At 68.3% G+C, this 227474-nt stretch carries 225 protein-coding genes, 6 tRNA genes, 1 other RNA gene and 3 pseudogenes (2 of these 235 only partly in view); 173 read left to right on the top strand and 62 right to left on the bottom strand.

Features of this window, described 5'->3' with window-relative positions; genetic code table 11:
• Positions 1–638, bottom strand: partial view of a glycosyltransferase family 4 protein gene (locus ACZZZN_RS01560; RefSeq protein WP_463503506.1) — the 5' portion only. It extends 382 nt beyond the left edge of the window; only the first 638 of its 1020 coding nucleotides appear in the window; it begins with the start codon at positions 636–638; the stop codon falls past the left edge of the window.
• A 149-nt stretch (positions 639–787) separates the two neighbouring features.
• On the opposite strand from ACZZZN_RS01560, the gene ACZZZN_RS01565 reads away from it, so the two are divergent.
• The 29 genes from ACZZZN_RS01565 to map all read left to right on the top strand — a co-directional run bounded on the left by ACZZZN_RS01565 (position 788) and on the right by map (position 25554).
• A complete protein-coding gene (locus tag ACZZZN_RS01565; protein ID WP_463503507.1) occupies positions 788–2602 on the top strand; it encodes a DUF4012 domain-containing protein in 1815 nt (604 codons plus the stop codon).
• Between the two features lie 238 nt (positions 2603–2840).
• Positions 2841–4205: a sugar transferase gene (locus tag ACZZZN_RS01570; protein WP_463503508.1), complete on the top strand. Its 1365-nt coding sequence runs from the start codon at positions 2841–2843 to the stop codon at positions 4203–4205.
• 77 nt (positions 4206–4282) lie between these two features.
• A complete protein-coding gene (locus ACZZZN_RS01575) occupies positions 4283–4801 on the top strand; it encodes a hypothetical protein (RefSeq protein ID WP_463503509.1) in 519 nt (172 codons plus the stop codon).
• A gap of 68 nt (positions 4802–4869) precedes the next feature.
• Positions 4870–5799, top strand: coding sequence for a M23 family metallopeptidase (locus ACZZZN_RS01580; RefSeq protein ID WP_463503510.1), 930 nt, complete (start codon positions 4870–4872; stop codon positions 5797–5799).
• 99 nt (positions 5800–5898) lie between these two features.
• On the top strand, positions 5899–6111 hold the full coding sequence (locus ACZZZN_RS01585; protein ID WP_463503511.1) for a hypothetical protein: 213 nt from the start codon (positions 5899–5901) through the stop codon (positions 6109–6111).
• Between the two features lie 432 nt (positions 6112–6543).
• Positions 6544–12183 carry a cutinase family protein gene (locus ACZZZN_RS01590; RefSeq protein WP_463503512.1) on the top strand — a complete coding sequence of 1880 codons (5640 nt, stop codon included), beginning with the start codon at positions 6544–6546 and terminating at the stop codon, positions 12181–12183.
• A gap of 866 nt (positions 12184–13049) precedes the next feature.
• Positions 13050–13358, top strand: coding sequence for a 30S ribosomal protein S10 (gene rpsJ / locus ACZZZN_RS01595; RefSeq protein WP_017201594.1), 309 nt, complete (start codon positions 13050–13052; stop codon positions 13356–13358).
• Positions 13359–13366: 8 nt separating this feature from the next.
• Entirely contained in the window at positions 13367–14026 is a 660-nt protein-coding gene (rplC, locus tag ACZZZN_RS01600) for a 50S ribosomal protein L3 (protein ID WP_463503513.1), read from the top strand.
• A 2-nt stretch (positions 14027–14028) separates the two neighbouring features.
• Complete coding sequence (gene rplD, locus ACZZZN_RS01605) at positions 14029–14691, top strand: 50S ribosomal protein L4 (RefSeq protein WP_021201122.1); 663 nt, start codon at positions 14029–14031, stop codon at positions 14689–14691.
• On the top strand, positions 14688–15011 hold the full coding sequence (gene rplW / locus ACZZZN_RS01610) for a 50S ribosomal protein L23 (protein ID WP_017829206.1): 324 nt from the start codon (positions 14688–14690) through the stop codon (positions 15009–15011). Before rplD ends, rplW begins: the two co-directional genes overlap by 4 nt.
• Positions 15012–15031: 20 nt before the next feature.
• Positions 15032–15871 (top strand): 50S ribosomal protein L2, encoded by an 840-nt coding sequence (gene rplB / locus ACZZZN_RS01615; RefSeq protein WP_067121105.1) that lies wholly within the window; start codon positions 15032–15034, stop codon positions 15869–15871.
• Positions 15872–15883: 12 nt separating this feature from the next.
• Positions 15884–16165: a 30S ribosomal protein S19 gene (gene rpsS, locus ACZZZN_RS01620; protein ID WP_017829205.1), complete on the top strand. Its 282-nt coding sequence runs from the start codon at positions 15884–15886 to the stop codon at positions 16163–16165.
• Between the two features lie 25 nt (positions 16166–16190).
• Entirely contained in the window at positions 16191–16589 is a 399-nt protein-coding gene (gene rplV, locus ACZZZN_RS01625; RefSeq protein ID WP_194765133.1) for a 50S ribosomal protein L22, read from the top strand.
• Positions 16589–17344, top strand: coding sequence for a 30S ribosomal protein S3 (gene rpsC / locus ACZZZN_RS01630; RefSeq protein WP_017201587.1), 756 nt, complete (start codon positions 16589–16591; stop codon positions 17342–17344). The genes rplV and rpsC overlap by 1 nt, the downstream gene beginning before the upstream one ends.
• On the top strand, positions 17344–17763 hold the full coding sequence (gene rplP / locus ACZZZN_RS01635; protein ID WP_056312870.1) for a 50S ribosomal protein L16: 420 nt from the start codon (positions 17344–17346) through the stop codon (positions 17761–17763). Before rpsC ends, rplP begins: the two co-directional genes overlap by 1 nt.
• Complete coding sequence (gene rpmC, locus ACZZZN_RS01640; protein WP_017829202.1) at positions 17763–18080, top strand: 50S ribosomal protein L29; 318 nt, start codon at positions 17763–17765, stop codon at positions 18078–18080. The genes rplP and rpmC overlap by 1 nt, the downstream gene beginning before the upstream one ends.
• Complete coding sequence (rpsQ, locus tag ACZZZN_RS01645; RefSeq protein WP_463503514.1) at positions 18080–18397, top strand: 30S ribosomal protein S17; 318 nt, start codon at positions 18080–18082, stop codon at positions 18395–18397. The genes rpmC and rpsQ overlap by 1 nt, the downstream gene beginning before the upstream one ends.
• Complete coding sequence (gene rplN / locus ACZZZN_RS01650) at positions 18394–18762, top strand: 50S ribosomal protein L14 (protein ID WP_053097479.1); 369 nt, start codon at positions 18394–18396, stop codon at positions 18760–18762. The genes rpsQ and rplN overlap by 4 nt, the downstream gene beginning before the upstream one ends.
• A 3-nt stretch (positions 18763–18765) precedes the next feature.
• Positions 18766–19125, top strand: coding sequence for a 50S ribosomal protein L24 (gene rplX / locus ACZZZN_RS01655; protein ID WP_056514171.1), 360 nt, complete (start codon positions 18766–18768; stop codon positions 19123–19125).
• The gene (gene rplE / locus ACZZZN_RS01660) at positions 19125–19715 is read left to right on the top strand and encodes a 50S ribosomal protein L5 (protein ID WP_463503515.1); all 591 of its coding nucleotides are present in this window, start codon (positions 19125–19127) and stop codon (positions 19713–19715) included. Before rplX ends, rplE begins: the two co-directional genes overlap by 1 nt.
• 133 nt (positions 19716–19848) lie before the next feature.
• Positions 19849–20247 (top strand): 30S ribosomal protein S8, encoded by a 399-nt coding sequence (gene rpsH / locus ACZZZN_RS01665; protein ID WP_201471265.1) that lies wholly within the window; start codon positions 19849–19851, stop codon positions 20245–20247.
• Positions 20248–20253: 6 nt separating this feature from the next.
• Positions 20254–20790, top strand: a complete 537-nt coding sequence (gene rplF / locus ACZZZN_RS01670; protein WP_463503516.1) for a 50S ribosomal protein L6 — start codon at positions 20254–20256, stop codon at positions 20788–20790.
• Between the two features lie 2 nt (positions 20791–20792).
• A complete protein-coding gene (rplR, locus tag ACZZZN_RS01675; protein ID WP_029260926.1) occupies positions 20793–21152 on the top strand; it encodes a 50S ribosomal protein L18 in 360 nt (119 codons plus the stop codon).
• Positions 21149–21847, top strand: coding sequence for a 30S ribosomal protein S5 (gene rpsE / locus ACZZZN_RS01680; RefSeq protein WP_463503517.1), 699 nt, complete (start codon positions 21149–21151; stop codon positions 21845–21847). Before rplR ends, rpsE begins: the two co-directional genes overlap by 4 nt.
• A complete protein-coding gene (gene rpmD, locus ACZZZN_RS01685) occupies positions 21847–22032 on the top strand; it encodes a 50S ribosomal protein L30 (protein ID WP_067121122.1) in 186 nt (61 codons plus the stop codon). Before rpsE ends, rpmD begins: the two co-directional genes overlap by 1 nt.
• Entirely contained in the window at positions 22032–22661 is a 630-nt protein-coding gene (gene rplO, locus ACZZZN_RS01690) for a 50S ribosomal protein L15 (RefSeq protein ID WP_463503518.1), read from the top strand. Before rpmD ends, rplO begins: the two co-directional genes overlap by 1 nt.
• Before the next feature lie 101 nt (positions 22662–22762).
• Positions 22763–24085, top strand: a complete 1323-nt coding sequence (gene secY, locus ACZZZN_RS01695; protein WP_463503519.1) for a preprotein translocase subunit SecY — start codon at positions 22763–22765, stop codon at positions 24083–24085.
• On the top strand, positions 24085–24696 hold the full coding sequence (locus tag ACZZZN_RS01700) for an adenylate kinase (protein WP_463506526.1): 612 nt from the start codon (positions 24085–24087) through the stop codon (positions 24694–24696). Before secY ends, ACZZZN_RS01700 begins: the two co-directional genes overlap by 1 nt.
• Before the next feature lie 9 nt (positions 24697–24705).
• Entirely contained in the window at positions 24706–25554 is an 849-nt protein-coding gene (gene map, locus ACZZZN_RS01705; protein ID WP_463503520.1) for a type I methionyl aminopeptidase, read from the top strand.
• A gap of 384 nt (positions 25555–25938) precedes the next feature.
• Here map and ACZZZN_RS01710 read toward each other — a convergent pair whose 3' ends face one another.
• A complete protein-coding gene (locus ACZZZN_RS01710; RefSeq protein ID WP_463503521.1) occupies positions 25939–26934 on the bottom strand; it encodes a hypothetical protein in 996 nt (331 codons plus the stop codon).
• A 614-nt stretch (positions 26935–27548) separates the two neighbouring features.
• Here ACZZZN_RS01710 and ACZZZN_RS01715 point away from each other — a divergent pair.
• The 7 genes from ACZZZN_RS01715 (at position 27549) to rplQ (ending at position 31523) form a co-directional block, all read left to right on the top strand.
• Positions 27549–28208 (top strand): DsbA family protein, encoded by a 660-nt coding sequence (locus ACZZZN_RS01715; RefSeq protein WP_463503522.1) that lies wholly within the window; start codon positions 27549–27551, stop codon positions 28206–28208.
• Positions 28209–28383: 175 nt separating this feature from the next.
• On the top strand, positions 28384–28605 hold the full coding sequence (infA, locus tag ACZZZN_RS01720) for a translation initiation factor IF-1 (RefSeq protein WP_017201569.1): 222 nt from the start codon (positions 28384–28386) through the stop codon (positions 28603–28605).
• Between the two features lie 64 nt (positions 28606–28669).
• Entirely contained in the window at positions 28670–28786 is a 117-nt protein-coding gene (gene rpmJ / locus ACZZZN_RS01725; RefSeq protein WP_005050492.1) for a 50S ribosomal protein L36, read from the top strand.
• Positions 28787–28946: 160 nt separating this feature from the next.
• Positions 28947–29321, top strand: a complete 375-nt coding sequence (gene rpsM, locus ACZZZN_RS01730; RefSeq protein ID WP_017829190.1) for a 30S ribosomal protein S13 — start codon at positions 28947–28949, stop codon at positions 29319–29321.
• Between the two features lie 32 nt (positions 29322–29353).
• The gene (gene rpsK, locus ACZZZN_RS01735) at positions 29354–29752 is read left to right on the top strand and encodes a 30S ribosomal protein S11 (RefSeq protein WP_017829189.1); all 399 of its coding nucleotides are present in this window, start codon (positions 29354–29356) and stop codon (positions 29750–29752) included.
• 151 nt (positions 29753–29903) lie between these two features.
• On the top strand, positions 29904–30893 hold the full coding sequence (locus ACZZZN_RS01740; protein WP_290159197.1) for a DNA-directed RNA polymerase subunit alpha: 990 nt from the start codon (positions 29904–29906) through the stop codon (positions 30891–30893).
• 66 nt (positions 30894–30959) lie between these two features.
• Positions 30960–31523: a 50S ribosomal protein L17 gene (gene rplQ / locus ACZZZN_RS01745; RefSeq protein ID WP_463503523.1), complete on the top strand. Its 564-nt coding sequence runs from the start codon at positions 30960–30962 to the stop codon at positions 31521–31523.
• A 72-nt stretch (positions 31524–31595) separates the two neighbouring features.
• On the opposite strand, the gene ACZZZN_RS01750 is transcribed toward rplQ, so the two are convergent.
• Complete coding sequence (locus tag ACZZZN_RS01750; RefSeq protein ID WP_463503524.1) at positions 31596–33170, bottom strand: AMP-binding protein; 1575 nt, start codon at positions 33168–33170, stop codon at positions 31596–31598.
• 131 nt (positions 33171–33301) lie between these two features.
• Here ACZZZN_RS01750 and ACZZZN_RS01755 point away from each other — a divergent pair, with 131 nt between their 5' ends.
• The 17 genes from ACZZZN_RS01755 to ACZZZN_RS01835 all read left to right on the top strand — a co-directional run bounded on the left by ACZZZN_RS01755 (position 33302) and on the right by ACZZZN_RS01835 (position 50046).
• On the top strand, positions 33302–34102 hold the full coding sequence (locus tag ACZZZN_RS01755) for a sulfite exporter TauE/SafE family protein (protein WP_463503525.1): 801 nt from the start codon (positions 33302–33304) through the stop codon (positions 34100–34102).
• Between the two features lie 128 nt (positions 34103–34230).
• On the top strand, positions 34231–34563 hold the full coding sequence (locus ACZZZN_RS01760; protein ID WP_463503526.1) for a hypothetical protein: 333 nt from the start codon (positions 34231–34233) through the stop codon (positions 34561–34563).
• A complete protein-coding gene (locus tag ACZZZN_RS01765; protein WP_463503527.1) occupies positions 34532–36145 on the top strand; it encodes a sensor histidine kinase in 1614 nt (537 codons plus the stop codon). The genes ACZZZN_RS01760 and ACZZZN_RS01765 overlap by 32 nt, the downstream gene beginning before the upstream one ends.
• 1 nt (position 36146) lies before the next feature.
• Positions 36147–36806, top strand: coding sequence for a response regulator transcription factor (locus tag ACZZZN_RS01770; RefSeq protein WP_463503528.1), 660 nt, complete (start codon positions 36147–36149; stop codon positions 36804–36806).
• Entirely contained in the window at positions 36803–38404 is a 1602-nt protein-coding gene (locus tag ACZZZN_RS01775; RefSeq protein WP_463503529.1) for an SLC13 family permease, read from the top strand. Before ACZZZN_RS01770 ends, ACZZZN_RS01775 begins: the two co-directional genes overlap by 4 nt.
• A gap of 116 nt (positions 38405–38520) precedes the next feature.
• Positions 38521–39723 carry a glycerate kinase family protein gene (locus ACZZZN_RS01780; RefSeq protein WP_463503530.1) on the top strand — a complete coding sequence of 401 codons (1203 nt, stop codon included), beginning with the start codon at positions 38521–38523 and terminating at the stop codon, positions 39721–39723.
• A gap of 38 nt (positions 39724–39761) precedes the next feature.
• Positions 39762–40229, top strand: coding sequence for an FAS1-like dehydratase domain-containing protein (locus ACZZZN_RS01785; RefSeq protein WP_463503531.1), 468 nt, complete (start codon positions 39762–39764; stop codon positions 40227–40229).
• Positions 40229–40627, top strand: a complete 399-nt coding sequence (locus ACZZZN_RS01790; protein WP_463503532.1) for a MaoC/PaaZ C-terminal domain-containing protein — start codon at positions 40229–40231, stop codon at positions 40625–40627. Before ACZZZN_RS01785 ends, ACZZZN_RS01790 begins: the two co-directional genes overlap by 1 nt.
• A gap of 14 nt (positions 40628–40641) precedes the next feature.
• Positions 40642–41775 (top strand): UDP-N-acetylmuramate dehydrogenase, encoded by a 1134-nt coding sequence (locus ACZZZN_RS01795; protein WP_463506527.1) that lies wholly within the window; start codon positions 40642–40644, stop codon positions 41773–41775.
• 8 nt (positions 41776–41783) lie between these two features.
• Positions 41784–42395: a nicotinamide riboside transporter PnuC gene (gene pnuC / locus ACZZZN_RS01800; protein WP_463503533.1), complete on the top strand. Its 612-nt coding sequence runs from the start codon at positions 41784–41786 to the stop codon at positions 42393–42395.
• On the top strand, positions 42392–43471 hold the full coding sequence (locus ACZZZN_RS01805) for an AAA family ATPase (protein WP_463503534.1): 1080 nt from the start codon (positions 42392–42394) through the stop codon (positions 43469–43471). Before pnuC ends, ACZZZN_RS01805 begins: the two co-directional genes overlap by 4 nt.
• Positions 43472–43475: 4 nt before the next feature.
• Positions 43476–45062 carry an AAA family ATPase gene (locus ACZZZN_RS01810; protein ID WP_463503535.1) on the top strand — a complete coding sequence of 529 codons (1587 nt, stop codon included), beginning with the start codon at positions 43476–43478 and terminating at the stop codon, positions 45060–45062.
• On the top strand, positions 45059–45733 hold the full coding sequence (locus ACZZZN_RS01815; RefSeq protein WP_463503536.1) for a potassium transporter Kef: 675 nt from the start codon (positions 45059–45061) through the stop codon (positions 45731–45733). The genes ACZZZN_RS01810 and ACZZZN_RS01815 overlap by 4 nt, the downstream gene beginning before the upstream one ends.
• Positions 45730–47622, top strand: a complete 1893-nt coding sequence (locus ACZZZN_RS01820; protein ID WP_463503537.1) for a VWA domain-containing protein — start codon at positions 45730–45732, stop codon at positions 47620–47622. The genes ACZZZN_RS01815 and ACZZZN_RS01820 overlap by 4 nt, the downstream gene beginning before the upstream one ends.
• Positions 47615–48223, top strand: a complete 609-nt coding sequence (locus ACZZZN_RS01825) for a phosphohydrolase (RefSeq protein WP_463503538.1) — start codon at positions 47615–47617, stop codon at positions 48221–48223. The genes ACZZZN_RS01820 and ACZZZN_RS01825 overlap by 8 nt, the downstream gene beginning before the upstream one ends.
• Before the next feature lie 10 nt (positions 48224–48233).
• Positions 48234–49613, top strand: a complete 1380-nt coding sequence (locus tag ACZZZN_RS01830; RefSeq protein WP_463503539.1) for an AMP-binding protein — start codon at positions 48234–48236, stop codon at positions 49611–49613.
• Positions 49614–49644: 31 nt separating this feature from the next.
• A complete protein-coding gene (locus ACZZZN_RS01835) occupies positions 49645–50046 on the top strand; it encodes a VOC family protein (RefSeq protein WP_463503540.1) in 402 nt (133 codons plus the stop codon).
• 55 nt (positions 50047–50101) lie between these two features.
• Here the strand turns inward: ACZZZN_RS01835 and ACZZZN_RS01840 are convergent, their stop codons facing one another.
• Both ACZZZN_RS01840 and ACZZZN_RS01845 read right to left on the bottom strand, forming a co-directional pair.
• Complete coding sequence (locus ACZZZN_RS01840; protein WP_463503541.1) at positions 50102–51301, bottom strand: pyridoxal phosphate-dependent aminotransferase; 1200 nt, start codon at positions 51299–51301, stop codon at positions 50102–50104.
• Positions 51302–51350: 49 nt separating this feature from the next.
• On the bottom strand, positions 51351–52784 hold the full coding sequence (locus ACZZZN_RS01845) for an amino acid permease (RefSeq protein ID WP_463503542.1): 1434 nt from the start codon (positions 52782–52784) through the stop codon (positions 51351–51353).
• Between the two features lie 205 nt (positions 52785–52989).
• Between ACZZZN_RS01845 and ACZZZN_RS01850 the strand changes: the two genes are divergently transcribed.
• The 8 genes from ACZZZN_RS01850 to ACZZZN_RS01885 all read left to right on the top strand — a co-directional run bounded on the left by ACZZZN_RS01850 (position 52990) and on the right by ACZZZN_RS01885 (position 61105).
• Complete coding sequence (locus ACZZZN_RS01850) at positions 52990–53442, top strand: Lrp/AsnC family transcriptional regulator (RefSeq protein WP_463506528.1); 453 nt, start codon at positions 52990–52992, stop codon at positions 53440–53442.
• A gap of 35 nt (positions 53443–53477) precedes the next feature.
• Entirely contained in the window at positions 53478–54302 is an 825-nt protein-coding gene (locus tag ACZZZN_RS01855) for a PaaX family transcriptional regulator (RefSeq protein WP_463503543.1), read from the top strand.
• Positions 54303–54381: 79 nt separating this feature from the next.
• The gene (locus ACZZZN_RS01860; protein ID WP_463503544.1) at positions 54382–54840 is read left to right on the top strand and encodes a cupin domain-containing protein; all 459 of its coding nucleotides are present in this window, start codon (positions 54382–54384) and stop codon (positions 54838–54840) included.
• Positions 54837–55703 carry an acyl-CoA thioesterase gene (locus tag ACZZZN_RS01865; protein WP_463503545.1) on the top strand — a complete coding sequence of 289 codons (867 nt, stop codon included), beginning with the start codon at positions 54837–54839 and terminating at the stop codon, positions 55701–55703. Before ACZZZN_RS01860 ends, ACZZZN_RS01865 begins: the two co-directional genes overlap by 4 nt.
• 32 nt (positions 55704–55735) lie before the next feature.
• Positions 55736–57409 (top strand): AMP-binding protein, encoded by a 1674-nt coding sequence (locus ACZZZN_RS01870; RefSeq protein WP_463503546.1) that lies wholly within the window; start codon positions 55736–55738, stop codon positions 57407–57409.
• Position 57410: 1 nt separating this feature from the next.
• On the top strand, positions 57411–59795 hold the full coding sequence (locus tag ACZZZN_RS01875; protein WP_463503547.1) for a bifunctional salicylyl-CoA 5-hydroxylase/oxidoreductase: 2385 nt from the start codon (positions 57411–57413) through the stop codon (positions 59793–59795).
• Positions 59796–59861: 66 nt separating this feature from the next.
• A complete protein-coding gene (locus ACZZZN_RS01880; RefSeq protein ID WP_463503548.1) occupies positions 59862–60269 on the top strand; it encodes a RidA family protein in 408 nt (135 codons plus the stop codon).
• Positions 60269–61105, top strand: a complete 837-nt coding sequence (locus ACZZZN_RS01885) for a fumarylacetoacetate hydrolase family protein (protein ID WP_463503549.1) — start codon at positions 60269–60271, stop codon at positions 61103–61105. The genes ACZZZN_RS01880 and ACZZZN_RS01885 overlap by 1 nt, the downstream gene beginning before the upstream one ends.
• A gap of 64 nt (positions 61106–61169) precedes the next feature.
• Here ACZZZN_RS01885 and ald read toward each other — a convergent pair whose 3' ends face one another.
• Entirely contained in the window at positions 61170–62261 is a 1092-nt protein-coding gene (ald, locus tag ACZZZN_RS01890; protein ID WP_463503550.1) for an alanine dehydrogenase, read from the bottom strand.
• A 139-nt stretch (positions 62262–62400) separates the two neighbouring features.
• Here ald and ACZZZN_RS01895 point away from each other — a divergent pair, with 139 nt between their 5' ends.
• Together ACZZZN_RS01895 and ACZZZN_RS01900 are read left to right on the top strand one after the other, a co-directional pair.
• Positions 62401–62910: an Lrp/AsnC family transcriptional regulator gene (locus tag ACZZZN_RS01895; protein ID WP_463503551.1), complete on the top strand. Its 510-nt coding sequence runs from the start codon at positions 62401–62403 to the stop codon at positions 62908–62910.
• Between the two features lie 116 nt (positions 62911–63026).
• The gene (locus tag ACZZZN_RS01900; protein ID WP_463503552.1) at positions 63027–64094 is read left to right on the top strand and encodes a helix-turn-helix domain-containing protein; all 1068 of its coding nucleotides are present in this window, start codon (positions 63027–63029) and stop codon (positions 64092–64094) included.
• 399 nt (positions 64095–64493) lie between these two features.
• On the opposite strand, the gene ACZZZN_RS01905 is transcribed toward ACZZZN_RS01900, so the two are convergent.
• The 4 genes from ACZZZN_RS01905 to aceA all read right to left on the bottom strand — a co-directional run bounded on the left by ACZZZN_RS01905 (position 64494) and on the right by aceA (position 68659).
• Positions 64494–64928: a hypothetical protein gene (locus tag ACZZZN_RS01905; protein ID WP_463503553.1), complete on the bottom strand. Its 435-nt coding sequence runs from the start codon at positions 64926–64928 to the stop codon at positions 64494–64496.
• Between the two features lie 42 nt (positions 64929–64970).
• The gene (locus ACZZZN_RS01910) at positions 64971–65342 is read right to left on the bottom strand and encodes a hypothetical protein (RefSeq protein ID WP_463503554.1); all 372 of its coding nucleotides are present in this window, start codon (positions 65340–65342) and stop codon (positions 64971–64973) included.
• A gap of 114 nt (positions 65343–65456) precedes the next feature.
• On the bottom strand, positions 65457–67127 hold the full coding sequence (gene aceB, locus ACZZZN_RS01915) for a malate synthase A (protein WP_463503555.1): 1671 nt from the start codon (positions 67125–67127) through the stop codon (positions 65457–65459).
• A gap of 206 nt (positions 67128–67333) precedes the next feature.
• On the bottom strand, positions 67334–68659 hold the full coding sequence (gene aceA, locus ACZZZN_RS01920; protein WP_463503556.1) for an isocitrate lyase: 1326 nt from the start codon (positions 68657–68659) through the stop codon (positions 67334–67336).
• Between the two features lie 136 nt (positions 68660–68795).
• On the opposite strand from aceA, the gene ACZZZN_RS01925 reads away from it, so the two are divergent.
• A complete protein-coding gene (locus tag ACZZZN_RS01925; protein ID WP_463503557.1) occupies positions 68796–70268 on the top strand; it encodes a helix-turn-helix domain-containing protein in 1473 nt (490 codons plus the stop codon).
• Between the two features lie 12 nt (positions 70269–70280).
• Here ACZZZN_RS01925 and ACZZZN_RS01930 read toward each other — a convergent pair whose 3' ends face one another.
• On the bottom strand, positions 70281–70838 hold the full coding sequence (locus tag ACZZZN_RS01930; RefSeq protein WP_463503558.1) for a TetR/AcrR family transcriptional regulator: 558 nt from the start codon (positions 70836–70838) through the stop codon (positions 70281–70283).
• A gap of 55 nt (positions 70839–70893) precedes the next feature.
• Here ACZZZN_RS01930 and ACZZZN_RS01935 point away from each other — a divergent pair, with 55 nt between their 5' ends.
• On the top strand, positions 70894–71601 hold the full coding sequence (locus ACZZZN_RS01935) for an MBL fold metallo-hydrolase (protein ID WP_463503559.1): 708 nt from the start codon (positions 70894–70896) through the stop codon (positions 71599–71601).
• 56 nt (positions 71602–71657) lie between these two features.
• Here the strand turns inward: ACZZZN_RS01935 and ACZZZN_RS01940 are convergent, their stop codons facing one another.
• Both ACZZZN_RS01940 and ACZZZN_RS01945 read right to left on the bottom strand, forming a co-directional pair.
• Positions 71658–72980: an MFS transporter gene (locus ACZZZN_RS01940; RefSeq protein ID WP_463503560.1), complete on the bottom strand. Its 1323-nt coding sequence runs from the start codon at positions 72978–72980 to the stop codon at positions 71658–71660.
• Positions 72981–73088: 108 nt separating this feature from the next.
• Positions 73089–73745, bottom strand: coding sequence for an amino acid deaminase (locus ACZZZN_RS01945; RefSeq protein ID WP_463503561.1), 657 nt, complete (start codon positions 73743–73745; stop codon positions 73089–73091).
• A gap of 126 nt (positions 73746–73871) precedes the next feature.
• Between ACZZZN_RS01945 and ACZZZN_RS01950 the strand changes: the two genes are divergently transcribed.
• Genes ACZZZN_RS01950 through ACZZZN_RS01975 form a run of 6 tightly spaced genes read left to right on the top strand, consistent with a single transcriptional unit; the run spans position 73872 to position 78883 of the window.
• Positions 73872–74516 carry an HAD family hydrolase gene (locus tag ACZZZN_RS01950; RefSeq protein ID WP_463503562.1) on the top strand — a complete coding sequence of 215 codons (645 nt, stop codon included), beginning with the start codon at positions 73872–73874 and terminating at the stop codon, positions 74514–74516.
• A gap of 50 nt (positions 74517–74566) precedes the next feature.
• Positions 74567–75556, top strand: a complete 990-nt coding sequence (locus ACZZZN_RS01955; RefSeq protein WP_463503563.1) for a phosphate/phosphite/phosphonate ABC transporter substrate-binding protein — start codon at positions 74567–74569, stop codon at positions 75554–75556.
• Position 75557: 1 nt separating this feature from the next.
• Positions 75558–76382, top strand: coding sequence for a phosphonate ABC transporter ATP-binding protein (gene phnC / locus ACZZZN_RS01960; protein ID WP_463503564.1), 825 nt, complete (start codon positions 75558–75560; stop codon positions 76380–76382).
• Positions 76379–77206 (top strand): phosphonate ABC transporter, permease protein PhnE, encoded by an 828-nt coding sequence (gene phnE, locus ACZZZN_RS01965; RefSeq protein WP_463503565.1) that lies wholly within the window; start codon positions 76379–76381, stop codon positions 77204–77206. The genes phnC and phnE (ACZZZN_RS01965) overlap by 4 nt, the downstream gene beginning before the upstream one ends.
• Positions 77203–78036, top strand: a complete 834-nt coding sequence (gene phnE / locus ACZZZN_RS01970; RefSeq protein ID WP_463503566.1) for a phosphonate ABC transporter, permease protein PhnE — start codon at positions 77203–77205, stop codon at positions 78034–78036. The genes phnE (ACZZZN_RS01965) and phnE (ACZZZN_RS01970) overlap by 4 nt, the downstream gene beginning before the upstream one ends.
• Positions 78023–78883 carry a MurR/RpiR family transcriptional regulator gene (locus ACZZZN_RS01975; RefSeq protein WP_463503567.1) on the top strand — a complete coding sequence of 287 codons (861 nt, stop codon included), beginning with the start codon at positions 78023–78025 and terminating at the stop codon, positions 78881–78883. Before phnE (ACZZZN_RS01970) ends, ACZZZN_RS01975 begins: the two co-directional genes overlap by 14 nt.
• Before the next feature lie 606 nt (positions 78884–79489).
• On the opposite strand, the gene ACZZZN_RS01980 is transcribed toward ACZZZN_RS01975, so the two are convergent.
• Positions 79490–80998, bottom strand: a complete 1509-nt coding sequence (locus ACZZZN_RS01980) for a PucR family transcriptional regulator (protein WP_463503568.1) — start codon at positions 80996–80998, stop codon at positions 79490–79492.
• 112 nt (positions 80999–81110) lie between these two features.
• On the opposite strand from ACZZZN_RS01980, the gene gabT reads away from it, so the two are divergent.
• The 6 genes from gabT to ACZZZN_RS02010 all read left to right on the top strand — a co-directional run bounded on the left by gabT (position 81111) and on the right by ACZZZN_RS02010 (position 89302).
• A complete protein-coding gene (gabT, locus tag ACZZZN_RS01985; protein WP_463503569.1) occupies positions 81111–82472 on the top strand; it encodes a 4-aminobutyrate--2-oxoglutarate transaminase in 1362 nt (453 codons plus the stop codon).
• Between the two features lie 102 nt (positions 82473–82574).
• Positions 82575–83975 carry a flavin monoamine oxidase family protein gene (locus tag ACZZZN_RS01990; protein WP_463503570.1) on the top strand — a complete coding sequence of 467 codons (1401 nt, stop codon included), beginning with the start codon at positions 82575–82577 and terminating at the stop codon, positions 83973–83975.
• Entirely contained in the window at positions 83975–84859 is an 885-nt protein-coding gene (locus ACZZZN_RS01995) for a universal stress protein (RefSeq protein ID WP_463503571.1), read from the top strand. The genes ACZZZN_RS01990 and ACZZZN_RS01995 overlap by 1 nt, the downstream gene beginning before the upstream one ends.
• On the top strand, positions 84859–86403 hold the full coding sequence (locus ACZZZN_RS02000) for an APC family permease (RefSeq protein WP_463503572.1): 1545 nt from the start codon (positions 84859–84861) through the stop codon (positions 86401–86403). The genes ACZZZN_RS01995 and ACZZZN_RS02000 overlap by 1 nt, the downstream gene beginning before the upstream one ends.
• 42 nt (positions 86404–86445) lie before the next feature.
• Positions 86446–87912, top strand: a complete 1467-nt coding sequence (locus tag ACZZZN_RS02005; protein ID WP_463503573.1) for an NAD-dependent succinate-semialdehyde dehydrogenase — start codon at positions 86446–86448, stop codon at positions 87910–87912.
• Positions 87913–87937: 25 nt separating this feature from the next.
• A complete protein-coding gene (locus ACZZZN_RS02010; protein ID WP_463503574.1) occupies positions 87938–89302 on the top strand; it encodes an NAD-dependent succinate-semialdehyde dehydrogenase in 1365 nt (454 codons plus the stop codon).
• A gap of 175 nt (positions 89303–89477) precedes the next feature.
• Here the strand turns inward: ACZZZN_RS02010 and ACZZZN_RS02015 are convergent, their stop codons facing one another.
• From ACZZZN_RS02015 to ACZZZN_RS02025, 3 genes are read right to left on the bottom strand one after another with little or no spacing between them, the layout of a single operon-like run.
• Positions 89478–90131 carry a response regulator gene (locus ACZZZN_RS02015; RefSeq protein ID WP_463503575.1) on the bottom strand — a complete coding sequence of 218 codons (654 nt, stop codon included), beginning with the start codon at positions 90129–90131 and terminating at the stop codon, positions 89478–89480.
• Positions 90122–91255, bottom strand: coding sequence for a sensor histidine kinase (locus tag ACZZZN_RS02020; RefSeq protein WP_463503576.1), 1134 nt, complete (start codon positions 91253–91255; stop codon positions 90122–90124). Before ACZZZN_RS02020 ends, ACZZZN_RS02015 begins: the two co-directional genes overlap by 10 nt.
• Positions 91252–92004: a DedA family protein gene (locus tag ACZZZN_RS02025; RefSeq protein WP_463503577.1), complete on the bottom strand. Its 753-nt coding sequence runs from the start codon at positions 92002–92004 to the stop codon at positions 91252–91254. The genes ACZZZN_RS02020 and ACZZZN_RS02025 overlap by 4 nt, the downstream gene beginning before the upstream one ends.
• Before the next feature lie 251 nt (positions 92005–92255).
• Here ACZZZN_RS02025 and poxB point away from each other — a divergent pair, with 251 nt between their 5' ends.
• Positions 92256–93980: a ubiquinone-dependent pyruvate dehydrogenase gene (gene poxB / locus ACZZZN_RS02030; protein ID WP_463503578.1), complete on the top strand. Its 1725-nt coding sequence runs from the start codon at positions 92256–92258 to the stop codon at positions 93978–93980.
• A gap of 353 nt (positions 93981–94333) precedes the next feature.
• Here the strand turns inward: poxB and ACZZZN_RS02035 are convergent, their stop codons facing one another.
• Positions 94334–97066: a hypothetical protein gene (locus tag ACZZZN_RS02035; RefSeq protein ID WP_463503579.1), complete on the bottom strand. Its 2733-nt coding sequence runs from the start codon at positions 97064–97066 to the stop codon at positions 94334–94336.
• 102 nt (positions 97067–97168) lie between these two features.
• Positions 97169–98998, bottom strand: a complete 1830-nt coding sequence (locus tag ACZZZN_RS02040) for an HSP90 family protein (protein WP_463503580.1) — start codon at positions 98996–98998, stop codon at positions 97169–97171.
• A 182-nt stretch (positions 98999–99180) separates the two neighbouring features.
• Here ACZZZN_RS02040 and ACZZZN_RS02045 point away from each other — a divergent pair.
• The 8 genes from ACZZZN_RS02045 (at position 99181) to ACZZZN_RS02080 (ending at position 104597) form a co-directional block, all read left to right on the top strand.
• Positions 99181–99253 (top strand) — tRNA-Trp (locus tag ACZZZN_RS02045).
• A 39-nt stretch (positions 99254–99292) separates the two neighbouring features.
• A complete protein-coding gene (gene secE, locus ACZZZN_RS02050) occupies positions 99293–99565 on the top strand; it encodes a preprotein translocase subunit SecE (protein WP_463503581.1) in 273 nt (90 codons plus the stop codon).
• A 41-nt stretch (positions 99566–99606) separates the two neighbouring features.
• Entirely contained in the window at positions 99607–100659 is a 1053-nt protein-coding gene (nusG, locus tag ACZZZN_RS02055; RefSeq protein ID WP_463503582.1) for a transcription termination/antitermination protein NusG, read from the top strand.
• Between the two features lie 363 nt (positions 100660–101022).
• Complete coding sequence (gene rplK, locus ACZZZN_RS02060; protein ID WP_091027467.1) at positions 101023–101454, top strand: 50S ribosomal protein L11; 432 nt, start codon at positions 101023–101025, stop codon at positions 101452–101454.
• A gap of 11 nt (positions 101455–101465) precedes the next feature.
• Positions 101466–102155 (top strand): 50S ribosomal protein L1, encoded by a 690-nt coding sequence (rplA, locus tag ACZZZN_RS02065; protein WP_463503583.1) that lies wholly within the window; start codon positions 101466–101468, stop codon positions 102153–102155.
• Between the two features lie 158 nt (positions 102156–102313).
• The gene (locus ACZZZN_RS02070; protein ID WP_463503584.1) at positions 102314–103132 is read left to right on the top strand and encodes an amino acid ABC transporter substrate-binding protein; all 819 of its coding nucleotides are present in this window, start codon (positions 102314–102316) and stop codon (positions 103130–103132) included.
• 3 nt (positions 103133–103135) lie between these two features.
• The gene (locus tag ACZZZN_RS02075) at positions 103136–103801 is read left to right on the top strand and encodes an amino acid ABC transporter permease (protein WP_463503585.1); all 666 of its coding nucleotides are present in this window, start codon (positions 103136–103138) and stop codon (positions 103799–103801) included.
• Positions 103788–104597, top strand: coding sequence for an amino acid ABC transporter ATP-binding protein (locus tag ACZZZN_RS02080; RefSeq protein ID WP_463503586.1), 810 nt, complete (start codon positions 103788–103790; stop codon positions 104595–104597). Before ACZZZN_RS02075 ends, ACZZZN_RS02080 begins: the two co-directional genes overlap by 14 nt.
• Before the next feature lie 21 nt (positions 104598–104618).
• Here the strand turns inward: ACZZZN_RS02080 and ACZZZN_RS02085 are convergent, their stop codons facing one another.
• Positions 104619–105290, bottom strand: coding sequence for a LysE/ArgO family amino acid transporter (locus tag ACZZZN_RS02085; protein ID WP_463503587.1), 672 nt, complete (start codon positions 105288–105290; stop codon positions 104619–104621).
• 70 nt (positions 105291–105360) lie between these two features.
• On the opposite strand from ACZZZN_RS02085, the gene ACZZZN_RS02090 reads away from it, so the two are divergent.
• From ACZZZN_RS02090 to ACZZZN_RS02115, 6 genes are all read left to right on the top strand, one after another.
• Complete coding sequence (locus tag ACZZZN_RS02090) at positions 105361–106233, top strand: LysR family transcriptional regulator ArgP (RefSeq protein ID WP_463503588.1); 873 nt, start codon at positions 105361–105363, stop codon at positions 106231–106233.
• Between the two features lie 200 nt (positions 106234–106433).
• A complete protein-coding gene (locus ACZZZN_RS02095) occupies positions 106434–107057 on the top strand; it encodes a SipW-dependent-type signal peptide-containing protein (RefSeq protein WP_463503589.1) in 624 nt (207 codons plus the stop codon).
• Between the two features lie 2 nt (positions 107058–107059).
• Positions 107060–107677 carry a SipW-dependent-type signal peptide-containing protein gene (locus ACZZZN_RS02100; protein ID WP_463503590.1) on the top strand — a complete coding sequence of 206 codons (618 nt, stop codon included), beginning with the start codon at positions 107060–107062 and terminating at the stop codon, positions 107675–107677.
• A 23-nt stretch (positions 107678–107700) separates the two neighbouring features.
• The gene (locus ACZZZN_RS02105) at positions 107701–108342 is read left to right on the top strand and encodes a signal peptidase I (protein ID WP_463503591.1); all 642 of its coding nucleotides are present in this window, start codon (positions 107701–107703) and stop codon (positions 108340–108342) included.
• Positions 108342–109001 (top strand): hypothetical protein, encoded by a 660-nt coding sequence (locus tag ACZZZN_RS02110; RefSeq protein WP_463503592.1) that lies wholly within the window; start codon positions 108342–108344, stop codon positions 108999–109001. The genes ACZZZN_RS02105 and ACZZZN_RS02110 overlap by 1 nt, the downstream gene beginning before the upstream one ends.
• The gene (locus ACZZZN_RS02115; RefSeq protein ID WP_463503593.1) at positions 108998–109507 is read left to right on the top strand and encodes a hypothetical protein; all 510 of its coding nucleotides are present in this window, start codon (positions 108998–109000) and stop codon (positions 109505–109507) included. Before ACZZZN_RS02110 ends, ACZZZN_RS02115 begins: the two co-directional genes overlap by 4 nt.
• A gap of 20 nt (positions 109508–109527) precedes the next feature.
• Here the strand turns inward: ACZZZN_RS02115 and ACZZZN_RS02120 are convergent, their stop codons facing one another.
• Together ACZZZN_RS02120 and ACZZZN_RS02125 are read right to left on the bottom strand one after the other, a co-directional pair.
• A complete protein-coding gene (locus ACZZZN_RS02120) occupies positions 109528–110220 on the bottom strand; it encodes a YqaJ viral recombinase family protein (protein WP_463503594.1) in 693 nt (230 codons plus the stop codon).
• Between the two features lie 82 nt (positions 110221–110302).
• Positions 110303–111667 carry a glucose-6-phosphate dehydrogenase gene (locus ACZZZN_RS02125; protein ID WP_463503595.1) on the bottom strand — a complete coding sequence of 455 codons (1365 nt, stop codon included), beginning with the start codon at positions 111665–111667 and terminating at the stop codon, positions 110303–110305.
• Positions 111668–111718: 51 nt separating this feature from the next.
• Here ACZZZN_RS02125 and ACZZZN_RS02130 point away from each other — a divergent pair.
• The 3 genes and pseudogenes from ACZZZN_RS02130 to rplL all read left to right on the top strand — a co-directional run bounded on the left by ACZZZN_RS02130 (position 111719) and on the right by rplL (position 114665).
• Positions 111719–113511 (top strand): annotated as a pseudogene (locus ACZZZN_RS02130) (glycoside hydrolase family 15 protein).
• 234 nt (positions 113512–113745) lie between these two features.
• On the top strand, positions 113746–114234 hold the full coding sequence (gene rplJ / locus ACZZZN_RS02135; protein ID WP_053097428.1) for a 50S ribosomal protein L10: 489 nt from the start codon (positions 113746–113748) through the stop codon (positions 114232–114234).
• A 50-nt stretch (positions 114235–114284) separates the two neighbouring features.
• Positions 114285–114665 carry a 50S ribosomal protein L7/L12 gene (rplL, locus tag ACZZZN_RS02140; protein WP_056312738.1) on the top strand — a complete coding sequence of 127 codons (381 nt, stop codon included), beginning with the start codon at positions 114285–114287 and terminating at the stop codon, positions 114663–114665.
• A 341-nt stretch (positions 114666–115006) separates the two neighbouring features.
• Here the strand turns inward: rplL and ACZZZN_RS02145 are convergent, their stop codons facing one another.
• Positions 115007–116011: a LacI family DNA-binding transcriptional regulator gene (locus tag ACZZZN_RS02145; RefSeq protein WP_463503596.1), complete on the bottom strand. Its 1005-nt coding sequence runs from the start codon at positions 116009–116011 to the stop codon at positions 115007–115009.
• Positions 116012–116289: 278 nt separating this feature from the next.
• On the opposite strand from ACZZZN_RS02145, the gene ACZZZN_RS02150 reads away from it, so the two are divergent.
• The 8 genes from ACZZZN_RS02150 to ACZZZN_RS02185 all read left to right on the top strand — a co-directional run bounded on the left by ACZZZN_RS02150 (position 116290) and on the right by ACZZZN_RS02185 (position 125423).
• A complete protein-coding gene (locus ACZZZN_RS02150) occupies positions 116290–117609 on the top strand; it encodes an ABC transporter substrate-binding protein (protein WP_463503597.1) in 1320 nt (439 codons plus the stop codon).
• A gap of 103 nt (positions 117610–117712) precedes the next feature.
• Positions 117713–118852, top strand: a complete 1140-nt coding sequence (locus tag ACZZZN_RS02155; protein ID WP_463503598.1) for a carbohydrate ABC transporter permease — start codon at positions 117713–117715, stop codon at positions 118850–118852.
• Positions 118849–119808 carry a carbohydrate ABC transporter permease gene (locus ACZZZN_RS02160; protein WP_463503599.1) on the top strand — a complete coding sequence of 320 codons (960 nt, stop codon included), beginning with the start codon at positions 118849–118851 and terminating at the stop codon, positions 119806–119808. The genes ACZZZN_RS02155 and ACZZZN_RS02160 overlap by 4 nt, the downstream gene beginning before the upstream one ends.
• A 113-nt stretch (positions 119809–119921) precedes the next feature.
• A complete protein-coding gene (locus ACZZZN_RS02165; RefSeq protein ID WP_463503600.1) occupies positions 119922–121316 on the top strand; it encodes a cystathionine beta-synthase in 1395 nt (464 codons plus the stop codon).
• Between the two features lie 60 nt (positions 121317–121376).
• The gene (locus ACZZZN_RS02170; protein WP_463503601.1) at positions 121377–122528 is read left to right on the top strand and encodes a cystathionine gamma-synthase; all 1152 of its coding nucleotides are present in this window, start codon (positions 121377–121379) and stop codon (positions 122526–122528) included.
• A gap of 235 nt (positions 122529–122763) precedes the next feature.
• Positions 122764–124128 carry a multidrug effflux MFS transporter gene (locus ACZZZN_RS02175; protein WP_463503602.1) on the top strand — a complete coding sequence of 455 codons (1365 nt, stop codon included), beginning with the start codon at positions 122764–122766 and terminating at the stop codon, positions 124126–124128.
• 30 nt (positions 124129–124158) lie between these two features.
• A complete protein-coding gene (locus tag ACZZZN_RS02180) occupies positions 124159–124794 on the top strand; it encodes a phosphatase PAP2 family protein (RefSeq protein WP_463503603.1) in 636 nt (211 codons plus the stop codon).
• A 29-nt stretch (positions 124795–124823) separates the two neighbouring features.
• Positions 124824–125423 (top strand): N-acetyltransferase family protein, encoded by a 600-nt coding sequence (locus tag ACZZZN_RS02185; protein ID WP_463503604.1) that lies wholly within the window; start codon positions 124824–124826, stop codon positions 125421–125423.
• Between the two features lie 196 nt (positions 125424–125619).
• Here the strand turns inward: ACZZZN_RS02185 and ACZZZN_RS02190 are convergent.
• Positions 125620–125707: transfer RNA gene (locus ACZZZN_RS02190), tRNA-Ser, on the bottom strand.
• 261 nt (positions 125708–125968) lie between these two features.
• On the opposite strand from ACZZZN_RS02190, the gene mpaB reads away from it, so the two are divergent.
• The 12 genes from mpaB (at position 125969) to trhO (ending at position 135665) form a co-directional block, all read left to right on the top strand.
• Positions 125969–127015: a daptide biosynthesis RiPP recognition protein gene (gene mpaB / locus ACZZZN_RS02195; protein ID WP_463503605.1), complete on the top strand. Its 1047-nt coding sequence runs from the start codon at positions 125969–125971 to the stop codon at positions 127013–127015.
• A complete protein-coding gene (mpaD, locus tag ACZZZN_RS02200) occupies positions 127012–128271 on the top strand; it encodes a daptide-type RiPP biosynthesis aminotransferase (RefSeq protein WP_463503606.1) in 1260 nt (419 codons plus the stop codon). The genes mpaB and mpaD overlap by 4 nt, the downstream gene beginning before the upstream one ends.
• Positions 128268–129455: a daptide-type RiPP biosynthesis dehydogenase gene (mpaC, locus tag ACZZZN_RS02205; protein ID WP_463503607.1), complete on the top strand. Its 1188-nt coding sequence runs from the start codon at positions 128268–128270 to the stop codon at positions 129453–129455. Before mpaD ends, mpaC begins: the two co-directional genes overlap by 4 nt.
• Positions 129456–129460: 5 nt before the next feature.
• Complete coding sequence (gene mpaA1 / locus ACZZZN_RS02210) at positions 129461–129598, top strand: MpaA1 family daptide-type RiPP (RefSeq protein ID WP_463503608.1); 138 nt, start codon at positions 129461–129463, stop codon at positions 129596–129598.
• Positions 129599–129638: 40 nt separating this feature from the next.
• On the top strand, positions 129639–129764 hold the full coding sequence (mpaA2, locus tag ACZZZN_RS02215; RefSeq protein WP_463503609.1) for an MpaA2 family daptide-type RiPP: 126 nt from the start codon (positions 129639–129641) through the stop codon (positions 129762–129764).
• A 35-nt stretch (positions 129765–129799) separates the two neighbouring features.
• A complete protein-coding gene (mpaA3, locus tag ACZZZN_RS02220; RefSeq protein WP_314428368.1) occupies positions 129800–129919 on the top strand; it encodes an MpaA3 family daptide-type RiPP in 120 nt (39 codons plus the stop codon).
• Between the two features lie 120 nt (positions 129920–130039).
• On the top strand, positions 130040–130843 hold the full coding sequence (gene mpaM, locus ACZZZN_RS02225) for a daptide-type RiPP biosynthesis methyltransferase (RefSeq protein ID WP_463503610.1): 804 nt from the start codon (positions 130040–130042) through the stop codon (positions 130841–130843).
• Positions 130844–130845: 2 nt separating this feature from the next.
• On the top strand, positions 130846–132519 hold the full coding sequence (gene mpaP / locus ACZZZN_RS02230) for a daptide biosynthesis intramembrane metalloprotease (protein WP_463503611.1): 1674 nt from the start codon (positions 130846–130848) through the stop codon (positions 132517–132519).
• Positions 132520–132533: 14 nt separating this feature from the next.
• Positions 132534–133250: an ABC transporter ATP-binding protein gene (locus ACZZZN_RS02235; protein WP_463503612.1), complete on the top strand. Its 717-nt coding sequence runs from the start codon at positions 132534–132536 to the stop codon at positions 133248–133250.
• Complete coding sequence (locus ACZZZN_RS02240; protein ID WP_463503613.1) at positions 133247–133975, top strand: ABC transporter permease; 729 nt, start codon at positions 133247–133249, stop codon at positions 133973–133975. Before ACZZZN_RS02235 ends, ACZZZN_RS02240 begins: the two co-directional genes overlap by 4 nt.
• Positions 133972–134706 (top strand): hypothetical protein, encoded by a 735-nt coding sequence (locus tag ACZZZN_RS02245; RefSeq protein ID WP_463503614.1) that lies wholly within the window; start codon positions 133972–133974, stop codon positions 134704–134706. Before ACZZZN_RS02240 ends, ACZZZN_RS02245 begins: the two co-directional genes overlap by 4 nt.
• Before the next feature lie 65 nt (positions 134707–134771).
• Entirely contained in the window at positions 134772–135665 is an 894-nt protein-coding gene (gene trhO, locus ACZZZN_RS02250) for an oxygen-dependent tRNA uridine(34) hydroxylase TrhO (protein ID WP_463503615.1), read from the top strand.
• 27 nt (positions 135666–135692) lie between these two features.
• Here trhO and ACZZZN_RS02255 read toward each other — a convergent pair whose 3' ends face one another.
• From ACZZZN_RS02255 to ACZZZN_RS02270, 4 genes are all read right to left on the bottom strand, one after another.
• The gene (locus tag ACZZZN_RS02255; RefSeq protein ID WP_463503616.1) at positions 135693–137966 is read right to left on the bottom strand and encodes a transglutaminase TgpA family protein; all 2274 of its coding nucleotides are present in this window, start codon (positions 137964–137966) and stop codon (positions 135693–135695) included.
• The gene (locus tag ACZZZN_RS02260) at positions 137947–139155 is read right to left on the bottom strand and encodes a DUF58 domain-containing protein (RefSeq protein WP_463503617.1); all 1209 of its coding nucleotides are present in this window, start codon (positions 139153–139155) and stop codon (positions 137947–137949) included. The genes ACZZZN_RS02255 and ACZZZN_RS02260 overlap by 20 nt, the downstream gene beginning before the upstream one ends.
• 12 nt (positions 139156–139167) lie before the next feature.
• The gene (locus tag ACZZZN_RS02265) at positions 139168–140157 is read right to left on the bottom strand and encodes an AAA family ATPase (protein ID WP_463503618.1); all 990 of its coding nucleotides are present in this window, start codon (positions 140155–140157) and stop codon (positions 139168–139170) included.
• Between the two features lie 94 nt (positions 140158–140251).
• On the bottom strand, positions 140252–143188 hold the full coding sequence (locus ACZZZN_RS02270) for a DEAD/DEAH box helicase family protein (protein ID WP_463503619.1): 2937 nt from the start codon (positions 143186–143188) through the stop codon (positions 140252–140254).
• A gap of 49 nt (positions 143189–143237) precedes the next feature.
• Here ACZZZN_RS02270 and ffs point away from each other — a divergent pair.
• From ffs to ACZZZN_RS02350, 16 genes are all read left to right on the top strand, one after another.
• Positions 143238–143334: signal recognition particle sRNA small type (ffs, locus tag ACZZZN_RS02275), an RNA gene on the top strand.
• Positions 143335–143430: 96 nt separating this feature from the next.
• The gene (locus ACZZZN_RS02280) at positions 143431–144042 is read left to right on the top strand and encodes a rhomboid family intramembrane serine protease (protein ID WP_463503620.1); all 612 of its coding nucleotides are present in this window, start codon (positions 143431–143433) and stop codon (positions 144040–144042) included.
• 13 nt (positions 144043–144055) lie between these two features.
• Positions 144056–144775 (top strand): hypothetical protein, encoded by a 720-nt coding sequence (locus tag ACZZZN_RS02285; RefSeq protein WP_463503621.1) that lies wholly within the window; start codon positions 144056–144058, stop codon positions 144773–144775.
• Positions 144776–144846: 71 nt separating this feature from the next.
• Positions 144847–146970, top strand: coding sequence for a phosphate acetyltransferase (pta, locus tag ACZZZN_RS02290; RefSeq protein WP_463503622.1), 2124 nt, complete (start codon positions 144847–144849; stop codon positions 146968–146970).
• Complete coding sequence (locus ACZZZN_RS02295) at positions 146967–148187, top strand: acetate/propionate family kinase (RefSeq protein WP_463503623.1); 1221 nt, start codon at positions 146967–146969, stop codon at positions 148185–148187. Before pta ends, ACZZZN_RS02295 begins: the two co-directional genes overlap by 4 nt.
• A 117-nt stretch (positions 148188–148304) precedes the next feature.
• Positions 148305–149105, top strand: a complete 801-nt coding sequence (locus ACZZZN_RS02300; protein WP_463506529.1) for an HAD family hydrolase — start codon at positions 148305–148307, stop codon at positions 149103–149105.
• Positions 149102–151606, top strand: coding sequence for a glycoside hydrolase family 65 protein (locus ACZZZN_RS02305; protein ID WP_463503624.1), 2505 nt, complete (start codon positions 149102–149104; stop codon positions 151604–151606). Before ACZZZN_RS02300 ends, ACZZZN_RS02305 begins: the two co-directional genes overlap by 4 nt.
• 178 nt (positions 151607–151784) lie before the next feature.
• On the top strand, positions 151785–154295 hold the full coding sequence (locus ACZZZN_RS02310; protein WP_463503625.1) for a DNA polymerase III subunit gamma and tau: 2511 nt from the start codon (positions 151785–151787) through the stop codon (positions 154293–154295).
• Positions 154295–154888, top strand: a complete 594-nt coding sequence (recR, locus tag ACZZZN_RS02315; protein ID WP_463503626.1) for a recombination mediator RecR — start codon at positions 154295–154297, stop codon at positions 154886–154888. The genes ACZZZN_RS02310 and recR overlap by 1 nt, the downstream gene beginning before the upstream one ends.
• On the top strand, positions 154885–155823 hold the full coding sequence (locus tag ACZZZN_RS02320) for a DMT family transporter (protein ID WP_463503627.1): 939 nt from the start codon (positions 154885–154887) through the stop codon (positions 155821–155823). The genes recR and ACZZZN_RS02320 overlap by 4 nt, the downstream gene beginning before the upstream one ends.
• Before the next feature lie 302 nt (positions 155824–156125).
• The gene (locus tag ACZZZN_RS02325) at positions 156126–157415 is read left to right on the top strand and encodes an aspartate kinase (protein ID WP_463503628.1); all 1290 of its coding nucleotides are present in this window, start codon (positions 156126–156128) and stop codon (positions 157413–157415) included.
• 263 nt (positions 157416–157678) lie between these two features.
• A complete protein-coding gene (locus ACZZZN_RS02330; RefSeq protein ID WP_463503629.1) occupies positions 157679–158743 on the top strand; it encodes an aspartate-semialdehyde dehydrogenase in 1065 nt (354 codons plus the stop codon).
• Between the two features lie 88 nt (positions 158744–158831).
• Complete coding sequence (locus ACZZZN_RS02335) at positions 158832–160301, top strand: malate:quinone oxidoreductase (protein WP_463503630.1); 1470 nt, start codon at positions 158832–158834, stop codon at positions 160299–160301.
• A gap of 7 nt (positions 160302–160308) precedes the next feature.
• Positions 160309–160962 (top strand): thymidine kinase, encoded by a 654-nt coding sequence (locus ACZZZN_RS02340; RefSeq protein ID WP_463503631.1) that lies wholly within the window; start codon positions 160309–160311, stop codon positions 160960–160962.
• Between the two features lie 135 nt (positions 160963–161097).
• Positions 161098–161838, top strand: coding sequence for a FadR/GntR family transcriptional regulator (locus tag ACZZZN_RS02345; protein WP_463503632.1), 741 nt, complete (start codon positions 161098–161100; stop codon positions 161836–161838).
• Positions 161839–161848: 10 nt separating this feature from the next.
• The gene (locus ACZZZN_RS02350; protein ID WP_463503633.1) at positions 161849–163129 is read left to right on the top strand and encodes an alpha-hydroxy acid oxidase; all 1281 of its coding nucleotides are present in this window, start codon (positions 161849–161851) and stop codon (positions 163127–163129) included.
• A 3-nt stretch (positions 163130–163132) separates the two neighbouring features.
• Here ACZZZN_RS02350 and ACZZZN_RS02355 read toward each other — a convergent pair whose 3' ends face one another.
• The 6 genes and pseudogenes from ACZZZN_RS02355 to ACZZZN_RS02380 all read right to left on the bottom strand — a co-directional run bounded on the left by ACZZZN_RS02355 (position 163133) and on the right by ACZZZN_RS02380 (position 168493).
• Positions 163133–163492 (bottom strand): DUF1295 domain-containing protein, encoded by a 360-nt coding sequence (locus ACZZZN_RS02355; protein ID WP_463503634.1) that lies wholly within the window; start codon positions 163490–163492, stop codon positions 163133–163135.
• Positions 163493–163512: 20 nt separating this feature from the next.
• Positions 163513–163977: pseudogene (locus ACZZZN_RS02360) on the bottom strand (DUF1295 domain-containing protein); the annotation flags it as partial.
• Positions 163978–164031: 54 nt separating this feature from the next.
• Complete coding sequence (locus ACZZZN_RS02365; RefSeq protein WP_463503635.1) at positions 164032–164787, bottom strand: HAD-IIB family hydrolase; 756 nt, start codon at positions 164785–164787, stop codon at positions 164032–164034.
• 83 nt (positions 164788–164870) lie between these two features.
• Positions 164871–164947 (bottom strand) — tRNA-Pro (locus tag ACZZZN_RS02370).
• Between the two features lie 52 nt (positions 164948–164999).
• Complete coding sequence (locus ACZZZN_RS02375; RefSeq protein WP_463503636.1) at positions 165000–165935, bottom strand: metallophosphoesterase; 936 nt, start codon at positions 165933–165935, stop codon at positions 165000–165002.
• The gene (locus ACZZZN_RS02380; RefSeq protein ID WP_463503637.1) at positions 165932–168493 is read right to left on the bottom strand and encodes a transglycosylase domain-containing protein; all 2562 of its coding nucleotides are present in this window, start codon (positions 168491–168493) and stop codon (positions 165932–165934) included. Before ACZZZN_RS02380 ends, ACZZZN_RS02375 begins: the two co-directional genes overlap by 4 nt.
• 79 nt (positions 168494–168572) lie before the next feature.
• Between ACZZZN_RS02380 and ACZZZN_RS02385 the strand changes: the two genes are divergently transcribed.
• Entirely contained in the window at positions 168573–168797 is a 225-nt protein-coding gene (locus ACZZZN_RS02385) for a DUF4177 domain-containing protein (RefSeq protein WP_463503638.1), read from the top strand.
• Entirely contained in the window at positions 168794–169252 is a 459-nt protein-coding gene (locus ACZZZN_RS02390; RefSeq protein ID WP_463503639.1) for a RidA family protein, read from the top strand. The genes ACZZZN_RS02385 and ACZZZN_RS02390 overlap by 4 nt, the downstream gene beginning before the upstream one ends.
• 66 nt (positions 169253–169318) lie before the next feature.
• On the opposite strand, the gene acs is transcribed toward ACZZZN_RS02390, so the two are convergent.
• Entirely contained in the window at positions 169319–171286 is a 1968-nt protein-coding gene (gene acs / locus ACZZZN_RS02395) for an acetate--CoA ligase (RefSeq protein ID WP_463503640.1), read from the bottom strand.
• 413 nt (positions 171287–171699) lie between these two features.
• Here acs and ACZZZN_RS02400 point away from each other — a divergent pair, with 413 nt between their 5' ends.
• The 13 genes from ACZZZN_RS02400 (at position 171700) to ACZZZN_RS02460 (ending at position 182677) form a co-directional block, all read left to right on the top strand.
• The gene (locus tag ACZZZN_RS02400) at positions 171700–172716 is read left to right on the top strand and encodes a TadA family conjugal transfer-associated ATPase (protein WP_463503641.1); all 1017 of its coding nucleotides are present in this window, start codon (positions 171700–171702) and stop codon (positions 172714–172716) included.
• Positions 172710–173609 carry a type II secretion system F family protein gene (locus ACZZZN_RS02405; RefSeq protein ID WP_463503642.1) on the top strand — a complete coding sequence of 300 codons (900 nt, stop codon included), beginning with the start codon at positions 172710–172712 and terminating at the stop codon, positions 173607–173609. Before ACZZZN_RS02400 ends, ACZZZN_RS02405 begins: the two co-directional genes overlap by 7 nt.
• A gap of 105 nt (positions 173610–173714) precedes the next feature.
• On the top strand, positions 173715–173939 hold the full coding sequence (locus ACZZZN_RS02410; protein WP_463503643.1) for a DUF4244 domain-containing protein: 225 nt from the start codon (positions 173715–173717) through the stop codon (positions 173937–173939).
• On the top strand, positions 173939–174283 hold the full coding sequence (locus ACZZZN_RS02415; RefSeq protein ID WP_463503644.1) for a TadE family type IV pilus minor pilin: 345 nt from the start codon (positions 173939–173941) through the stop codon (positions 174281–174283). The genes ACZZZN_RS02410 and ACZZZN_RS02415 overlap by 1 nt, the downstream gene beginning before the upstream one ends.
• A 28-nt stretch (positions 174284–174311) precedes the next feature.
• Entirely contained in the window at positions 174312–174641 is a 330-nt protein-coding gene (locus ACZZZN_RS02420) for a helicase (protein WP_463503645.1), read from the top strand.
• Between the two features lie 98 nt (positions 174642–174739).
• On the top strand, positions 174740–177601 hold the full coding sequence (topA, locus tag ACZZZN_RS02425; RefSeq protein ID WP_463503646.1) for a type I DNA topoisomerase: 2862 nt from the start codon (positions 174740–174742) through the stop codon (positions 177599–177601).
• Positions 177598–178230, top strand: a complete 633-nt coding sequence (gene tmk, locus ACZZZN_RS02430; RefSeq protein ID WP_463503647.1) for a dTMP kinase — start codon at positions 177598–177600, stop codon at positions 178228–178230. The genes topA and tmk overlap by 4 nt, the downstream gene beginning before the upstream one ends.
• A gap of 71 nt (positions 178231–178301) precedes the next feature.
• Complete coding sequence (locus tag ACZZZN_RS02435) at positions 178302–179459, top strand: DNA polymerase III subunit delta' (RefSeq protein ID WP_463503648.1); 1158 nt, start codon at positions 178302–178304, stop codon at positions 179457–179459.
• Positions 179456–181015 carry an alpha/beta hydrolase gene (locus ACZZZN_RS02440; RefSeq protein WP_463503649.1) on the top strand — a complete coding sequence of 520 codons (1560 nt, stop codon included), beginning with the start codon at positions 179456–179458 and terminating at the stop codon, positions 181013–181015. Before ACZZZN_RS02435 ends, ACZZZN_RS02440 begins: the two co-directional genes overlap by 4 nt.
• Positions 181016–181088: 73 nt before the next feature.
• Positions 181089–181164 (top strand) — tRNA-Thr (locus ACZZZN_RS02445).
• A 79-nt stretch (positions 181165–181243) separates the two neighbouring features.
• A complete protein-coding gene (locus tag ACZZZN_RS02450; protein WP_463503650.1) occupies positions 181244–181825 on the top strand; it encodes an isochorismatase family protein in 582 nt (193 codons plus the stop codon).
• The gene (locus tag ACZZZN_RS02455; RefSeq protein WP_463503651.1) at positions 181822–182349 is read left to right on the top strand and encodes a DUF1697 domain-containing protein; all 528 of its coding nucleotides are present in this window, start codon (positions 181822–181824) and stop codon (positions 182347–182349) included. The genes ACZZZN_RS02450 and ACZZZN_RS02455 overlap by 4 nt, the downstream gene beginning before the upstream one ends.
• 34 nt (positions 182350–182383) lie before the next feature.
• The gene (locus ACZZZN_RS02460; protein WP_463503652.1) at positions 182384–182677 is read left to right on the top strand and encodes a peptidoglycan DD-metalloendopeptidase family protein; all 294 of its coding nucleotides are present in this window, start codon (positions 182384–182386) and stop codon (positions 182675–182677) included.
• Positions 182678–182686: 9 nt separating this feature from the next.
• Here ACZZZN_RS02460 and ACZZZN_RS02465 read toward each other — a convergent pair whose 3' ends face one another.
• Complete coding sequence (locus ACZZZN_RS02465; protein ID WP_463503653.1) at positions 182687–182893, bottom strand: hypothetical protein; 207 nt, start codon at positions 182891–182893, stop codon at positions 182687–182689.
• A 25-nt stretch (positions 182894–182918) separates the two neighbouring features.
• Between ACZZZN_RS02465 and ACZZZN_RS02470 the strand changes: the two are divergent.
• Positions 182919–183431 (top strand): annotated as a pseudogene (locus ACZZZN_RS02470) (CGNR zinc finger domain-containing protein); the annotation flags it as partial.
• A gap of 50 nt (positions 183432–183481) precedes the next feature.
• On the opposite strand, the gene ACZZZN_RS02475 reads toward ACZZZN_RS02470, so the two are convergent.
• From ACZZZN_RS02475 to ACZZZN_RS02485, 3 genes are all read right to left on the bottom strand, one after another.
• Positions 183482–184030, bottom strand: a complete 549-nt coding sequence (locus tag ACZZZN_RS02475; RefSeq protein WP_463503654.1) for a type 1 glutamine amidotransferase domain-containing protein — start codon at positions 184028–184030, stop codon at positions 183482–183484.
• Between the two features lie 109 nt (positions 184031–184139).
• Positions 184140–184212, bottom strand: a tRNA-Lys gene (locus tag ACZZZN_RS02480).
• Between the two features lie 132 nt (positions 184213–184344).
• Complete coding sequence (locus tag ACZZZN_RS02485) at positions 184345–185010, bottom strand: fasciclin domain-containing protein (RefSeq protein WP_463506530.1); 666 nt, start codon at positions 185008–185010, stop codon at positions 184345–184347.
• A 272-nt stretch (positions 185011–185282) separates the two neighbouring features.
• Between ACZZZN_RS02485 and sigK the strand changes: the two genes are divergently transcribed.
• The 4 genes from sigK (at position 185283) to ACZZZN_RS02505 (ending at position 188394) form a co-directional block, all read left to right on the top strand.
• On the top strand, positions 185283–185882 hold the full coding sequence (sigK, locus tag ACZZZN_RS02490) for an ECF RNA polymerase sigma factor SigK (RefSeq protein WP_463506531.1): 600 nt from the start codon (positions 185283–185285) through the stop codon (positions 185880–185882).
• Complete coding sequence (locus ACZZZN_RS02495; protein ID WP_463503655.1) at positions 185879–186685, top strand: anti-sigma factor; 807 nt, start codon at positions 185879–185881, stop codon at positions 186683–186685. The genes sigK and ACZZZN_RS02495 overlap by 4 nt, the downstream gene beginning before the upstream one ends.
• Positions 186686–186713: 28 nt before the next feature.
• Positions 186714–187343: a DNA-directed RNA polymerase subunit beta gene (locus ACZZZN_RS02500; RefSeq protein WP_463503656.1), complete on the top strand. Its 630-nt coding sequence runs from the start codon at positions 186714–186716 to the stop codon at positions 187341–187343.
• A gap of 166 nt (positions 187344–187509) precedes the next feature.
• On the top strand, positions 187510–188394 hold the full coding sequence (locus ACZZZN_RS02505; protein ID WP_463503657.1) for an aminodeoxychorismate lyase: 885 nt from the start codon (positions 187510–187512) through the stop codon (positions 188392–188394).
• A 172-nt stretch (positions 188395–188566) separates the two neighbouring features.
• On the opposite strand, the gene ACZZZN_RS02510 is transcribed toward ACZZZN_RS02505, so the two are convergent.
• The 8 genes from ACZZZN_RS02510 to ACZZZN_RS02545 all read right to left on the bottom strand — a co-directional run bounded on the left by ACZZZN_RS02510 (position 188567) and on the right by ACZZZN_RS02545 (position 197797).
• On the bottom strand, positions 188567–189271 hold the full coding sequence (locus tag ACZZZN_RS02510; protein WP_463503658.1) for a DUF559 domain-containing protein: 705 nt from the start codon (positions 189269–189271) through the stop codon (positions 188567–188569).
• A gap of 345 nt (positions 189272–189616) precedes the next feature.
• Positions 189617–190396 carry a phosphate ABC transporter ATP-binding protein PstB gene (pstB, locus tag ACZZZN_RS02515; protein WP_194763736.1) on the bottom strand — a complete coding sequence of 260 codons (780 nt, stop codon included), beginning with the start codon at positions 190394–190396 and terminating at the stop codon, positions 189617–189619.
• Between the two features lie 35 nt (positions 190397–190431).
• Positions 190432–191529: a phosphate ABC transporter permease PstA gene (gene pstA, locus ACZZZN_RS02520; protein WP_463503659.1), complete on the bottom strand. Its 1098-nt coding sequence runs from the start codon at positions 191527–191529 to the stop codon at positions 190432–190434.
• A 1-nt stretch (position 191530) separates the two neighbouring features.
• Complete coding sequence (gene pstC, locus ACZZZN_RS02525) at positions 191531–192499, bottom strand: phosphate ABC transporter permease subunit PstC (RefSeq protein ID WP_463503660.1); 969 nt, start codon at positions 192497–192499, stop codon at positions 191531–191533.
• Positions 192500–192635: 136 nt separating this feature from the next.
• A complete protein-coding gene (gene pstS, locus ACZZZN_RS02530) occupies positions 192636–193742 on the bottom strand; it encodes a phosphate ABC transporter substrate-binding protein PstS (RefSeq protein ID WP_463503661.1) in 1107 nt (368 codons plus the stop codon).
• 169 nt (positions 193743–193911) lie between these two features.
• Entirely contained in the window at positions 193912–194898 is a 987-nt protein-coding gene (locus tag ACZZZN_RS02535; protein WP_463503662.1) for an NUDIX hydrolase, read from the bottom strand.
• Positions 194895–197060, bottom strand: coding sequence for an RNA degradosome polyphosphate kinase (locus tag ACZZZN_RS02540; RefSeq protein ID WP_463503663.1), 2166 nt, complete (start codon positions 197058–197060; stop codon positions 194895–194897). The genes ACZZZN_RS02535 and ACZZZN_RS02540 overlap by 4 nt, the downstream gene beginning before the upstream one ends.
• Positions 197061–197113: 53 nt before the next feature.
• Positions 197114–197797, bottom strand: a complete 684-nt coding sequence (locus ACZZZN_RS02545; protein WP_463503664.1) for a winged helix-turn-helix transcriptional regulator — start codon at positions 197795–197797, stop codon at positions 197114–197116.
• A gap of 74 nt (positions 197798–197871) precedes the next feature.
• Between ACZZZN_RS02545 and ACZZZN_RS02550 the strand changes: the two genes are divergently transcribed.
• The 3 genes from ACZZZN_RS02550 (at position 197872) to ygfZ (ending at position 200091) form a co-directional block, all read left to right on the top strand.
• Positions 197872–198168: a hypothetical protein gene (locus tag ACZZZN_RS02550; protein ID WP_463503665.1), complete on the top strand. Its 297-nt coding sequence runs from the start codon at positions 197872–197874 to the stop codon at positions 198166–198168.
• Between the two features lie 197 nt (positions 198169–198365).
• Complete coding sequence (locus tag ACZZZN_RS02555; RefSeq protein ID WP_463503666.1) at positions 198366–198968, top strand: heme-binding beta-barrel domain-containing protein; 603 nt, start codon at positions 198366–198368, stop codon at positions 198966–198968.
• A 1-nt stretch (position 198969) separates the two neighbouring features.
• Positions 198970–200091 (top strand): CAF17-like 4Fe-4S cluster assembly/insertion protein YgfZ, encoded by a 1122-nt coding sequence (gene ygfZ / locus ACZZZN_RS02560; protein ID WP_463503667.1) that lies wholly within the window; start codon positions 198970–198972, stop codon positions 200089–200091.
• 29 nt (positions 200092–200120) lie between these two features.
• On the opposite strand, the gene ACZZZN_RS02565 is transcribed toward ygfZ, so the two are convergent.
• Positions 200121–200945, bottom strand: coding sequence for a methyltransferase domain-containing protein (locus tag ACZZZN_RS02565; RefSeq protein ID WP_463503668.1), 825 nt, complete (start codon positions 200943–200945; stop codon positions 200121–200123).
• 60 nt (positions 200946–201005) lie between these two features.
• Here ACZZZN_RS02565 and ACZZZN_RS02570 point away from each other — a divergent pair, with 60 nt between their 5' ends.
• Entirely contained in the window at positions 201006–201755 is a 750-nt protein-coding gene (locus tag ACZZZN_RS02570) for a phosphoglyceromutase (RefSeq protein WP_463503669.1), read from the top strand.
• Positions 201756–201821: 66 nt separating this feature from the next.
• Here the strand turns inward: ACZZZN_RS02570 and phoU are convergent, their stop codons facing one another.
• Positions 201822–202520, bottom strand: a complete 699-nt coding sequence (gene phoU / locus ACZZZN_RS02575) for a phosphate signaling complex protein PhoU (RefSeq protein ID WP_463503670.1) — start codon at positions 202518–202520, stop codon at positions 201822–201824.
• 217 nt (positions 202521–202737) lie between these two features.
• Between phoU and ACZZZN_RS02580 the strand changes: the two genes are divergently transcribed.
• Together ACZZZN_RS02580 and ACZZZN_RS02585 are read left to right on the top strand one after the other, a co-directional pair.
• Complete coding sequence (locus ACZZZN_RS02580; protein WP_463503671.1) at positions 202738–203955, top strand: sensor histidine kinase; 1218 nt, start codon at positions 202738–202740, stop codon at positions 203953–203955.
• Positions 203952–204635, top strand: coding sequence for a response regulator (locus ACZZZN_RS02585; RefSeq protein WP_463503672.1), 684 nt, complete (start codon positions 203952–203954; stop codon positions 204633–204635). The genes ACZZZN_RS02580 and ACZZZN_RS02585 overlap by 4 nt, the downstream gene beginning before the upstream one ends.
• Before the next feature lie 89 nt (positions 204636–204724).
• Here ACZZZN_RS02585 and ACZZZN_RS02590 read toward each other — a convergent pair whose 3' ends face one another.
• Positions 204725–205255 carry a DNA modification methylase gene (locus tag ACZZZN_RS02590; RefSeq protein ID WP_463503673.1) on the bottom strand — a complete coding sequence of 177 codons (531 nt, stop codon included), beginning with the start codon at positions 205253–205255 and terminating at the stop codon, positions 204725–204727.
• A gap of 136 nt (positions 205256–205391) precedes the next feature.
• On the opposite strand from ACZZZN_RS02590, the gene ACZZZN_RS02595 reads away from it, so the two are divergent.
• The 8 genes from ACZZZN_RS02595 to ACZZZN_RS02630 all read left to right on the top strand — a co-directional run bounded on the left by ACZZZN_RS02595 (position 205392) and on the right by ACZZZN_RS02630 (position 212684).
• Complete coding sequence (locus tag ACZZZN_RS02595) at positions 205392–205874, top strand: CarD family transcriptional regulator (RefSeq protein ID WP_194763720.1); 483 nt, start codon at positions 205392–205394, stop codon at positions 205872–205874.
• A gap of 72 nt (positions 205875–205946) precedes the next feature.
• Entirely contained in the window at positions 205947–207224 is a 1278-nt protein-coding gene (gene ispD / locus ACZZZN_RS02600; RefSeq protein ID WP_463506532.1) for a 2-C-methyl-D-erythritol 4-phosphate cytidylyltransferase, read from the top strand.
• Positions 207221–207811, top strand: coding sequence for a short chain dehydrogenase (locus ACZZZN_RS02605; RefSeq protein ID WP_463503674.1), 591 nt, complete (start codon positions 207221–207223; stop codon positions 207809–207811). Before ispD ends, ACZZZN_RS02605 begins: the two co-directional genes overlap by 4 nt.
• 114 nt (positions 207812–207925) lie before the next feature.
• The gene (locus tag ACZZZN_RS02610) at positions 207926–209302 is read left to right on the top strand and encodes an NAD-dependent succinate-semialdehyde dehydrogenase (protein WP_463503675.1); all 1377 of its coding nucleotides are present in this window, start codon (positions 207926–207928) and stop codon (positions 209300–209302) included.
• A 44-nt stretch (positions 209303–209346) separates the two neighbouring features.
• On the top strand, positions 209347–210759 hold the full coding sequence (gene cysS / locus ACZZZN_RS02615) for a cysteine--tRNA ligase (protein WP_463503676.1): 1413 nt from the start codon (positions 209347–209349) through the stop codon (positions 210757–210759).
• Positions 210752–211753 (top strand): 23S rRNA (guanosine(2251)-2'-O)-methyltransferase RlmB, encoded by a 1002-nt coding sequence (rlmB, locus tag ACZZZN_RS02620; RefSeq protein ID WP_463503677.1) that lies wholly within the window; start codon positions 210752–210754, stop codon positions 211751–211753. The genes cysS and rlmB overlap by 8 nt, the downstream gene beginning before the upstream one ends.
• Positions 211754–211763: 10 nt before the next feature.
• Positions 211764–212405 carry an NAD(P)-dependent oxidoreductase gene (locus ACZZZN_RS02625; RefSeq protein ID WP_463503678.1) on the top strand — a complete coding sequence of 214 codons (642 nt, stop codon included), beginning with the start codon at positions 211764–211766 and terminating at the stop codon, positions 212403–212405.
• A 153-nt stretch (positions 212406–212558) separates the two neighbouring features.
• Positions 212559–212684: a hypothetical protein gene (locus tag ACZZZN_RS02630; protein ID WP_463503679.1), complete on the top strand. Its 126-nt coding sequence runs from the start codon at positions 212559–212561 to the stop codon at positions 212682–212684.
• Between the two features lie 184 nt (positions 212685–212868).
• On the opposite strand, the gene ACZZZN_RS02635 is transcribed toward ACZZZN_RS02630, so the two are convergent.
• Both ACZZZN_RS02635 and ACZZZN_RS02640 read right to left on the bottom strand, forming a co-directional pair.
• A complete protein-coding gene (locus tag ACZZZN_RS02635) occupies positions 212869–214173 on the bottom strand; it encodes a DUF4032 domain-containing protein (RefSeq protein WP_463503680.1) in 1305 nt (434 codons plus the stop codon).
• A gap of 79 nt (positions 214174–214252) precedes the next feature.
• Positions 214253–215356, bottom strand: a complete 1104-nt coding sequence (locus tag ACZZZN_RS02640; RefSeq protein WP_463503681.1) for an ABC transporter ATP-binding protein — start codon at positions 215354–215356, stop codon at positions 214253–214255.
• Between the two features lie 231 nt (positions 215357–215587).
• Here ACZZZN_RS02640 and ACZZZN_RS02645 point away from each other — a divergent pair, with 231 nt between their 5' ends.
• Positions 215588–216595, top strand: a complete 1008-nt coding sequence (locus ACZZZN_RS02645; RefSeq protein ID WP_463503682.1) for a DsbA family protein — start codon at positions 215588–215590, stop codon at positions 216593–216595.
• 10 nt (positions 216596–216605) lie between these two features.
• Here ACZZZN_RS02645 and ACZZZN_RS02650 read toward each other — a convergent pair whose 3' ends face one another.
• Complete coding sequence (locus tag ACZZZN_RS02650; protein ID WP_463503683.1) at positions 216606–216818, bottom strand: hypothetical protein; 213 nt, start codon at positions 216816–216818, stop codon at positions 216606–216608.
• A 141-nt stretch (positions 216819–216959) separates the two neighbouring features.
• On the opposite strand from ACZZZN_RS02650, the gene ACZZZN_RS02655 reads away from it, so the two are divergent.
• The 3 genes from ACZZZN_RS02655 (at position 216960) to ACZZZN_RS02665 (ending at position 217840) form a co-directional block, all read left to right on the top strand.
• Positions 216960–217032, top strand: a tRNA-Thr gene (locus tag ACZZZN_RS02655).
• A gap of 173 nt (positions 217033–217205) precedes the next feature.
• Positions 217206–217583 carry a hypothetical protein gene (locus ACZZZN_RS02660; RefSeq protein WP_463503684.1) on the top strand — a complete coding sequence of 126 codons (378 nt, stop codon included), beginning with the start codon at positions 217206–217208 and terminating at the stop codon, positions 217581–217583.
• 104 nt (positions 217584–217687) lie between these two features.
• The gene (locus tag ACZZZN_RS02665; protein WP_463503685.1) at positions 217688–217840 is read left to right on the top strand and encodes a hypothetical protein; all 153 of its coding nucleotides are present in this window, start codon (positions 217688–217690) and stop codon (positions 217838–217840) included.
• 12 nt (positions 217841–217852) lie between these two features.
• Here the strand turns inward: ACZZZN_RS02665 and ACZZZN_RS02670 are convergent, their stop codons facing one another.
• Entirely contained in the window at positions 217853–218197 is a 345-nt protein-coding gene (locus ACZZZN_RS02670) for a hypothetical protein (RefSeq protein WP_463503686.1), read from the bottom strand.
• Positions 218198–218325: 128 nt separating this feature from the next.
• Between ACZZZN_RS02670 and ACZZZN_RS02675 the strand changes: the two genes are divergently transcribed.
• The gene (locus tag ACZZZN_RS02675; protein ID WP_463503687.1) at positions 218326–219279 is read left to right on the top strand and encodes an aldo/keto reductase; all 954 of its coding nucleotides are present in this window, start codon (positions 218326–218328) and stop codon (positions 219277–219279) included.
• Positions 219280–219313: 34 nt separating this feature from the next.
• Here the strand turns inward: ACZZZN_RS02675 and ACZZZN_RS02680 are convergent, their stop codons facing one another.
• From ACZZZN_RS02680 to ACZZZN_RS02705, 6 genes are read right to left on the bottom strand one after another with little or no spacing between them, the layout of a single operon-like run.
• Positions 219314–220024, bottom strand: a complete 711-nt coding sequence (locus tag ACZZZN_RS02680) for a response regulator transcription factor (RefSeq protein WP_463503688.1) — start codon at positions 220022–220024, stop codon at positions 219314–219316.
• Complete coding sequence (locus ACZZZN_RS02685; RefSeq protein ID WP_463503689.1) at positions 219990–221294, bottom strand: sensor histidine kinase; 1305 nt, start codon at positions 221292–221294, stop codon at positions 219990–219992. Before ACZZZN_RS02685 ends, ACZZZN_RS02680 begins: the two co-directional genes overlap by 35 nt.
• A gap of 38 nt (positions 221295–221332) precedes the next feature.
• The gene (locus ACZZZN_RS02690; RefSeq protein ID WP_463503690.1) at positions 221333–222142 is read right to left on the bottom strand and encodes an ABC transporter permease; all 810 of its coding nucleotides are present in this window, start codon (positions 222140–222142) and stop codon (positions 221333–221335) included.
• Complete coding sequence (locus ACZZZN_RS02695; protein ID WP_463503691.1) at positions 222139–223050, bottom strand: ABC transporter ATP-binding protein; 912 nt, start codon at positions 223048–223050, stop codon at positions 222139–222141. Before ACZZZN_RS02695 ends, ACZZZN_RS02690 begins: the two co-directional genes overlap by 4 nt.
• A 60-nt stretch (positions 223051–223110) precedes the next feature.
• Positions 223111–223506 (bottom strand): MmcQ/YjbR family DNA-binding protein, encoded by a 396-nt coding sequence (locus ACZZZN_RS02700; protein ID WP_463503692.1) that lies wholly within the window; start codon positions 223504–223506, stop codon positions 223111–223113.
• 4 nt (positions 223507–223510) lie between these two features.
• Positions 223511–224179, bottom strand: coding sequence for an SOS response-associated peptidase family protein (locus tag ACZZZN_RS02705; RefSeq protein ID WP_463503693.1), 669 nt, complete (start codon positions 224177–224179; stop codon positions 223511–223513).
• A 106-nt stretch (positions 224180–224285) separates the two neighbouring features.
• Between ACZZZN_RS02705 and ACZZZN_RS02710 the strand changes: the two genes are divergently transcribed.
• Positions 224286–225197 (top strand): DMT family transporter, encoded by a 912-nt coding sequence (locus ACZZZN_RS02710; protein WP_463506533.1) that lies wholly within the window; start codon positions 224286–224288, stop codon positions 225195–225197.
• Here the strand turns inward: ACZZZN_RS02710 and ACZZZN_RS02715 are convergent, their stop codons facing one another.
• Together ACZZZN_RS02715 and msrB are read right to left on the bottom strand one after the other, a co-directional pair.
• On the bottom strand, positions 225198–225755 hold the full coding sequence (locus ACZZZN_RS02715) for a nitroreductase family protein (protein ID WP_463503694.1): 558 nt from the start codon (positions 225753–225755) through the stop codon (positions 225198–225200).
• Positions 225752–226156: a peptide-methionine (R)-S-oxide reductase MsrB gene (msrB, locus tag ACZZZN_RS02720; RefSeq protein ID WP_463503695.1), complete on the bottom strand. Its 405-nt coding sequence runs from the start codon at positions 226154–226156 to the stop codon at positions 225752–225754. The genes ACZZZN_RS02715 and msrB overlap by 4 nt, the downstream gene beginning before the upstream one ends.
• A 70-nt stretch (positions 226157–226226) precedes the next feature.
• Between msrB and ACZZZN_RS02725 the strand changes: the two genes are divergently transcribed.
• Together ACZZZN_RS02725 and ACZZZN_RS02730 are read left to right on the top strand one after the other, a co-directional pair.
• Positions 226227–227243: a DUF2332 family protein gene (locus ACZZZN_RS02725; protein WP_463503696.1), complete on the top strand. Its 1017-nt coding sequence runs from the start codon at positions 226227–226229 to the stop codon at positions 227241–227243.
• Positions 227228–227474: the 5' portion of a DUF3263 domain-containing protein gene (locus tag ACZZZN_RS02730; RefSeq protein WP_463503697.1), read on the top strand. 11 nt of this gene lie beyond the right edge of the window; 247 of the gene's 258 nt are visible here — the first part of the coding sequence; it begins with the start codon at positions 227228–227230; its stop codon lies beyond the right edge, outside the window. Before ACZZZN_RS02725 ends, ACZZZN_RS02730 begins: the two co-directional genes overlap by 16 nt.

Genomic DNA, 227474 nt, shown 5'->3' on the forward strand with positions numbered 1-227474 from the left:
TCGCCGTCACCGATCCACTTGAAGCGCACCGACGGACGTTGACGGGTGACCGCCCGTGCCACGGCGGCGAAGAACTCGGGGTCCTTCTGCGGTGCGATGCGCCCATTCATCACGACTGTCTGGTCGATCTCGAATCGCGCCCCGTGATCGGGGTCCGTGGGCAGGAGCGTTGCCGAGTTCGGAACGAACTCCGTGCGAATCGAGCGCCCGAGAGACTTCGCGAGTGCTTCTTCGTGAGGTGACAACACAACGGTGACGTCTGATCGGCGCGCCAGCGCCCTCTCTGCGAAGAAATAGGCGCGTCGCACCAGAGGGTTCTGCTCGCTGTCATCGAACTTGTAGCAGTGCGGCTGATAGACGACGGGAACGCCGAGGGGTATGACCCGGGAGAAGACGCCGGCCCAGCTCGAGTGGGCGAACACGACGTCGGGCTTTACAGCTCGGACGGCCTGGCGGACGGCCATGATCGCCGCAGGGATGAACTGGGGGAGGGCGGTCAGACTGCTGAATCCACGATCGAGATCGGCGACGTCGTCGCCGCGCCACAGTAGATGATGCTCAGCATCCGGGAGCAGACGAGCCACATTGTCGACCGCACGTCCCACGCCGCCGCCGTAGCACTCCGTGACATGGAGCACCCGGGGGCTCCGCTCACGTTCCTCGCTTCGCACAGAAGACTCCTCGTCGTGTGGCAACGAACAACGACGATATCAGCCGCAGGAGTGGCTGGATCGGAATGGGGTTGTCGTTCGGCGCCTGTTCAGGAGGCGATCTATACACTGAGCACATGTCATCCGAGTCCTCGCGCCCGATGCCTCACCAATCCCGCCGCGCGGCTCGTGAAGCCGCGTCGCGGCCTGCGGCGTCTGCTGAGAGCCCGGCATCGCCTGCCGCGGGGCGCACGGGGCGCAGCCCCGAGCAGAAGCGCAAGCGTGCGCGCATCGTCGGGCTCATCGTCGCCATCGTCGTGATCGTGCTGCTCGGCATCGCGTGCTGGGTCGCGCTGAAGGCGCTCACGGTCAAGAACGGACTCGAAGAGAGCCAGCAGCTCATCGGTGAGCTTCAGAACGGCGCGGACCCGAAGGAAACGGTCCAGAAGATGTCGGAGCCGGCGCAGAGCGCCGCCGACGCTGCATCTGACCCCGTCTGGGGCGCGCTGGAATGGATCCCGGTCGCTGGCGAGAACCTTCGTGGTGTGCGCCTCGCGGCGCAGTCGCTCGACGTGCTCGTGAACGATGTGGGGATGCCGGTGCTCACAGCGGATCCCGCGACCGGATCGCTCATCACGCAGATTCTCGACGTAGCGAAGGCGCAGGCGCCGCGCATCGGTCAGCTCGCCGATGAGATCGCTGAAGTGGAGAAGTCCACCGCTCTCATCGGTCCTGTGCGAGGCGGTGTTGACCAGGTCGCCGAGGTCATGGGAGCCGCGGCCCCCGCGGTCGATCTTCTCCCCACCCTTCTCGGCGCAGACGGACCCCGAAATTATCTGCTCGTCTTCCAAAACAACGCCGAGTCGCTAGCCCTCGGCGGCAGCGCGGCCTCGCAGACGCTGATTCACGTCGACAACGGCGCGATCGCGATGGGGAGTCAAGGAAACAGCGGCAGCTATCAGAACAATCTCGCCGTAGACGTGCCTGTCGACCAGAGCGCGATCGATCTCTATTCCAGCTTCCTCATCGACCACGTGAACACGAGCATGAGTCGCCCTGACTTCCCTACAGCCGCTCAGATCATGCGTGCGTGGTGGCAGCGGGACATCGCTCCCGACCAGATCGACGGAGTCATCTCCATCGATCCGCTCGCACTCTCTCGGATCCTGGTCGCCACGGGGCCGATCACGCTGGTGACTGGTGATGTACTGAGTTCCGAGAACGCGGTCTCACTGCTTCTGAGCGAGGTCTACGAGCGCTGGGACAGCTACAAGAACCCCGAGCTCGTCGATGGCTTCTTCGCTGCGGCAGCCGGAGCGGTGTTCGAGAAAGTCGCCTCCGGCCAGTTCGATCTCAAGGACATGGCCTGGGCGCTGACGGAGAGCGCATCGAAGGGCAGCGTCCTCGTCTGGAGCGAGGATGAGAAGGTCACGGAGGCGATTGCCGGTCAACGGGTGAGTGGGATCCTTCCGACCGACAACGAAGAAGCTACGACCGTGGGCGTCTACTTCAACAACAGCAACGGTTCGAAGATCGACTACTACACGCAAGCCTCTGTTGCGGCCGACGCAGTGTGTGAAGCAGGGGCGAGCACGTTCACCGTGAAGGCGGGGCTGTCGTTGCCGATCGATCAGAAGAAGGCAGATGCACTTCCGCGATACGTCCAGAGCATGACTTTCGGCACGACATTCCGGGACTGGATCTACGTTTATGGTCCTCCAGGAACCACAGTCTCAAACGTCGAAGTCAATGGCGAGCGCGTAGACATCCTGTCCCACGGAATCGACGACCTGGGCCGCCCGACCGCCCGTTTCGAGGCATGGTACGACCCCGGCTCCACGCTCGATGTCACGGCATCGTTCACAGGTGAAGGCGAGTTCGGTCCCCTTGAAGTGCAGACCAATCCGATGATCAACGCGGTCGTTCCGACCGTCACAGACAGCTGCCACTGAAATACCGATGAACAAGAAGGCACAGCGTCTGGAGTAAACTGACTGCCGATTCATTGAATTCGCTGAAAGATCGGCGGATTCATACGGAGGGACAGGGGTGGTCGGGATAGCTGTGGATGCTGTACCTGAGCGGTCGACAGGCCAGAAATCGCCGAAGGCGCGCCCACAAGCGCACCGACGACGCAGAGGCGAGTGGCCGAGGCGGTACGCGAGCAGGCTCTTCTACAGCGACCTCTTCGTGCTCGCTGTCACCCTCGTATCCGCCTGGTTGCTGTCGAGTCCGAGCATGACGAACGACGTCTCCTGGCGAGAAGGGCCCAGCGTCAGCTACGTCGTGATCCTCGCCATCATCGGCGTCGCATGGTTGATCGGACTCGATGCCATAGACACTCGTGACCACCACATCGTCGGCCACGGCGTGCTCGAGTATCGGCGTCTGGTAGACGCCACCATCGCGGTCTTCGCGTTCACCGTCGCCGTCGCGTTCTTCCTCGGCATGGAGATCTCCCGGCTTCTGCTGGCTGTGATCTTCCCCGTCGGTCTGGTCCTTCTACTAGTGTCACGGTGGCTCTGGCGGCAGTGGTTGCGCCGTCGTCAGCGCAAGGATGACTACACGCACCGCGCCGTCATCATCGGCGAACGCAGCAAGGTCAAGCACGTCGCTCAGCAGATCCGTCGCAGCAAAGACAGCGGATACACCATCGTCGGTGTGATCACCGATGGCGTGCCTTCAGAGGGCATGCCCCAGCTCGAGGTGCTCGGCGACATCCGCAGCGCCGACAAAGCTCTGGATGCCGCGAACATCGATGCGCTGATCATCGTCGGATCCGACGACATGGATCCCGAGACCATGCGACGCCTCGGCTACGCAGTGGCCGACCGCGACATCCAGATGATCATGGCACCGGCGCTCACCGACGTCGCCGGCCCCCGTCTGCACTCGCGTCCCGTCGCCGGTCTGCCGCTCGTGCACGTCGACTTCCCGCGCATGGAGGGATCGAGCCGATTCCTCAAGCGCGTCTTCGACCTGATCGGCTCCGCAGGCCTGCTTCTGCTCTTCTCGCCGGTCTTCCTGGTCACGGCGATCGCGATCAAGGTCGACGGCCCCGGTCGGATCTTCTATCACCAGGAGCGCATCGGTCGCGGTGGCCGTACGTTCGGCATGCGCAAGTTCCGGTCGATGGTGCAGAACGCCGACGACCAGCTGGCCAGCCTCCTCGACCTGCAGGGGTCGAGCGAGACCCCGCTCTTCAAGGTCTCGGACGACCCCCGCATCACCAAGATCGGCCGGTTCCTCCGCAAGCATTCGATCGACGAACTGCCCCAGCTGATCAACGTGCTGCGTGGCGAGATGAGCCTCGTCGGCCCTCGCCCCCAGCGCGCCGCCGAGGTCGCGCTCTATGACGACATCGCTCTGCGCCGCCTGGCGGTCAAGCCGGGCATGAGCGGTCTGTGGCAGGTCAGCGGACGTTCCACTCTGTCGTGGGAAGAGACGATCCGTCTCGACCTCTACTACGTCGAGAACTGGTCGCTCACGCAAGACGTCGTCATCCTCTTCCGCACCATCCGCGCCGTGGTCGCACCGGGCGCCAGCGCCCACTGAGTCATCTCGATAACGATCCTCGCGACTGTCCGAGGGGCAAGCGGGCGCGAGGCGTAGCGCTGGGTACATTCAAGATCATGAGATCCCCCCTTGCGACGAGAATCGCTGCGAGTGCTCTGGCCATCGTCGTACTCGGCGGAGCAGCCGGTTGCGCTGCGGACCCGGATGCGTCCAATCCCGTTCCCACATCGACCGCGACCTCGACTCCTGATCCCACGCCGACTCCCACTCCCAGCGAGGTGCCGACGGTTGAACCGTCGCCGACCGCTGAGCCGACCGAGCCGCCTGCTCCAGAGTTCGGAGCCTTCAGCTTCGAGCAGCTGGCTCAGATCTGCATTGACGTCACGGTGTCGGCCTATGCCCCCGATGTCGTCTTCGACGCGGAGAACACGCGGATCGAGCAGCGCACGGTCGTTCCTGAGTGGCTTGTCCTCGTCCCCGTGACCACTTCGGGATATCAGGGACAGTCGGTGTGTACCATCGACGGCACCCCCGACGATCCGCAGATCGAGTTGTCCTCTGGATCGATCGAGCAGCTGCCTGAAGAGCAGATCCAGCGTCTGATCCGTGGCGAGAACGAGGGAGGCGATCGCTAGTGTGCGATCCGGGGGACTCAGCGCCCTCGACTCCGGACGCCGCGTCCCCCTTCTTCTCACGCCGCGCGATGCTGATCGGAGCCGGAGCAGCCCTCGGCGCTGCAGCGATCGGATGGGACTTCGTCTCACCGCCCGTATCCGCCACGGCCGCCGGGACGTACCTGCGACCGTGCGGTGATGTTCGTATCTCGAGCTCGTGGCAAGGGCACAAGAATCGAAACCCGCCATCAGGCGAGCCGGGCACGGATTACGCGGTCCCGATCGGAACGCCGGTCCGCGCTGCCTCAAACGGGGTCATCGTCGACCGGAAGGACTCCACGACCACGGCGACGGGTCGTTATTTGGCGCTCCGCGCCGACGACGGCAACTACATCCGCTACCTCCACCTTCGCTCCAGTGCTGTTCTGCCGGGAACGCGAGTCTCCCGCGGCCAGGTCATCGCTCAATCCGGAGCATCCGGTTTCGGCAGCGAGACCGGGTACGGGTCCCACCTCCATGTCTCCCTATGGATCGGCGGAACACCGCTCCAGGTGGGGTTCACCAACTCAGTTGACTTCGAGAATTACGTCCAGCCGGAGGATCCAGTGCCCATCCATCAGTCCTCGACCTTCTCCTGGAACACCCTTGTGCCGCATGCCACATGGACTCGGCTGCCAGTCGGACCCGGCTCGTTCCTGCTCGCGCAGAACAGCCCGGGTTTCACCGAAACGGGAGATCTCACGATCTATCTCAAGGCGCTGGGTGTTGTGAAGGGATTCCAGCTCCGCGTAGTGGCCGAGACGCTTGACTCGTACGGGAGAGTGGCCGGCACCTCACTGCAGCCGGTACTGGAGGTTCCCGCGACCGGTGCGATCGCGGCGAACTCCCCGACATTTGGTCAGTACGCGTTGCCGTACTACCTATCCGGGTCGATACGCCTGCTGGCCGAGATTCGTGCGCTCAACCCGGGCATCAGAGTGCAACAGGTGATTGTCAAGAAGAACTACTGGCAGTCGTAAGACGCCCGATAACTCACACCTTCCCCCGCACCCCGGTTCCATGCAGAATGTACGTGCGTCGTACTTCCGACGCGTTCGTTCGTAGAACAAGGGGGCCCCATGGGTATCGAGGAAACTGTCAACAAGGGCAAGGATCTGTACGAGCAGAACAAGGACAAGATCGCCGAGGCCGTCAAGAGCGAGCAGGCTGAGGACGTCAGCGACAAGGTCCTCGACGGGGTCGCCGAGTTCGCCAAGAAGATCGCTCCTGGTGCTGCGGACAAGATCGACGAGATCCGCGACCAGGCCGACAAGGCCGTCGGCAACGAGTAACACGCGTCGCGCAGTCTGAGGGCGGCGGCTCCCCGGAGGGGAGTCGCCGCCCTTCGCGTGGGATCGGCCTTCATGAATATCCGGATGAATGCTTGTCTGCCGGGGCGGATTGGCCCTATCGTTTCGACTAGCGCAGAGCAGGTCGACATTTGGGCATCTGAAAGCCGCTCGATCAGGGGACAGCTACGCGCATCGCACTACCGCCTCGAACCCGATGGGAAGGGTTCGAGACATAGCGATCGTCGAGCGTGCCCGTACGCCGGTGACCGCTGATCGTCGACCCGACATCGCGACAGGAGCCTCGTGCGCACTCAGAACTCGTCTTCGCCTCGAACCGAGCGGGTGCGCCCGACACGACCGCGCGTGCGCGATCGGATTCGGCGGCTCTCCCTCGCTCTGGTGACGTGTCTGTCGTTGATCACGGGTTCTCTGGTGGCGTCTCCTGCCTACGCCGCCGACCTTCCGTTCGCCGCAGCTCCCGCGCCGATGATCACCGGTTCCGCCGTCGTCGGGTCGACGCTGACGGCCGCCGTCGGCGACTGGCAGCCGGCTCCGGCGTCTCTCACCTATCAGTGGAAGCGCGGAGCCGCGGTCATCCCGGGCGCGACCACGAGCAAGTACGCACTGGTCGCGGCAGATGCCGGTGCTGCCATCACGGTCGTCGTCACCGCTTCCAAGCCGGGCTACGTCAGCGCGACGAAGTCCAGCGCCGCTGCCGCAGCGGGCGCGGCGTTCAGCTCTGCCCCGTCGCCCACCGTGTCGGGCACCCTTGCCGTCGGGTCGAAGCTCACCGCTGCCCCGGGGGCGTGGGCACCGGGGCCCACGACTCTCACCTACCAGTGGTCTCGTGCCGGCATCCCGATCAGCGGGGCAACCGCGCAGACCTACGTGCTCACCGCGGCGGACGCAGGCAAGCAGATCACCGTGACGACTCGCGCCTCGCGCAGTGGCAACGGCACGTCGACGCGAACCAGCACCCCGGCCGCCGTGCCGTCGATCTTCACGAGTGCGCCCGTGCCCACGATCTCGGGAACAGCGAAGGTCGGTGCCACGCTGACAGCCGCGGCCGGGGCATGGGCGCCGGCTCCTGCATCAATCGCCTATCAATGGCTGCGAGCAGGCTCGCCGATCGCGGGAGCCACAGCGAGCACGTACAAGCTGGTCGCCGCCGACGCGGGCACCGCCGTCGCAGTGCGCACGACCGCAGCGCGCCCCGGGTACACGAGCGTCACGAAGACCAGCGCCGCGAAGGCCGTCGCCACGCTCGAGTTCACGCTGGCGCCGGCGCCGACGATCAGCGGCACCGCAGCAGTGGGGTCGACGGTGTCGGCCACTCTCGGCACCTGGACTCCCGCTCCCACGACCGTGACCTACCAGTGGAAGCGCGGCGGATCGCCGATCTCGGGGGCCACTGCTGCCACCTACAAGCTCGCCTCGGCGGACGCCGGGAAGAGCCTCACCGTGTCGGTGACGGCGACCGCAGCCGGCTACACGCCGACGACACGCACGAGTGCGGCGAAGAGCATCCCCCTGATCTTCACGACCGCGCCGATACCGACGATCTCGGGCACGGGCGCCGTCGGGTCGACCTTGACGGTCAAGCCGGGCACGTGGGCTCCGGCGCCGACCACGCTGAAGTATCAGTGGAAGCGAAACGGAGCGGCGATCGCCGGAGCTACAGCGACGACCTACAAGCTGATCGCGGCAGATGCCGGGGCGAACATCACGGTCACGGTCACAGCTGCCAGGAGCGGTTACTCCAACGGCGCGACCACGAGCGCGGCGAAGGGCATCGCGACCATCGCCTTCACGGCTGCGCCGGTCCCCACGGTCTCCGGCACGCCCGCCGTCGGGTCGACCCTGAAGGCTGCTGCCGGCACCTGGGCGCCGGCTCCCTCGTCACTCACCTACCAGTGGAAGCGCAACGGCACAGCCGTCGCGGGTGCGACGGCGAGCACCTACAAGCTGGTCGCGGCGGATGCCGGCACCAAGATCACCGTGTCGACGACCGCCACCCGAGCCACGTACACGACGACCACGAAGACGAGCGCCGTCGTGACCGTCGAGTCGATCTTCACGACCGCGCCGGCGCCGACCGTCTCGGGCACGCCCAAGGTCGGATCGACCTTGACCGCCGGGGCCGGTGCGTGGGCGCCCGCGCCGACGACGCTCTCGTATCAGTGGATGCGCGGCGGAACCGCGATCTCTGGGGCGACCGCGTCGACCTACCGGATCGTCGCCGCGGATGCCGGGGCGACGATCACCGTGACTGTCACGGCGAAGCGAACCGGCTTCACGACCGCGACGACCAAGAGCGTCGGCGTGGTGGTCACCGTCGACATAGCGACGATCCACGTGACGAGCGACATCGCGGTCGACACGACCTGGTCACCCACGCAGCCGACCGTCTATGTCATCGACGACTTCATCACCGTCGCGCAGGGAGCGACCCTGACGGTCGGCGGCAAAGCGACGATCAAGTCGCGCCTCGGGATCACTGTCGCGGGCAGGCTGATCGTCCAGGGCACGGCAGCGGCACCCGTAGCCCTGACATCGCTGACCGACGACTCGTTCGGAGGCGACACGAACGGCGACGGCGATGACACCGTTCCGCACGCATTCGAGTGGTACGGGATCAGCGTGGTCGACAGCGGAACCGCTAGCCTGACGCAGGCTCGCGTCCTCTTCGGCGGAGGAGTGTCGGGGCAGGGAGCATCACTCACTGTTGCCGCGTCGGTCGTCGACGGCAGCGTCACAGGCACAGTCGGCGCCGGTGCGGTTGCTATCACGGGCAACACGGTGCGGGGCGGCTCGATCGATGTCTACCGACCGGCGGGCTCGGCGCGCGCATTCGCGGTCACGGTGGCCGACAACACCGTGCAGGGCGGCGCGGTGCGTGTCACCTCCGACAACACCAGCACCTCGGCGCCGGCGATCAAAGTCTCGGGCAACGCAATCTCGGGCTTCAGTGGCGACTTCGCCCTCTGGATCGGCGATTGGAAGCTGCGGCCCTCTAACCTCACTGGGAATACGGCGACCGGAAATCGGGTCAACGCGATCGCACTGGCCGGGACACTGGTCGAGAATTGGACGGTTCCGGCGTCAGGTCCTCCGCTCGTCATCCCTCAGAGTGGTGCATGGCTCGGTGGCCTCGTGATTCCCGTAGGGGTGACTATGACGGTGCCCGCCGGGGTGATCGTCAAGGTGATGAATGCGTCGATCACCGTCGAAGGCTCTCTCCTGGTGAACGGCACGGCCGCGAAGCCTGCCGTCTTCACGTCGTTCACCGACGACTCGTTCGGCGGCGACACCAACGGCGACGGCGACGACTCGACGCCCCGCGCTGCGGAGTGGTACGGGATCAGCACGGGCAGCGCCGGGTCCATCGCCCTCACCCAGGCGCGGGTGCTGTTCGCATCCGGCATCTCGGGCCAGGGGTCGGCAACGAGCGTCATCGCGTCGATCGTAGACGGGGGCATCGACGCGGTCGTCGGATCGAGCGCGGTGACCGTCTCTGGCAACACGGTGCGGGACGGATCGATCACCGTGTCCCGGGCATTCGGCTCAGCGGTCGCGTACGGGGTGACAGTCACGAACAACACGGTGCAGGGCGGATCGGTATCCGTGTCGTCCCAGAACACGAGCGGAGCTGCGCCGGCGATCGTGGTCACCGGTAACTCGATCTCAGGACTCGACACCGCGGTGTTCCCGCTGCGTGTCTGGGACGCGAAGCTGCGACCGTCGAATCTGACCGGCAATACGATCTCGGGCAACAGGCTCGATGTCGTCGCCCTGGCCGGAACTTTGGTCGAGAACTGGGTGGTGCCCACCACCGGCATCCCGATCGTGCTCGATGACTGGAGCGCGTGGGGCGGGAGCTTGACTGTCGCCGCAGGGGTCACCATGACGGTGCCTGCCGGCGTGACACTGAAGGTCGGTGACGCCACGCCCTCCTGGGCGAGCGAGCGCGGCGGGATCACGGTGGCGGGCACATTGAAGGTGAACGGCACCGCCGCATCACCCGTCGTGTTCACCTCTCTCACCGACGACATGGCCGGTGGTGACACCAACGGCGACAGTGATGACACGGCTCCTCGCCCCTCGGACTGGTACGGCATCAGCGTGATCGACGGCGGCTCTGCCACGCTCGCCCAGGCGCGGGTGCTCTACTCGTCCGGCATCTCAGGGCTCGGGGCCGGACTGAGCGTATCCTCGTCGATCATCGACGGAAGGGTCGATGCGGCTGTCGGCACGAGCGCGGTCACCGTGACGGGAAACACCGTGCGAGGCGGATCGATCAGCGTGAGCAGAGATGCCGGTTCCGACCATGCATTCGGGATGACGGTCTCGAACAACACGGTTCAGGCCGGCGCGGTGAACATCTGGTCTGACAACGTCAACGGGTCTGCGCCGCCGATCACAGCGAGGGGGAACTCGGTCTCGGGCTACCAGGGTGAGGGGTTCCCGGTACGCATCTGGGATCAGGCGCTGCGCCCGTCGAACCTGACCGGGAACACCATCTCCGGTAACAAGGTCGATGCGTTCGCTGTGGCGGGGACCCTCATCGAGAACTGGACGGTTCCGACCACGGGGGCACCGATCGTGATCGATGATCGGAACCACTGGGTCAGCGGGATCGTCATCGAAGAAGGCGTCACCATGACCGTCCCTGCGGGGGTGGTGATCAAAGCCGCCGACTTCTACCTCAACTGGTGGGACTACAACGCCGGCTTCACGGTGAAAGGCGCATTGCGCGTGAACGGCACCGTCGCTGCACCCGTGATCTTCACCGCGCTGACCGATGACTCGGTGGGCGGCGACACGAACGCCGACGGAGACGACTCTTCACCGAGCGATGGGGGATGGATGGGTATCACGGTCGCAGCAGGCGGGTCGATCACGGCCTCGCACTTCACGCTCCGTTATGCGCGCTACGGGATCTCGGGTGAAGACACAGCGACCGTCGCGCTCGACTCCACGACCATCGAGAAGACCGTCGGAACCTGCCTGACGGTCGGGGGAGGCGGCTTCTTCCGCGGCGAGCTGCGCGACTGCGCGACCGGCGTCTCGGCGCGCAGCTACTTCGACGCGCGCGACGTGCAGTGGGGCGGTGACTTCGGGCCGGGTGTCGATGGAAACCCCGCGATCGAGGGTCCAGTCGAGGTGTTCCCCTGGGTCGGCACCGTGGTGCCCGCGGCGGTCGAGAACATCGCCGTACCGCCTCCGCTGCCCGCCTGCAAAAAGTACCTTCTGATCGGGTTGCGAGGATCCGGGGAATCGCCGGCTCCGTTCGGAGGCACCGTCTCGTCGCTGTTCGGCACGCTCGAGACCGGGCTGAAGGCGGATGAGCGGGAACGCCTTCAGGAGGCTGCTGAAGAAGGGGAGGTGGTGCAGGCAGAGGTGAACATCGTCGAGAAGAAGGCGGTCGATTACCCGGCCACAGCGGTGCCTGGTGCCGCCGGTCAGGGCTTCGCTCAGAGCTTGAAGGACTTCGCCAACTATCCGGGAAGCGTCTGGCAGGGTGCCGCGATGCTCGTGAGGCAGCTCGAGGCGGCGGTCGACCAGTGCGGCGGAAGCGGACAGAAGATCGTGCTGGCCGGGTACTCTCAGGGCGCGTGGGCTCTCCACGCCGCACTGCAGTTCCTCGGCGCCATCGACTCTCCGCTGCTCGAATCCGTCGAGGCTGTCGGACTCGTGGCCGACCCTCTGCGCACACCCAAGCTCCAGTTCACCAACCTCGGCTCCGCGAGTTCGTCCGGGCAGGGGATCGCGACGTTCGCGCTCGGAGCGCTCGGCGCCGCGTTCTTCGGCTTCATGACGAAGAGCCTCAAAGGTGCGTACGCGGGCTACGAGGCAGGGCAGCACGCCGCCGCTGTGGGATATCCCGAAGACCTCCGGTCTGCGACGATCCAATTGTGCGACGAGCGCGATCTCGTCTGCGACGTCGATCACTACATCAACCCGTTCCATTGGGGTGAGACCGGCAATGGCACGGCCATCCACGGTTCCTACGACGACGGCGAAACGGAGAAGCTCGACCAGCTCTCGGATGCTCTGCGAGAGCTGTTCTGACAGCACCGTCTCCAAACGGGGCGGCGGCTCCCCACCAGGGGAGTCGCCGCCCTTCTGCATCCGGGATCCGAAACCCGGTATTCGGGTCTGCGGTATCGCGTTCCAGCGTGCCCATCCCCTAAGATGAGATCGACCGCCTGGGGAATGTGCGGTCAGGGATGTCGAAGGGGTTCGACCTCCTGTATCACGCGGTTCGCCGCGACAAACTGGGGAATTGATTTTGGGGATCATCATGCGACGCGCGCAGTCTGTGCGCCTCAGCGTCTTCCCGCATGCGCGGCGGTCACTCCGCCGCGCCCTCGAACGAGGAAGACGGCGTCCCTTCACGCCGGACTCCTCGCGTTCGGTGTGCCCCCTCGCACCGAACGCCCTCCCCAAGCGGGGCGAGGCATGGGGATGCCTCGCCCCGCTCTCTCCGGTTCTCTGACGGATCGGAGGCGCGGTTCCGAGGCACTCAGCCCGGGGCCGCGCGGGCGCGCTCAGCGGATGCTCAGCAAACGCGACACGCCCGGGTTTGCACAACGGAAATCCGCCGTGGCAGAATAGACAGGTTCGACATTCCGGCGCTCTCAGCGTGGGCTGGATCACCATCACGGCAGTGCATAGGCGGCGCAGACGCGCAGGGACCTAGGCCGCGGGTGGCAGAACGATCCCGACATCTTCATCACGAGGGCTTCGCCGTGCGCGGCGAAGGTCGGATATCCGCTCGCTGAGAGGCGAGCGGGATGACAGCAGAACAGTGGTGCAGCAGATCAGCTCGCAAGAGTCGTTCGAAGTGCCGAGGCGCGAACAGCGCCGACGTGCGTCCAATGCCCCAGGGTCACCCGGCCCCGGACGGTAAGACGCCTAAAGAGAGAGAGCAGACAATGGCGGGACAGAAGATCCGCATTCGCCTGAAGTCGTATGACCACGAGGTCATCGACACGTCCGCACGCAAGATCGTCGACACGGTGACCCGCGCGGGCGCCACGGTCGTCGGCCCCGTGCCCCTTCCGACCGAGAAGAACGTCGTGTGCGTCATCCGGTCGCCGCACAAGTACAAGGACAGCCGCGAGCACTTCGAGATGCGCACCCACAAGCGTCTGATCGACATCGTCGACCCGACGCCCAAGGCTGTCGACTCGCTGATGCGCCTCGACCTGCCTGCCGATGTCAACATCGAGATCAAGCTCTGAGGTTCGACATGGCTGACATCAACGCAAAGATTTCCAAGGGCATGCTGGGCACGAAGCTCGGCATGACCCAGGTGTGGAACGAGAGCGGCAAGCTCGTTCCCGTCACCGTCATCGAGCTCGCGCCGAACGTGGTCACTCAGATCCGTACCCCCGAGAAGGACGGCTACAAGGCCGTTCAGATCGCCTACGGTCAGATCGACCCGCGCAAGGTGAACAAGCCCCTCACCGCTCACTTCGAGGCTGCCGGCGTCACGCCGCGTCGTCACGTCACCGAGATCCGCACCGCGGATGCCGGCGACTACACCCTGGGCCAGGAGCTCACGGTCGACGCAACCTTCGAAGCCGGACAGCTCGTCGACGTCGTCGGCACGAGCAAGGGTAAGGGCTTCGCCGGTGTCATGAAGCGTCACAACTTCAAGGGCGTCTCGGCATCGCACGGTTCGCACCGCAACCACCGCAAGCCCGGCTCCATCGGCGCATCGTCGACCCCGAGCCGCGTCTTCAAGGGCATGCGCATGGCCGGCCGTATGGGTGGCGAGCGCGTGACCGTCCTCAACCTCACGGTGCACGCCGTCGACATCGAGAAGGGTCTGCTGCTCGTCAAGGGCGCCGTCCCCGGTGCTCGTGGCCGCATCGTCTACGTCCGCAACGCAGTGAAGGGTGCCTGATCATGGCTGACTCCACTCTCGCGCTTGACGTCCTCAAGGCAGACGGCAAGAAGGCAGGCTCGATCGAGCTTCCCGCCGCGCTGTTCGACGCCAAGACGAACATCCCGCTCATCCACCAGGTCGTCGTCGCGCAGCTCGCGGCCGCTCGCCAGGGAACGCACTCGACCAAGCGTCGCGGTGAGGTCTCGGGTGCAGGCCGCAAGCCCTTCAAGCAGAAGGGCACGGGTAACGCCCGTCAGGGCTCGATCCGCGCGCCGCACATGACCGGCGGTGGAATCGTGCACGGCCCCAAGCCGCGCGACTACTCGCAGCGCACCCCCAAGAAGATGATCGCCGCCGCCCTCCTGGGCGCGCTCAGCGACCGCTTCCGCGGTGACCGCATCCACGCCATCGAGTCCTTCGGCATCGACGGAACGCCTTCGACCAAGACCGCGGTGAACTTCCTCACCAACGTCGTCTCGTCGAAGAACGTTCTCGTCGTCATCGAGCGCAACGACGACGTGACGCTGAAGAGCATCCGCAACCTGTCGAACCTGCACGTGCTGACGTTCGACCAGCTCAACGCATACGACGTGCTCGTCTCCGACGACATCGTCTTCACCCAGGCCGCCCTCGAGGGCTTCATCGCCTCGAAGTCCGGCGCCAACCAGGAGGTCTCCGCATGAGCGAGCAGGCATCTGTTCTCCAGACGGCCCTGAACAAGGACCCGCGCGACATCATCCTGAAGCCGGTCGTGTCCGAGAAGAGCTACGGTCTCATCGATGAGGGTAAGTACACCTTCCTCGTGGACCCGCGCGCTTCGAAGACCGAGATCAAGCTCGCCATCGAGAAGATCTTCGGCGTCAAGGTCGCAGGGGTCAACACCCTCAACCGCGTCGGCAAGGCTCGTCGCACCCGCTTCGGCACCGGCAAGCGCAAGGACACCAAGCGCGCCATCGTGACCCTGAAGTCGGGCACCATCGACATCTTCACGGCAATCGGCTGATCCGGGGGATAAGGACAATAATGGCTATTCGCAAGTACAAGCCCACGACCCCGGGCCGTCGCGGCTCGTCGGTGGCTGACTTCGCCGAGATCACCCGATCGACGCCGGAGAAGTCGCTGCTGCGCCCGCTCTCGAAGACCGGTGGTCGTAACAACCAGGGCCGCATCACGACCCGTCACATCGGTGGTGGCCACAAGCGCCAGTACCGTGTCATCGACTTCCGTCGCAATGACAAGGACGGCGTCGACGCCAAGGTCGCTCACATCGAGTACGACCCCAACCGCACCGCGCGCATCGCGCTGCTGCACTACTTCGACGGCGAGAAGCGCTACATCCTCGCGCCGGCGAAGCTGAAGCAGGGCGACGTCGTCGAGTCCGGCGCTGGCGCCGACATCAAGCCGGGTAACAACCTCCCGCTGAAGAACATCCCGACGGGTACCGTCATCCACGCGATCGAGCTCCGTCCCGGTGGCGGCGCGAAGATGGCACGTTCGGCCGGTGCATCCGTCCGTCTCGTCGCCAAGGATGGCAACTTCGCTCAGCTGCGTCTGCCCTCGGGCGAGATCCGCAACGTCGATGCGCGCTGCCGCGCGACCATCGGCGAGGTCGGCAACGCCGAGCAGTCGAACATCAACTGGGGTAAGGCCGGCCGCATGCGCTGGAAGGGCGTCCGCCCGACCGTGCGTGGTGTCGCCATGAACCCGGTCGACCACCCGCACGGTGGTGGCGAGGGCAAGACGTCCGGTGGACGTCACCCCGTCTCTCCTTGGGGTCAGGCTGAGGGTCGTACCCGTCACGCCAACAAGGAAAGCGACAAGTACATCGTGCGTCGTCGTAACGCCGGCAAGAAGCGTAAGTAGGAGTAAGAGAAGATGCCTCGCAGTCTTAAGAAGGGCCCCTTCGTCGACGATCACCTGCTTCGCAAGGTGGTCGTGCAGAACGAAGCCGGCACCAAGAACGTCATCAAGACCTGGTCTCGCCGGTCCATGATCATCCCGGCCATGCTGGGTCACACGATCGCGGTCCACGACGGTCGCAAGCACATCCCCGTGTTTGTGTCCGAGACCATGGTCGGCCACAAACTGGGCGAGTTCGCGCCCACCCGCACCTTCCGCGGCCACGAGAAGGACGACAAGAAGGGCCGCCGCCGCTGACGCGGTGGCGATAGAGGAGAGAGAAATGGTGGAGTCCATCGCACGCGTGCGACACATCCGCGTGACCCCTCAGAAGGCTCGTCGTGTCGTCGCGCTCATCAAGGGCAAGCAGGCCCAGGAGGCTCTGGCGATCCTGAAGTTCGCACAGCAGAGCGCCAGTGAGCCGATCTACAAGCTTGTCGCGTCGGCCATGGCCAACGCACAGGTCAAGGCGGATCGTGACGGCGAGTACCTCGACGAGCAGGACCTGTACGTGGCTAACGCCTACGTCGACGAGGGCACGACGCTCAAGCGTTTCCAGCCCCGTGCACAGGGTCGCGCTTTCCAGATCAAGAAGCGCACGAGCCACATCACGGTCGTGCTCTCGACGCCTGCTGCAGCCCCGGCTGCCGCGAGCGACAGCAACAAGAAGGCGAGCAAGTAATGGGACAGAAGGTAAACCCGTACGGCTTCCGTCTCGGTATCACGACTGACCACGTGTCGCGCTGGTTCTCGGACTCGACGAAGCCGGGTCAGCGTTACGCCGACTACGTCGCCGAGGACATCAAGATCCGCAACCTGCTGAAGACGCAGCTCGACCGCGCCGGTGTCTCGAACATCGAGATCGAGCGCACCCGTGACCGCGTCCGCGTCGACATCCACACCGCCCGTCCGGGCATCGTGATCGGTCGTCGTGGAGCCGAGGCCGAGCGCATCCGCGGCGACCTCGAGAAGCTCTCGGGCAAGCAGATCCAGCTGAACATCCTCGAGGTCAAGAACCCCGAGGCCGACGCTCAGCTCGTCGCACAGGGCATCGCCGAGCAGCTCTCTGCTCGCGTGGCGTTCCGTCGTGCGATGCGCAAGGGTCTCCAGGGCGCGCAGCGCGCTGGCGCCAAGGGCATCCGCATCCAGGTCTCCGGCCGCCTCGGCGGCGCCGAGATGAGCCGCTCGGAGTTCTACCGCGAGGGTCGTGTGCCGCTGCACACGCTGCGCGCGAACATCGACTACGGCTTCTACGAGGCGAAGACCACCTTCGGCCGCATCGGCGTGAAGGTCTGGATCTACAAGGGCGACCTGACGGCGAAGGAGCTCGCTCGCGAGCAGGCCAACGCCCCCAAGGCTCGTCGTGATGACCGTGGTGGCGACCGTCGTCGTGCACCGCGCAACGAGGCACCCGTCGCAGAAGGAGCGTCTGCCTGATGCTTATTCCCCGTAAGGTCAAGTTCCGCAAGCAGCACCACCCCGGCCGTAGCGGCCAGGCGACCGGTGGCACGAAGGTCTCCTTCGGCGAGTACGGCATCCAGGCGCTCACGCCTGCGTATGTCACCAACCGCCAGATCGAGTCCGCTCGTATTGCGGTCACACGTCACATCAAGCGTGGCGGCAAGGTGTGGATCAACATCTACCCCGACCGTCCCCTCACGAAGAAGCCTGCCGAAACCCGCATGGGTTCCGGTAAGGGTTCCCCCGAGTGGTGGGTCGCCAACGTCAAGCCGGGTCGCGTCCTCTTCGAGGTCTCAGGCGTGAGCGAGGAACTCGCTCGCGAGGCACTGACCCGTGCCATTCACAAGCTGCCTCTCAAGGCACGCATCATCAAGCGCGAGGAGGGCGACGCGTAATGGCGATCGGCACCAAGGAGCTCGCTCCGGCAGAGCTCGACACGTTCGAAGACCAGCGCCTCGTTGAGGAGCTGCGTAAGGCCAAGGAGGAGCTGTTCAACCTCCGTTTCCAGTCGGCCACCGGCCAGCTGGAGAGCCACGGCCGCATCCGCGCCGTCAAGCGCGACATCGCGCGCCTCTACACCGTGATCCGCGAACGCGAGCTGGGCATCCGTGCGACGCCCGCTCCGGTCGAGGCTCCGGCCAAGAAGGCGACCAAGTCGAAGGCGAAGAAGGCGGACTCCGCTGACGACGCCGTGAAGGAAGAGGCTGAGTGATGGCCACCAAGAAGGAAGCCGCAGTCGAGGCTGAGCACGCCGCTCACGACGTCCGCGACGAAGACGCCCGCGGTTACCGCAAGTCGCGCCGTGGCTACGTCGTCAGCGACAAGATGGACAAGACCATCGTGGTCGAGGTCGAGGACCGCGTGAAGCACCCGCTTTACGGCAAGGTCATCCGCCGCACCTCGAAGGTCAAGGCGCACGATGAGGCGAACGCCGCCGGCATCGGCGACCTCGTCCTGATCAACGAGACCCGCCCGCTGAGCGCCACCAAGCGCTGGCGTCTGGTGGAGATTCTGGAGAAGGCCAAGTGATTCAGCAGGAGTCTCGCCTCAAGGTCGCCGACAACACCGGCGCGAAGGAGCTGCTCACCATCCGTGTGCTCGGCGGCTCGCGTCGTCGTTACGCCGGTCTGGGTGACACCATCGTCGCGACCGTCAAGGACGCGATCCCCGGCGGAAACGTCAAGAAGGGCGATGTGGTCAAGGCCGTCATCGTCCGCACGGTCAAGTCCACGCGCCGTCCCGACGGCTCGTACATCAAGTTCGACGAGAACGCCGCCGTGATCCTGAAGAACGACGGGGAGCCCCGCGGCACCCGTATCTTCGGACCGGTCGGTCGCGAGCTTCGTGACAAGAAGTTCATGAAGATCGTCTCGCTGGCGCCGGAGGTTATTTAAGTCATGGCGAAGATCAAGAAGGGTGACCTGGTTCAGGTCATCACCGGAGCCACGCAGGAGCGTGGCGGCGATCGCGGCAAGCAGGGCAAGGTCCTCGAGATCCTGGCCGACAAGAACCGCATCATCGTCGAAGGCGTGAACTACGTCACCAAGCACACGCGCGTCGGACAGACGCAGCGTGGCACCAAGACGGGAGGCCTCGAGACTGTCGAGGCGTCCATCCACATCTCGAACGTCGCAGTCGTCGACCCCTCGACCAAGAAGCCGACCAAGGTCGGCCACCGGGTCGAGGAGCAGACCAAGGACGGCGTCAAGCGCACCGTCCGCGTGCGTTACGCGAAGAAGTCAGGTAAGGACCTCTGATGGCAACCACCGACGCTGCGGTGGCTGGCAAGATCCAGCCCCGCCTGAAGGCGAAGTACAACTCCGAGATCAAGAAGGCCCTGCAGGAAGAGTTCGGCTACGCGAACGTCATGCAGATCCCCGGACTGGTCAAGGTCGTCGTGAACACCGGTGTCGGCGAGGCAGCTCGCGACAGCAAGGTGATCGATGGTGCGGTCGAGGACCTCACCAAGATCACCGGCCAGAAGCCGATCGTCACGAAGGCCCGCAAGTCCATCGCGCAGTTCAAGCTGCGTGAGGGCCAGGCCATCGGCGCGCACGTCACCCTCCGTGGTGACCGCGCGTGGGAGTTCGTGGACCGCCTCGTGTCGCTCGCACTGCCCCGCATCCGCGACTTCCGCGGACTGTCGGCCAAGCAGTTCGACGGCAACGGCAACTACACCTTCGGTCTCCAGGAGCAGAGCGTGTTCCACGAGATCGACCAGGACAAGATCGACCGGGTTCGCGGTTTCGACATCACTGTCGTCACCACCGCGAAGACGGATGACGAGGGTCGCGCTCTGCTGCGTCACCTCGGCTTCCCGTTCCGGTCGGAAGACGCCAAGGCGTAGCACCTTCGACGGGCTCAGAGGCCAGTGGTCACTGAGCCCGTCGAATTGCACGTAGACTCGAAGATTGCGTGCTCATCGCAGGCCGTCTGTCGTGTAACGGCAGCCGGAACCGTATGAACAAAGGAAAACACCAATGACAATGACAGACCCGGTCGCAGATCTGCTGACCCGTCTGCGCAACGCGAACTCGGCGCACCACGATTCCGTGACGCTGCCGTCGAGCAAGCTGAAGACGCACATCGCCGACATCCTCCAGCAGGAGGGCTACATCGCCGGCTGGGAGACCTCAGACGCTCGCGTGGGCAAGAACCTCACGCTGCAGTTGAAGTACGGCCCCAACCGCGAGCGTTCGATCGCGGGCATCAAGCGCGTGTCGAAGCCCGGCCTCCGCGTCTACGCGAAGTCCACCGAGCTCCCCAAGGTCCTCGGCGGCCTCGGCGTGGCCATCCTGTCCACCTCCTCCGGTCTTCTCACCGACCGTCAGGCAGAGCAGAAGGGCGTGGGCGGAGAAGTTCTCGCCTACGTGTGGTAATCGAAAATGTCGCGTATCGGACGACTTCCCATCGACGTTCCCGCGGGCGTGACCGTTTCGGTCGCAGGCCGTGAGGTCGCGGTGAAGGGCCCCAAGGGTGAGCTCACCCTGACGGTCGCCAACCCCATCGAGGTCGCGGTCGAGGAGAACCAGGTTCTCGTCACTCGTCCCGACGACGAGCGCGAGTCGCGGTCGCTTCACGGCCTGACCCGCACGCTCATCAACAACAACATCATCGGCGTGACCCAGGGCTACACCAAGGGTCTCGAGGTCGTCGGCACCGGTTACCGCGTCGCTCAGAAGGGCAGCTCGGTCGAGTTCGCCCTGGGCTTCTCGCACCCGGTCCTGATCGACCCGCCCGCCGGCATCACGCTCACGGTCGAGGGCACCAACAAGCTCACCGTCAGCGGGATCGACAAGCAGGCTGTCGGCGAGGCAGCTGCCAACATCCGCAAGATCCGCAAGCCCGAGCCGTACAAGGGCAAGGGCGTGCGCTACGCCGGCGAGAACGTGCGTCGCAAGGCCGGAAAGAGTGGTAAGTAACCATGGCTCTCAAGTCAAAGTCTGACGCCCGCGCGCGTCGTCACGCCCGCCTTCGCAAGAAGGTCGTCGGCACCGAGGTGCGTCCGCGCCTCGTCGTCAACCGTTCGGCTCGCCACGTCTTCGTGCAGCTTGTCGACGACAGCAAGGGTCACACCGTGGCGTCGGCTTCGACGCTCGAGACCGACCTGCGCTCGCTCGAGGGTGACAAGACCGCCAAGGCCCGCAAGGTCGGCGAGCTTCTCGCCGAGCGTGCGAAGGCTGCAGGCGTTTCCGAGGCAGTGTTCGACCGTGGCGGCAACCGCTACGCAGGTCGTGTCGCCGCCATCGCCGACGGCGCCCGCGAGGGGGGTCTGGCACTGTGAGTGACAACAAGGAGAACGAAGTGACCGAAGCGGCTGCTGCCACTTCCGAGACCGCGGCCGGCACCACGCAGGCAGAGCCGTCTCAGCGCGACAACCGCCGCGGCGGCGGTCGTGGTGACCGCAACCAGGGTGGTCGTGACCGCAACTCGCGTGACCGTGGGGACAACCAGTTCCTCGAGCGCGTCGTCACCATCAACCGCGTCTCGAAGGTCGTGAAGGGTGGTCGTCGCTTCAGCTTCACCGCTCTCGTGGTCGTCGGCGACGGCAACGGTCTGGTGGGCGTCGGCTACGGCAAGGCCCGTGAGGTGCCCCTGGCCATCTCGAAGGGTGTCGAAGAGGCCAAGCGCAACTTCTTCCGCGTTCCGCGCGTCGGAAGCACCATCCCGCACCCCGTGCAGGGTGAGGCCGCGGCAGGCGTCGTCCTGCTTCGTCCGGCTGCTGCCGGTACCGGTGTTATCGCCGGTGGTCCGGTCCGCGCCGTGCTCGAGTGCGCCGGTATCCACGACGTGCTGTCGAAGTCGCTCGGTTCGTCGAACACGATCAACATCGTGCACGCGACGGTGGAGGCCCTGAAGATGCTCGAGGAGCCCCGTGCGGTCGCCGCGCGTCGTGGCCTCGAGTTCGACCAGGTCGCCCCCGCGCGTCTTGTCCGCGCCGAGGCTGACGCCATCGCCGCACAGAAGGTAGGTGCCTGATGGCCGCCCGGCTCAAGGTGACGCAGATCAAGTCCAAGGTGAGTGAGAAGCAGAACCAGCGCGACACGCTGCGTTCGCTCGGTCTCAAGCGCATCGGTGATAGCACCGTTCGCCCCGACGACGCGCAGACGCGCGGCTACGTCAAGACCGTCGCGCACCTCGTCAAGGTTGAGGAGATCGACTAATGGCTGAGAAGAACGAAGCCGTCGAGGCTGAGAAGGCCCCGAAGAAGGCCGCTGCCCCCAAGGCAGCTGCCGCCAAGAAGCCCGCCGCGAAGAAGGCGCCCGCAGCTGCTGCAGGCACCAAGACCGAGGCTGCTGCCAAGAAGCCCGCTGCCAAGAAGGCTGCGCCGAAGAAGGATGCTCCGGCATCCCGCCCCGGCGTGCTGAAGGTGCACCACCTGCGTCCGGTCCCCGGATCCAACACCGCGAAGACCCGTGTCGGTCGCGGTGAGGGCTCCAAGGGTAAGACCGCGGGTCGTGGTACCAAGGGCACCAAGGCTCGTAACACCGTTCGCGTCGGCTTCGAGGGCGGGCAGATGCCGCTGCACATGCGCACCCCGAAGCTGCGCGGGTTCAAGAACCCGTTCCGCGTGGAGTACCAGGTCGTGAACCTGGAGAAGCTCGCGGAGCTGTACCCCAAGGGTGGCGACGTCACCATCAGCGACCTGGTCGCCAAGGGTGCCGTTCGCAAGAACGAGAAGGTCAAGGTTCTCGGAGACGGCGACATCGCCGTGAAGCTCACCGTTGCGGTCGACAAGGTCTCGGGTTCTGCCGAGCAGAAGATCGTGGCGGCCGGCGGATCCGTCAAGTAACCACTTCATGAGAGGGGTCGGAGATTCTCCGGCCCCTCTTATGGGTTAGCCTGTTCTTTCAGCCGTCCTCAGGATCGGCAACCTTTTCAGGAGGCACGTCCTTGTTTAGCGCCATCGCGCGGATCTTCCGCACGCCAGACCTGCGTCGAAAGATCGGTTTCACTCTCGCGATCATCGCGATCTACCGGCTCGGCTCCAACGTCCCCGCTCCGTTCGTGAATTTCCCGAACGTCGAGGAGTGCCTCGCTCTCAATGCGGGCACCGAGGGACTGCTCGGGCTCGTCAACCTGTTCTCGGGTGGCGCGCTTCTCCAGCTTTCGATCTTCGCGCTCGGCGTCATGCCGTACATCACCGCGACGATCATCACCCAGCTCCTCCGCGTGGTCATCCCGCACTTCGAGGCGCTGCACAAAGAGGGTCAGGCCGGTCAGGCCAAGCTCACCCAGTACACGCGCTACCTCACGATCGCGCTCGCGCTGCTGCAGTCGACCACGCTGGTCACGGTGGCCCGCAGCGGTCAGCTGTTCGGCACCACCGAGATCGCCGCGTGCCAGAACCTCCTCACCAACGACGTGTGGTGGGCGCAGCTGCTCATCATCATGGCGATGACCGCAGGCACCGGCCTCATCATGTGGTTCGCCGAGCTCGTCACCGAGCGCGGCATCGGCAACGGCATGTCGCTGCTCATCTTCACCTCCATCGCCGCGACCTTCCCCGGCGCCATGTGGCTCATCTGGGAGAGCCGTGGTTTCGAGGTGTTCCTCATGGTCCTCGCGGTGGGAATCATCGTGATGGGGCTCGTCGTCTTCGTCGAGCAGTCCCAGCGACGCATCCCCGTGCAGTACGCCAAGCGCATGGTCGGTCGCCGCACCTACGGCGGCACCAACACGTACATCCCGATCAAGGTCAACATGGCGGGTGTGATCCCCGTGATCTTCGCGTCGTCGCTGCTCTACATCCCGGCGCTGATCGCCCAGTTCAACACCCCGCAGGACGGCTCCGAGCCCGCCGCGTGGGTCACCTGGATCTCGACGTACTTCACCACCGGTGACCAGCCGATCTACATGCTGGCGTACTTCCTGCTGATCATCGGCTTCACCTACTTCTACGTCGCGATCACCTTCAACCCGGTCGAGGTCGCCGACAACATGAAGAAGTACGGCGGGTTCATCCCCGGCATCCGTGCCGGTCGTCCGACCGCCGAGTACCTCGACTACGTGCTCACCCGCATCACGCTGCCCGGATCCATCTACCTGGGTCTCATCGCGCTGATCCCGCTGATCGCTCTCGCCACCGTCGGCGCCAACCAGAACTTCCCGTTCGGTGGCGCATCGATCCTCATCATCGTGGGTGTCGGTCTCGAGACGGTCAAGCAGATCGACGCGCAGCTGCAGCAGCGTCACTACGAAGGGCTCCTCCGATGATGGTTCGACAGGCTCACCAACCCACGGCCAGGTTGCTGATCGTCGGTCCGCAGGGTTCCGGCAAGGGAACGCAGGGCGTTCGCATCGCCGAGTCGTACGGCATCCCCGTCGTCTCGACGGGCGACATCTTCCGCGCGAACATCAAAGAGGGCACGCCCCTCGGCCAGCAGGTCACCGCGATCCTCGACAAGGGCGATCTCGTTCCCGATGAGCTGACGAGCGAGATCGTTCGCGATCGTCTTGCACAGGATGACGCCGCCAACGGCTTCCTGCTCGACGGATACCCGCGCAACACCGCACAGGTCGCGCACCTCGAGGAGTTCCTCACGGGCCGCGGGGAGTCGCTGGATGCTGTCATCCTGCTCGACGTTCCCCGTGAGGAGAGCATCGAGCGCCTCAAGCTGCGTGCGGCCGAGCAGGGACGCTCCGACGACACCGACGAGGGCATCGCGCACCGCCTGGACATCTACGAGAAGGAGACCGCTCCGATTCTCGAGGAGTACGGCGCCCGGGGCATCGTCGACCGCATCGACGGCGTCGGCTCGCTCGACGAGATCACCGAGCGGGTGTTCGCGGCGCTGAACGCGCGCGGCCTGCGTCTCGCTGCCTGAGCGCTCTCGATGTTCCGCAAGTCGATCTACAAGACCCCGGCTCAGTTGCGAGCCATGGTCGAGCCTGGTCTCATCACCGCTGCGGCTCTGGATGCCGTGCGGCCGCTGATCCGCCCGGGCGTGACGACCCTCGAGCTCGATGCCGAGGCCAACCGCGTCATTCTCGCGCGCGGTGCGGAGTCGAACTTCCAGCTCGTCCGCGGCTACCGACACACCACCTGCATCTCGGTGAACGAGGAGGTCGTGCACGGCATCCCCGGTGAGCGTGTGCTGCAGGCGGGCGACATCGTCTCGATCGACTGCGGTGCGCAGTACCAGGGCTGGAACGGTGACAGCGCGATCACGGTCGTCGTTCCCGACGAAAGCCGGCGGGAGCTCGTCGCCCAGCGACTCGAGCTGTCGCGCGTGACCGAGGGGTCGATGTGGGCCGGCATCGCGGCCATGGCATCCGCCTCTCACCTCGGCGACATCGGGGCTGCCATCCAGGGCTACATCGAGTCGCAGGGTCCGTCCGCCGTCTCGGGGCAGACTTACGGCATCCTTCGCGAATACGTCGGTCACGGCATCGGACGCAAGATGCACGAGGCGCCGAGCGTCTTCAACTACCGCACGCCCGACCCCGGTGCCGAGGTCAAGCCCGGACTCGTGCTCGCCATCGAGCCGATGGTGACCGCGGGCGGCGACGAGACGTTCGTCGAGGACGATGACTGGACCGTCTCGACCGTCGACGGCACCGACGGCTCGCACTGGGAGCACAGCGTCGCCTTGCACTCCGGCGGCATCTGGGTGCTCACGGCGCCCGACGGGGGAGCAGCGGGCCTCGCGCCCTTCGGCGTGGTGCCTGCACCCATCGCCTGACGCGGGGCGTCCGCGGGCCGCCTGACGGCCGGACTGTTGGCGGTCGGTTCTGTTGGCGGTCGGTTCGTTGGCGTTCGGTTCTGCGAGACCGTGGTTTATGGGTGAGACCCGTGTGCAGGACGTGGGTTTCGTCGGCGGATGGTGGTTTCGTTGCGGCCCTGGATCGTGCTGGGGTCCTACAGGGGCGGCGGCTTGCCGAGACCGCGGTTTGCGGGTGAGACCCGTGTGCAGGCCGTGGGTTTCGTCGACGGATGCTGGTTTCGTCGCGGCCCGGGGTCGTGCGGGGCGGGGGCTTGCCGAGACCGTGGTTCGTGGGTGAGACCCGTGTGCGGGACATGGGTTTCGTCCGCGGATGTCGGTCTCGCGACCGGTCGGGGCTGGGCGTCACGGGCGTTGTGCGGCGCGCGACCGCGGCACCTCGCGCGGACTGAGGCTCAGCGACGCGAGCATGCCTTCCTGCGGAGGTCGCACGAGGGGTACGCCGGCGGCAAGCAGTGCGACCCGAAGCGGGTCGACCTTCCACGCGTCGGCGAGATCCCAGCGCGCGATCGGATGCCCGTTGCGGCGCAGCCTGTCTTCGCGGCGCTTCTCATCGGCGAGGCGCTGAGCGCCAGCATCCGGATCAACGAGGTCGTACTTGGCCCATCCGTCCGCCTCGCCTATGGCCCGACACGACGGGAAGAAGAAGTCGGCCCTGTCGTGTGAGCCTTCATACGAGAACTCTGTCTGCAGCTGTGGTGTCTCGAATCCGCACCATCCGATCACTGCCCGGCTGACGCTCTCGCCGGGCGACTCCGAACCTTCATCTGCATTGGTCCAGGCCCATCGGGCGCGGGCACGGCCCCTGCTGCTCACCTGCCCGTCGAGGATCTCCTCCGCGGTTGAGAGCTGCACGTCTCCGCCTTGGAACGGTGACATCGCGGTATCGGCGACGGCCAATCCCTTCGCCGGCGACAGGAATCTCGTCAGATCGACGGCCGTATCGAGCAGGCCTGTGCAATGGATGCCGGCGATGGAGGTGACTCCTCGGGGATCCGCGGAAGAGTGGACCGCGACATCACCGAACCGTCGCGACTTCTCACCGGCATCCGCCAACACATGGATCAGGGCGGTCTCGCCGAAGTGCGGCAGGCCATGCAGCACGGCGGCGGATTCGAGACACAGCACCGCATCCGGATGCGTCCGCGCGAAGGCGTGCACCCGCGCGGCGTACCGTTGCCACGGCCGAAGCGCGTCGTACAGATCGCGACGTGCGTGGACGCCGGGCCGCACACGACGGAGGCGCTGATTCGCTGCGCGCAGCCCCAGCATCCGCATCTCGGCACTCACGATCAGCGGCACGGGGGAGGTGACGAAGGCGCGATCGGCGAGTGTCTGCACAACTGCATCCTCCCCACGGGGAGGGACATCGCCGGCCGGAGGGCGCTGATCGATCCGGATGCTGTGGGGGAGTGGCCCTGGATGCTGCGCAGTGGAGGAGCGGTTCGTTGTCGTCGACGGTTTGTTCGGAGATCGACCCACCTGAGCCCCCACCGGAGGTCCCACCTGAGACCGCCCTCGCCGGGTGAGACCCGCCCTGTGGTCGTGGGTCTCGTGCACGGATGCCGGTCTCGTTCCGCGTGGGGCGTGGGGCGTGGGGCACGGGTGAGACCTCCCACGCGGGGTGAGACCCATGCTGTGGTCGTGGGTCTCGTGCACGGATGCCGGTCTCGTGCCGTGGGGGGCGTGGGCCCAACCGGAGACCTGCTTTGCCGGGTGAGACCCACGCTGTGGTCGTGGGTCTCGTGCACGGATGCCGGTCTCGCGGAACAGCGGATGCCGGTCTCGCAGAACCGCCGGGGCCGCGCAACAGCGGGCAGAACCGAAGCGGGGCAGGAGATAGTCACAACGCGCACATAGGAATCTCCGGGCACAATGGGTGTATGGGTGCGCATGCACCCGCAGACTTCACGCCGGGTTCGCCGTCTCGCGGGCCCCGACAGAAACGGAAACCCATGGCAGCCGCGAAGAGCAACACCAACTGGTTCGTGATCGGAGTGTCCGCGGCAGTCGTGGTCGTGCTGGCCGTGCTCGCCACCGTGGTGGTGCTGCTGAACAACCAGGCGACCGACCCGGGAACCGCTCCGAGCAGCGAGATCGTCAACCAGGAGACCGGCGCCATCTCGTTCGGTTCCGGCGAGGACGAGATCGACACGTTCGTCGACTTCATGTGCCCCGTATGCGGACAGTTCGAGGACGCCTATGGCGAGCAGCTGCAGACCGCCGCGGCGAACGACGAGATCACGCTCAACATCCACCCGGTGTCGATCCTCAACCGTCTCTCCACGACCGGGGAGTTCTCCTCGCTCTCGGCCAGCTCGATGTACTGCGTGGCTGAAGAGGCGCCTGACGCAGCGCTCGACTACTTCAACCTCCTGTTCCAGAACCAGCCTGCCGAGAACTCGGCCGGCCTCAGTGCGGAGGAGATGAGTGCCCTGGCCGAGCAGGCCGGCGCCGGCGCTGCGGCTGAGTGCATCGCGGACGGTACCTACATGAAGTTCGTGGATTCCCAGACCAAGACTCAGGAGATCAGCGGCACTCCGACCGTCGAGGTCAACGGCACCCGCATCGAGAACGCGGAGATCGCGACCGAGTTCGCCAAGATCCTCGGCTGATCCAGCCACACGACGGGAGTTCCGGCATCCTGCTCAGGTTGCCGGAACTCCTTTCGTCGTCTAACATAGATCTTTGGTGCCTTGCGCCCTGATTCGGCGTGTCTGAATCGGCGCGGCACCGCAATCCCAATCACCCACCGCAGATCGACCGGTCTGCAGAAGCGTCAGCGAGGCTATGGCTAAGAAAGACGGTGTCATCGAGATCGAAGGTGTGATCTCTGAGGCTCTGCCCAACGCGATGTTCCGCGTTGAGCTCTCCAACGGACACAAGGTCCTGGCGACCATCTCCGGAAAGATGCGACAGAACTACATCCGCATCATCCCCGAGGACCGCGTGGTCGTGGAGCTCAGCCCCTACGACCTGACTCGCGGCCGCATCGTCTACCGCTACCGCTGATCGGTCGAGAAGTAACGGCCTGCCCCAGCTCGGGGCGGTACGAAGACAGCGAACAGGAAACATCATGAAGGTCAACCCCAGCGTCAAGCCCATCTGCGATCACTGCAAGGTGATCCGCCGTCACGGCCGCGTCATGGTGATCTGCAAGAGCAACCCGCGCCACAAGCAGCGCCAGGGCTGAGCCCCGGCGTCGGGTCTCTTACGGACCGACTCACAACTCAACACACACCGGCAGGATCAGACGTTTCGACGGGCTCAACGGCCCACCGGAGCTGACACCTCGGGGCGGAGGCCCGAGCACCGATCCTGCTCCACACCTCCACAACACTCAGGAGAACCGCATGGCACGTCTTGCCGGCGTTGACATCCCGCGCGACAAGCGCGTGGTGATCGCCCTTACCTACATCTACGGCGTCGGCCGTACCCGCTCGGTCGAGATCCTCAAGGCGACGGAGATCGACGAGAGCATCCGCGTGAAGGACCTCAGCGACGACCAGCTGATCGCCCTCCGCGACCACATCGAAGGCAACTACAAGGTGGAGGGTGACCTCCGCCGCGAGGTCGCCGCAGACATCCGCCGCAAGGTCGAGATCGGCTCCTACGAGGGCATCCGCCACCGTCGTGGTCTCCCGGTCCGTGGTCAGCGCACCAAGACCAACGCCCGTACCCGCAAGGGCCCGAAGCGCACCGTCGCAGGCAAGAAGAAGGCCCGCTAAGCAGCGGCCCCAGGGACTAGGAGAACACTTTCATGGCTGCACCCAAGGCCGCCGCGCGCAAGCCGCGCCGCAAGGAAAAGAAGAACATCGCGCTGGGCCAGGCCCACATCAAGTCGACGTTCAACAACACGATCGTCTCGATCACCGACCCGTCCGGCGCTGTCATCGCCTGGGCATCGTCGGGTGGCGTGGGCTTCAAGGGCTCCCGCAAGTCGACCCCGTACGCCGCCGGCATGGCTGCCGAGTCCGCAGCCCGCCAGGCAGCGGAGCACGGCGTCAAGAAGGTCGACGTCCTCGTGAAGGGTCCGGGCTCCGGCCGCGAGACCGCGATCCGTTCGCTCCAGGCCGCTGGCCTCGAGGTCGGCTCGATCCAGGACGTCACCCCGCAGGCGCACAACGGTTGCCGCCCGCCGAAGCGCCGCCGCGTCTGACACGGCTTGTCGAGCCGCTCGTGCCCCCGGGTGCGAGCGGCTCGACGCCCGCCCCTTCGACATGTTCGAGGACCGGGCGTCGACTTCCACAACTCAAGACCTCACCCCACCACATGTCATATAGCGGGCATGTGATCGAAAGGAACACAGAGTGCTTATTGCACAGCGTCCCACACTGACCGAGGAAAAGATCGTCGAGAACCGGAGCCGGTTCATCATCGAGCCTCTGGAGCCCGGTTTCGGATACACGATCGGCAACGCGCTTCGCCGCAGCCTGCTGTCGTCGATCCCCGGCGCCGCGGTCACCAGCGTTCGCATCGACGGCGTGCTGCACGAGTTCAGCACCATCCCCGGCGTGAAGGAGGATGTCACCGAGATCATCCTCAACATCAAGCAGCTCGTGGTCTCGTCGGAGCGCGACGAGCCGATCACGGCGTACCTGCGCAAGACCGGTTCGGGCGAAGTGACCGCCGCTGACATCTCGGCTCCGGCCGGTGTCGAGGTCCAGAACCCCGAGCTCGTCATCGCGACCCTCAACGAGACCGCGAAGTTCGAGCTCGAGCTGACGATCGAGCGTGGCCGCGGCTACGTCTCGGCGACCCAGAACCGCAACGAGTACGCCGAGGCCGGTCAGATCCCGATCGACTCGATCTACTCGCCGGTGCTCAAGGTCAGCTACCGCGTCGACGCCACCCGTGCTGGTGAGCGCACCGACTTCGACAAGCTCGTCCTCGACGTCGAGACCAAGTCGGCCATCAGCCCCCGCGACGCAGTCGCATCGGCTGCCAAGACGCTCACCGAGCTGTTCGGTCTCGCACGCGAGCTGAACGTCGAGGCTGAGGGCATCGAGATCGGCCCGGCGCCGGTGGAGGCAGTGAACTCCAGCGAGCTGTCGATGCCGATCGAGGACCTCGACCTGTCGGTCCGCTCTTACAACTGCCTGAAGCGTGAGGGCATCAACACCGTTTCTGAGCTCGTCGCCCTGTCGGAGACGCAGCTCATGAACATCCGCAATTTCGGCCAGAAGTCGGTCGACGAGGTGCGCGACAAGCTCATCTCGCTCGGTCTGTCGCTCAAGGATTCGGTGCCCGGTTTCGACGGCGCCCACTTCTACAGCGGCAGCGAAGACGAGTCCTTCTGACCCACCCGGATTGTCATCTGGCAGTGGCCAGCTGACCCGACCTTTCTGACCAGGAGTTAGACGATTATGCCCAAGCCCACTAAGGGTCCCCGCCTCGGAGGCGGCCCCGCCCACGAGCGCCTGCTGCTTGCCAACCTCGCGGCTGCGCTGTACACCCACAAGTCGATCAAGACGACCGAGACCAAGGCCAAGCGCCTGCGTCCGCTCGCCGAGCGCCTGATCACCTTCGCCAAGCGCGGAGACCTGCACGCTCGTCGTCGCGTTCTCTCGGTCATCGGTGACAAGGATGTCGTGCACACCCTGTTCGCCGAGATCGCACCGCTGGTCGCTGACCGCGACGGTGGCTACACCCGCATCACCAAGGTCGGCAACCGCAAGGGCGACAACGCGCCCATGGCCGTGATCGAGCTCGTTCTCGAGCCCGTCACCCCCAAGGCGAAGTCGGCCAAGAAGGCTGCCAAGGCTGAGAAGCCGGCCGAGGTCGTCGAAGAGGCTCCGGCCGAGGAGGCTCCCGCTGAGGAGACCACCGCTGACGAGGCACCCGCAGCTGACGCCGGCGCCGAGTCGCAGGCCGAGGGCGAGGCCGCTGAGGCCGCGGCCGAGGACGCTGTCGAGAAGAAGTCCGAGTAAGGATCTCACTCACGACGAAGCCCGCCGCCCCTTTCGGGGTGGCGGGCTTCGTCGTTTTCCGCAGGATGCCGATCAGACCCGAGCGCGCAGGTCTTTGCGGAGGATCTTGCCCGACGCCGACTTCGGGATCGCGTCGATGAACTCGACCTGACGCACCTTCTCGTGCGGGGCGACATGCGCGGCGACATGCGCCATCACCGCATCCGCGTCGAGCTGCCCACCCGGCTGTACCACCACGAACGCCTTCGGAACCTCTTGCCCGTCGTCGTCGAACGCACCGATCACTGCGGCGTCGGCGATCGACGGATGCTCGAGCAGCACCGCCTCGAGCACGGCGGGAGCGACCTGGTAGCCCTTGTACTTGATGAGCTCCTTGAGGCGATCGACGATGCGGAAGACACCGTCATGGGTCACCGTCGCGACGTCGCCGGTGTGCAGCCACCCTTCGGAGTCGAGCATCTCGGCTGTGGCATCCGGCCTGTTCAGGTAGCCCTTCATCACCTGGGGGCCGCGGATCAGCAGCTCACCGGGTTCGCTCGCGCCGTCGGCGGGCGTCTCGATCGCGCTGCCGTCCTCTGCGACCAGCCTGGCCTCGGTGTTGGCGAGCAGCATGCCGACCGATGATCGGTCGATGTCCGCTCGGTCGTAGGGGATCGCGTGCGTCACCGGGCTCGTCTCGGTCATGCCGTAGCCCTGGCAGACGATGCATCCGAGGCGGTTCGCAACGGCCGACGCCAGCGCGCCGTCGAGCGGAGCGGCTCCCGAGAAGATCACCTTGATCGCCGAGGTGTCGTACTGGTCGACGAGCGGATGCTTCGCCAGAGCGACGGCGATCGGCGGGGCGATGAACACCCAGGTCGTGCGGTGCTCCTGCACGACGCGGAGGAAATCGGTGAGATCGAACTTCGGCATCGTGACCAGCGCAGCGCGCTGTCGAAGCGCGAAGTTCAACAGCACGGTCATGCCGTAGATGTGGAAGAACGGCAGCACGGCGAGCACGCGGTCGTCATCGCCCAGCGAGATCGTGGAACGGCACTGGCTCACGTTCGCGATCAGGTTGCGGTGCGTCAGCATCACCCCCTTCGGACGCCCGGTCGTGCCGGACGAGTAGGGGAGCACAGCCAGGTGCGTCGCCGGGTCGAATGAGACCTCGGGTGCGGAGTGGCCTTCGCCGAGCAGCGCGGGCAGAGACGGGTGCCCCTCGGCGCCGTCGAGGACGATCACGTGGTCGTCGTCGAAGCCGAGGGCCGCTGCCGCGACCTTCGCGCCGGGAAGGAGAGGGGAGACGGTGACGAGCCAGGTGGCCTCGGCATCTGTGAGCTGGTTGGCGATCTCTTCGGCGGTGTAGAGGGAGTTGATGGTCGTCGCGGTCGCTCCCGCGCGCAGGATGCCGTGGAAGACCGTGGCGAATGCAGGGACGTTCGGGCAGAGCACTCCGACCTTGGTGCCGACTCCGACGCCACGAGCAGCGAGCGCCCCGGCGAACAGATCGATCTGCCCGATCAGCTGACGATAGGTCGTCGTCGCGCCACTGACCCCGTCGACGATCGCGACGGCGTCGAGCCGGTGCTCTTCGACATCCCCGAACAGGAACTCGTGGATCGAGACCGCAGGGATCTCGACATCGGGATAAGAACTGCGCACCATGAGATCTCCTTCGATCCGGTGAGGCGACGACGCCGTCTGATGCGATCCAGTGTCGCACACTCAGGCACCGGGTCCCAGGGTGCACGTGCGACCCGTCGGCGGGGCCGGATGCCCGGGAGTAGGCTGATCCGGTGACTGATGCAGAGACCCTGAGCCGAGGGCCTCGCGCCTACACCGCCTTCATCGGGATCGGCCTTCTCGCAGGCCTCCTCTCCGGACTCTTCGGCGTGGGCGGCGGCACGGTCATCGTCCCGCTGCTCGTGCTGTTCCTGCACTTCAACCAGCGTCTCGGCGCCGGCACGTCACTCGCGGCCATCGTCCCGACGGCGACCGTCGGTGTGGTCTCGTACGCGGTCAACGGTGCGGTGGCGTGGATCCCCGCGCTGATCCTCGCCGCGGGTGCGGTCGTGGGAGCGCAGATCGGCACCCGACTGCTTCCCAAGATCTCGCAGACCGTGCTGCGGTGGTTCTTCGTCGGCTTCCTCGTGGTCGTGATCGTGAGCCTGTTCCTCGTGGTGCCCTCGCGCGACGCGGAGTTCGAGCTGCAGCTGCTCAACGGGCTCGCGCTGCTGGTGGTGGGTGTCGCCACCGGCATCCTCGCCGGGCTCATCGGCGTCGGCGGTGGCGTGATCATCGTGCCGGTGCTCATGCTGGCGTTCGGCACCAGCGACTTGGTGGCCAAGGGCACATCGCTGCTCATGATGATCCCGACCGCGATCTCGGGCACGATCGGCAATCTGCGCAACCGCAACGTCGATCTCGTCGCTGCGGCGTTCGTGGGCATCTCTGCCTGCACCACCACGGCTCTCGGAGCATGGCTCGCGACGCTGATCGACCCGCTCGTGGGCAACATGCTCTTCGCGGCATACCTCGTGGTGATCGCGGTGCAGATGGCGATCAAGGCGATCAAGGGGCGCGCGAAGAAGGACTGACGGGCAGCTCACCGCCCCGGACGACTGCAAGGGCGAGCGGCCCGCTTCGAGCCTGCGCCTCGGGGCAGATGAAACGATCTTCATCTCAGACTCATGATGGCGTCATCATCGACCGGCATCATGAAGTCATGACCGACATACGACGCCTCCTGATCCCGAGCGCGCTGATCGCCATTCCGGTGATCTTCGCCGCCGGAAGCATCGCGCTGGCGCAGATGCCGCCGTCGCCGCAGATGCCGTCGCAGCCGGTGGTGGTGGAGCTGGCCCCCACGCCGGCTCCGACCCCCACGCCGACCGCTCCCGCTCCGGCGCCCGCTCCGGCGCCGGCGCCCGCTCCGGCCCCGGTTCCCGCTCCGGCTCCGGCGCCCGCTCCGGCTCCGGTTCCCGCTCCCGCGCCCGCGCCGCAGCCCCAGGACGACGACGGAGACGATGACGGAGACGACGGCGGCGATGATGACTGACGCGCCGACGCTGCCGATCGACGTGATCGAGTCGCCGGCCCCTCGGCAGATCGATCGTCCGGCATCGCCCCGCGGAGGCGAGCCGCTGCGCACCCTGCGACCGCGCACCCTGCCCGCACGCTGGCGCATCACACTGTGGATCATCCTCAGCACCCTCATCACCCTGGTCGCGGTCGGACTGATGGGGCGCAGCATCTTCCTCGCGAGCGTCGAGCAGACTGCCAACACCGAGATCGAGCAGGAGGCGGCGGAGTTCACGCGGTTCGCCGAAGATGCGGCGGCCGGCGGGTACTCGTCGGCCACGGCGCTGCTCAGCGAGTACCTGGCTCGGCAGTCGGTCCACGAGGACGAGGTGGTGGTCACCGCCGTCGACGGGGCACCGATCGCGATCGCGAGCGGGCGCACCGGCGCCCCGGACACCGCGGCGTCGGACGCCGGCGGTCGTGCGACGGGTGACGGCGACGTCGACTTCTCCGGGGTCCCCGGCGGCGAAGACCTCGTCACGGCACTGCTCGCGGACGATGCGCACTCGGGTGCGACGGAGTCCTCCGACTCGGGGCCGCTGCGCTGGGGACGACTCGACTTCACCGCCGGAGAGCAGCAGGGGGCGGTCCTGATCGTGCAGTACACGCAGGATGCCCGCGACCAGGTGGACGGCACCTTCGCCACGATCGCCTGGGTCGCGCTGATCGGCCTGCTTCTCAGCTCGGGCGTCGCGTGGCTGGTCGCGGGTCAGATTCTCGCTCCGGTCCGTGAGGTCTACCGGGTCGCCCGTGACATCAGCGAGCACGATCTCACCGCTCGGGTGCCCGTCGAGGGCACCGACGACATCGCCGCCGTCGCCGCGACCTTCAACGGGATGCTCGACAGACTCGAGACCGTGCATGCGACCCAGCAGCGGTTCGTCGACGACGCCGGCCATGAGCTGCGCACACCCATCACCATCGTCCGCGGGCAGCTCGAGCTGCTCAGCGAGGACCCCGAGGAGCGCGCCGAGACTCTGCGTCTCGTGAGCGGGGAGCTCGATCGAATGAGCCGCATCGTCACCGATCTGCTGGTGCTCGCGCGAGCCGAGCAGCCCGACTTCGTGCGCATCGCGAACTGCGAGGTCTCGACCCTCACCCTCGACATCGAGGCGAAGGCGCAGGCGCTGGGCGATCGGCGCTGGCAGCTCATGGAGATCGCCGAGGGACCCACCGCCCTCGACCCTCAGCGCGTGACCCAGGCCGTGCTGCAGCTCGCCGCGAACGCGATGCAGGTGACCGACTCCGGCGACCGGATCGAGGTCGGGTCGCGGTTCGACGGCAGCGGAGCGGATCGCAGGCTCCGCGTCTGGGTGCGAGACAGCGGCCCCGGGGTGGCAGCCGCGGATGCCGAGCGCATCTTCGAGCGTTTCGCCCGGGGCGACAGCGCCGGCGTGCGCCGGGGCTCAGGGCTCGGCCTCGCGATCGTCCGCGCCATCGCCGACGGACACGGCGGATCCGCCTGGGTCGACAGCGTGCTCGGCGAGGGCGCCACCTTCGGCATCGACATCCCTGCTCCGTCTGACGCGGTCGCAGACGCCGCGGAGAGAAAGGCCTGACATGCGCAGCATCCTGATAGCCGAGGACGATCCGCACATCACGTCGTTCGTGCGCCGCGGCCTGCGGTCCGCCGGCTACGACACCGCCGAGGCGGCCGACGGCCACACCGCGCTGCTGATGGCCCGCAGCGGGACCTTCGACCTCGTGCTGCTCGACATCGGCCTCGGCGGCATCGACGGGTTCGACGTGCTCGCGAACCTTCGCGGCGAGGGCGTCACGACCCCCGTGATCATCCTCACCGCCCGCGATTCCGTCATCGACACGGTGCGCGGACTCGAGAGCGGCGCCAACGACTACGTCACCAAGCCGTTCCAGTTCGCCGAGCTCGTCGCCCGGGTTCGACTGCGCATCGGAGACGGTGAGGGGCGTTCCACGGGTCCGGTGCTGTCGCACGGTGACGTGCGGGTCGATGTGCGCGCCCGCAGCGTCACGGTCGCCGGTGCGATGCGCGAGCTCACCTCGCGCGAGTTCTCGCTGCTCGAGGTGTTTCTCGAGAATGCCGGACAGGTGCTGTCCCGCGACCAGCTGATCGGACACGTGTGGGGCATGGACTTCGATCCCGCCTCCAACGTCGTCGACGTGTACGTCCGCGCACTGCGAGGGAAGATCGGTGCCGACCGCATCGAGACGGTGCGCGGGGCAGGATACCGATTCCGATGAACACCTCGGTCGACAGCACCCCTCCCGTCGCCGAGCGAGCGCGTTTCGCGACGGTCCCGCCGCAACGCTCCACCGCGCGGTGGACCGATCCGCAGACCCTCATCCCGACGGATCGCCCGTCACGACCCCGTCGCCGGCGGATCGCACCCCGACGCAGCACCGTGATCCGACTCGTGATCGCCGCGGCGATCGTGGTCGCCGGCGTCGCGATGGCGACCGTCGGCTCCTTGCCGACAAGCACCGGCGGCATGACCCTGCCGATCGCCGTGACGATCACGGTGTTCCTTCTCGCAGTGTGGGCGTGGGCCGCCACGGCGCTCGACGACACGCTCGTCGCATTCCTCGCCGCTGTCGCGCTGATCGTCACCGGCATCCTCCCCGCACGCACGTTCTTCGCGTCACTCGGAGACGAGACGATCTGGCTTCTCATCGGAGCGTTCGTCATCGCGGCGGGAGTCTCGTCATCCGGACTCGCCCTGCGCGGTGCCGCCCACCTGCTGCGCTTCGCCCGCGGGCCGCGCAGCCTGTTCCACCTGACCACGGTGGCGCTCATGATCACCGCCTTCGCCGTGCCCGCCACGTCGGGGCGCGCGGCGCTCGCCGTGCCGGTGTTCACCGCGGTCGCCGACCTCCTGCCCGGTCGCGAGCGCATCGTCAGGGCACTCGCTCTGCTCATGCCGACAGTGGTGCTGCTGTCGGCCGTCGGATCCCTGCTCGGCGCGGGAGCGCACATCATCACCGATCAGCTGCTGCGCGCTGCGGGCGAGCCGGGATTCACGTTCCTCGGATGGCTGTGGCTCGGGCTTCCGCTCGCGGTCGTGTCGTCGCACGCAGCGTGCGAGATCATCCTGTGGCGCTTCACGCGTCGTACCGACCGGGCGACACCGCTGCGCCTGACCCCCGCCGACATCGCGCGCTCCGCCACGACGGATGTGACCGGTCCGCTCAGCGCCGTCGAGCGTCGGGCGGCGATCCTGCTCGGAGCCGTGATCGTGCTCTGGGCGACCGAGCCGTTGCATCACCTCACCCCGGCGTTGGTCGCACTGCTGGGAGCCGTCGCCGCAGTGTCGCCGGGCATCGGGTGCACGACCTTCCCCGTCGCTGTCAAGCGCGTGCCCTGGTCACTCCTGCTCTTCCTGTCGGCGACGCTCGCCCTCGCATCCGCGCTCACCACCACCGGTGCGGCGACCTGGTTGAGCACGACGGCGCTCGCACCGCTCAGCGATCTCGGCGCCGCAAGCGCGATGGTGTTCGTGCTGGTGGTCATCGCGGTGTCGACCGCCGCTCACCTGCTCATCCCCTCACGATCCGCACGCTCGGCGGCGATCATCCCCGTCGTGATCTCCCTCGCTCCCGCTCTGGGCGTCGATCCGATGGCAGCGGCCTTCGCATCGACCGCCGCTGCCGGGTTCTGCCACACGCTCCCCAGCTCGGCCAAGCCGGTCGCGATGTTCGCCGACCCCGACGTCGTGCCTCACGGCTTCACGCCGAAGGATCTGCGACGACTCTCGGTGCTGCTCGCCCCGGCGATGTTCGTGCTCGTCGCCGTCTTCTCCCTCTGGATCTGGCCCACGATGGGTCTGCCGCTCCTGCGCTGACCTCCCGTCCCGGACTCCCCGTCACCCCCCCCGTTCCGCGTGCACCGCCGGTGCAGCGGTGATCGTCGTGCCCGAAAGGGCGAAGCCGCCCCGAGGGGCGCAGAAGGAGGAAACCCATGTCCATCCACATCCCGCAGCGCATCCTGATCGCACCGAGCGGCTTCAAGGAGAGCCTGAGCGCCGAGGTCGTCGCACAGGCGATCGCTTCCGGTGTGCGACGGGTCATCCCCGGCGTGCAGGTCGACGAGTTCCCGGTTCCCGACGGCGGCGAGGGCACGGCTGCGGCGCTCGCCGCGGCGACGGGCGGAGACCTCGTGCCGCTCACCGTCACGGGGCCGGTCGGAGACCCGGTCTCTGCGCACTGGGCGCGCCTCGGCGGACACGCGAGAGGCACGGCTGTCGTCGAGATGGCATCCGCCGCGGGTCTGCGCCTCGTGCCCCGCGATCGTCGAGACCCCGGCGAGACGACCACCCGAGGCGTCGGCGAGCTCATCGCCGCGGCGCTCGACGACGGTGCCGAGCGCATCGTGGTCGGATGTGGAGACTCCGGCACGAGCGACGGGGGAGCGGGCGCTCTCGAGGCTCTCGGCGCGCGCATACTGGACGCCGACGGTGCGCAGATCGCGGCAGGGGGTCGCCACCTCTCGGAGGCGGTGCGCCTCGACCTCGACGGTCTACACCCGCGCATCGGCGAGGTCGAGATCATCCTCGCCTGCAACATCCACAACGTGCTGTGCGGCCCGCGGGGCGTCGCCCGGGTATTCGGCCCGCAGAAGGGGGCGACCCCCGAGCAGGTCGAGCATCTGGCCGGCGCGTTCGATGCGTGGGCGGGGCTGCTCGAGGAGCAGAGCCCGCACGGCTCGACCATGGATGTGCGCACGGGGGGCGGCACCGGCGCATCCGGCGGTCTCGGGGCCGGACTCGCGGCCGTGCTCGGCGCCCGCCTGGCCCCGCGCTTCGAGGTGCTGCTCGACAGCGGCCTGCTGCCCAATGAACTCGACGAGCTGATGGCAGTGGCCGATCTCGTCATCACCGCAGAGGGCGCGATCGACTTCCAGACACCGCGCGGCAAGGTGCCCGCGGAGATCGCCATGCGCGCGCGGGTCGCCGGGGTGCCGGTGCTCGGGATCGCGGGATCGCTGGGACAGGGGGCGCCGACGGTGCACGACATCGGGATCGACGCCATCGCCTCGATCATCACTGTGCCGATGCCTTTGGAACAGGCGGTGGTGCACGGCGAAGCGCTGCTGCGCGACGCGGCGGAGCGCTGCATGCGCATGGTCCTGCTCGGCTCCGCCATGTCGGCGCGAGCCGCCTGAGGGCCTGGTCCACTGCCACCCCTCGGTAGGATCGAGGGGTGGCAGTGAACCAAGATCTGATCGGCCGGGAGTTCCCGCCGACGCCCCCGTATCTCGTCGGCCGTGAGAAGGTGCGCGAGTTCGCGCGCGCCGTCTTCGCCGATGCTCCGCAGCACACCGATGTCGAGGCCGCTCGCGCGGCCGGCTTCGCCGATGTCGTGGCGCCGCCGACCTTCGCGATGGTGATCCAAGACCACACGCTGCAGCAGCTGCTCGCCGAACCCGACTCGGGCATCGTGCTCGCGCGCACGATCCACGCCGAGCAGAAGTTCTCGTACTCCCGCCCGATCGTGGCCGGCGATGAGCTCACGGGTCAGCTGCGCGTCACCGGAATCCGCATGATGGGCGGCAACGCCATGATCACGAGCGAAGCCCAGATCACGGATGCTGCGGGTGAGCACGTCGTCACGGCCACCAGCGTGCTGCTGGTCGGTGCTGAAGAGAGCGCAGAAGAGGGAGCCGCGTGATGCCGTACGCCGTCGGAGACGTGATCGCCGAGCGCACCGTCCACCTCACCCGCGAGTCGCTGGTCCGTTACGCGGGCGCCTCCGGTGACTTCAACCCGATCCACTACCGCGACGACGTCGCCGCCGCCGTGGGTCTTCCCGGCGTTCTTGCGCACGGCATGCTCACGATGGGCATCGCCTCGTCGGTGGTCGTCGCAGCCCTCGAGCCGGGCACGCGAATCGTCGATTACGGCGTGCGCTTCACCAAGCCCGTCGTGGTGCATCCCGAGACCGGCGCCGACCTGCATGTGGTGGCGACGGTGGGCTCCGTCGACGACACGGCCACGCGTGTCGACCTCAAGGTCACGTTCGGCGAGACGACGGTGCTCGTCAAGGCGCAGCTGCGCATCGCCGCCTGATGGGCGACCACGTGCTGCACGAGATCGAGCCGCTGCCGCTCTCCGCTCTGACGACCCTGCGCACCGGGGCCGCACCCGAGCGGATGCTCGAGGCCACGACGACCGATGAGCTCGTCGCCGCCCTGCGCGAGGTCTGGGGCCGCGGCGACGACTGGCTCGTGCTCGGTGGCGGGTCGAACCTGTTCGTCGGCGATGAGACCTTCGAGGGCACCGTCATCCGGATCCTCACCCGTGGAATCGAGGAGCTCCCGTCGCCGCACGCGGGTCGCATCCGACTGCGTGTGCAGGCCGGGCACGGCTGGGACGACCTGGTCGCCTACGCGGTCGAGCACGGCTACGCGGGTCTCGAGGCCATGAGCGGCATCCCGGGCACCGTCGGCGCATCGCCCGTGCAGAACATCGGCGCCTACGGGCAGGAGATCCAGGAGACCCTGGTCGAGGTCGAGCTCATCGACGAGGCCACGCACGAGGTGTCGGTCGTCGCGGCATCCGACCTGGGACTCGGATTCCGCACGTCGGTGTTGAAGCACCATTACGGCAGCGTCCCCAAGCGCCGTGCCGTGATCCTCTCCGTCACGGTCGATCTGCTCGTCGCCGGTGAGCGCATCGTGCGCGGCGAGCAGCTGCGTCGCGCGCTCGCTCTCGACTCCGACGCACCTGTGCCGCTGACCTGGGTGCGCGAGCGCATCCTCGCCACCCGTGCGTCCAAGGGGATGCTGCTCGATGACAACGATGCCGACACCCACAGCGTGGGCTCGTTCTTCCAGAACGCCATCGTGCCGGACGGCGTCGCGCGTGCCCTGCCTCCCGAATGCCCGCGGTGGCCGGTGGCACCCGACCTCGACACCGTGACCGTCATCCCGCTCGCTTCCTATGACGGTCTCGTACCGACGTCGAAGGCCGTCGAGGTGCCCGACGTCAAGGTGAGCGCCGCCTGGCTGATCGAGCACGCCGGCATCAGCAAGGGGTTCAAGCTGCCGCGTTCGCGTGCCTCGGTGTCGACCAAGCACGCGCTCGCACTCACCAACCGGGGCGGCGCGACCGCTGCCGAGGTCTCAGAGCTCGCACGCTTCATCCAGAGCAGGGTGCACGCCGAGTTCGGTCTGGTGCTGCAGCCGGAGCCGGTGCTGCTCGGCGTCGAGCTGTAGGCCGCGTCGTGCTCGACTGGCTCCAGGCCGAATGGCCTCAGGTGCTCGGTTTCGTCACCGGTGCCGTGTGCGTGTGGCTCGCCGGTCGGCGCAACGTCTGGAACTACCCGATCGGCATCGCCAACAACGTCGTGCTGTTCGTCGTCTTCATCGGCGCGGGCCTCTACGCCTCGTCGGCGCTGCAGATCGTCTACCTGCTCATGGGCCTGCACGGGTGGTGGCGGTGGACCCGCGGCGCCGAGCAGAGCCGCACCTACGTCGCCCGCACGCCGAGCCGGGCATGGCCGTGGCTCGCCCTTGCCGCAGTCGTCGGCACCCTCGTGCTCGTCTGGGTGCTCACGACCTTCACGGACTCGCAGGTCGCGATCGCGGATGCGGCGACGACCGCCGCGAGCCTCGTGGCGCAGTACATGCTGAACCGCAAGTGGATCGAGAACTGGTTCGTCTGGATCTGCGTCGACATCGCGTTCGTCGGCCTGTCGATCGCGGCCGGCCTCTGGGTCATCGCCGCGCTGTACCTGCTCTTCATCGGCCTGTGCGTGATCGGCTACCGGTCGTGGCGACGGGCGGCGACCGAGGAGCGCGCCGGAGCGCCGCACGCGGCGACCGCATCCGCATGAGCGAGCGGTACGGTCACGGGCTCGTCCTCGGCAAGTTCTACCCCTTCCACAGCGGGCATTCGCATCTGATCCGGGAAGCGCAGCGCCGCAGCGACCGCGTCACCGTGCAGGTGCTGGGCGCCTCGGTCGAGTCGATCCCGCTCGACGTGCGTGCTGACTGGATCCGCGAGGCGCACCCCGGTGTGCGCGTGGTGGCGGCGATGGACGACGCCCCTGTCGACTTCGAGTCCGAGTCGGCCTGGGACGAGCACATGGCCGTCATCGAGTCTCTGCTCGATGCTCCCGTCGACACCGTGTTCTCCTGCGACACCTATGGCGGCGAGCTCGCGCGACGTCTCGACGCCCGCTGGGTGCGCATCGACGAAGGCCGGCGCATCAATCCGATCTCGGGCACCGCCATCCGCGCCGACGTGGCCGGTCACTGGCATGAGCTCTCGTCTGCCGTGCGCGCCTGGCTCACCGCCCGCGTCGTGGTGCTCGGCGCCGAGTCCACCGGCTCGACGACCCTCGCCGCGGCGCTCGCCGACAGGCTCGGCACCCTGTGGGTGCCGGAGTACGGGCGTGAGCACTCGGAGATCCGCGAAGGCGGGTTGACCGCACCCTGGCAGAGCCCCGAGTTCGACCTCATCGTCGACCGGCAGATCGCTCTCGAGCAGCGCGCGCTCCGCGAGGTGCCGCTGCCCATCCTCGTGTGCGACACCGATGTGCTGGCGACCGCCCTGTGGCACGAGCGCTACGTCGGGTCGACAGCCCGGCGCCTCTTCGACGCCGCCGACGCGCACCGACCGCTGCTGTACGTGCTCACCGGCGAAGAGATCCCGTTCGAGCAGGACGGCATGCGCGACGGCGAGCACATCCGCCATGGCATGCAGCAGCGGTTCCGTGACGTGCTCGCCGCCCAGCCGGTGCCTTGGATCGAGGTGCGCGGAGGTGTGCGCGAGCGGGTCGACGCCGCGGCATCCGCTCTCGCACCCCTCGTGGCCGACCATCTTCGCTTCGCCGTGCCGCTCGAGGCGCGACCGTTGGACGAGCAGCGTGCGCTGCAGAAGGACGCCGAGACCCCGTCGTTAGGATGATCGCATGCCAGACCGCTGGAACCTGCCGGACCGCTGGAACAGAGTGTCGGCCTCGCCCACGAACCCGGGCACCGGTCTCGGCGTGCACGACCTGACCGCCGAAGACCTGTTCCGGCCCGTCGAGCAGAGCGCCGCGCCGCTCGATGAGAAGCTCCGTCAGGTCTACTACTGGATCGTGAACCGTGCCGTCATCTCGCCCTACTACGACATGGAGTTCTCGCACGGCGAGCCGCTCTCGATCGAGCTGGGCGACGCCGGCGCCACGGTCTCGCTGCCCACGCAGCCGTCGTTCTCGTCGAACGTGCTCGTGCCGCTGCTCACCTTCGCGGTGGGCGGCAAGTGTCTGCTGATCGGCGGCCCCGGCCGAGGCAAGACCACCGTGGCGGTGCTGATGGGGGTGCTCGCGGGCACGGCATCCGACGACGTGCGGCGTGCCGTGCAGCAGGGGCAGCCGCAGCTGACCGTCAGCGATCTCGTCGGCATCCCGCTGCCCCGCGATCTCGTCGGCGCCGAGCAGCTCTCCGACATCCGCATCGCCTGGCGGGACTGGCTCGGCCTGCCGGTGAAGATCATCGACGAATACAATCGCATCCCCACCAAGACGCAGTCGGCGCTGTTGACGATGGTGGCCGAGGGATACGTCGAGAGCCACGACCAGATGCGCCGCACCGCGCCGGACGGGGGAGTGGAGAGCTGGTTCTTCACGGCGAACGACGACGCCGGCGGCGGAACCTTCCCGGTCATCCAGGCGCTGCGCGATCGCATGGACGTCACGGTGCAGGCGGCCGGATTCAACAGCCGCTTCTTCGACGAGCTGATCACGCGGGTCGAGGCGGGGGAGAAGCCCGAAGAGCATCTGCCTTCTGAGCTCGCGTTCGACGCATCGCAGCGGTCGGAGATGCGTGCGTCCATCCGGGCGGTGCCGATCCCGGATGCCGTGCGCGACCGCCTGCGGTTCTTCCTCAGCCACTTCGAGTTCGTGCAGCACGGTGGTCGCCGGTTCGAGTACCGCACGAAGGATGTGGTGACGACCGCGGGCGGCCGCGTCGGCGAGGTCATCGAGGCCAACAGCGGAGCGGATCTCGATGTCGACCTCGGGGCTCAGACCCGCAACGGGCTGTCGGTGCGGGCGCTGCAGACGCTCATCGTCTACGCCAAGGCGATGGCCTGGTTCCGAGGGGCGGATGCCGTCGAGCTCGACGACGTCGCCGCGGTGCTGCCGTTCGTGCTGCGGGGCAAGCTGCTGCCCAACGCGACGCATCCGCGGTTCGACGTGGGCGCGGAACGTGAGCTCAGCACCGACACCGTCAGCTGGCTGGCCGACCTGTTCGCGCAGTCGTGCCGGCAGTACGACTCTCTCGGCCGCGATGCCGATGACGAGGTGGCTGCCCTCCTCGACGAGTTCGATCGCGGGCTCGATGGGGTCTCGTCGCTCGAGGCCTCACGTCGCATCACGGCGGTCGAGGCGCAGCTGCGCCGCATCGCCACGGTCGGCAAGCTCTACGGCCGCGACTTCGACGACGTGATCGCCCTGAAGTATCTGCATCAGCGGTACACCGCCTACGTACGCTGGCAGGAGCTGCGCGGGTGAATCGCGTGCCCGTGCAGCTCGCGAACGCGCCGGCGCCCTTCGCCCCGGCGAGGCTCCCGGATCTCGCGTCGGTGGGACTTGATGCGGCGCTCGCCTCGGCATCCGTGGTGCAGGCGCACGGCGATGCCGAGCTGTTCGCGCGGGCGCTCGCCGCGGGGGTCGCGGCGGACCCGGCATCCCTCGCTGATCGCGACCGAGCGCTCGCACTGGTCTCGATCGCCGGATGGCGCGCCGGCGTGCTCGGTCTTCGCACCGACGCGCTGAACAGGCTCGCCGCGCTGTCGACGGCCGAGTCGCGAGTGGCGGCGGCCGCCGCTCTCGGCATCGGAATCGATCACCTCGAGGTCTTCGTGCGCCGCCAGCAGAGCGACCGGTTTTGGTGGCCCGGCCGCGCCGATCAGCGCGGGTACGTGCTCGCCACCGGGGGATTCCGCGGCATCGGCGGCGCCTGGATCCGCCCACCGGAACGCGTCGAGCACCTCGCCGAGTCGGGCGCCTTCGCCTTTCTCGTCGCCGGTTCCTGGTGGCGTCTCGACGCCGACGCCTGGGGCTCGCGGCTGGCACTGCTCGCCGACGAACCCGACTTCTCGGCCCCGGTCGACGACGCCGTGACCGTGGTGATCGGCGCCGACACGCACCTCGCGTGGGTGCATGTGCGGGAGACGGCGTGACGGCCGATGCGAAGCATCCGCCCGAGCGTCCGGACGAGCCTCTGCCGCTGCCGCTCAGCGGCGTGGCCAGGGATGCCTGGGAGCGAGCGCTCGCGCTGTGGCGCGTGCGCCTCGACGACCCGCGGCTGCGTCCCGGTGCGGCCGCCCGTCACGGGGCCCCGGCGTGGTTCAGCTTTCCGCCCTCGGTGACGGTCGACCCGCACTATCTCGCCGAGCGGGGGCTCGCAGACGAGCTGTGGAGCATGTTCGCGCACGAGATCGGCCATCACGTGCTCGCGCCGAGCACCCGTATCGACGCACTGAAGATCGATCATCAGATGGCCAGGGCGATCACGGCGGTGTCGGCGCGTCGCGCCGCCGATGACGGCGCGCGACGTCTCGGCAACATGTGGAGCGATCTGCTCGTGAACACGCGTCTCGCGCAGCTGCAGCGCGCCGAGGCCGGCGGGGCGTCCGTTGCGACCCGTGACCTCGGCATCGTCAGGCTCGGGCAGGCCCTCTATCCCGCGCCCGCCGACACCACCGACCGTCTCTGGTGGGTCTACTGCCGTGCATACGAGCTGCTGTGGCAACTGCCGCAGGGCACGCTGTGCGCGCCGCAGCCTCCGGATCGGCCGATCGCGAGGAGCGTCGCTCAGCGGATGACGCCGCTGAGCGAGATTCCCGAGAGGCATCGCGAGAAGGAGCGGCTCCTGCGAGAGGCGAGCGCCGAGCGCGCGCGCATCGCCGCCGAGCTCGCGGGCGCGACCGCCACGAATCCGCCGGTCGATGCGGCACTCGTCGCCGACGCGGTGCGCACGTTCGGCACCGATCCGGTGTCTGGTGCCGCCCTGTTCGGCGTGATCGCCGCTCCCTACCTCGCCGAGCAGGATGCCGCGGGCGCGGGGCCCCGCGAACCACCGGTCGGGTGCGGGGTCGATGACCGCCCGGCCACGGCCGCGGAGCTGGGTCGCCTGCTCGCGGATCAGCGTCTGCGCGGCGATCTGCCGCGGCATCCGGGCACCGTCGCCGACCGCGCCGAAGCGCCCGATCCCGAGGGCGAGGCCCAGAAGAGCGAAGGACAGCGACTCACGATCGCACGCACGCTGCAGCTGTACCGCGACAGCGGCGAGGATGCGGTGCTCGCCGCCTGGTACCGCACCGAGGCCGCCGCCTGGGTGCGGCCCTACACGAGGCCGGCGCCGTCGACGCCGTCAGGAGGCATCCCGGGTCCACTCGAGCTGTGGGAGGTCGGCGATGCCCTCGGCGACATCGACTGGCCGGTCACGATGCGCTCGGGGGCGGTGATCCCCGGCGTCACCACCCGGCGCCGGTCGGAGCTCGACGACGAACCGCTCGAGCGCGAGACGAGTCTCGAACTCGACCTCTACATCGACTCGTCCGGGTCGATGACCCACCCACGCCAGGGATCGCCCGCGGTGCTGGCCGGCACCATCCTCGCGCTGTCGATCCTGCGTGGCGGCGGGCGCGTGCGGGTCACGAGCTTCTCGGGAACCGGCGAGGTGGCCGGGATGCCGAGGTTCGGTCGCGACCCCGGCGAGATCATCGCAGCGATCGCCCTGTTCTTCGGCCGGTCGACGTCGTTCCCGCTCGACCTCTACGCCGGGCGCTATCGCGGCCTCCGGGCGGCCGGCGACGACACCCAGCGGCACGTGGTCGTGCTCTCCGACGACGGTCTCGTGTCGATGTTCGGGGTGGGCAACGAGCCCTACGCAGGGGTCGCCCGCGCGGTTCGCGAGGTGCTGACGACGGGTACGCTCGTGCTCATGGATCCTCGTCGTCAGGTGGCGCAGCTCGCCGAGCGCGACGGCTACGACGTGGTCTACCTGCAGACGATGGCCGATGCCCCGGCGGCGTGCGCGACACTGGCGGAGACTCTGCATGGCTGACACCGAGGCCCTGCTCGCCGCCTGGAGCGAACGGTCGGGCGGAGAGCCCGAGGCCTGGGCGCGGGTCAGGCCCGGCCCGACGCTGGAGTCCGTCGCCGCACGCCTCTCGCGCGTGCCGCAGGAGTTCCTCGACGAACGGGTGTCGCTGCGCGCCCTCGCCGGCGACATCGTCGGCCAGCAGATCATCGCCGAACGATTCGCCGACGACCCTCGGGTGCGTCGCGGAGCAGGCATCGCGCTCTGGCTCGTGGCGAGCGAAGGCGTCATCGAACCCCTCGTGCCCGCGCTCGCCCACGGTCGGCCGGCCCTCGCGGTCGACGCGCTGGCGCTGCGAGTGGCACCCGTCGCCGACCCCACGGCATGGACCTCCGACGACGAGCGCCGCATCGAGGCGGCCCGCACCTTCCTGCTCTGGTGCGGGTACCTGCCGGCCGGGGAGGATGCCGCGACGGCCGCCTCGCTCCTCGCCGCCTGCGATTCGCTGGCGCGCGATCGCGCGCTCGCCGACGCCTACGAGGGGCATCGGCACCGCGCCGAGATCGCCCGCAAGCTCGACGAGGCACGCCGCAAAGAAGCGGCGGCGCGCTATTCCAGCGAGTGATGGCCCGCGGATGAGCGACCCGATCTCCCCGAACGATCCCGACCTGCTCGGCGGCCTCGCGCTCGCCGAGTACGCTCCCGGCGAGGCCGCGGTGCTGACGGATGACGAGCGCTGGCCCACCCTCGATGCTGGGGGAGCTGCTCGCCTGGCCCGGTGGCGACACCACCCCGATGCGCCGCAGTGGACGCACGCCACCGGTGACCGGCTCACGGCGGAGCAGGCTGATCGGGTGCGGCATCCGCTCTCCACCGACGGGTGGATCGCCGGGCACCTCGATGCCGCCCGCCGCACGCTGCGGTACCGCGGCATGCCGGTCGACGCTGTGCTCGCAGACTTCCCCACGGTCTCGCGTCGCGACCTCGTCGACGACCTGGCAGCCTTCGTGCCCCTGGACGCCGATCTCTCGCGCATGCTGCACGGCACCAGCTCGGGCTCGACCGGCGCCGCGCTGCTGATCCCCGACGACGTCGAGGAGGTGGCGCGCGGCTTCCACCTGCTCGTCTCGCTCGCAGCATCCGCGGGCGTGTCCGTCGAGGCCGCAGGGGAGCGGATGGCCGTGGCCAACCTCGTCTTCCAGCGCCAGGCCTTCACCTACGTCTCGGTCATCTCGAGCTTCGACCAGCGAGCGATGGCGCGGCTCAATCTGCATCCGTCGGCGTGGCCGGCCCCAGACGCTCGCCACCGGTTCCTCGCCGGAGCCGATCCGCGGATGCTCAGCGGACACCCCACCAGCCTTGCGGAACTGCTCGATGCCGGACTCGACGCGGTGCTGCATCCGCAGGTGATCTTCTCGGGAGCGATGGCGCTGTCGGGTCCGCTGCGGGCGCGCCTCGAGAGGACCTTCGCCTGTCCGGTGTTCGACGTGTACGGCCTGCATGAGACGCGGCCGATCGCGGTGCGCGCTGATGACGGGCCGTTCCGGGTGCTCGATCGCCGGGTGCAGATCGAAGTGCTCGATCCGCACAGTGACGTCGCCGTCGCCGACGGTGAGATGGGCGAGATCGTCGTGACCGCGGGGGAGAATCCGCTGCTTCCGCTCGTGCGCTATCGCACCGGCGACCACGGGCGCCTCGTGGCTCTCGAGGGTGGCGGCGTCGGCATCGCAGACCTCGAGGGGCGTGAGAACACACGCTTCCGCGCGACGAACGGCATGCTCGTGCCCTGCGTCGAACTCACGCAGCAGTTGCAGTCGCACGGTGCCGAGGGATGGTCGGTCGAACAGGGCACCGATGGGCGGGTGCGCGCCGTCATCGCCGGCGGAGACGCCGTCGGAGCGCACACCGCGCTCACAGCCCTGCTCGGCGAACCTGTGGAGCTGCGGCGCGTCGACCGGGTGATCGAGCTGGGCGAGGGCAAGCCGCGGCGATACCGCAGTGCGGTGCCCGACTGACAGGTGCACTCGAGCGTCGTACACTCGCGAGATGAGCGGATTGATCCCCTACCTGCTTTTCCCCGGCAACGCCGCGGAGGCGCTCGACCACTACCGGGCCGTCTTCGGCGGTGAGCTGGAGACCCTCGACTACGCCACCGCCGGCCGTCATGACGGCCCCGGTGATGCGATCGCTCACGGGCAGCTCTCGGGAGCGGTCGAGCTCGCGGGAGCAGACGCCGGGGCCGATGACGACGCCGTGCAGATGAGCGGCATGTTCCTGTCGCTGCTCGGCACAGCGGATGCCACCACCCTGACGAGCTGGTTCGACCAGCTGTCGACGGGCGGTCGCGTGATCGACGCCCTGCAGAAGCGCCCCTGGGGCGACTACGACGGAACGGTGATCGACCGCTACGGCATCCGCTGGCTCATCGGCTTTCACGACGAGGACTGAGCCGCATCGTTTCGGTCGGTGAGCGAGGCCGCGAAGCGCCGGAGACGAACGCCGGTCAGCTGAAAAGTCGCTGCAGTCGCTGCACGCCCTCGAGAAGCTGGTCGTCTCCCAGCGCGTACGACATGCGGATGTAGCCCGAGGGGCCGAAGGCCTCGCCCGGAACCACGGCGACCTCGGCCTGCTCGAGGATCAGGTCGGCGAGCTCGAGCGACGTGGTGGGCGTGACGCCCCCCCACGTGCGGCCGAGCAGACCCTGCACGTCGGGGTACACGTAGAAGGCGCCGAGCGGGTTGGGCACCACGAGACCGTCGATCTTCGACAGCTCCGACACGATCAGGCGGCGGCGACGGTCGAAGGCCTCACGGAACTGCTCGGCCTCGGTCTGCGGGCCGTTGAGGGCCGCGATCGCCGCCTTCTGGGCGACGTTGTTGACGTTGCTCGACAGGTGCGACTGCAGGTTGCCGGCGATCTTGATGGCATCCGCGGGCCCGACCATCCAGCCCACGCGCCATCCGGTCATCGCGTAGGTCTTCGCGACGCCGTTGACGAGGATCGTCTGCCCGGCGAGGTCGGGCACGGCCTCGACGATCGAGATGGCCTTGACGCCCTCGTAGGTGAGGTTCTGGTAGATCTCGTCCGAGATGACCCAGATGCCGTGCTCGAGTGCCCATTCGCCGATGGCCCTGGTCTCTTCGGCGGTGTAGACGGAGCCTGTCGGGTTCGAGGGCGAGACGAAGACGAGCACGGTCGTGCGCTCGGTGCGAGCGGCCTCGAGCTGCTCGACGGTGACCTTGTAGTCCTGGTCGGCCCCGGCGAAGACCTCGACGGGGGTGCCGTCGGCGAGACGGATCGCCTCGGGGTACGTGGTCCAGTACGGTGCGGGAAGCAGCACCTCGTCGCCCGGGTTCACCACGGCCTGGAACGCCTGGTACACCGACTGCTTGCCGCCGTTGGTCACGATGATCTGGCTCGGCGAGACCTCGAGACCCGAGTCGCGCAACGTCTTCGCGGCGATCGCCTCGCGCAGTGCCGGGAGGCCCGGAGCCGGGGTGTATCGGTAGCTCGCCGGGTCTGCCAGAGCCTCGGCGGCAGCATCGACGATGAACTGCGGCGTCGCGAAGTCGGGCTCGCCCGCGGCATACGAGATGACGGGCTTGCCTTCGGCCTTGAGGGCCTTCGCCTTGGCATCGACCTTGAGGGTCGCCGACTCGGCGATGGCGGACAGCTTGCGGGAGAGAGGAGCGCGTTCGGTCACGACTACGAGCGTACTCGGCCCGGCGGGCGGCGCGAGGGGCCGACCGTCATCAAGAATCGTCGTTCTTTCCGCCGGAGGCTCCGGATGCCGATACATCGGCGGTCGTCGCCTGCGACTGCCGCCGCCGACTCCGCTGCACGAGGAAGAAGGCGACGATCGCCATCACCAGGAAGGGGATGCCGAACGGCAGCGTCGCACGGAATTCCTCGGTCAGCGCCGTCGAGAGCGCGATGGCGACCATCAGCAGCGCACCCACGACGGCGCCGACTCGTGAACCCCGCACCGTGTACTTCGGCTTCTCGCCCCGCGCCGCCAGCCGGCGCCGGAAGGCGACGTGCGTGACGAAGATCATGAACCAGGTGAAGAGCGCGCCGAACATCGAGATCGCGAACATCATCGTGAAGGCCTGATCGGGGTTCAGCACGTAGATCACGGTGGCCACGGCGATGCCGCCGGTCGACAGCAGGAGGGCGTTGAGCGGGGTGCCGTTGCGGCCGACCTTGCCGAACATCTTCGGCGCCTCACCGGCGCGCGACAGCGAGAACATCATGCGGGTGGAGATGTAGAGCTGGCTGTTCATGGCCGACAGGGCGGCGATGATGACGACGAAGTTCAGCACCGAGTCGGCGAACGGGATGCCGACGACCTGCATGACCGTGACGAAGGGGCTCGACCCCGACAGGATCTCGGACACCGGCGCGATCGACACGATCAGCGACAGGGTGAGGATGTAGAAGATCAGCAGGCGGAACGCCGTGACCTTGAACGCCTTCTTGACGGCCTTCTCGGGTTCGGCGGCTTCGCCCGCGGCGACCGCGATCATCTCGATGCTCAGATAGCTGAAGATCGACACGATGACGGCGAACCACATGCCGCTCAGGCCGTTCGGCATGAAGCCGCCCTCGGCGCCCCAGTTGTGCATCCCGCGCTTCTGGTCGCCGGAGAAGAAGACCAGCCACGCGGCCACGACGATGAAGGCGATGATCGCGAACACCTTGATCGCCGAGAACCAGTACTCCAGGGTCCCGAAGCTCTTCACGTTCATCGCGTTCACGAGGATCAGCGCGCCGCCGAACAGGATGACCCAGATCCACGGCGGGACGCCGGGGAACCACAGCTGCATGTATTCGCCGACGGCGGTGACTTCGGTGCCGACGGCGAGCACGATGCATCCCCAGTACATGTAGCGCACGAGGAACCCGGCGAGGGGGCCGATGTAGTGCTCGGCGTATGCGCCGAAGGAGCCGGATGTCGGATGCTGCACCGTCATCTCGGCGAGGCCCGCCATGAGCATCAGGGCGATCAGGCCGCCGATCAGGTAGCTCAGCACGACGCTGGGTCCTGCGAACCCGATCGCGAACCGGCTTCCGAGGAACAGTCCGGTGCCGATCGCGCCGCCCAGCGCGATCATGCTGAGCTGCCGTGCCGTGAGTGCCTTCTGCAGTCCGATCTCTCGGGTCTGGATGTCGGAGAACTCGGCCATCATCGTCCTTCCACGTCGTCGTCGGGGATGTCGTCCGCGTCGCTGCACTGCGACGCGGACTGCGCCCTGTCCGGAAGTCGCTTCCGGCACGGAGGCAGAGTCTTGCAATAATTCGACGGCGATGGCACTGTTTCGAACAGGATTCAGAGACTGATCGATTTTCTGCACAGGATTCGAGTGGTCGCGACGAGGAGCTGCTGTGACGATGACCCTGAACGACAGCGATCGGCGCATTCTCCGTGCGCTCGCCGCAGACGGCCGACTGTCGAACAAGGAGCTGGCCGACCGGGTAGGACTCGCCCCGTCGACGTGTCACGGCCGCGTGCGTGCGCTCGAAGACGCCGGCGTCATCCGTGGCTATCGGGCCGTGGTCGACCCCGTGGCCGCCGGCGCCGCGATCAACGCCCTGATCTCGGTGGCGGTGATCGACCATGCCCGCAGTCAGGTGACCGAGCTCGTGCCGATGCTGCGACGCGCTCCCGGCGTGCAGCAGGTGTTCCTCCTCGGCGGCGACCGCGACATCGTGCTGCACGTCGCCACGGCTGACGTCGCGTCGCTGCGTGAGTTCATCCGGGTGCACATCGGATCGCATGCGGATCTCGGCCAGTCGCAGACGCAGCTCATCTTCGAGCATGCGGCCGGTGAGGCGCCCGCGTGAGCCGCATGTGCTCGCCGCTACGCTGAGTGGACGAGATGACGGACGGGGAAGTCGTGGATGCCGACGAGTTGACGCCCGAGGCGGGGGTGCGTCCTCAGCACCTGATCGTGACGATCTTCGGGCGCTACGGGCGAGCGCATGGCGGCGAGATCCGCATCGCCGATCTCATCGAGATGATGGCTGCTCTCGGGATCGATGCCGGTGTGGTGCGCTCTTCCGTGTCGCGGCTCAAACAGCGCGGCATCCTGGTCGCCGAAGGCGGGGGAGCGTATCGGCTGTCGTCGTCGCTCGATGATGTGTTCGCCGCCGGTGACCGTCGGATCTTCGCTCCGCGCCGCGCAGCGGTCGGCGACCCCTGGCTGCTCGCCTCGTTCAGCGTGCCCGAGAGCGAGAGGCCCGTGCGACACCAGCTGCGCACGCTCCTGCAGCGACTCGGCTTCGGCCAGGTGAGCGGTGGGCTCTGGATCGCGCCCGGCCAGATCGTCGACGAGACCGAGACGGCCCTCCGAGGCGCGGGGCTCGCTCGGTACGTCGAGCTGTTCCTCGGCTCGAGGGTGTCGTCGGATCCCCTCGGCGACGCTGTGCGCGAGTGGTGGGACCTGTCGGCGATGGAGCCGCTGTATCGGGGATTCGTGGATGCCTTCCGCGGGATCGAGGGCGAGCGTGACGAGAGGGCGGCGTTCGCCGCGCACGTGCGCGCCATCACCCAGTGGCGACGACTGGTGTATCTCGACCCCGGCATCCCGCTCGAACTCCTGCCGTCGGGGTGGATCGGCGTCGAGGCGGGTCGTCTCTTCGCAGGCCTGCACGAGGGGCTCGAGCCCCACGCGGAGCGCTTCGTGGCCGCCGTCATGAGGTGATGCTTCATATCGCTGTTGCACTTGTGTGACGGTCGTCAGCTATGTGACACTTCTTCGACACGCAAGCGAAGGAGCTTTCATGACCGAGCACGAACTGCCCGCAACCGAAGAGCTGCGCTGGGACAGAGTCCCGCAGGTGACCCGAGCCGGCGAAGAAGACACCCAGACGACCTCGTCCGGTGGGTGCATCCGCGTCTCCGGGGTGGGTCCCCAGCACACCGAGGCCACCAGGATCTGGTTCGGCCAGGTCTCGAACGATCCCGGTTACCGCTCGCTGCCCCACCACCACGGTGAGGCCGAGACCGGTGGCTACGTGCTCAGCGGCTCCGCCCGGATCTACTTCGGCGACGACTATCGCGAGTACCTCGACATGTCCGCCGGAGACTGGGTGTTCGTGCCCCCGTTCATGCCCCACGTCGAGGCCAACATGTCGGTGACCGACGAACTCATCTGGCTCACCACGCGCACTCCGGACAACATCGTCGTCAACCTCGACGACGTCGACGACACGACGCTCGCAGGATTCCGTCGCGCATGAGCACCTCCGCCGCCTTCCTCCGCGCGATCGCCCTCACCGAGGTGCACACCGCTCTCGGCGGCAGGGCGTTCGAGGCGCAGCCCCAGCCGGTGCCCTGGCCCAAGGGCTACGGCGGTGACACCGTCGCGCAGAGCGTGGCGGCGGCATCGCGCACCGTCGGCGACGATCGGGCACTGCATTCGGTGCACAGTTCGTTCCTGCGCGGGATCGACGTCGCCGAGCCCGTGCACTACGAGGTCGAGATCATCCGCGACGGCCGGGCCTTCTCGACGCGGCATGTGCGCGGTCATCAGCACGGCAGGCTCGCATTCATGGCGACGGCGTCGTTCCATGTGCCCGAGCCGTTCCCCGAGCACGGCCCGACGATGCCCGAGATGCCGTCACCCGACGGTCTGCGCTCTTCTGCCGAGGCGCTCGCCGGGCACGAGGGCGCCGACATCGACTACTGGTCGCACGGGCGCAGCTTCGACATGCGCCATGTGCCGGGGCCCGTCTACCTCGAGGTCGAGGGCGAGCGCTCGGCGCATCAGGCCGTCTGGGTGCGCTCGTTCGATCGCCTCGACGACGACCCGCGCACGCACGAGGTGGCGATCGCCTACGTCTGCGATTACACGATCCTCGAGCCGGTGCTCCGCGTGCTCGGTCTGCCCTGGCGTGACGAGGGACTCGTCACCGCGAGCCTCGATCACGCCATGTGGTTGCACGCTCCGGCACGCGCCGACGAGTGGCTGCTCTACGCGCAGGAGAGCGCCGGCATCTCCGACGGGCGAGGCCTCGGGCTCGGCCGTTTCTATACGCAGGACGGTCGCCTCGTCGCCACCGTCGCCCAGGAGGGGATGATCCGACCGGGTCGTCCGCTCTGACTCCACCTCCTTCCGCTTCCGAAGGGAATGCAATGATGCTCTCCCCCTCCGCGCATGTCGACACGTTCACGCGCGATTCGCTTCCGCCGGCCGATCTGTGGCCGACGCTCGAGTTCACCATCCCCGACGTGCAATACCCCGAGCGGCTGAACGCGGCCGTCGAGCTCCTCGATCGCACGATCGAACGCTTCGGCGCCGAACGACCGGCGATACTGCTGGCCGACGGCATGTCGTGGTCGTACGCCGAGCTGCAGCGCCGCGTCGATCAGTTCGCCAAGGTGCTCACCGAAGACCAGGGGCTCGTGCCCGGCAACCGCGTGCTGCTGCGAATGCTCAACGGTCCGTGGACGGTCGTCTGCTGGCTGGGCGCCCTCAAGGCGGGCATGGTGGTCGTGACCACGATGGTCGCCTGGCGCACACAGGAGCTGTCCCCGATCGCCGCGCGGGTGCGGCCGGCGCTGGCGGTCGTCGACCATCGCGGTCTCACCGACGCGGATGCCGCCTTCGCACGGCTCGACGATCCGCCGGTGGTCATCGTGGCGGGAGGCGAGCCCGATCTGCTCATCGAGGCCTGCGACACCAAGAGCGGCCGCTTCACCGCGGTCGACACGGCCGCAGACGACGTCGCGCTCCTCGGCGCGACGAGCGGCACCACGGGGGTTCCCAAGATCACGATGCACTTCCATCGCGACATCCTCGCGAACGCCGACACGTTCGGGCATCACGTGCTGCACCTGTCCTCCCACGACGTGAGCGCGAGCACCGCTCCGCTCGCCTTCACCTTCGGCCTCGGCGGCAACGTGGTGTTCCCGTTGCGCAGCGGGGGAGCGATGGTGCTGGTCGAGCGGGCCACACCGATCGAGCTCGCGAAGCTCATCGAGCCGCTCGGCATCACGGTGCTCTACACGGCGCCGACCGGCTATCGGAGCATCATCAAAGAGGGGCTCGCCGGCTCGCTCCGGAGGCTCCGGGTGGGCATCGCCGCAGGAGAGCACCTCACCGTCTCGACGTTCGACGCAGTCGAAGCGGAGAGTGGGATCCGGCTCGTCAACGGCATCGGCTCGACCGAGATGCTGCACGTGTTCGTGTCGGCCTCGGGCGACGACATCCGCCCCGGTGCGACGGGTCGCGCGGTGCCCGGCTACCGCGCGGTGATCCTCGACGACGACGGCGCCGAGCTTCCCGCAGGCGAACCGGGCCGCCTCGGGGTGATCGGACCGACCGGATGCCGCTACCTCGATGACGAGCGTCAACGCGTGTACGTCCAGGGCGGCTGGAACGTCACCGGCGACACCTTCGTGCAGGATGCCGACGGCTACTTCACGTTCCAGGCGCGCAACGACTCGATGATCGTCACAGCCGGCTACAACGTGGGAGCCCCCGAGGTCGAGGAGGCCGTGCTCGATCACCCCGACGTCCTCGAGTGCGCGGTCGTGGGGTGTCCCGATGACGAGCGCGGCATGATCGTCGCCGCCTTCGTGGTGGTGCGCGACGGAGTCACCGCCTCGCCCGAACTCACCCCGAGCATCCTCGAACACGTGAAATCCCGCCTCGCCGTCTACAAATGCCCGAGACGCGTCGAGTACGTCGATGCGCTGCCCCGCAATCCCAGCGGCAAGGTGCAGCACTTCCTCCTGCGCGAACGGGCGGCCGACCGGGCCGCCGTCGTCGACTCGCAGAACCAGAACCAGAACCAAGGAGCCTGACATGCGCGTAGCCGTCATCGGCGGAGGCCCCGGAGGCCTCTACTTCGCCGCTCTCATGAAGCAGCTCGACCCCGGCCACGAGATCACGGTGTGGGAGCGGAACGCCCCCGACGACACCTTCGGATTCGGCGTGGTGTTCAGCGACGAGACGCTCGGCGGCATCGAGAACGCGGATCCCGTGATCGCCGAGCGCATGGGCGAGCAGTTCGCGCGCTGGACCGACATCGACATCGTGTTCGGCGGCACGACCCACACGATCGGGGGCCAGGGCTTCGCCGCGATGGGGCGCAAGGAGCTGCTGCAGCTGCTGCAGCAGAGGTGTCTGGAACTCGGTGTGACGATCCTCTTCCGCACACCTGCTCCGGATGCCGAGACGCTCATGGCCGAGTACGACCTCGTGCTCGCTGCCGACGGGGTCAACTCCCAGGTGCGGGGTCAGTTCGCCGACAGGTTCGGTCCGAACCTCGACCGACGGGTGTCGAAGTACATGTGGTTGGGCACCGACCGGGTGTTCGAGGCGTTCACGTTCGCGGTCGTGCACACCCCTCACGGCATCATGCAGCTGCACGGCTACCCCTACTCCGATCAGGGCAGCACCTTCCTGATCGAGATGCACGAAGACGTCTGGCGTTCTGCAGGACTCGACGCCACCGAGAGCGAGATCTTCCCGCCCGGGGTGAGCGATCAGTACTCGGTCGACAGGCTTCGCGGGTTCTTCTCCGAGGTGCTCGACGGTCACGACGTGCTCACCAACAACTCGAAGTGGCTGAACTTCACGACCGTGAAGAACGAGCACTGGCATCACGAGAACCTCGTGATCCTGGGCGATGCGGCGCACACCGCCCACTTCTCGATCGGGTCCGGCACGAAGCTCGCCATGGAGGATGCTCTCGCGCTCGCCGCCTGCCTGCACGAGCATCCGGCCCTCGACGCGGCGCTCGACGCGTACGAGTCCGAGCGGCGTCCGGTGGTCGCCTCGACGCAGCGCGCGGCGCAGGCATCGCTCGAATGGTTCGAGCGCATCGGGCAGTACGCCGACCAGGACCCGCTGCAGTTCTCGTTCAATCTGCTCACGCGAAGCCGCCGCATCACTCTCGACAACCTCGCGGTGCGAGACCCCGACTTCGCGGTCGAGATCGTGCGCGGCGCGCCGATCCCGTCGCGTGAGCCCGACGAACCCGCGATGTTCCGACCGCACCGCATCGGGCGGCTCGAGCTCAAGAATCGCATCGTCGTCTCGCCGATGGACATGTACTCCTCCCGGGAGGGCGTGCCGGGGGACTTCCACCTCGTGCATCTCGGATCCAAGGCCATGGGGGGTGCAGGACTCGTCATGACCGAGATGGTGTGTGTGTCCGGCGAGGGGCGCATCACGCCCGGCTGCGGAGGCCTCTACTCCGACGAGCAGCGAGACGCCTGGTCACGGATAGTGGCCTACGTGCACCGGCGCTCGACCGCCCGCATCGGGGTGCAGATCGGTCACTCGGGTCGCAAGGGATCGACACGGCGCATGTGGGAGGGCATCGATCAGCCTCTCGACACGGGCAACTGGGACACGCTGGCACCCTCGGCGCTCGCCTACGGGCCCGAGAATCGCGCGCCGCGCGAGATCGATCGCACGACGATGACGCTCGTTCGCGAGCAGTTCGTCGCCGCCACCGAGCGTGCGGCGGCCGCGGGCTTCGACCTCGCCGAGCTCCACGCGGCGCACGGGTATCTGATCTCGTCGTTCCTGTCGCCGGTCTCGAATCAGCGGACCGACGAGTACGGCGGGTCTCTCGAGAACCGGCTGCGGTATCCGCTCGAGGTGTTCGACGCGATGCGTGAGGCGTGGCCCTCAGAACGCCCCCTCACCGTGCGCCTCTCTGCGGACGACTGGATCGAGGGCGGCAACACCGTCGACGACGCCGTGGAGATCGCCAGGGCGTTCATCGAGCACGGCGCCGATGGCATCGACGTGTCGTCGGGGCAGATCGCGAAGCATGAGCGCCCGGAGTTCGGCCGCAGCTACCAGACTCCGTTCGCCGATGCCATCCGCAACCGGGTCGCCGCCGCGGCGGGGGTCAGCGTGATCGCGGTCGGAGCGATCTCGAGTCACGACGACGTCAACTCGATCCTGCTGGCGGGGCGCGCCGACCTCGTCGCCCTCGGGCGCACGCACCTGTGGGATCCGCAGTGGACGCTGCACGCCGCGGCCGATCAGGGCTATCGGGGCGCCGGCGCCGACTGGGTGCCGCAGCTGCGCGCCGGATCGCGCAAGCCCCCGTCGTCGCGCACGGATGCCGTGCGTCCACGTCTCGCACTCGTGCGCGACCCGCTCGATGAGGCCGTCGTGACTCACCGGCGTTGGCGCCCCGCACAGGCCGCGGATGCTCTCGCGCGCTGATCGCCCCACCGTTCCCGTCCATCCCACCCGCACGTTCTCATCCCACGCACCTGAAGGAGACCGCTCATGACGCGGCAGATCATCAACCCCGACTCGCTCGTGAAGCCGATCGGCTTCGCCCATGGCGTCCGTGCCGGCGATTTCGTGTACCTCGGCGGCCAGACGGCCATGGATGCCGAAGGTCGGATCGTGGCCGGAGGCATCGTCGAGCAGTTCGTGCAGGCGTTCTCCAACGTGCTCACGACCCTCGCCGCAGCTGGTGGTGAGCCGAGCGATCTGGTCGACGTCACGATCTACCTCACCGACGTCGGGGACTATCAGCGCAACGGTCGGGAGATCGGCCGCCGCTGGCGCGAACTAGCGGGCACCGAGTACCCGGCGATGGCGGGCATCGGCGTCACGCAGCTGTGGCAGCCCGACGCGATGATCGAGATCCAGGGCGTCGCGCACATCGCAGCCGCGCGGGAGAGCTGATGCGGCTCGCCACGGTTCGCCGTGACGGAACAACCCGCGCCGCGGTCGGCGACGAGTCGGGCTGGGTGCTGCTCGACGAGGCGGATGCTCAACAGCTGATCGCCGCCCCGGACTGGCGGGATCGCACGGCCGCCGCACTGCGGCATCCGGCCCGCGTCGACCTCGAACCGCATGAGTTCGCGAATCCTGTGCCGCACCCGGCGAAGGTCTTCTGCTGCGGCCTCAACTACCGCGACCACATCGTCGAGACGGGGCGCCCGGTGCCGGAGTTCCCCACGCTGTTCGCGAAGTTCGCAGACACGCTCACCGGGCCGGTCGACGACATCGTCGTCCGCGACACGGATCGCCTCGACTGGGAGGCCGAGCTCGCCGTCGTCGTCGGAGCCGAGGTGCATCGCGCCGACCGTGAGCAGGCGCGTGCCGCGATCCTCGGGTACACCGTGTCGAACGACATCTCGATGCGGGACTGGCAGCAGCGCACACTGCAGTGGCTGCAGGGCAAGGCCTTCGACGCCACGACGCCGGTCGGCCCGTGGATCGTCACCGCCGACGAGATAGACCCCCGCGACGGCCTGCGCATCCGCTGTGCGGTGAACGACGAGGAGATGCAGAGCGGCGACACACGGGAGCTCGTCTTCGACGCCGCCGACCTCGTCGCCTACGTCTCGCAGATCACCGTGCTGCGGCCGGGCGACATCGTGCTCACCGGTACTCCGGGCGGCGTCGCTCTCGGCATGCCCACACCTCGATGGCTGCGTGACGGTGACGTCGTCACCACCGAGATCGAGAGCATCGGCGCACTGCGCAACGTCATCCGCTTCGATCCGGTGTCGTGACGGCGCCGGCACGCGCAGAAGAAGGGCCGGGGATCGCTCCCCGGCCCTTCTTCTCGCTCGACGATCAGGCGTCGAAGCCGTGAGCCGCGGCCACCGCATCGAGCGTGATGCGGCCGGCCTGCACGTTCAGCCCCTTCGCCAGAGAGGGATCGTCGGCAGCGGCGGTCTCCCAGCCCTTGCCCGCGATCGCCGACACGTACGGAAGCGTGGCGTTCGTGAGCGCACGGGTCGCGGTCTCGGGAACAGCCCCCGGCATGTTCGCGACGCAGTAGTAGATCGAGTCGTGCACCGCGAAGGTCGGGGCGTCGTGCGTGGTCGGCCGCGAGCCCTCGAAGCATCCGCCCTGGTCGATCGCGATGTCGACGAGCACGGAACCGGGCTTCATGGCGGCGACCATGTCGTCGGTCACGAGCTTGGGGGCGGCGGCGCCGGGGATCAGCACCGAGCCGATCACGAGGTCTGCCGTCAGCAGCTCGTGTGCGATGTCGTACCGGCTCGAGGCTCGGGTCTCGAGGGCGCCGCCATAGCGGTGCTCGAGCTCGCGCAACCGCGGCAGCGAGATGTCGACGACCGTGACCTTGGCGCCGAGCCCGAGTGCGTTGGCCGCGGCGTGCTCTCCGGCGACGCCGCCGCCGATCACGACCACCTCTGCGCGCGGGGTGCCGGCGATGCCGCCGAGCAGCATCCCGCGGCCGCCGGCCGAGCGCATCAGCGAGTAGGAGCCCATCGTGACCGACAGGCGACCGGCGATCTCGCTCATGGGGATGAGCAGCGGCAGGCTGCGGTCGGGCAGCTGCACGGTCTCGTAGGCGACGGCCGTGGTGCCCGCGTCGACGAGTGCCGTCGTGAGTGCACGGTCGGCAGCGAGGTGCAGATAGGTGAAGAGAGTGAGGTCGGATCGCAGGAACCCGTACTCCTCCGCGATCGGCTCCTTCACCTTGATCAGAAGGTCGGCCACGGCCCAAGTCTCCTCGGCCGTGGAGACGATCTCGGCACCGGCGGCGCGGTACGCGTCATCGGAGATGCCCGAGCCGACGCCCGCACCCGACTGCACGAGCACACGGTGCCCTTCGTGCACCAGGCGGTCGGCACCCGCGGGGGTCAGCGCGGTGCGGTTCTCGTTGTTCTTGACCTCGGTCGGCACGCCGATCTTCATCGATCCTCCAGGTGACATCGTGCGGGTACAGCGCAAACCAGTGCGGTGCGGTGCGATTCAGAATCGCAGAAACGTCGATCTATCACCAGAATCACTGAAGAAGATTCGGCGATGGGCGACATCCTGCATAATCGTTCGCATGGAGACATCTTCCGAGGCCTCGCCGTCGAACACCCTTCGGGCGCCGGCGCTGGATGCCGTCGATGCGAGGATCGTACAGCTGCTCAGCGCCGACGGGCGGATGACGAACGCCGAACTCGCCGGCCACCTCGGCGTCGCGCCCTCGACCGCGCACGCGAGACTCCGCGCGCTCGTCGAGCGCGGAGTGATCAGCGGATTCCACGCCAGCGTCGACGAGCGGATGCTGGGCGCGGGCCTCCAGGCGATCATCGGAGTGAGTCTGCGACCGAGCGCTCGCCGCGAGAGCATCGTCGAGTTCGCCGACAGGGTGCGCGCGCTTCCCCAGGTGATCCAGGTCTTCTTCCTCGGGGGTGATGACGACTTCCTGCTGCACATCGCCGTGGCCGATTCGTCGGAGATGCGCGAGTTCGTGCTCGAGCATCTCTCAGCGCAGAGCAGTGTCGCCTCGACCCGCACGAGCATCGTCTTCGACTACCACCGCAACTCCGTGGCGGCGTCCTTCCGCTGACGGCCCGTCCTCGCCCCCATGCAAGATATTGCACGGGGATCGCTGCGTTGCCTATCGTGAGGCCGGGGATCAGCCGTGGCGTCGGGGAGCGGCGCGCAGAGTTTCTGGGGGACGCGATGGCGCGCATGATCGACGACGGCCAGCTGAGTGCGTGGGCGCGGCGACTGGCAGGCGGGGCCGAGTCGGGTGGCGGGGGTGATTCCGTCGCCGATGTTCCCGAGTGGCTCGCCTCGAACGTGATCCGGCTCGACGGCCACCTGGGAATGATGCAGCTGTCGAACTTCGGCAGCATGCACGCCGACGACCCTGCGGCATTCGAGGCCGCGCTGTTGCGCCGGTCGATCGGGGCGACGATGCTCTACAGCACGCTCGAGACGCCGCACACCGTGAGCTACGACCGCGGAGCACCGGGCGGCGAGGACATCGTGATCATCGGGATGTCGAACCAGGGCGGGCAGCGTCTGCGCACCGCCACGGGTCTTCAGCACATGGGCGTCGGGCGCATGGGGTTCATGTCGAGCCTCGGGTCCTCGGCCGTCGAGCATCTGGGGGTGAGCGAGGCGACCGGTGTCGTCGTGCCCGTCTCGGCGCTGCCAGGACACCGGCAGGTACTGGCCAGAGGGTCGGACATGTTCCCCGACACCCCGCTGACCAGGGCGGCCGGCGTGGCCTTCTCCCGCATGCTCTACGAGTGGATGCGCGACCCCGACCAGGGCGTCGGGGCCCTCGCCGGCACGGAATCGGCGCTGGTCGCGCTGGTGCGCGGGGTCTTCCGGCAGTTCCCCGGCGATGGCGAGACCGATCGGGCGAGCGACCTCCGCGCCGAGGCGATCAGAGTGATCGACGCGCGCCATCGGGACGCGGAGTTCGGCATCGAGATGCTGGCGACCGAGCTGCACATGAGTCGACGACAGCTGTTCCGTCTGTTCGCGGGCACCGACGAGACTCTGGCGGAGAGGTTGCTGCGTCGTCGACTCGACACCGCGCGCGAGGAGCTCGTGTCGATCCCGGTGAAGGATCTGACGACCGTCGCTTCGCGATCGGGTTTCCTCGACGCCGCCGCACTGCGCGCACAGTTCTCACGTCACGTCGGCCTGAGCCCGAGCGCCTTCCGCCTCGCTGCTGCGTCGCAGCCTCGACTCGCCGAGGCGATGCTGCTCTCGGACGAGCAGCAGAGCCTCTGATGCTCAGGGCGACGCTGGCGAGAGATCGCGTCGGTGGTGCGTGCAGGGTGACACGCGAGCGCGGATCCGGTGCCAAACGTGCTTGGGAGTGCCCGGGTGCGCGTGTGCGGTGACATGAAGCATCCGGGCCGTTCCGCGTGGGTCGCAGGGTGCATAACCTGAACCTGCCCGTGCCCCCAGGCGGGCCCTGACGGGGGAGGAGAGAGGCGCCGCGGCCCCTCTCATAATCTCCCGTCACGGCTTCCGGACGTGGCGGTTACGCCCGTCCGGAAGTTCGGGGGGCAGGCGCGAGGAGCGTCGGGCACAGCGGATCGCAGGCGCGGAGAGCGCGGCGGACGTGCGGGTGTCTCGGTCGGGGGGACGACCGGGACACCCGCGAATCCGCGTGTGCTGAGGTCGTCAGGCGCCGAACGATGCGGGCAGTGCGCAGTAGTCGGCGAAGCGACGGGTCGGGTTGTCGGGGTCGGTGACGTCGACGATCGCGGAGGCGATCGAGTGAGGGGGCTCGTCGCCTGCGAGCTGCCACACGATGTGATTCCAGATGCCCCTGGTCGATTCGCTCAGAAGCGCGGCCGGCCCGGACACGAGCAGCACAGCGCCAGAGTCCTCGCGCTGCCGGAACGGCGCGACGATCTCGTCGCGCAGCTGCCGCTCCGCACCGTCGGAACTGTGCGCGCGTTCCACCTGCTGGCCGGCCGCGTGAAGCGCCGTCGCGAGGTCGTCGGCCGCGCGCCGGGAGCGTTCGGCATCCGCCCCCGCGACGACGAGAAGTCGTCGTCCGCGCGGGTACAGGTGCAGGAACTCAGAGGTGATGTCGGTCCAGACGTCGCTCATGCTCCCAGGCTACGCCCGGTCGGACGGGCGGGGCTCTGCCGGTCAGAGAGACATCATGAGCCCGACGAGCAGGCTGGAGACGAAGAGCAGCATCGGCATCATCAGCATCACGAGGCAGGCCCCGACCGCCAGGAGGGCGGCCACGCTGAGGCGTACCGGCAGCCGGGCGCCGGGGCGCGGCAGCCCGCTCGACAGCATGAGCGCGACGGCGGCCACCACGATGGCGAGGGGCGCTGCGGCGGATGCGACATCGCGGACACCTTCTGGCACGATCGCCCCGTCGACATCGAACACGAACAGGCCCAGAGGGACGGCGCTGAGCAGGGTGAGGGCGAGCGACGCGGCGCTCAACCAGAGGGAGCTCGTGCGGCGTACGCGTACGGCTCGGTCGGAGAGGGGTTCTGTTGTCGGCATCCGGCGAGCGTAGAACCCGGAGGCGACACGCGATGCGGTTATCCACAGGGCCTCATGACGGAGGCCCCTCGGACGCCGGATCGCGGCATCCGAGGGGCTTCTGTGCAGTGCGAGTCAGTCCTCGTCGACGAGGAACCGGCTGTAGGCGCCGAGCGTCAGGAACGCCGGGAACTCCTCCTGCAGGGCGACGTCACGGAAGACGGATGCCGCGTCGTCGAAACGGTCGTCGGCCGACCGTGTCGCCTGGGCGAGCACATCGCGGATCAGGCTTTCGATGTACTCGGCGGTGATCGGCGTGCCGTCTTCGGTGGTGCGGTCCTGGTGGATCCACTGCCACACCTGTGAGCGGCTGATCTCGGCGGTCGCGGCATCCTCCATCAGGTTGTCGATCGCGACCGCGCCGAGGCCCCGCAGCCATGCTTCGAGGTAGCGGATCGCCACCGAGACGTTGTCGCGCACGCCCCGAGCAGTGATCGGGCGTCCGATATGCACATCGAGCAGCTGAGCCGCGGTCACCGTGACCTCGGGGCGCTGACGATCGAGCTGGTTCGGCCGGTCGCCCAGCACCGCGTCGAACTCGGCCTGCGCGGTGGGGATCAGGTCGGGGTGAGCCACCCAGGTGCCGTCGAACCCGTCGCCGGCTTCGCGCTTCTTGTCGGCCGAGACCTTCTCGAACGCCCGTGCGGTGACCTCGGGGTCGCGACGGTTCGGTATGAACGCGCTCATGCCGCCGATCGCGTAGGCGCCCCGCTTGTGGCAGGTCTGCACGAGCAGCTCGGTGTAGGCCCGCATGAACGGCACCGTCATCGTGACCTCACTGCGATCGGGGAGCACGAACCGTGCGCCGCGGCCGCGGTAGTTCTTGATGATCGAGAAGATGTAGTCCCAGCGTCCGGCGTTGAGGCCGGCGCAGTGATCGCGCAGCTCGTAGAGGATCTCGTCCATCTCGAACGCCGCGGGCAGCGTCTCGATGAGCACGGTGGCGCGGATCGTGCCGTGCGGGATGCCGATGTACTCCTCACTGAACGAGAACACGTCGTCCCACAGCTTCGCCTCTTCGCTCGACTCCAGCTTCGCGATGTAGAAGTACGGGCCGCGGCCGTTCGCGATGAGCTCGGTCGCATTGTGGAAGAAGTAGAGGCCGAAGTCCACGAGCGAGCCGGATGCCGCGGTGCGGCGCCCCGCCCGGTCGGTGAACTGCACGTGCTTCTCCGGCAGGTGCCACCCGCGGGGACGCATCACGATCGTGGGCGTGCGCTCGGCGGTGACGCGGTACTCCTTGCCGGGGCCCTGCTCGGTCGCCTGGCCCGTGAAGGAGAGCTCGCCGCGGATCGCGTCGCGGAGCGACAGCTGTCCCTCGATGACGTTCTTCCATGTGGGGCTCGTCGCATCCTCCTGGTCGGCGAGCCAGACGCGAGCTCCCGAGTTGAGCGCGTTGATCGTCATCTTCGGGTCGGTCGGACCCGTGATCTCGACGCGGCGGTCCTCGAGGCCGGGGCCTGCACCGGCCACGCGCCACTCGGCATCCTGGCGGATGTGCGCGGTGTCGTCGCGGAACCGGGGGTCGTGGCCGTTGCCGATCTCGAACCGGCGGCGCATGCGGTCTGCCAGCCGGTCGTGGCGACGAGAGGCGAACCGGTGGTGCAGCTCGGTGAGGAACGCGATCGCCTCGGGGGTGAGGATCTCGTCGTAGCGCTCGCGCTGGGGACCGGTGACGGTGATCGCCGGGCCCTGCTGCGTCGTCTGGATCGGAGCGGTGGTCGGGGGTGCAGTGGGAATGGTCATGATCTGAGTCCTTTACGTGGGTGCGTGCGTTTCGTCTCGGTCGGCTTCGCCGTCCTCGCTCAACGACCGGGGTCTCGGTCGTTGAGCGAGGAGCGGATGGTCTCGGTCGGTGAGCGAGGAGCGGATGGTCTCGGTCGGTGAGCGAGGTGCGGATGGTCTCGGTCGTTGAGCGAGGAGCGGAGCACTGAGACGAAACGCGGTGCGGCTTAGTGGAACTGCGCGGCTTCGGTGGAGCCTGCGAGGGCGAGGGTCGCGCTGTCGGGGTTGAGCGCGGTGGAGATGACGTCGAAGTAGCCGGTGCCCGCCTCGCGCTGGTGCTTGGTGGCGGTGTAGCCGTTCGCCTCGGCGGCGAACTCGGCCTCCTGCAGCTCGACGTACGCGCTCATGGCGCGCTCGGCGTAACCGCGGGCGAGGTCGAACATCGAGTGGTTCAGGGCGTGGAAGCCGGCGAGCGTGATGAACTGGAACTTGTAGCCCAGGTCAGCCAGCTCCTGCTGGAACGTCGCGATCTCGGCGTCCGACAGGTGGCGCTTCCAGTTGAAGCTCGGGGAGCAGTTGTAGGCGAGCAGCTTGCCCGGGAACTGCGCGTGGACGGCTGCGGCAAACGCCCGGGCCAGCTCGATGTCGGGCTCACCCGTCTCGACCCACAGCAGATCGGCGTATGGCGCGAACGCGAGTCCGCGGCTGATGACCGACTCGATGCCGGGGCGGATGCGGTAGAAGCCCTCGGTCGTGCGCTCGCCGGTGGTGAACTGCTGATCGCGCTCGTCGACGTCGCTGGTGAGCAGGTCGGCGGCGAGAGCATCCGTCCGGGCGATGATGACCGTCGGGACACCTGCCACGTCGGCCGCGAGGCGTGCCGCGTTCAGCGTGCGGATGTGCTGCTGCGTGGGCACGAGCACCTTGCCGCCGAGGTGACCGCACTTCTTCTCGCTCGCGAGCTGGTCTTCCCAGTGGATCGCGGCGGCGCCCGCCTGGATCAGCGACTGCGCGAGCTCGTAGGCGTTGAGCGGCCCGCCGAACCCGGCCTCGGCATCGGCGACGATCGGGGCGAGCCAGTCCTGGGTGACGTCGCCCTCGGCGTGCTCGAGCTGGTCCTGTCGGATCAACGCGTTGTTGATGCGACGCACGACCGCCGGCACCGAGTTGGCCGGGTACAGCGACTGGTCGGGGTAGGTCTGCCCGGCGAGGTTGCCGTCGGCCGCGACCTGCCAGCCCGAGAGGTAGATCGCCTTGAGTCCCGCACGCACCTGCTGCACGGCCTGGCCACCGGTGTAGGCGCCGAGCGCCCGCACGTAGTCCTCGGTGTGCAGAAGGTTCCAGAGGTTCTCGGCTCCGCGGTGGGCGAGGGTCGAGTCCTCGCGCACCGACCCCCGGATGCGGATGACGTCTTCGGCCGAGTAGGTGCGCTCGACGCCGTCCCAACGGGGATCGGTCTCCCAGATCTCCCGGAGCTCGGCGGCCGTCTGAACCTGGTCGCCAGCGCGCAGACCTGCGGGTCGAGGTGCCTGGTTCTGAGCGGTGTTCGTCATGGTGTCTCCTCCGTTGGATGCCCGGACCGTGAAGCCGGGTGGCGTGTTTCCACTGTGGGTGAAGAAGTCGGCCTCGACCGACCGTTCGACGGGTGAAGATCATAGAAAATTCTGTTTCTGTGACAGAATCGGCCCCATGAGCCCTTCGACAAGCTCAGGGACCCAGATCTCTGAGGCGCAAGACGCCGACGCCCTCACGATCGGGCGACGCATCCGTCAGCTGCGCACGGCGCGCGGGATGACCCTCGACGACCTCGCGGCGGCCGTCGATCGGGCCCCGAGTCAGATGTCGATGATCGAGACGGGCAAGCGCGAGCCCAAGCTCACCCAGCTGCAGGCGATCGCGCGGGCACTCGGGGTCACCATCGACGCGCTGCTCGAGGGCGAGCCGCTCGACGAGCGCAGCGCGATCGAGATCGCCCTCGAACGCGCCATGAAGGGGCAGACGTTCCAGGCGCTCGGGATCGAGCCGTTCCGGATCGCCAAGAGCATGCCGACGGAGGCCCTGAAGGCGCTGCTCGCTCTGCACGGCGAGATCGATCGGCTCAAGGACGAGCGCGCTGCCACGCCGGAGGAGGCCCGCCGCGCCAATGTCGAGCTGCGTCACCTGATGCGTCGGCAGGACAACCATTTCGCCGACCTCGAACAGAAGGCGGCCGAGATCCTCGCTGCAGTCGGGCACCCCGGCGGCCCGCTGACCCAGCGGACGGCATCCGAGATCGCCGCCTACCTCGGCTTCACCCTCCACTACGCACCCGATCTGCCGCAGACCACGCGCAGTGTGGCCGATCTCGCCCATGGGCGGCTGTACCTGTCGAGCAGCGTCCCGGCCAAGGGTGATGCGCGCACCGCTGTGCTGCAGGCGCTGTCGAGTCGCATCCTCGGGCACTCCGAGCCGCGCAGCTATGCCGAGTTCCTGCGCCAGCGCGTGGAGACCAACTACCTCACCGGGGCGCTGCTGGTCCCCGAGGCCCACGTGGTGCCCGCGTTGAAGGATGCGAAATCACGCAGGGCCATCTCGATCGAGGATCTGCGCGATGCGTACTCGGTCTCGTACGAGACCGCCGCGCACCGCTTCACGAACCTCGCGACCCGTCATCTCGACATCCCCGTGCACTTCCTCAAGGTGCACGAGTCGGGCACGATCACGAAGGCGTACGAGAACGACGACGTGAACTTCCCGACCGATCGGCTGGGGGCGATCGAAGGCCAGATGTGCTGCCGACGCTGGACCAGCCGCGTCGTGTTCGACGAGGACGACCGCTTCAATCCGTACTACCAGTACACCGACACAGGGAACGGGACGTACTGGTGCACGGCCCGCGTCGAAGCGTCGAGCGAAGGGCTGCATTCGGTCAGCGTCGGCGTGCGCTTCGACGACACGAAGTGGTTCGTCGGTCGTGACACCGCGCATCGCGGAGTCTCGAAGCACTCGGTCGAGGTGTGCTGTCGCAGGGCTCCGGCAGAGCTCGAGGGGCGGTGGCGCGAGAACTCCTGGCCGAACGTCAGGACTCCGCGTACCCTGCTTGCGACCTTGCCGACGGGGGCCTTCCCCGGGGTCGACACCACAGACGTCTACGAGTTCCTCGAGGCGCACGCGCCGCGCTGAGTGCGCGGGGTCTCAGGCCTCGATGCCGCGCAGAACGATCTCGAGACCGAGGTCGAACGCCTCGTCGACGTCGCCGCCCTGACGGAATCCGCCGTTCTGCTCCATCATGCAGAAACCGTACGCCCAGGCCGTGAGCGTGCGGGCGACGGGGAGCGGGTCGGCTGTCGTGAGAGCGTTCACCGCGCCGAGCAGGGTGGACATCATCGGGGCGAGCGTCTCCTGCGAGGGGGTCGCATCGGGGCTCGGTGAGTTGAACAGGAGGGTGGTGACGCGAGGGGAGCGCGTCGCGAAGGCGCGCAGCGCGCGGGCGACACCGGAGAGAATCTCGCGAGCATCGGTCGACTTCTCGACGACCTCGTCGATGGCGGCACCCAGCTCCGCCGCCGCGTCGTCCGCCGCGAGTCGCAGGAGGTCATGTCGGTTCGCGGCGCGCTTGTAGAGGCTGGGTGCGCGCACGCCGACGGCTGTCGCGACCGCGCTCATGGTGACGGCATCCACCCCGTCCCGTTCGGCGATCGTACGGACGGCGGCGACGAGCGCGGGAGTGCTGACTCTCTGCGGTGCGGGCATGTTCTCAGCATAAAGCTATTGACTGTAGCCATCAAGGCTATGTACTGTAGCTAACATGACAGCTCAGCTTCTCCGTATCGGCGACGACATCATCGCCATCCACGCGATCGTCACCGACGACGGCATCACCCTCATCGATGCCGGACTCTCGGGAGATCTCGGCATTCTCACCGCAGCGCTCGCCGGAGTCGGGTGTTCGCTCGACGACATCCGGGGCGTCGTGCTGACGCACGGCGATACCGATCACATCGGCATCGCCGAGGAGCTGCGCGCGCGGCACGGCATTCCGGCCCACATTCTCGAAGCCGATGTCGAACTCGCGACCGGTGCTGTTCCGCCGCGCGGGGTGAAGGCCGACGCCTGGCGGATCGGGCCGACGTTGAGATTCCTCTGGACGGGTCTGCGTCGAGGAGCATTGCGCACCCGACGTCCGTCGTCGGTCGTGCCGATGGCCGACGGTGACGTGCTCGATCTGCCGGGCGCTCCCGAGATCATCGCGATCCCCGGTCACACGGGCGGCTCGGCCGCGATCCGAGTGCCTGCGGTCGACGCGCTCTTCCTCGGCGATGCGATCACCACCCGGCATGTGCTCACAGGGGCTGCGGGAGCGCGGCTCGCGCCGTTCAGTGACGATGCCCCGCGCACTCGAATCAGCCTCGAGAGGCTGCGCGGGCTCACCGAATCGAGAATCTTCCCCGGGCACGGCCCCGAGTTCACGGGAACGGCAGTCGACCTTCTGGATGCGCTGGACTCACGCCCCTGAGACGCGACCCGCATCGTGCAAGAGTGACGATCTCGCACGATGCGGACCGGCGCCGCTCACACGAGCGCGGTGGGCTTCTTCGGCACGAGCGACACGGCGACCGCTGCGAGCAGTGCCACGATCGCGAAGGCCACGAAGTTCCACTCGACCCCGATCGCCATCGACGCCAGCCAGCCACCGACCATCGGCCCCATGATCGCGCCGATGCGGGCGAAGCTCAGCGCCCACCCGGCGGCGGTGGCGCGCACGGAGGCCGGGTAGTAATCGGTGATGTACGCGGTCAGTACGAGCGACGTCGAGATCGACCCGACGCCGGAGATCGCGACGAACACGAGGTTCAACAGCATCGAGTTCGGGAACATCATGAGCAGGCAGGCGACGCCGCCGAGCGCGTAGAAGATGACGAGCACGGGCTTCGACCCGAAGCGATCCGCCAGATGGCCGAGCACCAGACCGCCCACCGCCGAGGCGAGACTGAACACCATCAGGAACGTCAGTGCGGGGCCGAGGTCATACCCCGCGGCGCGCATGATCGACGGCAGCCACGAGTTGAGCCCGTACACGAGCAGCAGGCCGGCGAACAGCGAGATCCACAGGAACACCGTCGAGCGCAGGTATCGGCGTGAGAACAGCTGCTGCAGGATGCTGTGCCACGGAATCCGCTCTCCGGGCTTCACCTCGGGCCGTGCTGCGGGGATGTAGGGGTCGATGCCGAGTCGTTCTGCCTGAGCCACCGCCCGGTCATGGCGTCCGCGGTTCTCGAGCGACTCGAGCGACTCGGGAAGCACCTTGGCGATGATCGGGAGCAGGAGAATCGGGAACGCGCCGACGGCGATCACCCATCGCCAGCCGAGATGTGGGAGCAGCGCCATCGCGACGAGCGCGGCGACGACGATTCCGAGCGAGTAGCCGGAGTACATGATGCCGTAGTTGAGGGCTCGCCGCCTCGGCGCGGAGAACTCGATCGTGAGGGCGGCGGCGACCGGAATCACGCCGCCCATGCCGAGTCCGCCCAAGAACCGGAACAGGCCGAAGATCTCCGGCGTCGGCGCGAGCGCGGCGCCGAGCTGCATGACTGTGAAGATCGCCATCGAGACCAGCAGCATGCGCTTGCGGCCGACGCGGTCGCTGAGAGTGCCGATGAAGAGTGCGCCGATGAGCATCCCGACGAGCGCCCAGGATGCGAGGCCTCCGAGTTCGACGGGGCTCAGTGCCCAGGCGGAGTCCTCGGCGAGTGCGGGGAGTACGGCGCCGATCACCCCGATGTCGTACCCGTCGGCGAGGATCGCGAGCCAGCAGCTGAGCAGCACGATGCGTGTGACCGCGCGAGGCACGGGCCACGCGGTGTCGGGGGAGGTGATCGGTGAAGTGGCAGACAACGTCGTCTCCTTCGCGATGACGCGACAGTGCGTCGGGTGGATGCGGTCTGCGGTGACCGCTATTGCGAAACTATGACGACAGTCAGCAAAATGCAATATACAGATCGGTCAGGCGGCATTCCAGCGCAGGAGAGGGGTGGCCTCGAACTGGGCGAGGGTGGCGCCCGCGTCGGCCACGGGGAACAGCGTGATGAGTAGTGGCGGAGAGGTGGGGGAGGAGGCGACCGCATAGGCCAGGGCTGCCTTTTGGTGTGAGCGGCTGAGTCCGAGTTCGACGCTCCGACCATCGACGCGACCGGTTGACGCGGGGGTCGCGAGGATCCGGGCGGCCACCGCAGCGGCCCTGGCGAGCAGCGTGGGGCCCGGGTTCCAGGGGAGGAACGCGTCGGGGGAGAGGTCACAGGCGTCGGCGAGGATGCTGCCGATCCATCGATCCCGTTTGAGCCCGTAGGGAGTCTCGACGAGCGAGAGCAGGTAGCCGTAGCAGTGCAGGAGTCCGGCATTGCCGATCGGCCAGGTGGCGTGGATGCCGGCTCGGCGGTGCAGCTGATCGAACAGTGCGCGTGTGATCACGGGTGCGCCGACGTTCTCATCGATCACCGTCGACCGCCCCCAGGCGTCGAACCGTCCGTGCGCGCGGTCGTCGTCGATCGAGGCGGCGAGCCAGGGGAGGCTGTCGATGCCGACGTTCGCTGAGTCTGTCGCGTCGGTCAGGGCCAGGGTTGCGGCAGCCGTCAGGTCGTCGAGTTCGGACACGGCGTTCACGATACAAGACTCGTGTGGACGGATTGTTCACACGGCGTTCACATGATTGGGACTTTCTGTCCACAATCACTGCGCATGCTGGACGGAGCGTCCGCGAGATCAGAATACGGATGCGGAAAGAACTCCGTGAACTCCATTCTCCTCTTCGACTTCGACGGCACGATCGCCCTCGGGGACGGTCCCGTGCTCGCCTACGCGGCGCAGGTCGCTGCAGCCCTCGACGATCGGGACGGGTTCGTCGACGGCATCCGCGCCACGCTCGCCGCTGCCGACGGCGAGGCACTCGACGGCTATGACGCGGTGCGGCGCGCCGCGGTCACCCGAGGGGCGGACGCCCGGCTCCTCAGCGCCGCATACCTCGCGAGCCGCGCAGAGCTCGCGACAGACGCCGCGCCGATCACGGCTCCCGACGGGCTCGCGGCCTTTCTCGAGGCCGCTGCGCCCGAGGCGGAACTCGTGCTCGTCACCAATGCGCCCGCGATCCGCATCGACCAGGCGCTGGATGTGCTGGGCCTTGCCGGGCTCTTCGACCGCATCGTCACGAGCGCCCGCAAGCCCGCGGGTCTCGACGCGTTCCTGGCCGACCTGCCTGCCGACGCCCGAGTGCTGAGCATCGGCGACATCTGGCACAACGATCTCGCCCCGGCTCATGCCCGCGGGCATGCGACCGCCCTGATCGGCGGCTTCCCCGATCCCGCGGCGACCCCGACCTACCGCGCTGCCGACTTCGCGACGCTGATCCCTCAGCTCGACGCGTGGCTGCGCCCCTGAAGCTTCACCTCCCCTTTCACACACCTCTTCCACCCCATCGAAGGATGACAATGCGTACCTCCCCCCTCCGCCGCACCACCGCGGGCCTCGTGGCCGCCGGTGCGCTGCTCACCGTCGTTCTCGCCGGCTGCTCCAGCAGCACGGCGGCGCCCGAGGACTCGGCGGCACCAGCCGCCGATCCCGAATCCCTGGTGCTCGCACTGGTGCCGTCGCAGGACCAGGACGGTCTCGTCGAGACCGCCGCGCCCCTCACCGACTACCTCACCGAGGAGCTCGGCATCGAGGTCACCGGTGTCGTGTCGAAGGACTATCAGGCCGCCGTCGAGGCGATGGGTGCGGGACAGGCCCAGATCGGCTTCCTGCCGTCGCTGCAGCTGTGGCAGGCGAATGACATGTACGACGCGTCGGTCGTGCTGCAGACCGAGCGCAACGGCAACATCACCTACCCGGCGCAGTTCATGACGAACAACCCCGACAAGTACTGCGACGACGAGCCGGTCGAGCGCGACGGGATGCTGTTCTGCAACGGTGCCGACGCGATGACCGGTCCCGCCGGTCTCGACAGCATCGACAAGGTCGAGGGCGCGAAGGTCGCCGTGCTCGGCCCCGGCTCGCCCGCCGGCTACATCTACCCGATCCTGGCGCTGCAGGAGGCGGGCCTCGACACGGATTCCGACATCCAGCAGATTCCGGTCACGGCGAACGACGCCTCGGTGCTGGCCGTCTACAACGGCGACGCCGAAGTCGGCTTCAGCTTCTGGGATGCCCGCACCATCGTGCAGAAGGACACCCCCGACGTCGGGGAGAAGGTCGTCGTGTTCGCGATGACCGAGGAGATCCCGAACGACGGCGTCGCCGTCTCGGCCGACCTGTCGCCCGAACTGCAGGACCGCATCACGAAGGCGCTCGAGGACTTCTCGAACACGGAGGAAGGATCCGAGATCCTGACCAGCATCTACTCGATCACCAAGCTCGCGCCGGCCGACCCCGAGTCGCTCGACGTGGTCGCCCGCGCCGCGCAGGCTCTGGGGCTCCAGTAAATTGTCCGACCTCGTCAGCAACGTGGACGTCGCAGCCTCGGCTGCGGCGTCCACGCCGTGGTCCATCCGCCTCGACGACGTCACGGTGCGCTACCCCAACGGCACGATCGGCCTCAACCGCGTCTCGCTCGACATCGCAGCGGGCGAGATGGTCGTGGTCGTCGGCCTCTCGGGCTCCGGCAAGTCCACGCTGATCCGCACCATCAACGGACTCGTCCCGGTGACGAGCGGCACCCTCGACGTCGGCGAGCACCGGGTCAGCGGGGCGTCGCCGCGCACGCTCCGGCGACTGCGCGGTGACATCGGCATGGTCTTCCAGGGCTTCAACCTGGCCGGCCGTGCGAGCGTGCTGCAGAATGTGCTCGTCGGGCGTCTCGCCCACACTCCGCTGTGGCGCACGCTGCTCGGCGCCTATCCCGAAGACGACCGGCAGCTCGCGTATCACGCGCTCGACCGCGTCGGCATCCTGCAGAAACTGCACTCCCGGGCATCCGATCTCTCGGGTGGTCAGCAGCAGCGTGTCGCGATCGCCCGAGCGCTCGCGCAGGAGCCTCGCATCGTGCTCGCCGACGAACCCGTCGCGAGCCTCGACCCGCCGACCGCGCACGGCGTGATGAACGACCTGCGGCGCATCAACCGCGACCTCGGCATCACCGTGGTCGTCAACCTGCACCTGCTCGACCTCGCCCGTGAGTACGGGGCGCGGATGATCGGCATGCGGGCGGGAGAGGTCGTCTACGACGGCCCCGCCATCGGAGCGACGGATGCCGACTTCGAGAGCATCTACGGCCGCTCGCTCACCCCGGAAGACCGGTTGGACGCGTGACTGACACAACCCCTCCCGTCGTAGGCACGCACCGCGCGCTCGACATCCCTCCACGCCCCCGCGGTGCGTGGAAGGCGCCTGTCATCGTCGTGGCCGTGATCGCGGTCACCGTCGTCATGTGCCTGCCCGGCATCGGCATCGGGGTCGACCTCGGCGCGATCGCACGCAACTGGCAGAACGGCGCCGACAAGATCGTCAAGCTGCTCCTGCCCGACTGGAGCTTCTTCCCGCGCACGCTCCCGCCGCTCATCGAGACGTTGCAGATGGCGGTCATCGCGACGGCGATCGGCGCTGCCGTGTCCCTGCCCCTCAGCTTCTGGGCGGCACGCGCGACCAACCCGAACGCCCCTGCGCGCATCGCGGTGCGCGGCATCCTCAACGTCATCCGCAGCGTGCCCGACCTGCTGTACGCGGCGATCCTCGTCGCGATGGTGGGCGTCGGCGCGCTCCCCGGCATCCTGGCACTGCTGCTCTTCAACGTCGGCATCATCGTCAAGCTCGTGTCCGAAGCCATAGACACGAACGATCGCGGTCCGATCGAAGCAGGTCGAGCGGTCGGAGCCACCCAGGCCAAGATCAACCGCACACTGGCCCTGCCCGACGCCTGGCCCGCATTCGCCAACCAGACGCTCTACGTCTTCGAGCTGAACGTGCGTGCCTCCACCGTGCTCGGGCTCGTCGGGGCGGGCGGCATGGGGCTGCTCATCGACGCCGTGCGCACCTTCTACCGCTATGACCAGCTCTCGCTCATCATCCTGGAGATCCTCATCGTCGTCATCGTGATCGACCTCGTCTCCGACGCGATCCGCCGGAGGCTCGTATGACCACCGTGCTCACCCCGCCCGCCACGATCACGGCCATCCCCGACAGGCCGCGCCGTCCGTGGCTCGTCGCCGGATGGCTGCTCGTCACCGGCATCGTCGTGCTGGCCTTCTGGTCGATCGACATCAACTGGGCCCGCCTCGCCGACCTCCCCGCCGAGATCGTGCGCTACACCGTGCTGATGTTCGGCAGCCCGAACTGGGAGAAGCTGCCCGAGGCGCTGTGGCAGACCTGGCGCAGCATCGAGATGGCGTGGGTCGGCACGATCCTCGGCATCCTGCTCGCCACCCCGCTGAGCCTGCTCGCCGCTCGCGGGTTCGGGCCCGCCTGGCTGCGCGCGCTGCTGCGCGGACTGTTCTCGCTGATCCGTGCCGTGCCCGAGATCATCATCGCGATCGTGATCCTCTCGGTCACCGGTCTCACGCCGTTCACCGGAGCGCTCGCGCTGGCCATCAACGGCATCGGCACGCTCGGCAAATGGGGCTACGAAGCGGTCGAGGCCGTGCCTCGCGGACCCATCGAAGCCGCTCGGGCCGCCGGCGGCGGCACGCTGCAGGTGCTCCGCTGGGGCGTGTGGCCCCAGGCCGAACCGGCCTTCTGGTCTTTCTGGCTGTACCGCTTCGAGATCAACGTGCGCTCGTCGGCCGTGCTCGGTCTGATCGGCGTCGGCGGAATCGGTGACATGCTGACCTCCTACACCCAGTACCGTGAGTGGTCGACGGTGGGTGTTCTGCTCATCGTGGTCGTCGTCGTGACGATGCTGATCGACGGGGCATCCGGTGCCATCCGTCGCCGCATCATGGAGGGAGCCCGCGCCCGTGTTCTCTCCTAGTGCGCCGCCCACCGTGCGAATCGCCTCGGTGCTCAACACCCTGCAGCCTGCCGAGCGCCGCGTGGCCGAACTGATCGTGGAATCGGCCGACGCCGTCGTCGAATGGACGGCGCAGGAACTCGCCGAGCGGGCGGGCGTCGGGCGCGCGACAGTCGTGCGCACCTGCCAGACGGTCGGCTACCGCGGATACCCGCAGTTGCGCGTCGCGCTCGCCGCAGAACTCGGCGGCGGCGGGGGAGACGCTGCGGTCGATCACGGCCCCGGTGTGCTCGGGCGCATGCGGGGCGAGATCGACCGCCTCGCGGCATCCCTCCCCGCATTGGCGAGTCTGCTCGACGCAGATGCCGTCGGCGAGGCGGTGCGTCTCGCGGCATCCGCCCGCCGACTGCTCGTGCTCGCGAACGGCCTCTCTTCACCGATCGCGAACGATCTGGCCATGCGGCTCACGGCCTCGGGGCGATCGGCCGAGTTCATCGCGGATGCCATCGCGCAGCAGATCGCCGCCCGGCATCTCACGGCTGAGGACGTGTGCCTGGTGGTGAGCGGATCCGGTGCGAACGAGGCAAGCCTTCGTGTCGCGACAGCCGCTGCGCGTGGCGGGGCGACCGTCATCGCGCTGACGTCGTTCGCCTCGTCGGCGCTGACCGAGGCGGCGACGCTGTCGCTCGTGATCGCTCCGACCGGCGTGAGCTTCCGCGACGAGCTCGAGCACACCTCGCGGGTCGCCTACCTCGTGTTCGCGGAGGTGTTCGCGGCCGCCGTCACGACCGAGCGGGGGGCGGATGCCGTCACGGCGCGCGCCCACGCACTCGAGGTCGTCTCCGACAACCTCGGCGAGGGCGAGTAGGCCGCTGCTGCGCGCTTGGCTCGTGCCGATTGTGGCGAGACCGGTTTCGCGGGGTGAGACCCGTGTTCGGGACGTGGGTCTCGTGAGGGAATGGCGGTGTGGCTGGGCGGCGACGGGGTGCTTCTGGCGAGACCGGTTTTGCGGCGTGAGACCCGTGTTCTGGACGTGGGTCTCGTGAGGGAATGGCGGTTTGGGCGTGCGGCGGCGGGGTGCTTGCGGCGAGACCGGTTTCGCGGGGTGAGACCCGTGTGGAGGACGTGGGTCTCGTGAGGGAATTGCGGTGTCGCTGTGCGGTGACGGGGTGCTTGCGGCGAGACCGGTTTCGCGGGGTGAGACCCGTGTGGAGGACGTGGGTTTCGTGCCGGAGTGGCGGTTTCGCCGGGCGGCGGCGGGGTGTTTCCGGCGAGACCGGTTTCGCGGGGTGAGACCGGTGTGCGGGACGTGGGTTTCGTGCCGGAAAGGCGGTTTGGCTGGGCGGTGGCGGGTGGCGACGGGGTGCTTCTGCTGAGACCGGTTTCGCGGGGTGAGACCCGTGTGGAGGACGTGGGTCTCGTGCCGGAAAGGCGGTTTGGAGGTTTGGGCGTGAGGCGGGGGAGGCGGGGACGGCTAGTCCCGCGCCGTCTGCAGCAGCGTCCACAGCTCGGCACGTGCGGGGAACGTCGACAGGTCGGTGCCGAGGATCGTGCCTGCCTGTGCGATACGTGACCGCAGGGTGTGGCGGTGCACACCGAGTGCCGTGGCAGCCGGCTCCGCCTTGGCATCGTGCTCGAGCCACACGCGCAGCGAACCCTCGAGGTCGCCGCCCGACCGGGCATCGTGGTCGCGCAGTGGGGCGAGGCGCGACTCGGCCACCAGGCGGGCCTCGTCTGTCGCGAGAGCGCTCAGGATGCTGGACCCCACCGTGTCGGAGTAGTGGACGACACCGGCATCCGTCTGCTGGCGCAGCGCCGCGACGGCCTGCGCGTGCGCCCGGGAGAACGCGTCGTACGATTCCGACCCCGATGCGCCGATGCGGATGCCGAATCTCGCAGCGACATCGTCGAGCAGGGCCTCGTCAGCCACCGACACGCAGAGCACCATCCCCTCCGACGACTCGGCGAGGAAGCTCGCGGTGCCGTGCTCGGACCGTCGCCGCTCCCACCAGTCGATCAGCGGCCCCGTGGGTGCATCTGCGGCGACGGCGACGATGACGGGGGCCGCAGGCAGGCTGCCGAGCACGCGCCTCGCGAGCGTCGGATCGTCGACGAGCAGCGACTCGAGAAGCTGCGAGTGCAGTCGCCTGCGGCTGCGGGCGAGCTGCTCGCTCTGCTCGAGAGCCAGCCCGGCCATGGCGATGACCGACGTCACGACGGTGCGCGCTTCGGGGTCGAGGGATTCGACGGTGAGAGCGATCACTCCACGCAACTGTCCACCCCGCCCCACCGTGAACAGCATGAACGTCTGCTCGTCGATGGTGAGCGATCGGCCGGCCTCGATGCCCCGCGCGAGCACCTCGGTGGCGCGCTCGCCGAGCGAGACCAGTCTGCTCGCCGGTATCTCGGAGCGGGGGTGGGACACCTGCAGGATGCCGGCGGCGTCGTACATGCCGACCCACGCGCCGAGGCGTCGCCCGAGTTCGGCGAGTGTCGCGTCGAGACCATGGGGGCGCAGTGCCGCCAGTGCGAGCGCGCGCTGGGTGTCGAGCGCCCAGGATCTGCGGGCGTATGCCTGAGCGGCGATCGCCTCGGAATGCGCGCGGGCGACCGCGATGAACGGCGTGCGGTACGGCACCTCGAACAGCGGGATGCCGCGGCGCGTGCACTCGGCGATCAGCTCGTCGGGGATGCCGGCGCGATGTACATCCGTGCCGAAACCGAGCCCGAGAACTCCCCGGTCCGAGAGGCGCCCCACGTACACGTCGAGATCGGCTTCCGCATCGAACTGGGTCCCGGTGGTCAGCAGCGCGAGGTCTTCGGCGAGGAACGGCGTCGGATCGGTGAGGTCGGAGCTGTGCACCCACCGCAGTGGACGATCGAGAGCGCCTGACGGGAGATCGGAGACCGCCGAGACGAGGCGGAGGCCGAGGTCGCGGCGCGCGAGCAGAGCGCGCAGCGTGGGCTGCTCGATGTCATCCATGCGATGCCTCCTCCGGCCATCCGACCGGCTTGTACTCAGTGGCGATATACCAAGTCAGATTGTACAGGTCGGCGAATGCGCGTCCTCGTCCGGCGACCGTACGCTCGCGGACATGGCACTCCTCGACACCGCAGCTGTTGCAGTCCCCCTCGGCGGCCCTGAGCTCCCCCAGGAGCGACGCCTGATCACCGAACTTCCCGGCCCCCGGTCGGCCGAGATCCTGGCGAGAAAGGCCGCAGCGGTCCCCGCAGGCGTCGGACACACCGTGCCGGTCGCGACCGTCGCAGCGGGCGGCGGCGTCGTGGTCGATGCCGACGGCAACTCGCTCATCGACCTCGGCTCCGGCATCGCCGTGACCACGGTCGGCAACGCCCACCCGAAGATCGCCGCAGCCGTCGCCGCTCAGGCCGCGCAGTTCACCCACACCTGCTTCATGATCTCGCCCTACGAGTCGTACATCGAGGTCGCCGAGGCCCTCAACCGGGTCACCCCCGGTGACTTCGCCAAGAAGAGCGCGCTCTTCAACTCGGGTGCCGAGGCCGTCGAGAACGCGATCAAGATCGCCCGCAAGCACACCGGCCGTCAGGCGGTCGTGGCCTTCGACCACGGCTACCACGGGCGCACCAACCTGACCATGGCGCTCACCGCCAAGTCGATGCCCTACAAGAGCGGCTTCGGTCCGTTCGCTCCCGAGGTCTACCGCGCGCCGATGTCTTACCCGTTCCGCGACGGACTCTCGGGCGCCGAGGCCGCGTCGCGCACGATCCTGCAGCTCGAGAAGCAGATCGGCGCCGACAACCTCGCCGCCGTCATCATCGAGCCCATCCAGGGCGAGGGCGGGTTCATCGTCCCGGCCGACGGCTTCCTGCCGGCGATCCTGGACTGGTGCCGCGCGAACGGCGTCGTGTTCATCGCCGACGAGGTGCAGACCGGCTTCGCCCGCACCGGACACATGTTCGCGAGCGAGATCTTCGGCATCGAGCCCGACCTGATCACGACGGCCAAGGGCATCGCCGGCGGCCTGCCCCTCGCCGCGGTCACCGGCCGCGCCGAGATCATGGACGCCTCGCACGCGGGCGGCCTGGGTGGTACCTACGGCGGCAACCCGATCGCGTGTGCTGCGGCGCTCGCTGCGATCGACGTGTTCGAGAACGACGGAGTGATCGAGCGGGCGCGCGAGATCGGCGAGATCCTGACCCGGCGTCTCACCGCTATGCAGGAGAAGGATGCGCGCATCGGCGACATCCGCGGACATGGTGCCATGATCGCCGCCGAGTTCGTCGATCCTGAGACCAACGCTCCGGATGCGGCGCTCACCGCGGCCGTCGCCAAGGCCGCCATCGCGCAGGGCGTGATCGTCCTGACGTGCGGCACCTACGGCAACGTCATCCGCTTCCTGCCGCCTCTCGCGATCGGCGACGGGCTGCTCGAAGAAGGCCTCGACGTGGTCGCAGAGGCGCTCGCGGCGCACTGAGACCCGTGGCTGCCGATGGCGGCCACCAACAGACGTCCGGTCGCGACTCGGGTCGGGGGATTTCGAGTCGCGACCGGCAACTTTCCAACGAAGGAGATGCAGATGGCTGAGATCACTCGCGACGTGCTGATCATCGGAGCGGGAGCCGCAGGGCTCACGGCTGCGAACGACCTGCGCAAGGCCGGCCTGTCGGTCGCCGTGCTCGAGGCGCGCGATCGCGTCGGCGGCCGGCTGTGGACCGACGTCATCGAGGGCGCGATGCTCGAGATCGGCGGCCAGTGGGTCTCGCCCGATCAGGATGCCCTCAAGGATGCGATCGCGGAGCTGGGTCTCGAGACCTACAGCCGCTACCGCGAGGGCGACAGCGTGTACGTCGGCCCCGACGGCACCGTGCATCGCTTCACCGGAGAGATGTTCCCGGTGTCGGCCGAGACCGAGGCCGTCATCGCCGAGGTCACGTCGCTGCTCGATGCGATGGTCGCCGAGATCGACCCCGACCGGCCGTGGGAGCACCCCAAGGCCGGGGAATGGGATCACGTCACCTGGGATGCCTGGCTGCGTCAGCAGACCGACGACGATGAGGCCGTGCGCAACCTCGCATTCGCCACCGGATCGGCGATGCTCACCAAGCCGACCCACACGTTCTCGCTGCTGCAGTCGCTTCTCATGGCGGCATCCGCCGGCTCGTACTCGAACCTCGTCGACGCGGACTTCATCCTCGACAAGCGCGTCGTCGGCGGCCTGCAGCAGGTCCCGATCCGTCTGGCCGAGCGCCTGGGCGACGACGTCTTCCTGAACCAGCCGGTGCGCACGCTCGAGTGGGCCCCGTCGACCGGCGCAGGAACGCAGTCGGGCGTCGTCGCGACGACCGACGAACTCACGGTGCGCGCCCGGTTCGCGATCCTCGCGCACGCGCCCGTGCTCTACGACCGCATCTCGTTCGTGCCGCCGCTGCCGCGCCGTCAGCACCAGCTGCATCAGCACATCTCGATGGGCTTCGTGATCAAGGTGCACGCCGTCTACGACCGCCCGTTCTGGCGCGAGCAAGGACTCAGCGGCACCGCTTTCAGCCCCTACGAGCTCGCGCACGAGGCCTATGACAACACCAACCACGGCGACGAGCGCGGCACCCTGGTCGGTTTCGTGAGCGATCAGAACGCCGACGACCTGTTCACGCTGTCGGCCGAGGAGCGCAAGGAGCGCATCCTCGAGTCCCTCTCGCACTACTACGGCGACGAGGCGAAGAACCCGGTGGTCTACTACGAGAGCGACTGGGGCAGCGAGGAGTGGACCCGCGGCGCCTACGCGGCGAGCTTCGACATGGGGGGCCTGCACCGCTACGGCGCAGACCTGCGTGCCGCCGTCGGCCCGATCCACTTCGCCTGCAGCGACATGGCCGGCGCCGGATATCAGCACGTCGACGGGGCGATCCGCATGGGCCGCCTCGCGGCTGAGAACATCGTCGAGGCCACCCGCGCCGGCACCACGGTCGAGGCCGACTGATGACCGAGTCGATCGTCGTCGGGTACACCGCGACCGATTCGGGAGCGGATGCCGCGGCGCTGGGCGCCCGGCTCGCCCGCAGCCTCGGCGCGGTGCTGCATCTCGTGATCGTGCTCCCGTTCGAGGGCACCCGCAGCGCGGCGGTTCCCCCGGAGCGCGCGTACGAGGACCATCTTCGCCGTCAGGCCAAGCAGTGGCTCGAAGAGGCCGTCGTGGGGCTGCCTCAGGAGCTGATCCGCAGCGGCCACGTGCGCTTCGCGGAGTCGTTCGCCGAGGGGCTCATCGCCGCCGGCGAGGAGTTCGGCGCTCGACTGATCGTCGTCGGCGCCGCAGGCGGCAGCCTGTTCGGTCGGCACCGTCTCGGCAGCGTCGCCTCCGAACTGCTGCACTCCTCGACCATCCCGGTGGCGCTGGCCCCGGCGGGCACCGCCGGCCAGGACGATCACGTGCTGCCCCGGGTCACAGCGGCGATCGGCACCCGACCGGGTGCCGACAACCTGCTCGACGAGGCAGCAGCCCTCGCGGGCGATGCCGGAGTGGGCCTGCGCCTCGTGTCGCTCGTACCGTTCGACGTGCCTCCCGGGCTCGACACCGGCGCCATCCGCGTCGTCGGTGAGACCCATGCGCACGAGGTGCTCGCCGTCGCCCAGGAGATCCTCCCCGACGAACTCGGCGCAGAGATCGAAGAGGCTCCCGGTGACACCGTCGAAGACGCGGTGTCCAACCTCTCCTGGCAGCCGGGCGAGGTCGTGCTCGTCGGCTCCAGCCGTCTGGCGCAACCGCGCCGCCTGTTCCTCGGCTCGACCGCGGCGAAGATGCTGCACGAGCTCCCCGTACCCATGATCGTCGTCCCGCGCACCCGCGCCGAAGCAGGAGTCCGCTGATGAGCAGCTCGAATCGGGCGACGGAGCCCGTGTCCGGTGTCACGACCGGAATCTCCCAGAAGGGACTGAGCGCGGGGGCCGTCGGCGTTCTCGGAGCCGTCGTCATCGGCGTCTCGACCATCGCCCCGGCCTACACTCTCACCGCCTCGCTCGGCCCGACCGTGGCCGAGGTCGGCACCCAGGTTCCGGCGATCATGCTGGTCGGCTTCATCCCGATGCTGCTGACCGCGTTCGGCTACCGCGAGCTCAATCGCATGATGCCCGACTCCGGCACCTCGTTCACCTGGGGCGTGCGGGCCTTCGGGCCGTGGATCGGCTGGATGACGGGATGGGGCCTGATTGCCGCCACCGTCATCGTGCTGTCGAACCTCGCCGGCATCGCCGTCGAGTTCCTGTTCCTGCTGATCGCCCAGCTGACCGGCAACGCGGCGATCGCGGATCTCGCGTTCAACCCGATCATCAACGTGGTCGTCTGTCTGCTGTTCATGCTCGGCGCGACGCTCGTGTCGTACCGCGACATGCAGACGACGCAGAAGTTCCAGTACATCCTCGTCGGCTTCCAGGTGCTCGTGCTCGTCGTGTTCGCGACGGTCGCGATCATCAAGGCGGTCTCGGGTGACGCTCCCGAGCCCACGGCATTCTCGTGGTCGTGGTTCAACCCGTTCGAGGTGCCCACGTTCAGCGCGTTCGCCGCCGGCCTCTCGCTGTCGATCTTCATCTTCTGGGGCTGGGACGTCGTCCTGACCATGAACGAGGAGACGAAGGACCCTGCGAAGACCCCCGGACGCGCGGCGATGGTCACCGTCGTGGTCGTCGTGGCGCTGTACCTGCTGCTCGCGATCGGTCTCATCATGTTCGCCGGCGTCGGCACGGGGGAGTACGGTCTCGCGAACGAGGGCATCTCCGCCAACGTGTTCTTCGCGCTGTCGGACCCGGTGCTCGGACCCCTCGCGTTCCTGGTTTCGCTGGCCGTGCTGTCGAGCTCGGCGGCCTCGCTTCAGTCGACCGCAGTGGGACCCGCTCGCACGCTTCTGGCGATGGGGCACTACGGCGCGCTGCCGAAGAAGTTCGCCCGCGTCAGCCCGCGCTTCTTCACCCCCGGCTACGCGACGATCGTGTCGGCCGTGGTGGCATCCGTGTTCTACGCCGTCATGCGCCTGGTGAGCGAGAACGTCCTGACCGACACGATCCTGTCGCTCGGCATGATGATCTGCTTCTACTACGGACTCACCGCGTTCGCGTGCGTGTGGTATTTCCGCAAGCAGTGGTTCGACTCGGCGCGGAGCTTCTTCTTCACGTTCCTGTTCCCGCTCGTCGGAGGTGCGATCCTCGCGGTGCTGTTCGTCACGACGCTCATCGACTCGATGGACCCCGCCTACGGCAGCGGATCGAACATCGGCGGCGTCGGACTCGTCTTCGTCCTCGGCGTCGGCATCATCGGCGTCGGCATCGTCGTGATGATCTGGCAGGCGATCAAGCGCCCCGCCTTCTTCCGCGGGGAGACGCTCAGCATGGATGCTCCCGCGAGCACCCGCCGCCGCTGACGCTGACCCTCGGCCATCCCCGTCCCCACAGAAAGAGAATCCATGAGCACTCAGACAGAGCAGGCGCTGCTCGACAGCATCCCCACCGGCCTCTTCATCGGCGGAGAGTGGATCGACGGCGAGACCGGTGGCACGTTCGACGTGCACGACCCGGCGACCGGTGCGGTGATCCGCACGATCGCGGATGCGACGCCGGGTGACGGCATCCGGGCTCTGGATGCGGCCGTGGCAGCACAGGACTCGTGGGCGGCGACCGCGCCGCGCACCCGCAGCGAGATCCTGCGCCGTGCGTTCGACCTCGTGCAGGAGCACAAGGAAGACCTGGCGCTGCTGATGACGCTCGAGATGGGCAAGCCGCTCGCTGAAGCGCGAGGCGAGGTCGGCTACGGCGGCGAGTTCCTTCGGTGGTTCAGCGAAGAGGCGGTGCGCATCAGCGGCCGCTACGGCATCAACCCCGAGGGCACCGGCCACATGGTCGTCTCGCAGCGCCCGGTCGGCCCGTCGTTCTTCGTGACGCCGTGGAACTTCCCGTTCGCGATGGCGACGCGCAAGATCGCGCCCGCCCTCGCGGCCGGCTGCACCGTGGTCATCAAGCCCCCGGCACTCACGCCGCTGACGACGATGTTCTTCACGTCGCTGCTCGAGAAGGCGGGCCTTCCGGCCGGCGTCGTCAACGTCGTGCAGACGTCGAAGTCGTCGGCGCTGTCGGCTCCGATCATCGCCGACCCCCGCCTGCGCAAGCTGTCGTTCACCGGCTCGACCGAGGTCGGCCGCAAGCTGATCGCCCAGGCGGCCGAGGGTGTGCTGCGCGTCTCGATGGAGCTGGGCGGCAACGCCCCGTTCGTCGTGTTCGACGACGCCGACCTCGACAAGGCGGTCGACGGAGCGCTCGCCGCGAAGTTCCGCAACATCGGCCAGGCGTGCACCGCGGCCAACCGCTTTATCGTGCACAAGGACGTCGCGGGCGAGTTCGCGAAGCGCGTCACCGAGCGCGTCAACGCGATGAAGATCGGCCGCGGCACCGAAGAGGGCGTCGCGATCGGACCGCTCATCGACGAGGATGCCGTCGCCAAGGCCGGCGAGCTGGTCGATGACGCCGTCGAGCGCGGTGCGACCCTGCTCGCAGGTGGCAAGGCGCTCGAGGGCACCGGCACGTTCTACGAGCCGACCGTGCTCACCGATGTGGTCGCAGGTTCCGCGATCCTCCGTGAAGAGATCTTCGGACCGGTGCTCGCGATCGCGACGTTCGACTCCGAAGACGACGCCGTGCGTCTCGCGAACGACACCGAGTACGGGCTCGTCTCGTACGTGTTCACCGAGAACCTGCAGCGTGGGCAGCGGATGATCGACAGGCTCGAGACCGGCATGATGGGTCTCAACGTGGGTGTGGTGTCCAACGCCGCGGCCCCCTTCGGTGGCGTCAAGCAGTCGGGCGTCGGCCGCGAGGGCGGCCTCGAGGGCATCCACGAGTACCTGTCCACCAAGTACACGCTGATCCCGGTCTCCTGACCGGTCGGCCAGAGGAGGAGAGAACATGACCGATTACGCCGTCATCAACCCCGCCACCGGAGAGACGCTGGCGTCCTTCGACACGTTCACGGATGCGCAGATCGAGGAGGCGGTCGCCGCCGCCGACGAGGCGCACCGGGAGTGGTCCCGCTCGTCGACCGTCGCGGAGCGCGCCGCGCTGCTGCGCCGCGCGGCCGAGCTGCACCGTGAGCGTCGTGAAGCGCTCGCCGACGTCTTCGTGCGCGAGATGGGCAAACCCCGCGAAGCGGCACTCGGAGAGGTCGACTTCGCCGCCGACATCGCCGAGTACTACGCCGACCAGGCCGAGGCGATCATGGCCGATCAGCCGATCGCCATCCTCGGCGACGGCTCGGCGATCGTCCGTCGTTCGTCGCTCGGACCGCTCGTGGGCATCATGCCGTGGAACTTCCCGGCGTATCAGATCGTGCGCTTCGCGGCGCCGAACCTGATCGTGGGCAACACGATCCTGCTCAAGCCCGCGCCGCAGTGCCCCGAGTCGTCGACCGCGATCGAGGCTATCTACCACGACGCCGGTTTCCCCAAGGGGGCGTACCAGAACGTCCTCGCGACGAACGACCAGATCGCCGACATGATCGCCGACCCCCGTGTGCAGGGCGTCTCGCTCACCGGGTCGGAGCGTGCCGGTGCCGCGGTCGCCGAGATCGCCGGGCGCAACCTCAAGAAGGTCGCGCTCGAACTCGGCGGATCCGACCCGTTCATCGTGCTGAGCACCTCTGACCTCGATGCGACCGTGCAGGCCGGCGTCGATGCGCGTCTCGACAACAACGGCCAGGCGTGCAACGGCGCGAAGCGCTTCATCATCGTCGACGACCTGTACGACGCCTTCGTCGAGAAGTTCACGGCGGCGATGGCTGCGGTGACCGCGACCGACCCGACGCTCGACGACACCGTGCTGGGCCCGGTCTCATCCGAGACGGCGGCCGAGAACCTGCAGAAGCAGATCGATCAGGCCGTCGAGCAGGGCGCGACGCTGCTGACCGGCGGCACCCGCGACGGGGCGTTCTTCGCCCCGACCGTGCTCGCCGATGTGACGCCCGAGATGAACGTCTATCACGAGGAGCTCTTCGGACCCGCAGCGGTCGTGTACCGCGCCGCCGACGAGCAGGCTGCCGTCGCTCTCGCGAACGACACGACCTTCGGTCTCGGATCGTACGTCTTCACGACGGATGCCGAGCAAGCCGAGCGGGTCGCCGACAACATCGAGGCGGGTATGGTCTACGTCAACCTCGTGCTGGCCGACAGCCCCGAGCTGCCGTTCGGCGGCATCAAGCGCAGCGGCACCTCTCGGGAGCTCGGCCACCTCGCCGCCGACGAGTTCGTCAACAAGAAGCTCATCCGCATCGGCTGAGCGGGTCGCCAGCTCTGCGGCCGCCCAGCGCGTCTGCAGGATGATTCCCCGGATGCAGGGCCGGACACCGGTTTCCGGCCCTGCATCCGTGAATCGGTCCTGCAGACGTCCCCGGATTGACGCCGGACGGATGCCGGACGGATGCCGGGCCGGATGCCGGACGGGGCGCCCGTCGTCAGTCGGCCGTCTGTCCGAGGTAGGCGAGCACGGCGAGCACCCGGCGGTTGACGCCCGATCCCGAGGCGACGCCCAGCTTCGTGAAGATCGTGTTGATGTGCTTCTCGACGCCGCTCTGGCTCACGAAGAGGCGCTCGGCGATCGATGCGTTGCTGTGCCCCTCGGCGATGAGTTCGAGCACGACCCCTTCTCGCTCGGTCAGCTCGGCCATGCGCGGGTCGGGTCCCGAGCGGTCGGCGATCAGACGCCGGATCACCTCGGGGTCGAACGCCACCCCGCCCTCGGCGACGCGCACGATCGCATCGAGGAAGCCGGCGATGTCGGAGATGCGGTCCTTGAGCAGATAGCCGACGCCGCCGCGCCCGTCGAGCAGCTCGCTGGCATAGCGCCGCTCGACGTGCTGCGACAGCACCAGCACGGCGACATCCGGATGCTCATGCCGGATGCGCAGAGCCGCGCGGATGCCTTCGTCGACGAAGTCCGGCGGCATCCGCACATCGACGATCACGAGGTCGGGTTCGTCGGTCGCCAGCGCAGCCATCAGCGCGTCGGCGTCGGCGACCGAGGCGCTCACTTCGTGCCCCTCGGCGACGAGCAGCTGCACGATGCCCTCCCGCAGCAGCGTCGAGTCCTCGGCGATGGCTATCCGCACGGGATCACCGCCTCGATCACGGTCGGCCCACCTGCAGGGCTGTGCACGTGCAGCATGCCGTCGCGCGCGGCCACCCGCGACGCGATGCCTGAGATGCCGGTGCCCGAGGCATCCGCCCCACCGACTCCGTCATCTTCGATCGTCACCGTGAGGTCGTCGGTCCCGGCTCTGACTCGGATGCTGATCGCACTCGCGTGAGCGTGCTTGATCGCGTTGGTGACCGCCTCGCTGGCCACGAAGTAGGCCGCTGTCTCGGCGGCTCTGTCGGTCACGACCGCGCCCTCGACCTCGAGGTCGACCCGCATCGCGACACGGTCGCGCAGTGCTTCGAGTGCGGCGGTGAGCCCATCACGCTGCAGCATCTCGGGATAGGTCCGCCAGGCCACGTCACGCAGATCGTCGAGGATGTGCTGCGTCTCGTCGCGCGCGCCGCTCAGCAGGCGTCGGGCCTCATCGGCATCCGCCCGCTCCACACGGGCGAGCAGGATCGACAGCGCCACGACCCGCTGCTGCACCCCGTCGTGGATGTCGCGCTCGATACGTCGCCGCTCGGAATCGACCGCCGCGACGACCTCGTCGAGGGTGGTGTGCAGCCGCACGACCTCCTGCGAGAGCTCCCCGGCTCCCGGCCTCTGGAACGATTGCCACACCCGTCGCTCGAGCCAGGCGATGCCGCCGAGGCCGGAGAGTGCGAGGAACAGGAGCACGAGGCCGGGGACCACGAACAGCCCCACGGTCGTCCACGTGACCCGGCCCGGGCGTGCGCTGAACAGCGCGACAGGGCCGCCGGTCGCGGCGGCGACGAGCATCTGGATGCCGACGACCACGCCCGCCGCGATCAGCACGAGGATGCACAGCACGACGAGCTGGAGCAACGCCGACAGTGCCAGCAGTCCCCGGAGCCGTGGCGCACGGGGCGGAGTGCGTCGCGGGATCCCGTCGATCCAGGTGAGACGCGACGCCACGGAGTGGACCACAGCCGGTGCCGGCCGTCGCGGGGCGGTGACCACGGCGATCATCGTGGGGACGAGCATCGCGACACCGGCGGCGGTGCCGCCCAGCATCCGCAACGCCTCCCGCATGATCGAGCGCGGGGGAGCCGCGGCGTCGGTGGAGGCCGTCATCTCTCCATTGTGCCGCGCGGCGCCGTGATCTCCGCGTCCTGCGAGTGCTCCGCGTCGTGCGTCTGCGCGTGCTCCGCGTCGTGCGTCTGCGCGTGCTCCGCGTCGTGCGTCTGCTCGGGCTCCGCGTCGCCGGTCCGCTGTCGCACCCGAGCGACCACGAACAGCGACACTGCGACGATCACCGCGCCGATCACGATCACCTGCAGGCCGTCGGCGTACTGCTCGATACGGTGCCACTGCTCGCCGAGTAGGAATCCGGCCATGACGAACACCGTGTTCCAGATGGCGCTGCCCGCGGCGGTGAGCAGGGTGAACTTCGCGAGCGGCATCCGCTGGACTCCCGCAGGGATCGAGATGAGGCTCCGGAAGATCGGGATCATGCGCCCGAAGAACACCGCCTTCGCCCCGTGTCGCGCGAACCAGTCCTCGGTGCGGTCGACGTCGCTGACCTTCATCAGCGGCATCCGGTCGACGATGCGGCGCAGCCGCACAGGGCCCAGCCATGCGCCGAGGCCGTAGAGCGCGAGTGCGCCGACGACGGAGCCGACCGTCGTCCAGACGAGCACTTCCCACAGCACGATCGTGCCCTGGCTCGCCGTGAAGCCGGCCAACGGCAGCACGACCTCGCTCGGGATCGGCGGGAACAGGTTCTCGATCGCGACGGCGACGCCGGCGCCGATGCTGCCGAGCGCTTCCATCAGGCCGATCGCCCAGTCCGCGAACACATTCAGGTTGTCAGAGGCCGCCATGCTCTCGACGCTACGCAGACGCGCGGATGCCGTCACTGCGGGTGCCCGTCGTCCCGGGTGCGGAAAACCGTAATACTGCGCGTGCGGTGCCGGTCCGGGCGCACGGATGCAGGACCGCGGCACGGATGCAGGACCAGAAACCGTGTGCTGACCCTGCATCCGTGAATCGGTCCTGCAGGTGACGCCACGAAGGAGAGGTCGGGAGCGGCGGAGACCGATCCTCGCCCCGAACCCGGGCGTAGGTTGGAGGCATGGCAACCGTCGCAGCGAACATCGTCAAGACCCTCCGCGCCAACGGGATCGACCGTGTCTACGGTCTTCCGGGTGATTCCCTCAACGGATTCACCGACGCACTGCGCAAAGACGGGAGCATCCGATGGGTGCACGTGCGTCATGAGGAGTCTGCGGCATTCGCAGCCGCGGCGGACGCTGCGCTGACGGGCGACCTCGCGGTGGTCGCAGGCTCCTGCGGCCCCGGAAACCTGCACCTGATCAACGGCCTCTACGACGCGAACCGTTCGCGGGTGCCGGTGCTGGCGATCGCAGCGCACATCCCCACGACCGAGATCGGCACCGGATACTTCCAGGAGACGCATCCGCAGGAGCTCTTCCGCGAGTGCAGCGTCTACGTCGAGTACGTCGCCGACCCCAAGCAGATGCCGCGCCTTCTCGAGATCGCGATGCGCGCCGCGATCGAGCAGCGCGGGGTCGCGGTACTCGTGATCCCGGGCGATGTCGCGCTCGCCGAGATCGCCGACGACCGTGCCGTCGTCATCGAGCGCGCCAAGCCGGTCATCGTGCCGAGCGGCGATGAGCTCGAGAGAGCAGCGACCCTGCTCAACGCCTCGAAGAAGACCACCATCCTCGCGGGGGCGGGCGTCGAGGGCTCGCACGACGAGGTCATCGCCCTGGCCGATCGCCTCGGCGCGCCGATCGTGCATGCCCTCCGCGGCAAGGAGTTCATCGAGTACGACAACCCGTTCGACGTCGGCATGACCGGTCTCCTCGGCTTCGCCTCGGGCTATCGCGCGATGGAGGCGGCCGACACGCTGCTGGTGCTCGGCAGCGACTTCCCGTACGAGCAGTTCTATCCCGAGCACGCCACCACGATCCAGGTCGACATCCGCGGCTCGCAGCTGGGCAAACGGCATCCGCTCGACCTCGGTCTGGTCGGCGACGTCGGAGCGACCGCCGCCGCCTTGCTGCCCCGGCTGGCCGAGAAGAGCGATCGCGACCACCTCGACGACTCGACTGCGCACTACCGCAAGACCAGGGCCAAGCTCGACGACCTCGCGACCCCCACGAAGGCCGGCCGCCCCATCCACCCGCAGTATCTGGCACGGCTGCTCGACGAGCAGGCGGCGGATGACGCGGTGTTCACCGCCGACGTCGGCTCTCCCACGGTGTGGGCCGCGCGCTATCTGTCGATGACCGAGAACCGGCGCCTCATCGGCTCGTTCACGCACGGGTCGATGGCCAACGCGCTGCTTCACGGCATCGGCGCGCAGGTCTCGCATCCCGATCGTCAGGTGATCGCTCTCGCCGGCGACGGCGGGCTCGCGATGATGCTCGGCGAGCTGCTGACCCTCACGCAGAACAAGCTGCCGGTGAAGACGATCGTGGTGAACAACTCGTCCTTGAACTTCGTCGAGCTCGAGATGAAGGCGGCCGGGTTCGTGAACTACGGCACGTCTCTCGACAACCCGAGCTTCGCGGCGATCGCCGAAGCCATGGGCATCTTCGCCCGACGGGTCGAGAACAGCGAGGACCTGCCGGATGCCGTGCGCGAGGTGCTCGAGCACGACGGCCCTGCCCTGCTCGATGTCGTCACGGAGCGGCAGGAGCTGTCGATGCCGCCGGCGATCGAGGCCGCGCAGGTCAAGGGATTCGCGCTGTACGCGATCCGCACGGTCATGTCGGGCAAGGGCGACGAGCTGCTCGACCTCGCACGGGCAAACTGGCGTCAGTTCCTCTGAGGCTGCGCCGGGAGGCGGCGTCGTCTCCGGTCGTTGAGCGAGCAGCGCAGCAGCGAGACGAAACGCGCCATGTCGAGGAGCGCGTTTCGTCTCGGTCGACTTCGTCGTCCTCGCTCAACGACCGGGAGGTGGTCGACTTCGTCGTCCTCGCTCGACGACCGGGAGGCTGCGCCGGGAGGCTGCTTCGTCTTCGGTCGTTGAGCGAGCAGCGGAGCAGCGAGACGAAACGCGCCATGTCGAGGAGCGCGTTTCGTCTCGGTCGACTTCGTCGTCCTCGCTCAACGACCGGGAGGCTGCGCCGGGACGCGGCTTCGTCTTCGGCCAACGACCGGGAGGCGCGAGCAGCGCGCCGTTCAGCTGTCGAGCAGCGCCCGCACCTCGGCGGCCTCGACCTGGCGACCGAGCGCCTCGAGAACGTCGCCCAGCTCGAGCGCCGACACCTGCCGCAGTGGGGGATGCGCCTCGGCGTGCTCGATCGCCGAGCGGTAGATCGGCACGGCATCCGTGGCACGGTCGCCACCGGCGAGCAGCCGAGCGGCGAACAGTTCCGATCCGCCCGCCGATCCCGCGTCTCCGAGTGTGGCGAAGCCGTCGGCGGCCGTCAATGCGGCGGCGACCGCTTCGTCGGTGCGTCCGAACTCGGCGAACGCGCGCCCGCGCGAGTCGGTGACGTCGGCGAGCAGCCATCCGGCCTCGTGCTGCGTCGCCAGAGCTGCCACCTCGTCGAAGAGCGCGAATGCCCGCTCGTCCTGACGGGCACCGTAGGCCTGTCCCAGGTTGTGCAGCACGTCGACGAGTGCCCCCGCGGCCTCGGGGGCCCTGCGGGCGATCTCGGATGCCGCTTCGAGCGACTCGATCGCATCGTCGTGCGCGTCGAATCGGGCGAGGATCTTGGCGCGCTCGGTGAGGGCCACCGCCTGGTCGGCGTGCTCCTCGTCGGCGCCGAACAGCTCTGCGGCATAGCCGAACGCACCGACCGCCTGACCGAACTCGCCTGCTGCCGCGAGTGCGCGGGCGAGCAGCGACGCGGTCATGCCGCGGGATGCGGCCGAGACGTCGGCCTGCTCCTCACGTTCGAGCACATGGCCGAAGAGCTCGGCGGCCTCCTCAGCATGGCCGGCGGCGAGCATCGCACGGGCGAGCCGGAAGTCCGTGCCCGTCGCGTCTTCGCCGGACTGGGCGACCAGCCGCGAGGTGACCCGGTAGCGGGTGACCGCCTTCTCGGGGTCGCCGGCGTCTTCCCAAAGCGCTCCGGCCAGCAGATGCGCCGGGGCGAGGGACTTCGTGGCGCCGAGCCCCGCGAGCAGGCGGCAGGCCTCGTCGGCATCCGCGGCGCCCTCGGCGAAGGCGTCGCTGCCGCCGCGCACTCGTGCCCGGGTCTGCAGCGCCTGCGCTCGGTGCCCGACACTCAGGTCGTCCTGTGCGAGCAGGCGGTCGAGCAGAGCGGATGCCGCCTCGATGTCGCCCTTCTGCAGCACCGCCGAGATCGCGACGAGCGTCGTCGTGTTGGCGAGGCGCGTGTCCTCCGCCTCGGCGAAGGCGCGCGCGGCAGTCTCCGCCAGGTCGAGGGCGGCATCGGGTTCTTCCGCATGCATGTGCAGCGAGGCGCGGCTGATGGCGAGGTCTCCGCGCGACCAGGCGGGCAGATCCGTTGCCGTCGACAGCTCGTGGTCCAGCGCAGCCACGGCCTCCGGGGTGTTCACTCCGAAGGTAGCGAGGCCGAGCCGCTGCTCGAGGTCGGCCTGCTCGTGCCTGCCCGCGGCGCGCAGCGCCTCGATGCGGGTGGGGAGCAGCTCGGCGGCCTCGTCGGCGCGATCGAGGGCGATCAGGATGCCGAGTCGCATCGACAGCAGCTGCGCCAGCTTCGCGGGATCCTCGACGGCGAGGGCATGGGGGAGTGCTTGCAGCGTCTCGTGCTCGGCACCGAACTGCGCGAGGTCCATCGCGCGGTCGAACCACGCGTCGGCGTCGGCCGGGATCGTGGCGTCGGGCGTCGCGACGAAGGCGTCCGACCGGATCGGCACGTCGTAGCGCTCGTCCGCAAGCGCCCGGATGCGAGCGAGGCTGCGTGCGTGTCCGTCGGTGCCGTCGCGGTGGTCGAAGTCGGCTCCGATGCGCTCGGCCGTGCTCCAGGCGGCCGCCGCGAGTTCCGCTGCCGTCCACGCCTCTGCGGGCTCGGTCGCCGTGCGCCCTCCGAAGAACGGAGCGAGCGCGTCGGCATCCGCTCCGCGCACTGGGGTGTCGCCATGGCCTGCCGCCGTGACCCGATCGAGCGCGAAGGCGAACGCGGCGAGTGCGGCGAAGTGGGCATCGACGTTGAGCCCGTCGTGTGCGAGCCAGCCGATGTGACGCTCGACCAGCGAGAGCGCCCTCGCCTCGTTGCCGGTGATCGCGGCGAACATGATGTTGTTCGCCACGATGCGCAGGTTGTCGGGATTGTCCTTGGCGAGGCGGTAGCTGCGCAGATGCGCGCTCTTCGCCTCGTCGAACCGCCCGGCGCGCAGGTACGGGAGAAGCACGCGCGAGAGCGCGTGCTCGGGCTCCTCCCCGCATGAGAAGCCGCCTTCGAGCATCTCCTCGACGAGGCGGATCGCGTCGGCATCGCGGTCGGTCTCTGCGAAGAATCCGGCGAACTGACTGCGACCGCAGGCGTCGCAGTGGCTGTGCTCGTCGCGCGGGGTGGCTTCGAGGCGCACGCGCAGCGCCTCGGCATCGTCGAGGCGACCGGCATCCCACGCGTCCTCGAACCGGGCAGTGAGCACCCCGCTGAGGCCGAGCCCCGCCGTGCGGTAGTGGGTCTCCATGTCGTCGAGAACCGCTGAGATCTGGTCGACCGAGAACGCCGGAGACGACCGCAGCGCCGACGCCATCCACTTGAACTGCCACATCAGGTCGGCCCCGCCGTGATCGAGGTCGGCCGGGAACCGCTGCGGATCGGCATCGTGCCGCGCCAGGCACCAGGCGAACGAGTTCAGCATCACATCGGTCGCGCCGTTCATGTTGGCCGACGCCGTCTGCCGCATCCGCGCCTGGTACTCCAGCCGGTCGTCACCGATCTCGACGGCCAGGGCGACGGCCTCTGCCACGAGGGCCTGCTCGGCCGGGCCCCAGGGGTGATGTCGATCTCTTCGAGGAGCTGCTGGAAGCGCTTCGCCGGTCGGGCCATGAGAGGGTCCTTCTTCTGCTGGTCAGAGCGGGTCGCCGAAGGGGATCGCGTCCCCTTCGACGCCGGCCGAGAGAGACACGAGGTCGGTGAGGGCGGTGGTCATCAGGGCACGGTCGGCGTCGGAGAGCGGGTGGTGCCCGGCAAGCAGCGCCTGGATGTAGAGCAGCTGCACGGTTCGCGCGAACACCGCGTCGTCCTGCACCCGCACGAGCGAGCGGACGACCCTGTTCGACCAGTTCAGGCACAGCCGTGCGGTCAGGTCGTCGTCGCGCGATGCCGAGAGCGTGCTGTCGATGCGGTCGAGCACCCCACCCCAGAGCGACCCGGTGATGCCCTTGGTGCGGCCGCGGTCGATGCGGCGCAGCACCTCGGGATCCGCGACGTAGAGGGCTGCGAGATCGGGCCGGTCGATCGAGCGCACGGTCACCGAGCAGCCGGATGCCGTGAGCACGCCGCCCGCCCGCGTCTCGAGCGCCACGGCGAGGTCGCGGTCGTCGAGCGGCGGCGGGTCGAGCCGGTCGAGCTCACCGGTGACATCGACCGCCTCGACGGTGACCTGCGGGTACAGGTCTGGAAGCATCCGCACGAGGTCGGCGTCGTAGAGGTAGCCCCCGTTGACGAGCACCTCGGAGGCGGGTGAGATGCCCGCCACCTGCCGGAACTCGTCGACTGTTCCGGCGTATCGCACGTGCGGGAATCGTTCGACGAGATCACCGATGCGCATCGTGCCGTGCGTGGTCTCGAGCGTCAGCCAGCGCGTGATGAACCGCGCGAGCTCGTCGTCGTGCCGCACGAGTGATTTGAGGCCGACCTCGTGGATCGCGACGAACTGCGCGAGACGATGCGGTTCGCGCAGGCCCAGCTCGAGCACCCATCGGCGGATGCCGGCACCCAGCTGTTCGCGCACGCGCTCGAGCGCCGCATCGTCGACGAGTGACTCCCGGCTCGCGGTGGGGACGAGACCGGTCGAATCGACCACGGCGCGCACGAAGAACGCCCAGTCGGGCAGCACGTCGTCGACGCGCTCGGCGAGCAGCATCCGCCCCAGATACATCCGGGTCGCCTGCCGTGCACCGGGCGGTGGCGCGTACGGGAGCACGTACGCGAGTCCGCGGGTGCCGGTGGCCGGCTCGCTCAGTTCGATCACGTCGAGGGGTGCGGCGCCCAGCAGGTCACGGCCGTAGTCCACGGCCTCTTCGGGATGCGCTGCGGCGTCGAGGAAGGGCGCGCGCCGCGTCACGTCGACCTCGCCGTTCGGCGTGTCGATCGTGACCCGCACGGGAAGGAACTCGGCGAAACCGGTGGCGAGCTCTCGCACCGCGGCGGATCGCAGCAGCTCATCGGCGTCGAAGCGGGGCACGAGATGCACGCTCGTGCCGACGGGCAGGTCGTCGTCGATCTCGACGACCTGGAACGTGCCGTCGGCGTTGCCCGTCCACTCGACGGCAGCGCCGCCCCGGGCGCTGCGGGAGCGGATCACGATCGTGTCGGCGACCATGAAGCAGCTGAGGAGGCCGATGCCGAACTGGCCGAGGTAGTCGCTGCGGGGGAGATCGAAGATGTCGCGCTTCGAACTGCGCCCCACCGTGGCGAGCAGGTCTGCGACCTCAGCCGCGGTCAACCCGACTCCGTCGTCGCGCAGCACGAACTCGGGGGAGGAGTCGCTGAGGGGCGTGATCCGGATGCGTCCGCCCAGACCGTCGACCTCTCGACGCGCCGTGACGGCATCGCGCGCGTTCTGCAGCAGCTCGCGCAGATACACGCGCGGACTCGAATAGATGTGACGGCTCAGCAGGTCGACGACCCCGCGCAGATCCACCTGGAACTGCTGCACGTCAGCACTCACCCGCATTCCCTCCGGTCGGACCCGCTCGAGCCTAACAACAACACGGATGCCGCTGCCGGTTCGGAACGGGCCGAGGGATGCCGTATGCTTGACGAGCAGTTGTTGTCTGCATTCTTTCGCCGTGCCCCGGTCCTTCCGGTCCGGTTTCGGTGGCAGGATGAAGACGCACCCCGAGACCACCGGTCTCTAGGGCGGTAGCTCAATTGGCAGAGCAGCGGTCTCCAAAACCGCAGGTTGCAGGTTCGATTCCTGTCCGCCCTGCGCGTCAGCGCACGCTGACACACGAAAGGTACATTCAGGATGGATCAGGACGAACCGCGCGGCGATGTCGTCGCGGCCGGCGCCACCCGCGAGAAGAAGCGCGGGCCCCTCGGCTTCTTCGGGGGCATCGCCCTGTTCTTCCGTCAGGTCATCGCAGAGCTTCGCAAGGTCGTCACGCCGACCCGCAAGGAGCTGGTCAAGTTCACCGCGGTCGTGCTGGTCTTCGTTCTGATCGTCATGGGCATCGTCTACGGACTGGACACCTTGTTCGCGTGGGTGACGCACATTGTTTTCGGAGTTCCCGGCGCCTGATGCCCTTGCGGCCGGTGCCGCAATGATTGGAAAGAAACAACGTGTCTGAACGATATTCCGACGACGCCGACTGGGCGCCTGCCGCTGAGCAGTCCAGCGAGGAAGACGAAGCCCAGGAGGGCAACGTCCTCGCAGCGGAGGAGAAGTCCGTCACGTCGGCCGAGCACGTCGCCCTCCACATCGAGGACGTCGACGGCGAAGACGACGACAGCACCGACGAAGACACCGACATCGAAATCGACGACCCGGAGGCGGATGCGATCGTGAACGACGCTCTCAACCTGGACGAAGCGGCTGAGTCTGAGGCTGCCGCTGAGGTCCTCAATGATTCTGTGGCGGAAGAGACCGCCGAGCTCGAGGCCGCTGAGGCTGACGAGGTCACCCCGTACGACGGCCCCGACCTCGGTGCCGACGACGAGCAGGGTGGCGACGACGCCGAGGGTGACTCCGAGTCCGAGGACGACGCGGAGGAAGACCCCTACGAGTCCTTCCGTCTCGACCTTCGCATGCTCCCCGGCAAGTGGTACGTCATCCACTCGTACGCCGGCTTCGAGCGCAAGGTCAAGGCGAACATCGAGCAGCGCAAGTCGACGCTCGAGGTCGAGGACGAGATCTACCAGGTCGAGGTCCCGATGGAGGACGTCGTCGAGATCAAGAACGGCCAGCGCAAGATGGTCACCCGCGTGCGCATCCCGGGCTACGTGCTCGTGCGCATGGAGCTCACGGAAGACACCTGGTCTGTCGTGCGTCACACCCCGGGTGTCACCGGCTTCGTGGGCAACGCCCACAACCCCACGCCGCTGCGCTTCGAAGAGGCCTTCAACATGCTGAAGTCGCTCGTCGAGGTCAAGGACGCGCCGACCGCCAAGAACATCGCAGCCAAGGGCGGCGTCGCCGTGGCCCGTCCGCTGCCCGCCGAGGTCGACTTCGAGATCGGCGAGACGATCACGATCAAGGAGGGCTCGTTCGCGGGTCTTCCCGGTTCGATCAGCGAGATCAAGCCCGAGAGCGGCAAGCTCACCGTGCTCGTCTCCCTCTTCGAGCGTGAGACCCCGGTCGAGCTGTCGTTCGACCAGGTCACCAAGATGGTCTGACACAGGCATTCACGAGAACGGCCGTCCCATTCGGGGCGGCCGTTCTCGCGTTCTCGGGCGGCGTCGGGTTCGTCCGGGGCACTTCTGCATCCGCGGATGCTCGCGGGGTCACTTCTGCATCCGAATCGGGCCGTTCGGCTGCGTTATTGGCCCCGCCCCGTGTCCCGTGCCCCGCCCGGTACCCCGTACCTGACCCCGCCCGGCATCCGCGACGGAGCGAGGAACGTCAGGCGCCCGCGCATCAGGTAGACTTGTGTGGTTTGCGTGCCGCTTCGGCGTGCGCACAGACGACCGCAGCCCGGAGATGCCGGGTTCGCGGGAGAGCGGATGCACAAGGCATCCGTTCGATGAAAGGAAGAGGATATGGCACCGAAGAAGAAGGTGACCGGCCTGATCAAGCTTCAGATCAACGCCGGTGCAGCCAACCCGGCGCCGCCGATCGGCCCCGCGCTCGGTCAGCATGGCGTCAACATCATGGAGTTCTGCAAGGCGTACAACGCCGCGACCGAGTCGCAGCGCGGCAACGTCATCCCCGTGGAGATCACCGTCTACGAGGACCGCAGCTTCACCTTCGTCCTGAAGACCCCGCCTGCTGCGGAGCTCATCAAGAAGGCCGCCGGCGTGCCCAAGGGCTCGGCGACCCCGCACACGGTCAAGGTCGCGAAGATCACCAAGGACCAGGTCCGTCAGATCGCCGAGACCAAGCAGGCCGACCTGAACGCTAACGACATCGAGGCTGCCTCGAAGATCATCGCCGGCACCGCCCGTTCCATGGGCATCACGGTCGAGGGCTGAGGAGAATAATCATGGCTACGAAGTCAAAGGCTTACAAGGCTGCCGCCGAGAAGATCGAGGCAGACCGTTTCTACACTCCCACCGAGGCAGTCGCGCTCGCCAAGGAGACCGGCTCGTCGAAGTTCGACTCGACCGTCGAGGTCGCGCTGAAGCTCGCCGTCGACCCCCGCAAGGCAGACCAGATGGTGCGCGGCACCGTCATCCTGCCCCACGGAACCGGTAAGACCGCCCGCGTCATCGTCTTCGCCACCGGCCCCGCGGCCGAGGCAGCGATCGCCGCAGGTGCAGATGAGGTCGGCGGCGCCGAGCTCATCGAGAAGGTCGCCGGCGGATGGACCGCGTTCGACGCGGCCGTCTCCACCCCGGAGCTCATGGGCCAGGTCGGTCGTCTCGGAAAGGTCCTGGGTCCGCGTGGACTCATGCCGAACCCGAAGACCGGCACCGTGACCCCCAACGCTGCCAAGGCAGTCGAGGAGATCAAGGGCGGAAAGATCGAGTTCCGCGTCGACAAGCACGCCAACGTGCACTTCGTCGTCGGCAAGTCGTCGTTCTCGGCCGAGCAGCTCGACGAGAACATCGGCGCAGCGCTCGAGGAGATCGTCCGCCTCAAGCCGTCGAGCTCGAAGGGCCGTTACATCCAGAAGGGCGCCGTGTCGACCACGTTCGGCCCCGGCATCCCGCTGGACGTCAACGCCATCTGAGTGTGATTACAGAAAGGCCCTCGCATCTGCGGGGGCCTTTCTGCATGCCCGGAACGACATCCGACGTCATGGGATGTGGGATGCTGGCGACAGTCCACGTACTGTAGGTGGGTTCCGCGCCACAGCAATCGCGCCTCACGCACCCCAGGAGGGTATTCATGTCCCGTCGCCTCATCGCCGTCACCGCGCTCGTCGTCGCCGCCGCGGCGCTCACCGGATGCAGCGGAAGCACCGCGCCCGCAGAGAGCAACTCCAGCGGAGAAGGCTCCGGCAGCGACCTCGGCCTGCTCAAAGACGGTGTCCTCACGGTCGCGACCGAGGGCACCTACCGCCCCTTCAGCTTTCACGATCAGGACGGCGCGGGCGAGCTGACCGGCTTCGACGTCGAGATCATCGAGGCGGTCGCCGAGAAGCTCGACCTCGAGATCGAGTTCCAGGAGACCCAGTGGGACGCGATCTTCGCGGGTCTGGATGCCGGGCGCTTCGATGTGATCGCGAACCAGGTGAGCATCAACGAGGAGCGCGAGGCGAAGTACCTCTTCAGCGCGCCGTACACCGTCTCGCCCGGAGTGATCGTGGTCGCGGAGGACGACGATTCGATCTCCTCGTTCGACGACCTCGCCGGCAAGACCACCGCCCAGTCGCTCACCAGCAACTGGTACGAGCTCGCGACCGAGTCCGGTGCGACGGTCGAGGGTGTCGAGGGCTGGGCCCAGGCGGTCGAGCTGCTGCGTCAGGGTCGCGTGGATGCGACCGTCAACGACAAGCTCACCTTCCTCGACTACGAGACGACCAACAGCCCGTCAGGCCTGAAGATCGCCGCCGAGACCGATGAGGCCGGCGAGCAGGCATTCGTCTTCACGAAGGACAAGACCGACCTGGTCGAGGCCATCGACGGCGCACTCGAGGAACTGCGCGCCGACGGCACGCTCGCCGAGATCAGCGACACCTACTTCGGCGAAGACGTCACCCAGTAGTCCATGGAGAATCCCTGGCAGCTGTTCCTCGACTCGCTCGGGCCGATCGCTCTGGCGGGTGTGACCGTCACCGTGCCGCTGGCGCTGCTGTCGTTCGCCGTCGGGCTCGTGCTGGCGATCCTCGTCGCGCTGATGAGGATCTCGGTCAACCCGATCGTGTCGGGCATCGCGCGGTTCTACATCTCGGTGATCCGCGGTACTCCGATGCTCGTGCAGCTGTTCGTGATCTTCTACGGCCTGCCATCGATCGGCGTCACGCTCGATCCCTGGCCGAGCGCGGTCATCGCGTTGTCCCTCAACGTCGGCGGATACGCCGCCGAAGTGGTGCGTGCGGCGATCCTCTCGGTGCCGAAGGGGCAGTGGGAGGCCGCGTACACGGTGGGCATGAACCGCACGCGCACACTCACGCGAGTGATCCTGCCGCAGGCCGCGCGTGTGTCGGTCCCGCCGCTGTCGAACACCTTCATCTCACTGGTGAAGGACACGTCGCTCGCATCGCTGATCCTGGTGACGGAGCTGTTCAAGGTCGCCCAGCAGATCGCGGCGGCGACCCTCGAGTTCATGGTCGTCTACCTGGCGGCCGCACTCGTCTACTGGGTGATCTGTCTCGTTCTGTCGTTCGGGCAGAGCGCGCTCGAGAGGAGGCTCGATCGCCATGTCGCTCGCTGACGACACCACGACAGCCGACCGGCTGCTCGCCGCCCGCGGCCTGCGCAAGAGCTTCGGCGACAACGAGGTGCTGCGCGGTATCGATCTGACACTGCATCGCGGCGAGGTCGTCGTGCTCATCGGTCCCAGCGGTTCGGGCAAGACCACGGTGCTCCGCGCGCTCAACGGTCTGGAGACTCCGGATGCCGGTGAGATCGTCGTCGCAGGCGGACCCGACATCGACTTCGCGCCGACGGAGAAGGTCACGGCGCGCGTGCAGAAGCAGAAGCGACTGGCGCTGCGGGACCGCTCGGCCATGGTGTTCCAGCACCACAATCTGTTCCCGCATCTCACCGTGCTGCAGAACGTGATCGAGGGGCCCTGGCGTGTGCAGGGTCGACCGAAGGCCGAGGTGATCGCCGAGGCTCAGTCGCTGCTCGCGCGGGTGGGGCTCTCCGACAAGGCCGACGCACGGCCGCATGAGCTCTCCGGCGGACAGCAGCAGCGGGTGGGCATCGTGCGCGCGCTGGCCCTGCGGCCCGACCTCCTGCTCTTCGACGAGCCGACGAGTGCGCTCGATCCGGAACTCGTCGGTGAGGTGCTCCTGGTGATCAAGGAGCTCGCCGATGAGGGGTGGAGCATGGTCGTCGTGACGCACGAGCTGAGCTTCGCCCGCGAGGCGGCCGATCATGTGCTGTTCATGGACGGCGGTGTCGTGATCGAGCAGGGGACGCCGGGGGAGATCTTCGGAGCGCCGCAGCATGAGCGCACCAAGCGATTCCTGACCCGCATCCTGCGACCGCTCGACGGCGACTGACGCTCGCGCCTCGGCCGCTGATCAGGCGCCGAGCACGGGAAGCACGAGGCTGATGGCGATCGCGATCATCACGACCGCGATGATGCCGTCGAGGATCCGCCACGAGCGTTCGGTGCGCAGCCAGCGGCCCAGGTGGCGGGCGCCGAATCCGAGCGCGGTGAACCACAGGATGCTCGCGACGATCGCGCCCGTCGCGAACAGCCAGCGGTCATCGCCGTGCGTGGCCGCGATCGATCCGAGCATGAGCACGGTGTCGAGGTAGACGTGCGGGTTCAGCCAGGTGAGGGCGAGGACGGTGAGGAGCACGGGAGCGAGGGCGGTGCGGGTGGCCGTTGCCGTCATGCCTGACGCCGATGCCGATGCCGGTGCGGATGCCGTGTCGGCGGTGGTGGGTTCCACCCGCAGCTCTTCCCCGCCGCGCCAGGCCCGTCGGGCTGCGAGCAGGCCGTAGGCGAGCAGGAATCCGGCGCCGGCCCACCGCGCGACGACCACGAGCCAGGGGGCGGCGGAGATCACGAATCCCAACCCTGCGACGCCTGCGGCGATGAGCAGCGCATCAGACACCGCGCACACGATCACCACGGCGAGCACGTGCTCTCGACGGATGCCCTGGCGAAGCACGAAGACATTCTGTGCGCCGATGGCGACGATGAGGGAGAGGCCGAGGCCCAGGCCCGAGAGCAGGGAGAACATGTCTCCACGGTAGGCGCGGCCGAACATAAGCACCAGCGACTTTTCGTTACGAACCATTAGCATCACTTATGTGAAGATCGATCCGGAACTCGCCTCCACCGTGGCCGCTGTCGCCGACGAGGGCACGCTCGACGCGGCATCCCGCGTGCTGCAGATCACTCCGTCGGCGGTCAGCCAGCGGCTCAAGGCGCTCGAGCAGCAACTCGGCCGCGTGCTCGTCGTGCGCTCGAAGCCCGCCCGCCTCACCGAGGCGGGCGAGGCGGTGGTGCGCCTCGCCCGCCAGGTGACGCTTCTCGAGCACGATGCGCTCGGAGGGCTCGGACTCGACGGCGACGTGTCACGCATCCGCATCCCGCTCGCGGTCAACGCCGACTCGATGGCGACCTGGTTCCTCGCGCCGCTCGCGAGACTCTCCAGGACGCACGACATCGACGTCGATCTGCATCGCGACGACCAGAACTTCACGGCACGCCTTCTCGAGTCCGGCACCGTCATGGCGGCGGTCACGAGCGAGCAGACGCCGGTGGCGGGATGCTCCGTCACCCCGCTCGGAGTGCTGGAGTACCGCGCGATGGCCGAAGCGCGCTTCGCCGAACGGTGGTTCCCCGAGGGGGCGACGCCCGAGGCGCTCGCGATCGCGCCGTTCGTCGACTTCGACCGGCGCGACACTCTGCAGCACGAGTGGTTGCGGACCAGGGGAGTGGCGGCGCAGGGTGTGCCACGGCACTACGTGCCGGCATCCCACGATTTCGCACTCGCCGTTCGGCTGGGGCTCGGCTGGGGCATGGTGCCGCTGCTGCAACGCGACGACAGCCTGGTGGCGCTCGGCGGAGACCCTGTGCGGGTCACGCTCTACTGGCAGCAGTGGAATCTGCGCTCCGATCTGCTCGATGCTGTCGCGGCGGAGGTCGCCGACGAAGCCCGCCGGGTTCTCGCACATTGAGGGGAACCCGTATGCCCCGGAGGATCTCCTGATGGGAGCGGGATATTGCTGAATGAATGTTCAATCGATATCTGGATAGCCCTTGTGATCGGCCATTATCTGGATCAGGATGGCTCGCAACACCTGAATACGTGGATGCAGATCACTGAGGGGTGATCATTCCCAGGCGTCCGCGAGCCGATTCCTGAGGGGGAACGAAAATGGCTACGAAGGACACGCAACGCAAGGTTCTGGCGGTTCTGGCAGGAGGGGTGGTGCTCGGGGTGGGCGTCGGCGTCACTCTCGCCGCGTGGAACGACTCCGAGTTCGCCACCGGAACCTTCACGGCCGGATCGTTCAACCTCGAGGGATCGACCACGAGCGCGACGGCGGACTACGCCGACCACAACGTCGACGATGGTGACACCGCTGCGTCGCTGGTCTTCCAGCTGCCCGAGGTGGCGTCGTCGATGGCGCCCGACGACGTCGTGTATGCGCCGTTCTGGGTGCGCCTCGACAGCACCACCACGAACGACGCCACGCTGATCCCGGCGGGGATCACCGCAGGGTCGGGCGGCAACGAGGCGAACCTCTCGTACACCGTCACAGCCATCGACCCCGCAGACGTCTGCGATGCGACCGCCACAGGAACCGTCGTGGCCACCGGTGCGACCCTGAGCGATCAGACGGGGGCGACCTCGGTGCCGCTGACCCAGGGCGACCCGGCCGGAACCGCGGGCACCCCTGTGCAGCTCTGCTTCGCCGTCACTGCCGGTGCAGACCTCGAACAGGGTGAGACCGCGACCGCGACGTGGGAGTTCACGGCCACCTCCATCGACAACTGATCATGGCTGACACCCGCAGCGGCATGCGGGAGGCGAAGCGGCTGCGCTCCCGCCGGATACGTGCCCTGCTCGCGGCCGGACTGGTGTTCGGGGTGGGTGCGACGATGACCCTCGCCGCCTGGAACGACTCCGAGTACGGCAGCTCGACGTTCACCGCAGGGCGCTTCGACATCGTCGGTGCCACCGACGGCACGACGTTCTCGAGCCATCCCGTCGGCACCCCCGCAGCGCTGTCGTTCACCGCCCCGTTCAACGCCATGGTGCCGGGCAGCACCGTGCACTCGCTCTTCAGCGTGCGGACGGCGAACCCGTCGGTCGCAGGTGCGTTGCAGCTGAGTGTCGTCTCGACCACGGGAACGGGTCTCGGCACCTATCTGCGCTACGGCGTGCGTGCGATCGCGGCGCCGCCCTGCAACGCCACCACCTACGCGGCAGGCACCTCGGTCGTCCCCGACAACTCGGCGATGAACACGGCAGGCACGGTGACCCAGGCGGTCGCAGCGAACAGCGGGACGACGGTGAACTACTGCTTCGCCGTGTCCCTGCCGGCGGCGACCGACAACACGGCCCAGGGGCTGACGGCCGTGCAGACCTGGCAGATCCTCGGAACGGCGTCCTGAGACTGGACAGGGGTGCGAAGACGATGACGACAGGCGCCGAAGTGGAGGCCAGGGAGCCGGATTCGAGCGCTCCGCTGACACGGCGTGGCGTCCGCGAGCAGGCTGCGCAGGCGGGAGCGACGGTGGATGCCGAAGCATCGTCCCCTGCTCCGCGTCGCGCAGGCCGTGGCGTCGGTCGGGTGCTGGGCGACGTGGCGCTGTGGGTGGCGGCCGTCGCCGGCGTGGCCTGCATGGTGCTCGTGATCCTGGCTCTCACCGCCAACATCACGCTCATCATGTTCCGCACCGGATCGATGTCGCCGACCATTCCCGCGGGGTCGGTCGCCGTGGTGCAGCGGGTGCCGGCATCCGCTGTCGAGGTGGGCGACGTCGTGACGGTGGATCGCCCCGACGACCTGCCGGTGACGCACCGGGTCACCTCGGTGAACGCCGGGGCAGACGAGTCCGAGCGGATCCTCACGATGCGCGGCGACGCGAATGCCGACGACGATCCGTTCCCGTACTCCGTGAGCTCGGTGCGTGTCGTCCTGTTCTCGGTGCCGGGAGTCGCGACGGTGATCGCCGGGTTCGGCGACCCGCGCGTTCTGGGCGCGCTCACCATCGGCGCGACCGGTCTCGTGGTCTGGGCGTTCTGGCCGCGATCACCGCGTGGGGGGCGACCATGATGCGGTCGTTGCTTCTGCGCAGGGCGATGCTCGTGGCGACGATCGTCGGAGTCGCAGTGATCGGGGGCGGTGGTCCTGCGGTCGCCGCACCGACGACCGAGGTCGTGCAGGGGCAGGTGCTGCGGCTGGTGTCGGTCGCCGACTGGACGGCGGCGGCGAGCCTGCGGCCCGGTCAGCCCGTGCGCTGGGACGTGGTCGTGAGTGCCGATGCCCCCGAACCCGGCACCGTGCACGTCGGCATCAGCGCGCGAGGCGACGCGGATCTGCTCGTCGACGCCCAGGTCTGCATGCAGCCGTGGGAAGGCACCGGATGCCCGGGAGGGGCGCGCACGCTCAGATCGGCCTGGCCTCTGCCGCGCGACGGCGTCGAGGTGTCGCTGATCGAGATGAGCGAGACCGAGGTGGCGCACGTGCGGCTCTCGATCGCCCTGCAGGGGGCGGATGACGGCAGCACCGATGTCCGCGTGCATGCACAGGGTGCGGGGGAGTCGGCGGTGATCGGACCGGACGGGGGGCTCGCGACCACGGGGCTGCCGCCGGCCGCACCCTGGTTGGTCGCCGGGGGCGTCATCCTGGTCGGAGTGGGGCTCGCATCAGCGGTCGTGCATCGTCGAAGGACGCGCGCTCCTGCGGCTGTCGCTCGCGAGGGCGAGTCATGAGCACTCGACGGCGGCACCGCACCCTCGCCGGCATCGCCGGAGTGGCGCTCCTCTTCGGCCTCGGTATGGCACCGGCGGCCCAGGTCACCGACGCCGCGTTCACAGATTCGGACTACGGGCGCGCGACGATCACGGCGTTCCGGGTTCCGGCGCCCAGCATCCTCGCCTGCGGCGTCACGAACAACGGGCTCGGGATCTTCCAGAGCGTCAGGATCGACTGGACCTCGCCCTACCCCGCGACCGGGGTCCGACTCACCCTCACGCAGGGCGCGACGACAGCGACGGTGCCCGCCGCCAACATCACCACCTCCGGACCGGCCGGCGGCCTCTACACGCATTCGGCGGTGCTCACTCAGGCACTGCTCACGAGCCTTCTGTCGAACCTGCTCGGCAGCACGACGACGCTGACGGCGACGAACCTTCTCGTGGGCACGTCGTGGGTGTCTGCCGGGGCGTCCCGCCAGCTCTCGATCGCGCTGCTCGGACTCAACGCGACCTGCACCTGAGGGCGGACGCCGCGATCGGGTCAGTCGGCGAGGGCGAGAGCCCGGAACGCATCGCGTTCTCGCAGGTTCTCGCGACGGCTGGCCGCGGCGGCGGCGGTGGCCTCGGCGATGCGCGCCGGCACCTGCATGCCGGTCGTGCGGCGGTAGAGCTCGTCGATGAGGTCGGTGGCAAGGCCCACGAGCTTCGCGATCTCGCGATCGTCGCGGTCGATCCACACGCAGCGCGGCTCGTCGTGGATGGGGGCGAAGTCGACGTGCTCCTCCCAGACGAACAGCGTGCGCTCGGCACCCAGCACATGCTGCTGCCACCACACCTGGCGCAGGTACGTGCGGGGGATGCCGCGGAACGCCTTGTTCGTGGTCTTGATCTCGGCGAGCTTGACGCGTCCCTCTGCGTCGACGGCGATGCCGTCGGGAGTGGCGAGGTGGCGGTGCTCGACCTCGGCGCGGAACAGGGCGGACGACGGAAGGATGCCGTGCGTCGCTGCCACCCAGGCGGCGATCTCGGGCTCTCGGCGTCGTCCGTGGTCGGTGTAGGCGTTGCCGCCGAAGCGGGGGCCGCCGCCGAGTTTCGAATCCGCCGCGCGGATGATCGACCTCTCGCTGGTGAGGCCGGCGACGTCGGTCGCGGTGATCCCGCGTGAGCGGGCCCGCATCCAGGCGACGCGGTCGCGGGAGTCCGCAACGATGCGCGCTTGGAGTTCCGGAGTCACCTATCGAGCGTAACCCCGCTCACCGACGCTCCCGTCCCGTACACGCCGCACCCCGCATCCCTCCTTCGCCGCGTGGCTGGTATCAGCCGTGCGCGGGCCAGCCCTCGGGGCCGGTGGAGCCCGCGACGTACTCTTCGAGAGGAACCTCGTCGCGCTGCCACGCCTCGAGGATCGGTGCGACGATCCGCCAGCACTGTTCGGCGGCGTCTCCGCGCACGGCCAGCATCGGATCGCCGTCGAGGATGCCGGACAGCACCTCGGCGTAGGCCTTGAGGGCCCCCTCGCCGAGATCGGCCGACAGGGTCGCGCGTTCCAGCTCCAAGGGGTCTTCGGCGGCGTTGAGGTTCAACTCGAGCGACATCAGGTCGGGGCCCAGCGAGAAACGCAGGACCGCGCCGTCCGAGGTGCCGGTGAGTCCGCGCGGGAGGTGGCGGACAGGCCGGAAGCGCACGACGATCTCCCTCGCCGGGGTGCCGAGGGCCTTGCCGGAGCGGAGCCGGAAGGGGACCCCCGCCCAGCGGGTGTTGCGCACCTCGAACGTCGCTTCGGCGAGCGTCTCGGTCTGGCGGGTCGGATCGACGCCGGGTTCGTCGACGTACGACGGCTTGGCCGCGCCGTCGATCTCTCCTGCGGTGTACCGGGCTCGGCGCGACGACGCCTCGGGGTCATCTCCCCACACCCCGGTCGCGCGGAGCACCGCACCGGTGGCAGCACGGAAGTCGACCTCGTCGAGCGTGGCCGGCTCTTCCATGGCGAGCACGGCGAGCACCTGCAGCAGATGGCTCTGGATCATGTCGACCAGTGCTCCCGCGGAGTCGTAGTAGCCGGCGCGTCCTTCCAGTGCCAGCGATTCGTCGTAGACGATGTCGACCGACTCGATGCTCTCCGCAGACCACAGAGGCTCGAGGATGCGGTTCGCGAAGCGCGCACCGAGCAGATTGAGCGTGGTCGAGCGGCCCAGGAAGTGGTCGACGCGGAACACCTGGCTCTCGGGGACCAGCGCTGTGAGCGTGCGGTTCAGCGCTCGCGCGCTCGCCTCGTCGGTGCCGAAGGGCTTCTCCATGACGAGCATGGCTCCGTCGGGCAGCATCTCGGGCGTGAGAGCGGCGATGCACGCCGCGGCGACGGCCGGAGGCACGGCGAAGTAGACGGCGACCTGACCGGTGAGTCCGCCCAGCAGTGAACTCAGATCATCGGCGCGGGTAATGTCGGTCCGCACGTACGACACGTCGACGCGCGACGCGGCCTCTTCGGCATCCATCGACGCGAACGACGTCCGGACGACGGACTCGAGCTCGGCATCCGTCCATTCCTCTCGGTCGGCGCCGACGATGCGCACCGAGCGGGCGGGCTCTCTCGTCAGCAGCTGGCCCAGAGCGGGCAGGAGGAGGCGAGAGGTGAGGTCGCCACCGGCTCCGAGGATCACCAGCGTCGTCGCATCGATCATGTTCTCACCGTAATCGCTCCGACCACAGGGTGAACATGTCAGACTCGGTCGATGCCTTCTGCGATCGAGGACTACGCCCTGCTCAGCGACTGCCGTACCGGTGCGCTCGTCTCGAAGGAGGGCAGCATCGACTGGCTCTGTCTGCCTCGCTTCGATGCGCCGTCGCTCTTCGGCGCGCTGCTGGGCGAGGAGAGCAACGGATGCTGGGGCCTGCGACCGCTCGATGCCTCCGCGACCTCGCGGCGTCACTACGTGTCGGACACGTTCGTCCTGGTCACCCGCTGGGAGACGGCCGACGGCATCGCCGAGGTGCACGAGTTCATGCCGCTGCATCCCACGCGCAGCGATGTCGTGCGTCGGGTCGTCGGCATCGAAGGACACGTCGAGTTCGTCACCGAGCTGCGCCTGCACTTCGACTACTCCCGCCGGCTGCCCTGGGTGCGACAGGTGGGAACGGCAGAGAAGCCGGCGTTGCGTGCGACGGCCGGGCCCGAGGCCGTGATCGTGCGCGGTGTGCGGCTCGTCGCGGAGGACCACCGGCACCGCGCGACCTTCACGGTCACCTCCGATGAGGTCCGCGACCTGACGCTCAGCTGGTTCCCCTCGCACGAGCATGCGCCGGCGCCGCTCGATGTCGACGATGCGATCGCGGCGACGAGGTCGTGGTGGCAGGGGTGGGCGAGCGGGATCCAGCACGACGGCGCGTACCGCGGCGAGGTCGTGCGGTCGCTGCTCGTGCTGCGGGCGCTCACGAACAAGGACACCGGCGGCATCGTGGCCGCGGCCACGACCTCTCTTCCCGAACAGTTCGGCGGCTCGCGCAACTGGGACTATCGCTTCGTCTGGCTGCGGGATGCCGCGCTGACCCTCGAAGCGCTGATCGCGCACGGGTTCCTCACCGAGGCGCATCACTGGCGGCGGTGGCTGCTGCGCGCCGTGGCGGGCGAGCCGGCGGAGGTGCAGATCATGTACGGCATCGCGGGGGAGCGCGATCTCGCCGAGCGCGAGCTCACGAGCCTTCCGGGGTACGGGGCGCGGCGCCGGTGCGGATCGGCAACGGCGCGGTCGATCAGTACCAGGGCGACGTGATCGGCGAGGTGCTGGTCGCGCTCGAGTGCGCCAGGATCGCCGGGCTCGAGGAGGGCGACTTCTCGTGGCCCCTGCAGCGGGCGCTGCTCGAGCAGGTGATCGTCTCGATCGACCGACCGGACAACGGCATCTGGGAGATCCGCGGTGAGCCGCAGTGGTTCACCCACTCCCGGGTCATGATGTGGGCGGCGCTCGACCGCGGCGTCCGCGCCGTGCGGGAGCACGGCCTTCCCGGTGACGCCGATCGGTGGGCGACGGTGCGCGACGAGCTCCGGCGCGAGATCGACGAGCGCGGAGTGGATGCCGACCACGGGTACTTCGTGCAGCACTACGGCTCGACCGAGGTCGACGCCTCGCTGCTCGTGCTCCCGCAGGTCGGGTACTGCGCCCCCGACGACCCGCGGATGCTGCGGACGGTGGAGCAGATGGAGCGCACCTTGCTCACGGGCGGATTCCTCCGCCGTTACCGCACGGAGTCCGGTGTCGACGGGCTCGACGGGGGAGAGCATCCCTTCATCGCATGCAGCTTCTGGCTGGTCGAGCAGTATGCGACGACCGGCCGCGTCGACGAGGCCAGTGATCTGATGGCACGGCTGATCGCGATGACGAACGACCTCGGGCTGCTGTCCGAGGAGTACGACGTCGAGAACACCCGGCAGGCGGGCAACACCCCGCAGGCCCTCTCTCATCTGAGTCTCATCCGCGCCGCCGATGCGCTCGCCGGTCACGGGGGTCGCGCGGCGCACCGACGGTGATCGCGTCTGATTTGGGGAGAGCGGATGCGGTGAGGTACAGTTGACTCAACCGAAGACCGCTGGTCATCGTCATGCGCGTAAGCGCACGAGGATTGAAGCTCTGCTCAGCAGGGGCCCGCGCAGGACACGAACTTTCCAAAGCTCCGTGCGCTTGCGCCGGAGCTTTTCTGTTGCCAGGGGTCGGATCCGGTGCCTCACCGCCGTGAGGCACCTCGTACACACCAAGGAGTGACCATGGCGCAGAAGGATGCATCGGTCGCCGAGCTCACGAAGTCATTCGAGAACTCGACTGCCGTTCTGCTGACCGAGTACCGCGGTCTGACGGTTGCCCAGCTCAAGGAGCTGCGCAACAGCATCCGTCAGGACGCTGAGTACGCCGTGGTGAAGAACACGCTGACCAAGATCGCCGCCAACAAGGCAGGCATCACCGCGCTGGACGACGACCTCAAGGGTCCGTCGGCCGTCGCGTTCGTGCACGGTGACTTCGTCGCCACTGCCAAGGCTCTTCGTGACTTCGCCAAGGCCAACCCGCTTCTCGTGATCAAGTCCGGCATCTTCGAGGGCAACGCCCTCTCTGCCGACGAGGTCAACAAGTACGCCGCGCTCGAGAGCCGTGAGGTTCTGCTGGCGAAGGCTGCGGGCATGATGAAGGCCACGATGGGCAAGGCTGCCGCCACCATCGATGCTCTTCGCGAAAAGCTGGAGACCGCCGAGGCCGCGTAAGCGACCTCACGTTCTCGTTCAACAAACCCCATCTATCTAGGAGATACATCATGGCTAAGCTCACCACTGAGGAGCTGCTCGAGCAGTTCGCCGGCCTGACCCTCATCGAGCTCAACGACTTCGTCAAGGCGTTCGAGGAGAAGTTCGAGGTCACCGCTGCTGCCCCCGTCGCCGTTGCCGGCGCAGGTGGAGCAGGCGCTGCTGAAGAGGTTGAGGAGAAGGACTCCTTCGACGTCATCCTCGAGGCTGCCGGAGACAAGAAGATCCAGGTCATCAAGACCGTCCGCGAGCTCACCTCGCTCGGTCTCGGCGAGGCCAAGGCCGTCGTCGACGGTGCTCCCAAGGCCGTGCTCGAGGGCGCGAACAAGGAAGCAGCCGAGAAGGCCAAGGCTGCCCTCGAAGAGGCAGGCGCCACGGTTACCCTCAAGTAATCCGTTCCAGGTCGCGGCATGACGCCTCGCCCTGGAAGCGTCTGAACGCTTCACGAAAGCCCCGGGTCCGCCCGGGGCTTTCGTGCGTCCGGGGCAGATCGGTCATTGAGCGAGCCGCCCGAGACGAAACGTGGTGGGTCTGAGGTAGATCGGTCGTTGAGCGAGGCCGGCGGAGCCGCCCGAGACGAAACGTGGTGAGTCTGAGGTAGATCGGTCGTTGAGCGAGGCCGGCGGAGCCGCCCGAGACGAAACGTGGTGAGTCTGAGGCACATCGGTCGTTGAGCGAGGCCGGCGGAGCCGCCCGAGACGAAACGTGGTGAGTCAGACTGCGGATGCCGGGCTCAGCGCCGTCCCGCGGTGGAGCTGCGCACGACGAGCGAAGATGCCGTCACGGTGCGTTCGCGGGGCGAATCGGGGCGTTCGATCTGCTGCTGCAGCAGCCGCACGGCCTCGTGCCCCTGCTCACGCGGCGACTGCCTGATGGTGGTGAGGGCGAACATCTCGGCGTGCTCATGATCGTCGACACCGACGACGCTCAGTTCGGTGGGGACAGCGATCCCCAGCCGCCGTGCGGCGATCATCGCGCCGATCGCAGCCTCGTCGCACACCCCCACGATCGCGGTGGGGCGCCCCCTGCGGTCTCCGAGCAGCTCGACGGCGGCAGCGTATCCGCCCGGCATGGTCGGGCGTGCGTCCGCGATCCGTGCGACGGCTTCGAGCCCCGCGGCCGCCAGAGCCTCGAGGTATCCCTCGACCCGTTGCGCGTCGCCGAAGCTGAGATCGTCGGGGTCCGTCGACCCGCCGACGAACGCGATGTCGGTGTGTCCGAGTTCGATGAGGTGCTCGGTCGCGATGCGAGCGGCGGCGACGTCATCGATCGACACTGCACTCGACCCTTCGCTGTAGGGGCCGACGCTGACGAGCGGCCGCTCTGAGCGGTGCAGCCGCTCGAGCTCCTGCGCGCTCGGCTGGATGCCGACCGCGATGATCCCGTCGAACCGCCGACCGGGCAGCACCGCATCGAAGAGGCGCTCGCGGGTGTCGGTGCCTTCCCTGACGCCGTAGAGGGCGAGTTCGTAGTCGAGCGCGAACAGGGACTCCTGGATGCCGGCCAGCAGCTCCGAGAAGAACCAGCGGTCGACCGGGGGCATGATGACGCCGACGGTCTGAGTACGCCCCGTGGCGAGGCTCGTGGCAGAGGAGTGTGCGACGTACGCGAGCTCGTCTGCGGCATCCGTCACCCGCCGGCGAGTGCCTTCCGAGACGTATCCGCGTCCGCTGAGCGCTCGGCTCGCGGTCGCCTTCGACACGCCTGCGCGCGCCGCGACGTCCGCGATCGTGCTCATCGGTCCTCCTCGACCATGCCCTCGGCGTGCGGGCATCGCCTGCGCGCCGATGACAGCGTAGCCCGTGGAACGGCGGAAAGGAACCGGTTCCATACCGATGGCGAGGGAGCGCTCCCATATTCGGCACTCGAGTCGGTGCAATGGTTGCGAGCTTGTGATCCTGGCTTATTGTGCCGCGGCGTCGACCCCCGGTAGGTTGTCCTGGAATCGGTTCCCGATTCTGCGCCAGGGGCGGCGCGGAACGAGGGGAACCGCACAACTCGAAGAGGAGAATTCACATGGGTCTGTCACAGCGTTCCCGGCGTTACGCGCCAATCGCTCTGCTGGGAGTCGCGGGTATCGCGCTCGCCGGTTGTGGTGCTCCCGGCGGTACCGACGGCGGCGCCGAGGGCGGCGGCGAGGGAGACAACACCGTCACCATCTACGGCACCATCGTCGAGGGTGAGGCCGAACTTCTCGCGGAGTCCTGGGCGGACTTCGAAGAAGAGAACGACATCGAGATCAAGTACGAGGGCAGCCAGGACTTCGAGACCCAGCTCGGCACGCGCGCACAGGGCGGCAACCCGCCGGACATCGCGATCTTCCCGCAGCCGGGTCTGTTCGCCGACTACGCATCGCGCGACCTGCTGAAGCCGGCTCCTGAGGCGGTCAAGGCGAACGCCGAGGAGTACTGGACCGAGGGATGGGTGGAGTTCGGCACGTACGACGGCACCTTCTACGGCGCGCCGCTGATGGCCAGCGTCAAGGGCTGGATCTGGTACTCGCCGGCGAAGTTCGCCGAGTGGGGCGTCGAGGAGCCGACGACCTGGGATGAGCTCATGGCTCTCACCGACACGATCAAGACCGCGAGCGGCAAGGCCCCCTGGTGCGCCGGCTTCGAGTCGGGCGTCGCGACCGGCTGGCCCGGCACCGACTGGATCGAGGACCTCGTGCTCCGCAACGCCGGCCCCGAGGTCTACGACCAGTGGGTCAAGAACGAGATCCCGTTCACCGACCCGCAGATCAAGGAGGCCTTCGACGCGACCGGCGAGATCCTCCTCAACCCGGAGTACGTCAACGCCGGCTTCGGCGACGTGCGTTCGATCAACTCGACCGCATTCGGTGATGTGGCGGCGCAGGTCGCCAGTGGCGAGTGCGCGCTGACCCACCAGGCCTCGTTCCTCTCGGGCTTCTACCCTGAGGGCACGAACTTCGCCGAAGACGGAGACGTCTGGGCGTTCCTGACGCCGAGCCAGAACGCAGACGAGACGCTCATCACCGGTGGTGGCGAGATCGTCGGCGCGTTCAGCGACGACGAGGCCACGCAGAAGGTGCTCGAGTACCTGTCGAGCCCCGAGTGGGCGGACAGCCGCCTCGCTCTCGGCGGAGTGACGTCGGCCAACAAGGGCGTGAACCTCGATGTGGTCGAGGATCCCATCCTGCAGGAGTCGATCAAGCTGCTCCAGGACGACTCGATCACGTTCCGCTTCGACGGTTCCGACCAGATGCCCGGTGCTGTCGGCTCCGGAACCTTCTGGAAGGGCATCGTCGCATGGGTGAACGGCACCTCGACAGACGAGGTCCTGACCCAGATCGAGACCGGCTGGCCTTCCAGCTGATCGGATGAGGTGGGCCGCCCCTCGGGGCGGCCCACCTTCTCTCACCCGGTACGCGCATCGCCGCGCCGACCGGCGGTCAGCTCCGTCTCATGAAGGGGAATCCATGAACGCGACTGTGTTCTTCCAATGGATCGGGTCACTGCCCCCGATCGTCCAGGCCCTCGCCGTGGTCATCGCGTTCGCGGTGGTCGTCGTCGTCATCCTGCTTCTCGTCGACATCGCGCCTCGTAAAGGCGCGCTCTACACCGGCATCCGCCTCGCGATGTGCCTCCTCATCCCGCTCGCGGTGATGTGGTTCTTCAACTCCTACTACTGGGCCATGGGAGTCGCGGTCGCCGTCGGCGCTCTGTTCTTCTTCCTCGACTACCGCTCGCGCGACGGCGTGGGGTACCTGATCCAACTCGTCGCCTTCATGGCGCCGGCGATCCTGCTGCTTCTGGCAGGCCTCATCCTGCCGTCGATCCAGACCGTGTACGCGTCGTTCTGGAACTCGACCGGCAGCGACTTCGTCGGCTTCTCCAACTACCTGTGGATCTTCACGCAGTCCGACGGAGTCACCTCGGTCGTCAACACGATCGTCTGGGTGCTGCTGGTCCCGACTCTCTCGACGATCGTCGGTCTCGCCTACGCGGTCTTCATCGACAAGACCCGCGGCGAGAAGATCTACAAGCTGCTGGTGTTCATGCCGATGGCGATCTCGTTCGTCGGTGCGAGCATCATCTGGCGCTTCGTCTACGCCTACCGCGGTCCGGAGTTCGAGCAGATCGGTCTGCTCAACCAGATCCTCGTGTGGTTCGGCGGAGAGCCGCAGCAGTTCCTGCTGAACAATCCGTGGAACAACCTGGCTCTCATCGTCGTGCTGATCTGGGTGCAGACCGGTTTCGCGATGGTCGTGCTCTCGGCATCCATCAAGGGTGTTCCCACCGAGCTTCTCGAAGCTGCCGAGCTCGACGGCGCGAATGCCTGGGAGCGTTTCCGTTCGGTGACCATCCCGTCGATCCGACCCGCTCTGATCGTCGTGCTGACCACGATCTCGATCGCCTCGCTGAAGGTGTTCGACATCGTGCGCACGATGACCGGTGGAAACTACGGCACGTCGGTTCTGGCGAACGAGATGTACACCCAGTTCTCCAAGTTCGAGGCGGGACGCAGCGCTGCGCTCTCCGTCATCCTGTTCATCCTGGTGCTGCCGATCGTGATCTACAACGCACGCCAGATCAAGAAGCAGCGGGAGATCCGATGACCGACACCGTGAACTCAGACACCGGCCAGAGCACGAGGGCGATCACGACCGCCGGACGCTTCGAGGCCTCGGCGGGCCGCGCGCGCAAGCGACTCAGCCGCCCGTGGGCGACGGTCGCCTCGATCCTGATCGCCGTGGTGTGGACCATCCCGACGCTCGGACTCTTCATCTCGTCGTTCCGCGAGAGGGACGCGATCGAGACGACGGGATGGTGGACGTTCTTCACCAACCCGCAGTTCACGCTCGACAACTACGCAGCGGTGCTGCAGTCGGGCACCACGCAGCTGACCATCCTCGAGTCCTTCTTCAACTCGATCGTGATCACGATCCCGGCCACGATCATCCCGCTGATGATCGCAGCGATGGCGGCGTACGCGTTCTCCTGGATCGAGTTCAAGGGGCGCAACGCGCTGTTCATCTTCGTGTTCGCGCTGCAGATCGTGCCGATCCAGATGGCGCTCGTTCCTCTGCTGTCGTCGTTCTCGCGGGGCATCAACCTGTTCGGCGTGCAGGTCACGCAGGGACTCGACGTGGCGGGTGGGTACGCGCAGGTGTGGATCGCCCACACCATGTTCGCCCTGCCGCTGGCGATCTACCTGCTGCACAACTTCATGTCGGAGATCCCCGGCGAGATCATCGAGGCTGCTCGCGTCGACGGAGCATCGCGCGGTCAGATCTTCTTCCGGATCGTGCTGCCGCTCACCATGCCGGCGATTGCGTCGGTGGCGATCTTCCAGTTCCTGTGGGTCTGGAACGACCTGCTCGTGGCGCTGGTGTTCGCCGACGGTGCCGCCTCGCCGATCACGAAGGTGCTCGCCGAGATCACCGGACGCGGCGAGGGCTGGTACCTGCTCACGGCAGGAGCCTTCGTCTCGATCATCGTTCCGCTCATCGTGTTCTTCTCGCTGCAGCGGTACTTCGTCCGCGGGCTCCTGGCGGGTTCGACGAAGGGCTGACCCTTCGACAGGCTCAGGGACCCAGGTCGGGTCGAAGGACCAGGTCGGGTCGCTGAGCCTGTCGGGGTGCAACACAACCCCGGCCGCGGCATCCGTGCACGTACGCTGTGACCATGAAGTACGCCGAATCGATCGTCGACCTCGTCGGCGACACGCCCCTCGTGAAGCTCCAGCATGTCACTGAGGGCGTCGCGTGCACGGTGCTCGTCAAGCTCGAATATCTCAACCCTGGCGGATCGTCGAAGGACCGCATCGCGTCGCGCATCATCGATGCAGCAGAGGCGGCCGGTGACCTGAAGCCGGGCGGCACGATCGTCGAACCCACGAGCGGCAACACCGGCGTCGGTCTCGCGCTCGTCGCCCAGCAGCGCGGATACGACTGCGTCTTCGTCGTGCCCGACAAGGTCGGCGACGACAAGATCGACGTGCTGCGGGCCTACGGCGCCGAGGTGGTCGTCACGCCGACGTCGGTCGCCGCCGACAGTCCTGAGTCGTACTACAGCGTCAGCGATCGGCTCGCCCGGGAGATCCCCGGCGCCTTCAAGCCGAATCAGTACGAGAACCCGAACGGTCCGCGCAGCCACTACGAGACCACCGGTCCCGAGATCTGGCGTGACACCGACGGGCAGGTCACGCACTTCGTCGCCGGCGTCGGCACCGGCGGCACCATCACCGGCACCGGACGTTTTCTGCGCGAGGTCTCCGACGAGCGCGTGCGCATCGTCGGCATCGATCCCGAGGGCAGCGTCTACAGCGGCGGCACCGGACGCCCCTACCTGGTCGAGGGCGTGGGCGAAGACATCTGGCCGGGATCGTACGACCCGACGGTGCCGCACGAGATCATCGCGGTCAGCGACGCCGAGTCGTTCGCGATGACGCGGCGCCTCGCGCGCGAAGAGGGGATCCTCGTCGGCGGCTCCAGCGGCATGGCCGTGGTCGGTGCGCTGCGCGTCGCGCGGGAGCTTCCGGCCGATGCAGTGATGGTGGTGCTCCTGCCCGACGGCGGGCGCGGCTACCTGAGCAAGATCTTCAACGACGGCTGGATGCGCTCCTACGGGTTCAGTGACATCGAAGACGGCGAGACCGTCGCCGACGTGCTGTCGACCCGCGCCCTTCGGCAGGCTCAGGGGCCCGCGGGAGCGGTCCGGATCCCCGATCTGGTGCACGCGCATCCCTCCGACACGGTGCTCGAGGCGATCGGCATGATGACCGAGTACGACGTGTCGCAGCTCGTGGTGCTCAGCGCCGAGCCGCCGGTGATGATGGGCGAGGTCATCGGCACGGTCGATGAGAAGGGCCTGCTCGATCTCCTCTTCCGCGGCGACGCGAAGCCGGCGGATGCCGTGGGCGACCATGTGGGGGAGAGGCTGCCGCTCATCGGCATCCATGCGTCGATCGCCCAGGCGCGGTCGGCGCTCGCCGATGCCGATGCGCTGCTCGTGACCGAGGGCGGCAAGCCCCACACCGTGCTCACGCGTCAGGATCTGCTCTCATACATCTCGCGCTGAGGTGACGCCGGGCGTAACAGGGACGGATGCCGGGTGGGGGCCCGACGTAGGCTGAGGACCATGTCCGAGCATGCCTTCTCCACCAGAGCCATCCACGCAGGTCAGGAGCCCGACCCCACCACAGGGTCGATCATCCCGCCGATCTATCAGGCATCCACCCACGTGCAGGACGGCATCGGCGGATTCCGTGACGGCTACGAGTACAACCGCGCGGGCAATCCCACGCGATCGTCGCTCGAGACGCAGCTCGCCGCACTCGAGGGCGGTGCGAGCGCGCTGTCGTTCGCATCCGGCCTCGCCGCGGAGGATGCGCTGCTGCGCGGCATCCTGAAGCCCGGCGACCACGTCGTTCTCGGCAACGACGTCTACGGCGGCACCTACCGTCTGTTCGCCCGCGTGCTCTCGCCGTGGGGCATCGACATCTCGACCGTCGAGCTGTCGGACGTCGATGCAGTGCGTGCGGCCATCCGACCCGAGACGAAGATCGTCTGGATCGAGACCCCCAGCAATCCGCTGCTCAAGATCGTCGACATCGCCCTCGTCGCCGAGGTCGCTCATGCGGCCGGTGCGATCGCCGTCGTCGACAACACCTTCGCGTCGCCCGCGCTGCAGCAGCCGCTGTCGCTCGGCGCGGACCTCGTGGTCCATTCGACGACGAAGTACCTGGGCGGACACTCCGACGTGCTCGGCGGCGCGATCGTGTTCCGCGACGACCGGTTCTTCGAGCAGATCAAGTTCCAGCAGTTCGCGGTCGGCGCGGTCTCCGCTCCGTTCGACGCGTGGCTGACGACCCGCGGCATCAAGACCCTCGCGGTGCGGGTGCGTCAGCACTCGGCCAACGCGCAGGCGATCGCCGAGTGGGCGGCGGCGCGCCCCGAGTTCACGACCGTGTACTACCCGGGTCTCGCCTCGCACCCGGGGCACGAGATCGCGTCACGTCAGATGAGCGGCTTCGGCGGCATGCTGTCGCTCGGCCTCTCCGCCGGCGCTGCGGCGGCGAAGGCTTTCGCCGAGTCGACCGAGCTCTTCCAGCTCGCGGAGTCGCTCGGCGGGGTGGAATCGCTGATCGGCTATCCGCCCGACATGACCCACGCCTCGGTGCGCGGCACGGAGCTCGCGGTGCCCGAGAACGTCGTGCGTCTCTCGGTGGGCATCGAGGACGTCTCAGACCTCATCGCCGACCTCGAGCAGGGACTCGCGCGTAGGAGCTGAGTTCGGTCTGGCATCCGGGCGCGCGTTCGCGCGCGTCGCCCGCATGCACGCTCAGAAGACGGATGCATGTCGATACCGCGCGTTTCGGCCTGCATCCGTCCCTTTGGCATGCAGCTGAGTTCAGCGGGGCTGTAGCATGGAGACTTCGCCCGGATCGAATCGTTTCGAGACACCTCGACGATCCGACCGCACTCGCGACTCGACCTCATCCCCCTCGAATTCCGGAAGGACCGTCGTGCCCGACGCTCCACGCACTGACTCCATCCCGACGACCCCCGCCACCGAGCGGACGGCTACCGGCAGCATCCGCATCCCGTCGCCCACCGGCGCGATCCGCACCCTCGGGTCGAACCCCGCCACGGCGCCGATCATGCTGCACCCCGGCGACTCGATCTCGAACCGACGACGCGTGCTGTACATCGTGCTGCTCGGCGCGCTCACCGCGCTGGGCCCGTTCACGATCGACCTCTACCTGCCGGCCTTCCCGGTGCTCGAGCGGGACTTCGACACGACCGCCGCGGCGATCCAGCTGACGCTCACCGGCACCATGATCGGCTTCGCCCTCGGCCAGCTGGTCGTGGGCCCGCTCAGCGACAAGGTCGGTCGTCGCCTGCCGTTGATCGCCGTGACGGCTCTGCACGTGCTGGCGAGCGTGGCGGCGGCCCTCGCGCCGACGCTGCCGCTGCTGAGCGGCGCCCGGGTGCTGATGGGCGTCGGCGCGGCCGCCGGTGGTGTGGTCGCGATGGCGATCGTGCGCGATCTGTTCGGCGGGCGTCGACTGGTCGTGATGCTGTCGAGGCTGGCCCTCGTGTCGGGTGTCGCGCCGGTGATCGCTCCCCTCATCGGCTCGTGGCTGCTCACTCTCATGCCCTGGCAGGGAATCTTCGTGGTGCTCGCCCTCTACGGCGTGGTCATGCTCATCACGACGCTGATCTTCATCCCCGAGACGCTGCCTCGGGCGCGCCGACAGGAGAAGGGCGGGGCGACGGTGATGCAGCGCTATCGCTCGGTGTTCTCCGACCGCGTCTTCATCGGCGTTCTCATCATCGGCGGGATGACCTTCTCGGGTCTGTTCTCGTACCTGTCGGCGTCACCGTTCCTGTTCCAGCAGACGCACGGCCTCGACGCGCAGCAGTACGGCATCCTGTTCGCCGTGAACTCGCTCGGCGTGGTCATCGGAGTGCAGACCGCCTCGAGGCTCGCGGCTCGATTCGGCCCGCAGTGGGTCATGGCCTATTCGACGGCCGCACTGCTGATCGCCGGCACGGCGATCATCGTGACCGACCAGCTCGGTCTCGGACTGTGGGGCACCGTGATCCCGCTGTTCTTCTTCATGACCGCGTGCGGCTTCACCTTCCCGAACGTGCAGGTGCTCGCCCTCGACCGTCATGGCAAGGCGGCGGGCACCGCCGCGTCCGTCATCGGAGCGACCAACTTCGGCGTCGCGGGACTCATCTCGCCGATCGTCGGCTGGGTGTCGCAGGGCGCCGGCATCACTGCGACGACCATGGCGTCGGTCATGGTCGGATGCGCGGTCGTCGGTGTGCTTTCGCTCTGGCTGATCGTGCGCCCCCGCACCGTCGGCATGCTCGCTCCCTGATTCTCAGCCTCCGACCGGCAGAATGGTGCGATGAGACGACGCGCGCTGCTGTGGTGGGGAATCGGGATGCTGGTCGCGGCGACGCTTCTCGGAGCCATGATCGTGTTCGGCTACACCGAGCCTCCCGGGTTCGACAGCTGGTGGAACGAGACGATCAGCACGTATCGCGCCGACTGGATGCTGTCGTTCGCGCTGATCCTCAATGACATCGGCGGCGGGTGGGTCGCCATCATCCTCGTGCCGCTGCTCATGATCATCGCCCTGCTGATCGCGCGGCGGTGGCGTGCTGCCGTGTTCGCCGCCGTGGCGTTCCTCGCCAGCGCGGGAGCGGTGCAGTTGCTCAAGCAGATCTTCGGGCGTGCGCGACCGGAGGACATGATCGTCCTGAGCGACTACGGATCCTTCCCCTCGGGGCACACGGCGAACGCGGCGACCATCGCGGTCGTGCTGTGGCTCGTGTTCCCGCGGGTGTGGACCGCGATCCTGGGTCTCGTCTGGGTCGTGCTGATGGCGATCTCCCGCACGCTGCTCTCGGTGCACTGGGCGACGGACACCCTGGGCGGGGCGCTCGTCGGCGCCGGGGTCGTGCTCGTGCTGGGTTCCGTGATGCTGCCCTGGGTCCAGTCGGCATCGCGGCGGGCTGAGGCGCCCGCGCCGATAGGCTGACGGCACACCCATCTCATCGAGGAGTCGTCGTGCCGCGCATCCGTCCGTATCGTCCGTCCGACCGTGCAGCGCTCTACGAGGTCTGCACCAGGACTGCGGATGCCGGAGCCGACGCGACCGGAATCTTCTCGGACGACTCTCTCTGGGGTGACCTGTTCGCGGTGCCGTACGCCGAACGGCACCCCGACCTCGCGTGGGTCGTCGAGACCGACGACGAGCGGGTGATCGGATACCTCGTCGCGACCGACGACACGGATGCGTTCGCCACCTGGTTCCGAGACGTGTGGTGGCCGACTCTGCAGGAGCGGTATCCGCGCCCGACCGGAGCGACGACCCGCGAAGAGCGGATGATCGAGTACGGCTACAGCCAGGCGCCGGGGCGGAACGCGAACGCCGCGGAGTACCCCGCCCACCTGCATATCGACCTGCTGCCCGAGACGCAGGGGCAGGGGCTCGGGCGCGCGTTGATCGAGACGCTGTTCGACGAGCTCACCCGACGCGGAGTGCCGGCGCTGCACCTGGGTATGGACCCGGACAACACCGGCGCCGCGGCATTCTATGAGCGCCTCGGTATGCATCCGTTGCCGGCCGAATCCGGCGGGCAGCAGTACGGAGTGCGGTTCAGCTGAGTCGTTCGGTGCCGCCCACCCTGATGGGCGGACTTCTCCCCGATGGGCGGAAGGATGCCGATTCAGCGACCGCCCGATAGGGAGAAGTCCGCCTGACGCGGTGACGGCGGGAGTCCGGTGCTCGGTCCTCCCCGAGTCCCCAGTGCTTGATAAAAAGATCAAGGGCCCCCGCTGAAGCGGAGACCCTTGATCTTTTTGGCGGTGACGGCGGGATTCGAACCCGCGGTTGCTTGCACAACACACGCTTTCCAAGCGTGCTCCTTCGGCCGCTCGGACACGTCACCAGGAACAACCTGAACAGTCTATCCGATCGCACCGGATGCCCACGACCATACCGGATGCCGTCGCGCCCGCCTGCTGCGCGGGGAGGGCCGTCTTCGGATTCGTGCGACGCCCTGATCCCATCGCGAACGAAGAATATTGCAGGCCGGAGTTCATGCGCATAGCCTCATATGGCGACACATCTTTTACGTACGACGTCACACATTCCGGGGGGAACGTGCCATGCAGACCGGTTCGATCAGGGCATCACGGGACGGTCGCTCATGAGTGACATCCGGGCGACGACGGCGGAGCTCGAGGGAGCTCGGGCGCTCCGTGAATGGATCACCGGAGAGCGGACTGACTACGCGCGGGTGTTCTTCATCGAGCGCGGTGCCATGACAGACGACCTCGAGGAGGTGGTCGACGTCGGCGACGTGCTTCTGCTCCCCGAGGATTCGGGCCCCTACACGGGGCGAGCCGGTGCAGTGCGCTACAGCGGCGATCTGAGCGAGATCGGAGACGAGCTGTTCATCGGTGAGCGGAGCGTCGAACTCCAGGACTACATCGCCGCGGCCTTCGTGCAGATCGTCGGTCCGACGGCGGTCTGCTTCTTCGACGAGTCCAGCTGGGGTGCCTTCGTCGACGACGCGGAGCTCGCTCGGCGCACAGGCGTCTTTCCGACCGCGTTGATCGATCCGCGTATTCTGCTCGCCGACCGCGCAGCCATCGAGAGGCCGGAAGAACTCCACATCCCGAACGCTCTCCGCGTGAGTCGGGATGGCACGATCGGCGTCGGCGTGCGGGGCAGGACCATCGGTCGGATCGATGAACTGAAGACCCTGCTGACGGTCCCGCTGCCGCGCGCAGTGGCGCGGCGAGGAGCAGCGTCGGACGCGGGACGATCGGTCGACCTTGCGGGCCCCGCATGGATCGGCAGATATCTCGCCGCGACGGACCTGATGAAGATGCTCGACCTCGTCAACGGCACAGCCCGGATCTCGGGGTTCGGCTGGTCGCTGATCGACGATGACCGCGCGGATGCCGAACCGCTGCACGCAGACCCTTTCCTGATCGAGACCGCTGACGGGCTCGTGCTCGCTGACATCACCACCCTTCGCCGCCAGCTGCTCGCGCCGGCGACGGCAGACGTCGTCGCCGTGACGCAGACCTCGAGCGGGCCCGAACTCGCCGCGGAGCGCGTTGCTCGGCACCTCGGCCTGTCCGTCTCGGAGGCCCGAATCCTCTGCCGAGAGGCGGTCAGCGCACTCGGCATCCACTTCGGCACCCGAACCGAGCCGTCCGGCCGGATGACGGGCAGCGCAGCGTGAGTGTTCCTCATGCGCTGTGGGCATCGATGGTGCCCGCTGACACCGCCTTCACCCCTGATCAGGTCGCGGTCGCCGCGTCGGGTAACCGCATCCGGTTCGCCGACGGGTCTGACCGCCTCTGCGCGACGAGCGGCCTGTGGAACGTCCCTCTCGGGTTCGGTGCCCCGGCGATCGCCGAGGCCGTCGACAGAGCGACGCGGGATGCCTCGTACCTGTCTCTGTTCCGAGGTCCGCATCGGTACGCGGAGATCGCTGCCGACGCGCTCCTCGAGCTCGCGGGTCCGGGCAGATACAGCCGAGTCGTCTTCTCGACGTCGGGCGGGGCGGCGAACGACGCCGCGATGAAGCTCACGAGGCAGTACTGGTCGCAGCGAGGCATCGGATCCCGTTCGCTCATCGTGGGTCTGAAAGGCAGCTATCACGGCACCATGTACGGCAGTCATGCGCTGAGCGGAGACGATCTGCTCCAGTCGATCTACTCCGTCGACCGCCGGTCGGTGCGCCACGTCTCGCACAGCGACGACGGAGAAGAACTCGAGGCGCTGCTGCGGCGAGAAGGCTCCAGAGTGGCGGCGGTCGTCGTCGAGCCGGTGCTGGGCAGCGGCGCGCACGCGCTGTCCGACGCCTTCGTCGCTCGACTCCTCGCCCTGCGCGAGCAGCATGGATTCCTGCTGGTCGCCGATGAGGTCGCGACCGGTTTCGGACGTACCGGCACGATGTTCGCCACCGATGGCTGGGCTCCCGCTCCGGATGTCCTGATCCTCTCGAAGGCGTTGACCAACGGCGCGACGGGTGCGGCGGCGCTGCTGGTGGGAGAACTCATCGCCTCCGAGTTCGTGCGCGGCGGCTGGACCTTCGTGCACGGCGAGACGCAGGCGGGAACGCCTGCGTGCGCGGCGGCCGTCGTGGCGGTCATCGACGAGCTGCACCGCCTCGACGTGGGGCCGACGACTCACGCGCTCGCGGCACGCCTGGCAGGCCTGGCGGCGGGGTGGGAGTCCGACGGCCTCGTGAGCGGGGTGACGGGGCGTGGCTGCTTCGTCGGACTCGGGCTTCGTACCGGGGACGACACTCCACTCCCCGGTCCCGAGGTGCTGCGGGTGGTCTCTGCCATCGCGCAGCACGGAGTGCTGGTGCAGCCCGGCCCCAGCGCGATCCAGGTGATCCCCGCGTACGGATTCGACGCGGGCGAGCTCCTCCACCTGGATTCGGCCGTGCGGGCGGGCATCGCACAGGCCCGGGAGGAATACGCATGAGCTCTCCGTTCGCCGCGTCGGGGCCGACGCTCTGGCACGGGCGGGACGTCACGCGCCGGATGCTCACGCGCCTCACCGCGGGGCGGGAGGCTCTCGTGATCGCAGACGCGGCGATCGACGTGTCCTGTCTGGTCGGGGGATCGCTTCGGACGATCGAGATGGATGCTCAGACGGTGGACGTCGACACGGTCATCATGGCGGCAGAAGACATCGCCGACCGCCGACCGGAGGTCATCGTCGCGGTCGGCGGAGGGAGCATCCTCGATGCCACCAAGTTGGCTGCTCTCGCGCTCGCTCCCGGGCGGGTGCTCGATTTCGCCGTCGGGCGGGCGACGACGTCGGCGCTGACCGTGCTGCCGGACTCTCGGCCTGCGGTCGACGTCGTCGCCGTGCCGACGACCGTCGGCACCTCCTCGGAGACGAACAGCGTGGGCATCATCAAGAACGACAGGGGGTACCGGCTCATCGTCGGCAGCTCCCTGCGTCCCCGTCACGCCATCATCGATCCCTGCAATCTGGTGACTCTCACCTCCACCGCCGTCAGGGAAGGTACCCTCGAGGCCTTCCTCCGCCTCGCAGGCGCGTCGACCAGCCCACTCACGAGCGCGCGGGGGAGGAGCGACGCCGTGGCGCTCGCACATGCGCTTCTCGACGCAGGCACACGAGACGTACGATCCTCCGACTCGCGGCTGCGCATCGCGCGACTGAGTGCGGCGACTCAGCGCAGCGCGGCTCTGCGCGGCCGAGATCCCTACAGCGCTCGCCATTGGTATGTGGCGAACGAAGTCTCCTTCGTGCTGAGAGTGCGCAAAATGGTGGCGACGGCGGCGATCGTCGCTGCGGTCTGGCGTCGGATCTGCTCGGGGGAGACCCGCTGGGGCGACCGCGAGAGCCTCGAGGGATTCTGGTCGCGCGTCGCGAACGGAGCGGACCTGCCGCTCGACCCACCGGCCGGAGTCACCGCGCTCATACATCGGTGGGGAGTACCGCTTCCCCCGAGGCCGAGCCTGCGGGAGATGGGTCTCATCGCCGCGGCCACGGAGAGTTCGTGGGGAGATCGCCTTCCGATGCTCCCCGGTCTCATCGCGACGGATTTCATCGACCTGCTTCGTGATTCTCACTGGAGCCTCAGCCAATCGGCCACGAGTGCCGACTCCCCGACGACGATCGGCCAGAGGAGGTGAAAGAGATGAACGAGATGAAAGAGACGGTGGACATGCGAATCGAGTTCCAGGAACTGGACGAGATGGATGCCCCCAGCTGGGAGAGCTTCTACAAGGGCGTGATCGGCGCGCTGATCATCATCGGCGCAGCCGCTGCGACATGACCGCACGGTCAGAGAAGACCTGAGAGAAACGGAGAAGGACATGCAAGCAGCGATCCCGACGCTCGAGTTCACAGAACTCGAGCCCATGGAAGCACAGGACGACTCACTCGATTTCACTCGAGGGTTCGCCCTGGGCGTGATCATCGGCATCCTCGCGCTGACATAGGAGTCCGTGCGCAGAGTGCACCGAGGAGGTGACAAGTGCAGACAGAATCACTCGAGTTCCTGGAACTCGAACAGATCGACGCCCCGCTCGAATGGTGGGAGCACGCGAGCTACATCATCGCCATCATCGGCGGCGCAGCAGCGATCGCGACCTGACCGGAATCGCGACCTCGCGATCCCACCGAAGGGGTGCGGGCAGATGCAGCGCGCCCGCACCCCTACCCACCCGCTGTGAGAGGCGATGCATCAATGCCAGGCGTCATAACCGAAACCGTGATGGCAAGGCTCGGCGAGGTCGGAGCGATCCCGAAGCCGCAGGACCTGTACGCCGGAGAGGGCACCGACTTCTACGAGCGGCTCGTGGGGCCCGACCGCGCAGAGATCCGAGAGGTACTGGCACTGGCGAGGGGAGCCGAGGGACGTGTCCTCGATATCGCCGCGGGGAGCGGAAGGCTGACGATTCCGCTCGTGCGATCGGGCAGGTCGGTGACAGCGATCGACCTCTCCGACGACATGCTCTCCCACCTTCGCCATGCGCTGCCGGATCACCCGCGGCTGGAGTGCATCGTCGCCGACATGCGCGACTTCTCGCTGAGGCGGCGCTTCTCCCTCGTGATCATCGGTGCGACATCCATCACGCTGCTCGACCGCGACGGCAGATCCCGCCTGTACGCGAACGTGCGACGCCACCTCCGAGCCGGCGGCGTGTTCGCCTTCACTGTCGCAGGAGGCGCCTCTGCAGAGAGCCTCGCGGCACCGAGAGACCACGAGATCGAGGTCCCCGGAGAGCACGGTGACGAGACCTACCTCTTCTCCCAGCAGGTGGACGAGGACAGGACCGCGCGCCTGGTCAACTGGGTGCGCGCCTCGGATCTCGCAGCCGGCGGCGAGGTGACGGTTCTCACGAGCCGTCTGCGACTGCTCAGCCACGAGAGTCTCTCGCGAGAGCTCGTCGAGGCCGGCTTCGCCGAGCCTGCCGTGTCGCCCGTGCGCACCCACCGTGGAGAGGACATCCTCCTTCTCACGACACGACGCGCGGATGCCCCGTGTGCGACGGACCACGACGTATGCGACGTGTGACGATGTCGCCGAGCAGCCACCCGCTTCGACGACGCTCCCGGGCATCGGCGCCCTTCACCGCCGACACGCGGCCGCTGCTCGCGTCTGCGGTCACCTTCGAGCGCGCGGGCGCCGACGCCGTCTGGATCGCGCTGCTCGACGGGGTGCCTTCATCGAGGGTGTCGCGAGAGGTCATGCACCTGCTCACCGCGATGGACGGTGAGGCGGCGCTGCGAGAACTGCACCTGCGCTTCGCCGCATCGGAGCCCCTCGAGAGCTTCCTCCAACTGATCCAGCGATTCCGCACCTCCGGCCTTCTCGACGCAGAGGCGTCACGCACACCGGGGCGCGTGGTCTATCGGCCACCCTTCACCCTGCAGCTCGCGACGCTTCGTGCCCCGAGTCTGTTCCGCCGTCTCGATCGGATGATGATCCCGCTCTCGCGTCGCGCGGCTCTGACCTCCCTCGCCCTGCTGCTGGCTGTGGGTATCATCGCCGCGGTCCTCCAGTGGAGCGAGCTCGTGGAGGTCATCGCCACACCGGTGCCGCTCTCCGGACTCGTGGCTCTCGTCGTGGCGCTGTCGCTCATGACGCTGCTCCATGAGGGCGCCCACGGAATCACACTCACGAGGCTCGGCGGCAGGCCCCGTCGAGCGGGGTTCATGCTCTACTACCTCACGCCGGCCTTCTTCGTCGACGTGACCGACGGTTGGCGCCTTCCCGACCGGAGACAACGCGTGGCGATCGCGCTGGCGGGCCCCGCAGTGCATGCGGTCGTCGGCGCGCTCGCACTCGCTGTCGCACTGATCGTGCCGCAGACCGGTGTCCGGCAGACGCTGCTGCTGTTCGCGCTCACGTGCGTCGCCGTCGTGCTCGTCAACCTGATCCCGTTCGTGCGATTCGACGGGTACATCGCCCTCATGAGCGCTCTGGACGAACCCAACCTCCGGACCAGGACCATCCGCGACGGCGCGCACTTCCTGACCCGTGTGCTGTTCGGCGGCCAGCGCGCGACCAAGAGCCTGAACACCTGGTGGAGCGTGCCGTTCGGCCTCGCGAGCCTCGTCGGTCCCGTCGTCCTGGTGCTTCTCGCGCTCGTGCGCATCGCGCGAGCGCTGGCCGCCGGCGGACCGTTCTTCGGGGTGCTCATCATCGTGCTGGAGGCCGCCGTCGCTCTCGCCGGAATCTTCTTCATGGCGAGAGCTCTGCGACGGGTCTTCCGCTCGGATGTCTCTCGACTTCGATTCGTGTGCGTCTGCGCCGCTCTGGTCTCGAGCATCGCGATCGCGGGATCCGTCATCTCCGTGCCGCTGTCTGCCACGGTCGGATTCGCCACGCTCGGTGACCGCGTGGTGCTCGTGCAGGCCGGTGAGACGGCCGGCACGCGCATCCCCGAGGGCGCGCGCGTCGTGCTCCTGAGCAACGGCATCCTCGTGAACGAGCAGATCGGTGGCGGAACCGCCGGTCCGCCGCGATCCGAGCCGACCCGGGTGCCGCTCGACGCGCTCTTTCCGGTGCAGGCGCAGGGCGCGACTGTGCCGGCCGTGATCATGGCCGAGGTGCACGTCTCCGACGAGAGCGGGCTCCTACCGCCGACGGGACAGGCGAGAGTCGAGCTGGGCGTGACGAATCTGTGGCAATCCCTCTGGGTGACCGGCGTGATGGCTCCGCTGTCGAGCCTCCAGAGCGAGCAGTGAGGAAAGGAATGCAGATGAACGACAACGCGATCGAGGTCCGTGGCCTCACGAAGAGGTACGGAGATCGGGTCGCCGTCGAAGACCTGTCGTTCGCCGTGCCGTACGGGTCGATCGTCGGACTGCTCGGGCCGAACGGCGCCGGAAAATCGACGACACTCCGAGCGCTCGTGGGCCTGCTCACACCCACCGCGGGCGACAGTCTGATCGACGGTGTGCCGTTCTCGGCCCTCGACAATCCCGCCTCGCACGTCGGCGTGCAGATGGACGGTTTCGGGTTCGAGGGCGGCATCACGGCGAGGCGCCATCTCGAGATCTGCCGCCTCGCGGCCGGCGCACCCCGGGGGCGGTCCGACGAGCTGCTCGAAGAGGTCGGGCTCGCAGCCGACGCCAGACGTCGCGTGAAGACATTCTCCACGGGCATGGCTCAGCGACTCGGGTTGGCGGCCGCTCTCATCGGGGCGCCGCGAACACTCATCCTCGACGAGCCGGCGAACGGGCTGGACCCGGACGGCATCCGGTGGCTGCGCCGGTTCCTCCGCGGTTACGCGGAGCGCGGTGGGACGGTCCTGATCGCCAGCCATCAGCTCGCCGAGCTGGAGCAGGTCGTCGATGAGGTCGTCGTCATCAAGAGGCGGGCTCTCTTCGCAGGGCGGCTTCACGACCTCGTCTCGAACCACGACGACTCGCTCGAGAGCAAGTACTTCGATCTCGTCGAGGGAGCATCCGCATGATGAACGCGATCCGCAGCGAGCTGCTGCGCGCGGTGAGCGGGCTCTCGATCGTGCCGGTCTACGCCATCGCGCTCCTCCTGCCCGCGTTCGTGCTGTTCTCCGACGGCGCCCGACTCGACCTCACCGGTCTCGACTCCGGCGCGGCCACCGCTCTGCTCCTGGAGCCGCTGGCCTGGTCGGCGATCGCCGCGGCCTTCGTCGGTGCCTACGGTGTCACGCGCGAGAGCTACTACACCTCCCTCGATCGAACGCTCACGGGAACCGGCTACCGCCACTCGTTCATCGGCAAGCTCGTCGCCGGCGCGCTCGCCGCGGTCGCCGTGTCGGTCTTCATCCTCGCCGTGTGGACGGCGGGTGTCGCGTTCTTCCTGAGTCGGGACGGACGGGAAATGGCCCTCACTCCGGACGCGTGGCGCATCTATTCCGGTGCGCTGGGTGGCGCGATCCTCGGCGCGCTCATCGGAGGAGCGATCGGCTGGATCACCCGGAACTACTACGTGACGGCGGCGATCGTGCTCGTCCTTCCCATGGTCGTGGAGTTCGCGCTGCTGAGGACGACACCGGAGGTGGCGAAGTTCTCGCCGGGGCTGGTTCTGGCGGCACTGAGCGTTCCCCGACACCAGGATCGTCTCCTCGATTCCCTCCCGGCTCTGGGTGTGGGTCTCGCCTGGGCGATCGGGCTGATCGCGGTCGCCTGGATGCGGGGACGCAGGAGGAGCGCGTGATCGCACGGTCCCTTCGCGCCCAAGCGCTCGGCGTCGCGGGCGATGTCGTGCTGCGGTGGGTGTCGCTGGCCGCATTCGCGATGTCGCTCTCGCTCGCCACGAGCATCCCGCAGGAGTTGATGGATGCTCCGGCGCAGATCCGAGAGTCGCTCACCGCGCCCCTCAGCACCGTTCTCGCGACGTACGGGGCCGTCCTCGCGGCCGTCTACGGGTCGTTCCGATACACGATCGACCGACGTGACGGCGTCGTCGCGCAGCGTCTGATGCTGCAGTCGCGGTGGGTGACGCTGCTGGTCAGGGTGCCCGCTTCGGCTGTCGGCGGAGCGATCGTCGCTCTCGCGGGAGTCGTCGGAGGCCACGCGGCATTGGCCGTCTCGATGGGCGGGATCCCGGTCGACGTGGCCGCGATCGGGTCCGCGATGACTCTCGGGGCAGTGGCGGGCCTGTGGGGCATGGGGCTCGGGATCCTCGTGCGGTCCCACCTCGTCGCCCTGTTCGTCGTCTCACTGTCGATGGGAGCCGCGATCCTCGTTGCGATGTTCTGGAACGCCGGCGCCGCCTATCTTCCGCTTCTCGCGCTGCTCGCGGCCTTCCGCTTCGATGTCGCCGCCGTCGGGATCACGCCGCAACACGCTCTCGACCCACCCGTCGCCGTGCTCATCGCCGTCGGCTGGGTGCTGGCGGCGCTGTGTGCGGGAGCAAGCTCGTTCCTCAGACGGGACGTGACGTGACGGGACGTGACGTAGCCGAATCGAGCCGTCACCGTTCGACCAGACGAGCGGCGTAAAATCTCTGGGTGGCAACCCCCAAGATCGTTCTCTTCTACGTGTTCACCCCGATCGCCGATCCCGAGGCGATCCGCGTGTGGCAGCGCGATCTCGGCGAGGTGCTCGGACTGCGCGGCCGGTTGATCATCTCGAAGGACGGTGTCAACGGCACACTCGGGGGCGATCTTCCCGTGCTCAAGAAGTGGGCGCGATCATTCCGGTCGTACGCGCCGTTCGCCGACGCCGACATCAAGTGGAGCGAGGGGACCGGTGTCGATTCCGACGGTCGCAGCCTCGACTTCCCCAAACTCAGCGTCAAGGTGCGCGACGAGATCGTGTCGTTCGGAGCCCCCGGAGAGCTCCGCGTCGACGAGCGCGGTGTCGTCGGTGGCGGAACCCGGCTCAGCCCGGAGGAGCTTCACGAGCTCATCGGCGAGCGGGGCGACGACGTGGTGTTCTTCGACGGACGCAACGCTCTCGAGGCGGAGATCGGGCGGTTCCGCGGTGCGGTGGTCCCCGACACCGAGACCACGCGCGACTTCGTGCAACTGCTCGACTCGGGTGCCTACGACGATCTCAAGGGCAAGCCCGTGGTCACGTACTGCACCGGCGGCATCCGGTGCGAGGTGCTCTCGAGCCTCATGACGTCGCGCGGCTTCGGCGAGGTCTATCAGCTCGAGGGTGGCATCGTCCGCTACGGCGAGAAGTACGGTGACGACGGGCTGTGGGAAGGCTCGCTCTACGTGTTCGACAAGCGCGGCTCGGTCGACTTCTCGGATCACGCCGCGGTCATCGGGGAGTGCGCAGGATGCGGCACGCCGACCAAACGCACGGCGAACTGCCCCGACCTCTCGTGTCGGACGCAGTTCGTGGTGTGCGAGTCGTGCGATCAGGTGCGCTGCGACGCGCACGTCGCAGCCTGACCGGCAGCTCACTACCAGCCGCTCGGCTCAGGCCACCAGGACACCGTCCGAGCGTCGGGTCATGAACAGAGAGCGCGGCACGACGAACGCGAGAACTCGCGTCCGCACACCGACGCTGCGCCTCAGCCCGGCGAGCACCGTGCCCAGCGAGTCGTCCAGATCGACTGCCGAGTCGCCGCCGCCGGGGCCGGGGCTCCGCGCGTAGCTGGCGCGCTCGACGGCATCCGTGAGCGTGCGCATCGCGTCGACATCGACACCGTTGCCCCGCACCAGATCATCACCCCGCATACGGGGGCTTTCGGCATCTGAGAGCGCGACACCGAGATCGAGCATCGTCGCGCGCAACTCAGCCCACGCGGATGCCGCGTCGCCGCGCCGGGCACGTCCGCGGCGCACCGCGGCCGTCGCGAGTCGGATCGCGGCGGGGAGGAACAGCACCACGAGAATGCCGATCGTCACGAGCACGACGGGCGTCGGATCGAGCTGGCGCAGCTCGCCGGTCGCACCCGCGTTGTCACCCGCGTCGTCGCGTTCGACCTCCGGCGCCGAGGTCTGCTCGGTGCTCGGCGCGCTGGTCGGTGCGGGGGCGGTCGTGCCGGTGCTGCCGCCACCCGTGGTGGTCCCCGCCGCGAACGCGGTGGGCACACCGAGCGACGCGGTCGGCTCGAAGGGCACCCAGCCGACACCCGGGAAGCGCACCTCGGGCCAGGAGTGCAGCTGATCGCTGGAGACCGAGTACACCGACTCCTCTCCGCGTCTCGTGTCGGTGAGCGCGCCAGGCAGGTACCCGACCACGATGCGCACGTCCATGCCGAGGCTCTCCGCCATCAGCGCGAACGCGCCGGCGAAGTGGATGCAGTACCCCGAGCGCACCTCGAGGAACCGCGCGACGGCATCGGCGCCCGTCCCGTCGAACCCCTCGTCGACGGGGGTCTCGAGCGAATAGCTGAACTGCGCACGGAACCACGACTGCAGTGCGACCAGGCGGTCGTAGTCGTTGGTCTCTCCGGCAGTGACCTCCTGCGCGGTGGCGGCGATCACCTCGGGCAGCTCGACCGGCTCGGCATCGGGATCAACGACAGGCTCCGCGGCGGGGATCGCCCGGATCTGCTCGAGCGTCGGTGCGACCCTGGTCGAGCGCACCGTGTAGTCGCTGCCCACGGCATCTGCGGTGCGGGAGGCGATCGTGCGATTCTCGGGACTCACCCGCCACGACGCGGGCACCCCCTGGATGCTCGTCGCGGGGTAGGGGACAGGCAGCCAGGAGCTCGACATGCGGATGACGCGGATCGACGTGTTCTGATCGGTCGTGGCGATGTCCGGACTCCATTCGTCGGGACCGAATCCCTCGCTCTGGGCCTGCAGGTCGCCGCGATCGGGTTCCCAGACGCGTCCGTCGAACTGCGACAGCGTCGTCAGGCGCAGATAGGGCGCCGTGTCGGCGGTGGTCGCCAGAGTCAGCACCTCGACCGGGTTGGGCTGTCTGAGATCGTCGCCCAGGCGCAGCGACGCGTCGACGCTGACGCCGACACCCGTGCCGGCGACACCGGCGGAGAGGGGGAGCACCGGGGCGATCACGACCGTCGAGGCGAGCGCCGCGACCCCCACCCCGGCAGCCAGGGCGATCGGGGTGCGCCTCGGCGTCTCGGGGTTCTGCACGGAGGTGTACCGCAGCAGCACGATCACGAGCACGCCGAGCGCCACGAACCACACGACATCCGGTTCGCCGAGCGTGGCGATCATCGGCGTCGCGCCGACGGCGGCGGTGAGCAGCGACGCGACGACCGCGCCGCGCTGGGCCACCAGAGCATCGAGCACGATCGAGACGAAGGCGAAGCCGAGCCCCATCACGGCGGCGAGGCCCGGCGAGGCCTCGAGAGGGGCGACTCCGTTCACGACCTCACCCCACGCAGACACGGCGAGGCCCTGGAACGTGGTCAGGGTCCGTTCGGTCGGGATCACGCCGAACAGCGCGGTGCCTCCTGCGACGAGCAGCGTCAGCGAACCGCAGGCCACGACGATCTGAACTCCCATCGTCGCGAGGTCGCGATGCCACGCACGCCGGTGTCGCAGCAGCGTGCGCATGATCATGCCGGTCAGGGCCGTGATGACGATCATCAGAAGCACCGTGGCCGACCACGCGCCCGGGGCGATCACCGAGGTGTACGGCCACATCGCGACGAGTGCCGCCGCCGCCGCGAGCACCGATGGCACGATGACGCCCGGCGGCAGGTCGTGCTCGCGATGCCAGGTGGGCGGCGTCGGGCGGGCAGCCGCGGCCTCAGCCTTGAACATCGGCATCCCCCCGACGGTCAGCCGACGACATGGTCTGTCGTTCGGGGAGGGCGTCCTCCCACGCCTCGGCGAGGTCGTCACCCAGCGTGGCGAACCGCCATCCCAGCTGCGCGGCGACGGCCTCGGCCTCCGCAGTCGGTGCGGTCGCGAACAGCATCGGAGCGGCGGCGCCCGAGGGTCGCAGCAGGGCGGCATCCTCGTCATCGATCTCGCCGGTGATGTACACGAGCGGGCCGGGCGGTGTACCCCCGACAAGAGAGGGGAGGTCGCGGGACTCGCCGCGCGGGCTCACGAGCGCGAGTGCGACGAGCAGCCCGTCGCGGTCGTCCTCGTGTCCGCGCAGCGTTCCCAGCAGCACTCCGGCGCTGTCGATGACATCGACCCCGTACCCCTCCTGCATGAGGTGCACGGCGGCGGAGGCGCACAGCGACACCGCCGTCTCGAAGGCGTCGTCGGCGCCGCTCGCGCTCCAGCGGGCTGCGCTGCGATCGAGGACGACGAGGGCGTCGGGGCTCGACTCCTCCTCTTCCTGTCGCACCATCAACTGGCCGCGATGCGCGGTGGCCCGCCAGTGGATGCGTCGCATCGAGTCACCCGAGATGTAGCGCCGCGGCGACAGGTTGTCGCTGCCCTGCCCGAGCCTGCTCGACGAGGTCTGCGCCGTTCCGCCGGCAGCTCCCACCCTGACCGTCAGCGGTGCGAGGGTGAAGACCTCGGGAACCACCGTGACCGTTCGGGTCTCGCCGAACTCCTGCTCGCGCTGCGCCAGCCCGAACGGATCGACGGTGCGGAGCACGAGCGGGCCGACGGGCCACACGCCGCGTCGCACGCCGGTGATGAGGTAGGTGAGCCGCCCGGTCTCGGAGGGGAACTCACCGGCGGCGTCTCCCGACACGGCGTCGGGCAGCACGTCGCGCCAGAGCCCGCGCGGCACACGCAACGCACGCAGCGAGAACCGCAGAGTGACCCGCGAGGTTTCGGAGACGGTGAGCAGATCGGTCGAGACCTGCCTCGTGACCGTGCCCGACCGGCGCGGGAGGACGACGACGAGGATCGACAGCACGGTGAGCGCGAGCAGCAGCACGCCCACGTACAACAGGATGGCGGCGCCGAGCATGTTGGCCGCGATCACGCAGCCGAGACCCGCCAGAAGCGCGCCCGCTCCCCGAAGCGTGAGTGTCCGTCGGCGTCGCATGGGGGAGAGGCTTCAGGAGCGCACGGCCACGGGCACGCGCACGCGCTCCGCGATCTGATGGAGTGCGGACTCGACCGGCTGCGCTCCGGCACGCTGGGCGCCCCGGGCGGGGAGCAGTCGATGCGCGAGCACCGGGATCAGCAGGGCGGTCACGTCGTCGGGGATCACGAAGTCGCGACCGTCGAGCGCGGCGCACACCTTCGCCGCGCGGATGAGCTGCAGCGTCGCACGAGGGCTGGCACCGAGGTGCAGGTTGGGGTCGGTGCGAGTCGCCTGCGCGAGCGCGACCGTGTACTCCTCGATGGCCGGTGCGACGTGCACCGAGCGGGCCCACGCGATCAGGCCCGAGACGGATGCGGCGTCGGCGACGGCCGTCACCGACGCCAGCGGGTTGACCGTGTCGCGCTGCCGCAGCATCTCGGCCTCGGCTGCGGCATCCGGGTACCCCATCGAGATGCGCATCATGAAGCGGTCGCGCTGGGCTTCGGGCAGAGCGTAGGTGCCCTCCATCTCGAGCGGGTTCTGGGTGGCCACGACGAGGAACGGGTCGGGCAGCATGTGGGTCGCGCCGTCGACCGTCACCTGTCCCTCCTCCATGGCCTCGAGCAGCGCCGACTGCGTCTTGGGAGAGGAGCGGTTGATCTCGTCGGCGATCACGATGTGAGCGAACACGGCTCCGCGCTTGAACTCGAACTCGCGGTCGACCGGGTTGTACACGCTCACACCGGTGACGTCGCCCGGCAGCAGGTCGGGAGTGAACTGGATGCGTCGCACGGTCGCGTCGATGCTCGCGGCCAATGCGCGAGCGAGCATGGTCTTGCCCACTCCCGGCACATCCTCGATGAGCAGATGCCCCTCGGCGAGCAGGCAGACGATCGCACTCCGCACCGCATCCGGCTTGCCGTCGATCACCCGTCCGATCGAGTCGATGATGGCCGTCGTCTGCGCGGCGAACTGCTCGGCGCCGACGACGGTCGGGATCAGGGGCGGATTCTCTGGCATGCGTTCCCTCTCACGTGGGCGCAGCGGTGCGCGTGAACCGATCGTATCGTCGCTCCCTGCGGATGGGGTGACAACGGGACGCCGGGGTACCGCCTCATCCCCAGACGCTCCGTCGGGGGTCTGCGCCGTCGAGGCGGGCATCGCTGCTGCGGGCGACGCGCAGCAGTGCCAGGCCCTTCGTCCCGCTCAGCTCGTGCAGCGAGCACGTGCCGATGAGGTCGTGCCAGTGCGCGCGGAATCTCTCCGCGTCGCCCCGTCGGCGAGCGATCATGCGAGGCACCGGGAGCAGCGTGCGACCGGGGGAGAGGCGATCGGCGAGCCGTTCGATCGGTCCCAGCCGCGGCAGCCCGGCGGCGTCGACCCGCAGCAGGAAGCGGGGCGTCTGCACCGGAGCGAAAAGTTCCTGCACGGCGTCGGCCACGGTACGTGCATCATGTGCCACGCCACCCATCTCGATGCGGATGCGCGTCGGGTCGGAACCGTCGGGGTGAGCGGTGATCGACGACTCGTCGACCGGGCCGATGCGTCCGGCATCGTGCAGGGTGCGGGCGACGGCTGTCGCCGCGGCCCGGTAGACCTCGGCGGGGCGCGACCGATCACGGAGGGCACGCGCGAGCATCCGTCCGGCGTGCGCCGCCGCCGCCACGACGCCTCCGGCGGCCACCGCCGCGATGGTGAGGAGACCCGACGCGGTGATTCCCAGTAGGGCGAGCACGGCGAGCACTCCCGCCGTGCCCGCCGCGCCGAGAAGGAATGACCCGACAGCCCCCGCGCTCGCCGCCTGGCCGGTGCGCAGCAGGGGTGACCGCGCAGCACGGCGGACCCCGACGACTTCCCGTTCGCGCGGGTCGTACGCCTCGCCGATGCGCCACTGGGCTCTGGTCTCGCTGCGGGCGGGCGTCTGCGCGCGAAGGATGCCGTCGAGGTCGGCGACAGACGTCGACGCGTCCTTGTCGAGCACCCGGTGCCAGGCGTCGATTCCTGCGGTGGGGAGCGCATGACCCACGCCGCTCACGATCCGACCGTCGCCGTCGGCACTCGGGCCCCACAGATGAGAATGCCGACGGTGCAGTCGCTCGGATTCGGCGCCGTCGTCGAGGTCGACGTCAGACGGGATCAGACACACGACCGACCAGTTGTGCGCCACCTTGTCGGGCCAGGCCGGGTCGAGCCGCAGGGTGCGTCCGCGAAGCTGCTGCGTGCCCGAGGCCGTGGCCACGGTCGTGAGGTCGATCAGGGTGTTCACCGCCGGGCAGTCCCATCCCTCGCCCAGCAGGCCGCGCGTGCCGACCAGCAGTCGCACCTCGCCTCGGCGGATCAGGTCAGACACGGCGCCCACGACCCGGCCGCTCCCGATTCCCGACGCCTGCAGATCGCGTACCGGACCGATGCCGTCGACGACGTCGACCGGGATGCCGAGTATGCCCGCGAGCGAGTCTGCGATGTGCGAGGCGTCTTCGGCGCGCACGCGCAGGTGGCGAGAGGTGAGCAGCACCGGGCGCAGCCCCGCGGTGACGGGATCGACGGCGAGCCGGTCGAACGTGCGCAGCGCCCCCGCCGGCCGGTCGTCTGCCAGGCCGCGGCTGTTGCCGTGTTCCACGAAATCGGTGACCACGACGGCGCGGATGCGATCGCCGTCGGCTCCGGCGAGCTCGCGGTGGAGGATCTCCACCGCGGCGTGGTCTTTGGCAGCCGAGAACGCCAGGGTCGTCTCGACCGGATCGCGACCGCGGCGGATGCCCCGGTCGGTGAGCGAGTATCCGAAGTCGGCGAGAGAGCGGCGCACGTACTCCCACTGCCGCTCGGCGGCGGGGTCCGACAGCAGACGGCTCTGGGCGAAGCGCGCGAGCACGGTGAGCAGATCGTCGGTGGTGCAGCGGTCGAGCAGCACGGGCGGGATCGCCGCGACCAGCGGATGCTCCGGCGCGACCTCGCGCAGCACGAGGCCGCACGAACGGGTGAGCGTGAAGTCGGCGGAGAGTGCCCGATCGATGCGCGCCAGAGGGGTCTCGTCATGGGCATCCGCCTCCCCGTGGGCATCCGCGTCTGCGCCCGCGCTGCTTACCGGCTGCAGCTGCTCCTCGAGGTACGACACGGCATCCGGTGTCGAGAGCACCTGTGTGATCAGGTCGTGCAGCAGGCTCTCGTGTCGACGGATGAACGCGGCCTCGGCGGGCGTCGGCTCGGTGAACAGCACGTGGTCACGGTACGGAGCGAGGTGCCCTTCCTTCACGACCGCAGGTGTCGGCACCTCGTAATCGACCTCGCCGAGCAGTCCGCTGTAGTTCTCGAACTCCGTCCCGTCGTCCGCAGACGGGAGCGTCGCGGTCAACCCGATCAGTGTGGGCTCCGTGCCTGTCTCGCGAATGCGGCCGGCCAGGTAGGCGACCACGATCGCCCAGTGATCGAGCAGATGGTGGCATTCGTCGAGCACGATGGTGCGCACCCCCGCCGCCACGATCCTGTCGATGAGCGCGACGGCGTTCGGATGCAGCACTCGTGCGAGCTCGGAGGGACTCTCGCGCGTGAAGTGCGAGCGCAGACGCCGCGCGCGGCTCCGCATGCCGGATCGATAGCGACCGGCATTGTCCACCGCGAGCTCGGCGAGCCACGTCGCGGCTGCCGGCTCGGTGCGACCCGCCGCGACGAGTTCGTCGATCCACAGAGTCCGCGCGAGCGCCTCGAAAGGGGACCCGTCTCCGGTCACGCTGAGGAGTTGGTAGGTCAGGACGGTGAGGTCGCCGAGTCGCTCGGGGTCGTCCGAGACGGATGCCCGGTCGGAAGCCAGGCCCGCGGCAGTGCGCAGCCACTGCTGACGGATGGTCACGGTCGGCGTCAGCACGAGCGCGCGGTGACCCTCGCGGGCCGCCAGGAGCAGGCCGAGGAGCGTCTTGCCCGACCCCGGCGGGGCGACGATGTGCAGCGGCCCGTCGCCTCCCGGCGCGAGTCGTGCGAGCACCTCCGCCTGGTAGGTGCGCAGCGTGCCCGAGAAACGCCAGGTCGAGAGGGGAGCGGGAGAGGCGTGATCCATGGCCTGCCCAGTCTGTCAAAGTGCGGGTCCGGAGATCGGTTAGACTGTTCACGGCTCTCCGCGTGGCGGCATCCAGGCCAATTCCCCCAGGGCGGAAACGCAGCAAGGGTAACCGGGCTCTGCTGGGTGCGCGGAGAGTCATTTTCTTTCTCTCGGGAAGAACGCCCCCGAGCCTGTCTGGGTCCCTGAGCCTGTCGAAGGGCTGTCAGCATCCTCCGGGCCGACCCTGCCAGGATCGTGATGTGACCAGGCCAGACATGAGCAGCACCGCCGGATCCCCGCGCGAGTCCGCGCTCAGCCGGTTCGCCTCGCCCGTGCTCCTGCTCGCGGCCATGTGGCTGGTGCAGCTCGTGGATGCGATCCTTCCGCTCTCCTTCACCGGATTCGGACTCCGCTCCTGGGACCTCACCGGCCTCGCCGGCATCTTCGTCGCGCCGCTGCTGCATGCCAGCTGGGCGCATCTGATCGCCAATTCCGTCCCGTTCCTCGTGCTCGGCTGTCTCGTCGCCGTGGAAGGCGCCAGGAGATTCTGGTCGGTGACGGCGTTCGCGGCGGTGATCGGCGGCCTCGGCACATGGATCGTGAATGCTCCCGGTGCGCTGACCGTGGGGGCATCCGGTCTCGTCTTCGGGTACTTCGGCTACACCGTCATGCGCGTCTTCGCGCCCGGGCGGGTCTCGCACCGCATCCTCTACGCCGTCATCGCGATCGTCGTGATCGGCCTCTACGGCGGCTCCATGCTCGCCGGTGTCGTCGGCGTGCGCGACGGCATCTCGTGGCAGGCGCACCTGTTCGGCGCGATCGGCGGCGGTCTCGCGGCCTTCGTCGGACGGGGCACGGCTCGCCGGCCATGAGGGGCATCGTGTGATGGCTGCCGGAGCGAGCGCGACGAAGAAGCGGACGAAGAAGCGCTCGCAGGCGTCCTCGCGTCCACGCGCCGCGAAACGTCGCCCGGCCAAGGCGGGCGCTCGCAGACGCACGTCGCCGCGTCGTCGGGCGCAGCGACGCCAGCTGCGGAGGCGGATGCTGCGCCGCGCGGCGATCTCCGCCGCGGTGGTGATCGCGATCGCGGGTGCTGCGGCGATCGCGATCCCCCTGAGCCTCGCGCACGAGCCGCCCGTGGCGATCTGCCTGAGTGAACCTGCGACCTTCCCCCAGGCAGGGGTCGCGGGGTGGGAGGGCGAGCAGCTCGAGCACGCCGCGACGATCATGCAGACAGCATCCGCTCTCGGCTTCGGCCGCGACGGGCAGATCCTCGGGGTGATGACGGCGATGGGTGAGAGCAGCCTGCGCAACATCGACTACGGCGACTGGGAGACCACCGGATTCACGAACCCCGACGGCAGTCGCACCACGAGCATCGGGCTCTTCCAACAGCAGGAGTGGTGGGGGAGCGTCGAGCAGCGGATGGATCCGGCGACCGCAGCCACCCTCTTCTACGAGCGGCTCGCACGAGTGCCCGAGTGGCATGCTCTCGACCCGTCTCTGGCGATCCATCGGGTGCAGATCAACCTCGACCCGACCTACTACACGCGCTACCTCGCCGACGCGACGGCCGTCGTCGACGCCCTCTCCGCACCCTGCTGATCGTCGAGGCGGTCGATTCTCACGGCCCCAGGCCCAGCGAATCCATGGTGAGGTGCACCTAAGCTGGGGGCGTGGCGCAGAGCATCTACATCACCTCGGCCGAAGGCCATACCGGAAAGTCCACGATCGCCCTCGGCGTCTTGGATGCGCTGATGCGGGTCACCCCGCGGGTCGGCGTGTTCCGCCCGATCGCGCGCTCGGTGACCGAACGCGACGAGGTGCTCGAGCTGCTGCTCGCGCACGACGGCGTGCAGCTCGACTACGAGGACTGCATCGGCGTCACCTACGACGACGTGCGGGACGACCCCGACCGTGCTCTGTCGACGATCGTCGAGCGCTTCAAAGCCGTCGAGGCGCAGTGCGACGCTGTCGTGATCATCGGCAGCGACTACACCGACGTCGCGAGCCCCGCCGAGCTCGGCTACAACGCCCGCATCGCCGCGAACCTCGCAGCCCCCGTGCTGCTCGTGCTCAGCGGGCGCGATCAGCAGCGCCAGGCCGAGCAGCTGGGCACCACCACCGCGCGCACGGCTGCGGCGGTCGGCCAGATCGGCGCCCTGGCGCTGGCCGAGCTCGAAGCAGAGCGGGCGCAGCTGTTCGCGGTGGTCGTGAACCGCGCCGACCCGCAGGCCCTCACCGACATCGAGGCCGCGGTCGCTGCGGTGCGCCCCGCGCGAAGCACTCCCGTGTGGGCGATCCCCGAGGATCGCACGCTCGTCGCTCCGTCGATCTGCGGCATCCTCACGGCTGTCGAGGGCCGGCTGATCAAGGGCGATCCCGACCGGCTCGGGCGCGAGGCGCTCACGATCGTCGTGGCCGGGATGTCGATGGTCAACGTGCTCCCGAGGCTCACCGAAGAGGCCGTCGTGGTGATCCCCGCCGACCGCACGGAGGTGCTGCTCGCCACGCTGCTCGCCGACGCCTCCGGTACCTTCCCGCGGGTGGCCGGCATCATCCTGAACGGTCCGTTCCCGCTGCCGGAGCCCATCGTGCAGCTGCTCGACGGATTCACCTCGACGGTGCCGATCATCGCGACCGACCTCGGCACCTACGACACCGCGGTGCGGGTCATGGGTGCGCGTGGTCGCATCTCGCCCGAGTCCCGCACGCGCTACGACCGTGCGCTCGGGCTCTTCCAGACGCACGTCGACATCACCGAGCTGACCACCCAGCTGGGGCTCGCGGAGTCGAGTGTGGTGACGCCGCTCATGTTCGAGTACGGACTCATCGAGCGGGCCCGCGCCGACCGCCGCCGCATCGTGCTGCCGGAAGGAGACGACGACCGCATCCTGCGTGCCGCCGCGACGCTGCTCGCGCGCGAGGTCGCCGACCTGACCATCCTCGGAGACGAGAGCGCCGTCCGCGCCCGCGCGGTCGAACTGGGCATCGACATCTCCGCCGCCCAGGTGATCAGCCCCACCGACCCCGAGCTCGTCGAACGCTTCGCGACCGAGTACGCCCGGCTGCGCGCGCACAAGGGCATCACCGTCGCGCAGGCCGCCGACACCGTGACCGACGTGTCGTACTTCGGCACGATGATGGTGCACCTGGGTCTCGCCGACGGCATGGTCTCGGGCGCCGCGCACACGACCGCTCACACCATCCGCCCGTCGTTCGAGATCATCAAGACCAAGCCGGGCGTGAACGTCGTCTCGAGCGTCTTCCTCATGGCGCTGGCCGACCGGGTGCTCGTCTACGGCGACTGCGCGGTGATCCCCGATCCGACGAGCGAGCAGCTCGCCGACATCGCGATCTCCTCGGCGGCGACGGCACACCAGTTCGGCATCGAGCCGCGCATCGCCATGCTGTCGTATTCCACCGGGGAGTCCGGAACCGGTGCCGACGTCGACAAGGTGCGCGCCGCGACCGCGCTCGTGCACGAGCGGGCGCCCGAGCTTCTGGTCGAGGGGCCGATCCAGTACGACGCGGCGGCCGATGCCGCCGTCGCCAAGGCCAAGCTGCCGGATTCCGCGGTCGCCGGCCGGGCCACGGTGTTCGTGTTCCCCGACCTGAACACGGGCAACAACACCTACAAAGCCGTGCAGCGTTCGGCCGGTGCTGTCGCGATCGGTCCGGTGCTCCAGGGCCTCAACAAGCCCATCAACGACCTCTCGCGCGGCGCGCTGGTCGGCGACATCGTCAACACCGTCGCGATCACCGCCATCCAGGCGCAGGCAGAAGGGCCCGCATCGTGACCGCGATCCTCGTCATCAACAGCGGGTCGTCCTCGCTCAAGTACAGCCTGATCGACATCGAGAACGAGAACGAGCTCGCGAGCGGTCTGATCGAGCGCATCGGGCAGGATGCCGGTGCCATCACCCATACCGTGCGCCCCGACACGACCGCGGATGCCGTCGTCGCCCTGCTCGACGCGTCGTACGAGCAGGAGCGCCCGGTCGCAGACCACGCCGAAGCGTTCTCGGTCATGCTCGAGCAGTTCGAGGAGCACGGTCCGTCGCTCGCCGAGCGTGCCCCGGCCGCGGTCGGGCATCGGGTCGTCCACGGCGGCGCCCGCTTCTACGCTCCGACCCTGGTGACGCGGAACATCGAGGAGCAGATCGACGAGCTCGCTGTGCTCGCCCCGCTGCACAATCCCGCGAACCTCGCCGGCATCCTTGCGGCGAAGGCCGTGTTCACCGACGTCCCTCACGTCGCGGTGTTCGACACGGCCTTCCACCAGACCCTGCCCCCGGCGGCCTACACGTATGCGATCGATGCGGAGCTGGCCGCGCAGCATCGTGTGCGCCGCTACGGATTCCACGGCACGAGCCACCAGTTCGTGAGCGAGTCGGCGGCGGCGTTCCTCGGACGCGACCTGGGCACGCTGCGCCAACTGGTGTTCCACCTCGGAAACGGCGCGTCGGTCACCGCGATCGACGGCGGGCGCTCGGTCGAGACCTCGATGGGTCTCACGCCGCTCGAGGGACTCGTCATGGGGACGCGCTCCGGCGACCTCGACCCCGCGGCTCTCCTGCACCTCTCGCGTCGCGCCGGATACTCGATCGACGACCTCGACGTGCTGCTCAACTCCCGCAGCGGCCTGAAAGGGCTCGCCGGGCGCAGCGACATGCGCGACATCCTCGCCGCGCGGGACGCGGGAGACGAGGCGGCAGCGCTCGCGTTCGACGTCTACATCCACCGACTGCGCGCCTACGCGGGCTCGTACATCGCCCAGCTCGGCGGTGTCGACGTCATCTCGTTCACCGCCGGGGTCGGCGAGAACGCCGCGGTCGTGCGCGCCGAGGCCATGGCGACGCTCGGTTTCGCCGGCGTCGAGATGGATCTCGGACGCAACTCGGCGCGCGAGCGCGGCATCCGCCGCATCTCGACCGATGCCTCGCCCGTGACGGTGCTCGTGGTGCCCACGAACGAGGAGCTCGAGATCGCACGGCAGACCTCTCGGATGCTCTGACAGACGCCGAGCGCCCGAATACCGGTTCGGGGGTTACCGTCGATGCCTCGACGCAACTACGCTTGCACAGTGGCACGGAGAGGTGCCGGAACCATCGTCCTTCTCCTGGAGGCTCCCGTGCCCGAAGCATTGCCCGACCTGCTCCGCGCCGATGGGGTCCTTTTCGACCTCGACGGCGTGCTGACCCCGACCGCTGAGGTGCATATGCGCGCCTGGAAGGTCGTGTTCGACGACGTCTTCGCCCGCTGGGGCATAGAACCGCCGTACACCGACGCCGACTACTTCGACTATGTCGACGGCAAGAAGCGCTACGACGGCGTCGCGAGCCTTCTGCACAGTCGCAACGTCGAGGTGCCGTGGGGATCCGTCGACGACCCGCCCGAGGCCGAGACGATCTGCGGCATCGGCAACCGCAAGAACGCGGCCTTCGCGACCTCCCTGCGCGCCGAGGGCATCGCTCCCTACCCCGGTTCTCTCGCGCTCGTCGAGAAGCTCTCCGCCGCCGGCATCCCGATCGGCGTCGTGTCGAGCTCGAAGAACGCCGAAGAGGTGCTGGGCGCCGCCGGCCTCCGCTCGTTCTTCCGCGTCATCGTCGACGGGGTCGTCGCCGAGCGTGACGGACTCGCCTCGAAGCCGGCCGCAGACATGTTCGCCGCCGGTGCCGTCGCGCTGGGCGTCGACCCCGCCACGAGCGTCGCGGTCGAGGATGCGACCTCCGGTGCGGCGTCCGCCGCGGCGGCCGGATTCGCGACCGTGATCGGCGTCGATCGCGGCACCGGCGCCGATGCGCTGCGGGCCGCGGGCGCGACCGTCGTCGTCGACGATCTCGACGTGTTCCTCTCCGAGGTCGACACCTCCGACGGCGAGTCCGCCCAGACCCGCTCCGACTCCGCACCCGACTCCGAGGAGACCGCATGATCGACCGCGACCGCTTCCCCGTGGACCCCTGGCGCCTCATCGAGACGCGCTACTCCGAGAGCGGGGTGGCTGAGACGCTCTTCAGCGTCGGCAACGGCTATCTCGGTCTGCGCGGCAACCACATCGAGGGGCGTGGCGCGCACGAGCACGGCACCTTCATCAACGGTCTGCACGAGACCTGGCCGATCCGTCACGCCGAGCAGGCCTACGGTTTCGCCGAGGTCGGGCAGACGATCGTCAACGCCCCCGACGCCAAGGTCATGCGCGTGTACGTCGACGACGAGCCGATCTCGTTCGACGAGGCGGATGTGCGCGAGTACCGCCGCACGCTCGACATGCGCACCGGTGTGCTCGAGCGCATCGTCGTGTGGGAGACCCCCTCGGGCAAGCGCGTGCGCATGCGCGACGAGCGCCTCGTCAGCTTCGAGGAGCGGCACCTCGCCGTGCTGCGCCTAGAGGTCGTCGTCGAGAACTCCGACGCCCCGGTGACCGTCAGCTGCCAGATGATCAATCGGCAGGACGGCGCCGGCGTGTATGCGGGCACTCCGACCGAGGCGAAGAGCGGCTTCGATCCGCGCAAGGCCGAGAAGATCGCAGACCGCGTTCTCGAGCCCGCCGAGTACTGGCAGGACGGGCTCCGCTCCGCGCTGTCGTACTCGGTCGCGGCATCCGGCATGACCGTCGCCGTCGTGGCCGACCACGTGATCGAGACCGAGAACGACTACACCTCTCGCACGCTGATCGAGGAGGACATCTCCAAGAACGTCTTCCGCGTGCAGGCCAAGGCCGGCGTGCCGATCACGGTCACCAAGCTCGTGAGCTACCACACCTCGCGCGGAGTGCCTGCGCGAGAGCTCGTCGACCGCTGCCGTCGCTCGCTCGACAGGGTGCGGGTCGAGGGCGTCGATGCCCAGTTCGAGCGTCAGGCCGCATGGCTCGCCGCGTTCTGGGAGCGCAGCGATGTGCAGATCGGTGGGCAGGACGACATCCAGCAGGCCACCCGCTGGTGCCTGCTGCAGCTGGCGCAGGCCTCGGCGCGGGCCGACGGCACGGGGGTTCCTGCGAAGGGCGTCTCGGGGTCGGGGTACAGCGGTCACTACTTCTGGGACACCGAGATCTACGTGCTCCCGTTCCTCACCTACACCTCGCCGCAGTGGGCCCGCAACGCGCTGCGCGCACGTGTGCTCATGCTGCCCGCCGCCCGTCGCAGGGCGGCGCAGCTCAATGAGGCCGGCGCGCTGTTCCCGTGGCGCACGATCAACGGCGAAGAGGCGTCGGCGTACTACGCCGCAGGCACCGCGCAGTACCACATCAACGCCGACGTGAGCTTCGCGCTCGGCAAGTACGTGCGGGCGACGGGTGACGACGACTTCCTGCGTCGTGAGGGCATCGACATCGCGATCGAGACCGCACGCCTGTGGGCGACCCTCGGCTTCTGGCGCACCTCGCGCATCGTCGCCGACACCAACGACGACGACGCCGTCGAGACGTTCCACATCCACGGTGTCACCGGCCCCGACGAGTACACGACGGTCGTGAACGACAACCTGTACACGAACGTCATGGCGCGATACAACCTCCGCTATGCGGCGAGGGTCGTGCGCGAGGCTCGCGAGGCGAACGGCGAGGAGTTCGCCAGGGTCGTCGAGCGCACCGGTCTCGCCGAGGGCGAGGCAGACGGGTGGGAGCGGGCTGCCGACGCCATGTTCATCCCGTTCAGCGAGAGCCTCGGCATCCATCCGCAGGATTCGCTGTTCCTCGAGCGCGAGGTCTGGGACCTCGCGCACACGCCGAAGGAGCAGCGTCCCCTGCTGCTGCACTTCCACCCGCTCGTGATCTACCGCTTCCAGGTGCTCAAGCAGGCGGATGTCGTGCTCGCGCTGTTCCTGCAGGGCAACCACTTCACGCCAGAGGAGAAGAAGGCCGACTTCGACTACTACGATCCGCTCACCACGGGCGACTCGACGCTGTCGGCCGTCGTGCAGTCGATCCTGGCCGCCGAGGTCGGCTATCAGGATCTCGCGCTGCAGTACTTCCGTCAGTCGCTGTTCGTCGATCTGCACGACCTGCACCACAACGCTGCCGACGGCGTGCACGTCGCCTCCGCGGGTGGCGTGTGGACGGCGCTGGTCTGCGGCTTCGGCGGCATGCGCGACTACGCGGGGGAGCTGAGCTTCGACCCGCGTCTGCCTGCGGACTGGCCGTCGCTGTCGTATCCGCTGCAGTGGCAGGGCTCGGCGCTGCAGGTCACGATCACCGCGGACGAGCTGCGGGTGCATGTGAGCGACGGCGAACCGGTGGAGTTCACCGTGCGCGACAGCGCCTACACCGCGACCGTCGGCGAAGACGTGGTCGTGCCGCTCGCCGACCAGGGGCCGATCATCCCGGGCCGCCCCACGCTGCGGCAGTTCGCCGACGCTCTGCGCGAAGACGGCACGCGTCTCTCGGCATCCGTTCCCGTCATCACGACGGCGATCCCGGTGATCGAGTCGACCGACTGAGGGCGCTCCCTCGCTGTTCCGCCGACGCCCCATCTGACCGCCGACGCCCCACCGGGCGGACGCCCGGCAGGTGGGGCGTCGACGCGCAGGGGGCGCGTCGGCGACCCCACAGGAACGAGGGGCGGATGCTGTGCGACCGCCCTGCCTCGATGTCGGCGGCACGCCGTAGGCTGGTGTGGTGACCACAGCCCTCTACCGCCGCTACCGCCCCGAGTCGTTCGGCGAGATGATCGGGCAGTCCCAGGTGACCGACCCGCTCATGACCGCACTCCGCGGCGACCGGGTCGGCCACGCATATCTCTTCTCCGGGCCCCGAGGCTGCGGCAAGACCACATCGGCGCGGATCCTCGCGCGGTGCCTGAACTGCGCTGAAGGACCGACCGATGTGCCGTGCGGCACCTGCCCGAGCTGCGTCGAGCTGTCGCGCGCCGGCGGAGGATCCCTCGACGTCGTCGAGATCGATGCAGCGAGCCACAACGGCGTCGACGATGCCCGCGACCTTCGCGAGCGCGCGACCTTCGCCCCCAGCCGTGACCGCTACAAGATCTTCATCCTCGACGAGGCGCACATGGTCACGCCGCAGGGCTTCAACGCTCTGCTGAAGCTCGTCGAAGAACCGCCAGAGCACGTCAAGTTCATCTTCGCGACGACCGAGCCCGAGAAGGTGCTCGGCACCATCCGCTCGCGCACCCACCACTACCCGTTCCGGCTGGTGCCACCCGCCGCGATGCTCGAGTACGTCGAGAAGCTCTGCGTCGAAGAGGGCGTCGTCGCCGAGCGCGGCGTGCTGCCCCTCGTCGTCCGTGCCGGCGGGGGATCGCCGCGAGACACCCTCTCGCTGCTCGACCAGCTGATCGCCGGGTCCGACTCGCCGGCCGGGTCCGAGACGGTGACCGTGGCATATGAGCGCGCGGTCGCCCTGCTCGGTTACACCCATGCGGCGCTTCTCGACGAGATCGTCGACGCGCTCGCCGCGGGCGATGCTGCTGCTGCGTTCCCCGCGATCGATCGTGTCGTGCAGACCGGCCAGGACCCTCGTCGCTTCGTCGACGACCTGCTCGAACGACTGCGCGACCTCATCGTGATCGCAGCCGTCGGCGACGGGGCGTCGTCGGTGCTGCGCGGCCTCGCCGAAGACGACCTCGCACGCATGCGCACTCAGGCAGACTCCTTCGGCGCGGCGCGCCTGTCGCGCACGGCCGACGTCGTCAGCGCGGCGCTCGACGACATGTCCGGTGCGACCTCGCCGCGCCTGCACCTCGAGCTCATGGTCGCCCGGGTCCTCGCCGGCACTGCGGATGCCGATGCCGCAGGCGCTCCTGCTGCGCTCGTGGCCACAGCGCCCCAGCCGAAGGCGGCGCCGTCGACGGCGGCCCCGCGAGCGAGCACGCCTCCTTCTTCTCCTCCGGCCGAGGTCGCTGCGACCTCGGCGCCTGCGGCTGTGACTGTGCCTGCGGCTGTGCCTGTGCCGACTGTCGCACCGGTGCCGGCACCCACCCCTGTATCCGCTGCTGAATCCTCGCCCGAATCTGCTCCGGCACAGACGGCTGCGACCGTCGATCCCGCCGGCTCCGACTCCGAGTCGATCCCGTCGGACTCGCCGGGGTTGGTGGCGGCGGATGTCGCCGAGGCTGACGAGGCCGCGGCGACGGCAGCCGAGGCAGAAGCGCCGGCCGCCGAGGTTCCCGACGGTCCGGTCACGTTCGACCGCATCACGGAGTCCTGGCCCGGCGTCCTCAAGCGCCTCGAGGGGCTCAGCCGCACCTCGTGGCTGCTCGCGACCGCCGTGCAGCCGCTCGCCTACGACACGGAGTCCGAGGTGCTGACGCTCGGATTCACGAGCCAGCACGACGTCGCGAAGTTCAAGGGCACGACACCCGGTGCCGGTCCTTCCGATCACCTGCGCATGGCGATCGAGCACGAGGTCGGAGTCAAGGTCAAGTACCGACCCGCGCCGATGCCCGCCGGAGGCGCTCCGCGTCAGCCGTCGTCGCCGTCCTCCGGTGCACCGGCCGCTGACGCTCCCGCATCGGAGCCTGCGTCAGCGGGTTCTCCTCGCCCGCAGACCCGCAACGCCTCGACGGCGTCCGTGACGGAGTGGGCGGTGGCTCCGATCCCGGTGTCGATCGACCCTGTCTCGGCGGCGGCCTCCGGTCCGGTCGCCGCTCCGGCACCGACGCCGGATGCCACGTCGACCTCCGGCGCCACCTCAGACTCCGTGCCGACCACAGGTGTCGGTCAGACCACAGGTGTGCCCCCTGCCGACATCGCGTCGGCGGGCGCAGCGTCGTCGACCAGCGGCCCCGGGGGCTCCGCATCGCCGGCGGGCGGCGCCGCATCCCTCGACCGCGACGAGCCGCCGTATCCTCCCGACGACGAGCCGCCCTATTACGACGATGAACCGCCGTACGACCCCGCGTACGAGCCGACGCCGGCTCAGGGTGTGCCAGCCCCTGGGGCATCGGCTCAGGGAGCAGCAGGGCGTGCCCCGGCATCCGCCCACCAGGCTCCGGTGCAGGCGCGTCCTGCGTCGGCCCCGATGACACACGCGGCATCCGCCGCGCCGACCATCACCGAGCGCACTCCGGCCGGCGGAGTGCAGCGTTACGGTGAGGCCGTGATCCGCCAGGTGCTCGGCGCGACGTTCGTGCGCGAAGAGCCCTACGAGCCCCCGACGAGGTTCTCCTGATGTATGACGGCATCGTCCAGGAACTGATCGACGAGTTCGGCCGCCTCCCCGGCATCGGACCCAAGTCCGCTCAGCGCATCGCCTTCCACATCCTGCAGACGCCGACGTTCGACGTCGCGCGTCTCTCCGAACTGCTCGTCGAGATCCGCGTGCGGGTGCGGTTCTGCGAGATCTGCGGAAACGTCGCCGAGCAGGAGCGCTGCGCCATCTGCCGCGACCCTCGCCGCAATGCGGAGCTGATCTGCGTGGTCGAAGATGCCAAGGACGTCGCGGCCATCGAGCGCACGCGGGAGTTCCGCGGGCTGTACCACGTGCTCGGCGGCGCGATCAGTCCCATCGCCGGCATCGGTCCTGACGACCTGCGCATCACGCAGCTGATGACGCGCCTCGCCGACGGCACCGTGCAGGAAGTCATCCTGGCGACGAACCCCAACCTCGAAGGCGAAGCCACCGCGAGCTATCTCAGCCGCCTGCTGACCACGATGCAGATCACGGTGTCGCGGCTCGCCTCCGGGCTGCCGGTCGGCGGCGACCTCGAGTACGCCGACGAGGTCACGCTCGGTCGCGCGTTCGAGGGGCGGCGCGTGTTGTGACCCCGCAGGCCGGCTTCTCTCGTCGTGGCTGGCTTCTGTTCGGTGCCATGGCGCTCCTGTGGGGAGTGCCCTACCTCTTCATCGCCGTGGCGGTCGAGTCGTTCTCGCCACCGGCCAACGTCGCCGGGCGCACCCTGATCGCGGCAGTGCTGTTGCTGCCGTTCGCGATTCGAAGCGGCGCGCTGCGCCAGGCCCTCAGACAGTGGCCGTGGGTGCTCGCCTTCGGGGCAGTCGAGATGGCGGGGCCATTCCTGCTGCTCGGGCACGCCGAGATGACTCTGCCGTCCGGAATGACGGGACTGCTCGTCGCGACCGTGCCGTTGTTCGCAGCGCTCATCGCACTGAGCGGGGGAGACCGCGGGGTGCTGCGTCCCTCGCGGTCGATCGGACTGCTCGTCGGATTCCTCGGCGTCGTGATCGTCGTGGCCGGTCCCGGGCTCTTCGGCGGAGAGGTCAGCCTGCTGGCCGCGGGGGAGGTGCTGCTCGTCGCTGTCCTCTATGCGATCGCGCCGTTCATCGTCGCCCGCAAGCTCGCCGACGTGCCCTCTCTCGGAACCATCACGCTGTCGCTGCTCATGATCGGCCTCATCTACCTGCCGATCGGTCTGCTCACCCAGCACGAGATCCCGACGTTCCCGTCCATCGCCGCGCTCATCGCGCTCGCCGTGATCTGCACCGCCGTCGCTTTTCTCGCGTTCTTCGCGCTGATCCGCGAGGTCGGGCCCGTTCGTGCCCCGCTGTTCACCTACGTGAACCCTGTCGTCGCGATCGTCCTCGGAGCGATCGTGCTCGCCGAGCCGCTCACGCCCGGCCTGCTGATCGGCTTCCCGCTGATCATCGCCGGATGCTGGTTCGCCGCCACCGGCGGACGCCTCCGGCCCCCGGCATCCACCCCCAGCGATCTCGCCCCCTCACCCGTCCCACCCGCCCTCTGACATCGGCCCCGCCTCGCCCCCGGCACCCGCCCCCGGCGCCCCGTCCTCTGACATCGGGCCCACCCCCGGCGCCCGCCCCCGGCGCCCCGACCCCTCCCGTGCCCGGCACCCCGCCTGCCGAGCACAGCTTCGGATGCCGAAGACGCCACGCCGGAGCATCCGCCCGACCCTCGGGGTGTCGTGTGCTCGGCTCCGAAGCCGTGCCCGCACAGGTCGCGCCCACCGTCACATGCGAAGCGGGGCATACGTGGCGATCGTAGAATGATCGTGGGCGGATCCGCCCGACATCCCAGGGAGTGAACGTGGCCCTCATCGTGCAGAAGTACGGCGGCTCGTCTGTCGCCGACGCAGAGAGCATCAAGCGCGTCGCCAAGCGCATCGTCGACACCCGTCGCGCCGGGCACGACGTCGTCGTGGCCGTGAGCGCGATGGGCGACACGACCGACGAGCTGCTCGACCTCGCGAACGAGGTCGCGCCGATCCCCGCACCTCGTGAACTCGACATGCTGCTCTCCAGCGGTGAGCGCATCTCGATGGCCCTGCTCGCGATGGCGATCCACTCGATGGGCTTCGAGGCGCGGTCGTTCACCGGCAGCCAGGCGGGCATGATCACGGACTCGCATCACGGGTCGGCGCGCATCGTCGACGTCACGCCCGTGCGTCTGCGCGAGGCCCTCGACGAGGGAGCCATCGTCATCGTCGCCGGGTTCCAGGGTTTCAACCGCGACACCCGTGACATCACGACACTCGGTCGTGGTGGCTCCGACACGACCGCGGTCGCTCTCGCCGCAGCGCTCGACGCCGATGTCTGCGAGATCTACAGCGATGTCGACGGCATCTTCACGGCCGACCCCCGCGTCATCCCGAAGGCGCAGAAGCTCGATCACATCGGCAGCGAAGAGATGCTCGAGCTCGCCGCGAACGGCGCGAAGGTCCTCTACATCCGCGCCGTCGAGTACGCACGCCGTCACGGCGTTCTGATCCACGCCCGCTCGACGTTCTCGTCGTCCGAGGGCACATACGTTCTGGGTGAGGGCATGAAGAACCCTCGCGAAGCCGAGGGAGCAGCAGCCATGGAAGAACCGATCGTCGCCGGTGTCGCCACTGATTTCGGCCAGGCCAAGATCACTGTCGCAGGCGTGCCTGACGTCCCCGGCAAGGCCGCGGAGATCTTCAAGATCGTCGCGAAGTCCGGCGCGAACGTCGACATGATCGTGCAGAACGTGTCGGCCGCGTCCACGGGTCGCACCGACATCTCGTTCACCGTGCCGAAGGCGGATGCCGCGGCAGCGCTCAAGGCGCTGGCTGCCGAGCAGTCCGAGGTGGGCTTCGAGAACCTGGTGCACGACGACCAGATCGGCAAGCTCTCGGTGGTCGGCGCGGGCATGCGCACCCACTCCGGAGTCTCCGCGATCCTCTTCGAGGCGCTGTCGGCCGGCGGCATCAACATCGAGATGATCTCGACCTCCGAGATCCGCATCTCGGTCGTGCTGCGCGACAACGAGCTCGCGGAGGCCGCCCGCACCGTGCACGCCGCCTACGGGCTCGACGGCGAGGACGAGGCGACGGTCCACGCCGGCACCGGCCGCTGACTCACACCCATCGGTCACGACCGGACGATCTGCGGACGACCGGACGATCTGCGGATGTTCTCGGCGATCCTCTCCGCGATTCGTCACCCGGTCCGCAGATCGTCACACCGCCGGATGACCGTCGCCGTGCCGGCCGGTCCTCGACCACCGGGCGGCCACGATAGACTCACCGAAACCCTGACACCGGCGCCAGGCGCGGCATCCGCATCCCGACGTCGCGCCCGAAGCCTCTCTTGCACTACTGCACGACGCCAAGGAACATCATGACCCGCATCTCCGACTCAGGACTCTCCGTCGCCATCGTGGGCGCCACCGGCCAGGTGGGCACCGTGATGCGCGACATTCTCGCCGAGCGGTCCTTCCCGATCCGCGAGCTGCGCCTGTTCTCGTCGTCGCGCTCTGCCGGCACGGCCATCGAATTCGGCGGCGCGACGGTCATCGTCGAAGACGTCGAGACAGCGGATGCCGGGGGCATCGACATCGCGCTCTTCTCAGCCGGCGCCACCGCCAGCCGCGCCTATGCTCCCCGCTTCGCCGAGGCCGGAGCCGTCGTCGTCGACAACTCCAGCGCCTGGCGCAACGACCCCGAGGTGCCTCTCGTGGTCAGTGAGGTCAACCCGCACGCGATCGACGACCGCCCCCGTGGCATCATCGCGAACCCCAACTGCACGACCATGGCCGCGATGCCGGCGCTGAAGGCACTGGATGCCGAGGCCGGGCTCGAACGCCTCATCGTCTCGACCTACCAGGCGGTCTCGGGTTCGGGCCTCGCCGGCGCGCAGGAGCTGCTCGGCCAGGTCGAGGGCGTGCTCGCGCAGGGCGACACCCTGCGCCTCGTGCACGACGGATCGTCGATCGACTTCCCGGAGCCCGAGAAGTACGTCGCGCCGATCGCGTTCGACGTCATCCCGTTCGCCGGCAACCTCGTCGACGACGGCCAGAACGAGACCGACGAGGAGAAGAAGCTCCGCAACGAGAGCCGCAAGATCCTCGAGCTCCCCGACCTGCGCGTCGCAGGCACGTGCGTGCGCGTGCCGGTCTTCACCGGTCACTCGCTGTCGATCAACGTCGAGTTCGCCCGTGACATCACTCCGGAGCGGGCGACCGAGGTGCTCAGCACGGCGCCGGGCGTCGTGCTCGACGAGGTGCCGACTCCGCTGCAGGCCGCAGGCAAGGACCCGAGCTTCGTCGGCCGCATCCGCGCCGATCAGTCCGCGCCCGAGAACAAGGGCCTCGTGCTCTTCATCAGCAACGACAACCTGCGCAAGGGCGCGGCTCTGAACGCCGTGCAGATCGCCGAGATCCTCGCCGAGCGCCTCGGGTCATAGCCTGAGCGCATCCCCGCCATGCGGAACCGGTCTGACCGGGCCGGTCCCGGTGGTCGGCCCTGTCGCGACCTCGAACTAGACTGTTCCGGTGACCGAAAACGTCGATGTCGTCTTGATCGGTGGTGGCATCATGAGCGCCACCCTGGGTACTCTGCTGCACGAGCTGCAGCCGGATTGGAAGATCGTCGCCTTCGAGCGACTCTCCGATGTGGCGCAGGAATCGTCGAACCCCTGGAACAACGCGGGCACGGGTCACGCGGCGCTCTGCGAGCTGAACTACATGCCGCAGCAGAAGGGCGCACCTCTCGACCCGGCCAAGGCCGTCTCGATCAACGAGCAGTTCCAGCAGAGCCGTCAGTTCTGGTCGTCGCTGGTCGATCGGGGAGTGCTCGACGAGCCGTCGACGTTCATCAACGCCACGCCGCACATGACGTTCGTGCGCGGTGAGAAGGACGTCAAGTACCTCAAGGACCGCTACGAGGTTCTCAAGAAGCAGCCGCTGTTCGAGGGCATCGAGTACAGCGACGACTCGCGGGTCATCAACAAGTGGGCGCCGCTGCTCATGCAGCAGCGTCGCAAGGGCGAGCCGTTCGCGGCCACCCGCGTGCCCGCCGGCACCGACGTCGACTTCGGTGCGCTGACCCACCAGCTCTTCGACCACCTCACCGAGTCGGGCGTCGCTCTGCGCACGAACCACGAGGTCCGCTCGCTGAAGAAGCAGAAGGACGGCTGGCTGGTCAAGTACCGTACGACGATCGGCCGCACCCCCAACGAGATCAAGGCGCGCTTCGTGTTCGTCGGCGCCGGAGGCTGGGCGCTCAAGCTGCTGCAGCGCTCGGGAATCCCTGAGATCAAGGGCTACGGCGTCTTCCCGATCGGCGGGCAGTTCCTCAAGACGAGCAACCCCAAGATCGTCGCGCAGCACAAGGCCAAGGTCTACTCGCAGGCATCCGTCGGTGCGCCGCCCATGTCGGTGCCGCACCTCGACACCCGTGTGGTCGACGGCGAGGCCTCGCTCATGTTCGGGCCGTTCGCGACCTTCAGCCCCAAGTTCCTCAAGAACGGGTCGATGCTCGATCTCGTCACCCAGGTGCGCCCGCACAACCTGTGGCCGATGCTGCGTGTGGCGTTCGCGAATCCCGACCTCATCACGTACCTGGTCGGCGAGCTGCTCAAGAACCACGGCAAGAAGGTCGACAGCCTGCGCACGTTCATGCCCACGGCGAAAGACGAGGACTGGACCCTCATCAACGCCGGCCAGCGTGCCCAGGTGATGAAGAAGGACGCCAAGAAGGGCGGAGTCCTGCAGTTCGGCACCGAGGTCGTCGCTGCGGCAGACGGCTCGATCGCGGGTCTGCTCGGCGCCTCTCCCGGCGCATCCACCGCCGTGCCGATCATGCTCGATCTGCTCAAGAAGTGCTTCCCCGAGCAGTATCCCGGCTGGGAGCCCGAGCTGCGTGAGCTGATTCCGACCTTCGGCACGACGCTCAACACCGACGCTGCGCTGGCCGAGAAGTCCACGGCGGCCACGGCCGCCACGCTGGGCATCAACGAGTAACGCGCCGGTGGCGAAGCTCTACTTCCGCTACGGAGCGATGAACTCCGGCAAATCGACCTCGCTGCTGCAGGCGGCCTACAACTACGAGGAGCGCGGCCAGCACGTGCTGCTCGCGAAGCCTGCGATCGATACCAAGGGTGCCTCCGAGATCGCGAGTCGCCTCGGTGTCACGCGCGAGGTCGACTACCTCATCGCGCCGGATGCCGACGTTCGGGAGCTCTTCGACGAGCACCGGGAGCGCGTGCGTCGTGCCGTCGCCGGCGAGCCGGTCCGCGGTGGGTCGATCGACGTCGCCTGCCTTCTGATCGACGAAGCGCAGTTCCTCACCGCCGAGCAGGTCGACGACCTCTTCCGCATCGCGATCGAAGACGGCATCCCCGTGATCGCCTACGGCATCCGCAACGACTTCCTCACCCACGCCTTCCCGGGGTCGGCCCGGCTGCTCGCCATCGCGCATTCGCTCGAGGAGCTGAAGACCATCTGCCGTTGCGGACGCAAGGCGGTCTTCAACGGTCGCGTGATCGGCGGCCGGTTCGTGTTCGACGGAGACCAGGTCGCCATCGACGAGGGAGCCGACGGTTCCGTCGCTCCCGAGGTCACGACCTACGAGTCGCTGTGCGGTGCCTGCTACCTCGAAGAGTCCGGCGGACGCCTGGGCTGAGCACCCGCGACCCATCCGCCCGAGGGCGATGTCTCGTCATGCCCGGATTGCGTGGTCTGACCACACGCGCTACTGTGGTCAGACCACAGGCTCGGCATACGCGTGAGCCCGATCCGAACGCGACGAGGAGAGCGGATGCCCGAGCAGCCGGCACGCGCATGGCGTCTCGTGCTCGAGCACATCGAGCGCGATCTGCTCGACGGGCGCATCGGCCCGGGGGACAGGCTTCCCTCTGAACGCGATCTCTCCGCCGATCTCGGCGTCGGTCGGTCGAGCGTCCGCGAAGCGCTGCGGGTGCTCGAGGTCATGGGCCTGATCCGCACATCCACCGGTTCGGGTCCGCAGTCCGGAGCGATCGTGATCTCGACGCCCACCGGTGGCATGTCCACGCTCCTCAGGCTCCAGGTGGCTGCTCGAGGCTTCCCGCTCGAAGACGTCGTGCAGACCCGTCTGCTCCTCGAGGATGCGGTCGCCGCGACGCTCGCCGGTCGCGCCGAACGCGATCTCACGGCCGCGCAGCGGGTGCTCGATGCGATGGATGCCGAGGGCCTGACTCCCGCCGAGTTCCTCGCACTCGACGCCGAGCTGCATCTCGCCCTCGCCGATTCGAGCGGCAACACGGTGGTCGCGGCCATGATGGCCGGACTCCGCACCTCGATCGAGTCCTATGTGCAAGAGGGCGCAGCAGCTGTCACCGACTGGGCGTCGATGGCCGATGGGCTGCGTGCTGAGCACCGGGCCATCGTCGGGGCGATCGACGCAGGTGATGCGGACGCCGCTCGCGCTCTCGTGCGCGCGCACATCACCGGCTACTACGAACGAACCGGGTCGCTGACCCTGCCACAGGCCACCCGGTCTCCCCGAACGACCGACTGAAAGGACAGCCATGGTCCAGCGCCAGCTCCCCAATCCGAAAGAGCTCCTCGAGCTCATGCAGTTCAAGAAGCCACAGCTCGACGGCAAGAAGCGTCGCCTCGACGGTGCGCTCACCATCGACGATCTGCGCACGATCGCCAAGCGTCGCACGCCCAAGGCGGCGTTCGACTACACCGACGGCGCTGCCGAGGGCGAGCTGTCGCTGACCCGTGCGCGCCAGGCGTTCCAGGACGTCGAGTTCCACCCCGGAATCCTCCGCCCCGCCCCCGACGTCGACACCTCGGTCGACATCCTCGGAGGTCCTTCCGCGCTCCCGTTCGGCATCGCTCCGACCGGGTTCACGCGATTGATGCAGACCGAGGGTGAGGTCGCCGGTGCCGGCGCGGCCGCCGCAGCCGGCATCCCGTTCACTCTGTCGACGCTCGGCACGACCTCGATCGAGGGAGTGAAGGCGGCGACCCTTCGAGAGCCTCAGGGACCGGTACCGGGGAGGAACTGGTTCCAGCTGTATGTCATGCGCGACCGCGAGATCTCGTATGAGCTCACCCGCCGCGCCGCCGCTGCGGGCTTCGACACCCTGCAGTTCACCGTCGACACTCCGGTCGCCGGCGCCCGCCTGCGAGACAAGCGCAACGGCTTCAGCATCCCGCCGCAGCTCACCCTCGGCACGATCGTCAACGCGATCCCGCGGCCGTGGTGGTGGTACGACTTCCTGACGACGCCGAAGCTCGAATTCGCGTCGCTGAGCACCACGGGCGGCACGGTCGGCGAGCTGCTCGATGCCGCGATGGACCCGACCATCAGCTACGACGACCTCGCTGTGATCCGCGACATCTGGCCCGGCAAGATCGTGATCAAGGGCGTGCAGAACGTCGAGGACTCGGTGCGACTTCGCGATGCGGGTGTCGACGGCATCGTGCTCTCGAACCACGGTGGGCGTCAGCTCGACCGTGCGCCGATCCCGTTCCACCTGCTGCCCGAGGTGCGAAAGGCCGTCGGCGACGATTTCACGGTCATGATCGACACCGGCATCATGAACGGTGCCGACATCGTCGCCGCGGTGGCGCTCGGCGCCGACTTCACGCTCATCGGTCGTGCGTACCTCTACGGCCTGATGGCGGGTGGGCGCGCCGGCGTCGATCGCACGATCGAGATCCTGCGCACCGAGATCGAGCGCACCATGCGCCTGCTCGGCGTCGCGTCGCTGGCCGAACTCGAGCCGTCGCACGTGACGCAGCTCACGCGTCTCGTGCCCGTCGCCCGTGCGGCATCCGAGGTCGTCATCCGCTGACTCTCACGCCGTGGACTCGACCGTGCGTCGAGTCCACGGCGGCGGCAGCACGAGCATCGAGGTCGTCCGGCGATACTCGGCGTATGCCGGATACTTCGCGCCCGTGATCGATTCGGTGAAGATCGTCGAGCCGATGAACAGGATGCTGAGCAGCACGGGCCCGACGACGGTGGCGTTCAACGCCCCGCCCAGCACACCCGCGCCGGAGGCGACCGCGGCCGTGGCGCCGATCGCGTAGAACGCCCACCACTGCGACTGCTCGAAGAAGAAGTTCGGGTGCCGGCTGTAGCGGAACAGACCACCGGTGGCGAAGCCGGGGAGAGCGTGCCGCCGGCTGCCTTCTTGCGGCGATGGAACTCCCACTGCTGCTGATCGGCGACAGTCTCACCGACGAGAAGACCGAGGAAGAGCGCCGCGAACACTCCATCCCACGCCGTCGGGGGAGCCGGATTCTGCAGCGCGACCTCCGCCGGCAGCGTGATCAGCACGAGCAATGTCATCTGGTAGCCGACGATGAAGAGCAGGTTGAAGAGCTGGAACTGCCAGGGCCGCATGCGACCCCGCAGAATGGCCCATCGATAGTCCTCCATACCGGTGTATCCGCCCTTGCGGGCGAAGTTGAACGTCAAGCGGGCTCCCCAAGCGGTGACGAGCAGCGCCATCAGCAGGAGGCGAGCGGCATCCGCACCCGTCGCGAGAGCGCCGGCGGCAAAGATCCACACGTAGATGACGGGCATGATCGACCACGCGCGATCGACCCAGGAGGTGTCACGGGTGATCAACGACAGGATCCAGCACGCAGCGCTCGCCACGGCGGCGGTCAGGATGACGATCTGCAGGGGCTCCATGGGGCCATGCTAGGACGCGAGCGGGCCACGGCCTGGGTGGATCGCCCGGGTGGCTCAGAGAGTTTTGAGCAGCTCGTCGAGCTTGTCGGCGGTGTCCTGCCAGCCGTCGACGGCGACCGAGGGCACGCCGATCGCCAGGACGGGGTAGTCGTTGCCGCCTTCGTCGAGACGGTCGCCGAAGAAGAGCATGGATTCCAGCGGGATGCCGGTGCGCTCGGTGAGTTCCTGCATGCCGTAGGCCTTGTCGATGCCGGCGCGGGTGATGTCGATCGAGGTCGAGCCGCCCGAGCGCACTTCGAGGCCGGACAGGCGCGCCGCCACGGCATCGCGCAAAGCCTCGCGCTTCGAGCCCGTCGGGTCCCAGGCGTGCTTGGCATCGCGCGGGGCCTTCTGGCCGAGTGCGGAGAAGGTGATCTGCGACCCACGGTCCTCGAGGATCTCGCCCCACGGCTCTGCTTCCCAGAGCCCGAGGCGTTCGGCCTCGTCGCGCAGCGCCGCGAGCGCAGCGGCCTTCTCGTCGGCGCTGAGGTCATGGGCGTAGAGGGGGGCGAAATCGGTGCCGTCGTGCCGCAGGTAGCGGGTGCCGCAGGTCGGCAGCAGGTGCAGGCGGGCGAGCGCCGCGGCATCCGCATCGGTGAGCTGCGCGATGACCTGCGAACGGAACTGTTCTTCGTTGCCGCCCGAGATGATCGCGACGTCGACGCTGCGCAGCAGCGCGAGCAGTTGAGCGGCGATGCGAGGGCTGATGGCGCCCTTCGAGGGAGCGAGCGTGTCATCGAGGTCGAAGGCGACGAGGGCAGGCGTAGTCATGATTTTCCCAAGATACGGGGCGGATGCGGATGCTGCCGCCGGTACAGAGAAGGCCGCCCGTGAGGGCGGCCTTCATGTGTCACTGGTCGGGGTGACAGGATTTGAACCTGCGACCTCTTCGTCCCGAACGAAGCGCGCTACCAAGCTGCGCCACACCCCGTTTTGCAACCCTCCGAGTCTACAAGAGAGGAGGGGAAACGGCGAATCGGGGCTCAGTCCCGAGCGGTCAGCGTGAGCAATGTCGCCTCGGGGCGGCACGCGAAGCGCACCGGCGCGTAGATCGAGTGACCGCATCCGGCGCTGACGTTGAGCGGCACGGTGCGGCCGTCTACGGTCCAGGTGCTGAGGCCCTTCGCCTGCTTCAGCGGGATGTCGCAGTTCGCGACGAGCGCGCCGTAGCCGGGCAGGCAGACCTGACCGCCATGCGTGTGACCGCCGAAGACGGCTTCGGCGCCCAGATCGATGAAGCCGTTGAGCACCCGCTGATAGGGCGCGTGGGTCACGCCGATCACCGAGGTGCCGGCATCCCGCGGGCCGAGACGGTCGATCGCGGCCGGCAGGTCTTCGAGACGGTCCCAGTCGCGGTGCGCGTCGCTCACTCCGAAGAAATCGACCTGGTTGCCGGCGACCGTCAGGCGGGACGCGGTGTTGTTCAGAGTCGACCAGCCCAGCTCAGCGCTGAAGTACGCATCCATCGCGCCGGTGTCGAGGGTGGAGGCCTTCTGATGCTTCTGAGACGGGCCCATGAAGTACCGGAACGGGTTACGGGGGGAGGGGGCGGTCACGTCGTTCGAGCCGTGCACGAAGACGCCCGGGATGCCGGCGAGCGGATCGAACGCGCGGCGGATGCCGTCGAGCCCGTCGCGGTGCCCGAGGTTGTCACCGGTGTTGACGATCAGGTCGGGCTTCAGCTGCGCGAGGGAGGCGAGCCAGTCCTGCTTGCGGTGCTGCCACGGTGCCATGTGCGCGTCGGAGATGTGCAGTACTCGGATCGGGGTCGAGCCGGGAGCCAGAGCGGATGCCGTCGCCTCGCGCACCGTGAACAGGTAGCGCTCGATCCCGATGCCCCACACCGCTGCGGCCGCACCAGCGGCCCCCACCGCGCCGAGCGCGATGAGGGCCGGGTGTGCTGTCGTGCGAGCGGTCACTTGCAGGTGACCGTGATCGACGTGCTCTTGTTCGTCGCCGTGTTCGCCGCCGGGTTCGTGCTCTCGACCGTGGAACCCGGGGGGTTGCACGAGTTGTCGAACGAGATCGACGAGAAGCCGGCGCCGAACAGTGCGTTCTGCGCATTGGACTTCGACTGGCCGGTGATGTCGGGCACGGTGACGGCCTGGCCGTTGCTCGGCGAGATCGTCACGGTCGCGCCGCTCGCGGCCTGGCCGGCGGGGTCCTGCGCCACGACGACATCACCCTCGGGACCGTCGACCGGTGCGCCGACGACGACCTGGAAGCTCTTCTCGCGAAGAGCCTGCGTCGCAGCATCCACCGACATGCCGACGACGTTCGGGACGTCGGTCAGGATCTGACGGCTGAGGTTGTTGTCCGGGGGCGGGAAGCCTTCTCCGCCGTAGATGTCGTTCGCGGCACCCTGCATGGTCCTCGCGAGCGTGTAGCGCATCGCGTTCAGGTCGGTGCCGCCCCAGCTCTGGCGCAGGATGCTGGCGGTGCCGGTCGAACGCCCGACCCACACAGAGGTGGTGACCTGCGTGCTCGACTCGATCATCATCGTTCCCCACGACTCGTGGGTTCCGGTCTTGCCGATCAGCGGGACTCCGTCGTTGGTGTTGGCCCGGTTTCCGGTTCCGCCACCGTTCATCACGCCCTGCAGGGCGAAGGCCGCGGTCGCCGCCACCTCGGGCTTGATCACCTCGGAGCAGTTCTGCTCGGGGATCGGCAGGTCGTTGCCCTCCGCGTCGACCACGCGGTCGATGGCGCGAGGTGCGCAGTAGACGCCCTTGTTGGCGACGGTCGCGTAGGCGCCTGCCATGGCGAGGGGCGAGATGTACTTCGGGCCGAGGATGTCGTACGGCACCGCAGGGTCGTCGGTCGTCTTCTTGCCGTTCGACAGCGTGACTCCCATGCGGTCGGCGACCGCGTTGATCTCGCAGAGGTCGAGCTTCTCGGCCATCGCGAGATAGCCGCTGTTGAGCGAGTCGGCCGTGAACTTCAGGACGTTGCCCGTGTAGCCGCCCTGGTTCCCGAAGTTCTGGATCTTCGTGCGGTTCGTGATCGTGTCATCGCCGCACCGGAAGTTCGAGAACACCCGGTTGTTGGCGTTCAGCGTCTCGCGCACCGAGTGCCCGTTCTCGAGCCAGTCGATCAGCGTGAACAGCTTGTAGGTCGAGCCGACCGAGAAGCCGTTCGCTCCACCGTGCGCCTTGTCGGTCGCGAACACGAGAGCGCTGTACGCCTGATCGCCCTGGATGGTCTCGCTGAAGTTGGTGTTCTGCGTGATCGAGAGCACCCGGCCCGTCTGCGTCTCGAGCGAGACGCCGGCCGCCCCGAAGTACTGGTTGTCGTAGTTCGCGGGAACGGTCTCCATCATCTCCGCAGCAGCGGCGTTCTGGATGTCGATGTTCATGGTCGAGTAGATCTTGAGTCCGCCCTGACGCAGCAGGTCGCGACGGTCCTCCTCGGTCTCGCCGAAGGCCGGGTCCGTGAGGACGACCGACTTCACGTACTCGCAGAAGTACGCGCTGCGACCGATGTTGACGGCAGAGGCGCAGCCCTGAGTCGGCTGGCTGATCGCCGGGCCGACGGGGGAGGCATTGGCCTCATCGAACTGTGCCTGGGTGATCTTGCCGTTCGCGAGCATCCGCTCGAGCACGTACGTGCGGCGGTCGAGCGTCTCGGCGTAGCCATCGGCTTCGCCGTTGTGCCCGACGCCCTCCTCATCGACCCACGTGCCCTGGGGCTGGTCGATGCGGTACTGGTTCGGGTTCTGCACCATCCCGGCGATGGTGGCCGCCTGCGCGAGCGTCAGGTTCGCCGCCGTGGTCGAGAAGTAGTAGTTGGCGGCCGACTCGATGCCGTAGACCGTGCCGCCGAAGTTCGCGATGTTGAGGTACCCGAGAAGGATGTCGTTCTTCGAGTACTCCTTCTCGACCTGCAGGGCGAAGCGCATCTCCTGGAGCTTGCGCTCCACGCCCTTCGCTCCGTCGGCGTTGGTGGCGTCGAGCCAGCACTGCTGCAGGTCGTCGGCGTAGGTGCCCGAAGCCGGGTCGGCCTCCTGCTCGCACTCCTGGATCAGCACGTTCTTCACGTACTGCTGGGTGATGGTCGACGCACCGCGGTCGTCGGTGCCGCGCAGGTTGTCGACGAGCGCCTTGGCCGTCGCGCCCACGTTCACGCCGCCGTGGCTGAAGTAGTCCTTGTCCTCGCTCGAGAGGATCGCGTCGTACACGACGGGGTTGATCTGGTCATAGGTAACCGGGATGCGGTTCTGCTCGTAGAACGAGGCGAGCTCGACCTCAGAGCCGTCCGACGCGGTCGCGACGATCGTCGACTGCTCCATCGGCCGGTTGACCTGGAGGTTCGCGGGAAGATCCTGGAAGATCGTCAGCGCCTGCGAGCCAGCGATACCGGTCATGGCGAGGACCGGGGTGACACTGGCCGCGACGAGGAGTCCGGCGACAGCGCTCAGTCCGACGAGCCCGAGGACTCCGCCGAGCGCACCACTCACCGTGCGATTCTTTTGGGGCATACGCTTGATCGTAGGGGAGTTCCCTGAATACCGCCTTTGACGCATCTGCGAGGCGCGGATGCCGCCAGACAGGAGTGCCATGACCACGTGGGAATACCTCACCACGCCGCTGCTGATCCACAACACCGCAGCGATCCTCAACAACTGGGGCAAGCAGGGCTGGGAGCTCGTGCAGGTCGTGCAGGGGCCCGAGGGCGGGCTCGTCGCGTACCTCAAGCGTCCGGTGACGTCGGATGCCGCGGGCAACGCCGGACTCGCGGCCGCCGCGCAGGCCTCCCGCCAGTTCGAGGGAGGAGCTGAGTGACCCTCTCCGCACGGCTCGCCGAGCTCGGCATCGAGCTCCCCGCTGTGGCAGCTCCCGTCGCCGCCTACGTGCCCGCCGTCGTTCACGCCGGACTCGTCTACACCTCGGGCCAGCTCCCGTTCGAGAGCGGTGCGCTGCCCGCCACCGGCAAGGTCGGCGCCGAGGTCTCGGCCGAAGACGCGAACGCCTACGCCCGCACCTGCGCTCTGAATGCGCTCGCTGCGGCCGCGGATGCCGCTGGCGGCGTCGACAACATCGCAGGCGTCCTGCGAGTCGGCGGCTTCGTGGCATCCGTGCCCGAGTTCACCGGACAGCCCGGCGTCATCAACGGCGCCAGCCTGGTGCTCGGCGAGATCTTCGGAGATGCCGGGCGCCACGCCCGCGCCGCCGTCGGAGTGCCGGTGCTGCCGCTCGACAGCCCTGTCGAGGTCGAGGTCACCTTCATCCTCGCCTGACCACGCGTCACGAGAGAACGCCCCCTCCCGATCGGGAGGGGGCGTTCTGCATCCGGGCGTAGGTTTCTACTTCACCTGAGCCGAGATGATGCTCATCACCGCGGTGTCGGCGAGGGTAGTGGTGTCGCCGACCTCGCGGCCTTCTGCGACATCGCGCAGCAGGCGTCGCATGATCTTGCCCGAGCGGGTCTTGGGCAGCTCGCCCACGATGTACACGTCACGCGGTCGGGCGATGGCGCCGATCTGCTCGCCGACCCACTGGCGCAGCTGCAGGGCGAGACCTGCAGGGTCGTGCGCCGACAGGTAGCTCTCCTTGATGATCACGAACGCGACGACCGCCTGGCCGGTCGTCTCATCGGCGGCGCCGACGACCGCGGCCTCGGCCGTGGCCTCGTGAGCGACGAGCGACGACTCGATCTCGGCGGTCGACAGACGATGCCCCGACACGTTCATGACGTCGTCGACGCGTCCGAGCAGCCACAGGTCGCCGTCCGCGTCGAGACGTGCGCCGTCGCCCGCGAAGTAGTACCCCTGCTCCTCGAACTTCTCCCAGTAGGTCTCCTTGTAGCGTTCGGGGTCGCCCCAGATGCCGCGGAGCATGCTCGGCCACGGTTCGGTGACGACCAGCAGGCCGCCGTTGCCATTGCCGACCTCGACGCCGGCCTCATCGACCACGTCGATCGAGATGCCGGGCAGCGGCACCTGGGCGGATCCCGGCTTGGTCGCGGTCACGCCGGGCAGGGCCGAGACCATGATCGCGCCCGTCTCGGTCTGCCACCACGTGTCGACGATCGGGGTCGTGCCCGCGCCGATCACGTCGCGGTACCAGATCCACGCCTCGGGGTTGATGGGTTCGCCCACCGAGCCGAGCAGGCGCAGCGACGACAGGTCGAACTTCGCCGGCACGCTGCGTCCGATCTTCATGAACGAGCGGATCGCGGTCGGCGCCGTGTAGAAGATCGAGACCCTGTACTTCTCGATGATCTCCCACCAGCGGCCGGGGTGCGGGGCGTCGGGGGTGCCCTCGTAGATCACCTGGGTCGCGCCGTTCGCGAGCGGGCCGTAGGTGACATAGCTGTGACCGGTGATCCATCCGATGTCGGCGGTGCACCAGTACACATCGGTCTCGGGGTGCAGGTCGAAGACGTACTTGTGCGAGTACGCCGCCTGGGTCAGGTAGCCGCCCGAGGTGTGCAGGATGCCCTTGGGTTTTCCTGTCGTTCCCGACGTGTACAGGATGAACAGCGGGTTCTCCGCGGGGAACGCCTGAGCGGTGTGCTCGGCCGATGCGTTCGGCACGGCCTCGTGCCACCAGACGTCGCGCTCGGCGTTCCACTCGACCTCGTTCTCGCCGCGACGCACGACCAGCACGTGCTCGACCGTCTGCTGCTCGCCGTCACCCCGGTCGGCGAGCGCGTGGTCCACGGCCGGCTTGAGAGCAGAGACGCGACCCTTGCGATAGCCGCCGTCGGCGGTGATCACGAGCTTCGCGCCCGCGTCGTCGATGCGCGAACGCAGGCTGTCGGCGCTGAAGCCGCCGAACACGACCGAGTGGATCGCTCCGACCCTCGCGACCGCGAGCATCGACGCGACGGCCTCGGGGATCATCGGCAGGTAGATCGCGACGCGATCGCCGTGACCGATGCCGAGGTCTTCGAGCACGTTCGCGACGCGCTTGACCTCGTCGGTCAGCTCCGCGTAGGTGATCGTGCGGGAGTCGCCGGGCTCGCCCTCCCAGTGCAGGGCGACGCGGTCGCCGTTGCCCGCCTCGACATGGCGGTCGAGGCAGTTGTACGCGACGTTCAGCTCGCCGTCGTCGAACCACTTCGCGAACGGCGGCGTGGACCAGTCGAGCACCTGCGTGAAGGGCTTGTGCCAGTCCAGCAGCTCGCGCGACTGGTCGGCCCAGAACGACTCCCGGTCGGCCGCCGCCCTCTCGTACAGAGCGGGGGAGGAGATCGTCTGAGCGACGAACTCCTCGGACGGCGGGAACTGGCGGGTCTCATCGAGAAGATGATCGATCTGGCTGCTCATCGGCAGGCGCTCCTTTGCGGCGTGGCAGGTCGTGCAGGCTGAGCACGTGGGTGGCGTGATCAGGTCACGGCGAATCTAGCCTCGGCCGTCGGCGTTCGCCTACCGCCGAAAGTCGGTAGTGATTCGGGTTTTGTCAGGACGGTCGCCTTGCGTACACTCGACGTCAGCCGAAATATCATTCCGGCCTTGGCGCGCCCGATTCCCCCGAAAGGGTGCGCCGTGGGCGGCATCTCATTCCCCCCGTGAGGTGCCGCCCATCTCTTTTGGGAGCGCTCCCGGCGGAGAGGCTCGAGAGATGGCCCGCCGGGCACCTCTCTCTGCACCGCCTCCGATGCGACGGGGTTGCTCACAGCGGTCGCGCCACAGCGCTCGAGGCGGCTCGCCGCGGCCGACCGCGCGCCTACCTTCGGGGCATGCCTGAATCCTTCGTCATCCGCCCCCGTGTGGCGTCGGCGCTCCATGACGACGGCGCTCCGGTGCCCGACATCCACGCGCTCACGATCGATCCCGCCTTCGGGCCGCTGGCCGAGCACTGTTCCGATCCCGAGGTCACCGACGTGTTCGTCAATGGCGCACAGGGGCTCTTCGTCGACCGCGGTCACGGCACCGAGGCGGTACCGGGGTGGAGCGCATCCGAGCGCGAGGTGCGCGATCTGGCTGTCGCGCTGGTGGGGTTGGGTGGGCGGCACCTCGATGACCAGGCGCCCTGCGTCGATGTGCGGCTCGACTCCGGCATCCGCGTGCACGCTGTTCTCGCCCCGGTCGCGACCGCGGGCACGGCGCTGTCGATCAGAGTGCCTCGGGTGCGTGCGGCCGATCTCGATGCGCTCGCAGCTCTCGGCACCTTCGACGCGCGTCGGCAGAGCTGGTTGCTGGAACTCGTGCGCGACCGCGCGAACATCCTCATCACCGGCGGTACCGGCACCGGCAAGACGACTCTGCTCTCGGCACTGCTCTCGGCCGTATCGGCGTCGGAGCGGATCATCACGATCGAGGACGTCGCAGAACTCCGGCCACGGCATCCGCATCATGTGGCGCTCGAGGCGAGGCAGTCGAACCTCGAGGGTGCGGGCGGCATCAGCCTGGCTCGACTCGTGCGGGAGTCGCTGCGCATGCGCCCCGACCGTCTGGTGGTGGGAGAGTGCCGCGGTGAGGAGGTCAGAGAGCTGTTGACCGCCCTCAACACCGGGCATGACGGAGGAGCCGGCACTCTGCACGCCAGCGGTCTCGGTGATGTCCCGGCCCGGATGGAGGCACTGGGTGCGCTCGCAGGCATGGATACCGCGGCACTGGCGCGTCAGGTCGTGAGCGCGTTCACGGTGGTGCTGCACCTCGAGCGCGCTCCCGACGGGCGGCGCCGGATCGCGCAGGCGGGCGAGTTCGGGTTGATCGCCGATCGGCTGACCATCGCCGAGGTGCAGCCGTGGTGATCGCGCGGAGGCGAGACCCTGTCGAAGACACCGGCGCCGAGGCCGCCACATCGGTGCAGACTCTCGCCGTGCTGTTGCAGGCCGGCGCCGTGCCATTGACGGCATGGCGTCATCTCGGCGACACCGGCGACGAGCACGCCGCCGCGGTCGTCGGCCGCGTCGAGCAGGGGATGCCGCTCGTCGCAGCGATCGAATCCGAAGGGGGTGCCTGGCAGGACCTCGCCGCGGCCTGGGAGGTCGCGACCACCGTCGGTGCACCGCTGGCCGATGTGCTGCGCATGATCGCCGAGACCCTGCGGGACGCCGCGTCCGCGGCCGACGACGTGCGTATCGCTCTCGCCGAGCCGGCGGGGACCGCGCGACTTCTGCTGTGGATGCCGTTCGCCGGATTGTTGCTCGGCTTCGCACTGGGTTTCGACACCCTCTCCGTCGTGATCGGCACCCCCATCGGTGCGGGGTGCGTCGTGGCCGGACTGCTGCTCGTCGCGCTGGCACGCCGGTGGACGGGGCGGCTGCTGCGACGGGCGAGACCGAGACCGGGCACTCCAGGGATGCAGGCCGAGCTCGTGGCCGTCGCGCTGTCCGGTGGTGCCTCGGTCGAGAGGGCGCTGCGTCTGGTCGACGAGAGCCCCGCCTCGCGCCACGGCGACGACGCGCGTATCCGGTCTGTGCTCGACCTCTCCCGCGCGGCGGGTGTGCCCGCTGCCGAGCTTCTTCGAGCCTCGGCTGCGCAGGACCGACATCGATCACGCATCGAGGGGCGTCTGCGGGCGGCGAAGCTGTCGACCCAGTTGCTCATTCCCCTCGGGGTCTGCACGCTGCCGGCATTCCTGCTGCTCGGCGTCGCTCCGCTGCTGCTGAGCGTGCTGAGGTCGACGCCGCTGCCGCTGTGACCACCGACACCCGAAGACCACCGGATGCGTGCGCATCCGCACAGAGAGATCCGCACAGAGAAACCCGCACAGAGAAAGAGGAACACCATGAACACCAGGAGCATCATGAACACCAGGAAGTCGGGGGACGTCCTGACCACGTTGCCGCCGCTGACCGGTCGGCGAGCGGCGTCGCTGTTCGGAGACGACTCCGGCGCCGCCACGGCCGAGTACGCGATCACCACCATGGCCGCCGTCGCCTTCGCCGGCCTGCTCGTCGTCATCATGCGGTCCGACGAGGTGCGCGGAATCCTCACCGATCTCGTGCGTCGGGCGTTGACGGTGGCGTGATGCGCGACCGGGAAGACCGTGAGCGCGGGTCAGTGGCCGCGGAGCTGGCGCTCGCGCTTCCCGCGGTCGTGCTGACCCTGCTGCTCGGTGCGGGCGCACTCGGCGCCGCTTCGCGGCAGGTCGCGCTGCAGGATGCGGCGGCCGACGCGGCACGGCTGCTCGGTCGGGGAGAAGACCCCGGCCGGGCGTCGAGCGCCGTGACCGCTGCCGTGCCTGGTGCCTCGATGTCGAGCAACCCCGCGGGCGACGTGATCTGCGTCACCGCTCGCGCCGACGTCGCGATCGGATCCATGCTCCGCCTGCCGCTGCAGGCCTCGAGCTGCGCTCTGGCCGGAGGGCTGTGATGACGCGGTCCGAACGGGGCGGTCGCTGATGGCCGGCTCCGCCCTCGCGGCGGGACTGCTGTCTGTCGCGGCCGCCCTGTCTCTCGGACTCGCCGCCGTCGGCGGTGCGGCGGTCACCGCACAACGCGCTGCAGGGGCGGCGGACGCCGCAGCGCTCGCCGCGTCCGACACCGCGAGCGGCGCGATCGTGGTCGTCGGTGAGCCGTGCGCGGTGGCCGCTCGCGTCGCGGCGGCCGCCGGGGGCTCGCTCACACAGTGCGTCGTCGAGGGCTTCGTGGCGACCGTACAGGTCGAGGCGGCGTACGCTGGACTCGCAGCCGTCTCCCGCGCCCGAGCTGGGCCACCCGACGGAAGATGACGGCAGCGCGAAGCACGGTCCGGCGAAAACGGCGGCGACCACGGTGACGAACCCATCACAGTGGTGTGTATGGTGTGCTTCGAAGAAAGGATGCTCCCTTGGCTGAAGGCAAGAAGCTCGTCATCGTCGAGTCTCCGACGAAGATGCGGTCGATTCAGGGGTACCTCGGCGACGGTTACGAGGTGCTCAGCTCCGTCGGGCACATCCGTGACCTCGCAGACGAGAAGGACATCCCGGCCGCCGACAAGCAGGCCTACGGGAAGTACTCCATCGACGTCGACAACGACTTCGACCCCTACTACGTGGTCTCCGACCGCAAGACCAAGACGGTCGCCGAGCTCAAGCGTGCGCTCAAGACCGCGGACGAGCTCCTGCTCGCGACTGATGAGGACCGCGAGGGCGAGGCCATCGCGTGGCACCTTCTCGAGACGTTGAAGCCCAAGGTCCCGGTCAAGCGCATGGTCTTCCACGAGATCACGAAGGACGCGATCCAGGCGGCCATCGGTAACACCCGTGAGCTCGACACCGATCTCGTCGACGCGCAGGAGACCCGCCGCATCCTCGACCGCCTCTACGGGTGGGACGTCTCGCCCGTGCTCTGGTACAAGGTCAAGACCGGTCTCTCGGCCGGCCGGGTGCAGTCCGCAGCCACCCGCATGATCGTGGAGCGCGAACGCGAGCGCATGGCGTTCGTGTCGGCCGAGTACTGGGACGTCGAGGCGCTCGCCTCGTCGTCTTCCGGATTCAAGGTGCGCCTGGTTCGCGTCGATGGTGGGCAGCTCGCCCGAGGCACCGACTTCGACGACAACGGAAAGCTCAAGAAGGCCGTCGTCATCCTCGACGAGAAGGCGGCCGCTGCTCTGGCGCACGCCGTCGACGCCGCGGGCACCGGTGCGGTGACCAAGGTCGAGGCGAAGCCGGGAACCCGCAGCCCGTACGCGCCGTTCACCACCTCCACGATGCAGCAGGAGGCCGGTCGCAAGCTCTCGATGAGCGCCAAGCAGGCGATGAGCGTCGCCCAGCGTCTGTACGAAAAGGGTTACATCACCTATATGCGTACCGACTCGGTGGCGCTGAGCACCCAGGCGGTGCAGGCGGCTCGCAGCCAGGCCGTCGCTCTCTACGGTGACTCGGCCGTGCCGCTCAATCCGCGCGTCTACAAGTCGAAGAGCAAGAACGCGCAGGAGGCGCACGAGGCGATCCGTCCGTCGGGTGAGACCTTCCGCACTCCGAAATCTGTCGCCTCCGAGCTCGACCGCGAGGAGCACCGCCTCTACGACCTCATCTGGAAGCGCACCGTCGCCAGTCAGATGGCCGACGCCAAGTACGAGACCACCACGGTCACGATCCTCGTCGACGCGGCGGGGCAGAAGGCCGACTTCACCGCATCCGGAACCGTCTACACCTTCAAGGGATTCCTCGAGGCGTACGAAGAAGGACGCGACGAGAAGCGCAACGACAAGGACACCGACGAGAACCAGTCGCTGCCGATCGTGGCCGTCGGCGACGAGCTGCGCATGTCGGATGCCGAGGCCAAGGGCCACCGCACCACCCCGAAGCCGCGCTACACCGAGGCATCGCTCGTGAAGGCCCTCGAGGAGCACGGCATCGGTCGTCCCTCGACGTTCGCGAGCATCATCGGCACCGTGATCGACCGCGGCTACGCGACCAAGCGAGGCCAGGCGCTCGTGCCGACGTGGCTCGCGTTCAGTGTGGTGCGGCTGCTCGAGGAGCACTTCGCCGACCTGATCGACTACGACTTCACCGCCGCGCTCGAAGACGACCTCGACGCGATCGCCCGTGGTGAGCAGAAGCGCGTCGAATGGCTGCGCTCCTTCTACTACGGCTCCGATTCGCATGTCGGGCTCCGCCAGGTCGTCGACAACCTCGGTGAGATCGATGCGCGGGCGCTCAACTCGACGCCCATCACCGACACAGCGACACTGCGGTTCGGCAAGTACGGTCCGTACCTCGAGGTCGCGAACCCCGAGGCGCCCGACGAGAAGCCGCGCATCGTCAACGTCCCCGAAGAACTCGCGCCCGACGAGCTCACCGCAGAGAAGGCGCAGGAGCTGATCGATGCGCCGGTCGCCGGCGATCGCGTTCTCGGCACCAACCCCGAGAACGGCAAGATCGTCGTCGTCAAGGACGGTCGCTTCGGGCCCTATGTGCAGGAGAACGAGCCGGTATCCGACGATGCCGCGGTCGACGAGGCCACCGGAGAGGTCGTCGAGGCGCCGAAGCCCAAGCGCGGGGCGAAGAAGGATGCGGCGCCCAAGCCGCGCACCGGATCGCTGTTCCGCTCGATGTCGGTCGACACGATCGACCTCGACACCGCCCTGCAGCTCCTCAGCCTCCCGCGCGTGGTCGGCGCGGACCCCGAGAGCGGCGACGAGATCACCGCGCAGAACGGTCGCTTCGGTCCGTACCTCAAGAAGGGCACCGACTCGCGCTCGCTCGAGAGCGAATCCCAGATCTTCGAGGTCACCCTCGACCAGGCTCTCGAGATCTACAAGCAGCCGAAGTACGGGGCAGGATCCCGCCGCGCATCCAGTGCTCTCGCCGAGTTCGAGGCCGATCCGGTCAGCGGCAAGCCGATCCGCATCCGCGACGGTCGCTTCGGCGCCTACGTGACCGACGGTGAGACCAACGTCACCATCCCGCGCGGGCAGAAGGTCGAGGACATCACGTTCGAGACCGCCGTGCAGATGCTCGCCGACAAGCGCGCGAAGGGCCCTGCGCCCAAGCGTGGCGCGGCGAAGAAGGCCCCTGCGGCCAAGAAGCCTGCCGCCAAGAAGGCTCCCGCCAAGAAGGCTCCGGCCAAGAAACCTGCCGCGAAGAAGCCTGCCGCCAAGAAGGCGTCGACGGACGCCGAGAAGGCCGCCGCCCGCTCGGCCGCTGCGAAGAAGGCCGCGGCGACCCGCGCCGCCAACGCCGCTGCGAAGCAGGCCGGTTCGTGACCTCACCCTCGGGAGTGTGGATCACGCTCGAAGGCGGCGACGGCTCGGGCAAGACCACTCAGTCCGACCTGCTCGAGGTCTGGTTGTCGAGTGAGGGACGCACGGTCGTTCGCACCCGCGAGCCCGGCGGCTCGGAGGTCGGCAACCTGATCCGTGACATCGTGCTGCACCACCGTGGTGACATCGCGCCCCGCGCCGAGGCGCTGCTCTACGCCGCAGATCGCGCCCATCATGTCGCGACGGTCGTCCGCCCCGCGCTCGCGCGCGGCGAGGTCGTGCTGCAGGATCGCTATCTCGACTCCTCGGTCGCCTACCAGGGCGCAGGGCGCGTGCTGGATGCCGGGGAGATCCGTGATCTCTCGCTCTGGGCCGCCGAGGGGGCTCTTCCCGATCTCACGGTGCTGCTCGACCTCGCGCCCGAGGCCGCGCGCGTGCGTCTCGACTCCGCCGACAAGCCGTTCGATCGCCTCGAGGCCGAGAAGACCGAGTTCCACGCCCGAGTCCGCGACGCCTACCTCGCTCTCGCAGCCGCCGAGCCCGAACGTTTCCTGGTGCTCGATGCCGACACGTCACCCGAGGTGATCGCAGGGCAGATCCGCGCGCGCGTGCAGGAGCTCCTCGTCGGCTGACGCTGCACCGCATCGCCCCGCACCACCCGGTTCCGTGCGGCGACGTCTGTGCTCCCGATTAGGCTGAGTGCATGCCCCAGACCGTCTCCGCACCTTTCCCGTGGGCCGATGTGTGGGGGCAGGATGCTGCGGTCGAGACTCTGCGCTCCGCCGCATCCGATCCCGCCGCGCTGTCGCATGCGTGGCTCATCACGGGTCCGCCGGGGTCGGGGCGATCGACCCTCGCCTATGCGTTCGCGGCCGCGCTGATCGCGGATCATCCCGATGACGAGGCTGCGATGCGTCAGGTGCTCGCGGGTACGCATCCCGACGTCACGGCCCTGCGCACCGACAAGGTGATCATCACGATCGCCGAGGCTCGCGCACTCGTCGAGCGCTCGTACTTCGCGCCGTCCGCGGGGCGCTATCGCGTGATCGTCGTCGAAGACGCCGATCGCATGGTCGAGCGCACCTCGAACGTGCTGCTCAAGGCGCTCGAGGAGCCCCCGGAGCAGACAGTGTGGGTCCTCTGCGCGCCCAGCGAGGCCGATCTGCTGCCCACCATCCGCTCACGCGTCCGCTCCTTGCGCCTTCGCGAACCAGACGTGGCCGACGTCGCGCGGCTGATCACGCTCCGCACGGGCGTCGACGAGGCCGTGGCCGAGCAGGCCGCCCGGCACGCGCAGCGCCACATCGGCATGGCGCAGCGTCTCGCCACCGACGATGCCGCGCGGCGGCGTCGCGATGAGACCCTGCGCTCGGTGCTGGCGGTGCGCGGGGTCAACGACGCGGTCGAGGTCGCAGGTCGCATCATCCAGGCCGCCACCGACGACGCCAAGGCATTGACCGCAGAGCGGGATGCGGCCGAACGCGCTTCGCTGCTGCGCACGGTCGGGATCGCCGAGGGGCAGGCGGTGCCCCCTGCGCTGCGCACCCAGATCTCGGCGCTCGAAGACGATCAGAAGAAGCGAGCGACACGCAGTCTGCGCGACGGCATCGACCGCGTGCTGACAGACCTGCAGTCGATGTTCCGCGACGTCGTGATGCTGCAGTTCGGTCGTGACGACGAGCTGATCAACCGCGAACTGCGGGAAGACCTCGCAGCCCTGGCCGCCGCCTGGCCCGTGCCCCGTACGCTTGTCGTACTCGACCACCTTGCCGACACTCGCCAGTCGCTGGAGCGCAACGTCGCACCGCTGCTCGCCCTCGAGAGCTTGCTCGTGACCGTCACGAGCGGGAGGACACCGTGAACCACCGACCGACTTCCCGCATCCGGCGCGCCGTCGCCCTCATCGCCGGTCTCGCAGCCGCATCCGTCGCTCTGTCCGGCTGCCTCTATGCTGCGATCCCCGAGGGCAGCGAGCCCAAGCCCTCCGTCACGAAGGCACCAGACACCGCAGGCGTCGCCGAAGATCTCCTGCCCTTCTACGGTCAGACGCTGACGTGGACCGAGTGCGGCACCGGTTTCGACTGCACCGATGTCACCGCGCCGCTCGACTGGGAGAACCCGGGCGACGGCGAGATCACGCTGTCGGTGGTCCGTCACCAGGCCGAGGGAGAAGCCCAGGGGTCTCTGCTGACGAACCCCGGCGGACCGGGCGCGAGCGGTGTCGAGCTGATCCGTGACAGCCTCGACTTCGCAGTCGGAGCCGACCTGATCGAGAACTTCGACGTGATCGGGTTCGACCCCCGCGGGGTCGGGCAGTCGTCGGCCGTCACCTGCCTCGACGCGGCAGGGATGGACGATTACCTCTACACGATCCCCACGGCAGAGCGGGGCACCCCGGAGTGGGAGGCCGAGCTGCTCGCCGGAGCCGACGAGTTCGCCCAGGCGTGCGAGGCGAACAGCGGCGGCATCCTGCCGCACATCACCACCGTCAACTCCGCGCGCGACATGGACCTCATCCGGGCGGTGCTCGGTGACACCGAGCTGAACTACCTCGGCTACTCCTACGGCACGTTCCTCGGCGCGACGTATGCCGCGCTGTACCCCGAGAAGGCCGGGCGACTCGTGCTCGACGGGGCCATCGACCCTGCAGTCTCGGGACTCGACGTCGGCGCCACGCAGGCGCTCGGCTTCGAGTCCGCGCTCCGCGCCTACATGCAGAGCTGCCTCGACTCGGGGGAGTGCCCCTTCAACGGCACGGTCGACGAGGCGATGGCCGACCTCGGCGCGTTGCTCGCCAGCGTCGATGCCGTGCCGCTCGAGAACGGTGATGGGCGCATGCTCGGCGCCGACGCGTTGATGACGGGGATCATCGCCGCGCTCTATTCGGCCGACAACTGGACCTACCTGACCCAGGCGCTCGACGAAGCGCTGCAGGGCGACCCGACGACGGCCTTCTTCCTGGCCGACTTCTACAACGGTCGTGACCAGAACGGCGCATATCTCGACAACTCGACCGAGGCCTTCCGTGCGTACAACTGCATGGACTATCCCGTCGAGGACGACCCTGCAGCCGAGGCCGCCACCGAGGCGAAGATCGCCGAAGGGGCGCCGACGATCGCCGCGTACTGGAGCGGACCCGACCCGTGCGAGGTGTGGCCCTATCCGCCCACCGGCACTCGCGGAGAGATCACGGCAGCGGGCGCAGGACCGATTCTCGTGATCGGGACCACGAACGACCCGGCCACGCCCTACGAGTGGTCCGAATCCCTCGCGGAGCAGCTCGAAGAAGGTGTCCTGATCACCCGCGTCGGCGAGGGGCACACGGGGTACAACAAGGGGAACTCGTGCGTCGACAGCGCCGTGGAGGCGTTCTTGCTCGACGACTCGGTGCCCGAAGACGGCCTTCGCTGCGAGTGACTCGGAGTGATCCCGAGCCCACCGACGGGCCGATTCGCGATGTCGCGTCCGCTCGGGTAATATCGATGATCGCGCCGCTTTAGCTCAGTCGGCAGAGCATTTCACTCGTAATGAAAAGGTCGTCAGTTCGATTCTGACAAGCGGCTCCACCAGGCCCCGTGATGCGAAGAACATCACGGGGCCTTCTGGTTCCCTCCGCGCGAACCGCCCCGGGCGTACCCTCGAAGCATGAGCAGAGCACTTCTCATCGTCGATGTGCAGAACGATTTCACCGAGGGCGGCGCCCTGGCTGTGGTCGGTGGTGACGCCGTGGCATCTGCGATCACCGCATTCCTCGCCGCGCATGCCGTCGACTACGACGTCATCGTCGCGTCCCGCGACTGGCATGACGCCGACGGCGACAACGGTGGCCATTTCGCCGAGGCGCCCGACTTCGTCGGCACCTGGCCGGTGCACTGCGTGGCGGGAACCGAGGGCGCCGAGTACGACCCGCTGCTGGTGGTGGATGCGGTCACCCACCACGTGCGCAAGGGACAGGGGCGGCCCGCCTACTCGATGTTCGAGGGAGCCACAGAGTCCGGCGAGACCGTCGGCTCGATCCTGAGCGGCTCGGGCGTGCTGACCGCAGACGTGGTCGGTATCGCCACCGACCACTGCGTGCGTGCCTCGGCTCTCGACGCGATCGCGCACGGCGTGCAGGTGCGCGTGTTCACCGACCTCATCGCGGGTGTCGCCGCGGAGTCGAGCGAGGCCGCCCGCGCCGAACTCGCCCACGCGGGTGCGGAACTCGTCGAGAGCGGCGCCGCGTGAGTCGCAGCGTCCTGCTGTTGCGCGCGGTCAACGTCGGTGGTCGCGGCAGGGTCCCGATGGCTGAGCTGCGCGCTCTACTCGCACCGGAGCTCGGCGAGGTCTCGACCTACATCGCGAGTGGGAACATCGTGTGCGAGCATCCGACCGAGCCGGATGCGGCCCGAGCGCGTGTCCGCGAATTGATCGCCGCCGCGTTCGGTGTCGACACTCCGGTGATCCTGCGTACGCACACAGCCCTCGTGCAGGCTGCGGCGGAGCATCCGTTCCCCGATGCGTCCGAGAAGATGCTGCACGCGATGTTCCTCGAGGGGCCGGCCGCGCCCGGTGCGGTGGAGGCTCTGCAGCAGCGGTTGACGCCGGGGGAGCGCATCGCGCTCGTCGGAGAGGATCTGTGGATCGACTACGGCGAGGGTGGCGTGCAGAACACCAAGCTCACGAAGGTCGTGCTCGACCGGGCGCTCGGCGTCGCCGGCACCGCTCGCAACCTTCGTACGGTGAGGAAGCTCGTCGAGTTGACCGTATGAGTGGCCAGGAGCCGTTCGTGCTGAGCCCGCTCGCGTGCGCAGAGGAGCGCCGGCGATCGCCGGCAACCACGTCGTCATCCGCGCGGGCGGCGTGCTCGTGCTGCTCGCCCATCTGCGCGCGGGGAGTGCGACTCCGCTGGTGGGTGATGTCGTGCGCGTGGGGGAGCAGATCGGCGAGTGCGGCAACTCGGGCAACAGCACCGAGCCGCACCTGCACCTGCAGGTGTCGGAGTCGATCGATTGGCGCGGGCGTGGGATTCCGCTCGCGTTCCGGTACGGGGGTGAACCCCCGTGGCTGCCCCGGAACGGGGAGGTCGTCGGCGCGTGAGCGGAGCGGTCACGCCGGAAGGTCGCGCGAGAGTGCCGTAGGCGGCATCTGGGCGCGGGGCTGGAGGTCCACCCGACGCACCTCGCAGTCCGCGCAGCGCACATAGAGCACGGTGCCCTCACTCGTCCGGTGTCGCGACTCCACGAGCCACGCATGCTCGTGGGGTGTGGGATTCGACAGGATCTGTGGTGTCGGGAGGGTGTGCAGGGAGGTCATGCCTCCAGCGTGATGTAATGGCCTTATGCATCTCAACCCTTACGGCGAGTACGCGGTTCTCCTCGCGGCCTCTCTGGCGGATGACTTCCCCACCGACCGTGCCGGCATCGAAGAGCGAACGCTCGAGATGGGCATGACGATGACGTTCCCGCCTGCCCTCGACGACCACGAGAAGGTGCGGGCCGTGGTCGACGACTGGCTGCGGATCGTCGACGAGAGTGATCCCGCCGCGCGCGCGGAGATCCTCAACGCCCAGATGGCACAGGCAGCTGCCTATCCCAGACTCACCGACCACGACGGCGAAGGATGGCACCTGCACTATCGCGACGACGTGAAGTCGCTGCCGTACGTCCTGCGCGCGATCTTCGCGGTCGGCACCTCGCTGCACCTCGTCACCCGCGGCATGGACCGTCTGGGCCGCTGCGAGGCGTCTCCGTGCACCCACGTCGTGGTCGACGTCACGCGCAACGGCAGGCAGCGCTTCTGCTCGGTGCGCTGCGCCAACAGAGCGGCGGTCCGGCGTCATCGGGCTCGTGCGAGCATCGGGCTCGTGCGAGCGCCTGACACCGGACCGCCGGATGCTGCGAATCAGGCCGTCTGGCCCGCGTGCCGCCCTTCGGCGACCTCTTCGACGAGCTTCGCGTTGAACGCGGGAAGGTCGTCGGGCGTGCGGCTCGAGACGAGTCCCTGATCGACCACGACCTCCTCGTCGACCCAGGTCGCCCCGGCGTTGCGGAGGTCGGTCGCGAGGCTCGGGTAACTGGTCAGCGTGCGGCCGTCGACGACGCCCGCCTCGATGAGGATCCATGCGCCGTGGCAGATGACGGCCACGGGCTTGTGCTGCTCGAAGAACGCGCGCGCGAGGTCGATCGACGGCTTGTCGAGTCGAAGGTGATCGGCGTTCACGACGCCGCCCGGCAGCACGAGGGCGTCGAACTCGTCTGCCGACGCATCCGCAGACGTGAGGTCCACATGCTGCACATGGCCGTTCTTGCCCTTGATCTGTGCACCGTCCGGCGCGATGAGGGTCGCGCTCGCTCCCTCTGCCTGCACGGCTTCCCAGGGGCTGGTGAGCTCGCTGTCCTCGAATCCGTCTGTCGCCAGGAATGCCACTCGGCTGTCGGTGAGAGTCGCCATGATGCGTCCTTTCGTGGAGGGTCGAGTCCCGGATGGGGACGCTTCGAGCCTCTCTCACGATCCGGATGCCGAGAAGGGGGTGGCCGGATCGAGACGACGGTGATAACGGTGGGCCCCGTGGGGCTCGAACCCACGACCCGCGGATTAAAAGTCCGATGCTCTGCCAACTGAGCTAGAGGCCCGCATGTCCCAGTCTAAGGGCGCACAGAACAGGCCGCCGACGAGGTGCCTCGTCGACGGCCCGTTCTTCTGCCCGCCATCCTCCCCCGAGTGGAGGGCAGTATGTTCCGAGGTCCCAGCTCGGTGTCCCGTGCTTACTCAGCCGGGGGCATCAGGACCGTGTCGACCAGGTACACGGTCGCGTTGGCGGTCTGCACGCCACCGCAGATGACGTTGGCGTCGTTGACCATCAGCTCGTCGCCGCTGCCGGTGACCTCGAGGTCAGCACCCTGAACCGTGGCGTGCGTGCCCACGATCTCGTCGGGCGTGATCTGACCGGGGACCACGTGGTACGTCAGGATCGAGCTCAGCGTGGCGCTGTCGGTCTTGAGGCCCTCGATGGTGGCCGGGTCGATCTTGGCGAACGCGTCGTCGACCGGCGCGAAGACGGTGAACTCGTCACCGTTGAGCGTGTCGACGAGGTTCACGTCGGGGTTGAGCTGACCGCTCACGGCTGCGACCAGCGTCGTCAGCAGCGGGTTGTTGGATGCGGCGACTGCCACCGGGTCCTGAGCCATGCCGGCGACCGATCCGTCACCGTCCGGCACTGCCTCGGCGTATGCCGCGCAGCCGGGGCCGACGAGGTTGGCGGCCGGGTCCATGGTCTCGGTCTCGGGAGCCATCGTCTCGGACGACTCGGGGGCCATCGACTCCGACGGCTCTTCGGTGGTGGTGCCGCCCATGGAACATCCGGCGAGCACGAACGCGCTTGCCAGTCCGAGGGTGATGGCTGCGGTGACCTTCTTCTTGGTGCTGAACATCTCGAGCTCCTTGAGAATCTCAGCCACGGCCTCTCCGTGGCGTTGACAGTCGTTCGGAGCCCCTCGCGGAACGGATGGGAGATTCTCGAATCTTTTTCGACCGAGGTCGATCTCCAATCCGTTTCGGGACCCGCAGCGAACAGGTTTCGACCTCCCGCACTTAAGAGGACTCCTCGAGGTTGCGGGGGTCGAGATCGACATCGGCGAAACCGGTGAGATCTTTTCCGTCACTTTCGGGTGACGGTTGCACGGGAATGCATGGAGGATGCGGCATGCTGGTAGAGATGGTCATCGATGGGATGGACGTACCCGAAGACGGTACGGCACGGGATGCTGTCGCTGACCTGCTCGTTCGCATCGGCGACGGAGATCAGCGCGCGTTCGCGGATCTCTACGACACGCTCTCCTCCCGTGTCTTCGGCCTCATCCTCCGCGTTCTGGTCAACCGCTCGCAGAGCGAAGAAGTGCTCCAGGAAGTGTTTCTCGAGATCTGGCAATCCGCTTCCAAGTTCGCTCCGAACAAGGGACAGGGAAGAACCTGGGTGATGACGATCGCGCACCGTCGTGCGGTCGACCGGGTGCGAGCGTCTCAGTCCAGTGCGGATCGTGACGTGCGTGCCGGGTTCAGAGACATCGGGGTCGCGCACGACAGTGTCGCGGAAACGGTGGAGCTGGGCATCGAGGGCGAGAAGGTCGTACACGCTCTCTCAGGGCTTCCTGAGGCACAGCGCGAAGCCCTCGTTCTGGCCTACTACGGCGGATACAGTCAGAACGAAGTCGCAGTGCTCGTGGGAGCACCGCTGGGGACTATAAAGACACGGATGCGAGATGGGCTCTCGCGTCTCAGGACAGCTATGGGGGTGACGGCATGAACGAGCAGGAATTCGCAGAACTCGCGGCAGGAGCAGCGCTCGACGCGCTGTCTCCCGACGACGCGCAGCGCTACCACGCCGCACTCGTCGAGCATCCTGAATGGCAGCGCATCGTCGCTGTGGATGCCGAGAGTGCCGCCTTCCTCTCTGTCGGTGTGGCACCTGCGGCGCCTGCCCCCGGCATCCGCTCCGAGCTCCTCGCACGCATCGCCATGACCCCTCAGACCGGTGAGGTCGTCCCCTCGGGAAGCGCGAGCGACGCAGCATCCGACGCATCCGATGCTGCGGAGCAGAAGACCTCGGTCCCCGAGACCGCAGCGGGAGCCACCGTACCGAAGGCACCCGCGCATCCGCTTCGTGTTCTCTTCGCTCTCGCCGCATGCCTCGCGCTGCTGGTCGGGGTCGGCGTGGGCGCTGTGGCACTGAACGATTATGTGAATCGCCCCGCCAGCGTGGTCGCCCTGCAGGACATCCAGTCCGCGGAGGACGCGCAGGAAGCGTCTATCGAACTCGCCGACGGAGGCAGCGCGACCGCGCACTGGTCGGCATCGCTCGGCACCGCCGTGCTCGTCGCCGACGGCATCGAGACCCTTCCCGAGGATCAGGCCTACGAGCTGTGGTTCGTCCGCGGTGAGACCCCGATCTCGGCAGGAGTGTTCGAGGCCGATGGGGGAGACGCCACGGCCATCCTCGCGGGAGAGATGCACGAGGGCGATGTGATCGCGGTCACGGTCGAGCAGGCCGGAGGTTCGCCGAGCGGTCTGCCGACGACCGATCCGGTCATCGCCATTCCGACGGCCTGACGACACGGATCGCGCGTACCCTGGTGGGATGCCTGAGCAGTTCTCCCGCCCTGTCCGCCGCCCGACGCAGGCCTTCGACAACATCGTGGGCAGTCACGACCCCGCCGAGGAGACCCGCATCGCCCACGCCACGGCATCCGCTCTGCTGACGCGGGTGCGTGCCGACGAGAGCGGCGTGAGCGCCGAGCGGCTGGTGGCCTTCACCGACGAGCACGGCATCGACGAGATCGCGGAGTTGTGGTCGAAGGCGCCGTCGCGCACGCTGCCGGGCGCGCTCTGGCGCCTCTACCTGCTGCAGCTCGCGATCCACGGCGATCCGCAGACGGCGGCCCTGCTGTACGAGCGTGGTCGGGTCGAACTGGCTTCGGCTGACGCCGCCATCGCCGGCGCCCCGGTGCCGGCGAACCCCGACGAGCTCGTCGCTCTGATCGACACCATCCTGCGCGGTGCGTTCAGGGGCGACTTCGCGGTGGCGCTCGACCGGGCCGCGGCTTTCTGCCGGGTGCAGGCCTCGGGCGCCACGCACACGGCCGACGACTACGAGCAGACCGAACCGCAGCGTGCGAGCGAGCTGACGACCCGTGCGCTCCGCTTGAGCAGCTACGCGCAGGATCTTTCTGCGTCCGCGGTGCTGTGGCGCACCGGCGCACTCGCCTGACCGGTCGGAACGACGGCATCCGAATATGAGAAGACCGGGCCGCAAGAACGCCTCTCGGCGGAAGGCCGCTCGCAGCGGCAAAAATTGGAGCCCGGGGTTATGCGGCCCGGCCACTCCAGTGTAACAAGATCGCACCGCGGCTATTCCCGGGGCCTAGGCTCGGATCATGACCCGGCGCTTTGCTCTCATGATCGATCCGGCGGCGGTCGACGCCGACCGCACCGACTTCGCCGACACGTTCACGCTCGTGGATGCTGCCGCCCCCGCACTGAGCGTGGGCGAGCTCAGCACCCAGCGAGGCGACGGCGTCTTCGAGTCGATCGGTGTGGTCGACGGACACGCGCAGGAGGTCGTGCCGCATCTGGAGCGGCTCGCCCACTCCGCAGAACTCTGCGACCTCCCGCTGCCCAATCAGGCGCAGTGGCATCAGGCGATCGATCGCGCAGCGAGCGACTGCGGGCCGGGGGAGTGGGTCATCAAGCTCATCCTCAGCCGGGGGGTCGAACACGGACCCACGCCGACCGCATGGGTCACGGCGGCGCCGGCATCCGACTTCTCGGCGGTGCGTGCGGGTGGGGTGCAGGTCGTGACGCTCGATCGCGGATACGACCTCGACGTCGCCGAGCGCGCCCCGTGGCTGCTGCTCGGGGCCAAGACGCTCTCGTATGCGGTGAACATGGCAGCGCTGCGCGAGGCGCATCGACGTGGCGCAGACGATGCGATCTTCCTCTCGCGGGACGGCTTCGTGCTCGAGGCGCCGACGGCGTCGCTGATCCTGCGCTTCGGCGATCGCTTCGTGACTCCGGCGCCGAACGGCGGCATCCTGCACGGCACCACTCAGCTGAGCGTCTACGACTACCTGGTCGGCCGGGGGTTCGACGCCGAGTACGCCACGATCCCGGCATCCGACCTCTCCCGCGCGGATGCCGCGTGGCTGGTGTCGAGCGTCAGGCTCGCCGCCCCCATCACCGCCGTCGACGGCACAGCCCTGCCCGTCGACCACGCCCTCACCGCCGACCTGAACGCCTACCTGCTGTCCCCCCGCGACTGACTCCGCCCCATCTCACCCCACCTGCCCGGGCCATCCTCCTGTCCCTCACCGGGGCACAGATTCGGAGCCCGGGTCCGACATGCCGAGGTGCCTGGCTCGAACGGCGGCGTGTCGGGTCTCAGGTCCGAAGCTGTGCGCGGTGATCGAGCCACTCCGACGCGGAGAGCTGCCCTCAGGAGTGAAATGCCATCATGGCGACGATTGCGCGCTCCACCAGATCCCAGTCGTGAATGACCATCGCGTAATCGAAACGCATCGAGACATGCCCCCACGTCGCGGCAGTGGCATCGCGGACCAGATCACGGTGTCGATGCGACTCGTCGTCGTGATTCGCCTTGCCGTCTGTCTCCACGATCCGCCAGTCGTCGATCAACAGGTCGACTGAGCCGGTGCCGACGACCTGCGCCTGTGTGCGGATGCTCCATCCGAAGCGTCTCAGTCGCAGACGGACCAGTGACTCCAAGCCGCTGTCGGCGTCGGCGCGCGAGAAGTCGATGAGATCCCGTCCCCTGGCATCGATCGACTCGCTGAGTCGCCGAAGTCCCTGACGAGAGATCATGCCCTGTCGTCGTGCGGACTCGAGCGAGACGAAGAACGCCTCCTCGCCGCGGCACCGGTAGATCTGCAGAAGGAACCGGGGGACCGAAGGCGCCGCGAACCTGCTCGGCGCATCGCCTGTGTTCCAGTGTCGGATGCAGCTGCACTCGCCACTCGCGCCGCTGTGATGATGTCTGTCCGGGTGCACCCAGACATGGAGGGGAAGGGGCTCGTCGTCGAGCACCCAGATGCCGAGGTGGCGCGCCGCGGTCTCACAGCCGAGGGAACCGCCGTGCTCGGCGGCCTCGATGACCCTCCCGCATGCCGTGGCGGGCGGCATACACGCCCCGCCTCACTCGCCTGAGATCGCCGTTCCGTACACGTGCGTCGATTACACGTCGAGTTGCTCGGCTCCTCAGCTCCGCCCACGACCAGACCTGGACTCCCGTCGACCCGCACATCGCTCGAGCCTGGTGCCCGACCGCATCCGTACGTGGTGGTCACCTCGGTGGATGTGGAGCGATTGACGGGTCTCGCCGTTGTGCAGGAGAACTCTGGAACGTCTCTGCGAGCACAGCTTCGGAACCGAACGCAGAAACGCCGTGCCACAGGGTAGTGGCACGGCGTTTCATGGCGTCCGCTCCGAAGCTGTGCCCGAAGGGGGACCGGAGGGCAGACCGGATGCTTATCCGAAGCGACCCGACACGTAGTCCTCGGTTGCCTGCACGGACGGCGTGGTGAAGATCGTCGACGTGTCGTCGTACTCGATGAGCTTGCCGGGCTTGCCGGTGCCGGCGATGTTGAAGAACGCCGTCTTGTCGGACACGCGGCTGGCCTGCTGCATGTTGTGGGTCACGATCACGACCGTGTAGTCGTTCTTGATCTCGGCGATGAGCTCTTCGATCGCGAAGGTCGAGATCGGGTCGAGAGCCGAGCACGGCTCGTCCATGAGGATCACATCGGGGGAGACCGCGATCGCACGCGCGATGCAGAGACGCTGCTGCTGGCCGCCGGAGAGGCCCGAACCCGGCTTGTCGAGGCGGTCCTTGACCTCGTTCCAGAGGTTGGCACCGCGCAGCGACTTCTCGACGAGAGCATCCTGGTCGCTCTTCGCCATGCGCGTGTTGTTGAGCTTGACGCCCGCGAGTACGTTCTCCTTGATCGACATCGTGGGGAACGGGTTCGGACGCTGGAACACCATGCCGACCTGCCGGCGGACGAGCACAGGGTCGACGCTCGCGCCGTAGAGGTTCTTGCCGTCGATCAGCACCTCCCCCTCGACGCGCGCGCCGGGGATGACCTCGTGCATGCGGTTGAGGGTGCGCAGGAAGGTCGACTTGCCGCACCCCGACGGACCGATGAATGCCGTGACGGTGTTGGGCTTGATGTCGATGTTGACGCCCTCGACGGCGAGGAAATCGCTGTAGTAGACGTTGAGGTCGTTGACTTCGATGCTCTTGGACACGAGAGGATCCTTCTTGTTGAAATCGGGTAGACGGCTCAGCGGCCGTTGATCTTGGGGGCGAACACCTTGGCGATGACGCGTGCCAGCAGGTTGAGCACCATGACGATGACGATGAGGGTGAGCGCGGCCGCCCAGGCACGTTCGAGATAGGCATCCACCGGGATGCCCGGGTACTTCGCCTGCATGTACGAGAAGACCGGTAGCGTCGCCATCTGCCCGCTGAACATGTTGAGGTTCATCCCCTGCACGACGCCGACCGTGAGCAGCAGTGGCGCGGTCTCGCCGATCACTCGCGAGATCGCGAGCATGATGCTCGTCGTGATTCCCGCGATGGCGGTGGGCAGGACGACCTTGATGATCGTCAGCCACTTCGGCACACCGAGGGCATAGGCGGCTTCGCGGAGCTCATTGGGCACGATGCGCAGCAGTTCTTCGGAACCTCGCACCACGACCGGGATCATCAGCACCGAGAGCGCGAGGGATCCCATGATGCCCATTCGGGTGCCGGGTCCGACGATGAGCGCGAACACCGAGTAGATGAACAGACCGGCGACGATCGAGGGGATGCCGGTCATGACGTCGACGAGGAACGTGATGCCGCGGGCGAGCCTGCGGCCCTCGCCGTACTCGACGAGATAGATCGAGGTCATCAGGCCGATCGGCACCGAGATGATCGTCGCGCCGAGCGTGATCAGCAGCGTTCCGTAGATGGCGTGGACCGCGCCGCCGCCCTCGCCGACGATGTTGCGCATCGAGAAGCTGAAGAACTCGCCGTCGAAGCGCATCAGGCCGTTCACGACGACCGTGTAGAGCAGCGAGATGAGCGGCAGGAGTGCGACGACGAACGCCCCGGACACGAGTGCGGTCATCAGGCGGTCGATCGCGTGACGGCGGCTCTCGATCACCGAGGAGATCACGAAGATCAGGATGATGTAGAACACCAGCCCGACGACGAGCGTGAGCGCGATGTTGAAGTCGGCGGGGTCTCCGCCGGCATTCATGAAGGCGAAGATCGTGCCCGAGACGACGAATGCGACGAGGAGGAGGGCCCAGGGTGCCCACTTGGGCAGGTGGCCCGCCGAGGTGGAGTGAGTGGTCGTGGCGACGGGCGCCGGGGTGAGCGTGGCGGTCATGTCAGTTGGCTCCCGAGAACTCGGCGCGGCGCGAGACGATCCAGCGGGCGATGAAGTTGACCGCGAAGGTCACGATGAAGAGGATCAGACCGGCGGCGATGAGCGTGTTGACGCCCTCGTCGTGGGCCTCGGGGAAGCGCAGGGCGATGATCGCGGGGATCGTCGTGGGGTTCTCCGGGTTGATCAGGTTGAAGGTGATGATGCCGAGGGGCGAGAGCACGAGGGTCACGGCCATCGTCTCGCCGAGTGCGCGGCCGAGTCCGAGCATCGCACCCGAGACCATGCCGCTGCGGGCGAAGGGCAGCACGGCCATGCGGACCATCTCCCAGCGCGTCGCACCGAGTGCGAGGGCCGCCTCTTCGTGCAGCTTGGGCGTCTGCAGGAAGACCTCGCGGCAGATGGCGGTCATGATCGGGAGGATCATCACCGCGAGCACGAGGGATGCCGTCAGGATCGTCTTACCGGTTCCGGATGGCGTGCCGCCGAAGAGCGGGATCCAGCCGAGGTTCTCGTTCAGCCACTTGTAGAAGGGCACGAGCATCGGAGCGAAGGTCAGCGCGCCCCAGAGACCGAAGACGACCGACGGGACCGCGGCGAGCAGGTCGATCACATAGCCGAGCACACCGGCGAGGCGCCGCGGTGCATAGTGCGAGATGAAGAGGGCGATGCCGATCGCGACCGGCGCCGCGATGACGAGCGCGATGAAGCTCGACCACAGGGTGCCGAACACGAAGGGCCACACCCAGGACAGGAACGACTGTCCCTCGAGGATGTGGTTGTTGCTCGTGTCCGCAGAGAGTGCGGGGATCGCCTGGACGATCAGGAAGAGCGCCACCGCGGCGAGGGTGACGAGAATGATGATTCCCGCCCCGAGCGCGGTGCCGGAGAAGATGAGGTCGCCCCGTCGGCGCAGCGCGGGGCGCGAACCGGGGGAACTGGTGGTGTCGGGACCCGCCTGGGTGGTGGTCATCGGGGCTGCTCCACGATCTGCTCGGAGGGGCTTTCGGGTGTCTTCATGAGGGTGCCCCGGGGTGTCGGTCGAGATCCTGTCGACCGACACCCCGGGGGCGTCGGTGCCGGAGCTCAGCGGTTCGCTGAGCGGCCGGTCACTCCGTGACGATCGCGTCGATAGCGGTGCTGATCTGCTCGCGCAGGCTGTCGGAGATCGGTGCGCTGCCCGCGGCCTCTGCCGCGGCGTCCTGGCCCTCGGCCGAGGCGACGTACTCGAAGTACGCCTTCACGAGGCCGGCGGTCTCGGCGTCGTCGTACTCGACGCATCCGATGAGGTACGAGACCAGGGCGATCGGGTACGAGCCGGCCGGCGCGGCTGCCGGGTCGACGTCGAACGCGAGGTCGTGGTCAGAGCGGCCCTCTTCGAGCGGCGATGCCTCGACGAGTGCTGCGGCGGCCTCGGCCGAGTACGCGACGTACTCGCCCTCGACCTGCACGGCGACCTGGCCGAGCTCCGAGGTGCGCGAGGCGTCGGCGAAGCCGATGTAGCCCGAACCGTTGGAGATGGCGTCGACGACACCCGAGGTTCCGTCGCCGGCCTCACCGGTCGAGAGCGGCCACTCGTCGCTGGCCTCGTAGGTCCAGACGTCCGGGGCGACGGCGCTGAGGTACTTGGTGAAGGTCTCCTGCGTGCCCGAGGCGTCGGCGCGGTGCACCGGCACGATCGCCTGGTCGGGCAGCTCGACGCCCTCGTTCTGCGCGGCGATCGCCGGGTCGTTCCAGTTCGAGATGGCACCCGAGAAGATGCTCGCGATGGTCGCGCCGTCGAGGTTCAGCTCGTCGATGCCCTCGAGGTTGAAGGCGACGGCGACGGGCGAGATGTAGACGGGGATCTCGACGATCTCATCCGAGGTGCACGAGCCGAAGCCGCCTGCAGCGATCTCGTCGGCGTTGAACGCGCGGTCCGACCCGATGAAGTTCGACGAACCGGCGATGAAGTTCTCACGGCCCGTCCCGGAGCCGGTCGCGGTGTAGTTGATGGTGGTCTCGGGGTTCGCGGTCTGGAACGCGGCGACCCAGGACTGCTGAGCGGCTTCCTGCGACGAGGCGCCGGTGGCTTCGATGGTGCCCGACAGGGTCGAGGTGGGGGCGTCGGACGAGTCGCCGCCGGTGTTGCCGCCTTCGTTCGCGGCACAGCCGGCGAGTGCGAGTGCTGCCACGGCGCCGACGGCGCCGATACGTGCGATTCGGGAGATCTTCACTGTGGATCCTTCGATCATGGTTGGGTGGGGCCCGGTGCAGGGCACACAGTGACGCTAGGTGCGGCGGTTAACGAGACTCGACCACGCAGGTGAACAGAAGGTGAACGGCGCGCGACTCTCTGGGGCGGATCCGCGGAAACACGCGGCTCCCGGCCGATGCGGGCGCGGGTCAGATCTTGGGGATGTGCGTCTCGATCGCGATGATGCCGGAGCCGGGATTGGATGCCGACAGGTGCACGACCGAGAACGCGGCGGGTTCGAGATCCGCCGCGCTGCTCACGTACGAGCCCTGGATGGTGCCGGTGGCCAGGGCGAGCTCCGAGAGGATGCCCGGGAGCACCGGGCCGTGGCTGCACAGCACGGCGGCCTTGCCGGAGCGGACCCGGCGGCCGATCACGGAGCGCAGATCGTCGTCGCCGTCTTCCCAGGCGTCCTGACTGATCTTCCCCGTCGTGACGGTCTTGCGGTCGAGCGCCTTCGCGAGTGGGGTGACGGTCTGCACGCATCTGACGGCATCGCTCGTGATGATCTTGCGCACGCCGAAGGCCCGCAGCGGCCCGACGATCGAGGCGGCCTGCTCACGTCCCCGCCCGGTGAGGGGGCGCGAGGCATCCGTGCCGTCCCAGTCGGAGCGCGCGAGCGCCTTCGCGTGCCGCAGTGCGATCACCGGGAAGGTGCGCAGCACTCCGTCGTCGACCAGGTTCGTGAAGAAGTCGAGGATCTCCACATCGACCGGATAGCTGAGTCGTGACCGCGCCTTCTTCACGCTCACCCATTCGAGCGCGGCGATCTCACGGTTGGGCACGAACGTCGATGCGCGGATCGCATCCTCCGTCGCCTCCGCCGCCCAGTAGTGCACGACCTTCTGCTTGTTCGACGGCAGGTGATATCGGCTCACGCCGACGGGCACGCCCAGCGAGACTCGGATGCCGGTCTCTTCGTGCACCTCGCGCACGGCGGTCTCTGCGAGCATCTCACCGGGGTCGACCTTGCCCTTGGGCAGCGTGATGTCGCGGTACTTGGTGCGATGGATCAGGAGGATCCGCAGCTTGCCGTCGACGAGGCGCCAGACCACGCCGCCGGCCGCGTAGACGGCCTTGTCGGTCCACTTCGAGCGTGCCGCGACCTTCGCTCCGGTCGCCTCCCGAGCGGTCATCGGGTCGCCCGGGCGCGACGGCGTCGCTGGATCAACCCCATCGTCTTGTCCTGCAGATCGATCAGGGGCTTGCCGTCGGCATCCTCGGAGTGGCGGGTCCACACGCCTTCGGCGCCCAGGTGCCACGACGTGGTCCCCGGGTCCATCGCGAGGTCGAAGAACGCCAGAAGATCCTTCAGGTGATCGGGCTCGGTCACCCGCACCAGCGCCTCGACGCGACGGTCGAGGTTGCGGTGCATCATGTCGGCGCTGCCGATGTACACCTGCGGGTCGCCGGCGTTGTGGAACGCGAAGATGCGGGAGTGCTCGAGGTACCGGCCCAGGATGCTGCGCACGGTGATGTTGTCGCTGATGCCCTCGAGATCGGTGCGCAGGCTGCAGATCCCGCGCACCCAGACGTCGACCTTCACCCCGGCGGCGCTCGCCCGGTACAGGGCGTCGATGACCTCTTCGTCGACCATCGAGTTGACCTTGATGCGGATGCCGGCGGGCTTGCCGGCCTCGGCGTTGCGACGCTCGTCGTCGATCTGCCGCACGAGGCCCTTGCGCAGGTGCAGAGGCGCGACCAGCAGGCGCTTGAACTTCTTCTCGATCGCGTAGCCGCTGAGCTCGTTGAACAGACGGGTGAGGTCCTTGCCGACCTGGGCGTCGGTGGTGAACAGACCGAAGTCCTCGTAGATGCGGCTCGTCTTCGGGTTGTAGTTCCCGGTGCCGATGTGCGAGTAATGGCGCAGCACGCCGTCTTCCTCACGGATCACCAGAGCCAGCTTGCAGTGCGTCTTCAGGCCCACCAGGCCGTAGACCACGTGCACGCCCGCCTTCTCGAGCTTGCGTGCCCAGACGATGTTGTTGGCCTCGTCGAAGCGCGCCTTGACCTCGACCAGCGCCAGCACCTGCTTGCCGGCCTCGGCGGCGTTGATCAGCGCCTCGACGATCGGGCTGTCGCCCGAGGTGCGGTAGAGCGTCTGCTTGATGGCGAGCACATGCGGGTCGCGCGCCGCCTGCTCGAGGAACGCGACGACGCTCGTGGTGAACGACTCGTACGGGTGGTGCACGAGGACATCCGACTTGCGGATCGCCTTGAAGATGTCGGCGCGGGTGTTGCTGCCGGTGGGCTGGAAGGCCACGGCCGTGGTGGGCAGGTGCGGCGGGTAACGCAGGTCAGGGCGATCGATGCGCGACAGGTCGAACAGACCGCGAAGGTCGAGCGGGCCGGGGAGACGGTAGATCTCCTTGTCGGTGACGTCGAGCTCGCGCACGAGGAGGTCCATCGTGACCTCGTCCATGTCGTCCGTGATCTCGAGGCGGATGGGCGGACCGAATCGACGGCGCAGCAGCTCGGCTTCGAGCGCCTGGATCAGGTTCTCGCTCTCGTCCTCCTCGATCTCCACGTCTTCGTTGCGGGTGAGGCGGAACGCGTGATGGTCGAGCACCTCCATGCCGGGGAACAGGTCGCCGAGGTGATTGGCGATCAGCTCTTCGAGGCGGAGGAATCGCTTGATCTCGCCCGAACCCGGAACCTCGACGAAGCGCGGGAGCATGGGCGGAACCTTGAGTCGCGCGAACTCCTGGCGACCCGTGCGGGCGTTGCGGATGCGGATCGCGAGGTTCAGCGACAGGCCCGAGATGTAAGGGAACGGGTGTGCGGGGTCGACGGCCAGAGGCATGAGAACCGGGAAGACCTGGGCGCCGAAGTACTCGGAGAGCTTGGCGCGCTCTTCCTCTGTGAGCTCCGACCAGTCGGCGATCTCGATGCCGGATTCTGCGAGCGCGGGGCGCACGAGCGAGGTCCAGGCCTCGGCGTGGCGCAACTGCAGGGCATGCGCTTCGCGGGCGATGTCGGCGAGCGCGTCGGCGGGGGAGCGGCCGATGTTGGTGGGCACGGCGAGACCCGTGACGATGCGACGCTTGAGACCGGCGACGCGCACCATGAAGAACTCATCGAGATTGCTCGCGAAGATCGCCAGGAAGTTGGCCCGCTCGAGTTCCGGCAATGACGGATCCTCGGCGAGTTCGAGGACGCGCTGGTTGAATGCGAGCCAGCTCAGCTCGCGATCGAGGTAGCGGTGGTCGGGCAGAAGCGCGTCCGGCGACTCGATGGCATCGAAGTCGTCGTCTTCGGCGTCGCCGAGACCTGCGTCGGCGAGAGCGGGATCGATCATGGGGTACATCTAAGCACCGAGAGGTGACGCGCGTGTGAACGTGAGTCGCCGCGTCACCGCGCGGCCGGGACGGACTCGTCCTCGTGGACGTTGAACCGATACCCGACATTGCGCACGGTGCCGATGATCTGCTCCTGGTCGCCGAGCTTGGCGCGCAGGCGTCGCACGTGCACGTCGACCGTCCTCGTGCCGCCGAAGTAGTCGTATCCCCAGACCTCGCTGAGCAGCTGCTCGCGAGTGAACACGCGGGACGGATGCGTGGCGAGGAAGTGCAGGAGCTGGAACTCCTTGTAGGTCAGGTCCAGCGGCCTGCCGCGCAGCTTCGCGGAGTAGGACTGCTCGTCGATCACGACTCCGGATGCCTGGACCCGAGACGGTTCGGCAGTCTCGTCGCGGCGGGCGAGGGCGAGACGTACTCGCGCGTCGGCCTCGGCAGGGCCCGCCGTCGTGAGCAGCACGTCGTCGATGCCCCAGTCGCCGGAGAGAGCGCTCATGCCTCCCTCCGTGACGACGAGGAGCAGCGGTGCCGCCTGCCCCGCTGCCCTGAGGAGGCGGCAGAGCGACTTCGCCCCGACGAGATCGTGCCGTGCGTCGACGATCACGATGTCGTAATCGGGCGCGCTGACGAGTTGGGCCGGCTCGGCGGGGATCTGACGCACGCGGTGGCTGAGAAGCTCCATGGCGGGCAGGACCTGCTCCGAGACCGGAGCGTTGGTCAAGACCAGGACCTGGGCCACACGCACTCCTTCCGGACGGCTGAAGTATCGCCGTGCCGCAATGATACCGGGCGCCGATGGGTCACAATGGAGTCATGTCGGAACCTGCGCTCGCACCGCGTAACGCTTTCGGCGGCGTGCTCGCCGTCTGGGGGGTCGCGCTCGTCGCCTCGATCGCCGTCGGGATCTTCGTCCCCGAGGTGTACCGGGTGCAGTGGTTGCTGGTCTCTTTCGGCGGCGTGGTGCTGCTCTCGTTCGCCGTGCAGCTCTGGCACGGGCGCACCCAGGGATTCATCCTCCGGGTGGGCGGCAGCGCCATCGGGGCGCTCCTCCTGATGGGCATGATCTCGATCGGCTTCGCCGTCGCGGCGTTCGTCTCCTCGTTCTCCTGACATCGCGATCGACTCCGCCGAGACCGATCGGCGGCGGGACGAGACACCTTCGCGTGCGGAGGGTAATGTGGAGGTCATGGACCTCATGGCGCTCGAATTCTTCTTCATCGGCCTGCTGGGCCTGGCGAGCCTCGCGATCGCCTTCGTCTCGGTCGTGGTGCTGCGCAACCTCTTCCGCGGCCAGCGCTGAGCTCGCCGTGATCGAGATCCCCACCGACCTTCCGGCAGACATCGTCCCGCTCTCGTGGCTGATCGGCGTGTGGGAGGGGACCGGTGTCATCGACTACCCCGTCGGAGAGCGGGAGCTGCGTGGGGAGTTCACCCATCGGGTGAGCTTCAGCCATGACGGCGGGCCGTTCCTCAACTACTCGGCCACCGCGACGTTCACGGGCGACGACGGCTCGGCATCCGTTCCTCTCATCGCCGAGACGGGGTACTGGCGCCTGACCCGTCCCGCCACCGATGCCGATTCGGGACCGGGGCTGCTGCCTCCGCTCGGCGACACGGTCGACCGTGGCGTCGACGACGTCGAGGCGCTGCGAGCAGCATCCGGAGGCTTCCCGATCGAGGTCTCGATCGCGCACTCCGACGGAATGCTCGAGCTCTATCTCGGCGAGATCAACGGCCCTCGGGTCGATATCGCGACCGACGCCGTCGTCCGCGGCGCGGGTGCGAAGGAGTACGGCAGCGCCACACGTCTGTACGGCCTGGTCGACGGCCATCTGCTGTGGGCGTGGGACATCGCCGCTCTCGGCACCCCCTTGCGTTCGCACGCCTCGGCTCGCCTGGCGAAGGTCTGACGTGCCCGGCTTCTCCGACATCACGGGTGCCGTCGCGGGCGAGGCGGGCATCGCCCACTTCGGCGACGTGTTCCGCGAGCAGCGCAGGCTCGCGACCGGTGCCGCGCTGGTTCCTCTCGACGACAGGACGGTCATCGAGGTCGCCGGTCCCGAGCGTCTCGGCTGGCTCGACTCGATCACCTCGCAGGCTCTCGGACGCCTCGCCGAGGGCGACAGCACAGAGCTGCTCGTCCTCGACCCGCAGGGCCGGGTGGAGCATGCCGCCGGTGTCGTCGACGACGGATCGTCGACCTGGCTGATCGCCGACGCCGGCGACGCCGACGCGCTCGCCACTTGGCTGCTGCGCATGAAGTTCCGCACGCAGGCGACTGTCGAGGTGCGCCCCGACCTCGCGCTGCTCGGTTTCGTCGAGGGGGGAGCCGCGGCGGAGCGCGCGCTCGCCGCGGCCTCAGCCCCCGCCGGAGATCCGCTCGTCTGGGCGGATCCGTGGCAGCGCGTGAGCGCGGGCGGTCATCAGTATGCCGAGGTCGTCGAGCATCCCGGAGCGGATCTCGCGTGGCGGATCGCGATCGTGCCGGAAGCGGCGTCGGAGGCACTCGCGGCCACGCTGTCGGCCGAAGACGTCGCCGGTCTCCTCGCCGCCGAGGCGCTGCGCGTCGCCGCCTGGCGGCCGCGCTGGTCGACGGAGGTCGACGAACGGTCGCTGCCGCACGAGTCCGATTGGATCCGCACGGCCGTCCACCTCGACAAGGGCTGTTACCGAGGTCAGGAGACGGTGGCCAAGGTGCACAACCTCGGGCATCCTCCGCGACGACTCGCGGCGCTGCACCTCGACGGCAGCGACGATGTGCTGCCGACCACCGGTGACCCGGTCTTCGCCGGTGACGACGAGGTCGGGACCATCACCTCCGTCGCGCGGCATCACGAGGACGGGCCGATCGCTCTCGCGATCCTCTCTCGTCGCGCTCCCGTCGGCGATCTCGTCGTCCGCACGGAGGGCGTGCAGATCGCCGCGACGCAGCAGGTCATCGTTCCTGCCGATGCCGGTGCCATGGCCGAGATTCCGAGGATCACCCGCTTGTCGCGGCGCCCGACTGCTCCGGATCCCCGTCACACGGCCTGAGCTCCGCGCGGGGTCAGGGCCAGAGGTCATCAGCTCAGCGGCTTCACGGCATCCCAGGGCAACGTGAGCTCGCCCAATCGCCACCGGGCCTTCCCGCCGGTCACCGGCCACCCCTGATCGCGGAGCGCCGTGGCGGCGGCGAGAAAGCGCTGGGTCGCGCCGAACGTCGACAGCGCCGCCGCGCGATGCCACTCGCGGTCGAGGTCGACGAGCAGCGCGTGCACCCGCTCGCCCGGCACATTGCGGTGGATGAGCGCCTTCGGCAACCGCTCGGCCACGATGCTCGGATGCTCGAGCTCTGCGAGGCGGAGTGAGATGGTGAAGCGCAGCGGGGTGGCGTGACTGTCGACGTCTATCCAGCTCGCCACGCGGCCGATCTCGTCGCATGTGCCCTCGACGAGAAGCCCGTCGGGCGCGAGCCGGGCGGCCATGGTGCGCCAGGCGCCGGCCACGTCGGTTTCGTCGTACTGGCGGAGGACGTTCATGGCGCGGATGATCGCGGGTCGGCGTCCGGCGGGAAGCGGGACCTCGAAGCCCCCGCGCTCGAAGGAGACTCGCAGGTCGGGGTCGAAAGGGGAGAGGCCCGCGCGCACCGCGAGCAGCTGTTCGTCGGCTGTCGCGACCCGCTCCGGATCGAGCTCGAGGCCGACCACCTCGGCATCCGGGCGGACGCGCCGCAGCCGGGTGGACAGTTCGAACGCCGTGACGCCGCTGGCCCCGAAACCCAGGTCGACGACGAGTGGATCGACGGCACGTCGGAAGGCGGGGCTCGCGGCGATCCACCTGTCGTTGCGGCGCAGACGGTTCGTCCCGGTGGTGCCGCGGGTCGGTCGACCGAGGGGAGATGACGCCATGCGTCAATCCTCGCAGGGCGACGGCGTGGACGTGTCGAGCTGCGCGGATAAACTGGCCCCATGACTTCGAAGCGCACCCTGATCCTGCTCCGTCACGGCCGGAGCGAGTGGAACGAACTGAATCTCTTCACCGGCTGGGTGGACGTCCGCCTCAACGAGCAGGGACGCACCGAGGCTCGTCGTGGTGGCGAGCTGCTGGCCGAGGCCGGCATCCTGCCCGACGTGCTGCACACCTCGCTGCTGAGCCGCGCGATCCAGACCGCGAACATCGCCCTCGACGCCGCAGATCGGCTGTGGATCCCCGTGACCCGCTCGTGGCGGCTCAACGAGCGCCACTACGGTGCGCTCCAGGGCAAGGACAAGGCCCAGACGCTCGAGGAGTTCGGTCCCGAGCAGTTCCAGCTGTGGCGTCGCTCGTTCGACGTGCCGCCGCCCGTGCTCGACGACGACAGCGAGTTCAGCCAGGTCCACGACCCGCGCTACGTGGGGATCGACGGAGAGGTGCCCCGCACCGAGTCGCTGAAGCTCGTCATCGACCGTCTGCTGCCCTACTGGAACGATGCGATCGTGCCCGACCTCGAGGCCGGCAAGACGGTGCTCGTCACGGCGCACGGCAACTCGCTGCGCGGCCTCGTGAAGCACCTCGAGGGCATCAGCGACGACGACATCGCCGAGCTGAACATCCCCACCGGCATCCCGCTCGTCTACGAGCTCGACGAGAACAACGTTCCCACCGGACCCGGCCGCTACCTCGACCCCGAGGCCGCCGCCGCCGGTGCCGCAGCGGTCGCCGCGCAGGGCAAGAAGTAAGAACGCACGAAGAAGGGGGCGGATGCTGTCACAGCATCCGCCCCCTTCTTCGTGTCTCGTGGTGCCTCAGGCGTGGCCGAGCTCGCGCTGCTGCTCGGCGGCCGAGAGGAAGTCCTCTTCGTCGACCTGCCAGTCGCCCGTGGCGAGATAGACGACCTTCTTGGCGACGGCGACCGCATGGTCGGCGAAGCGCTCGTGGTAGCGGCTGGCGAGTGTGGCGTCGACGGTGGCGGTGGCCTCACCCTTCCAGTTGTCGCTGAGCACCTTCTCGAACACGCTGGCATGCAGCTCGTCGATGTCATCGTCGGTGTTGCGGATCGCGTCGGCGAGACGCAGGTCCTGCGTGCGCAGGAGTTCGCTGAGGGTGCGGGAGATCTCGACGTCGAGCTCGCCCATCTTGGTGAACGTGCCCTTGAGTCCCTTCGGGATCGCGCGCTCGGGGAAGCGCAGGCGCGCCAGCTGGGCGATGTGCTCGGACATGTCGCCCATGCGCTCGAGAGACGCGCTCACGCGCAGTGCGAACACGACGATGCGGAGATCGCGGGCGACGGGCTGCTGACGTGCCAGGATCTCGATGGCCTGCTCGTCGAGCGCGACGGCGAGCTCATCGATCTTCGCGTCGTCGGCGATGACCTCCTCGGCGAGGGCGACGTCGCTCGTGGCGAACGCGCGGGTCGCCTTGTCGATCGAGACCGTGACCAGGTCGGCGATCTCGACGAGGCGCGACTGCAGGTCCTCGAGGGACTGGTGGAAGACTTCGCGCATGATGGGCGCAACCTTTCATTCGGGTCTCGGCTGTGTGTCAGCGCGAGACGGCTGGATCGTCCGCGCGAGAGGAGTCCGCGCTCCCGCACAGGCCCGAAGCGATTGTCTGCTCCGAAGGTTAACGAACGGTGCCCAGCACGTGAATAGTACTTCTCGCCATGGCTTCGCGGCCGGTTAACGCGCCGATCGGCAGGTGAACGCACTCTACTCTGGAGACATGACCCTGCCGCAGACAGCGCTGCTCGCGTTGGCCGTCGGCCTCGTGATCGGTGTCGGACTCTCACTCCTGCTGGTGTGGGCGTACCGTGCGAGGGCGCGTATCGCCGATGAGACGTCGCTCGTCGTTCCCGACGGTGTCACCGCCGTTCTTCGGAGCATGGATGATGCAGCATGCGTCGTCGACGCCTCGGGGCTGGTGCTCGCGGCGTCCAAGGCGGCGGCCCGCTTCGGCATCCGGGTGGGGGCTCCGCTCGAGAATCCCGAGCTGCGTCAGCTCATCCGCAGTGTGCGCAGCGAGGGCGGCTCGCACACCGAGTCGCTGCGGATCACCCGCGGGGGGCTCAGCCTCGACCCGCGGCTGGTCTCGGCGCGCGCGAGCGCGATCAGCCCGCGCATGTCATTGCTCATCATCCGCGACGTCACCGAGCAGGAGCGACTCGACCAGATGCGGCGGGACTTCGTGGCGAACACGAGCCATGAGCTCAAGACGCCCGTGGGCGCCGTCACCCTTCTCGCCGAGGCGATCGAGTCGGCGGCCGACGATCCGGCCCAGGTCCGCCATTTCGCGACGCGGATCTCTGCAGAGGCCACGCGTCTGGGTCAGCTCACCGGCCGCATCATGAGCCTGTCGAGGCTGCAGGCCGACGACACCCTGACCGATGCGCGGCCGGTGTCGATCGACGAGGTCATCGCGGCCTCCATCGAGGCGCACGTGGTGCAGGCCGACTCTGCGGGCGTCGAACTCGCACGGGGCGGCGATCGCGGAGTGTGGGTGCACGGCGACCCGCAGATCCTCATCGAGGCGTTCGGCAATCTCATCGCCAACGCGATCGTGTACTCCCCGCGGGGCTCTCGCGTCGGCGTCGGGGTCAAGGCGGATGTCGACGTCGTCGAGGTCGCCGTGGCTGACCAGGGCATCGGGATCTCCGAGGGCGACCGGGAGCGGATCTTCGAGCGGTTCTACCGCGCCGACGAGGCCCGCTCGCGTCGCACCGGTGGCACGGGGCTCGGCCTGTCGATCGTCAAGCACGCGATCCAGCGCCACGGCGGAGAGGTCAGCCTGTGGTCGCGCCCGGGACGCGGGTCGACCTTCACCATCAGACTTCCCCGCATCGATACCCCCGAGGGCATCGAGAACGAGAAGAAGAACAAGAAGAAGCGCGAGCGCAAGGCGGCGAAGGCCGCAGCTCGCGTCCGAAACGGAGAGAACGCATGACCCGCATCCTTCTCGTCGAAGACGAGCCCGACCTCGCCGATCCGCTGGCGTATCTGCTTCGCCGTGAGGGATTCGAGGTCGAGATCGCCGAAGACGGCCCCGGTGCCCTCGCGGCATTCCGTGAGCGCGGCGCCGACATCGTGCTGCTCGATCTCATGCTCCCTGGCATGCCGGGCACGGAGGTCTGCCGACAGATCCGATCGACCTCCGCCGTGCCGATCATCATGCTCACCGCCAAGGACTCCGAGGTCGACATCGTCGTGGGTCTCGAGCTCGGCGCAGACGACTACATCACCAAGCCCTATTCGTCACGCGAGCTGCTCGCCCGAATGCGGGCCGTGCTGCGGCGCGTGGTGCAGGCCGAGAACGAGCTCGATGAGCGAGTGCTCGACGGCGGCCGCGTCACGCTCGACATCGACCGGCACACGGTCTCGGTCGCGGGCCAGCAGATCAACATGCCGCTCAAGGAGTTCGAGCTGCTCGAGGTGCTCATGCGCAACTCCGGTCGTGTGCTCACCCGAGGTCAGCTCATCGATCGGGTGTGGGGCAGCGACTACTTCGGCGACACCAAGACGCTCGACGTGCACATCAAGCGCATCCGCTCGCGCATCGAGGAGAACCCGAGCGAGCCGGTGATGCTCGTCACCGTGCGCGGCCTGGGCTACCGGTTCGAAGGCTGACACGACTCCGAGGACTCACCCCGACGACTGACGACAGAGAGGCCGGCACCCCGTAGGGTGCCGGCCTCTCTCGCGTCAGCGGCTGCGGATCACTCGGACGGAGCGGGTGCCGCCGTGTCGGTGGGCATCGGCTCGGGAGTCGGCTCAGCCTTCTCCGAGGGGACGAGGTCTGCGTAGTAGGGGAGCGTCCCGTCGAGCACGGGCACGTCGGCCTTGGTTCCGGCACCGTCGCCCGACTGGAAGTGGATCTCGACGGTCGCACCGGGCAGGGTGTCGAGGTCGTCGATGCGCAGCGGCTCCTCGTCGGCGCCGAAGCTGATCGTCTCGCCCGCCGCCACCGGGACCTTGATGGGCTCGAGCCCGGCGACCGTGATCGTGAGGGTCGCCTTGTCGAGGGTCGGGTTCACGACGGCGGCGACGAAGTTGCCGACCGAGCCGTCTTCCGTCGCGACGACGAAGGCGTTTCGCACGTCGAGGGGGCCGTCCGAATCCGAGATGTTCACGCCGTCGGACGCCGAGTACTCGATCGTCGTCGACTGTGGCGAGATGAACGTGCAGCCGGTGGCGCCGAGAAGAACGAGGGCGCTGATGGCGGCAGATGCGACAAGGCGCGATTTCACTGGTCCTCCTGTGGTCCGGCGGGATGTCCGCCTCCCATTCTATGCGTATGCGGAGGGGCGCCTTCGGACGTGGGGGTGCGAACCTTAGCGCATCCTGGCTGTGGTATCATTGAGGTTGCCGAAAGGACAAGTTTTTATGCTTTTTGAGGTTGGCGAAACTGTCGTCTATCCGCACCATGGCGCTGCGACCATCATCGAGGTCAAGGAGCGCATCATCAAGGGTGAGGCGAAGAAATACCTGAAGCTCAACGTCACGCAGGGAGACCTCATCATCGAGGTGCCTGCTGAGAACGTCGATCTTGTCGGGGTCCGAGATGTGATCGGACGAGAGGGCCTCGACCACGTGTTCGAGGTTCTGCGTGCGCCGTTCACCGAAGAGCCCACGAACTGGTCTCGTCGTTACAAGGCGAACCTCGAGAAGCTCGCCTCCGGCGATGTGATCAAGGTGAGCGAGGTCGTGCGCGACCTGTGGCGTCGTGACCAGGACCGCGGTCTGTCGGCCGGTGAGAAGCGGATGCTGGCCAAGGCGCGTCAGATCCTCATCTCCGAGCTGGCTCTCGCGGAGAAGACCGACGAAGACAAGGCGAGCGCGATGCTCGACGAGGTCCTCGCGTCCTGAGCGATTCGAAACTGGGCGGATGCTTCGGCATCCGCCTTTTTTCGTGCGCGCGGGTAACGTGAAGGCGTGAGCATGATTCCCGTCCCGGACACCGCGATCATCGTCGTCGCCGCAGGGTCCGGCACCAGATTGGATGCGGGGGCGCCGAAGGCGTTCGTCGGCATCGACACCCATTCGATCCTCCGTCACGCGCTCGACGGCGTGTTCGCGGCAGGTCCGGCTCAGGTGGTGGTCGTCGCCCCGAAGGGATTCGAGGGCGATGCCGAGACCGAGCTGCGCGCGGCAGCGGGCGAACGAACGGACCTCGGTCGGGTGGTGACCGGCGGCGACACCCGCCAGCTCTCGGTCGCGGCGGGCCTCGCCGCGCTGTGGGGCGATGTGCGCACCGTGCTCGTGCACGATGCGGCGCGCGCTCTGACCCCGCCGGCGACCATCGATGCGGTCGCGGCGGCAGTCGACGACAGCACCGGCGTGATCCCGACCCTTCCGGTGATCGACACCCTCAAGAAGGTCGACGGCGACGACATCGTCGGTCCGGTCGACCGCTCGGAGCTCGCTGCAGCGATGACACCGCAGGGATTTCCGCGCGAGCTGCTCGACGCCGCCTATCGGGCGGCGCTGGACTCGGGCGTCGAATACACCGATGATGCGGCGCTCTTCGCCGCCGCCGGTCATCCGGTGCGCAGGATCGACGGGTCGCCGAGCGGGTTCAAGATCACGACTCCGGCCGATCTCGAGCGGGCTCGGCACCTGCTGACGACGGCACCGTCGGCATCCGCAGCGCCGGATGCCCGCACGGCGACTCATTCGATGCCGATCCCGCGGGTCGGCATCGGCACCGATGTGCATGCCTTCGGCGGCGAGGGGGCGCTCTGGCTCGCCGGCCTCGAATGGCCGGGCGAGCAGCCGCTCTCCGGGCATTCCGACGGAGACGCGGTGGCGCATGCGATGGTCGACGCGCTGCTCGGAGCAGCAGGGCTCGGTGACATCGGCGAGCACTTCGGCACGGCGCACCCCGAATACGCGGGCGCGCACGCCGATGTCTTCCTGGCGCGCACCGCGCAGATTCTCGTCGAGGCGGGCTTCGGCATCGGGAACGTGTCAGTGCAGTTCCAGGGCAACCGGCCGCGGTTCAGCGCGCGGCGTGCTGAGGCCGAGCGTGCGCTCTCGGCCGCGCTCGGCGGCGCGCCGGTCTCGGTCACGGCGACGACGACCGACGGGCTCGGATTCTCGGGGCGGAGCGAGGGGATCGCGGTGACCGCTGTCGCCCTGGTCGTGCCGCACGCCGCGCACACCGACACCACGCATTCGCCCACCACGCATTCGCCCAGTACGGAGGAGTCGTCATGAGGATCCTGATCATCGGTGCCAACGGCCACGTCGGCCGCACCGCCGTGGCCGCGCTCGGGGCGCACGAGGTGATCGCGGTGTCGCGATCGACCGAGCCCTCGGTCGACATCACCGATCGCGCGTCGATCGAGAAGCTCTTCGCCGCGGTGGGGGAGGCCGACGCCGTGATCGTCGCCGTCGGCGAGGTCCCGTTCCGTGCGCTGGGTGAACTCGATCGTGACGACTACGAATCGGCGCTGCGGGGCAAGGTCCTCTCCCAGCTCGATGTCGTGCGCGCCGGCACCCCGTTCGTCCGCGATGGCGGATCCTTCACGCTGACCTCGGGAGTCCTCGCCCGGGAGCCGATCGCGACAGGCGCTGCGGCCTCGCTCGCGAACGGCGCTCTGGAGTCGTTCGTGCTCGCTGCGGCGACGGAGCTGCCGCGCGGCATCCGCATCAACGCGGTCAGTCCCTCGGTGCTCGAGGACGCCCCGTCGTATCACTCGTCATTCCCCGGCTTCGTGCCGGTGTCGTCGCACCGTGTCGGGCAGGCGTACGCGAAGAGCGTGCTGGGTGTGCAGACGGGGCAGGTCATCGCCGTCGATTGACGCCGAGGCGCGAAGACCGGTCACCGCGGTGACTTGCGCCCGATGGCGTGGGCACGCGACGATCGAGGAAGCGGCATCGACGATGACCCGCGTGACGAGCGAACGAGGATCCACATGAGCGGCTACCGAGTGCAGAACCCCGCGACCGGAGTGGTCGTCGAGAACTTCGACACCGCGACCGACGCGCAGATCGACACCGCTCTGGCCTCGGCCGACGACGCCTACCGCGAGTGGCGTGATCGCAGTGTGCAGGAGCGCGCGGCAGTGGTGAAGCGGGTGGCCGAGCTCTTCGAGGAGCGCAAGGACGAGCTGGCCGATCACATCGCGATCGAGATGGGCAAGTCGCGTGCCGAGGCGCTCGACGAGGTCGACTTCGCGGCGTCGATCATCGAGTACTACGCCGTGCACGGGCCGAGCCTGATCACCGACTACGAGATCCCGAGCACGGTGCCGGGACGTGCGTACATCGAGCACCGCCCCCTCGGTACCCTTCTCGGCGTCATGCCCTGGAACTTCCCGTACTACCAGGTGGCGCGTTTCGCGGCCCCGAACCTGCTGCTCGGCAACACGATCCTCCTCAAGCACGCCGAGATCTGCCCCCGTTCCTCGCTCGCCATCGAGGCGATCATGCGCGAGGCGGGTGTGCCGGAGGGCGGCTACCAGAACGTCTTCGCGTCGCACGATCAGATCGCCACGATGATCGCGGATCCGCGTGTGCAGGGGGTCTCGCTCACCGGCTCCGAGCGAGCCGGCGCCATCATCGGTGCGCAGGCGGGCACGCACCTCAAGAAGTGCGTGCTCGAGCTCGGAGGCATCGATCCGATGATCGTGCTCGATGCCGACGACGTCGCAGCGGTCGCCAGGCAGGCCTGGGAGTTCCGCGTCTACAACGGCGGTCAGGTGTGCAACTCGAACAAGCGTCTCATCGTGATGGACGACATCTACGACGAGTTCGTCGCCGAGCTGAAGAGCCTCGCCGAGGGACTCGTGCCCGGCGATCAGCTCGACCTGCAGGACGGCCAGTTCGTGCCGCTGTCGACGCGCACCGCAGCCGAGACGGTCGACGACCAGGTGCGCCGAGCGGTGCAGGCCGGCGCGACCCTCGAGGCGGGCGGAGTCCTCTCCGACGGACCCGGCGCCCACTATTCGCCGGCCGTGCTCACGGGAGTGCCCCGAGACTCGCCCTCGTATCGGGAGGAGATCTTCGGACCGGTCGCCACCGTCTACCGCGTCTCCAGCGACGAGGAGGCGCTCGAGCTCGCGAACGACTGCGACATGGGACTCGGCGGGTCGGTGTTCTCGACCGATGAGGCGAGGGCCGCGCGCGTCGCGTCCCGGCTCGAGGTCGGCATGACCCACGTCAACACGATCGCGGCCGAGGCTGCCGAGCTGCCGTTCGGCGGCGTGAAGCGCTCGGGCTTCGGCCGGGAGATGGGGCCGATCGGCATCGGGGAGTTCGCGAACCGCCGGCTCTCGTTCGTCGCCCAGTGAGGCTCGCCCAGGCTTCGCGACGCACCGCCCGGTAAGCTTGTGCGGTGACACTCCGCCTCTACGACACGCGCGCACAGCAGCTGCGCGACTTCGTGCCTCTCGATCCCGAGAACATCACGATGTATGTCTGTGGACCCACGGTGCAGTCCGGCCCGCACATCGGCCATGTCCGCGCAGCCCTCAGCTTCGACCTGCTGCGCCGATGGCTGGCTCACCGATTCGGGCGGGTCACGTTCGTGCGCAACGTCACCGACATCGACGACAAGGTGCTCGCGAACGCGTCGGACACCGAGCAGTGGTGGGCGCTGGCGTACCGCATGGAGCAGGAGTTCACGGCGGCGTACACCGGAGTCGGCATCCTCCCGCCGACCTACGAACCGCGTGCGACGGCCTCGATCCCGCAGATGCAGGAGATCATCGCGACGCTGATCGATCGGGGGCACGCGTACCCCGCGGCGGATGCGTCCGGCGACGTGTACTTCGACGTGCGCTCGTGGCCCGACTACGGCTCGCTCACGAACCAGTCGATCGATGCGATGGAGGCCGCGGAAGACGCGGATCCGCGCGGCAAGCGCAACCCGCAGGACTTCGCTCTCTGGAAGGGCGCGAAAGACGGCGAGCAGGCGGATGCCGTCTGGCAGTCGCCCTGGGGTGCCGGCCGTCCAGGGTGGCACATCGAGTGCTCGGCGATGTCGAAGCGGTACCTCGGCGCGGAGTTCGACATCCACGGCGGCGGCCTCGACCTGCGCTTCCCGCACCACGAGAACGAACTCGCCCAGTCGACCGCGGCCGGTGACGGCTTCGCCCGGTATTGGGTGCACAACGGACTCGTGAGCGTCGACGGCCAGAAGATGTCGAAGTCGCTCGGCAACTTCACCCTGGCGGCCGACGTGCTCGCCGGCCACGACCCCCTGGTGGTGCGCTACGCGCTCGCCGCGGCCCACTATCGTTCGAGCCTCGATCTCTCGGAGTCGTCGTGGACCGAGGCCGAGGCGGCACTCGGGCGCATCCGCACGTTCATGAGCCGGGTGATCCGGGTCGTCGACCGTGGGGTCGTCCGGTTCGCCTACAGTGACCTGCCGTCGTCGTTCGCCGACGCGATGGACGACGATCTCGGGGTGCCGCAGGCCCTCGCGGTGCTCCACGACACCGTACGCGAAGGCAATGCCGCCCTCGACGCCGACGATACGGATGCCGCCGTCGCGGCGCTCCGCGCCGTCTCCGTCATGACGAGTGTGCTCGGCATCGATCCGCTCTCCGCGCAGTGGCAGAGCGCGGATGGCGGAGCAGAGGCATCCGCTCTGGACGCTCTCGTGCAGACGATGATCTCTCAGCGCGCGCAGGCGCGGGCTGACAAGGACTGGGCGGCGGCCGATCGCATCCGTGATGCGATCGCCGCCGCAGGAATCACGCTGGAGGACACTCCAGCCGGAACTCATTGGAGTATCGATGGTTAAGCAGGGCAACCCCTCCGCGGGCAAGGGTAAGAAGGGCCCCACCAAGGGCTCCGGCGGCAAGGGCCGAAGCTCGCTCGAAGGTCGCGGACCGACCCCGAAGGCCGAAGACCGGGCATGGCACCCCGCAGGCAAGCGCAAGGCCGCGGCAGAGCGCTACGCCGCGTCGGGAGGCAAGGGCAAGCCCGGCCAGCGTCAGACCTCCGGCGGCAACCCGAATCGTTCCGCTCGGGTGAAGGACAACACCACAGACACCGAGACGGTCACCGGTCGCAACTCGGTGCTCGAGGCACTCCGCGCGAAGATCCCGGCGACGGCCTTCTACATCGCGCAGCGCGTGGAGATGGACGACCGCACCAAGGAGATGCTGTCGATCGCGACCAACCGCGGCATCCCGGTACTCGAGGTCACCCGTCAGGAGCTCGACCGCATGGCCGGCTTCGACGGTGTGCACCAGGGCGTCGCGATCAAGGTTCCGCCCTACGAGTACGCGCACCCGCAGGATCTCCTCGAGCAGGTCATAGACAAGGGCGAGGTGCCGCTCTTCGTGGCGCTCGACGGCATCACGGATCCGCGCAACCTCGGTGCGATCATCCGCTCGACCGCTGCCTTCGGCGGTCACGGCATCATCCTTCCGCAGCGTCGGTCCGCGGGTGTGAACTCCGCTGCATGGAAGACGAGTGCCGGTGCTGCTGCCCGTGTGCCGGTGGCCCTCGCCACCAACCTCACCAGCCAGCTCAAGGAGTTCAAGAAGCAGGGCGTGTTCGTGCTGGGCCTCGACGGCGGCGGCGACGTGCAGCTGCCCGACCTGCAGCTGGCCGACCGTCCCGTCGTGATCGTCACGGGTTCCGAGGGCAAGGGCCTCTCGCGTCTGGTGGCCGAGACGTGCGACCAGATCGTCTCGATCCCGATCTCCGCGGCGACCGAATCCCTCAATGCCGGCATCGCGACCTCGGTCGCGCTCTACCACGTCTCGACAGTCCGCAACGCGAAGTAAGGAAGCACGCATGGCTCGCATCGTCGTCCTCGGAGGGACCGGCTACGCCGGTCGTCACATCGTCGCGGAGGCGGTGAGCCGCGGACACGAGGTGATCGCGATCTCGCGCTCCACACCGTCGGATGCCGTCGACGGCGCGTCGTACGTGCAGGGGTCGGCGCTCGAGCCGGCGTCGCTCGCGAGCGCGTTCGACGGGGCGGATGCCGTCGTCTCGTCGCTGTCGCCTCGCGGTGACATGACCGACAACGTGCTGGAGGCGTTGAAGGGTGTGATCCGCGTGCTCGCGGGCACCAGCACACGCCTCGGCGTCGTCGGGGGAGCGGGCGGAAGCCTCGTGTCGCCGGAGGGGCCGCGGCTCTTCGACCTGGACTTCCCCGAGGAGTACAAGCACGAGGCGCAGGTCGGCATCGACTCGCTCGAGCTGCTGAAGGGCTCGGATGCCGGTCTCGACTGGTTCTTCGTGCACCCGGCCGAGGTCTTCGGTCCGTGGGCTGAGGGAGAGCGCACCGGTCACTACCGCGACGGCGGCGACGTGCTCGTGCGTGATGACGAGGGCAAGTCGTACATCTCGGGCGCCGACTTCGCGGTCGCCGTGATCGATGAGATCGAGCAGGGCAACCACCACCGCCAGCGGTTCACCGTCGGCTACTGATTTTCGTACCCGTCGAGCACCTCGGTCGTTGAGCGAAGCCGACGGGGTCGCCTGAGACGACACGCGGTGGGTCGTTCTCGTGGCGGTACTGCGTTTCGTCTCGCTCGGCTTCGCCGTGCTCGCTCAACGACCGGGGGTGGGCTCGGCTTCGCCGTGCTCGCTCAACGACCGGGGGTGGCGGGGCTTCGCCGTGCTCGCTCAACGACCGGGGGTGGGCTGGGCGTCGCCGTGCTCGAGCAGGGCAACCACCACCGCCAGCGGTTCACCGTCGGCTACTGATTTTCGTACCCGTCCAGCACCTCGGTCGTTGAGCGAAGCCGACGGAGTCGCCTGAGACGAAACGCGGTGGGCCGTTCTCGTGGCCGTACTGCGTTTCGTCTCGCTCGGCTTCGCCGTGCTCGCTCAACGACCGGGGGTGGGCTCGGCTTCGCCGTGCTCGAGCGACGACCGGGGGTGGCGGGGCTCAGACGAGATCGCGCCAGTCGACCTCGTCCGTGTCGTCCGACACGGGCTGCGAGCCGGTGATCACCGGCAGACTCATCGTCTCGGTGGGTGGCCCCATGATCGTGGCCTCGTCGCGGCGGTGGCGCAGCACCTCGTTGATGTAGCTCGTCAACACCTCGGCGAGGGGCACGGCGCGCCCCTGAGCCTGTGACAGGTACCAGCGGTGCTCGAGCACCTGGTGGAAGACCTCTGCGGGTTCGAGCTTGGTGCGCAGCTCGTAGGGGATCGCCCGCACCACCGGTTCGAACACGCGCGTGAGCCACTCGTGCGCGTACATCTCCTCGTCAGCCCACTGCTTGGTGGAGCGCACGCGGAACTCATCGAGGTCGTTCAGCAGACGCCGCGCCTGGTTCTCCTCGACGTCGAGCCCGGTGAGGCGGATCAGACGTCGCTGATGGTGCCCCGCGTCCACGACCTTCGGCTGGATCTCGACGACCGTGCCGTCGGACGTGGTCGACATCGACATCTCGTCGATGTCGAAGCCGAGGGCGTTCAGACGCTCCACGCGTTCGGTGATACGCCAGGTCTCGGCAGAGGCGAAGGACTCCTGCGCGGTGAGCTCGGCCCACAGCGAGCGGTACGACGAGACGATGCCGTCGGCGATCGCGATCGCGTCGACGCCGTGCTCGAGACGCCCGCCCGCGGCCAGGTCCATGACCTCTCCGGCGATGTTCGTGCGGGCGAGGTCGAGATCGTAGGCGCGCTGGCCGTCGGTCAGTCCCTCTTCGTGCAACTCGCCCGTCTCGGCGTCGACGAGGTAGGCGGCGAACGCGCCGGCATCCCTGCGGAACAGCGTGTTCGAGAGCGAGACGTCACCCCAGTAGAAGCCCACGTTGTGCAGGCGCACCAGCAGCACTGCGAGCGCGTCGACGAGGCGGTTGGCGGTGTCGGGGCGCAGCACGCGCGTGAACAGCGCGCGGTACGGCATCGAGAAGCGCAGATGCGAGGTCACCAGCGCCGCGGGCAGGGGCTCGCCATCGGCATCCGTCCGACCCGCGATCACGGCGACGCGTGACACGCAGGGAACGTCGAGGCGCGCGAGGTTGCCGAGCATCTCGTACTCGCGGCGCGCCATCTCGTCGGTGGTCTCCTTGACGGCGACGACGCGTCCGGAGAGGTCGGCGAAGCGCACCAGGTGGCGGGAGAGGCCCTTGGGCAGCGAGACGATCTGCTCCGACGGCCAGGAGCCCAGGGGAGTCGACCAGGGGAGGGCGAGCAGTCCGGGATCGACGGTGCTCGCCGTGATGCGCAGCGCGTCCTGCATGGGGCTCCTCAGATGGTGGCGGGAAAGACGAAGCGGCGCGGGCGACCGAAGTCAGCCCGCGCCGCGTCTGTGGTTGTGATCAGGCCGAGACGACCGGCTTGTCGTTCAGGCGCTCGCCCGACTCGATGTCGAAGGCGTGCACGTGGCCCGCGTTCGCAGCCAGCGTGACCGTCTCACCGGCGTTGGGGTGGCTGCGACCGTCGACACGCGCGACCAGGTCGGCGCGCTTGCCGTTGATCTCGGTGTGGCCGTAGAGGTACCCGTCTGCGCCGAGCTCCTCGACCAGGTCGACGACGACCGAGAGGCCCTTGCCGTCTGCCGGGCCGACCGTGATGTCCTCGGGGCGAACGCCCACGGTGACCTGCGAGCCGTTGGCGCGGCCCACGGTGTCGCGGTCGAGCGGGACGATCTCGGTGCCGAAGCGGATACCGCCCTCTGCCAGGTCGGCCGAGAACAGGTTCATGGCCGGCGAGCCGATGAAGCCGGCGACGAACACGTTGTTCGGCTTCTCGTACAGGTCACGAGGCGAACCGACCTGCTGCAGCAGACCGTCCTTGAGCACCGCGATGCGGTCGCCCATGGTGAGAGCCTCGGTCTGGTCGTGCGTGACGTAGACGGTGGTGACACCGAGACGACGCTGCAGCGACGCGATCTGCGTACGGGTCTGCACGCGGAGCTTGGCGTCGAGGTTCGACAGCGGCTCGTCCATGAGGAAGACCTGGGGCTGACGCACGATGGCGCGACCCATGGCGACACGCTGACGCTGGCCACCCGAGAGGGCCTTCGGCTTGCGGGTCAGGTACTCCTCGAGGTCGAGCAGCTTGGCGGCCTCGAGAACGCGGGTGGCGCGCTCTTCCTTGCCGACGCCGGCGATCTTGAGCGCGAAGCCCATGTTCTCGGCGACCGTCATGTGCGGGTACAGCGCGTAGTTCTGGAACACCATCGCGATGTCGCGGTCCTTGGGCGGCACGTCGGTGACGTCGCGGTCACCGATGAGGATGCGGCCGGCGTTGACCTCTTCGAGGCCTGCGAGCATGCGCAGCGAGGTGGACTTACCGCAGCCGGAGGGGCCGACGAGGACGAGGAACTCGCCGTCAGCGACCTCGAGGTTGAGCTTGTCGACGGCCGGGCGGGTTCCGCCGGGGTAGAGGCGGGTGGCCTCGTCGAAAGTCACAGATGCCATTGTGTTTCTCCTTCACCGGCAGGTACGTGCCGGACGATCCGTAGTGATAGAGCGGCGGAGCGATCCGCCGTGACCCCTCATCGGGTCGGGATCAGTATGTCAGAAACCGCGGCATCTGGGTATTTCTCAGCCTGGCTGGTTAACATCGATCTCGGCCGCTTTTCTGCGGCGTTCGCCGGTTCGATCGGCGAACGGGGCCACCCTGCCCCACCGAGACTCTCAAGAGGAACGATGTCGAGCGACGATACGCCGAACGTCCCCACACCTCGCAATTCGCGTGAGGCCGTGCGGGAGAAGGCACAGAAGGTGCACGCGCAGCAGTCGAGGGCGCGCATCATGCGACGGATCATCCTCGGCGCGATCGCGATCGTCGCCGTCGGTGCGATCGGCACGGCGGTCACGCTCGCGGTGTCGGCTCAGGTGTCGAAACCGCAGCTCACCCCGACGGGCATGGCGGATGACGGCATCCTCGTCTCCGACATCAGCGCGTCGACCGTGTCGAGCGAGCCGGTCGAGGCACCGGCGCCGGCACCGGAGGAGACCGAGGCTGGTGGCGAAGCCGCCCCGACGCCCGCACCCACCACCACGAGCACCGTCGACATCCACATCTACGTCGACTACCTCTCGCCGGATGCCGGTGAGTTCGAGCGCGCCAACGCACGTCAGCTCGTGAACTGGATCGGTGAGGGCGCGGCGACCGTGACCTATCACCCCGTGGCGCTGCTCACGGCCAGCTCGAACGGCACGAAGTACTCCCTGCGCTCGGCCGCGGCCGCTGCCTGCGTGGCCACGCACTCGCCCGCCGAGTTCTTCGCGTTCAACCACGATCTGCTCGACGACCAGCCCGAGATGAACACCGACGGGTTCACCGACTCCGACCTCGCCGACATCGCCGGCGCTGTGGGATCGGACAACGTCAAGAGCGTGCGCTCGTGCATCGAGGATCAGGACTACGTCACCTGGGCGAAGGACGCCACGGCCCGCGCGCTCGAGGGGCCGCTCGTCGGCTCCGACGACCTCGTGCTGACTTCGGCACCGATGATCGTCGTGAACGGCGAGGCCTACGTCGGAGCGCTCGATGACCCGAGCGAGTTCTCGCAGTTCGTCCTCACCGTCGCCAGCGACGCGTACTACGCGACGGCGACGCCGGCCCCGGATCCCACACCGACGCCGACGGAGACTCCCACCGAGGCGCCGGTCGAAGAGACCCCGGCTCCGACCGAGACCCCCGCGCAGTAATCGAGGGAGATCAGCTGCGGCGGTCTTCGCGCGTCTCGTACGGCTGAGGCGTGTACCGACGCACGTCCTTGCCATCGTCAACCCAGCGCGTGTGCGCACGGAGGCCGTGGAAGACCCCGAAGCGGATGACGAGATACGCCAGCAGCAGTCCGACGATCACCACAGCGATCCAGATGACGATGCCGAGGGCCGAGGCGAGGAAGAGCGATGAGCCGAGATCCATACTGCGACCCTAACGAACGGCACTGCTGCTCTCTGGCCGCCGTCCGGACGGCGGAAGCACAGCCGCAGACGCTCTAGACTCGTTCATGCGCATTCGACACGATCGGATGCGCGGAGTATGCACCGCGGGAGACCGCGGTCGGCCGACTTGGCGCAATTGGTAGCGCACCGTACTTGTAATACGGGGGTTGCAGGTTCGAGTCCTGTAGTCGGCACAAGAATCACCCGTGAGAGCAGGCGAGGCGGATCGGGCAGAAGAACCGAATACCCCGCTGAGACGACAGCGCAGTGGTGTCCGCCGCGAACGAGCCGACGCGTCTGAGTCCTCCTGCGAGACGAAACGCTCGATTGTGACTCGACGGTTCGCTGTTTGTGAGACGATCAGCCAATGAGCCATGCAACGCCGCTCGTCCAGTCCAGCTCGGGCAGGATTCACGTCGCCGACTGCGACCGCATCGTTCAGGATGCCAGCGATCGTGACCCCCTGTGGACCGAAGTGCCCGTCCGGCATGACGAGATTCATGCGATCGGTCCCTACAGCCGATGCGATCGGTGTGACCCCGACGTGCCCGAGTACCTGGCTCACGTCGCCACGGTTCCCAAGCAGGCCGGCGACCTCACCCAGTGCGATGTCGGGCGCGGCAGCGTGCTGGGCACCATCTCGGTGATCGCGCACGGGTCGCACGGGGTCCGAGTCACTTTCGAAGACGGGATGGAGCGCATCTTCGCGCCGACCGAACACCTCGAGCTTCTGAGCGCGCAGTGATCCGGTCGGGCGCGAGTCTCGGACCTGCAGACCACGGCTGACGCGCCGCGCAGGGGAGCTGCGAACCTGTGCGGTCGTACATGTTCGCCACGTACGGTCGGGGCATGACCAGCAGACAGCCGTCCGACAAGGACGCAGACAGACGCACGCCTCTCACCAAAAGGGACGCGACGGAGGCGGGAACGCCCTCACGATCGCGAGCGCTGAAGCCGCTGCACATCTTCTCCCGCAGGCCCCGACGCCAGCGCGAGGCCTGACGGCAGCTGTCGCTACGGGCGAACGTCGAGGTCGAGGTCGAGTCCGGTGATGTTCCACTCGTCATCTGCGCCCGGCTCCTCGTCGCGCGGGCGCGGGAAGCGATGATGAGCGCGCAATGCGGCGGCCTGCTTCGAGAAGTCGGGGTCGCGGTCCGTCGAGGCGCTGGGACCCACGAGCAGATCGTTGCCGAGCCCGACGATGAGCTCGGCGGTCTCCACCTCGCCGTCGACGACGATCGGGATCTCGAGGGCTTCGGACTCGCCCTCGTTGGCGATCGCGGCGGCGAGTGTCACGAGAACCTCGGCGACGTCGTCGGTCGTCACGAGTTGCTGAGCTGCATAGGAGACGAGTTTCATGCCCCCAGGGTGCCATCCCTCGCGGATCCGTGCCGAGGGCTTGCGCCGGGACGCACGACTGTGACAGGCGGTCCGACACACGGAGTCATACAGGAAATACGTCGCCACGGTCTCCGGTTGTCCCGAACATGACTCGTATCGGAAACAGTGACCTTGACGTGTTCCCCCTCTCGCTCGGTGGCAACGTGTTCGGCTGGACCGCCGACCGCGATGCGTCGTTCGCCGTGCTCGACGCCTTCGTCGCGGGCGGCGGCGACTTCGTCGACACCGCCGACTCGTACAGCGCCTGGGTGCCGGGCAACTCGGGCGGTGAGAGCGAGACGATCATCGGTGAGTGGCTCGCGTCGCGCAAGCCCGCCGGAGTCACGGTCGCGACCAAGGTGAGCCAGCACCCCGACTACAAGGGACTCTCGGCGTCGAATGTGCGGAAGGCAGCCGAGGCCTCGCTGGTCCGGCTCGGCGTCGACACGATCGACCTCTACTACGCGCACTTCGACGACGAGTCGGTTCCGCTGGAGGAGACCGTCGGCGCATTCGGGCAGCTCGTCTCGGACGGGCTCGTGCGCAACATCGCCGTCTCGAACTACTCGGCGGACCGCATCCGCGAATGGATCGAGATCGCGAATCGCGCCGGCGTCGCGCTTCCCGTGGCGGTGCAGCCGCACTACAACCTCGTGCACCGCAACGATGTCGAGGAGACGATCATCCCCGTCGCTCAGGAGTTCGGCCTCGGCCTCGTGCCGTACTACTCGCTCGCGAGCGGGTTCCTGACCGGCAAGTACCGCTCGACCGATTCCGAAGGGCAATCGTCGCCCCGAGCCGGCGGCGCCGCGAAGTACGCCACCGAGGCGGGTCTGCGCATCATCGATGCGCTCGACGAGGTCGGCGACGCTCACGGCGCCTCGATCGCCGCGACCTCGCTGGCCTGGTTGCGCGCACAGCCCACGGTGGTCGCGCCGATCGCCAGTGCCCGCACCGTCGATCAGGTTCCCGACCTGCTCGCCGGCGCCCGCCTCGAACTCTCGGCCGCCGAGGTCGAGCGGTTGAACCAGGTCTCGGAGTGGACTCCGGCTCAGGCCTGAGCGCCGCCGAACCCGCGGACCGGAGACGCCCTGCCTACGCTTTCGTGGGCAGGGCGTCGCCGTCTGCGAGCCCGAGTCGATGAGCGAGGATCACCGCGTGGATGCGGTCGCGTGCACCGAGCTTGGCGAGAACCCGCCCGACATGGGTCTTCACCGTCGATTCGCTGACGAAGAGCACCTGTGCGATCTCGGCGTTCGTGCGCCCGCGCGCGATCTCCAGGAACACATCGCGTTCGCGGTCGGTGAGTGTGGTCGTCGGGTCGTCTACCTGCCCGGACGACCGGCTGCCGGGCGTCTGCGCAGGCTCGTCGCCGAGATGCGGCCCGAGATGCTCGAGGAGCGCTCGGGTGACGCGCGGGGCGAGCGCGGCGTCGCCGCGATGCACCGCGCGCACCGCCGAGATCATCTCATCGCGCTGCGCATCCTTCAGCAGAAACCCGCTGGCCCCGGCGCGGATGGCACCGAAGGCGTACTCGTCGAGGTCGAAGGTCGTCAGTACGAGCACGCGCGTCTGCGGATGCTCGCGCACGATCGCCTCGGTCGCCGCGATGCCGTCGAGACCCGGCATGCGGATGTCCATCAGCACCACGTCCGGTCGAAGCGCGGCCGCCTGGATGATCGCATCATGACCGTCCGTGGCCTCGCCCACCACGACCATGTCGGACTCGGCCTCGAGCACCATTCGGAACCCGAGTCGGATGAGCTGCTGGTCATCGACGAGCAGGAGGGTGATCGGGTCGGTCATCGGTTGTCCTTCCGGTCGACGGGGGCGAGGGCCGCGGGATCGGGGGAGTCGTGGGGAGTTCTGCCCGCAGCCTCCATCTCGAACCCTCGAGAGGCTCGGAGACGAGCGTGCCACCCGCGTGCGCGGCGCGCTCGGCCAGCCCGCGGAGCCCGAACCCGGAGGTTCCGACCGCGCCTCTGGCGCCGTCGTTGACGATCTCGACCGTCACCGTCTCGATCGAGTACAGCAGTCGGACCGAGATCGACGACGCGGTGGGAGCATGCCGCATCGCGTTCGTGACGCCCTCCTGCACGATCCGCCCGATCGCGTGCGATACCGCGGGGGAGAGCGCGGTGCCACCGCTGACCGAGAGTGTGACGGGAAAACCGGCGCGCTGAGCGTGCGCGACGGTCTCATGCGGCGGAGTCGGTGCGAGGGGTTCGAGCGGCAGCGGGGAGTCGTCGGCGCGGAGCACACCGAGCATCGCCCTCATCTCGGAGAGTGCGCTGCGGGCGGTCTCCGCGGACGCGGACGCCGCGGCACGGGCCTGCTCTCGGTCGGGGGTGGCGGCAGCTCCCTCGGACAGCGCGACGATCACCGTGAGCGAGTGCGAGACGATGTCGTGCATCTCGCGGGCGATGCGTGCGCGCTCGTCCGCCGCGGCCAGCTGAGCCTGCTGGTCGCGTTCGACGAGCAGCTGACGGGACCGATCGATCACGGCGGCGAGGTAGCGCTTGCGGCCGCCCACGTTCACGCCGATCAGCGTGCCGATGAGCCCGAGCACGAGCGACATGATGACCGCGTTGGCGGCGATCTGGAACGTGATGACCCCGGTGAGGGTGAGCAGGCCGCCGAAGGCGGCGAGCGACGCCAGCGCGATGCCGAAGCCGGTCCACGCGGCTCGAGACGAGCGGTACACCGCGAGCGAATAGCAGGTGACCAGCAGCAGCGGCGAGCCGATCGGCTGCAGCGCGAAGAGGAACCCGGCCTCGAGCACGAACGTGGCGACGAAAGGCACGAACGGACGCCGGCGCCGCCACAGCAGTGTCGCGCAGACGGCGACGACGGATGCCGGGACGAGCACCGCGATCCCGATCGCGAGAGGCATCGGCAGATCGCGCGTGATCACCCCGGCCGGGACCAGCGAGAGCAGCAGACACACCAGTGCGATCAGCACGTCGGCGAACACCGGATGCCGCGACCAGAAGCGCCGCAGCATGCCGGGAGGACGCGGCAGCCGCAGCGCCTCGTCCTCGCGGACAGAGGCGCTGCGGCTGCGGATGCTGGTCACCGGCCGACTCTACGCGGCTGCGTCGTCATGCACCGCGCTCACGCGTCGCGGGTGCGCAGCACGGCCCAGGCGGAGAGCATCCCCGCGGCGACCCATGCGGCCAGTGTCAGGTAGGCGACGGGGCCTTCGAGGGCAGCGCCCTCGGGGAGGATCGCGCTCTGCGCCGCAGCGACGGGGAGATAGTTCGCAGCATCCATGACCCACCTCCAGGATTCGCCCGCGATCGCGAAGAAGCTCGTCACGATCGGCACGACGAACAACAGCCCGACGGTGGCGGCGATCGCGCCGGCACCCGAGCGCAGGATGAAACCGAACGCGACGCCGATGAGGGCGAACACCGTCATGGCGAGCGAGGCGACGACGATCGGCAGCAGCGAGACCGAAGGATCGCTCCAATCGATGCTCTGGTCGCGAGGCGCGACGATCGCCGACACGGCGAGGGCCGCGGCCGCGAAGATCACCAGCGACGACACGAACAGGAACAGACCGACCACGACCGCCTTCGCCGCGAGCACCGATCCGCGCTTGGGGTTCGCCGTGAGCGTCGAGCGGATCATGCCGGTCGAGTACTCACCGGTCACCGAGATGGCGCCGAGGATGCCCGCGAGCAGCATCGTGAACTGGATCGGCATGACGACGGCCTGGATGGGGTCGAAGCCGGGGACGTCGACCGCCTGCGCGATGAGCACCGCGATGCCGATCGTGAGAACCGCCGCGATGCCGATCGACCACCAGGTCGAGCGGAGAGTGGCGAGTTTGATCCACTCGCCGCGCACGGCGCGGATGAACGTCAGCCGGTGGCCGGTGTCGACGCGCTGCGGTGTGAGAGGAGGAGCCTGGACGGTCATGAGATCTCCTTCGTGCGGTACTCGACCGAGTCGCCGGTGAGGGCGAGGTAGGCGTCTTCGAGTGACCCGGTGGTCGGGGTGAGTTCGTGGAGGGGGATGCCCCGCTCTGCGGCGAGGTCGCCGATGCGCGATGCGGGGAGGCCGACGATGTCGAGCAGGTCGGGAGCGGAGCTCACGACCTCGACGGACGGGCCGCCGACCGCGGCGGCCAGATCCGCGGCGCGCGGTGTGCGCACCCGCACGGTGTTGGTGGTCCAGGCCCGCACGAGCTCGGGCAGCGGTGCATCGGCCAGCACCTTGCCGCGGCCCATCACGATCACGTGGTCGGCGGTCTGCGCCATCTCGCTCATCAGGTGGCTGGAGAGCAGCACCGTGCGACCCTCGGATGCCGCATGACGGACGAACTGTCGCACCCAGCGCACACCCTCGGGATCGAGGCCGTTCACCGGCTCGTCGAGAATGAGCGTGTGCGGGTCGCCGAGCAGCGCCGAGGCGATGCCGAGGCGCTGACCCATGCCGAGGGAGAACTTGCCGGCGCGTTTGCGAGCGACGGCACCGATGCCGGCGAGGTCGATGACCTCGTCGACGCGGGAGGCGGGGATGCCGTGGGTGGCGGCCATGGCGCGGAGATGATTGCGCGCGGTGCGGCCCGTGTGCACGGCCTTCGCATCGAGCAGCACGCCCACCTCGGTGAGCGGCGCGCGCAGCTTGCGGTACTCGCGGCCGCCGACGGTCGCGGTGCCCGAGGTCGGCCGGTCGAGGCCGACGATCATGCGCATCGTGGTGGATTTGCCCGCGCCGTTCGGCCCGAGGAAACCGGTGACGGTTCCCGGCTGCACCGAGAACGACACCCCGTCGACTGCTGTCTTGTCTCCGAATCGCTTCGTGAGGCCTTCTGCTGTGATCATGTCTTCGACGCTACCGAGCGGGTGCTCCGGGGCGCGTCCTCCCTGGGTACCGTTCGCGGATCAGCGCGGGTCATCCTCACGACGGATGCCGAAGGATGCCGGATCGACCGGCCGGTGCGCTCGCGGCAGCTTCTCGACCACCAGCCGATAGGACTCGGTGACGAGTTCGGTGACGAGTTCGTCTTCGAGGCTCGGCCCGGGTCGCAGGGTGATCCAGTGCTTCTTGTTCATGTGGTACCCCGGGACGATGTCGGAGAACGTCTCGCGCAGCGCGACGGAATCGTCGGGGTGTGACTTGAGCGTGACCCGCCCGGTGTCGTCGAGCGGCACCAGCAGGAAGACCTTGCCGCGCACCTTGTACACGTCCCACTCCGGACCGAAGGGGTTCTCTCGCTCCGCCCCCGGCAGCTCCTCTGCGCGTGCGGTGGCGATGGCGATCAGCTGTGTCGCGTCCATGGGATCAGAACAGCCGCGCGCTCGTCTTGTCTGCCGCGCCCTTCTCATCTGAGCGCGGCGCCACCTGCACGCGCTCGTCGAGGGTCGCGGCAGCGAGCAGGGCCTCGTCGATGATCTCCCTGCCCGGCTCGGCGGTGAGCCAGTCGCCGCTCAGCGACGCGGGGATCAGCAGCGGCATGCGGTCGTGGATGTGGGCGAGGTGCTCCGGTGCCGGCCGCATCACGATCGAGTAGCACGTGAACGACTGCCCGTCGGCGGTTCGACCGTGCTGCGTCACCGCGGCCATGCCGAAGAGCGCTCCGTCGTCGACGGCGAACTCGTGCCACACCCGCTCGGGCTTCTTCATCTCGTACCAGCTGGTCGCCGGCACGAGCGCTCTGCTCTTCAGCCCGCCGGGGCGGTCCTGCAGACGTTCGGACCGGGTGTTGATCGAGGGGAACTTCGACGGCTCGCCCCCGACGAGAAACCCCCACCAGGCCGGTTCGAGAGTCGGCGCCGCGTCGGTCTGCGTGATGATCGGGTTGAGGTTGCGCAGGTTCTTGCCGGTCGGGCGCACCGTCTCGCCGGCATTCTGCTGCGCCCAACCACGGAGACCGTCGAGCACCGCCTCGTCGGCCTCGGCAAGGAGTTCTGCGTCGGTGAACCGGGGATCCAGACCATAGCTCGCGCACATGCAGCCAGGGTACGCCGGGCCGCCGACATCGGGCGCCCTAATCCGACCGCGCGTAGCGGCGTACTAGGGTCGATGAGTGACCCCGACCCGCCGCCTCTCTGCACCCGTGGCTCTCGGCGGTGCCGTGGCGATCGGTGTCATGACGGCGATCCAGGCGCGCATCAACGGCGTGCTCGGCGTCAGGGTCGACGACGGCATCGTGGCAGGTCTCATCTCCTTCGTCGTCGGATTCCTTGCGCTGATCGTGGTGATCCCTTTCCTGCCGTCGGCGCGTCTGGGGGTCGGGCGGCTGCGGGACGGCATCCGCGATCGCAGCATCCCGTTCTGGATGCTGCTCGGTGGCACCTGCGGCGCCCTCACCGTCTCGGCCCAGGGGATCACCGCCGGCATCCTCGGCGTATCGCTGTTCACGGTCGGCGTCGTCGCGGGCCAGACCCTGCACGGCCTCGTGCTCGACCGCATCGGCTTCGGTCCCGCGGGGGTCGTCGCCGTGACCCCCGGCCGCGTGGCGGGCGGCGCGCTCGCGCTCGCCGCAGTGGGGATCTCGCTCAGCGGCGATGTCCTCGCCACCGCCCCGCTCTGGATGCTCCTGCTGCCGTTCGCCGCGGGCGTGGGCATCGCCTGGCAGGCCGCGACCAACGGTCGACTGTCGCAGCGGGTGCAGTCGCCACTCGCAGCGACGATGATGAGCTTCATCGCCGGCACCGTCGTGCTGCTGATCGCGGCCGGAGTCAGCATGGCGGTGCGGGGAATGCCCGATGCGCCTCCTGCCGAACCCTGGCTCTATCTCGGCGGCGTGCTGGGGGCGGCATACATCCTGCTCGGCACCTTCATCGTCGCGCACACCGGTGTGCTGCTGATGGGGCTCGGGTCCGTGCTCGGGCAGCTCGCGACCTCGGTGGTCATCGATCTGATCTGGCCCGCGGCGGCGGGGCCCGCTCCCTGGCAGATCATCGGGATGGTCGCCGTCGCCGTGGCATCCGTCGTCGTCGCGCTGCCACGGCGCCGGCGCACCTGACTACTTCTTCTTCGACGCCTTCGCGACCGGCATCCGCGTCACGAACGTGCGGGCATCGACCGGCTTGCGACGACCGGCCTTCTTGCCCGCGGGCTTGCCGCCGACATACAGCCACCCGAGGAGCTCCTCGTCCTTGCCGATGCCGTGGGCCTTGGCCACCGCCTTCGACCGGGTGTAGCTGCCGGTGCGCCACAGCACGCCCCAGCCGGCCTCGTCGAGAAGCAGACTGAGCACGTGGGCGACGCCCGAGGCGACGGCCTCCTGCTCCCACCGCGGAACCTTCGAGCTCTTGCGGTAGCTCGCGACGACCGCGATCAGCAGGGGTGCGCGCCGCGGCTTCGACGACGGGGACTTGTCGCCCTCCGCCTTGGCGATCGCGGCAGCGAGCACGTCGCGGTCGGCGCCGCGCAGCTCGATGAGCCGCCACGGGCGCAGGGAGGAGTGATCGGCGACGCGGCCGGCCGCCGAGACGAGTGTCAGCAGCTCGTCATGCGAGGGGGCGTCGTCGGTGACCTTCGACCAGGACTGTCGCGCTCGAACGGCGTCGAGCGCGCTCACGACTCTTCCGGTGTGAAGTTCAGTGCGATCGAGTTCATGCAGTACCGGTCGCCCGTGGGCGTGCCGAATCCGTCGGGGAAGACATGGCCCAGGTGAGAGCCGCACGCGGCGCAGCGCACCTCGGTGCGCACCATGCCGAGGGTCGTGTCCTCGATCAGCTCGACGGCGTCGGGGCGGATCGACTCGTAGAAGCTCGGCCAGCCGCAGCCGGAGTCGAACTTGGTGCCGCTCTTGAACAGCTCCGCGTCGCACGCGCCGCAGGTGTACAGGCCCGCTCGTCCCTCGTCGAGCAGCTCGCCCGTCCAGGCGCGTTCGGTCGCTGCCTGGCGCAGCACCGCATACTGCTCGTCGCCGAGCTCTTCGCGCCATTCTTCTTCGGTCTTGTCCACGCTGTACGACATGAGTCCTCCTGGGGGTTCCGCTCCATTCTCTCGCGTCCGGAGGTGAGCGGGGTCACGAGAGAATGGATGCATGACGGATGCCGTGCAGCAGCGCTACGCTCGCTTCGCCGAGCATGAGGCGCCCGGTCGCAGCGCGCTGTACGCCGAGTGGGCGACGGGAGTCGCGGGCGATCCGGGGATCCGAGCCGTGCTCGCGCGCATCCCCGAGAACCGGCGCCAACCGCCGCTGGTCTTCGCGGTGACCCGGATGCTGGGCGCAGAGCTCGGCGACTACGACGGCTGGCGGGCGTTCGTGACCGCCCATGCCGACGAGGTCGTCGCCGAGTGCACGGCGCGACGGCTGCAGACCAACGAACCCCTGCGCCTCGCTCCGCTGCTGCCCGTGCTCTCCGAGATCGAGGGACCGCTCGCGCTGCTCGAGATCGGAGCGTCCGCAGGGCTGTGTCTGTATCCCGACCGCTATTCCTACCGTTTCACGGATGCCGACGGCGCGGTGCGCCTCGCGCTGGACCCGGCCGACGGCCCGTCGGAGGTCGTGCTGCACAGCCGTGTCGACGGTGCCCTCCCGCCGATGCGGCTGCCCGAGGTGTCGTGGCGCGCCGGGATCGACCTCACGCCGCTCGATGCGGGGAACGACCGAGACCGTCGCTGGTTGCAGGGTCTCGTCTGGCCGGGGGAGGAGGGGCGAGAGCAGCGTGTCACCGCTGCGCTCGACATCGCGGCGGCCGACCCCCCTCATCTCGTCGCCGGAGACGCTCTCGAACACCTCGAGGAGCTCGCGACGCGTGCACCGCAGGACGCGACCCTCGTCATCACGACGCCAGGAGTGCTGGTCCACATTCCCGCGAGGCGCGTCTGGCGCTCGTCGACCGCATCCGCCGACTGCCGGCGCGGTGGGTCACGATCGACCCCCCTGCCCTTCTCGACGTGTGGGAGCCGGCCGTCGACGCCGAGTCGTGGCCCGATTTCGTCGTCGCGCTCGACGGGCAGGTGCGCGCGTCGGCCGATCCACTCGGTCGAACGTGGGAGTGGCGCACCGCCGCGGGCGCCTGATCGACCTACCCTGATCTCATGCTGGGAGAGCTGACCGAGCGCGATCGCGCGATCCTTTCGCTGGAGACCGCCTGGCCGCGGCACGGCGGTGCCAAGGAAGAGGTCATCCGTGCGCAGCTGGGCATGAGCTCGGCGCGGTACTACCAGCTTCTCGGGCGGCTCATCGACTCAGAGGTCGCGCTGGAGTACGACCCGATGCTCGTGGGCAGGCTGCGCCGCATCCGGGATGCCCGCGCGATGCGCCGCTCGACCCGCGCCCCCGGGT

Source organism: Microbacterium sp. AC145 (genome assembly GCF_979258505.1).

Coding starts and splice junctions, on each gene's coding strand:
- ACZZZN_RS01565 (WP_463503507.1), top strand. CDS start 788: ATGTCATCCGAGTCCTCGCGCCCGATGCCTCACCAATCCCGCCGCGCG.
- ACZZZN_RS01575 (WP_463503509.1), top strand. CDS start 4,283: ATGAGATCCCCCCTTGCGACGAGAATCGCTGCGAGTGCTCTGGCCATC.
- ACZZZN_RS01580 (WP_463503510.1), top strand. CDS start 4,870: ATGCTGATCGGAGCCGGAGCAGCCCTCGGCGCTGCAGCGATCGGATGG.
- ACZZZN_RS01585 (WP_463503511.1), top strand. CDS start 5,899: ATGGGTATCGAGGAAACTGTCAACAAGGGCAAGGATCTGTACGAGCAG.
- rpsJ (WP_017201594.1), top strand. CDS start 13,050: ATGGCGGGACAGAAGATCCGCATTCGCCTGAAGTCGTATGACCACGAG.
- rplC (WP_463503513.1), top strand. CDS start 13,367: ATGGCTGACATCAACGCAAAGATTTCCAAGGGCATGCTGGGCACGAAG.
- rplD (WP_021201122.1), top strand. CDS start 14,029: ATGGCTGACTCCACTCTCGCGCTTGACGTCCTCAAGGCAGACGGCAAG.
- rplW (WP_017829206.1), top strand. CDS start 14,688: ATGAGCGAGCAGGCATCTGTTCTCCAGACGGCCCTGAACAAGGACCCG.
- rplB (WP_067121105.1), top strand. CDS start 15,032: ATGGCTATTCGCAAGTACAAGCCCACGACCCCGGGCCGTCGCGGCTCG.
- rpsS (WP_017829205.1), top strand. CDS start 15,884: ATGCCTCGCAGTCTTAAGAAGGGCCCCTTCGTCGACGATCACCTGCTT.
- rplV (WP_194765133.1), top strand. CDS start 16,191: ATGGTGGAGTCCATCGCACGCGTGCGACACATCCGCGTGACCCCTCAG.
- rpsC (WP_017201587.1), top strand. CDS start 16,589: ATGGGACAGAAGGTAAACCCGTACGGCTTCCGTCTCGGTATCACGACT.
- rplP (WP_056312870.1), top strand. CDS start 17,344: ATGCTTATTCCCCGTAAGGTCAAGTTCCGCAAGCAGCACCACCCCGGC.
- rpmC (WP_017829202.1), top strand. CDS start 17,763: ATGGCGATCGGCACCAAGGAGCTCGCTCCGGCAGAGCTCGACACGTTC.
- rpsQ (WP_463503514.1), top strand. CDS start 18,080: ATGGCCACCAAGAAGGAAGCCGCAGTCGAGGCTGAGCACGCCGCTCAC.
- rplX (WP_056514171.1), top strand. CDS start 18,766: ATGGCGAAGATCAAGAAGGGTGACCTGGTTCAGGTCATCACCGGAGCC.
- rplE (WP_463503515.1), top strand. CDS start 19,125: ATGGCAACCACCGACGCTGCGGTGGCTGGCAAGATCCAGCCCCGCCTG.
- rpsH (WP_201471265.1), top strand. CDS start 19,849: ATGACAATGACAGACCCGGTCGCAGATCTGCTGACCCGTCTGCGCAAC.
- rplF (WP_463503516.1), top strand. CDS start 20,254: ATGTCGCGTATCGGACGACTTCCCATCGACGTTCCCGCGGGCGTGACC.
- rplR (WP_029260926.1), top strand. CDS start 20,793: ATGGCTCTCAAGTCAAAGTCTGACGCCCGCGCGCGTCGTCACGCCCGC.
- rpmD (WP_067121122.1), top strand. CDS start 21,847: ATGGCCGCCCGGCTCAAGGTGACGCAGATCAAGTCCAAGGTGAGTGAG.
- rplO (WP_463503518.1), top strand. CDS start 22,032: ATGGCTGAGAAGAACGAAGCCGTCGAGGCTGAGAAGGCCCCGAAGAAG.
- ACZZZN_RS01700 (WP_463506526.1), top strand. CDS start 24,085: ATGGTTCGACAGGCTCACCAACCCACGGCCAGGTTGCTGATCGTCGGT.
- map (WP_463503520.1), top strand. CDS start 24,706: ATGTTCCGCAAGTCGATCTACAAGACCCCGGCTCAGTTGCGAGCCATG.
- ACZZZN_RS01715 (WP_463503522.1), top strand. CDS start 27,549: ATGGCAGCCGCGAAGAGCAACACCAACTGGTTCGTGATCGGAGTGTCC.
- infA (WP_017201569.1), top strand. CDS start 28,384: ATGGCTAAGAAAGACGGTGTCATCGAGATCGAAGGTGTGATCTCTGAG.
- rpmJ (WP_005050492.1), top strand. CDS start 28,670: ATGAAGGTCAACCCCAGCGTCAAGCCCATCTGCGATCACTGCAAGGTG.
- rpsM (WP_017829190.1), top strand. CDS start 28,947: ATGGCACGTCTTGCCGGCGTTGACATCCCGCGCGACAAGCGCGTGGTG.
- rpsK (WP_017829189.1), top strand. CDS start 29,354: ATGGCTGCACCCAAGGCCGCCGCGCGCAAGCCGCGCCGCAAGGAAAAG.
- rplQ (WP_463503523.1), top strand. CDS start 30,960: ATGCCCAAGCCCACTAAGGGTCCCCGCCTCGGAGGCGGCCCCGCCCAC.
- ACZZZN_RS01750 (WP_463503524.1), bottom strand. CDS start 33,170: ATGGTGCGCAGTTCTTATCCCGATGTCGAGATCCCTGCGGTCTCGATC.
- ACZZZN_RS01760 (WP_463503526.1), top strand. CDS start 34,231: ATGACCGACATACGACGCCTCCTGATCCCGAGCGCGCTGATCGCCATT.
- ACZZZN_RS01765 (WP_463503527.1), top strand. CDS start 34,532: ATGACGGAGACGACGGCGGCGATGATGACTGACGCGCCGACGCTGCCG.
- ACZZZN_RS01770 (WP_463503528.1), top strand. CDS start 36,147: ATGCGCAGCATCCTGATAGCCGAGGACGATCCGCACATCACGTCGTTC.
- ACZZZN_RS01775 (WP_463503529.1), top strand. CDS start 36,803: ATGAACACCTCGGTCGACAGCACCCCTCCCGTCGCCGAGCGAGCGCGT.
- ACZZZN_RS01780 (WP_463503530.1), top strand. CDS start 38,521: ATGTCCATCCACATCCCGCAGCGCATCCTGATCGCACCGAGCGGCTTC.
- ACZZZN_RS01790 (WP_463503532.1), top strand. CDS start 40,229: ATGCCGTACGCCGTCGGAGACGTGATCGCCGAGCGCACCGTCCACCTC.
- ACZZZN_RS01805 (WP_463503534.1), top strand. CDS start 42,392: ATGAGCGAGCGGTACGGTCACGGGCTCGTCCTCGGCAAGTTCTACCCC.
- ACZZZN_RS01810 (WP_463503535.1), top strand. CDS start 43,476: ATGCCAGACCGCTGGAACCTGCCGGACCGCTGGAACAGAGTGTCGGCC.
- ACZZZN_RS01825 (WP_463503538.1), top strand. CDS start 47,615: ATGGCTGACACCGAGGCCCTGCTCGCCGCCTGGAGCGAACGGTCGGGC.
- ACZZZN_RS01830 (WP_463503539.1), top strand. CDS start 48,234: ATGAGCGACCCGATCTCCCCGAACGATCCCGACCTGCTCGGCGGCCTC.
- ACZZZN_RS01835 (WP_463503540.1), top strand. CDS start 49,645: ATGAGCGGATTGATCCCCTACCTGCTTTTCCCCGGCAACGCCGCGGAG.
- ACZZZN_RS01845 (WP_463503542.1), bottom strand. CDS start 52,784: ATGGCCGAGTTCTCCGACATCCAGACCCGAGAGATCGGACTGCAGAAG.
- ACZZZN_RS01850 (WP_463506528.1), top strand. CDS start 52,990: ATGACCCTGAACGACAGCGATCGGCGCATTCTCCGTGCGCTCGCCGCA.
- ACZZZN_RS01855 (WP_463503543.1), top strand. CDS start 53,478: ATGACGGACGGGGAAGTCGTGGATGCCGACGAGTTGACGCCCGAGGCG.
- ACZZZN_RS01860 (WP_463503544.1), top strand. CDS start 54,382: ATGACCGAGCACGAACTGCCCGCAACCGAAGAGCTGCGCTGGGACAGA.
- ACZZZN_RS01865 (WP_463503545.1), top strand. CDS start 54,837: ATGAGCACCTCCGCCGCCTTCCTCCGCGCGATCGCCCTCACCGAGGTG.
- ACZZZN_RS01870 (WP_463503546.1), top strand. CDS start 55,736: ATGATGCTCTCCCCCTCCGCGCATGTCGACACGTTCACGCGCGATTCG.
- ACZZZN_RS01875 (WP_463503547.1), top strand. CDS start 57,411: ATGCGCGTAGCCGTCATCGGCGGAGGCCCCGGAGGCCTCTACTTCGCC.
- ACZZZN_RS01880 (WP_463503548.1), top strand. CDS start 59,862: ATGACGCGGCAGATCATCAACCCCGACTCGCTCGTGAAGCCGATCGGC.
- ACZZZN_RS01885 (WP_463503549.1), top strand. CDS start 60,269: ATGCGGCTCGCCACGGTTCGCCGTGACGGAACAACCCGCGCCGCGGTC.
- ald (WP_463503550.1), bottom strand. CDS start 62,261: ATGAAGATCGGCGTGCCGACCGAGGTCAAGAACAACGAGAACCGCACC.
- ACZZZN_RS01895 (WP_463503551.1), top strand. CDS start 62,401: ATGGAGACATCTTCCGAGGCCTCGCCGTCGAACACCCTTCGGGCGCCG.
- ACZZZN_RS01900 (WP_463503552.1), top strand. CDS start 63,027: ATGGCGCGCATGATCGACGACGGCCAGCTGAGTGCGTGGGCGCGGCGA.
- ACZZZN_RS01905 (WP_463503553.1), bottom strand. CDS start 64,928: ATGAGCGACGTCTGGACCGACATCACCTCTGAGTTCCTGCACCTGTAC.
- ACZZZN_RS01910 (WP_463503554.1), bottom strand. CDS start 65,342: ATGCCGACAACAGAACCCCTCTCCGACCGAGCCGTACGCGTACGCCGC.
- aceB (WP_463503555.1), bottom strand. CDS start 67,127: ATGACCATTCCCACTGCACCCCCGACCACCGCTCCGATCCAGACGACG.
- aceA (WP_463503556.1), bottom strand. CDS start 68,659: ATGACGAACACCGCTCAGAACCAGGCACCTCGACCCGCAGGTCTGCGC.
- ACZZZN_RS01925 (WP_463503557.1), top strand. CDS start 68,796: ATGAGCCCTTCGACAAGCTCAGGGACCCAGATCTCTGAGGCGCAAGAC.
- ACZZZN_RS01930 (WP_463503558.1), bottom strand. CDS start 70,838: ATGCCCGCACCGCAGAGAGTCAGCACTCCCGCGCTCGTCGCCGCCGTC.
- ACZZZN_RS01935 (WP_463503559.1), top strand. CDS start 70,894: ATGACAGCTCAGCTTCTCCGTATCGGCGACGACATCATCGCCATCCAC.
- ACZZZN_RS01955 (WP_463503563.1), top strand. CDS start 74,567: ATGCGTACCTCCCCCCTCCGCCGCACCACCGCGGGCCTCGTGGCCGCC.
- phnE (WP_463503566.1), top strand. CDS start 77,203: ATGACCACCGTGCTCACCCCGCCCGCCACGATCACGGCCATCCCCGAC.
- ACZZZN_RS01980 (WP_463503568.1), bottom strand. CDS start 80,998: ATGGATGACATCGAGCAGCCCACGCTGCGCGCTCTGCTCGCGCGCCGC.
- gabT (WP_463503569.1), top strand. CDS start 81,111: ATGGCACTCCTCGACACCGCAGCTGTTGCAGTCCCCCTCGGCGGCCCT.
- ACZZZN_RS01990 (WP_463503570.1), top strand. CDS start 82,575: ATGGCTGAGATCACTCGCGACGTGCTGATCATCGGAGCGGGAGCCGCA.
- ACZZZN_RS01995 (WP_463503571.1), top strand. CDS start 83,975: ATGACCGAGTCGATCGTCGTCGGGTACACCGCGACCGATTCGGGAGCG.
- ACZZZN_RS02000 (WP_463503572.1), top strand. CDS start 84,859: ATGAGCAGCTCGAATCGGGCGACGGAGCCCGTGTCCGGTGTCACGACC.
- ACZZZN_RS02005 (WP_463503573.1), top strand. CDS start 86,446: ATGAGCACTCAGACAGAGCAGGCGCTGCTCGACAGCATCCCCACCGGC.
- ACZZZN_RS02010 (WP_463503574.1), top strand. CDS start 87,938: ATGACCGATTACGCCGTCATCAACCCCGCCACCGGAGAGACGCTGGCG.
- ACZZZN_RS02020 (WP_463503576.1), bottom strand. CDS start 91,255: ATGACGGCCTCCACCGACGCCGCGGCTCCCCCGCGCTCGATCATGCGG.
- ACZZZN_RS02025 (WP_463503577.1), bottom strand. CDS start 92,004: ATGGCGGCCTCTGACAACCTGAATGTGTTCGCGGACTGGGCGATCGGC.
- poxB (WP_463503578.1), top strand. CDS start 92,256: ATGGCAACCGTCGCAGCGAACATCGTCAAGACCCTCCGCGCCAACGGG.
- ACZZZN_RS02040 (WP_463503580.1), bottom strand. CDS start 98,998: ATGCGGGTGAGTGCTGACGTGCAGCAGTTCCAGGTGGATCTGCGCGGG.
- secE (WP_463503581.1), top strand. CDS start 99,293: ATGGATCAGGACGAACCGCGCGGCGATGTCGTCGCGGCCGGCGCCACC.
- rplK (WP_091027467.1), top strand. CDS start 101,023: ATGGCACCGAAGAAGAAGGTGACCGGCCTGATCAAGCTTCAGATCAAC.
- rplA (WP_463503583.1), top strand. CDS start 101,466: ATGGCTACGAAGTCAAAGGCTTACAAGGCTGCCGCCGAGAAGATCGAG.
- ACZZZN_RS02070 (WP_463503584.1), top strand. CDS start 102,314: ATGTCCCGTCGCCTCATCGCCGTCACCGCGCTCGTCGTCGCCGCCGCG.
- ACZZZN_RS02075 (WP_463503585.1), top strand. CDS start 103,136: ATGGAGAATCCCTGGCAGCTGTTCCTCGACTCGCTCGGGCCGATCGCT.
- ACZZZN_RS02080 (WP_463503586.1), top strand. CDS start 103,788: ATGTCGCTCGCTGACGACACCACGACAGCCGACCGGCTGCTCGCCGCC.
- ACZZZN_RS02085 (WP_463503587.1), bottom strand. CDS start 105,290: ATGTTCTCCCTGCTCTCGGGCCTGGGCCTCGGCCTCTCCCTCATCGTC.
- ACZZZN_RS02095 (WP_463503589.1), top strand. CDS start 106,434: ATGGCTACGAAGGACACGCAACGCAAGGTTCTGGCGGTTCTGGCAGGA.
- ACZZZN_RS02100 (WP_463503590.1), top strand. CDS start 107,060: ATGGCTGACACCCGCAGCGGCATGCGGGAGGCGAAGCGGCTGCGCTCC.
- ACZZZN_RS02105 (WP_463503591.1), top strand. CDS start 107,701: ATGACGACAGGCGCCGAAGTGGAGGCCAGGGAGCCGGATTCGAGCGCT.
- ACZZZN_RS02110 (WP_463503592.1), top strand. CDS start 108,342: ATGCGGTCGTTGCTTCTGCGCAGGGCGATGCTCGTGGCGACGATCGTC.
- ACZZZN_RS02115 (WP_463503593.1), top strand. CDS start 108,998: ATGAGCACTCGACGGCGGCACCGCACCCTCGCCGGCATCGCCGGAGTG.
- ACZZZN_RS02125 (WP_463503595.1), bottom strand. CDS start 111,667: ATGATCGATGCGACGACGCTGGTGATCCTCGGAGCCGGTGGCGACCTC.
- rplJ (WP_053097428.1), top strand. CDS start 113,746: ATGGCGCAGAAGGATGCATCGGTCGCCGAGCTCACGAAGTCATTCGAG.
- rplL (WP_056312738.1), top strand. CDS start 114,285: ATGGCTAAGCTCACCACTGAGGAGCTGCTCGAGCAGTTCGCCGGCCTG.
- ACZZZN_RS02145 (WP_463503596.1), bottom strand. CDS start 116,011: ATGAGCACGATCGCGGACGTCGCGGCGCGCGCAGGCGTGTCGAAGGCG.
- ACZZZN_RS02150 (WP_463503597.1), top strand. CDS start 116,290: ATGGGTCTGTCACAGCGTTCCCGGCGTTACGCGCCAATCGCTCTGCTG.
- ACZZZN_RS02155 (WP_463503598.1), top strand. CDS start 117,713: ATGAACGCGACTGTGTTCTTCCAATGGATCGGGTCACTGCCCCCGATC.
- ACZZZN_RS02160 (WP_463503599.1), top strand. CDS start 118,849: ATGACCGACACCGTGAACTCAGACACCGGCCAGAGCACGAGGGCGATC.
- ACZZZN_RS02165 (WP_463503600.1), top strand. CDS start 119,922: ATGAAGTACGCCGAATCGATCGTCGACCTCGTCGGCGACACGCCCCTC.
- ACZZZN_RS02170 (WP_463503601.1), top strand. CDS start 121,377: ATGTCCGAGCATGCCTTCTCCACCAGAGCCATCCACGCAGGTCAGGAG.
- ACZZZN_RS02180 (WP_463503603.1), top strand. CDS start 124,159: ATGAGACGACGCGCGCTGCTGTGGTGGGGAATCGGGATGCTGGTCGCG.
- mpaB (WP_463503605.1), top strand. CDS start 125,969: ATGAGTGACATCCGGGCGACGACGGCGGAGCTCGAGGGAGCTCGGGCG.
- mpaC (WP_463503607.1), top strand. CDS start 128,268: ATGAGCTCTCCGTTCGCCGCGTCGGGGCCGACGCTCTGGCACGGGCGG.
- mpaA1 (WP_463503608.1), top strand. CDS start 129,461: ATGAACGAGATGAAAGAGACGGTGGACATGCGAATCGAGTTCCAGGAA.
- mpaA2 (WP_463503609.1), top strand. CDS start 129,639: ATGCAAGCAGCGATCCCGACGCTCGAGTTCACAGAACTCGAGCCCATG.
- mpaM (WP_463503610.1), top strand. CDS start 130,040: ATGGCAAGGCTCGGCGAGGTCGGAGCGATCCCGAAGCCGCAGGACCTG.
- mpaP (WP_463503611.1), top strand. CDS start 130,846: ATGTCGCCGAGCAGCCACCCGCTTCGACGACGCTCCCGGGCATCGGCG.
- ACZZZN_RS02235 (WP_463503612.1), top strand. CDS start 132,534: ATGAACGACAACGCGATCGAGGTCCGTGGCCTCACGAAGAGGTACGGA.
- ACZZZN_RS02240 (WP_463503613.1), top strand. CDS start 133,247: ATGATGAACGCGATCCGCAGCGAGCTGCTGCGCGCGGTGAGCGGGCTC.
- ACZZZN_RS02255 (WP_463503616.1), bottom strand. CDS start 137,966: ATGCCGATGTTCAAGGCTGAGGCCGCGGCTGCCCGCCCGACGCCGCCC.
- ACZZZN_RS02260 (WP_463503617.1), bottom strand. CDS start 139,155: ATGCGACGCCGACGGACACTCACGCTTCGGGGAGCGGGCGCGCTTCTG.
- ACZZZN_RS02265 (WP_463503618.1), bottom strand. CDS start 140,157: ATGCCAGAGAATCCGCCCCTGATCCCGACCGTCGTCGGCGCCGAGCAG.
- ACZZZN_RS02270 (WP_463503619.1), bottom strand. CDS start 143,188: ATGGATCACGCCTCTCCCGCTCCCCTCTCGACCTGGCGTTTCTCGGGC.
- ACZZZN_RS02285 (WP_463503621.1), top strand. CDS start 144,056: ATGGCTGCCGGAGCGAGCGCGACGAAGAAGCGGACGAAGAAGCGCTCG.
- ACZZZN_RS02305 (WP_463503624.1), top strand. CDS start 149,102: ATGATCGACCGCGACCGCTTCCCCGTGGACCCCTGGCGCCTCATCGAG.
- recR (WP_463503626.1), top strand. CDS start 154,295: ATGTATGACGGCATCGTCCAGGAACTGATCGACGAGTTCGGCCGCCTC.
- ACZZZN_RS02330 (WP_463503629.1), top strand. CDS start 157,679: ATGACCCGCATCTCCGACTCAGGACTCTCCGTCGCCATCGTGGGCGCC.
- ACZZZN_RS02345 (WP_463503632.1), top strand. CDS start 161,098: ATGCCCGAGCAGCCGGCACGCGCATGGCGTCTCGTGCTCGAGCACATC.
- ACZZZN_RS02350 (WP_463503633.1), top strand. CDS start 161,849: ATGGTCCAGCGCCAGCTCCCCAATCCGAAAGAGCTCCTCGAGCTCATG.
- ACZZZN_RS02365 (WP_463503635.1), bottom strand. CDS start 164,787: ATGACTACGCCTGCCCTCGTCGCCTTCGACCTCGATGACACGCTCGCT.
- ACZZZN_RS02380 (WP_463503637.1), bottom strand. CDS start 168,493: ATGCCCCAAAAGAATCGCACGGTGAGTGGTGCGCTCGGCGGAGTCCTC.
- ACZZZN_RS02385 (WP_463503638.1), top strand. CDS start 168,573: ATGACCACGTGGGAATACCTCACCACGCCGCTGCTGATCCACAACACC.
- acs (WP_463503640.1), bottom strand. CDS start 171,286: ATGAGCAGCCAGATCGATCATCTTCTCGATGAGACCCGCCAGTTCCCG.
- ACZZZN_RS02400 (WP_463503641.1), top strand. CDS start 171,700: ATGCCTGAATCCTTCGTCATCCGCCCCCGTGTGGCGTCGGCGCTCCAT.
- ACZZZN_RS02410 (WP_463503643.1), top strand. CDS start 173,715: ATGAACACCAGGAAGTCGGGGGACGTCCTGACCACGTTGCCGCCGCTG.
- ACZZZN_RS02415 (WP_463503644.1), top strand. CDS start 173,939: ATGCGCGACCGGGAAGACCGTGAGCGCGGGTCAGTGGCCGCGGAGCTG.
- ACZZZN_RS02420 (WP_463503645.1), top strand. CDS start 174,312: ATGGCCGGCTCCGCCCTCGCGGCGGGACTGCTGTCTGTCGCGGCCGCC.
- ACZZZN_RS02435 (WP_463503648.1), top strand. CDS start 178,302: ATGCCCCAGACCGTCTCCGCACCTTTCCCGTGGGCCGATGTGTGGGGG.
- ACZZZN_RS02450 (WP_463503650.1), top strand. CDS start 181,244: ATGAGCAGAGCACTTCTCATCGTCGATGTGCAGAACGATTTCACCGAG.
- ACZZZN_RS02465 (WP_463503653.1), bottom strand. CDS start 182,893: ATGACCTCCCTGCACACCCTCCCGACACCACAGATCCTGTCGAATCCC.
- ACZZZN_RS02475 (WP_463503654.1), bottom strand. CDS start 184,030: ATGGCGACTCTCACCGACAGCCGAGTGGCATTCCTGGCGACAGACGGA.
- ACZZZN_RS02485 (WP_463506530.1), bottom strand. CDS start 185,010: ATGTTCAGCACCAAGAAGAAGGTCACCGCAGCCATCACCCTCGGACTG.
- sigK (WP_463506531.1), top strand. CDS start 185,283: ATGCTGGTAGAGATGGTCATCGATGGGATGGACGTACCCGAAGACGGT.
- ACZZZN_RS02495 (WP_463503655.1), top strand. CDS start 185,879: ATGAACGAGCAGGAATTCGCAGAACTCGCGGCAGGAGCAGCGCTCGAC.
- ACZZZN_RS02500 (WP_463503656.1), top strand. CDS start 186,714: ATGCCTGAGCAGTTCTCCCGCCCTGTCCGCCGCCCGACGCAGGCCTTC.
- ACZZZN_RS02505 (WP_463503657.1), top strand. CDS start 187,510: ATGACCCGGCGCTTTGCTCTCATGATCGATCCGGCGGCGGTCGACGCC.
- ACZZZN_RS02510 (WP_463503658.1), bottom strand. CDS start 189,271: ATGCCGCCCGCCACGGCATGCGGGAGGGTCATCGAGGCCGCCGAGCAC.
- pstA (WP_463503659.1), bottom strand. CDS start 191,529: ATGACCGCCACGCTCACCCCGGCGCCCGTCGCCACGACCACTCACTCC.
- pstC (WP_463503660.1), bottom strand. CDS start 192,499: ATGACCACCACCCAGGCGGGTCCCGACACCACCAGTTCCCCCGGTTCG.
- ACZZZN_RS02535 (WP_463503662.1), bottom strand. CDS start 194,898: ATGACCGCTCGGGAGGCGACCGGAGCGAAGGTCGCGGCACGCTCGAAG.
- ACZZZN_RS02540 (WP_463503663.1), bottom strand. CDS start 197,060: ATGATCGATCCCGCTCTCGCCGACGCAGGTCTCGGCGACGCCGAAGAC.
- ACZZZN_RS02550 (WP_463503665.1), top strand. CDS start 197,872: ATGTCGGAACCTGCGCTCGCACCGCGTAACGCTTTCGGCGGCGTGCTC.
- ACZZZN_RS02565 (WP_463503668.1), bottom strand. CDS start 200,945: ATGGCGTCATCTCCCCTCGGTCGACCGACCCGCGGCACCACCGGGACG.
- ACZZZN_RS02570 (WP_463503669.1), top strand. CDS start 201,006: ATGACTTCGAAGCGCACCCTGATCCTGCTCCGTCACGGCCGGAGCGAG.
- phoU (WP_463503670.1), bottom strand. CDS start 202,520: ATGCGCGAAGTCTTCCACCAGTCCCTCGAGGACCTGCAGTCGCGCCTC.
- ACZZZN_RS02580 (WP_463503671.1), top strand. CDS start 202,738: ATGACCCTGCCGCAGACAGCGCTGCTCGCGTTGGCCGTCGGCCTCGTG.
- ACZZZN_RS02585 (WP_463503672.1), top strand. CDS start 203,952: ATGACCCGCATCCTTCTCGTCGAAGACGAGCCCGACCTCGCCGATCCG.
- ACZZZN_RS02595 (WP_194763720.1), top strand. CDS start 205,392: ATGCTTTTTGAGGTTGGCGAAACTGTCGTCTATCCGCACCATGGCGCT.
- ispD (WP_463506532.1), top strand. CDS start 205,947: ATGATTCCCGTCCCGGACACCGCGATCATCGTCGTCGCCGCAGGGTCC.
- ACZZZN_RS02605 (WP_463503674.1), top strand. CDS start 207,221: ATGAGGATCCTGATCATCGGTGCCAACGGCCACGTCGGCCGCACCGCC.
- ACZZZN_RS02610 (WP_463503675.1), top strand. CDS start 207,926: ATGAGCGGCTACCGAGTGCAGAACCCCGCGACCGGAGTGGTCGTCGAG.
- rlmB (WP_463503677.1), top strand. CDS start 210,752: ATGGTTAAGCAGGGCAACCCCTCCGCGGGCAAGGGTAAGAAGGGCCCC.
- ACZZZN_RS02625 (WP_463503678.1), top strand. CDS start 211,764: ATGGCTCGCATCGTCGTCCTCGGAGGGACCGGCTACGCCGGTCGTCAC.
- ACZZZN_RS02635 (WP_463503680.1), bottom strand. CDS start 214,173: ATGCAGGACGCGCTGCGCATCACGGCGAGCACCGTCGATCCCGGACTG.
- ACZZZN_RS02640 (WP_463503681.1), bottom strand. CDS start 215,356: ATGGCATCTGTGACTTTCGACGAGGCCACCCGCCTCTACCCCGGCGGA.
- ACZZZN_RS02645 (WP_463503682.1), top strand. CDS start 215,588: ATGTCGAGCGACGATACGCCGAACGTCCCCACACCTCGCAATTCGCGT.
- ACZZZN_RS02650 (WP_463503683.1), bottom strand. CDS start 216,818: ATGGATCTCGGCTCATCGCTCTTCCTCGCCTCGGCCCTCGGCATCGTC.
- ACZZZN_RS02660 (WP_463503684.1), top strand. CDS start 217,206: ATGAGCCATGCAACGCCGCTCGTCCAGTCCAGCTCGGGCAGGATTCAC.
- ACZZZN_RS02665 (WP_463503685.1), top strand. CDS start 217,688: ATGACCAGCAGACAGCCGTCCGACAAGGACGCAGACAGACGCACGCCT.
- ACZZZN_RS02670 (WP_463503686.1), bottom strand. CDS start 218,197: ATGAAACTCGTCTCCTATGCAGCTCAGCAACTCGTGACGACCGACGAC.
- ACZZZN_RS02675 (WP_463503687.1), top strand. CDS start 218,326: ATGACTCGTATCGGAAACAGTGACCTTGACGTGTTCCCCCTCTCGCTC.
- ACZZZN_RS02680 (WP_463503688.1), bottom strand. CDS start 220,024: ATGACCGACCCGATCACCCTCCTGCTCGTCGATGACCAGCAGCTCATC.
- ACZZZN_RS02690 (WP_463503690.1), bottom strand. CDS start 222,142: ATGACCGTCCAGGCTCCTCCTCTCACACCGCAGCGCGTCGACACCGGC.
- ACZZZN_RS02695 (WP_463503691.1), bottom strand. CDS start 223,050: ATGATCACAGCAGAAGGCCTCACGAAGCGATTCGGAGACAAGACAGCA.
- ACZZZN_RS02700 (WP_463503692.1), bottom strand. CDS start 223,506: ATGGACGCGACACAGCTGATCGCCATCGCCACCGCACGCGCAGAGGAG.
- ACZZZN_RS02705 (WP_463503693.1), bottom strand. CDS start 224,179: ATGTGCGCGAGCTATGGTCTGGATCCCCGGTTCACCGACGCAGAACTC.
- msrB (WP_463503695.1), bottom strand. CDS start 226,156: ATGTCGTACAGCGTGGACAAGACCGAAGAAGAATGGCGCGAAGAGCTC.
- ACZZZN_RS02725 (WP_463503696.1), top strand. CDS start 226,227: ATGACGGATGCCGTGCAGCAGCGCTACGCTCGCTTCGCCGAGCATGAG.